Source organism: Paenibacillus sp. 2TAB26, assembly GCF_052115145.1.
Classification (GTDB): Bacteria; Bacillota; Bacilli; order Paenibacillales; family Paenibacillaceae; genus Pristimantibacillus.
This window is the reverse complement of the sequence record NZ_JBFRGC010000014.1, coordinates 1-195,642: the sequence shown is the minus strand read 5'-3', so window position 1 is coordinate 195,642 and position 195,642 is coordinate 1. Positions and strand designations below refer to the sequence as shown.

Here is a 195,642-nt window from a genome sequence, read left to right as displayed (position 1 = left end):
GTTACCTCACTTTTGGACATCATTTTGAGCAATAACACCACTGGAGTTCGTTAGCGTTCTTAAAACACAATTTCCTGCCCAGTAGCGTCTACTGAGTTCGTTAGGAATTGGTAGACTAATCTCGCAACCTAGCTCCTACCTCGACACATCTAACGAACTCCACAGGCCCTATTTGATCAAATTAGGCTTGTTTTATTTTCTAACGAACCCCACACTCCCTATTTACCTAAGTTACCTCACATTTGGACATCATTTTGAGCAATAACGCCTCTGGAGTTCGTTAGCGTTCAGAAAACGCATTTTCCTGCCTAGTAGCGTCTTCTGAGTTCGTTAGGAATTTGTAGACTAATCTCGCAACCTAGCTCCTACCTCAACACATTCTAACGAACTCCACAGACGCTATTTGATCAAATTAGGCTTGTTTTATTTTCTAACGAACCACACGCTCCCTATTTACGCATTTAGACTCCATTTTGAGCAATAACGCCACTGGGATTCGTTAGCGTTCAGAAAACACAATTTTCTGCCCAATAGCGTCTACTGAGTTCGTTAGGAATTGGTAGACTACGCTCACTCCCCAGCCCCTACCTCAACACATTCTAACGAACTCCACAGGTGCTATTTGATCAAATTAGGCTTGTTTTATTTTCTAACGAACCCCACACTCCCTATTTACCTAAGTTACCTCACATTTGGACATCATCTTGAGCAATAACGCCACTGGGGTTCGTTAGTTCAGAAAACACAATTATCTGCCCAATAGCGTCTACTGAGTTCGTTAGGAATTGGTAGACTACGCTCACTCCCCAGCCCCTACCTCAACACATTCTAACGAACTCCACAGGCGCTATTTTATCAAATTAAGCTTGTTTTATTTTCTAACGAACCCCACGCTCGCTATTTACCTAAGTTACCTCGCATATGGACATCCTTTTGAGCAATAACGCCACTGGGGTTCGTTAGCGTTCAGAAAACACAATTTCCTGCCCAATAACGTCTACTGAGTTCGTTAGGAATTGGTAGACTACGCTCACAGCTCATCCCCTACCTCGACACATTCTAACGAACTCCACAGGCGCTATTTGATCAAATTAGGCTTGTTTTATTTTCTAACGAACCACACACTCGCTATTTACCTAAGTTACCTCACATCTGGACATCATTTTGAGCAATAACGCCTCTGGAGTTCGTTAGCGTTCAGAAAACACAATTTTCTGCCAAATAGCATCTACTGGGTTCGTTAGGAATTGGTAGACTAATCACGCAACTTAGCCCCTACCTCAACACATTCTAACGAACTCCACAGGTGCTATTTGATCAAATTAGGCTTGTTTTATTTTCTAACGAACCACATACTCGCTATTTACCTAAGTTACCTCACATCTGGACATCATTTTGAAAAATAACGCTACCGGAGTTCGTTAGCGTTCAAAAAACACAATTTCCTGCCCAATAGCGTCTACTCAGTTTGTTAGGAATGAAAATGCAATTGTAATGTGAGCATCCCCTCAACCAAAACAAACCAAAAATGACACCCAAACTGTTATCAGTTTGAATGTCACTTTCATTTCCAAGCCATGCTTATACGCAGCTTAAAGATACGCTTCCCAGATGAGCAAACTGTGCTTGAATTGTATCTCCCGGCTGAAAAGCAATTGCTTCCGTAATCGCTCCGCTCAGCACGATATCGCCCTTGCGCAGCCCTAAGCCGCGCTCGCCTAACTTATTAACAGCCCATGCGACCGATACAGCGGGGTCGCCCAGCACCGCGGCACCGGCGCCAGTAGCCATCACTTGATTGTTTTTCGAGAGCACAACGCCGATTTCAGGCAAATTCAACTCTCGCACAGGAACCATTTTGCTGCCAATTATAAATTTAGCCGATGAGCAATTGTCCGCTACAACATCCGCAAGCGTAAACTTGAAATCCAAATACCTGCTGTCTATTACTTCAATTGCTGCAGCAACATACTGCGTTGCACGTAGCACATCTTCACCGGTTATATTCGTTCCTTGCAGATCCTCGCCTATAAAGAAAGCAATTTCCGGCTCAGCCTTCGGATGAATCAATTGTTTGAAATCGATAGATTCCCATTCCAAAGCTAGCATATCGCTAGTCAGCTCACCGTAAATCGCTTCATAGACACCCATCATTTCCTGCTTTGCTTTGCTAGTCAGCCCCAGCTTATAGCCAATCGAGCGCGTGCCAGCTTGAATCTTGCGCTGTAACAGCTGCTTTTGCACATCATAAGCCTTCTCTATTGTTAAGTCTGGATATTGATCTGTAACCTTAATTACTTCTCTGGACTCTTTCTCGGCATCGTACAAATACGTTACGATTTCTTGTTCCATTTCACGTGTGATCTCCATCCTTTACAGCACCCCGTTCTTATTTCTGTCCGCCAGCTCTGCGGCAACATCAACAATCATGTCTTCTTGTCCGCCGATAATGCCCCTTCTGCCAAGCTCAATTAGAATGTCGCGCGAGTCAATGCCAAATCTTTTGCTTGCGCGATCCGCATGCAGCAGGAAACTGGAGTATACACCCGCATAACCCATCACGAGACTGCCCGTGACGATTTCTTGCGGACGCTGAAGAAGTGGACTGACGATATGCTCAGCCAAATCCATCATTTTATACAAATCGATCCCGATATTCAGACCTAATCGATCTAACACCGCAATTAAAACCTCTGTTTGGGTATTGCCCGCTCCAGCTCCCAAGCATCGCACGCTGCCATCAATTCGAGTTGCACCTTCTTCGATTGCTACAAGCGTATTGGCAACTGCCAAAGACAAATTATTGTGCGCGTGGAAACCAATTTCTATCGATAAGGCTTGTTTTAACGCTTCTATTCGCTCACGAACCTGATGCGGCAGCAGCGCTCCGGCAGAATCCGTCACATACACAGCCTCAGCGCCATAGCTTTCCATCAATTTCGCTTGTTCTACCAGTTTCTCTACGGGAGCGGAATGCGACATCATCAGGAAACCAATCGCTTCCATGCCGAGCTCTCTAGCCATATAAAGATGCTGGGCTGACACATCTGCTTCCGTGACATGAGTTGCTACTCGTACTAGGCTCGCCCCTAGAGCTCTTGCTTGCTTCAGCTCATGAACCGTCCCTATGCCTGGCAGCAGTAGAACGGCGATCTTCGCTTGTTTGCTTTCATCTACGGCTGCTTCAATCAGCTTCATTTCATCAACGAGCGAACGGCCATACTGCAAAGTTGACCCGCCTAAACCATCGCCATGGCTGACTTCAATATTGTGCATGCCCGCATCATCAAGCGCACGAACAACGCTCCGCACCTGTTCTTCTGTAAATTGGTGTGCAACCGCATGGCTGCCATCCCGCAAGGACACTTCCGTAATTTGGACCGGCTGATTACTTTTTCGGTTCACCCTTTACACCTCGCTATTCGTTTCGCTAGACTGGTTTGATAGGCGGTTTTTTGCATAATCTTCAGCTACCCGGACAGAGGCAGCCGTCATAATATCAAGATTGCCTGCGTATGGCGCGAAGTAATCTCCTGCTCCCTCTACCTCGAGAAACACCGATACTCGATTTCCATCAAAAATAGGCTCCTGCTTCAAGCGATAGCCTGGCACGTATTCTTTTACGCGTTCAACCATGTCATAAATCGCTTTGCTTATAACAGCCTCATCCATATTTTTCACTTCGCAATAGACGGTGTCTCGCATCATAAACGGCGGATCTGCTGGATTTAAGACGATTAGCGCTTTTCCACGATCTGCACCGCCCACCTCTTCTATCCCGCGGCGTGTTGTAATCGTAAACTCATCGATATTAGCCCGCGTGCCCGGTCCCGCGCTTTTGCTAGCAATTGTCGCTACAATCTCAGCATACACGACGTCTGCTGCTTCATTTATAGCATGAATGATCGGGATCGTTGCTTGCCCCCCGCATGTGATCATATTGACGTTCGTCGCTTGCAGATGATTGCCCATGTTTACGACAGGGGATAGGAATGGCCCAACTGCTGCCGGTGTTAAATCAATGACCATTTTGCCCATCATTTGCAGCACTTCATTATGTTTAACATGAGCTTTGGCGGAAGTAGCATCAAAAATAATGTCCGCAAGCTCAGGATTGTCGATAAGCCCCTGAATGCCATTCGAAAAAGTCGCATATCCGCGTCCTTTGGCCCGCTCAAGTCCTTCCGAATTCGGATCGATGCCGATTACCGCTGTAAGCGTAAGCCAATGGCTTCTTTCCAGCTTGTACATTAAATCCGTACCGATGTTGCCAGATCCGATAATAGCTGCTTTCAATTTCCCCATATGGTTTGTCCTCCTACTCGAATGCTACGGATACCGACCCGATAGAACCAAATCGTGCTTCGATGTGGTCTCCGGCTTTAACCTGAACCGCTCCTGACAAAGCACCCGGCAAAATAATTTCTCCAGCCTTTAATGAAATATCAAATTCACTAAGCTTGTTCGCAAGCCATGCAATCGCATGGGCTGGATGTCCGAGTGCAGCTGCTCCCGCTCCCGTTGCGACTTGCTCGCCATTTTTAAATAAAATCATTCCAAGATCGCGTAAATCTATATTGTCGATAGACGTTTTTTTCTTCCCGATCACAACTTTTGCCGATGAACCATTGTCAGCTACCGTATCGATCAACTTGATTTTCCAATCTGCAATTCGGCTATCAATAATTTCTAATGTAGGCACAATATATTTTGTAGCTAACAGCACATCGAGGAACGTTACATCCGGCCCCTTCAGATCCCGATCAAGGATGAAGCCAATTTCCGCCTCAATGCGCGGCGCGATCATTTCATTTGCTTTTACGATGCTTTGATCTTGCACTTCCATATCATCAAGCAAATGTCCATAATCCGGCTCATTGACATTCAGCATCGTTTGCATCGCTTTGCTTGTTAGTCCAACTTTCTTGCCTATAATGTGACGACCTGCCTCCAGCTTTTGCTTGACGACCTGCAATTGTACGTGATAGGCATCGGTTACAGTTATTTCCGAGTAACGTTCAGTAAAAGGTGCGATAGCCACTTGTGTCTCTTCCGCTTCCAATAGTTCACTTGCCAGCGTATTGATGATTGGGTTCATAGTAAATGTCCTCTCTTTCCTCCTAAAAATAAAGCGGATGGTGACGATATCGTCACCATCTTCCTTATAGCTTCATCGTGATCGATTTGGCTTCTGTATAGAAATCAAAGCTATGACGACCGCCTTCACGGCCGATTCCACTTGCTTTCGAGCCTCCAAATGGGGTACGCAGATCGCGGAAATACCAACAATTAATCCAAAACAATCCGGAGTTTACAGAAGCGGCCACACGATGTGCGCGGCGCAGGTCATTCGTCCAAACAACGCCTGCAAGTCCATAAATCGAGTCGTTTGCTATTCGAATCGCATCTTCTTCTGTTTTGAATGGAATGACCACGAGAACCGGTCCAAAAATCTCCTCCTGCGCAACTCGCATCTTGTTGTCTACATCATAAAGCACAGTTGGCTTATAGAAGTTGCCATTTCCAAGCCCTTCGACGCGTGTGCCTCCGCAGCCGAGCTTCGCACCCTCAGCGAGTCCTATCTCCACATAGCTGTGGACCTCTTCGAGATGTGATTTGGATACGAGTGCCCCCATATCCGTCTCTTCGTCAAGCGGCATACCTACTTTTATTTGATTAACAGCTGCAATAAATTTTTCCAAAAACGTATCGTATACGCTTTCATGAAGCAGCATACGTGAGCCAGCAAGACAGATTTGTCCTTGGTTACGGTAGATGGCATCGATTGAGCCTTTCACAACTTCATCCAAATCAGCATCTTCAAAAACGATATTAGCTGATTTCCCGCCTAGCTCGAGAGAAACTGGAATCAATGATTCTGCTGCATTTCGCATGACCGTCTTACCTGTACCCGACTCTCCGACGAATGAAATTCGGCGAACATAAGGATGGGAAGCCATAATTGTGCCAACCGTGCTGCCTGATCCGGCAATAATGTTCAATACGCCCGGAGGAAGCCCAGCTTCATTTGCAATTTCCCCAAGAACAAAAGCACTGAGCGGTGTGTTCGAAGCTGGTTTAACAACAACCGTATTGCCAGCTGCAAGTGCTGCCGATACCTTCCAGGTCATTTGCATGAAGGGCAAGTTCCAAGGAATAATGATGCTGGTTACGCCCGCTGGTGCATATTTGGTATAGGACATCATGCCTTGCTTTTCAAAATTTTCAGCATGATGATAGAGTGCCATTTCGGCAAAAAATCGCATATTCGATGCCGCTCTCGGTATATCAAAGCCACGGCTTTCTTTAATCGGCTTGCCGACATCAAGTGTTTCTAGTACCGCAATTTCTTGATGCCTTTGCATAATCAAATCGGACATGCGGCATAAAATTTCGGCTCTTTTCTCTACTGTCATATGGCTCCAAACGCCGCTTTCGAACGTTCTCTGCGCTACCTCGATCGCCCTGGTCGTATCTGCTTCATTCGCCATTGCCACTGAGGCCAGCTTCATATTCGTTGCCGGATTAATCGTATCGAATGTGGCACCCGAAATGGAATCTACGAATGCGCCGCCGATAAATAGCTTCGCATCTTTTACAGCAGGATTTGCTATAATGTCATGATTCATCTACAGCCCTCCTACTCTTCAATTTCGAGAGTCATTTCAATTTCAATGGCTGTATTGTTTGGCAGCTGCGCCATTCCAACTGCGGATCTTCCATGCTTGCCCTTATCTCCGAATACATCAACCAGCAAGTCAGATGCGCCATTCATTACTTTCGGCTGCTGTGTGAAATCTTCTGTGCTATTTACGAAACCTAAAATTTTGACCACACGTTTCACTTTGCTAAGCTCGCCGAGCTCCTGCTTCACGACTTTTAATAAATTAATCATCGATTGCCGTGCAGCCAGATAACCTTCCTCGACGGTTAAATCCCTGCCCAGTTTTCCATGATACTCATCTACTCCCTGGCCTGCTGTGAAGAGCAGGTTCCCCGCCCTAACGCAGGTTACATAATTGCCTACCAGCGGACGTGAGGAGCCAAGCGTGATGCCAAGCTTTTGCAAATTTTCTTCCGGTGTTGCCAGCGCTTGATTTTCCACCTAAGTCACCTTCTTATTCTGGTTTCCATTCCTTAACTTCTTCAGACATTACATGTCCGCATGATTTGCAAGTACGCACTTCTATATTTGAATTGAAGCTGTGGATCGCTCCTTTTACTTGTGTTTCAATATCGGTTAACTGTACGGTTACGCGGTGCATCTCGTGGTTGCAGCTCTCGCAAAACCATACAAAATCCTCTAGCTCCCCTTTGTCGCGTTTGCGCTCAATAACGATGCCAAACGTGTCAGCCACACGATGCGGTGAATGCGGTACCATTGCCGGCAGCATGAATACTTCGCCTTCATTAACGGCAACAACCTTGCGCTCGCCAGCCTCGGTAATACATTCCACATAACAAGAGCCCTTCACTTGATAGAAGAACTCATCGGACGGATCAATGTGAAAGTCTCTGCGTCTGTTCGGTCCGCCAAGCACCATTGCAATAAACTCAGAATCTTCCCATATTACCTTGTTATTAACGGGTGGTTTGAGCTGCTCCTTGTTATCTTCGATCCATTTCAAAAGATTAAAAGCGGTTAATGATTTAGCAGTTGCCATAATAAACCCTCACCTTCAAATCGATATTTTTTGGATAAAAGCTGATCTTGTTTTCACTATAAGATAATGTCGACATCATGTCAATATTAATATTGACGATATGTCAGTTTTATTTGAAAGCGCATTAAAAAAGGGAAAAGACCGCGTCGCCAATCGGCACTACTGCGGTCTTCTCCCTGCCAAATCATCTTAAATATTAGTCACAACAATCGCCTTATCATCCTGATTCCACACGGCTTTACTTCCAGTTGCTAGTTCAATAAAGGAGATCGGAATATACGTTGTACCGCCCACCATGACTGAAGAAGCAGCCATCGGTTTCTTCACTCCATTCACCGTTGCTTCCTTCTGCCCAATCTGCAGTTGAATGGTAACGCCGTCTTTTGTCCCCGTTACCGTCTTGGAAGCACCATTCCATTTCACTTCATAACCTAATTTCTCAAAAATAGTACGTAAGGGAACGAGCGTTGCACCATCTTTGCTAAACGGCTGTGCTGCCAAAGGAAGTGCCGCCTCACCGTTAAGCTGCAGACTCGCCTTAGGCAGTCCGCTAACAGGATCACCAAGTAGCGGCGAAGAAAGGACGTACATCCCATGGCCAGAGAACACCCAAATTAAATGACGATCCCATTCTACAAAGGTGCCATGCACAGGATCGGATTGATCGCTCATATACTTTTTACCTTCATCGTCAGTCAATTCGCCTGACATTTTCGGTACAAAATAAGCAGCAATCGTTGGTTTTAACGGATCTTTAAGATCAAACATTTGAATGCCTGCATTGTAGAATGCATAGGGCATATATTGTTGGCTTGGTGTACCTGGCTGAATTTCAGCATAGCCGGTACGCTTCGGTCCGAAGCTGCCTCGACGCTGGCAATAGTCCGTAAACGGCGCATCTGCCGGCGGCGTTGGACGCGGCATAATCGTTGCTATTTTCGGATTAAGCGGATCTTTAACATCAATCGCGTAAATTTCTTTATACGGCTCATGGCAATCCTCGCTGAGCGGATAACCGCTGTAATAAACCATGCCCGTCGTCTCTACTTTACTGACGTCGATATTATCGCCCTCAGTTCCTGCAAAGCTCATCGGCATTTCAAGATGCGATACCGTCTTCATATTGTTCGGATCAGAAATATCTACAATGTAGAAGCCTAATCCACCCATCGCTGCATAACCGTATTTTCCGCCTTCTTCTACTGTTTTGGGAATAAACAACGGCATTCGCGATCCCATCCAGCTTGTTTTATTACCTGCTCGCGGATTTAGATTATATTGTGCTTCTTCACCAATGCGTTGTCCAGGTACTGACCAAATCGATAGCTGCTTTGGTTTTGTTGGATCTGAGATGTCATAGACAAGCTGTGCACCTGAATAAAGATAGGTTTTATATTCTGTGTTCGCGTAGCTGTCGTCTGGAGCACCTGCAACAAATAAATATTTATCGCCGGAATAGACCGGGATGTCTTGGCAGCCAGATCCTTGCTGCGGCTTATCTTTGGAGTAAGTACTCGAATCAAGCGGCGTCTCGGAAAGAATTTTCCAATCCGTCCAGTTCGGGCCGTTCACCTCATAAATTCGGAAGCCGCGCAGCATTTCAAAGTCGCGAATTGCCTTTACTTCGTCTGGATTCGTGTACTTATTCGTTATTTTGCCGTAGCGCGGAACCTCATAGCACTGAACAGCTAAATTTTTATCTAATTCCTCGTTGTACTTCACGTTAAACGGGCCAAATTGATGTTCACCCGCTTGTTTGTCGATCCATTTTGTTGTAATAAGCTCGGCCTTTAGCGGGTCCGTTATATCAAATAAATTGTATTGATTGGTCTCATAGTCATACAAATAGCGACGTCCATCCAAATCAAAGGATGTTTGCCAGCTGTGTCCGTACCCCGCTACGAATGGATAAAAGGCTTCAACCTTCATGTTTTTAATATATTGATTCAAGTCTAGATAAGGCAAGCTGCCGTTGAACGGCTGTGGTCCTTCATTTTCCGGCATGACCGTCGGATGAGTAAACACGCCAGTCTCTACATTGTAACCCCAGCTGCCTTCTGCTGGTTCGGCCGGCTCACCCGGCAATCGTTTATGCGTTTCGTCTACTGGATACGGTTGTCCAGCATCAGGTGCATTCACGTTGACGCCTGTGCGCTTCGCAACATAGGCGCCTGAATTGGATTCTGCCTTCACGGCAGTTGTATCTGAGGATGCAAAGATAGGTAAAGACGGAAAGATGAGCGTACTAACAACAGTTACGAGGAGAACACTACTAAAAATTCGCTGCCTGACCGCTTTTTTCATCAGTTCAAAACCTCCAGGAATAAAATATTCATTACCTTTTGGAAACGCTTGCAATTGATCTGATCGAGCAACCCTGACAAAACATTCATGCTGTTCTTAGCTCGAACGTATTCAGCCCCTTTAACAGCCTCCTTCAAAAACATCAGATGTAATTCCAGAATCAACCTAACAATATATTGAATATGACACAGTGTCAATATGATTAATTTCATTTTTTTGTCATTCTTTTATTCTGAAAAAAGGCTTCAACGACAAATAAGAGTCTGTCGAAATTACCATTCGCCAAGACTCATTTTCAGTCATCATTCCCTATCGATCACACAAAATTAAATCGTTAAACGTCTTTCCAATCTTCGTGCAAGTAAAGAAAGCGTATAATTTACGATGAAGTAAAGAATAGCGACTAACAATAAAATTGGAATAACAAACTTAACATTATAGTTATAAATAATTTGTGCACTTCGCATCATTTCTGGGAGTGTAATTACGATAGCTAGCGAAGAGCCTTTGAGAATAGAAGTACACTCGCTGACGATAGGCGGAATCATCCGTTTTAGCGCTTGCGGGAGAATAATATGCCATATCGTTTGGACATAGGTTAAGCCGGAAGCTCTTGCAGCCTCCACCTGCCCCTTAGAAATGGAATTTAAACCGCTGCGGACAATTTCACATAACATAGCTGACGCATAAACCGTTAAGCCCGCTACTGATGCGGTAAACACGTCCAGCTTTAAGCCAATTTCCGGCAGTGCAAAAAAGATAAAGAAAAAGACGAGCAGAAGCGGAATGTTGCGAATTAAACCTACATAGAGAGCAATGATTTTCGCAATAATAGGAATTTTGGCGTATCTAATAATGCCCATGATCGTACCAAATACGAAGGCTAATACAATAGAGAGAGCTGATACTTCAATCGTTACTAAAAATCCTTTAAGTAAGTAAAGAAGATTATTCGCTGAGTAAGCACCTATGAAATCCATGACAGCTCTCCTTTCTAATCGCTCGCCGATAATTTCCGTTCTAGATAGCCGATAAAGAGACTGAGCGGAAGCGTCAATATTAAGTAGAAAATAGCTACAAAAATGTATACATCAAATACAATAAACGTATCCGATGAAATAATGTCCCCGTAGTACATAAGATCCTTGCCAGATATCGACCCCAGAATAGCAGATCCCATCACCAAATTTAGAAATTGATTGCCAAGAGGCGGGATAACAACTTTAATCGCCTGCGGCAAAATAATATGTCGCATCGTTTGAATGTAAGTAAGTCCTGATGCCCGCCCCGCCTCAACCTGCCCATGAGGTACTGCTTGAATTCCTGCTCTAATCGCCTCTGCAATATAGGCACCCGAATATACGGCTAATCCAAGCGTTCCGCTTACAAAGGCATTTAATTGGATCCCTACCGCCGGTAAACCAAAATAGAAGAAAAAGATTTGTATGAGCAAGGGCGTATTTTGAATAAATTCAATATACATCGTCGCCAAGCCCTTAACGGGCTTCACGGGAGAAATCTTCATGACGGCAACGATCGTTCCAATCACTAAACTTAATAGCAGCGCGAGCAGACTGACCTGGAGCGTTGTTAGAAAACCAGCCCAAAATTGTTCCCTGTATTCAAGTAAAATTGAAAAATCCAACATCTAACTCAGTCCTCTCCGCTTCTAGATGTCTAAGGAGATAAAGGGACGAATGAACGCATTCGTCCCCTCCTGCCATTATTCTGGTTTTTGTTTTAACCATTTTTCATATATTTTGTCGTACTCACCGGTTTCTTTTAATTTTTTTAGCGAAGCATTAACCTTATCCAGCATTTCTTTATCGCCTTTTCTAACTGCGATTCCCCATGGCTGATCTTCAATAACACCGCCAACTAGTTTATATCCCGGGTTTTCCAAGGCAAGTCCCATTAAAATAGCATTGTCAGTCGTTAGCACATCACCTTTGCCCGTGCTAAGCGCCGTAAACGCTTCGCCAAGGTTCTCATATTCAGATACGACTGCTTCCGGTGATTTCTCTTCAATTACTTTGCCGTCTCTCGTTCCTTTAACAGCGATAACCTTCTTGCCCTTTAAATCTGCAATGCTTGTAATCGTTGAATTCTCAGGCACGAGCAGTGATTGACCGGCACTGAAATACGGATCAGAGAAATCCACTTCCTGCTTTCTCTCTTCTGTAATTGTCATCGTGCGAACGATCAGATCGATGTCGCCATTTTTCAGCATCGGTATTCTTGTTTTACCATTCACTTCAACATATTCAATATTGTCTTCCGAGCCCGTGATGTCTTTTACGATAGCTGCTGCAATATCGAGGTCAAAACCTTTGGTTTTGTTATCTCCCGTGTCAACATAACCAAATGGAAAAGCATCTGCGCCAATTCCGACGGCAATTTTTTTCTGATCCTTGCCTGATGCCGGTTCTGCTTTACCTCCACACCCAGCCAGACTAACAGTGAGCAACACCGATGCAACCGTTATACTTAGATTCTTCTGCCATTTCTTCATACGTAAATCCCCCTTATTCCCTTTTATTAATGAACCAGAATTCGACTAAGAAACAATCTCGTTCTGTCTTCACTCGGACTTGCAAAGAAATGTTCAGGTTTTCCTTCTTCAACGATCTGACCTTGATCCATGAATATAACGCGATCGGCTACTTCACGTGCGAAGCCCATTTCATGCGTAACCACAACCATAGTCATCCCTTCACGTGTTAGCGCTTTCATGACGTCCAAAACTTCACCAACCATTTCAGGATCTAATGCAGAGGTCGGTTCGTCAAAAAGCATGACTTTCGGCTTCATTGCGAGTCCCCTTGCAATAGCTACCCTTTGCTGCTGACCACCTGATAGTTTGGAGGGGAAAACATTTGCTTTCTCCGTTATCCCAACTTTATCAAGGTAATACATAGCCAGCTTCTCAGCCTCGTTCTTTGGCATACCTCGTACTTTGATAGGTGCAAGCGTGATGTTCTCAATAACTGATTTATGTGGATATAGATTAAAATGCTGAAACACCATTCCAATCTCTTGCCGCATGACATTAATATTCGTGTGCTTGTCATTCACTTTATGGCCATTCACAACAAGTTCTCCAGAAGTAACATTCTCCAATCGGTTAATGCAGCGCAGAAGCGTGCTTTTGCCAGATCCTGATGGACCAATGATGACAACCACTTCTCCTTCTTTGATGTTTAGATCAATATCTTTCAGGACGTGGTTCGAGCCATAATGTTTATTTATTTTGCGAAATTGAATCACGCGGTGAACCTCCGATACGAAAGAATTTTGCAGCATTTCCGCCAAATAAAGCGGCCTTTTCTTCTTCGGTTAAGTTGAGGCTTTGTTCGATGACCTGGCCTGGAGGAACTTCCCTAAGCAAAAAGGGGTAATCAGAGCCCATCATAATTTGTTCATGACCAAATCTATCTATCATGAATTTGAGGTTAAGAGGATCGAACACTAAAGAATCATAAAACATTTTTTTGGCATAATAGCTGGGCGGATGTGTTGTTAAACGAAGCTGCGGCCAAACGTTCCACCCTTGATCAAGCCTTGGCAGAATATAGGGAAAAGATCCTCCGCCGTGAGCAAAACAAACCTGCAAATCTGGGAATCTCTCCATCAGGCCGCTCCAAACAAAAGTAGCTGCTGCTAGAGCCGTTTCGCTTGGCATGCCTATCGTATACATGAAATTATGTCTTGGCGTTCTATCTTTTCCGAGTGTCTCCCATGGATGAATGAACAAGGGGACCTTCCATTCTTCAGCCATTTGGAAAAATGCAATAAAGGAAGGATCGTCTAAATTTTTACCATTTATGTTGGAGCCGATTTCAATTCCATTTAAATGAAGCTCATGCATGCAGCGATCCATTTCACGAATAGCGGCATCAGCGTCCTGCATCGGGACGGTACCGAGCCCAGCAAAACGGTTTCTATGCTGCGCGACCGTTTCAGCTATAAAGTCATTCTGAATGCGTGACATCTCTATTGCTTCATCTAATGGTGCCCAATAAGAAAAGGTAACCGGAATGGGAGACAAAACCTGCATATCAACGTTTTCCCTATCCATATCCTCTATTCTTTTTTTGGGGCTCCATACTTGATCCGTTACCTCACGAAATGATTTGCCGGCTACCATAATCGTAGCACCGCAAGTACATGTTCGATTTAATATCGGCCATCGATCCCCCCCGTATTTCTGATAAAAATCGGGAAGCTGCTCAGGTATAATATGCGTATGCGTATCGATTCGCATGATTTGAAACCTCCTTATAAAAGGGATATCATTCTAAGTAGAAAAGCATGAGCTGGGAATAAAGATGACGAGATGTCAGTTTTTTCGAAAAAAACCACCATCGAATCCCAAATGAGGTATACTATTTAAATAAACCGCTTACAAATTGTGCATCCTTTGTAAACTTTCAGCTTGGATATCTATCATATTATGATGATTATGACATCATGTCAATAAGAATTATGCAAATTTGATTTTGGATGATAGTCGATGAACCGCCATTCTTTTTTATATTTACAATTGGGATGTCATTCGACTAGAATGTATAGTACTCTACAGGCAATATTCTCTTGAAAGGTTGAGATCCTATATGGAAAACGAAATAAAAGATATCGACGGTCGACACCTTAGATCGCAGCAAACGAGGCAAAAGCTTTTAAAAGCAGCCAGAACCGTTTATTTGAAAGAAGGCTTTCAGAACAGTACAATTAATCAAATTATTAAATTGGCAAAAACCGGTTATGGTACAGCCTATACCCATTTTACCGGAAAAGATGATTTTCTAATCGTATTGATGGAAGACGTCATGCAGCAGTTTTTTGATATCGCGAATATCTCCTTCCAACCGACATCCAAAGAAGAGGCTAAAAAGGTCATTAAGAGCCAAGTACTCACCTTCTTCCAAATTGCCGAATCAGAACGAGACATGATGAAAGTATTTGCTGAAGCTATGGGACTCTCATCTGCGGTAAATACAAAGTGGGAAGAAATACGTCACAAGCTTATTCAAAGCATAACGACTGACATCACCTACTCTCAGCAGCATGGTTTAGCTCGAACAGACTTAAAGGCAGAGCTCGTTGCATGCCAATGGTTCTATTCGAATGAAATGTATCAATGGGATATTGTTCATAACAGACACCAATATTCTCTCGAAGAAATTGCGAATACCATCACAACTATGTATACCGACGCTCTTTACTTATAAGGGCTCGGTATGCCTTTTTGGCATTCTTGCACAATAATATTGACACTTTGTCATATTTATTTTATATTGATGCTGCGTCAACTTGTTTGCACAAAATTGGTTGAAGGGATGGAAAAGCAGATGATTATCGGGGTTCCAAAAGAAATTAAAAACAACGAAAACCGTGTCGGAATTGCACCAGCCGGAGTAACGGCCTTCTTGAACAATGGTCATGAGGTTTGGATAGAAGCGCAAGCAGGAGCAGGCAGCGGATTCTCGGACGCTGACTACTTAGCCGCAGGAGCTAAAATTGTATCCACTGCTCAGGAAGTCTGGTCTGCAGAAATGGTTATTAAAGTGAAAGAGCCGCTTGCAGAAGAATATGTTTATTTTCGTGAAGGCTTATTATTATATACCTATCTTCACCTTGCTCCAGAAGCAGAGTTAACAAAAGCTTTGGTCGATCGCAAGGTCGTTGCCATCGCCTATGAAACGATTCAATTCGATAATGGAGCTTTGCCGCTGCTCATGCCGATGAGTGAAGTTGCCGGACGAATGTCGATCCAGATCGGTGCCCAATTCCTTGAGAAGCCGCATGGCGGAAAAGGTGTTTTATTAGGCGGCGTGCCTGGGGTAGCGCCTGGTGAGGTGGTCATTATCGGCGGCGGAATCGTTGGTACAAATGCGATTAAGATCGCTGTCGGATTCGGYGCTTCTGTTACCGTACTCGATGTAAGTCCAGATCGCCTTCGGCAGCTTGACGATATGTTTGGCGGGCGTATTCGAACGCTAATGTCCAATAGCTATAACATCGCAGAAGCGGTAAAAAAGGCTGATCTTTTAATCGGTGCTGTTCTTATTCCAGGAGCGAGAGCTCCTCGCTTGGTTACGGAGGAAATGGTTAAAACGATGCAGCCGGGGTCTGTCATCGTCGACGTTGCCATCGATCAAGGCGGCTCTATTGAAACGGTGGACCGTATTACTACCCACAGCAATCCTACCTATGAAAAACATGGTGTCATCCACTATTCCGTTGCGAACATGCCTGGTGCCGTCGCTCGAACTTCTACGATTGCTTTAACTAATGTAACGATTCCTTATGGCGTACAAATTGCCAACAAAGGCTATAAGCAGGCTGCTCTAGACAACAAAGCCATTGCTAGAGGTATTAATATTGCTGAGGGCAATGTAACCTATAAAGCGGTTGCCGATGCACACGGATACGATTACATTGACATTTCCGACTATTTGAATACCCCTTCTAAGCAAGTTGCCGTGTAAGGGAGAATCATGAGATATGCCAATCGTAACGATTCAGATGATGGAAGGAAGATCAACCGAACAAATAAAGTCTCTTATTGCCAGCGTAACAGAGACCATTGCAGCAGAATTGAACTCTCCAAAGGAGCGAATTCGCATTTTAGTTACAGAAATCCCCTCCACCCATTGGGGAATTGCCGGTGTTCCAGCAGCAGAAATTATCGCTCCGCCTAAACATACGTAGTGACTTCCACCTGCATAAATTCAGCCACTTTATTGGACGGTGAGATCGGTACCGCCAATGATGGTGGCTATTTGTTTTGATAACTGTTGCTTAGAAAAGGGGTTTACCTAACGATGAAACAAATCAGCAATTCTAAACAAATGAAACTATCTTTTTTTGGAAAAAACCTGCTTCTCTCCGGTTTGAACATCGTCTTGATTGCGCTTATCCTCATTACAGCCAGCTATTTTATCCAAGAACGAGTTTTAGTCAAAACCTTAAATCAACAGGCAGAAGGTTTTGCAGCGCTTGCTGCAAGTGAATTCGAATTAGCCGAAGTTAAAGAAGCTTTCCAAAATCATGACGTAAACAGTCCGCTCCACAAAAAACTTATTGGGAAAATAGCACATTTTCAAAATACGAACAACAGTGTATCCCAATCCTATTTATACTCTGTTGATATCGCACAAGGAAAAACGCCGATTCTGCTAGCCGTCCCGCAAGACTATATTGACTCCGGCTACACGCCGGGCACCGCTTATGAGCAATCCCCCGTCATGCTGAAGGTCATGAAAAAGTTGCTCGAAAGCAAAAAAGCAGCAACAACAGACATTTACACAAACCGTTATGGACAATGGATAACCGTCGTTCATCCCATCATGGATGAGCAGAACAATGTCATTGCGGCATTTGCGATTGATCTTCATGCGGATATCGTCTCCGAAGGAAAAAAAGAGCTGCTCCTATGGACGTTGTCCGTTCTGATAGCAGCGCTTCTCGTCATTTTGTTTATCCAAATTGTTGTGCTGCGCAAATTGCTTTCACCTATTAAAGAGTTGAACGGTGCTTTTCGTAAAGTTAGCGAGGGTCAGCTTGATGTGAGTCTGCCCACTAATCGTCTGGATGAATTAGGCTTATTGAATGCCCGTTTCAATGAAATGATATTAAGCTTACGAGACATGATTAATGGTGTACAGCAAAATGCCCATCAAGCAACGATTCAAGCGAATGAACTAGCAACGAATGCCGAGCAAAATTCGAAGTCGCTTAGTGAGGTTTCACACCGCATTCGCCAGGTTGCTGTTGGCGCAGAAACGCAGGAACAGGTAGCCTTCGAAAGCTCTCGTGCAATGGAGGAAATGGCAGTGGGCATACAGCGTGTAGCTGAATCCGCAGCTAGTATGGCGGTTGCCTCTGAGGATATGTCTGAGGAAGCCTCACAAGGCAATCTCTATATTACGAAAGTTATCCATCAGATGGATGGCATCCATCAATCCGTTCAACAATCGTCCGCTTCCATCAACTCGCTAAGCGATCGCTCTAACGAAATTGTGCAAATTGTCGAGGTCATTGCTGGAATTGCATCACAGACCAACTTATTGGCACTGAATGCCGCCATTGAAGCAGCCAGAGCCGGCGAACAGGGAAAAGGATTTGCAGTTGTCGCAAGCGAAGTTAGGAAGCTAGCTGATCAATCCCATCAGGCTGCCACTCAAATTGGCGTATTAATCCTTGAGATTCAACGAGAAATAACGCAGGCGGTACATGCCATGGATGAAGGAACGAAGGAAGTAACACAAGGCATGTTAATCGCGGAGGAGACGGGAGATAAATTTCAAACCATATATGCGGCCACGCACAATGTTGCTCAGCTGATTCAAGAGGTTTCAGCCATATCTGAGCAAATGTCAGCGGGCTCTGAGGAAGTCGCCTCCTCTGTTCAGGAGCTCTCAACTATAGCTGAAAGCTCTTCAAAGGCTGCTATTGACGTCGCTAATGCATCGGATGCACAGCTCGATTCTACGAAGGAAATTAGCGCTTCCGCTGTATCACTTAATGAAATGTCCAAGCAGCTGCAAACATTAATTAGCAAATTCAAACTATAAAATAAAAAAAATGCGTCGGCAGATATAAAGCATACACTCTGCCGGCGCATTCATTTCCTCCCACCTAAATAGGGAAAGCTTATTTTGTTCAGGGCGTATTAAAAAAATCATAGTTTTACCTTGTTTTTCACAACTGCACTCTTATGAATTTTCAGTTCATCACGGTATTCCACCGTCTCAATTTCGCAGTCTATACCTATAATTACATTCTCTCCTCTAACGATACTTGCCTTCGTATAATGAAGCTCGATGTTATCGCCCTCGATCAACCCCGCATTGAATATAACCCCGTCCATCGATTTCATCAGCCTCAGCAATGTTCCCACTTTGCTTCTTTTAATTTTGATTTTGCTGCCTCCGACCTCTTTGGCAAAGCTAGGTCCGAACATACTAATAGCCAGCTGATCTGAGCTTAATAATCCATCGATATTTACTGCGCCACTTATGTGCAGCTCTTCCGCTTCACAATCACCTGCTGCATCCAATTGACCCGTTAATTTAATTTTGTCTACTCTAACTCTTCCTTTTGACTTCATCTCACCTCGTCCTTGCAAGCTAAGCCCATTTAAGCTGCCATCAACGGCACATACGCCCGTTATCTTCATATCTTTCGCAATTAAATTTCCAGCGATCTTGACTTCTCCCGTCAGTCTGAGCTTCTCACAATCCACATCACCGTTAAATTTACATTCGCCTGTTATATTCACATTTTGATAAAACCCGCCCGCTGACGTTGTTTCACCTAATACTTTCAATGGATTCCGTATAGGCTCAGTCACTAACCTTCTCCTCCTTCATAATTGCAGCGCCGGGATGTACGGACAGCTTCGAGCGATATTCTACTCGTCCTATCGAGCAGCCCTGACCAATGATGACAACATTACCCCTAACGATATCTGCAGTTGTAAATTCAATATCAATATTGTCGCCTTCAATGACCCCAACACGCAGCTCAGGCTTTAGCTTCGGAATAATTCCACTGAATAATTTATTCCACATTCCCACGTCTGCCTGCCTGATGACCAGGTTTTCCACGCCAATCTCATTCGCTTTTCCTTGGCCTTGCAGTTGAAATTCCAGCTGGCCCGCACTGAACAAGCCGCCAACCGTGAAGCCGCCCTTACCTGTAAAATGCTCTAGCTCACAATCACCTTTTATGCTCATCATGCCATTTAATTCACAGCTTTCGCCGCTAACTCCGCCCGCGATAGTAAGCAAACCATCCGCCTTCATATTTCCAAATTTCATATTGCCTTTCACATCCATCGTACCATTAACTTCAAGCTCATCTGCCGTAAGATGTGCCTTCATTCGTATATGTCCATTTCCCTTAAACCTTCGCGCAACAATAGGTCCGCTTACTTTGCCAACACCATCTATAGATACGTTATCGTAGCTTCCACCTGCGGCACCGCTAACTCCGCTAATCTTTAAATCTGACAGCTGATATTCCGTCATCGCTCTTCCCTCCATTAAGAAAGCTTCCCTTTTAATTGTTCAATCAAATCACCTAAGCTTAGCTTGGCAACAAGTCGGACACCCTCGTCAAATACTAATTCAGTTGGCGAGTGCGCCATGATAAAGGAAGTCATCCCCATTTTTCGAATAAAAAATAGATCCCAGCTTTTCCCCTCGAACTTCCTGACCTTCTCGTTCAAGGTTTGAAACAACAGTTCTGCTTCCTCTAAGCTCAGCTCTCCAAGGCCAAGCAGGTAGTCAACTGCAAATAAATGCACAAGCTCGTCAAAAGAATATTGTCCACCAATTCCAGATAACGCTCCGAACCTGCTTAGGGTCGTAGACGAAACAATGTTACGTTCTCCAATTTCTGCAGCAGTCAATGTCATACCATTAATCGCGGACGTATCAGATAACTTACCTGCTAGGTCATCTAACGAAAGATCATCCTTCATATTAATGATGTTATGGATGCGCGCTAATATCGTCTGTTTTGGGAAAAAGGTTTCTTGTCCTGTAAACGTTGATTTTCGAATAAACCATTCCTCAGGAATAAGCTTCTTTCGTTTCCAACGATATAATTGCCCATACGAAATGCCGGTTAAATCCAGCAGCTCCTTTTTCGAAATTAAATCCTTATCCACTATAATCACCTCTCGAAATGATCGTAACATAACACTGTTACGTTGTAAATGAGAATATCGCAATAAAGAAAGGTTTGGCTGGCTTGCTATTCTTCATTTACATAAAAGAAAAAGGCAGCTCCCGATTCCATTACGAATCAGAAGCTGCCTTTTGATGAAAAAATTTTAGGAATTTATGCCATGTTCATTTCGGATGTTATACATGCCTTGAATTAGCAGCTCCGCAGGATCCCGGTTCAACTGCAAATGTGTCAACAATAGATGTAACGGAATAGCGCAAACGTTGTTTCCGTCTTTAATCGTTGGAAATCCAGCTTCAAAGACTGGACCGTGTTCTTCGTTCCAAGCCAGACCCGCATGTACCTGTTCCGGAGCAAACTCTTCCGTCACAGCTGTTATACATTGTGGAACGAGTATTTTGTCGATTACCGCTTTAGCCTCCTCTTCACTTGCAGCTGCTTGTGAGAGAGGTTTCCCACCCTCGATCTCCATAAGATCGACGAAGAAAGAAGCCATCCACACCGCAGGATCATTGCCCGATTGGAATCTGTTGACCAACTCATGCAAGAAAAATCCGCAGGAATATACGCTGTCCGACTCATCCTTCACATGAAATACAAAAACTGGGCCATAAGCTTCGTGGTTCAATACTTGTCCTTCAACATCGTTAAATTGCATTTTTAAAGCTACGATGCCATTATGGTGAACAGCCTTAATAAGCTCCGCCCATTTCTCCTCGGTCATCGCCGAATCCTTACTGCTTACTTCCTCATTTGTTGTCTCATTGTTTATTGTCATAGTTCTACTCGTCTCCTATAACAGCATCATCTTGTAAATCTCGTTTTTTTCACTAGCCTATCCATCAGCAAGCTTTCTGCTCATTAATTATAGATTACCACAATTACTTACTTTGTTTATATGCAAGTATTTTCCAGACTCATAATCTACTGCGAAGAAACTCAGCCACATTATGGTTTCCTTGCTTGACTGCAAGAGACCAGGCAGTATTCCCTTCTCGATCTTCAGTGTTTAAATTTGCTCCATGCTCAAGCAATATGCGAATGATTTCAATATTATCATCATGAAAAGCTGCAGTATGCAAGCAAGTATGACCATTGCTGTCCAGAAGATTAGTATCGGCATGATGTTTCATAAACAAATTAATGAGATCTATATTTCTTTCGCCTGCTATTGCAGCATGCAAGGCTGTATTGGAGGGAATGAAAGAAATCTTGGAATGAGAAACTGCATTAATGTCAGCACCATAGTCAAGCAATACCTGTGCCGCTTCTTTATTGCCAAAATGTGCTGCGAAACCGAGTGGTGTAAGACCATCCTTATTTTCGGCATTTGCTAGGCTCGGGTCCGATTCTAATAAGCTATTTAGCTGAGTTCCTGACTGAATCGCTTGAAATAAATCTTCGATCAACGGACCATTCATTTTTTTTCCCACTCCATTTCAACTGGTTTCATTCTACAACATTACCAAACTTTAATAGACGATTTCAATTATAATAAAATACGTTTATAAACTATTTTTTACTGCTTCTATTTCTAACAATTGTGATAGATTAAAATAGATAGGTATTTTTGCTTGCATGAGGTAAATGCAGGGATTAGAGAGGCGTGTGAAGTATGGAATTATACATATCAAATGAATGGACTAACGATGATAAATCGTATGTTAGCAGCAATATGTTTGCTTTTAATTTAAAGCATTTTCCTGATGACCTTAAAGGTCGCTATCAGGAGGTGAATTTATTTCTCAAAAACGCTGATGGGCAAATTTTCGGCGGGCTTCTTAGCGAAATATGCTGGAACTGGATGCAGATTGAGTACTTATTTGTTGCGGACGAAATTCGTAAATCCGGGTATGGCAAGCAGCTTTTAGACGAGGCCGAAAAAATAGCTAAAGCGAAAAACTGTGATTTCATAAAGCTGGATACCTTAAGCTTTCAGGCGCTCGATTTTTACAAGAAGCAAGGTTTCGAGGTGTTTGGTTCGATACCGAATGCTGGCGGTTATACGCACTTTTATTTAAAAAAAGACCTTTAACCGCTTTGCTTTTCTAATTAGAGCGCCAGATTAAAAAACCTCCATCGAAAGATGGAGGGAACCTTGTCGAAACTGATTATAAGAAAAATAATAGGACGATGCTCCTCCCTCATCTTTCCTTCTTACCTAATAAATGAAGAATTGAAACATTCATGTCCTCTAGTGAGCAAGCTGCTTCCATATTTTATTGAGCCACTCCGCGAATAACGCTTTCTCTTCGAATTGCGGATAATGAGCGGATTGTTCAAACAGAACAAAATCTTTCACAGGAGCATGCAGCACGTCAAAATATTGTTTTGCAGCATTCACCGATGTCATATAATCATATTTCCCCATCACAAAATAACAAGGAATATCCAGTGTCTTCACTACATCAATAATATTATTGCTCGCTTCCTCAGCCAGCAGCATCTTTTGCGTTACAGAAATTCCTCTTAAATAGCGAACAACATCAAGCAAATTATACTCAGGCTGAAATAGAAATCCTTTGTAATAATCCATGTTGTCATCAATTAACCTTGCTGCACCGCCATATTTTCGAATGATCGATCTAGGCGTCGTTTCCTCCCCTTTTTCGATTGGTTCTCGAAGTGACTCTAATCTTTCCACTTCCTTGGTATTGTCAGCCAGCTTCGCCTGTTCTATAACGTATTGCAAACTATCCAATTCGCTCGTTACCGTATCAGCCACTTGCCCAATTCCGATATAAGCCGCAAACTTGTCAGGTGCTTTAGACACAGCTTTCATCCCAATGTATGTGCCAAAAGAATGACCGATGAGCAGCACTTTCTGTTGTCCAAATTTCGCGGTTACATAATCGGTCAACGCAAGCAGATCTTCAACAAGCACGTCAGTCGTTAGATTAGAATAGTCTTCATTAAAATGATAAGATTTCCCGCTCCCGCGCTGGTCATAATGTACAATTGTATAGTTTTTCTCAAGCAGATCTTGATATTTCCTTACATACGGAATTTCAGAACACCCCGGGCCGCCATGCACAAAAATGACAATCGGATTGCGTTTGTCTACTCCCCTAATCATCACTTCATGTCCAGTACCATTGATTTCAACTTGCTCTAACGTACTTATGCTGTTGTCACCTTTAATGCGAGGTGTCCACGTTGGGAATATCAATCCGACCAGAACAATCAGAACAATGATCATAATAGTGACCTTCCCTATTTTTATTATTTGCCTATTCAAGAGCTGGCTCCTTCAAAACGTTATTATCCTTTCATTATAAATGATTTCATTTTGACTTCATAATTAACGATTTCCTCGCTAAACTTTGCTGCTGTATGGAGATATGAAAAAAACGACATCGCTGTCGTTTCTCATGGCTATGATGATATAGATGTATCAAATTGAAAAAACTGATCACTATTATGATGCAGCTTCATCTGATGCAGAGAGCCTTTTTCCATAAACCCGATATAGAATGAGACCAAACAGCATGCCGACAAAAGATATGGCGGAAATAGACAAGTACAATGTTTTGCCTCCAAAGCTACCATACACGGCTCCACCTACATAGGAGGCTAAAATGCCTGAAACACCAAAAAACAGCAGCGCAAGCACCGTTTGACCTGTCGCGCGCCATTCGGTTGGYACTATTCGATAAAGATACTGAATAGCTGCTGAATAGAACACAGGGAAAGTCAACAGCTGTAAAATTTGCAAATACGCGAGTATGTGCGGATCGGTAATCCAAGCTGAGAGGAAAAACCGAAGGAAATAGAACACGGCTGAAAACGAAATAATAAGCAGCTCTTTACCTTTGCGCATCCACCAAAAGCTCAGAGCGAACACTACAATTTCACTGCCTGCTGCCAAGAAGAATGCTTGACCAACCAATTCGGTACTCCCGCCAAGCTCACGAATGTATACGCCAAGAAAGGTATCATTCATTCGTGCAGGGACGGAACAGATAAACACCAAGAGCAGAAACATTAGTGTCTCTTTGTTGCTAATAAAATGTTTGAGACTTTTTAAGGTAACCGGCTTGCCTGTCACAGGCGCATCGGGCATGATCCAACCTATAATAAAACTGATTAACCCGATTCCTCCAAAAAGCAGCGCCAAGCTATGTTCACCGAAATAAGAGATAACATAACCTGTAAGCAGCGCTGCTAAGGCATAACCCAAAGCGCCATAAGTACGAATAGATCCGTAGCTGGTTCCTGAAGATTCGGCAATTGTAAAATTCAAGCTTTCCGTTAATGGATCGATGGACATGAGAAAGAAGTACAGCAGCATAGCATACAAAATGAGCTGCGGATAACTGCTGGAATCATAAAGCAAATAACCAATTATGGTTGAGAAAAATAACAGTACCAACAATACTTTACGAATGGATTTGGTTCTATCGCTTATCATCCCCCATAAAGGTTGAGCGATGAGCGTAACAAATCCGCCTGTTCCTATAATGAAGCCAATTTGCGATGGACTTAGTCCTTGTACATCTAAATAAACCGGAAGGAATGAAATAAACATAGCCAGTAGTGCAAAATACAAAAAATTAAAGCCTCGTAATAAGTTTGATGCCTTCATAAAAGTTTAGTTCCTCCACTTGTTTCTTAAATATAGCTATCTCAATCTTTTATTCTACCATGAAATGAACTTTTATATGTGGCTCAAAATCAAAAAACGGCATCTCTGCCGTTTTTGTTTACCTACTTATACAGTTGAATTCATTTTCACCGCGACTTATATCATTGATCATGCAAGCTCTAGATTAAACGGTTCCCCAGCTACAAGCATCTCACGCAAAAACTTACCGGTAAGTGATCCTTGTGTCTTTGCTACCTCCTCAGGCGTACCGCATGCAACGACCATCCCACCGTTATTTCCACCTTCTGGTCCCATATCTATGATGTAGTCCGCTACTTTAATCATATCCAAATGATGTTCAATAACGACGACAGAATGGCCAGCGTCTACGAGCTGATGAAGGCAATCGATCAGCTTCTGAATATCCTGCAGATGCAAGCCCGTTGTCGGCTCGTCGAGAATATAAAGATTGTGGGACCCCCTAGTTAATTTACTGAGCTCCGTGGCGAGCTTAATCCGCTGAGCTTCTCCACCAGACAGCATCGTTGACGATTGCCCGAGTCGTAAATATCCTAGACCCAACTCATTCAAAACATTCAATTTATGCAAAATATAAGGTTGGTCAGAGAAAAACAAAGCCGCTTCCTCTATGCTCATCTCCAAAACCTGAGCAATGTTCTTCTCACGAATACGAACATCAAGAACTTCCTCGTTGAACCTAGCTCCTTGGCATACTGGACAAACGGATTCTACATCCGGCATAAACTGAAGCTGTGTCGTTACCATTCCTTCACCTTGGCAATTTTCGCATCTCCCCCCATTTTTCTGATTGAAGCTGAAATCGTTTTTGGTCAATGTATGTCCGCTTGCGCTAGCCGCCTTCGCATATAAATCACGAATTTTATCAAAGAAACCTACGTAAGTTGCCGGATTGGATCTTGTGCTTCTTCCGATCGGAGATTGATCAATGTTGATTGTGCCAGTTAAATGCTCATGCCCCGACAATGAATCATGCTCTCCAGGAACAATTCGCGCATCACGGATGACGGCATGAAGCTGCTTGCCGATCACTTCGTGGATGAGTGTGCTTTTGCCAGAACCAGAGACGCCTGTTATACAAACCATAACGCCAAGCGGAATGTCGACATTAACATTGCGCAAATTGTTCGCCCTCGCTCCTCGCAGCGATAAGGTCATCCCAGTTGGCTGTCTGCGTGTTGCCTGCACCTCAATACTCCGTTTGCGCGCCAAAAAAGAACCTGTGATGGAGTCTGGGTTGTCTCGAAGCTGTTCAGCCGTGCCCTCTGCCACTACATTTCCTCCATGCAAGCCTGGACCTGGACCGATTTCGATAATGTGATCGGCACTGCAGATCGTATCCATATCATGCTCCACAACAATAATTGTATTGCCGATATCACGAAGCTTTCTCAACGTGTCGATAATACGAATGGAGTCTCTCGCGTGCAAGCCGATACTCGGCTCGTCCAGCACGTAAAGCATCCCCATTAGTCCCGAACTAATTTGCGTAGAGAGACGAATTCGCTGTGCCTCACCGCCAGAAATTGTATCGGAGCGGCGTCCAAGACTTAAATAATCAAGCCCAATATCAAGCAGCAGGTTTAATCGCGATTGGATTTCGGAAGCAACCTGCTGACCCACATTAGCTTGCTGCTCCGCATACTTTACGGATGACAGAAATGCATTTAATTCAACAAGCGAATAGTTGCTTAGCTCATGAATGTCTGCGCCTCCTACCTTCACACGGAATCGCTGCGGCCGCAGCTTCTTCCCTTCACAATCGGGACAAGTATGCTCGACCATCACACGCTTATAAAACTCATCCTCACCTGTGGATTGTGTTTTACGTTTTAAGTATAGCTTGTACCACCAATTGATAATATGAACTAAACCAGCAAAGCTCATTAGCTTGCCAGCATGACGGAATTGCGACTTTGAGGCTTCCTCCCCAGGGAGGAAAGGGAATTTCTCACCTTTTGTACCGTACATCAGGATGTTCTTGATCTCCTCCGGCAAATCCATGTAAGGTGTATCCAAGCTGAACCCGTAATGGCTCGCAAGACTCCGTACGCTTGACCAATGCCAAGTGCCGGTGCTTGGACCAAGAAGCTTCGCATCAATTGCTCCTTTGTTAATGCTTTTGTCCGCGCTTTTAATCAGGAACCTAGCTTCGGCTCGCATAAACGTTCCAATACCGCCGCAAGTGCTGCAAGCACTGCTTGGATCGTTAAAAGAAAAGTAATTCGCGCGCAACTCTCCCATAGTAAGCTGATGCTCTGGACATGCAAAGCCCTGGTAGAACCGATCACGGTCGAGCTTCGTTTCCTCTGGAGTATTTGCGATATCGAATCGGATAAAACCTTCCCCGACCAGCTTTAAGCTGTTCTCAATTGTCTTCACAAGCGCCTTAAACGAATCCGGCTGGACAATAATCTTGTCGACAACAACTTCTATTCGGTAATCTGCCTCTTCATCCAGCTCGATCGTATCACTGAGACTATGCTTATTCCCGTCTATACGAATCATTCGAAACCCTTTGGAACGAATTTCATCGAAGGTTGTTTCATATTTTTCACCATAAATTTTATAAACCGGAGCAAGCACCTCAAGTTCTGTCCCGATTGGCAGCTGACGGATATGATCGATCATTTGTCCTGCTGATCTAATCGGTACGGGATGCTCACAGAATGGGCAGCAGGCTTCTCCAACCGATGCGAAGAGCAGCCTCATAAAATCATAAATATCCGTCATCGTACCAACGGTTGAACGCGGATTAACAATTCCTTTTTTTTGCTCGATAGCAATGACAGGGGACAGTCCAAACACAAAATCAACATCCGCTTTCTTAAGCTGGTTCATCCGACTCTTAGCAAACGTTGAAAGCGATTCCAAAAATCTACGTTGGCCTTCTCCATAAATCACATCAAACGCCAGCGACGACTTCCCCGATCCGCTGACACCCGTGATGACCGTCAGCTTGTCCCGCGGAATGTTCACGTCTATATTTTTTAAGTTGTTTTGTCTTGCACCCTTAACTTCAATAAACTGTCTCATAAGTTAATCACATCCCCCAGATTGGCTCATCGAATTCCTCATACAAATAAGCGGGCTCGAGCAGCATGATTCGGCTTTTCGGCGTCGCTTTTCTCTCCGATTCCAGCTTCATTAGAAGCCCTTTCTCAGCCAGCCAATCGCAAGCTGTTGCTATGGAGCCTGCATCAATATCAATAACCGTGCTGAACTTCATGACGATATCCGTCACGGTGCGAACGTCGCCTTCCTCTTTCAAGTATGCGAGCACTGGCTGAAACAAAAACTCCGCTCTTTCATCTAAATAATGGTTCACAAGCTCTATAGCTGCACGAACCTTCGGTTCGGTAACCTGTTCGCATACTAGCTCCGTGTAGACCTTGGTAAAAAAATCCGGATGATGTACCAATGCCTGCTGAACCGCCTCCCGCATCGGAACTTCCGCATGAAGCAGCACTTCGATTTGCGCCAGTACATCAATCATTTTGATCAACCAGAAAGCGCTGTAAGCTGCATCTTGCTTCACATACAGCCATTTCTCCGATTTGGAAAGCAGACTGAGCACATGACAGCCAAGACGTTGCAGTTGAAGCTGCCTGTCGCGATCGCCAACATAACGAATTTGTTCAAAATATTGCGTTATAGACTCATCCTTTGTGAACAGCAGTGTACTCCGTACAAGCATTGACTGCTGAAATGAGCCGCTGACGGAACGTTCCATCCACCTTTTAAACTCATTGCGCGTCTGAATGCTGGTGTTGATCGGAACATCATTTTCTACAAAACAAACATAACTGTTCTTTAGCTTCTGGTCGTGAACGATCAGCTTGAGGTCAATGTCTGATTTCTCCCATACTTGATCATAGGACAGGCTGCCGAAGAGTACTGCTGCAATGATCTGCTCATCCTGCTTAATTTTTTCGACAAATTGACTCAGTGACTCTATAAGCAGCTTCCTTTTGTCCTCACCGACTTTTTGCAATTCCATGAGCCTCCCCTTTCCGAACTTTAGACTATCTTCTATTAATATATACCAGAAATAGGATTAATCTATCAATTATAATATGTTTGTTCCATTTATTTGTTGGTCAATCTCTGAACATAATTTCGAGAATGTTTATGTGGATTTTATATTTTATTAATAACTGGTTTCTTGGGCGTTTAACTCTATCCTCTATTATAGAAACAGGCAATAACAAACGAAACGATCTGAGGAGGATTTACAAATGAGAAACTATAAGAAAAAAGCAGCAGCCCTTTTGGTTGCAGCTGCACTTGGAGCATCGACCATTCCGTATGCTGTTATGAACGTATCCGCAGCACCAGCAGTCATTACAAAAGTTTCTGCATCCTCACCATTATCCAATAAAGATATAGAAGCAGCTGTTAATGAGCTCGTAAAGCTTGGTGTTATGCAAGGTTATCCCGACCAATCCATGGGTACCCTAAACCCCATTAATCGTGCCGAACTTGCCAAAATGATCGTAAAAACTTTCCTTCTCGAAGACACTGCTCCAAATACAGTAACCTTAACGGATGTGAGTCCGAATGCTTGGTATGAAGATTATGCTGCAACGGTTGTAGCGCTTGGCATCATGCAAGCTGAGAACGGTCAATTTGGGCCTCGAGCTGTGGTCTCAGATGAAGAGCTGATTCAAGCCGTATCCAAAGCATTAAAGCGTGATCTCAAGTCCGTGAATGCATGGGCCAGTCCGTTCAGCTCTACGAATAATAACTTAACCCGCGGCGAAGCTGCTTATTTGTTGCAAACCGCTCACAAGGCTATTCCATCGGACCAAGCTAAAATCACAAACGTCCAAACGCTAAATGCCATTACCCTCATCGTGACTTTCGATAAACCGCTTACGACAACGGATGAAGAATTCACGAAGGCAAAAACAGATTTTGCATTTAACGATGGTCTTACTTTAACCAATATGCCGCGTCTAAAAACCGGTTCCATCGCAACCTATATCGTTCCTACTTCCGTTCAGCAAGCAGGCACAACCTATAATCTCACTTATAAAGGACAACATGCCGCTTCTTTTACTGGAAATGCAACGAAAGTAAATATGACAACAGCAAGCCAAGTAACAAATGATACGTTTGAGGTAGAAGCGCTGCAAGCAAACGGAGTAACTGACTATGGCTATATCATCTCAGCCTATAGCGGCGGTCGAGGTGCGAATGCATTCATCCTCGATGAGAACAACCAAGCAGGCGGCAAGACATTCCAAATCATTTCTTCAATGCAAGCTCGCCAAGTGACGATTACACCTGAAGGCGGTCAACCGATCATTGCGAAATATGTACCTTTCACACAATCAACAGATGGCAAGCAGGAGCCTAAATTCCGCCTTCCCGAAGGGCAAACATTGAAGCCGGGCGTGACTTATATGGTAACGTCAGATTGGGCTGCTATCGCGAACGCTTCCTTTGTAGCAAAAGAAATACCAACCTTGCAGTTAACTGGTGCTGAAGCTGCTAGTGAAACTTCGATTCTCTTGACTCTAGCACAAGACCCTGGAGATGAACTATTCTCTGGCCGCAGTGTTGAGTTAACGGCGCCAACTGGCGAGAAGATCGTTGCTTCCTATAAATATTCCAGCCGTAAAGGCGCAGTTGGCGTATTTGATTTGGCGAAAGACACGAAATTAACGCCAGGAACAACGTACACAGTAAAACCGATAGGCTCGTGGGCAACCGCCCAAGATGTTACAATGTCCTTAAAATAAATTAATTTCTGAGAAAGGATGGGTGTGTGATGTTGCGGTTAATTATAATCATGCTAGCTCTTATCATTTCGGGCTGTCAGGAAAATAATGATCAGGAATTAACAAATGATGAGCAGCATGCAGCCCAATCGGTGAACAACGAAATGGACAAGTTGAATAAAGCTTTGTTAGCAGCAGCAAAACAAGGAGATCGAGCGTCAATAACTAAGCTACTAGCCGAAGGTGCCGACATCAATGCGACCGACGATCAAGGCAGAACCTCTGCAATGATTGCAGTGCATACGAACCAGCTCGATGTGTTTAACCTCTTTATAGAAAAAGGAGCAAATATCAATATTCAAGACAGTCGCTATGACAACCCGCTCCTTTATTCAGGCGCAGAGGGGCTGATGGACTTCGTTCAAGCATCGATAGCTGCCGGCGCAGATACAACCATCACCAATCGCTTTGGCGGTACCGCACTCATTCCAGCTGCAGATCGTGGACATGTTGAGATTGTAAGGGAGCTGCTAACCACATCCGACGTCAATATCGATCATGTGAATCAGCTTGGATGGACCGCACTTCTTGAGGCTATTATTCTCGGGGATGGCGGAGCAGATCATCAGGCGATCGTGCGATTATTAATCGATCACGGCGCTAATGTAAATCTTGCGGATTCAGAAGGCGTAACCCCGCTGAAGCATGCCCAGAACCGGGGTTTTAAAGAAATGATTGAAGCCTTGCAGCAAGCTGGTGCACAGAAATAGCGGAACGATAATTTATACAAGAACAACCTACGTGGAGTGGGTTGTTCTTTTGTATATTTATTTCAACGCTTTAATACTAAGTGAAGTATCGGAAATGGTCGTCCTGAACTGTCTAGTTCAGAGCGTCCTTGCTGTACAAAACCATATCGTTTGTAGAAGGTGAATGCTCCTTCGTTTTGCTCATTGACATCGACTTGGAGACTGCTGCCTTTTAATGCTTCGGCATGTTTTATTAATCGACTGCCTATACCCCTTCCGTGGTTATCGGGGTGTACGAAAAGCATCTCGATCTTTGTTCCATCAAGCCCAATGAACCCTGTCGGTACTTTGTTTTCATTTACCTCTACCCAAATCTCAACTTCCTTTAACGCACCATTTTGAAGCATCTGATGATAGAATGCAATATCCTTATCTGTCAAAAATGTGTGCGTATGTCGCACAGCCTGATACCAAATATCCACTAATTTATCGTGATCGTTTTCTTGATAGGGAACAATTTTGTTTATCATAACTCATCCTCCGTATTCATTCACTCATTTGTCAGAGAGTTGTTTTAACCAGGAATAACTAATACTAACCTGCGAGAATCCAAGTGATTTATATAAACCTGCATCCGATGCGACATATACATTTTCAGCACCTAAAAGCCTGCATCTCCGCATTCCTTCCGTAAGTGCAATGCTTGCTAGTCCCATACGCCGGTAATCCGGATCTACACAAACAGGTTCAATATAGGCTGCTCGACTAAGATGATCATACCAGAACCCTGCATACGCAACAAAATTCCCTTCTTCATTTTCAATTACGATATTTATAGAAGGATCATATCCAGGTGCACTCTGCATATAGCCTGAATTCCATAAATCTTTGGGGTCCGGTTCGCCAGCATGATCAAAGCCCCGCCATAAAACGCGCAGCCTGCGTCCATCATCTTCTTTTTTCCGAATATTTCTTACTTGAAGTCCTTCAGGCAGCTTCAGATCAGGGAGCTCATCTACGATTGACCTGCCGGAGTAAACCTCATAGAGAGCAGCATCCCGTATATATCCTCTTTCTTCTAATAAAGCTTTCAATGCTTCATTGCTCTCATCCACATGAAACTCTATACTTTTCCGGCCATCTTCTTTTATTTCATATAAATTCGCTTCCGCGTATTCAATCATTTCCGAATACAGGAATGTATAATTCGGGTCTACATCCAAATATACCTCGCCTAGTTCGCTCTCGAAATGAGCAACTGCTACTATTTCTCCATCTTCTTCCCACAGTCCGATTTGTTCGAACACTCCAGCTTGTTTCAGTGGTACGATATTGGGATGAAAAACGATATATTCCCACCGGGCTGGCATAAATACATGACCAACAGACCATTTTCCAAATATATTTATCAGAAAATCTCTAACCCTGATAAAATCATCTTCTTTATAATGCCCGCACTCTATTCTCATTTGCTTACATTCCTCTCAAACTGCTATTCGGTTGCGCCTTTGACGATCTACAACTATTTAAGCATAGTTACTGCAAATCAGAGATACTAGGGATAAAATAGATATAAACAAATAATCCTGCGCTTTAGATAGCAAATCCCTTTCAATCCTTCATTTTATACAAGTTTACATAACCCTCGTTTTTGCTTTTAAACAGCAAGCAAAATATTTTTAAATTGTTTATGAAATGGTGTCGATATTCCCATCAGCGGTTCGTCGTCTTAATAAAGACATAAGGCTATTTATTCTAAGGAGGCAATCAAATGTATACCGCAACTTCTAAAGACGGAACCAAAATCGCATATGACAAAATGGGTAAAGGGCAAGCACTCCTATTAGTAGCGGGTGCTTTCAGTTACCGAAAATTCCCCGCACAAGTACAGCTAGCACAATTATTGAGCGAGCACTTTACGGTTTACAACTACGACCGCCGCGGCCGCGGCGATAGCGGCGATACACAGCCATATGACACAACCCATGAAATCGATGACCTTAAGGCGATGATTGAAGAGGCTGGCGGCTCAGCATATGTTTGGGGACTGTCATCTGGAGCAGTTCTCGCCCTACAGGCCGCTTCGAATGGAGCTAATATCACAAAACTGGTTTTACATGAGCCGCCATTTGTTGTCGATGCAGCAGATCGCAAAGCGCCGAAAGACTTTGCAGAACAGGTCATGAAGCTGATTGCACAAAATCGCCGTGCAGATGCCATCAAATATTTTATGACTAAAGGCATGGGAGCCCCCTCCTTTATAGTTGCCATGATGCGCATGATGCCAAGCGTTTGGTCTAACCTTATGGCTGTCGCTCATACACTCCCCTACGATGCAGCATTATTGGATAGCTTTATGGATGGAAAACCACTTCCTGCCAAGCTTTGGAGTACGGTTACAATGCCAACGCTGGTGATTGAAGGAACCGAAAGTCCAGCTTCACTGCGGCGGGGTGCCCAGGCCATTGCTAAGGTGCTCCCACATGCCCAGCTCGTTAGTAAAAAAGGGCTTGGACATACCAAGAAGCTCGACGCCAAACGAATCTCTGTGGAGCTTATCGCTTTTTTTAAGAACAATCACTAAATAAAAATAATAACGAATAGATGTAGATGAGATGTCGATCTATCGATGATTAATTCGTCGAATAAGTAGAAGCTGAATTATCGGACTTACTTCAATCGGTATAAGCTTTACTAAAAAATAGGAGGAATACACCTATGAGATTTATGATGATTGTAAAGGCTACAACAGATTCAGAGGCTGGAGTTATGCCAAGCTTGGAGCTCATTAATGCTATGCAGAAGTATAACGAGGAGTTGGTAAAAGCCGGTGTCTTGCTTGCTGCTGATGGACTGCTGCCAAGCTCCAGCGGCATTCGGATTTCTTATCCGGAACCAGGTGGCAAGCCGAAGGTGATAGACGGGCCGTTTACGGAAGCCAAAGAATTAATTGCCGGTTACACGTTGATTGAAGTCAAATCCAGAGAAGAAGCCGTTGAATGGGCCCTTCGTTTTCCGGATCCCCATGGATTTGGCCAAGGCGTAATTGAGCTCCGACAAGTATTCGAGGCAGAAGACTTAATGAACAATCCCGAAACCCTTGCAAAGGAAATGGAGCTTCGTAAACAAGTTGTCGACCAAAAGAATACGTGAATTCATCCTCTCTTCACCACGCTATTAATTTGTTAAAAACGCTAAGTTTTGAGAAAGGAGATCCTTGTCGATCTCCTTTTTCATTTTCCAACTAACAATAGCCTGGCTTCCCTTTGTGGGCATAACAATTCTTCTCTTTTTTCGTTCAAGGGTCTACAGGACATACTAATTTCATATAGATAGACAAGCTAGATGCCTGTACTAGTTGGGCGAATCATATTAGAAAGGATGCGATTGTCGTTATATGGAGCATCTGTTGCCTTTAAAAGTAGAGTTTCTTCTCATGTTTGGGGTAGCACTATTTTGGACGATCGTCTATATTCTCGTTATTTACAAAGGGTTTAAGGATCAAGCCTGTGGAATGCCGCTCGCCTGCATATGTGCAAATATTACTTGGGAATTTCTATTTACCTTTATTATGCCGTTTCACCCGCTTCAGCAAATCGGGACCTTAGTGTGGTTCTTGCTTGACTGCATTATTCTGCTTCAATTCCTCTACTATTCCAAAGGCACCTATCCTAAACGCGTTATTCACGCTTCTGTTTTCGCGCTGCTTGTAATCGCATTTCTGCTGCATTATGGTATGGCGGTTGAATTCCATGATAAGATGGGCATTTATTCGGCCTTTGGCATCAATCTGCTCATGTCGATTCTCTTCATCCGAATGCTGATGATCAAAGACTTGAAGGGACAATCCCTGTCTATCGCTTATTTCAAAATGATAGGCACTTTATTCGCCTCCATCCTCTGCTTCTCGCTCTTTCCGCAATCTCTACTATTGTTTATCATGTATGTTTTGATCCTTGTACTGGACATTGTTTATATCCTACTTGTTTATAGGCTTTCAATTAAAACCGTTCACAAACATACGATCAATAAAACACCGCATATCAATGCCTAATGCCTGCTAGCGGATTTCTGCGGAATAACCTTGCTCGGCAAATAATTGCTCGGCTGCATCAAGAATGATCGCTTTGCTTCGTGCAGTATCATAAGTCCTTTTCTTCTAAACAGCCATCTTTATAAACTCCCTCCAATATGCAAACTAACTAAGAGTTGCGTTTTAGTTGCTGGGTGAATACCCTATTGCAATGAACTCAAATGGAGGATACCATGATGATTCCGTTTTATCCCTATTATGGCTACGAAACAAAGTGCAAACAGGAGCCCCTAACCTTTCCGCCCCAGCATCAAGACAGGCAGCCTGGCCTTGAGTACAAAATGAACCCATTACCGATTTCCGACAATCCCGCATATAAAGGAAGTGGAAAGCTGTCCGGCAAAGTAGCTATCATTACTGGAGGAGACAGCGGAATTGGCCGAGCTGTTGCCATTGGCTTCGCCAAAGAGGGTGCTGATGTCGTTATCGTTTATTTGTACGAACGTCAAGACGCGCTTGCAACTCAGCAAATGGTAGCGCAATACGGTGGTCGCTGCCTGCTAATTGAAGGTGATCTCCGCAGGCCAGAGCTCTCCACAGAAATCATCAGAATAACACTCGAGCATTATGGAAAAATCAATTGCTTGGTGCTTAACCAAGGAGTCCAGTTTCCTCAGACGAGTATTTTGGACATATCGAATGAGCAGCTGGAAGATACTTATCGGACCAATATTTTTCCTCATTTCTATTTGACGAAAGCCGCGCTTCCATATCTTCATCCAGGAAGCACCATCATCAGCACAGCCTCCGTAACTGCTTATGCAGGTGCCCCGCTTCTGGTCGATTATTCTTCAACAAAAGGGGCAGTCGTATCTTTTACCCGTTCGTTATCGCTGCAGCTCGTTAATTGCGGGATACGCGTTAATGCTGTTGCACCGGGTCCGATATGGACACCTCTGACCGTCTCCAGCTATCCAGCTGAATATGTGCAAACATTTGGTGCCAATACGCCGATGAAACGCGCAGGACAGCCATTCGAGCTTGCTCCAACCTACATTTATTTAGCTTCAGACGATTCATCATTCGTTACAGGTCAGGTATTGCATGTCAATGGCGGAATCATGACAGATACTTAGTCTTCGCTGCCTTCTTATCTTTTCACAAAATAAGGGGCTGCTCCTCAAGTAGATTAACCTACTTGAGAAGCAGCCCCTTAGCATTTATGAATGCTTTAAATAATAGGAAGCCGTCATGGGACGTTTCTCACATTTCTTGCGATAGGTTACTGGACTAAGTCCCGTCACCTTCTTGAAAATTCGGCTGAAATGCTCAGGATTAACATACCCTACACTTTCTGCTACATCGTAAATTTTCAACCCGTTCTCTAGTCCTTCTTTCGCTTTTTCAATTCTTAAATTGGTTAAATAGTTGATAAAATTAATACCGATTTCTTTCGCAAATTGTTTGCTAAGATAACTGTCACTGACTCCGACCATGGCGCAAATCGTAGACAAATGCAAATCTTCATTAAAATGATTATCTAATATAGCTTTAGCTTTCGCTACAACAGGGCTCAGCCAAGCAGCTGTTTTGTCGAGCTTAGGATGCAGCTTATCATGCAAGGCATCAAGAAATAATTGCAGCCATTCCATGGTCTCCTCCCATGTCTCTATACTCCGGACATGCTCAACCGGTTGAGGAAATCTTTCATGCAGCTTATCCCACGACATTCCTCGCTCATGCATCAGCGTACCCGTTTCCCAGATCAAATCGCTGAGTGCTTTTTTGATAGGCTCAGGCGAGGATGGAAAGTATTCAAGCAGCAGCTTGAATCCGTGCTGCATGGACTGTTTCCATCGCATAGGGTCGGTATCTTTTAGCGCTTGCAGCAGCTCGAGCTTAAATGGCGCCCATGCTTCTTTCCAATTGTCCTTCTCTGCACCCATTGATCGTTCGGCTTCTGGATAGATCAAGTGATCATATCCTTGATAGTAACTAAGAAGGGAAAGCCRTTCAGCTTGACGGAACAAACGATTCCACTGCATCACTCCATTGGCAGAGTCACTGATACCGATCGATAAATGAAGATTCAAAAACTGCCGCAGCCTTATTTTTACATCCGTCAAGACAACTTGGGTCAAACTTCGAATTGCCATCGCACTGCATTGCTCAGGAAAGGTGAAATATAGGATATAGTTCCGTTCATCATGACGACAAACGCGGCATATTCCTTCATTCCTATCCGTGTTCGTTACGGTTCTAATGGTTTGCATAATAATTTGCTTCGTATGTTCGAAGTGAACCACTTGAGATAGTCTAATAAAGGCTACCTTCTGATTTTTCTCGCCCAACTGTTTCCGAACGATATTCAATCCTAATTTCAACTGTGAATCGAGTTCACAATCAGATGAGCTCAATCCATCTGACACCGACAGCTGGTGGAGCATGGAACAAACCATTTCGTCTTCATCTAAGGCAGACAATTCAGGTTCCGCAGCCTTGCTCCTCTGTCGCCTATTCAATTCCTCCACTGTCTTATTCAGCACTGGAGCAATATATTGTTCATCCAATTTCGCCTTTAGCATATAATCAAACGCCCCAAGCACAAATGAGTCTCTTACATAGCCATAGTCGCCGTATGCACTAAGCATAATAATAAGCGGCGGGCTCTCGAACGACACATCTCTAAGTGCTGCAAGAAGCTCCACACCATTCATGCGCGGCATCTTTATATCTGCGAAGATGATGTCGATATTCTGACGATCCTTTAGAAGATGCAATGCTTCTTCTCCGTCGCCCGCCTCTCCTGCAATTTCAATATCTGTTGAAGTTAAAGCGATATATTCCCGAAGCGCTAATCTGGCTAAAGGCTCGTCATCCACGATAAAGGCTTGGTATTTCGGCATCTTACTCCCCCTCATACATCGATAGGCTTTAATTATGCTGAACATATTGCACCGCTTTGCTCCAGTTTTCATTCATCTTGTTCTGAATGCCTGCTACTGACTCGCCTGCAAAAATTTCTTGCGCCAGCTTTTTCTCGTCATATTGCGCTGCGTTTTTCACTTGTACAAATTTCTCATCTAACGCGGAATACATAAAAGGTACAAATGGATGCTCTCTATTCTCCTCATTAAAAAAGGGAAGTACGGACTGAACATCCGTTAACGTAGATGAGCTTTGTGAGTTATTTATAAAAGCCTGATAAACCTCAGGGCTGAATACCCATTCAAGAAATTGTATCGCTTCTTCTTTGTTTTTGGAGTTTTTGTTAATCGCCATATACTGGTCCGGCATCGTTACAGAAAGCAGCGGTTCTTTGGTCGTTTCCCGCCACGGCAGCGCAAATGCACCTATATCCTCATCATTGCTCACTTTTGCCACATGATCCGAGTAATACCATTGACCGAGTGCGATCATTGCCGCTTCTCCGGACTGAAACAATTGTTTAGCCTGATCAAAGCCAATTTCGAGCGCGTTGGGACCAGCTAATTTATTTTCCGCGATCGTCTTGAGCATATCGGCTGCTTTGCCAAAGGCTGAGCCTCCTCCGAATGGTCTCAATTCGTTTGATATATTAGCCAAATAGTTCTCGTCCTTCGCAAAGATTGGCGGTCCAAATTCAATAAATGGATAGAAGGTCCAATCATCTTTGCCCCCGATAGCAATCGGAATATATTTGCCGTGCAATTTAATTTGATTCAGTACATCCATAAATTGTCCTAAGGTTTGCGGAACACTAACGCCTACCTCTTCAAAAATACTTGGTCGATAATACACATACTCAGAGAAGGATATGAGAGGCAAGCCAAGTGTTTCCCCTTCTATTTCAGCTGGGTATTTATTTCTGCTCGTTGCTTGCAATTGATTAAGAGACAGCAATGAATTTTTATAAATAGGCAAATGACCCGGTTTCAAATAAAATAGGTCAGGCAAATCATTTGCCGTCAGACGCACCTTTAAATATTGGCCGCTATTATCTGGAATCGTCTCTACTTCCACGGTTACATTTGGTTTGAGAGCCGAATATTCCTTCACCTTCTCCGTCCAAAATTCGATATCCGTCTTCGATTCCCATATTCCAAATTTCATTTTTACCGGCTGATTTTGATTGGAGGTTTGTTTCTGTGGTGTATTAACAACCAAAGAATAAATCGTATCATTGGTATCAGCCTTAAACATACCGATCCATCCTGCAAGCAAGCCTACCAATATCAGAGTAACGACTAAGACTGAGACAATATTTTTGTTAAATTTCATTTCCACTTCTCCCAGCAAAACCTGAACCCGCAAACGAATGATTGCGCTTTCACGTATATGGCATTTATTATACAGCGTTTATGGTTAGAAAAGATGACATTTTTAGTTAAAACATGATCATTTATGCTGAAAAATCAGCCATTTCCTCATCCGGTTCATTAATCAAAGGCAATCGAATGCTAACCTTTGTTCCCTGCGGCAGATTAGACTCGTATCGTAATCCATATTGCAAGCCGTAGTGCAGTTGTATCCGTCGATGTACATTTCGATTGCCCATTCCGCTAAACGTATAGGAGGCCGTTCTGTCTTCAAGCTGATCAATTACGTCTGAAGTCATTCCCATCCCATTGTCTGCGATCGTGATGAGTAAATTTTTATCTTCCTTTACGATTGTGATTGTGATGATTCCAGGGTAATCAATATCCTTCAGACCATGAATGATGCTATTTTCCAATATAGGCTGCAGCAATAGCTTTAACAAATAATGTCCTGAAACCTCAGGATCGATGTTCCATTCCATTTGGATGGGTCTGCCGAATCGAATCTCCATAATGTACAAATAATGCTTCAAATGGTTGACTTCGTCCGCTATCGTAGTTAGAAGCCCGCCGCGGTTAAAAGAGGAAGCTAAAAGCTGTGTCAACGAGTGAGTCATGTTGCGGATATTGTCCGCTTTGCTTATTAAAGCCATAAACTTAATTGCGTTTAACGTGTTGATTAGAAAATGCGGATTAATTTGCGACTGCAGCGCGGCAAATTCAGCTTTACGCTTTTCGACCTCCTGCTTCTCACGCTGGCTTATTAACTGGCGAACCTGTTCGGTCATTAGATTAAAGGAATGGCCCAGCCTCACCATCTCCAAGCTGCCTGAGCCTGTAAATTTCGCATTTAAATCTCCACCCGTTACACGAACCATTTGATGGAGAAGCACACGGATCGGCTTTGTCACATTGGAAACAAAATAGAAGGAAACGAGCACAAACGCTAAAATGATCAAAATAGCGAGAAACCACACAAACGAATTTACATTCCGGTAATTGGCGAGCAAATCTGCGAATGGAATAATTTGAACAATGTACCAATCCGTATTGTCTACTTTTGCATACGTTATTAATTTCTTATTGTCCTCTGAGTCATCCACGAAAGACCCTTCTACCCCGCGGCTTATTTCTTTCGACCAATTGTTCACAACGTGGCTACCTCTATCAATAACTGTATTCGAAGCGATGATTTGACCTTTGCCGCTTACAATATGCAGAACTGATTCCGAATTATCGCGTGACTGCAAAATATGATCGAAAGTTCCGCTTTCAAATGTAAAGAGGATCAATTCCATTTTGGACATTCGATTAGTCGTGCTTGGAGAGAGCGCAGCGGCCATCATGTACGGATTGTAATTCCCATAAAGAGCGTTCGGAAGCATGCCTTGAAACCGTATGACATCAGGCTTGCTAATCGTGTCACGGTACCAATCTTGCTCACGTACAGCAGAGTCATCCATCATCATGTTTTTTAAATATGAATATGATTTTCCGTTATCAAAAAAAAAGTTAACAGAGAGCACACGGCCAGAGACCGATGCGGTGTACTTCTCGATCATTATTTTCAGCTTATTGGCAGCCTTCTGCTTCTCGATGCCGCTCAAACGATTAATATCAAATATGGTGAAAATGACATCCTGATCTACGCCAATCGAAGCAAACAGACCAGACATGCGATTGATTTCCTGACTTACCGAATATGAAAGCGCTTTCGATATTTGCAGTGAGCGCCCAGTGTTTTGTTCGAGAATATCCCGTTCGTAAATGTTCAATATGACGGAGCATATTAAAAAGACAGGTACGATAACAACCGAAATAAAAAATAGTTTTAATATGGTAGACATGCGCAAGTTTTTTTGCATATTGGCTCCTTGATTAGATGTTAGGCTTACTCCTCGTATATAACCACCTCAAGCTCATCGCTGTCAATATTCATTTTGGCAAAACCTATTTCCTTTCTATTAATAAAGTAATGCACCCGCTCGCTGTTTGCTGCAACCGCTTCCTTATCAGCAATAACCAAATATAAATTGAGTACAAAATATGACGGATTCAGTTCAAAAATGGTCATGTACCCGGTTGCATACCCAGCGGTATACTTACCAAAAAAAGGAGGAGTCAACAATGCAAAGAAACAAAATATTTTCGATTTTATTAACAGTAATGATGATCTTTTTAGCCGTCGGGTGCTCAAACTCGAAGAGCAACAACCCGGAGGTTACCGAGTCTCCCGCTCCTGCTGCAACAACCGAGCCCACTTCTGCTGCCGAGCCAAGTCCCGATGCTGCCGGCCTTGATGGCAAAGTGGTCTTCTGGTCCATGTGGAGCGACACCGAACCGCAAGCAAAAGTGATTAAAGTGGCAGTCGATGAATTTAAAGCTGCTAATCCAAAAGTTACCGTCGATCTGAAGTTTACAGGACGGGATATTAGAAAGCTGATTAAACCAGCACTCGACGGCGGCGAACAAATCGATATATTCGAGGATGATCCTTCCGTTACGATGGCGATAGTTAAGGACCATTTGCTGAAGCTGGATGAATATTTGGCTACACCATCTGTAGGCATGGAAGGAAAATCATTGCAAGATTCACTTATGCCAAGCTTAATGGATTGGACAAAATCTTTGTCAGTAACAGCAGGACTTGAAGAAGGCCACTATGCGATTCCACAACAGCCGTTCGCTGTACTATTTTTCTACAACAAAGAAGTGTTTGAGAAAGCAGGAATTACGACTCCGCCTAGCTCATGGGAGCAGTTTATGGAATATTGTGAGCTGATTAAAAAATCTGGCGTTGCTCCAATTACATTCGATGATGCATACCGTGATTTGTTTATCGGCGGATACCTCAGCAGCGCAATGGGCAATGAATGGGTCGACGCACTCGTGAATGACAAAACAGGCGAGATGTGGAAGGATCCAATCATCCTTCAATTCGCCAAAGATATGGTCATGATGAAAGAGAAAGGTTACTTCTCTTCTAAGCTTGCAGGCAGTAAATACCCAGCTGCACAGCAGGATCTCGTATTCGGTCAATCCGCAGCTTATCTGAACGGCACTTGGCTTCCGAATGAAGTTTCTGCCACAGCAGGTCCTGATTTCAAATGGGGCTCCTTCCAATTCCCAACTGTGCCTAACGGCAACGGAAAAGGTCAGAATGAGCTGACATTTGGCGCACAAGCTCTTATGCTGAACAAAAACAGCAGCAATAAAGAAGCTGCTATCGAATTAGTTAAATATCTGGTAAGCCAAAAAACACAAGCTGAAATGGTGAAGCAAGCTCAAGCTATTCCCGTTTCTATCGATACAGAATGGCCTGCAGCACTCGCTGAAGCAGAAACAGCAATTAACAACGCTAAGGTCAATGCGCCTTGGGGCTACGGAATCAACAACTCCGCTGACTTCTCCAAAGGTGTAATCGTACCCGTATTTATGGAGCTTGCCGCTGGTAAATTAACGGCAGACGCTTACGTCAACAAAATGAGTGCAGAAGCCAAAAAGTTTTATGGCACAAAATAACGTTAATTAAATACTTCGATCATTGTGCAGCGATCCTTCGGATTGCTGCACAATGACGTTATAACGGATTATGAATCATATCCGGGAGGGAAATTTACATGCAAATTAAAAAACCGATGATTGCCCTTTTCCTTTTGCCGGCGGTACTCATCTATCTTGCAGTCTTTCTATATCCAACGCTCAGAGCTTTGCTGATGAGTTTCTATTCCTTGCCGTCCATATCAAGCAAAATGTCAGAGTGGTCATTTATCGGATTCGAAAATTACACAGACCTGTTCCGCAACAGCTATTTTATGGACTCTGCATGGAATGTTTTGAAAATATGGCTGTTTGGCGGCATCATCACGATTTGCTCCGCCTTCCTATTTGCTGCTATTTTATCATCCGGCGTCCGCGGCAAAACGTTCTGGCGCTCGCTCGTTTATTTGCCGAATACCGTATCTGCAGTCGTGTTATCCGTTATTTGGATTCATTATATATTTAATTCAAGCTATGGCTTCTTAACGAAGCTGTTCCGTTTCCTTGGACTCGATATGCTTGCCGATATTCAGTGGACGAGCGACAGTTATTTGTTCCTCTCCATGCTGCTGGCGTACTGCTTTGGTTCCATCGGCTACTTTATGCTTATCCTTAACGCCGGAATGGACCGTATTCCACGCGATTATTACGAAGCTGCTCTGCTCGAAGGGGCTAATCCATTGCACAAGTTTTTCCGAATCACGCTGCCGCTGCTTCAGGACATATTCCGTATGACGCTCGTTTTATGGACGGTAACAGCCGTGAATTTCTTTGTCTGGTCCGCTACCTTTGGTGGTGCGAGTGAAAGCGTCGCTACGATGACGCCGGGCTACTTTATGTATCTCAAAGTGTTTGGCGACGGCACTTCAGTTTATACGCAGGATGCCTTTAATGTAGGAGCAGGCGCGGCAGTAGGCGTTAGTATTACGATATCAATTCTAATCCTATCCGCCATCATCAATCAGTTCTTCCGTAAAGAACGTCTTGAATATTAAAGATGAGGTGTTAGCATGGTTAATAAAATTCGGTATGTCCCGCTCTATTTGTGGCTGCTGTTCACGATTGTATTGTTCGGCTTCGCCATTCTAGCTTCACTGAGCACAACAAGAGGCATTTTTACAAATTCATTATTTGAGAGCGGCATTCATTTCTCCAATTATATCGATTTATTCAAAACCCAGAAGATGGGACGGTACTTTCTGAACAGTGTTATTTATACCGTTTCAGCTTGCGTCGGTGTTCTCGTTTTCGCTGCTCCTGCCGCTTATGTTTTGGGCAGAGTAAAATTTCGCGGCAAAAAAATAGTCAATCTGATGTTTTTATCCGCAATTTCCATCCCTGGCCTGCTCATATCCATCCCGCTTTTTTCATTGTTCGTTGAGCTGAAGCTTACGGGTTCCATTATTACGCTCGTATTAATCTATATTTTCACTAATATTCCGTTTAGCGTATTCCTTCTCACCGGATTTTTCGCTTCCATTCCGAAGGAGTTGGAAGAATCAGCAGCTGTTGACGGCTGCGGCCCTATCCAGACGTTTATCAAAATTATATTGCCGGTTGCCCAGCCTGGCCTCATTACAGTTTCTATTTTCAACTTTATGTCGATATGGAATGAGTATTTGTATGCGCTTATATTTGCTGGTGATCCGAAATATCAAACGCTCGCGCTTGCATTGCAATCCATCGTACTCGGCTTTACCAACACAGGAAACTATTCCGGTATCTTTGCAGCATCCATCATCGTATTTTTGCCTACTTTCATTTTGTATTTGTTTATTTCCAAGCGAATTGTTGCAGGCATTACGGTTGGATCAGTAAAAGGATAGAAAGGAGTTCATTCACCATGCGTGTATATCAATCTACCTTACGGATCGAAGGCTCAAGCATTGGCGATCAAAATCCGCTGCCGATGTTCCGAAATCGTCAAACACATAGAGAAGTCAGTGATAATGGCACTCTTCCAAGCGAGCTAAGATCGAAGCTAGGATATGAAGCAGGGGAACGTTATTTACCCTACCGAATGCAGGATCGTTATACAAGAGATCGGAAAAATCTATTGCTGGAAACTATCGTGCTCGAAAATGAGCATTTGCAGGCTGTCTTTTTACCTGCTTATGGTGGAAGATTGTATTCTCTTACGGAGAAAAAAACGAATCGCAGCCTTCTCTATACGAATCCGGTGCTGCAGCCTGCCAACCTAGCGATACTGAACGCTTGGTTCTCTGGAGGAATAGAGTGGAATATCGGCCAGCTCGGACATACGTTTACCACATGCTCCCCCGTTCATGCAGCCATTCTGCAAGATGAGAACGGAAACGATTTTCTAAGGCTGTATGATTATGAGCGCTGTAAAAACGTGTTCTGGCAAATTGACTTTCATCTGCCCGCTGGTTCAAACAAGCTCATTCTTTATGTGCGGATCGTTAATGACAATGATAAGTCGGTTCCGATGTACTGGTGGACGAACATCGCTGTAGAGGAAACACTGCAAGCACGTCTATTTTCGTCAACAGATGAAGTCATTTATATTGACCATAAAGTGAAAGGATTTGGCCTTGGCAAGCTGCCTTATCTGCCGACTGTACCGGGCAAAGACGTCACCTATCCGCTGAGCTTTCCTTTCTCGAATGAATATTTCTTTCAAACGCCGGCAAGCTGTGATGCGCCTTGGGAAGCTGTCGCCTATGAGGATGGACGATTATTTTATGAACGCTCCACCTCTCTTCTCCGTTATCGCAAAATGTTTTGCTGGGGAAACCATGCCGGTGGAAGACGATGGTGCGATTATCTTGCTAACCCCGGTGAAGGAAATTACATTGAAATTCAAAGCGGCTTAGCGCCAACGCAGCTGCATGGACTTGATATGCCTGCTCAATCGGAGTGGGATTTCACACAAGTAATCGGCATGACCGATATTAAAATCGACAAAGCCCACCAACAGGATTGGAATCAGGCGAATCAATACATTCGAGATTGTGTCGATCATCATATCGATGCCGAAGAAATGGAGAAGCTGCATGAGTCCATGCGAGCTCTCGCACAACAAGCACCTGAGCAAGTCCTTTATACGGGTTCTCCATGGGGTGCGCTAGAGCAGCTGCGCCGAGAACTGAAGGAAAATCGATCGATTCCTGAAGGCTTTTATTTTACTAAGCTAAGCACAGCGCCAGAAGCCGAGCATAGCGATTGGCTCGCCCTTCTTGAAACAGGAACGCTTCCAGACCACGACGTGCAAGAAGTGCCGAAAGCATGGATGGTTCAGGATGAGTGGCTTGCCTTGCTTGAAGAGAGCCTCGAGCACCAAGAGAATCAATCATGGAACGCTTATATGCATTTGGGCATCATGCTTTATGAGCGAGGAATGGAGCAGGAAGCTATCGATGCATGGGAGAAATCGATAGACATTCAACCATCCGTATGGGTGTATCGAAACCTAGCAGAAGCGATGAAATATGCCTCGCGAATCGATCTGGCGCTTGCCTACTGGAAGAAAGCCTATCTCGTTTCCAACTCGTTCCCTGATCGAGCTTTGGCTGAAGAATATTTAAATTTGCTCATTGCTGACAAACAGTACGAAGAGGCGTGGCAAATGTACAATGCATTGCCTGAAGCCTATTCGAGCAGTGACCGCATTCAAATTATAGTAGGCGTTGCCGCACTTGAGCTTGAACAGGATGCATTCGTTAAGCAATTGTTCCTTAAGGAATTTGCGGTCATACGTGAAGGTGAAATATTAATCATAGAGCTATGGTATAAATACAATGCCAAGAAGCTTGCACAATCAAGGGATGAATCCTATTCCGAAATACATCTTGAAGAGGCGAAAAATAAATTTCCGCCGCCAACCAATATTGACTTCAGAATCATAGGTGAATAAAAAGATGACGGTGCGTAGTAACGTACCGTTTTTCTGTGCTTTGAGAATGCTGCCTCGCCCTATTCTGTTCCGTTTTAGGCATAATATAAAAATTGAAATTGGCTGTAGACATATACAAATTTTGTGTGTTACATTGATTAACATAGAGGCATGAACGAAAAACAACCATCAAGAATGGATGGCTAGAAGTAACTTGGTTGATTCTATAGTGTGTCCTGCACCTTTAGTCTCATCTGAATTACTTTTTTTATAGGCCTAAAGTTAAAGCGCTTAAATGTTTTTATTTTTTGCATTTAAATTAAAGCGCTTTAATTTTGTTTAAGCTTGATTACAAGCAAAGGAGGCTGCGAATCTGTCGACGGTTATACAACTATAATTTTAGGAGGAGTTTTAATTGCGCACTTTAAAAGCAAACAAAAGTATGATGAAATGGATGGGCCATGTCTTTCTCTGCTCAGCGATGCTTCTAACTTTATTGGGTGCACCCGCTCCACTTCAAACGAAGGTGCATGCTGCAGGAGAGCTAAAACCATTTCCGCAGCAGCTTAACTATCCTGGCATTATAAAACCTAACCATGTCACTCAGGCAGCTATGAATACAGCAGTTTCGAGTTATTATACTTACTGGAAATCAACCTATTTAAAAAACAACCTATCCTCATTGCCTGGCGGCTATTATGTCAAAGGGGATATTACCGGCGACGCTGATGGTTATGATCCGCTTGGCACTTCAGAGGGGCAAGGCTATGGCATGGTAATCACCGCTTTGATGGCAGGTTTTGATTCAAATGCCAAAACCATTTATGACGGCCTATTCAAAACCGCTAGAGCTTTTAAGAGTTCAGGCAACTCAAATCTTATGGGCTGGGTTGTTGCAGATGCTGCTGGAGCACAAGGACATTTTGGCTCCGCTACCGACGGTGATTTGGACATCGCTTATTCCTTAATACTTGCTGACCAGCAATGGGGATCAGCTGGCACGATAAATTATTTGGCAGAAGCCAAAAAAATGATTACGAACGGTATCAAGGCGAGCAATGTCACGACGAATAACCGCCTGAACCTTGGCGATTGGGATGCTAAGAGTGCATTAAATACCCGTCCCTCCGACTGGATGCTCTCGCATTTAAGAGCTTTTTATGAGGTGACTGGAGATCAAACCTGGTTGAATGTCATTAACAACTTGTACACTGTTTATAGTCAGTTCTCAAGCGCCTATTCAGCTAGCACAGGGCTGATTTCAGATTTTGTTGTCGACAATCCTCCAAAGCCAGCTCCACAAAACTACTTAGATGAATTTCCAGAAACTAACGAATACAATTACAATGCAAGCCGGGTTCCATTAAGAATCGTAATGGACTATGCTTTCTACGGCGACACGAGAGGCCGAGATATTGCTAACAAAATGGCCGTATGGATCAAAGGAGCCACAAGCGGCAATCCGAATAACATTAAAGATGGATATAAACTAAATGGCGGAGTTAGCGGTTCATACGCAACAGCTGTTTTTGTATCGCCGTTTATTTCAGCAGCAACAACGAGCAGCACGCACCAAGCATGGGTAAATGCTGGATGGGATTGGATGAAAAACAAAAAAGAATCCTATTTCAGCGATTCCTTCAATTTGCTTAATATGTTATTCATTTCAGGAAACTGGTGGATACCAACTGCTGGTGGAACAACGGACACCCAAGCACCTACAGCACCAACGAATTTGACTGCATCCGCTGCATCAAGCAGCCAAATTAATTTGAACTGGTCAGCTTCTACCGACAATGTTGGTGTATCTGGTTATCAAGTATTTCGCGGCGGCACATTAGTAGGCTCGCCTTCTGGCACGACCTTTACTGACACTGGCCTAAACGCTTCCACGTCATATAGTTATACAGTGAAGGCCATTGATGCTGCGGGCAATCTTTCTGCGAGCAGCAATACAGCCAGCGCAACAACGAGTCCGAATTCAACAACAACGAACCTTGCTTTAGGCAAGACCACTGTAGCAAGCTCAATTGAGGGAACAGGATTTGAAGCTTCCAAAGCGACGGATGGCAATTCGACGACAAGATGGGCGAGTGTTGAAGGAAGCAACAACGAGTGGATTTACGTAGACCTTGGTTCCATTCAAAACGTCAACCGTGTGAAATTAAACTGGGAAGCTGCTTACGGTAAAGGCTATAAAATCCAAGTTTCCACAAATAGTACAACTTGGACAGACGCTTTTACAACGACAACAGGCAATGGAGCCATCGATGATATTACGTTTACATCCAAAAGCGGAAGATATGTAAGAGTGCTTTGCACGGCACGAGGTACAGCTTACGGATACTCACTTTTTGATTTCGAGGTATACGGCTCTTAATAGTTAAGCACACACAAAGCCTGAACGATAACTGTCGGTCAGGCTTTGTTTTGTTTGCCTCTCATTTAACGAAGGCCGTCTAGAAGCTTACACAGCGTCTGCAAACAATCCTCCATCGCTTCAGCAGCCTCAGCGGTATCCGATATTTGTGCGAGCCAAAGTGCCGCTTCATTCATAGCTCCCGACAACAAATGAGTGGCAGCATCCAGACGAACACCCTTAAGGTAGCCCTGCTGCTGCATCATTTCCAGCTGTTCAAGCAGCAATTTCATCGACTGCTGCTCATCCAGAAGCCTCCACTCCTCCCAGCCAAGCACGGCAGGACCATCGATTAGCATGATCCGCCTGTTTTGCGGCTCGATTGCAACAGTCACAAATGCGCGGCATCCCAGACATAATTGCTCCCACAAATCGTCGCTAAGCGAAGCCTCTTCCTCCAGCCGCTGCGCTACTTCAGATTGAACAAGTGAAAGCACCGCTCGGAATAAACCTTTTTTGCTGCCAAAATGGTGATAAACAGCCCCCCGAGTGACCTCAGCATCTTTGGCTATTTCCTCTAGTGAACTGTCCGCAAATCCGAAAGTGGTAAAATGATGCCTCGCCACATCCTCTAGCTTATGAATCGTCTCTTCCGTATCTTTTTTCGTTTTCCTCATCCTGTTGCTCCTATTTTCTTAAAAGCTCAGAAGGAGCTTCAAGCAAGCTCATTTAATTATCAGCTGCTGCTCCCTCTTGCTGCCACACTGATTGCACATAGTTCATGCTTTCTTGTTCCGAGGGCGGAATAATTGCAATGACATCTATTAATACGCCGCCGGGATCAGAGAGAATAAAATGTCGTTGCCCAAAATCCTCATCGCGAATATCCTGCTCCAAAGACAGCTTCGCATCAAGGACCAAGCGCTTGTACTCACTATCTACATTATCAACTTCCATGTTAAGAATCAATCCTTCAGCTCTCTTACGATAGCTCGCGGGAACCGTGGAATGACTTGCTGATAGCAGCGCTAATTCATAAAAGCATTGCCCTTCACCCGTCTTCCGCAAGCTCACATACCAGTCAGACTCGTACACAACTTCAAAACCAAAGTAACGTTGATAAAAATCAGCACTTTTCGCTACATCCTGTGACATCACAACTGGATAAAAACTGTTCATTTTCAAATGGAAGCTCTCCTTTAGTATTTATAGGATTGAATATAATCGGATTTTAACATACGTACAGTATGTATGTAAATAGTTTTGTTATTTACTCTGGCCGATCGCAAAAAAATGACCTTCCGGTAATGAAGAAGGTCATTTCTATGTCAGGCTAGCGATAACTCAAGCCAAAGTTTCTTGAGTATTCGTTATTTAAGGTCACAGGCAGCTTCCCCTTTGGCTTGGAACCAAATATGACCTTCACAGCAGCTTCCCACGAAATCGGAATCGGTGTTATCCAGTACCAATTATCAAGCGCATAGGTTGAAATATATGCCTTCACGTTCGGATATTCCAAAATATCGCTTGGGTTTCCCAGGGAGACAGCTGCTACCGGCTTTCCAGTTGCAAGTAATCCGTTCACCAGATCCACTTGCCCTTGCGGTATTTGCTGATCCGACTTCGTAAAAACAATAATTCGATCTGCATTTTCAGCCTTCTCGACCGCTTTCTTAACCGCTGACCTTGTAGCATCTAACACTTCTCCCGCAGCTTCTGCTGCCTGATAAGAAATGACTTTGCCTTTGCTTATTTGCCTAACTGCTTCTGCAATCTGATCCGCATAAGCCATACTTACGACAAGCGTTGTCTGATTTGCTTCCGCATCAAATGGAAGGACATTGTCATTTTTGATGAGCGTTATGGAATCCAGTGCCATTCGCTCAGATAACTCACGGTGTTCTTTTTTCCCTACTACCTGGCTCACATGATTAATGTCTACCAAACGATGCTCAAACATCTCTAACTTGAATTTATAGGTTAGTATCCGTTCCACCGATTCATCCACTCGGCTTCTCTCGAGCTTGCCGTCCTGCAATGCTTCATAAAGGGACTCCAACGTATCGAATTGATCAGCTTCAGAGCCATTTGCCATGACGATATCTGCTCCCGCATTGATGGCCATAACCGCCGCTTCACCCGCTCCCCAATTGTCGGATATCGCTTGCATCACCATAGCATCTGTGACAATGATCCCTTTAAAACCCATTTCCTTTCTCAACAATCCTGTAAGAACTTTCTTTGAGAGTGTTGCAGGAAGTTCAGCATCAATCGCTTCAATAATAATATGTGAAGTCATAATAGACTCGATTCCTTGGTCGATTACTGCTTGAAATGGAGGGAGATGCACGGTTCGCAGCACTTCTTCGCTGTAAGACACTTTTGATAACGACATATGAGTATCAAAACCTGTATCCCCATGCCCTGGAAAATGCTTGGCGCTGGATATCATTCCTTCGCTTTGATAACCCCTCACCTCTGCAACAGCCATATCGCTTACAAGCTTCGTGTCTTCTCCAAAAGACCGAACACCAATCACTGGGTTCATCAGGTTCGAATTGACATCAACGACCGGCGAGAAACTCCAGTGAAAACCCATTGCTTTGGATTCAACAGCCGTCAAGCGCGCAGCTTGTTCCGCATAATCCACATTTTGTGTAGCTCCAATTGCCATCTGTCTTGGCAATACCGTTGCCTCATCAGGTACTCTTTGAGCTGCGCCATATTCCAAATCGCCAGAAATAAATAGAGGGATACCTAATCTGGATTCAGATTCCAGTTGCTGGAGCGCATTAGTAAACCGGGCAGTATCGGCAGCAGAATTCATTCGTCGATTCAAGAGGGCACTGCCTACACCGTATTCCTTGATCATTTTATTTGAGAACGAATCCGCTTGACCCGTAGGTGTATACATCACAAGCTGGCCTATCTTTTCCTTATCCGTCATTTGACTTACAAGCTGTTTAGCTTTACTCGCATTGGATATCTCTTTGTCTGTAGATTCCGAAGGTGATGGTGTTTGAACCGTTTCGGGTTCATTACTCTTTTTTTGGAAGTCTATTACGAATATTAGAGCTATGGCGATAACCATTACAAATGTAAATAACATAACTGATCGCTTCTTCATCGTTACCTTCCTTTGCTTATTCATTTCGGATGATATGAGTTAATGCTTCCCATATGTTCCGAATAAATCCCCTTCATTCACATTTCTTGCCTAGTGTAGCACGACCATTTTTAGGAGAACAATATTGGAAATTCATTATTTATTATAGTTATCCATGCTTTTAAATCTGCTCAAAAAACAACACCCCAAGCCATTTGTTGACTTGGAGTGTGCTTATTTTACTAGAATTGCTGGTGGTATTATCGCGTGATGACTATACAAAACCTCCATAAATGACAGCTGGTGAAGCATGACTTCAATCAAATCTATAAACCTCCAACTGCTTTGAAAAACGTTGACAACGGTTGTTTCAGTTACTACTGAAATGTACAACCCTATAACACAAGATCGCATTATAGTTGAAAGCAAAACGTTATAAAACCTATAACTAACGAACCCAGAAGTGCTTATTTAAAGCATTCGTAGTGGAATAAAATTGTAACGAACTCCAGAAACGTTATTTCGAGAAAAACAGCTCATAAGACCCTGTAAAACTTGTAATAGCGCCAATAAGGTTCGTTAAAATCTGAGAACAATCGTTTTCTGCATAATAAGCATGATACAGTTCCTTAGAGAGTCGACTTGGGGCTGACTAGAGCAAATCGATTTTTGCATCGCAGCTTGCCAAAGGTAAAACTAGTGCTTAGCTTGCTCTCGCTTGCCCATAATCGGTTTAAGCAAACAATCATTCACCAAATAAAAAAATAACGGTAAAGGGACAGCCCTTCACCGCTATTTTTTCATGTTCTATAATCTCTCTGCTCAAAGCGAGCGATCACTTCGGCGAATTCACTACTACTGCTGGAACAGCATCCCCTGTTCACATTTATTCTACTGTTATTTCACCGATCAAGCCCTTCTCGGAATGAGGACCAACCATCAGCTGGAAAATGCCAGGCTCAACCGACAAACGGTCATCTGCTCCTATGATGGCAAGCTCCGAAGGGGTTACCGAGAATGTCACCGTCTTCATCTCACCGGCACTTAAGCTCACCTTGGCAAAACCTTTTAGTTTTTTGAGAGGCTGTGTTACGCTTGCCGCTGCATCACGAATGTACAGCTGCACTACTTCTTCACCTGTAACGCTGCCTGTATTCGTAACATTTACAGAAACAGATACGGAATTCGAGCTGCTTATGCGAGCTGAGCTCACGACTAGATTGTCATATTCAAAGTCGGTATAGCTCAGACCGTACCCGAAGGGATACAATGCTTGCACTGGAGCATCGATATATCTTGAAGAATACACGCCTCCTGGAGGACGTCCTGTGTTCTTCCGGTAATAATAAAGCGGGATTTGTCCTACACTCCGCGGGAATGTTGCTGTCAGCTTGCCGCTTGGGTTATAGTCACCAAACAAGACATCAGCTATTGCATTGCCGCTTTGAATACCTAAGTGCCAGGATTCTACAATTGCTGTTGCCGTGTCATCCAGCCAAACGGTTGTCAGCGGACGGCCATTGAACAATACAACGATAACCGGCTTGCCCAGTTGTATTGCTGCTTCTACGAGCTCACGCTGCTTACCAGGCAAGTCCAGTTCTGATCTGGAGTTTCCTTCACCGCTCATCGTCAGACTTTCGCCTACTGCAATAATAGCAGCATCCGCCCCAGCAACTGCTGCCAGCGCCTGTTCAAAGCCGCTCTCGTCTTCACTTTCAATGCCGCAGCCTTCCGCATATAGCAGCTGTGTGTCTGGCGATACTTTCGCTTTAATGCCATCAAGCAGTGAAACGACATCATCCGCATTGCCGTCGGCTGCCCAGCAGCCAAGCGGATCTTTCGTGTTCGTTGCCATCGGTCCAATAACAGCGAGCGTTTTCAGCTGCTTAGAAAGAGGCAGTATACGATTATCATTTTTAAGCAGAACGATAGACTCTCTTGCTGCCTCGCGTGCCAATGACACATGCTCCTCTGACAAAATAACACTTTGGCTTCGTTCTGGATTTACGTATGCATTCTCGAACAATCCAAGTTTCATCTTTACAGCTAAAATTCTGCCTACAGCGGCGTCGATCAGGCTCTCGGCAATCCGTCCCTCTTGAACGAGCTTCGGCAAGTATTTGTAGAATATGCCTGAATGCATATCCATATCCGTACCTGCTTTAATCGCAATTTCACACGCTTCCTCCGCGTCTCGGGCAACACCATGAGTGATTAATTCGCCTAGAGCATTGTAATCACTAACGATGACGCCTTCAAAGCCCCATTCCTCACGTAAAATAGTCGTAAGCAAATAACGGTTGGCACATGCAGGAATGCCATTCAATTCATTAAAGGATGCCATAATGCTAAGCGCTCCAGCTTCAACCGCTTTACGAAACGGCGGCAAAATAACTTCACGCAGCACGCGGTCCGAGACGTCTACCGTATTATAATCCCTGCCCGCTTCCGCAAATCCATATCCGGCAAAATGTTTAGGACAGCTCGCTACAGAGAGGCTTTCACTTGAAGCATCATCGAGCTCGGCGCCCTCAACCCACGCTTTTGCCATAATCTCGCCTACATAAGGGTCTTCTCCCATCGTTTCGGCAATCCTTCCCCATCTAGGATCTCTCGTAATATCGATCATCGGCGCAAACACCCATGAAATACCGTCGGAAGCTGCTTCCTTAGACGCTGCTGCTGCTGTTCTTCTAATCAGATCTGGGTTCCAGCTTGCCGATTGAGCGAGTGGAATAGGGAATACTGAACGGTAGCCGTGAATAACGTCTCTCCCAACGATCATCGGTATGCCAAGCCGTGACTTTTCAATGGTTTGTTTTTGCAGTGTATTCGCTTGTTCAACGCCCGATAAATTAAACAACGAGCCTAACATTCCTTTATCGATGAGATCCTTCATGATTAGATTGATCTCACCGCCGGCATCCGGATTTATCGCATGAAAGCCCCAGTCAAATTGCGACATTTGGCCAATTTTTTCTTCTAATGTCATTTGGGAAATCAAGGACAATACTTTCTCCTTTATTTCCGACGAGAACAACTTCTTGTTTCCTGCCATCGATAACAACTCCTTCATGTATATACTGTCCATTATGAAGGAAATAGACAGGCATTTGTAGAAACAAACTAATGATAAACATCAACGATCTGCTTATGGAAGAGGAGAAACAGTAATGAAGGAAACTGGAATAAAGCTCGATTATTGTGCCTTTATGTACCATAATACGCCTTTTAGACATACCTTTAAATCCGGCCTCGAAACCTATATCATTCGATTGCAGACTGAAGGCTTATGCCAAGCATTGATTGCAGGGCAGGTCGATATCATCGAGCCTGGCGACCTTCTTCTGTTTGCCCCCGGTGAAGTTTATGATCTGAGAATTGGCGAGCTTGGGCCAAGCGGAGACTATTATGTGATCTGCAGCGGTTCTTGGCTTGATGAATGGTGGAAGCTTCAGCGAAGACCCCAAAAAACAAAAATAGGTGAGAACGGGAGAATAGCAGCTTTATGGCAGCAATTAATACTAGAAAGCAGACGGCATGACGGCGGTAATCCTGAACTATTGTGTACGCTGATGCAATCACTTTGCTATTTGCTCGATAGAGCCATAGATGAAGCAACCTCATACAACTCCGGTCCCAAGCTGCTCGCTTATAAAATAAAGCTTTATATCGAGGAGCATGCAGCGATTCCGTTCACTTTATCCGATGCTGCGAAACATACGGGACTTAGCGTATCCCGCTCGGTTCAGCTGTTCAAAGCTGAATTCGGCATGTCCATTATGCAATATGCCCAGAAGGTGCGTCTGGCGATGGCGCTGGAACTAATGGGCAAAAGTCCGCTTACGCTCGAACGTATTGCCGAAGAAACCGGATTCGGCAGCTATACTTACTTCCATCGCGTGTTCCAGCGGTATTACGGCATCTCACCTGGCGCATACCGAAAACAAATGACAGAAAAACAATAAGCCACGTCCAGAGGACGTGGCTTATTGTTTCATTTCCTTTAAACGGATTACATTCGAATTAGGATTGTATGATTGCATCTTCTGAATTGTTTTTAAAATATTGCTTCAAACCTTCAACAATAGCTTTCGCAGCACGATCTTGTCCATCTTCTCCAAGTAAAACGGCTTCTTCAACGGGGTTTGTCAAATAACCTACTTCGAGCAAAATCGCCGGCACCTTGCTTAGTGAAAGAACCTTTAACTCTTCATTCCGTATTCCGCGATCCCGAAAGCCCATTGCCTTTACAACTTGATTATGCATAGTCTGAGCTAATTCAATATTTTCATCAAAACGATAAAACGTTTCAATTCCACCAACATTCTCGTCCTTATAGGTGTTCGCATGAATGGATAGAAGAACATCTGCTTCCATTTGATTTGCTATATCAGGACGTACGTCCAGATCAATAAACGTATCATCATTCCGGGTTAGATGCGGCTCAAACATGTTCTCTTGCTTTAACAGCTCGTACACTTTCTGAGATAACGATAGTGTAAAATGTTTTTCCCTTTTTCCGCTAGCTCCTTCCGCCCCAGGATCTTTGCCGCCATGCCCTGCATCAATGACAACTTTGTATATCCTATCTGGTTTTCCATCCAAGGATTGCTGCTTCGTTGGAACAATTGGCGGATTGGCTGACAGAGCTTGCGACTTTTCTTCTTTGTTTGCGGCAAAGCCTATTAAAGTTACACTAATTAAAACTAGAGTGAATAAAAGCACAATTAGCCTGACTATTCGCGATTTTCGTTTTTTCGTATACGAGTACATGTTGTCCTCCTAAGTAATAGATGTTTAGCAGCTTCTTTATTTATACATAATCCTCATTTCGAGCACTTCTCCAATTTGTAAACAAGTTGTATCTAAAAATGTTGAAATGCGTCGGCTTATGAAACACAAAAAAACAGCCATCACCGATGGAAGCAGTGATAGCTGTTTGGAAACATGTTTTATTTAAACTCAATGATGTAATTCATCGATAATTGTACGGACAATTGGCTTTTTACTTGAGCGTCAAATGACTTCCAGCCGCTCAAATAGAGCTTGTTGCCCGATGGACTCCACTCCATTTGACCCGGATTTATTCCTTTGAACACCTCCTGTTCATTCAAAAGATTGTTTCCTTGCAATTTGGCAATATAGATATTCAGCGAATCTTTCGAGTATGCAATATATTTGCGATCCCTTGTTAAACGGAAATTACCCACTTGCTCACCTAAAATCGTGGTAGCTTTATTGCGGCGATCATATGCAAACAGCAAATTGTTCTCGCTGACAAACAAAATTTGATCATTATTGAGAAAGTCTACCGTCCCATCACGATTCAACAGATGATTATACAAACTGGAAATTCCAGTGCCGTCTATTTTACCGAACAAGATCGATTGTCCATCATACATTTGTCTGATGATCAATACCGTTTCTCCATTATCAGAAATTTTCGCATATCTCGACCAGCTTTTCTCACTTTCATACGGAACATCATATTTCTTCATCTTTTTAGTCGTAACGTCGTAAACGGCAAGCTTTTCTACTTTCTGATCATCCCATATGAAAAAAGAGAGATACCGGCTGTTGTTAGACCAGATCATCGTAGCCGACAAAGAGTCCTGCATATCCTCGACAGTAATCGCCTTGCCATCAATCTGGCTGTAGATCTTCAGGGTTCTGTTTTTGTTATTATCCCAACCGTAAACTGCGATTTTAAGCCCATCTGGGGACACCATGCTTGCTTCTGAATATTGATTGAAATTCATAACCTCTTTCATCGTCTGATTCTTATAATCAAAGCGCTGCAAGGTTTGAGTAAAATCTATATTTTTGAGCATGCCTAGAATCTGCTCATTGTCTGACCATCCGAGAATTTGGATTTCACTCTCCTCTTCCTCAAACATGCGATAGATTTTGCTTACTTCAAAATCACCGTTCGAATGGGCCAATTCTGGTGCCGCTTCTGTATCTGGTATAACGACGGTTCTTGAATTAAATTTCGTAGATGCGCAGCCCGACAAAATAACGAGGATAAGCAGAGCAAATACTGATTTTCTAATCACGAGGTCACCTGCTTGTTATCAAATTGCGGGATGTGAACAATTACGCTTGTTTCTCTATCCTCGCTTTGGATTTGAATGGTTCCTTGATGTTCTTCAACAATGGCTTTGCAAATGCTAAGCCCCAATCCGCGGCTCCCGACTTCTTTCACAAGACGACCATTTTCTCTATAAAAGGGTTCATAAATACGGGCTAAATGTTTTGGTGCAATGATATCTCCCTGATTTATAAAAGTGAATTGTATGACCTCGGAGATCAGACCTGCCTTCACTATAATTTCAGAGGAAGCATCGCTGTATTTAATCGCATTATCAATCAAGTTGATAAACAGCTGTCTTAATTTAGTTGGACTGCCCTCAATGATGAGATGATCTTCTAATTCGCAAACAATATTTTTGTTATACTTTTGGGCTTTGAACGCCATACCTTCACAAACGCTTAGCAAAATAAACCCTGCATCAACCATTTCATAGGATGCTTTAGAATCTGTTTCCTTAGACAACTCCAATAGCTGCAAAACCATTTCGTGAAGACGAGCACTTTCATCCGCTATATGCGCAATACCTTTCTCGAAAAAAACCTCATCATTTTGCCCATTGTCTTTGATCATCTGCGCGTAGCCCATGATAGAAGTTAGAGGTGTTTTCAGCTCATGGGTAACATTGTCGTAAAATTGCTTGCGATGCTGGTTTAACTCTTTAAGGCGGTCACGGTCCTTTTCTATTTTGCCAATTTGAAGTCTAATTTTCTCAATCATTTGATTGAAGTTATGAGCAAGCTTGCCCAGCTCGTCCTTTCGGTTTAAAGAGATATGGACATTAAGATTGCCGTTTATCACTTCCGTTGAAACTTTGGTCATCTTGACGATGGGCAGTGTAATGTTCCAGAACAATGCATAACAAAGCAGCAAGCCCATGGCAAAGATAGCGATCGTTACATACAAAATGACATCTAATATTTGCCTGCTGTTCTCATAAAGCATCGATACATCTTTGGAAAATCGTAAAATACCTATTTTTTCACCGTCAATGACAACCGGATATGAAAAATAGATCGTAGATATTTTTTCTTGATGGGAGATGGTATAAGCGGTTTCTCCCTTGAGAGCATGCTTGAAATCGTCTCCAAGTGGACTCATGAAGGGAGCACTGTCCGATGCAGCAAGCTGCTTGCCCTTTAATGAATAAACAGCCACTTGGCTAGACGTAATATTTTTCAAATCAACAACCAACTCTTTAGACATCTGCTCGAAATAAATTTCATCATGACTATAATGATTGATCATAAACGTCTGTTTTACATAAACATTGCTGTTTTTCTTCATCGTATTCAAATCCTGCGTAATGATGGTTTCGTTGCTGGATTCAATAATTTGCATGACAAAATGATGCAGCAGCAATAGCGAGGTGACAAAAATAACTAACAATCCGATTAAAAACTTAACCTTGATAGACTGTACCATATTCATTCCACATTCTTCTCGAATTTGTACCCGACACGAAATACCGTAGTAATGATGTCATTGGCATCAAGCTTTTTGCGCAAACGCTGAATATGAATATCCACGGTTCGAGTATCACCAAAATAATTATAGCCCCATACTAAATCAAGCAAATTTGATCGAGTAAATACGCGTCCTCTAGAGCTCGTCAAAGTCATCAATAGGTCAAATTCTTTTGGTGTCAGCTCAATGAGCTCATTGTCTTTTTTGACCATTCTTTCGGGTACATTAATTTCTATCGTTTTGAACTTGATGATTGCTGGCGCTGCTTCTTCGTTCACTGCCGTTATAGGATTGATTCTGCGCAGTAATGTACGAATGCGGACGATTACTTCACGCATATCAAATGGTTTCGTAATATAGTCGTCGGCGCCAAGCTCCATTCCGATAACTTTGTCGGAAATATCAGACCTAGCCGTAATCATGATGATCGGAAGCATGTATTTCCCCATAATTTGCTTGCAAATATCAAGTCCGCTTTGATCGGGAAGCATCCAATCAAGCAGCAGCAGATCAGGCTTGAACGCTTCGATTTCTCTTAAGCCATCCTTGCCGTTATGCGCAAGCTTGGTTTGAAATCCCTCTTTCTGCAAGCCATATGCAAGCAAATCAGCTATCGCTTCTTCATCTTCTATGATCAATATTTTGGTAAGCTCCATTCGTTCATCTCCATTCACCCTTGATCGTATCACAGCCTCGTTTTCACAAACAACTAAGCCCACAAAAGTTTACAGTATTGAAACAAGTCGGATGCATAACAGTTGGATATACTTAGCATGCGCAAAAAAGCAAATATCGACTATTAAAATTTGAAGTTGCTCGCTGTGTACGAATAAAAAAACGCAACCCATATCGGGTTGCGCTAAATACATTTTGATTTGTAAATGTTAGCCTATGCCATGCTCTTTTCGAATGTTGTACATTTCTTGAATCAACAGATCTCCTGGATCCCGGTTCAACTGCAAATGAATCAACAAGTAATGCAAAGAAATCGCACATACGTTATTTCCGCCTGTGAGTGCCGGAAATCCAGCTTCAAAGACTGGACCGTGGTCTTCCTTCCAAGCAAGACCTGCATGCACCTGCTCCGCAGCAAACTCTTCCGTTACTGCTTTTATACATTCCGGAACGAGTATATTGTCAATTATCTCTTTAGCCTCAGCTTCATTCGTTGCTGGTTTTGGGAGGGGCTTGCCACCCTTCGTCTCCATAAGTTCAACGAAAAAGGAAGACATCCATACTGCAGGATCATTGTCCGATTGGAACCTGTTAAGCAACTCATGCAGAAAAAAACCGCAGGAATATCGACTACCCGATTCATCCTTCACATGAAATATAAAAACTGGGCCATAATCATGGAAATTCGAAACCTGTGCCTCAACATCGTTATACTGTATTCTTAAAGCTGCAAGGCCATTATCGTAAACAGCTTTTATAAGCTCCGCCCATTCCTCCTTGGACATCTCTATTTCCTCGCTATTTACTTCCAAGTCAGTTGTCTCATTGTTTACGTTCATAGTTCCACCTGTCTCCTATCTTACTATCATCCTGTAAAGTAGGCTTCATTGCGATCATATCATACGGCAACTCTACTGCAAATCTATTATAGATTACCACAAATGGTTTCAGTCATCCAACAACGATACGGCAGCTCTGTCTTCGTCCTCTTAACAACAAGGGGAACAAATCCTTTGGACTTGTTCCCCTTGTTTTCTGCACCTTGCAATGGTTCAGCGGCTATCTTATAACTATTTTGCAAAGCTATGATTGTCGATTGTCACAATAACATCTAAGCTGGACCAAAACGATCCTTTGGAAATATCGGGATTGAAGAAATAAACAGCATTCTCCACGTTATTTTTACCGTTGAGCGCATCTTTCGCTGCACGAAGTGAGCTTGCATTTGGCTTACTTTTATCTAAGAGTCCATTATGTGCTGGAGGAAACTGCTTGCCTGAATAAATGACGTCGCGTATCGTATCCGGAAACCGCTCATCCTTCACTCTGTTTAATATGACATTCGCTAATCCAAGCTGTCCTTCATAGGATTCATTGCCTGCTTCAACCATCGTAATCTTAGCAAGCAGCATATAATCCGCATCAGTGAATGGTTTTGCTATTTGATCAACATTTGAAGGAATGATGACCTTGAGCTTTGTTCCCGGCTTGATCTTCGCCTTGCTATCGAGTCCATTCCATTTGAGCAGTTCTGATTTGGTGCTGCCAAACTCCTTGCTGATCTCATCCAAGCCGTACTCTTCTGTAATTACAGCAGGCTGTACTTTTATAAGTTCAATAACGTTTGATTCTGCATTCAATACCACATTAGCATGCAGCATTTCTGACAATTGGCGCAGAGGAGCATACAGCCTATTGTCCTTTAAAAATGGCACTGCATCCAACTTATAACGGGCTTCGTTAAAATATACGACTGGTACTCCATTTCCCAGCACGACTTTATCTTTTAATTCTGTATGTATTGTTACTTCTTCGTTTACATTATCCCAGCTCGACTTCGCACCGAACATATCAGCTATGCGGGCTACCGGAACAAACAATCTTCCTTCTGACACATAAAGCGGATCTGTTATCTTCACTATTTTCCCATTAAATTTTATCGTCCATTCATCCGCAGCAGCTGCATTCCCTGCATGGACACTCGACATAGGTCCGATACAAAGCAGAAACAAACCCAATATCATGGTGATTATAAGACCTCTAATCCGCTTGGCATCCCTGATCATGCGTACCTCCCAGTTAATTAAGTTGGTGTAAAATCCAACGTTCATCTTCTGGGCAAAATTATATCACAGTTTATTGCGACATTAGCATTAACATTTTCACAGAATTAATCACATTCGATACAAAAAAACAAAAAAATGAAAGCACTTACTTCATAATGATACAGGCAGGCGGTATAAAATCAGAAAGCCAAACGCCATTATTAGCTAAATAAAAGCTGCCGCCAAGAGATAATGCAAGCTCGGTGTTAATATGCAGGATGACGAGTTCTCCTCGCCTTTTTCCTGAACCTATGTTATTGGGACGTGCCCGTCTCACAAATGGAAAGTGCTTGCCGAATTGTCTCTGCAACAATATCCTCCGCAGTTTGGCCAGAAGTAAGCATCCTCGTTCCTTGACCAGCCCATAGGGACATATATTCTGAATTGTTTTGGCTGCTTGCAGCGTTTCTTATATCACGAGTCACGGTGTTTTGAGTAGGAAACGGAAGGGGCTCGATCCCGTTCTCTTCCCATTGCTTAACAAATGAATTACGTATGCCTCTAGCTGGTCGACCCGAGAAAGCTTTCGTAATAACTGTGCTCTCCTCTGTACTTTTCAGCAGAGCCTGCTTATAAACCTCATGCGCACCAGATTCTATCGCTGTAAGAAATCGCGTCCCCATTTGGACACCCTGTGCTCCTAAAATAAGAGACGCTACTAATCCTCGTCCATCCATAATGCCGCCCGCAGCAATGACTGGAATACTCACTCGATCTACAATTTGCGGTACCAAAGCAAATGTTCCTATATTTGCACCCAGCTGATGTTCGGTTATATCAAATGTTCCTCGATGTCCGCCCGCTTCGCTGCCTTGGGCAACTATCGCATCGCAGCCTGCTTGCTCCGCAAGAAGCGCTTCGTTCACCGTAGTTACCATCGCAACAACAAGAAGATTAGCCTCTTTAGCTTGCCGCAAGAAAGGCTCCGGAAGAATACCGAATGCTGTGCTGATGACAGGAACCTTCTCTTCGAGCAAAACAGCCATTTGTTGGTCAAAACGATCGGGAGTCGTCACATGTTCCGCACTCGCATGAGAAATTCCAAGCACATTCCGCACAAGATTTAACTCTCGCTGAACTTCTCCAATTCGAGTATTGTCATCCGAAGTTTGCATCGCAAACAGATTAACTGCAAAAGGCTTATCTGTCAGCTTGCGGATTTCATTAATCGTTTCTCGAATGGCAGCCGGCTCCATATATGCAGCGCCAAGCGTTCCTAGTCCACCTGCATTCGATACTGCTGCTACCAATTTTGCAGTCGATGGCCCGCCAGCCATTCCAGCTAAAAAAAGCGGATAACGAATATTAAACAGTTGGCAAAGCTCAGTATGTAGATTTATATTCATGTTTTCTTCTCCAATTTGTTATGATTTTTTGGATCATTAGAGTCAACCCATTTATTATTCTTATTCTCTTAAATTGTACACTTTTTATGATCTTAGATCGATTTTATCATATAAAAAAAACGCAGCCCAATCAGGCTGCGTTAAATCCTATCTTCGTTATTTATTCTAAGCCATGCTCATTCCGAATGTCATACAATCCTTGAATTAGCAGCTCCCCTGGATCCCGATTCAACTGCAAATGTGTTAGCAATAGATGCAAAGAAACAGCACATACGTTATTTCCATCTATGATTGCTGGAAAACCCACTTCAAAAATCGGACCGTGGTCTTCCTTCCAAGCCAGCCCCGCATGTACCTGTTCCGGAGCAAACTCTTCTGTTACAGCTTTTATACATTGCGGTACGAGTACTTTGTCTATGATCTCTTTAGCCTCATCTTCATTCGTAGCCGGTTTAGGAAGAGGCTTGCCACCTTCTGTCTCCATAAGATCGACGAAAAAAGAAGCCAACCATACCGCTGGATCATTATCCGATTGGAATCTAGCAATTAACTCACGCAGAAAAAATCCACACGAATAAACACTGCCCGATTCATCCTTCACATTAAATACAAAAACCGGGCCGTAATCTACGAAATTTGATACCTGTGCTTCAACCTCGTTAAAATGCATTTTTAAAGCTACAAGGCCATTATGGTGAACAGCCTTTATAAGCTCAGCCCATTTCTCCTCGGACATCGCAGCTTCCTTATTATTTACTTCCTCGTTAGTTGTCTCATTATTCGTTGTCATAGTCTCACCTGTCTCCTATCCTACTATCATCTCGTAAAGCAGGCTATATTTAGCTATCTCGTAGGGTAACTCTTCTTGAATACGATTATAGAATGCCACAATTGCTGCATCTATTATTATAGGCATGTGTCAATCAGACTAGCAAACACTATACGATAGCAAATAGAGGATATTCAACGGATTATTACAGAAGGAATGATGCAATTTTTAATCAGAGGCCATATATCACGAGGTTTGCTGACGATCTCGGAAGCTATGGATACTATCAAATCTTTGGCCGGAATGCAAACAATAGCATTGCCTCCATCACCCATTGCCATATATGCAAAATTCCCATCCTCTTCTTGCAGCCACCACAAATAACCGTATTTGTTCGCATTCATTGCGATCGACTCATCATGCCACGTTTTGGAGACGATCTGTTTATCCTCCCAAATACCGTCATTTAAATATAGAAATCCAAAACGCGCCATATCTCTAAGAGTTAGACAAAGCCCCCAACCCCCTGTCGAATTTCCGTTAGGGTCATGAATCCATCCTTTTAGGTTTTTCCCAAATAGATCTTCGATACCAAACGATTTCATTTGGCGATCAGCAATGATTTTCATCCCAATTGGCCAAAACAACTGCTCATTTGCAAACTCACGAGCGCTTTTACCTGTCGTGCGTGTCAAAATAACCGACAGCAGATGTGCACCCGCAGTACAATACTGAAACTCGCCCATTCGCCCTTTTTGTCCTAATAGGTCAAGCGTATATTTGGTCCAATCCTTTTGCCTCCGCAGTCTGTCCAGCGGCTCCCGCACTCCCCCTCCTGGTTTCCATGTAAAAGGAAATGGCGCCGTCATCGTGAGAAGCTGCCGGATCGTTACCGCCCGCTTCTGAATGACGCTGGCATCGGAAACATATTCGGGAAAGAAATCCAGTACCTTTTCGTCTACACTTTTGATAAATCCTTTGTCTATAGCGATTCCGATGAGAGCAGATGTCACGCTTTTCGTAACCGAAGCTACATGATGGGTATCACTAGCGATAAAGCTGTTTTCATACTTTTCAAAGGCGATATAACCCTTATGCACAACAACAATACCATTTAGATTGCTATATTGGGTTTTAATTAAATGGTTAAGTTCGGAAAACTTCTCCGTGTCCATGACAAGAGCTGCTGGCTCCCTCGTCCGCCACTCTGTTGTTGGCCAATAATCTCTTTGCATTATAGATACCTCCCGGTTAAGGACTTTGGATTTCCTTTCAGCACATCGGGTGAACCTTCTGCAATAATATAACCTCCTTCTGGGCCGCCGCCAGGTCCAAGTTCTATCATCCAGTCGCAGGAAGCGAGAACAGCCGGGTTATGCTCAATGACGATTACTGAATTCCCATTTGCTATAAGCTCGTCTAACAATTCAATGAGCTTTGCGGTATCATACAGACTAAGACCAGTGGTAGGCTCATCCAGTATATACAGGGTATTCCCTTTCCGTCTTCGGCCAATCTCTTTAGCGAGTTTTATTCTTTGCGCTTCACCGCCGCTTAAAGTGGGAGTGGGCTGACCCAGTTTTAAGTATCCGAGCCCCATTCGATCCATTACTTTCAAAGCTGTCACAATCACCTTGTTGCCTTCAAAGAAAACAACCGCTTCCGAGACGCTCAGTTCTAAGATGTCAAAAATATTTTTACCTTTGTATTCGACCGATAACGTGTCATGGTTAAACCTTTTCCCATAGCATGCTGTGCATGGTTTTTCTATTTTCAAATTGCCGCCCAGCCAGATTGCCGTATGTCCACTGCCGCAGCATACCGAACAAGCGCCTTTCGAGTTGAATGAGAAGTGGCCTGAAATAAAATTCTGATTCACGGCTGCCGGCTGTTTGGCAAACAGGCTGCGAATTTTATCCCAAATGCCTATATAAGATGCAGGATTGGAGCTCGAGCTCCTGCCTATAGGTGCCTGTGATATTTCGGCATAGCCACAAATATGCTCCAAGCCCTCCAGCCTATCCGCAACCATTTGAGTCATCAAGGCTTCTACCTCATTACCCATTTCGGTTTCTTCGTTGCCTTCCTGCTTATTACGAAAATGGTTTTTCAGGAGAGGGAGCAGCGTATTTGAAATCAGCGAGCTTTTACCGCTTCCCGACATACCTGCAATCCCGACCATTACACCTAAAGGAATAGCAGCTGTCACATTCTTGAGGTTGTTCGTTTTGGCATGTCGAATGGTTAGAACAGGTACCGTTTCAATACACGGATGTTTAGTTCTGGACGGCATGGTCATTTTGCCTGAAAGATATTGGCCAGTGATAGACTCCTTGCACTGGAGCAATCCTTCTAAATCACCCTCATATATAACCTCTCCACCTTCAATACCCGCCATGGGTCCTATGTCAATAATGTGCTCCGCTATTTTGATTGCATTACTATGGTGCTCTACAACAATCACCGTGTTGCCCAGGTCTTTGAGTTCTTGTATAAATTTTAAAACATCCAATTTTTCAAACTCATGCAGTCCTGCAGTAGGTTCGTCGAGAAMATAGATCATCGAATCCATTTTTGCATCCAAATGTGAATGCAGAAATAATCGCTGTATTTCTCCACCACTCAAAGTTGGCATTTCTCTGTAAAGAGAAAGATGACCGAGACGTGCTTTAATCAAGTTATTCGTTTTAAGCAATATTTCTTGCAGCAAGTTTTTACCCATCATCGTGAACGTGTTTTGCTGGCGCAAATCTTCAAGTACTTCATTCACTTCTGAGATTGTCATCCGCCCAAGTTGACCAATATGCTTGCCATTTAACAGCACTTCTCGTGCCTCTTCACCCACTCTAAATCCATAGCAATCGGAACATACAATATTAGCATACACACCATTTAACGGTTCTCCTCTATGAAGGCGAGTATGAAATATGTTCGTTAAACAGGCGCTGCGTTTTTCAGAATTGCCGTTTGCATAATGCCCATAGATGATTTCTCCCCTTACTTCTTCTGGTAGCTGTAAGAAAGGAATAGCTAAATATGAATGGAACTTCCTTTGAAATAATCGCAAATAACCAGGAGTTAAGCCGACTCCATCAAGAACCTGCTCCAAAGTCATTCGACTATCTGATACAAGCTTTTCTAGGTCAACTTCAAAACACGATCCTCGCCCAGAGCACTTGATACACATTCCATGTGGAGAAAGGTTGGAAAAATAACTTGGCGACAATCGCTCCTCGCTATTCCCGCATTCTAAGCAGAATAGGTTGTCATTCACAGCTGTTCCGCAGGTGGAGCAACGGATTGACCCTTCTCCAGCATAGAGCAGTGCCAGCCTATTCATAATATTGGTCTTTGAGCCTACGGTTGAGCGCGTGTTGCTTTGACGGATCGTATTTTGCTGCACTGCTATGGCTGGGCTTAAACCTTGTATACTGTCGAATTTGTCATCATTATCAAGCCCAGCAACAATACCTAAGGATTGCAAGTATTGCTTGCGTCCTTCCTCAAAAATAATATCGAACACAAGGCTGGATTTGCCTGATCCGCTGACGCCAGTTGCTGCCACCAGCTTGTTTTTTGGAATTGAAATGTCTATGTTCTTGAGGTTATGCACTCGTGCCCCTTTTATCGTTATGGTTTTCTGCTCCATTTCATCGCCCCTTATTCTAGATTTGACTATGCAAGAGGTCCTACCGGCAAATAAATATCTACGACATGTTTTGTTTGTGGGTTTGAGTCTGGTTCGCTGACATATACTTCAAAACTTGAGGTGTCACGAGGAAGATAACCGCTTTGGGGCAGCCATTCGCCGCATAAATAGTCCCAAGCCTCACTATACTCATTTTGGTATATTTCAAAATGACCTACAGCGTATTTGCCGGAAGGTATAATCATGATTCCGACATCACTATCCCCTTTTTCGATGAATTGGGCAGCGCTGCTAGGGATTGTCACACAAAGGCTGGTTCTTCTATGATGATCCTCTGTAATTTCCGGATGATCATGATAGATCGTCAACACTTTTATGCTGCTCGAATCGATGAAGTTCCATTTGCTTAAATAAGCGAACAGCTGTCGCAGGAGTGATTCAAAAACAAGCTTTAATTGTCCATAGCTGCCAAGATGTCTCACATAGGCAACATTCATCTCGCCAATCGTCTCAATGGTTACCTTTCCTTTTACCTTATTTTCATCATCCTTTTTTGTCATTTTCAGCGTACTTTCATGATAAGGAGATATTTTTATCAAGTCTTTGCAATTCTTGCGATATTGATTTCTATAATAGCTCGGGCTTACACCATAATAATTTTTAAACGCCCGTGAAAAAATCGAAGTATCCGTAAAACCAAATCGATATGCTATTGCCGTAACTGTCATATCTGGCCGATGAATGAGAAAATTTAGTGCTTTCTCCAGCTTCACTCGGTTTACGTATTGCAGCAATGATTCATTCACGATCCCTTTAAAAATTTTATGAAAGTGATACTTTGAAAACCCGGCAATGGAAGCAAGCTCATCTAGTGAAAGAGAATCACATACATTTGCTTCTATATAATCCTGCACTTTATGAATGCGACGCAAATACTCTTTTTTACTTTGAGATATTGTCATATATGATCCCTCCGCACCTTCAGGAGCAACATTACTCCATTACAGAATACAGAATAACATATGTTAAAATATGTTTTTCCAAAAACGAATTGAATAATGTATTACATTTGTGTATTGTTCTGGCATCTGATGAAGTTTAGAATGAATAAAACTTCAAGAGAAGCGAGTGAGGACTAAAATGAAAATGTGGATTGAAAAATGGAAACACCTTTTAGGCATTCTTTCCATTCCTCTTCAGGGGTTTATTTATATGGGGATTGCCAGCAATATTGGACCAGACATTATTTTGGATTATTTTTGGATAGATACTTTAATTCCTTTTGTAAAATGGTTTATCTTCCCTTATATAAGCTGGATGCCCGTTTTATATCTAAGCTTTTTGTATCTAGCTATTAAACATCGCCGTATTTATTGGCGTACTCTATTGATCTATAATATTTCCGTCATGGCGTGCAATGTTGTTTTCTGGTTTTTTGCTACCCTTGTACCTCGGCCCGATGTTGATGGCGCTGACTTGGCGAGCAGGCTTGTTAATTTTATTTACGAGTCTGACGCACCCTTTAACTGTTTTCCAAGTGTCCACTGCTTAACGAGTTATTTGCTATTCATAACTTTGAAACGTGAATTAGTTGTCAAACTGTCTGTTAGAGTCTTTATGTACATTTTGTTGTGGCTTATTATCATTTCCACTGTCTTCACCAAGCAGCATGCACTCATTGATGTATTTGGGGGAATTCTCTTCGCTGAAGTGACATACCAGATTGTCCATTATATCTCATCTCGAAATCAGCGGCGTGACAAGCTGGCTACTACAAGTATGTAGCGATGGACTTATGATCATTACAAAGGGCTGGAAAGTAGAGGTAACAAAAGGGAGGACCATCTCAGAAATCAGAAGTGGTCTTAACTGGAAGACTTACATAATGGGGAGTGGGTTTCCTGCAAACTTGCTTCCTCCAAAAAAGACCGTTCCCCTATTATGTATAGGAAAACGGCCGTCGCTTAATTTACTACTTCTTCCCGTTCTCCCCAAGTCGTCACTCTGACGCTAACTAGAGGCTTCGGATCGCCTTCGAATTTACAACTGAATGATAGCGTCTGTCCACCCGTTCTTACGATTGGCGCATCGGCGGAAGCATGAATGGTTCTTAGCAGATTCCAGTTCTGATCGTAAACTTTACCGATTCTGTCACCTTCACAAACGAGATATTGATTCACGAAAATTTCTGTATCAAACGTCATATAAACACCGTTCGTATAAAAAGTTGGACGTTTAATCGAAGCATCATCGTTACCATATGAAGGAATGACACGCAGCGTAAATTTAAGCGGTTGATCCGCATATCGGTTGAAGTACGTCCAATCTGCTCCCCCTGGCTGACCTGGCTGCAGCTCCGCCGGGTTGCAAACGAGCGGTTTTGAGATATGGACAGGGTATAAATTCCACTTCCCTTCACCTGAAGCTTCCAAATGCCAGTCGCTTTTCGGGTCCTTCAACCGTTCCCGTTGTTCGGATGTGAAGGCGCCGGCTTGTCTTGCTGTCTCCCACTCGCGCACGGATGTGAATACCGACTCGATGTTACCGTTTCGCCCAAGCACCTGCATATCGGCAACTAAAGCAAAACCAGCGTTGAAACCTGCCGCTTTCGATAATACCCACTCTATTTCATCAGGTGACGTCGCTTCGAACTGATCGGAAGCAGAACGAACAAGAAACCATCCAAGCATTGACGGAATGAAGTTACGGGCAAAATACCGCTGGTTGGTAAGCCGCCATTCAAGCTGCCCTTCACGTGTTGCAGCACCCCAAGGCTCGCCCCAGTTGAACCTTGTGAATACATGCCACAAATAGTTCGGAACGACAATGCTAGCATCGTTAATAACTTCTTCTCCCCAGCCGTCATAACACATTTTCACAAAACGATTCACTCCGTACCCGTCATGACCTGTTGCATAGCAGCCTTCCAAACCATCAAATGATATTTGCTTCAAGCCCGTTTTCATAAATAGATCGTTGATGCGAACGCAATATTCGTCCTGCAGCTCAATGTTCGGGAAAAATACATCGTAAGGGTGATCCCATAGTCGACCTATAATCGTACCACTTTCATGCGTCGCGATGGTTGTTCCATTTGCTCCACGCTTAACGCCTGTCAGCTTCCAAGGCGCACTTTCTGTAACTCCATCATATTCTATTTGTTCACTTCCGATTTGTGCTGTATGCCGGAACAAATGTAGTTGAAACGGCGCGGGATCATCAACCTCGATACAATCTGCTTCTAAGTCAACCGTTGCAACTAATCGCGACATGCCTGCCATTTGCAGCCTTTCATCCGGCACTGGCGTTACATAGGAATCATTTAATGTCGTAAAGTTGGATAGTGTATGCACGCCGACATGAACACCCTCACCTTCTGCCATTGCCACAGAAGACTTTAAACCCTCATCCCCATTCGGGAAGCTTTTTGGCTTCAGAGTGAAATGTCCCCAATTGATGAATGGATCGGGATGATACACGTATTTGAGACCAGCCATTTTTGTAAAACGTACAGCTTCGGACATTGTAGATTCGGAGAAATCCGTAATCAGGTAGGATTGGTTTGCCATAGGCGATATTTTACCCCAGACCCCTTCGATCATAGGATGAGGCAGCCCTTCTCCAATCTCAATCGCTTCAATCGTCTCAAGCACATGCTGTAACTCACAACCGAACAAAGCAATACTTGTTCCAACGATTGATGCGTCGTCCCCACTTATGGGCGCTACTTGAACAAGCGGTAAGTTCCATGCCGGACGACGAAAGCTCTTCAACCGATTTCTGGCAAATGCCTGCAACAGGCTTCCTTCGCTTGTCGGCCATGCTGCGCAAACATCATACTCGAATTTACTATCGGATATTTGCGGACTGTCAGGATCCGGCTTTACGTTCCCGTTGTCCGAATAACTTTGCTGCACATTTTCCAATCGATCGAGCTCGATCGGCCACCCCCCGACAGTCTTGATGTTCAATGCCTGAAGGCCGATCGCGAATTGTCCATTATGAACGACACCAACCGATTCACCGATCGAACCGGCAACCGTTGTCATATACGGTCCCCATATGACCCCATCCACATCGGCGCCTTCAATACGCTGAATCTCAAATGTCGCATACTGCGATTCTTCTACAATTAATACATCGACCACAGCACCGGTATCTGCAAATTCAAATGTTATTAGCCCCAGTACCGCGTTCAAGGATGCCTTCGAAGGCACCTCCATTCGACCATCGATGACAATGCGAATAAGCACAGTAGTTTGTGTCATTGATGCATATGCATGATCTCTGCTATCGTTCATAGCTGTAATTTGACCTTTTTCGTTCAACTGCAACTTTAAGGCTCCAGCGTTTATGGTATACATAGTTCTCCTATCTCCCTGCTGCATAATTTTTCATTTAAGCGCATCCTTAGATCGATAACTAGCTTTTCAAAATGATTATGATTTTAAATTGTCGTCATATACTTGTTGCGCTTCGTTTAACACATCATCGCCGCCCATCTTTTTCCATTCAGCTACAAAACTATCGAATTCGCTCAGCGGTTTGCGACCCGTAATAAAATCTATAAAATTTTGCAGTGTATACTGTTTCAACTTATCTTGCGTTTCATTGTAGATGGGCTTGTTGAATGGTGCTAGAATATCAATATTTCTCGTTCCCTTGGCACGTGTATCCTTCGCAAGCTGACGCAGACTTTCTTCAGATGTATATGACGTTTGAAATTCGTAGTCATTGAACGAGCCTGCCATCGAGTAACCGCCAAGCCCTATTTTTTTGCGTTCTTTCTCGTCTGTATATGGAGCGATGAATTCAACCGTTCCTTTGTCACTCTTATTCCAATGGACACCTTTCTCTCCAAAGTTCATTTTTTCATAAATTTCCGGATCAAATTGGCTAGCTTCGAAAATTTGCATGTATTTAATCATTTTTTCCTGGTCTTTTTCTAAATGCTTACCGAACATAACACCCGATGCAAAGGCTGGGTTGTACTGTGATATGCCGTATTTCCCATCGGGTCCCTTAATTCCGCCTTCAATAGCAAAATTAAAGCCCGGGTACTTCTTAGCCAGCTTGTCATACCACTGTTCTCCACCAAGGAATGCGTTGCCCGGCAAGAACGCCCACCAATAATATTCAATCGCTCCTATTTTGTCCGTAAGCACTTTGTCTTCAACATTATTACCTTTATTAACGACAAATTCGGGATCAATCAATTCATTTTTATACCAACGGTTCAGAACTTCAAGCGCTTGCTTCGCGCCTGGTTCAATTTCTCCACGGACGATTACTCCATCTTTCTCACGGAATATATTAGGATAAGCATCATATGCGCCAAACACGGAGCTGAAAATAGATTCGATATTTTCACCTGCTGCAGTGATGCCATACGTATCTTTTTTACCATTGCCGTCAGGATCCTCGTTCCGGAATTTCGTCAATGCAGCTTCCATCTCATCAAGCGTTTCCGGTGTTTTTGTTATGCCTACTTTTTTCAACCAATCTTCACGAAAACCAAGCTGTATACCATCGATACCAATATCCCAGATGACCGGTAATCCATAGATTTTTCCATCTCTTCTTATATACTTAAATGGATCTTCCCCAAGGTAACGTTTTAGCCACTCCGTATATTTCGGCATATTTTGTTCAATTAATTGTTGCGGAATTTCAGCGGCAACATCCTGTTGGAGAAATTTATCGTAATCCGTAAACGATGGCTCTTTCCACCAATCTGGAATTTCCCCAGAGGATATGAGAAGGTTCAGTTTTTCTTTCATCGCTTCCCTGGTTGATGCAATACTTTCCAAATCGACGTTGTACTTCTCTTTCAGTGCATTTAATCCGACAGAGTCTGTCGTTTGATTCTCATCTAAATTCCAAAACATCAATTTCATTTTTTTATTCGTAGCTTCTCCATTAACTGCCGATTGTTTATTCCCATTATCAGTCTGATTACCCGAGGAATCATTTTTGCCGCATCCCGCCATGATCGACATCAGCAAGACTGTGGATAGCCCTCCTAGCAATATACGCTTTTTCATCATTTCAACCAGCCCTCTCTGTTTATGAAATATTATCTATTAGGGGGGTTACCCTTTAATAGCACCAATCATAACGCCTTTGACAAAATACTTTTGGATAAATGGATAAACGACCAGCATTGGAATGATCGAGAACATGACAACCGTGGCTTGCAGCTGTCGTCCCGAAAACTCTGTTGTTTTACCGATATTTTGAATGACGCTGTTAATATCCGCCATGTTGTTCTGGATAATAATTTTGCGTAAAACAATCTGCAGTACTTGCTTATTCGGATCTGAAATGTAGATCATGCTGTCAAACCATGCATTCCAGTGGCCCACACCTACCCATAAAGCAATCGTAGCTAGCACTGGCTTCGATAATGGTATGACGATCTGAGTAAAAATCCGCAAGTATCCTGCACCATCCACACGTGCCGACTCTTCCAGTTCTTCCGGAATCGAACGAAAAAAATTTCGCATAATCAACACGTTAAACGCACCAATCATACCTGGAATAACAAGCGACCAAATCGTATCAAGCATATTCAGTTCCTTAATAAGCAGATAYGAAGGAATCGTCCCCCCAGCAAACAACATCGTGAACAAAATCATGCTTGTAAACGATCGGTTGAAGGGAAGGTCTTTTTTTGCTAATGGATAGGCGGTTATGGCTGTGAAAAATATAGATAATATAACACCCAGCGCGGTTCGAATAATCGTATTCCAGTATCCCGTCCATAGCGCATCGAACTTAAAGGCCAGCTTGTAGCTCTCGAACGTGAGCTGTGTCGGCAACCATATGAAGCCTGATGAATAAGCAGCACTGTCTGCTCCTGCGCCATCTAAAGAAATCACGACCTGCGTCCAAAAGGGATACAATGTGATAAAGATAATACCTGCCAGAATGAGATACAAAAAGACGTCGACTATTTTGTCTGCCGTTGATTTTTTTATGTTAATCATCGTTCTCGCTCCCTCGTCTAATTAAGAAAATTACCATATGGCATGCTCCTTGCCGCCGATCCATTTCACTATCTTATTTACGATAACGATCAGGATCAAAGCAACCACGGATTTGAACAATCCAACGGCCGTCGCGTAGCTATAGTTCATCTCAATTAAACCTTTACGATACACATAAGTATCGATTATGTCTGAAACGTTATACACTTTGACATTATACATATTGAATATTTGATCAAAACCCGCATCCAAAATACCGGACATTGATAAAATAAGCATAATGGCTATAACGGGCGCAAGCATTGGTATAGATATATAAACCATCCGTTTAAACCGGCCAGCTCCGTCGAGTACAGCAGCTTCGTACAACTGCGGATCGATACTCGAAATGGCTGCGAAATAGATAATTGAACCCCATCCGAAACCTTGGAAAATACTCGTCGCCACAAGTATGGTGCGGAAGTAGCGATCATCCGCCAAGAATAACATCGGATCGCCGCCTAATAGTTTTACAATGCCATTGATAGGACCGTCCAAGGAAAACAACGTAAAGAATATCCCAGCCATGACAACCCATGATATAAAATGAGGTAAATAGGATACAGTCTGAGCTAACCTCTTGAATTTCATATTAGAAATCTCACTCAATAACAATGCAAAAATGATGGGTACCGGGAAACCAAACACCAGCTTGCTTAAACTGATAATTAATGTATTTTTCAACACAGTGTAGAAATACGTGTCGTTCATGATCTTTTCGAAATGATGAAGTCCAGCCCATGGACTTCCGATGATGCCCTGTGTAATTTTAAAATCTTTGAATGCCAACAATACGCCGTACATGGGGAGATAATGAAATAGAATGTAATAGACAACTGCCGGAATCATCATAATCAGCAGCACACGGTATTGTTTATATTTTTTTATCTTCTCCCTCCTCAGCACCTGTTTCGTGCTAATTGCCCTAATCGTATCGCTCATTGCTTATCTCCTCCTTTTTGTAAGCGGTTCCATTGTGCTAAAGAGAATATATCATAGGAAAGTTATTTAATAATTATCAAATATTTTAGAAATGATGCAGTTTATTACGGAGTTAAAAAAACCCGTCCGGCTAGCCGGCGGGCGAAGTTGAATTTGGGAGAATAAGTTGTTTATACTGTGGAACTATACAAGCTTTGTGGAATAACGATGGTCATAACTGTACCATAGCCAAGTCGACTTTGGATGGAGATGCCGTATTTAGTGCCGAACCGCAGTTGCAGACGCTCGTTGACATTTTTGAGGCCATATCCTGTCGATTGCATCGTAAGTATCGTATCGATCATCTCCTTCTCCATACCTGGACCGTTGTCTTCAATCGCGAAATTGACCGTCCCTTTACCAAGCCAGGCACTAACATACAGTAGACCCTTTCCATTATTTTTCTGTTTGATACCATGCTTGATTGCATTTTCTGCGAGCGGTTGAAGAATTAAATTTATTGTTGAATAATCGTTAACCTCCTCATCGATCTTATAAACCACATCGAAGCTATAATCACCCATAACCTGAATAATCTCAATATAGGATTTGATATTTTCCAATTCGTTACGCACAGTAATAATATTGTTGCCTTGATTAAGAGCCGTCCGATAAAATTTCGACATCGATGTAACGACATGACTAATTTCCGGCGCATCGTTTTTGAGCGCCTTCCAATTGATGAATGAGAGCGTATTGTATAGGAAGTGAGGATTGATTTGCGATTGCAGCGCTTTCAGCTCTGCCTCTTTCTGAATGATTTTACTTCGATAGGTTTCATCGATCTGTTCATTAAGCCGATTAAGCATCTTGCCGAACCGATTAGTCAGTTCGCCGATTTCATCCCTGGCCTCACTTTGAACCTGCAAATCCAATTCTCCCCATTCGACCCGCTTCATTATCGCATTAAGTGAGAATATTCGTTTGATAAATGTTTTGGAAAAGATCGAAATAATGATCAGCAAGCTGACAATACAAGCAAGGATCACGATTAGCGTCGCATTAATGATTGAACCTGCGTTATGGGACACAAGCGCTGCGGGTACGAAACAATAGACCGTCCAATTAGCCTGCACGATCTTCTTCTTGACAAGAAACATTTCCGTTTGACCGGTGCGTACCGTCCCCTCATTCATTTTCATCATTTCTTTGAAGTCAAAGGCAATCAACTTTGCACTTTGATTCGCATATACGATTCGGTTATTGCCATCAGAGATAATGACAGCATACTCCTGATCTAGATCGGTAATGTTTTTGAAGAAACTGTTCTCATTAATTCGCATATAGACCATATTCGTATTGGGCTCTTTGAGAGTTTTTGGGAATTTATGAATGACAAACAGTTCGTTATCCTCATATTTCCATAGCGGTTCTATCCCCTTCATAGCTTCGTTGTACCATGGCTTCTCATTAACCCGTTTATATGAGACTACTGAATCGCCGAATTCTGGAACAGTGCTTTGCGTGTAAAAGGTTATTTTCTCAATGTCCTTGTCAAGGTTCATCATCATGATAAAATACGGATCCAAGAAATCTTTCAAATCCCGTGAAAGATTGACTAAGTCAATATAATCGTTGGCTACAATCTTCTGAAACATCTTAGTAAATACAATCGATCGAATCGCATGATTGTAACGTTCAACCGAATTGTCAATATTCTGAGTAACGGTATTCACATTCTTATCAATCCCTTGCAGTGCCTGCAATTTGAGCATGTCCTTTGATTGGTTGTAGGCGTATATGCCAAGCACCATAATAGGAATGATAATAACGATTAAATAAGAAAGAAATAGTTTTTGATTAAACCGTAAACGATTGAACAAACCATAGATCAGCCGTTTCATCGTTTATGCCTCTTCTCTGTATTTGGAAGGCGTTCGACCAAAATGATTTTTGAATAACGAGCTGAAGTAGGAGAAGTTGTTATAACCAACATCCTGGCCGATATCGATAATTTTACGATTGGTTGTTATAAGCAGTTCCTTTGCCTTTTCCATTCGGTGCACGGTCATGAACTTATTAAGGCTTATCCCTTTCTGTTTCTTGAATAGATGGCTCAAATAACTAGGAGATAAATAAACCCGCTCCGACAATAATTCCAATGACAAGTCAGCCTGATATTCGTTCTCGATTATTCGGACGACTTCATCGATCGCTTTGGAGGTCGCTTCCAAATTTGTTTCGCAGAAAGACTCGTTTTCCTTTAGAATACGCAGTACTACTTTACGCAAATCGCTCAACTTTACCGTTTTATAGATGTCCTCCAAACTATGCTTGAATCTATCGTTATTCTTTTTTATAGAGGCATTGAATGCAGCTTTGACAATTTCGGTGCACACATATTTTACATAGATAACCGTTAAATGCTCACTGTTTTGCAGAGCATCAAACAGTTGCTCGACATACAGTTGCGCGATATCATACCGGTTATGCTGAATATTTTGCGTCAATTGCGTTAACACATCATTTACTACTGCTGTCATATCGCCCTGAGCAAATGATGTGCGGTTTGCCAGCATCACCGTACCCTCATCGAAAAAGAACTTGTTTTCCAGCATCGTTTCCATTTCGTGAAATTGTTTGTGGAGCTGCTTTACATCATCCATCAATCCGCTGATCACAACACAAATATCATTATCGTACATATCCTGGAATATCCGGATCAATTGCTGGCCAAGCTCCGTTATAGCTTCCAGCGACTCGTCGGGGGCTGTTTCCAAGAACAGCAACGCTTGAAACTCATTCAAGTGAATAAAATCGACGTTGCGATGAATGAGTTCGCCCAACTGCTCTTCGATATCAAGATCAAGCCGATCGAAAAAACGTTTACGAGAATCCAGCATACACATCCGCATGTAAGGATACTTATCGAACCTGCCGGTAGGCACCTTCAGATCTCGTTTGTCATCCGTCTCCTCTGACTTGCTGAGTATAATATCGGTAAGCTGCTTCTGCTTTTCGTATCTGACTTCCTTCAAATAGGCAGCTTTTAGTTTTTCCTGCTGAACCTTCAATTTCAACGCTTCCTCGCACAGTTCGATGACCTCGGTCATATTTTTAATAAATTCGCTAACCTGCACAGGTTTTAATATATAATGGATCGCCTTCAGATCGATTGCCTTCTGTGCATACTCAAACTCACCATAGGCGCTCATAAACATCGTTTTGATAGGCTTACCAAGCTCACGAACCTTCTCTGCAAGCTGTAATCCGTCCATCCCGTTCATCCGGATATCGGTGAGCAAGATGTCAATATCATGACTTTCGATATACAAGAGAGCGCTTTCACCACTGTCAGCTTCAAAGATCTCCAAATGCAGTCCGTATTTATCAACGAGAAACCTAACGCCGTCCCGTTCGAACTTGTCATCATCAACAACAAGCATTTTTAACAAGTACATCACCACATTTCGCCAGAAATATTTTCAATGGGAGTTTACCAGTAACTCAAGCTATTTATATACCAATACAGTACTATACTTTCCAGTTCATTAACAAACAGATCTTTACCAACCAGATACCCGACAAAGGTAACTGCTGTGATAACACCGTCATCCAGAGCATCTTCGGCACAATGAAACCTGAATTTCTTTATATAAATGAATTTGAAAGTATTGAACATTTTAATCATGAACTATCAAAATATATCGATTACTACAATAACAAGCGTATTAAGACAAAATTAAAAGGAATGAGTCCGGTACTGTACCGGACTCATTCCCAGAAAATCGCCTAATAAAATAACCTGTCACACTTTATGGGGTCACTTTAATACCTCTACTCAGCTTTTTAATTATCATTTCATTCCTTAATTCTAAAGAATTATGCAAAAAAATACAATTTCAATTTTCATTTACTAGCCTATGGAGCAGCATACTTCCTATTATACTACGGAATGAAAATGTAAATAAACACAATAATGCTAATGCATTCCTAGCTTCACATGATTAAAGAGTCAACCTCCGAATAAAGCCAAACAAGCTGACGCCGTAAAAATACCGGAGCCAGCTTTCAGTACATTGCGTTTTTGAATTATATTTTAGCTGTGGCCTTGTCCCCTCCCTGCCTATTTATATGTTTTTAGCTGCTTCTAACTCTTTTACAATTTGCGGGAATTGCTTATCTAATTTATAGAAGTAGAGAATAACGGCCATGAGCGCACTAATGATGATCGGCAAATAAATGTACATGAACAGGATTGAGGAACGAGCGGATTCGCTAATATGCTCCTGACCACCAACATAACCTCCAAATGCGAGCATCCAACCGACTATCGCGGCGCCAAGCCCGCTGCCTGCCTTTGAGCCGAAGCTTCCAGCGCTGTAAACTAAACCTTCTGTTCGCATGCCTGTTTTCCATTCTCCATAATCTACGGTGTCTGCAAGCATCGCGAACATCGTTGCAGCTAATGGAACGCCGCCAAGTGATTTGATCACCGACGCGACGATTACGATTTTAATGCTAGTTGGATCAATAACCGTAATCGCTGCTCCCAAAATCGTGATGGCTAACCCTAGGAGTGAGGAATTACGTTTACCGAACCTTTTAATAATCGGAGCAACAAACAGCAAGCCAATTAACAACGGGATAAAGGAAATAACGCCAAGAATGAACATCAATTCAGCATTTCCTAAAATATACTGCGCGTAATAAATGTTAACCGCTGTATTAACCGACGTCATAATAAAGCTTAGAATCATGAAGACCACGAGCAGCGCCCAATATTTATTGCAGAAAAGCGCTTTCAAAGAGCCGCTAAGAGGGACCTGATTTTGGACTACTGCTGGCTTAACTCTCTCTTTCGTCGTACGGAAAGTAATCAAGAACAACACCGCTGCAATCGCACCATAAATAGTAAACGTCATCATCCATCCCTGTTTGCCGCCACCGAATGCATTTACGATGGGAACCGTCATGGTCGAGACGAGCACCGCGCCAAAGATAGCCATCAACATACGGAATATGTTAAGCAAAGATCGCTCATAAGGATCTTATGTAATCAATGAATTCAACACACCATAAGGAACGTTCGCTCCTGAATAAATAATGTTGAGAATGAGATAGGTCACGTAAGCGTAAATATCTCCAACGCCATACCCAAGCTTCTCCGAAAATGAAAGTTTAGTCTGTTCCATAGTAGCAACCTCGATTGTATAATTATTTTTGTCCGTTTAGTTGGAGGAGAAGCTGTTCGACCATTTCATCTGAAAAAGCACCTTTAAATGCCAAACATCCAAGCCAGAGTACATATCTGCTTTTTCTTCCAATATCATTTGTGAAACCATTTTCTTTATGTCAAAATTCTTTTTGAATCATCCTTAAATAAACTCACAAACTGTGAAGCGTTTTCATTTTTTACTACTCACTCATTATAGATGATCAAAAAAACGGAAATATGGTATGATTATTTGAATAAAAGTAAATTTATTTGGAGGCATTAGATGGAATTTAATCCTTCCTTTTTAGCTAAATTACTTCATGAGAGCTTGCAGCTGCCTGTTTATTGGTTGAGTGCGGATGATCCAAGCGGGCAGGAATATTTCGAATCCAACGCTCCTATCCCATTTTCCGCCTTACAAAATCCAGAATACTTCCGGCAATTAATAAAACGAACCTGGGATAAGACTTTTCCCGTTATACAGACAACGGAGTTTGAGGAATTTTTTATCGTGCAGCCCGTTTATTCGAATTTGAAGCGAGTAGGAACCATTATTATAGGTCCCTCAATTGATTATGTTCCTTCCGAGGAAACTGTTCGAAATCTCATGAATGATAATAATATTCCCAGAAAACTCCATCCAGCTTGGGTTGAATATTTGCGCAGTCTCCCTCTTGTTTCCAAGCAGAGATTATTTCACATTGGCATCATGGCACATTGGATTGTCAATCAAGAGGAGTTAGGATTAACGGATGTTCTTGAGTATAATTTCCGGTTGGACCAACGTTTTTTGTCAGAGGAAGCTATCGAGCTGTCGATGTCTAATATGAAGGAATTTTCTAATCTTCACACGAGCCAGGAATTCGAACAGATATTATTACGGCATATTAAGAACGGCGATAAAGCTGCACTTAAGAATCTATTCGTAATGGGTGTAATTGGGGAGGCAGGCACACTATCCAAACGAAGTCATTTGAGAAGCCGCAAAAATATTGCCATCTGCGCAATTGCTGTAGCCGTTCGAGCGGGTATGGAGGGTGGACTGTATACTGAGCTGGCATATCGCTTAAGCGATACTTACATTCAGCATATCGAGGATTTAACGGATGTTCGCTCGGTTGAAACCGCGATGATAGACGCCTTCTTAGATATTACGGATCGCGTTAGCGAGAATCGGAAAGGCACCGTTTCTAAGCCAATCGCGAAATGCCGCGAATACATTTTTAATCATTTATATGATGCGATTTCTATCTCTGAACTGGCTGAGCTGACTGGACTTAACGGTACCTATTTATCCACCCTTTTCAAAAAAGAAACAGGACTCACGATCAGTCATTTCATCCATCAGGAGAAAATAGAAGAAGCTAAGAAGCTGCTCGATTTCACAAGTGAATCGGTCTCAACCATCGCTACTCGTTTGAACTATTATGACCAGACTCACTTTATTAAATCGTTTAAAAAACATGCCGATTTCACACCTAAGCAGTATCGTGATCGAAAACGGAATGGAGATAAAAAGCCCATAAAAATATCCCCTCCAAGTTCACTTTCTTGAGCGACCGTTTAAAGGGGAAGTGCGCGGGCTGCGCAGTCAGTTCGCGTGAATGGATCAGTTGGAGCCATTGCAGCTATGCAAAGAGAACTGCTCTACGTTATTGAGTTTACGATAGGGCAAGAGAAAATCACCGAGGTTGATTTAATTTCTATCCTCTCTCGAACGGCTGCTAACCTTAATGGTCAAAAGCAATTTGCCCCTCTTTACTGCCAGCAACACATTTCGTTCCCAAAACTCAGCTGGCGGTAGAAAATAAAGCATTAGACTGGATGTCTTTATTCCACGCTGATTCTCAATTGTAATATCGTCAGACTTCATACAATAAGTTTTAGACTGACCTCAGAAATTGAAACAGCGACAGCCAAGGACAAAAAATAAAGTCCTAGACTATCGCTGTTTCATTGAACTAACGTTCCTCGTTAGTTGAAGAAAGTATTGTTATTACGATCAGTTATTTTAAATGCCTGATTTAAGCAACTTAGATGGTCTAGCTTCACACCCATCATATCATTGAACACTCTGTATATAAGTTTTGCTAAATCTATTTCATTTGTACATGTTTTAGACTTTTGTGCAATCTGATTGATCTCAATATCATACTCGTTCTGTGGAGCACCTCCAGCTAATAGACCGATAGGATCCCAATTGTTAATCACTTCAGTTAAAAGCTTGGTACTTATTTTCACCTTTTATCACACCTTATTTGGCAATCAATCTAGTAAAAATATTCTATAATTTGCTCTACAATCCTGCCCGTTTGCTTAATAATGAACTGAATATTTACAGGCATCCAAAGATACTATTGAACCTGATTAGCTAAGTCTATTAGGTCGGACTCATCTAATTTATAATTACCTAACTGAATATGGTATCCGTTTATATAATAAATAAATCGAGCCAAAAACCCATTTTCACTTTTCCACCAAATTGATTGGCTGGTCTCGTCCTCTTTGTAATATGCTTGTTTCCCATTTTCAAGTTCAATGGGTTGCTTGCCTTGCTCAGATACTTTCTCTGGTTCATCAATAACCTTACTCAAGATATAGCTTATTTCTTGCTTGGTCTGCTTGTTTTTATAATGAAAAACATATTGGTGAAGTTCATATGGATCATCAATTGATATCTCCGTACGAACTTCATTAACTTCAAATGGAAATCTAAACGGTTCATTGAAATCATAACGCATCATTGGGATACTTCTTTCTTTGTTTGGATTGTGACCACTACATCCACTTATTAAAATCATCAATATTAGAAAAACAAGAGAAATACTCCTCATTATTTCACCCCTTGTTACATTAACGTAAAAGGAGGCATTTTGTTGCGCTAAACTGCCCGTTAGCTTAATGATTTAGCGAATTTCCTTCAACCAAAAGAACCCTTTTCGAACGAGGTATAGAGCCGAGCGTATGTACCTCCCTCGAAGGATATTCCTATTTCGTATCTACACTAATGATTTCTCGCAGCCCACTGCAATTTTCCTCAATACAAAAAGGTTCCGAGTTTCCGGAACCTTAAGGAACAGTACAATACTCACATGTGGTTTTCATTACTTTGAATTCTCAATTGCTTCTCTTAAGGCTTTTGCTAGATTACCTTTAATAATTTCATGACCTAAATGTATTTTTTTATCATCTAAAAAATCAAAACCTTTTTGCTTCTTTGTAGGAGTTAAAGAATAACCTTCTTCCCTATCACATGAGTATATAACTAATTTTTTCCCTTTTATTGCTTTTTCATAGCCTTTTACTCCTAAATACTTCTCAAGCGGAGTGATGTCGTTTTCCACGGGAGTTAGAGAATGGCATTTCTGAAATACATATTCAAGCGCTGACTCAATTTGTTCCTCACTGTTAGGATTTTCAACCTCCTTTACTACATCAATGTTTGCAATAATTCCTCCCCACTTATTAATAATTCCATTAGCAATCATAATAATTCTTTTACCGTAAACATAAATATCAACTTGTTTGTATTCCATACTGATTTTCCTCATTTCAAAATATGATACACGACCTAAACGCCTATTTCTGCTGGGTCATTCAGCTGCGTTCGCAAACTACTCTATGGTGCGTTAAACTAACGATTCCCTTTAGCTTAATCCTCTAGAACGTTGCCTAACGACTTTATTGATCAGGATCCAAGTGAAGTTGTGATATGTTTAATGACGGTTTCTTCATTGCGCTCCAATCTGGTGGATCAGTGAAGAAAGTCTTCAGTCGATTAAAGATTTGTTCTCGCTCTTTGAACCAATAGGTACGCTCATTAATCTCAAAGCAGAGGATGAGCGCAATATCAAAGGGTTGATTTGCCTCACTAAATGAAAATTCATTCACGATTGTTTGTTCGTCGATTCCTCCCGAATCACTAAGGTCCTCGTCGTCTTCAATCTTTGAGTTAGCAGATGTTTCTTCACGAAGTTGAATGTGTTGTTCGAATAATTTCTTAGCTTCGTTCATATGGGAAATGAATCTATTCGGATCAAATAGTAATGAAAAATAACCCATCAACTCTTCGAACAATCCTCGCTCAGTGAGACCAATTTCTATTCTGGTAAAACCATGTGTTAAGCCGGGCTTTACCTCTTCCATATAGGAATAGTTGAAGCGAGCTAAGTTTGCCGCATAAGAACTTCTGCCAGTACGATAGTTGTAGAAAGAGCTGCACAGCAACCAGACAAGAGGTGGATAAATYCACCAAAAATATTTATTATGGTCTCGATATAAATTACGATTGGCTGTCCCAAGTAACTCAAAATAATCTGCCAGTTTACCGAGCTCGCCATTCTCATATAACGGACCTAGTAATCCTCGAAACTCATAAAGTCCTAAAAAAAAGTGGTTGTCGATTGAGTATCCTTCATTCAGATCTCCCCGATTCCTTTCCTCCGTTCGCTCGATATTCTCCTTTAACCCTTTATAAAACAATAGTCGATCATTCAACCGTATACACGCTCCTATATAACCAATGATTCCTATTTCAATCCTGGCTCCTAATCTCCTCATACTAACACATATTGGAAGTATCCTGCCCGTTAGCGTAACGACGAAGGGCTGCCACGTGGCAGCCCTTTTAGTCTTCAACTATCGTTACCTGTTAGCGTAGTTCTCTAGCTCCACAAACCAATCCCCTAAGTGATCTGGAGAATGGGCATCTGACCCGTATATACACGAAACCCCATGGTGCCTACATTTAATCAGGAACCATTAAGGTACATACGCTTTCCCACATGTATCTACCCTTAATCCTGCCGTGTTCACATCAAGTCCAACATTCATTCTAAGGAGGAGCGGAATAATTTTCTCCATGCGATCTTTGATTTGCCCTTCATCTATTTCAGGCAAGACGGTTTTAAATTTTTCAATTAGATTAATATGTCCAATTCTTTTCCGTATAGAGAATTGGGAGATCCACTCAATTGCTTCTTCAATATAGTTGTAGTACTCATCAACAACCTTCTCCATCGTTCCGTAATGCTTTAATATATATTCTTTAAAATAATCTGGTCGGTAATCAATTAATCACATTCCACCCATACCGGGTATATAGTACACAGAATAAATAATGTCTTCTAAATCCTGATCAAAGTCATCTATTATTCTTTCAGTGAAATCAAGTTTACCTGGTAAGTAATCTAGCTCTAAACCAACAGCAACATCTATCTTTCCATTGTATTCTTGTTTTTATGCTTGGCATGTTCGATGTACAGAGAAAGCTCACTGTAAGGCATTGCTAGCCTTTTATATAACGAAGCATCATCGATCCAGTTCAATGGTAAAGGGGCATGTTCACTGAGCGTGTAACGCTCGAATCCTAAATTAATCGCTCGTTCTAAATATTCTTCTTGTGAAGTGCCACTACCATGATGACAGTATGGGGTATGGGAATGATCGTCCCATTTCAAATGAAGGTTCCTCCTTATACAAATTGACTGACGGCTTGACTCTTGTAGAGATATCTAATTGTCTAAAGCCATGTTTATCCTCCCAATAAATAACACTTCATTCTTCTATTACAAGACCCTTCTCTTTACACCATTCCATAACTAATTCCTTCACCTTTTTTTCTTTGAATTCATACCATTGTCTTTCGACGTCATGTTCAATGATTCCATCTTTAAATCTTCTAAATGCTCCTCTTCCTTGAATAGCTCCAAACAATTTTTCTCGAACCTCTGCTTTGTCTAATGTCTCAATAAATTCTTCTATTAGTTCATACTCATGGAACTCGTTTCTTAATGTGAAATCGAGGTAAACCTCGTCTTCATCCTCTATAATTTTTATGGCTTGTTCAATGTTCTCTCGTTCCCAATCCGGATAATTGTCAAGCAGCTCTTCATCTTCTGCCGCTCTCATCTCTTCTCTCGATAATGTTATTACTTCTCCTGTCTGGATGTTTATGTATGTTAGGGTCTCATCCATTTGAATTTCAATTTCAGTAATTAGATCATCTAATTTTACTGTTGCTTTTCTCTCCATTTCACATCTGTCCTTTCATTGAGATTCCTTCTACAAAACAGTTTATTCAAATTACCAAAATAAATCATAGAGGAGCTGCTTTTAAACATGTAACTCGTCCTCAACTATCATCAGACTTTGCAAATTAAATCCGCAGCAACAGCAGCAGACTAGGACGCGAAATAAAGATCTAGACTGCCATTGCTATGGCTACGACTTTTCAACTATCGTTTCCCGTTAGCGTAACGAACAAGCATGTCACCCTGGTTAAGCACATCCTCTGAATAAGGTAATAACCGTACCGAATAGTGCTTTTGAATACACTTATATCCACGTTTGAAACGATTTATTAACCATCTTTACATTGTTCATTTTTGCCCAGCTCTTTAAATCCGAGATGCCTCTATCTTCATCCTTTGAATACCTAAATGCCATATCCAATGGGACGATCTTCCTCCTGTAAGGTAATATCCCAATAACAGGTTTAAAGTACCCCCTGGTCATTATCACTTTAATATCCCTTGAATTAATTATATTCCCATTTAATATGATTTGCTCATTGGATAGGCATAACACGGTTGGTTTCTTAAAAAATGTTCTGTACAATGCGAGTAACAGTACAACTAAACATAGAAGAATCACCGTTAACGAAGCGTAGAATATACCCCTCTGATCCCATAACCTCAATACAAGAATAGATTGACTCGATATAATAGCAATCATGCCTATAATGGTTCCAATCCTTGATGGACTCTTAACTGGATGCTTTATTTCCATAAACATTGCCCCCCTGTTCAAATCCCTTATCTTAGAATACCACTTATTGGAACTATTCTGCCCGTTAGCGTAACTACGAAGGGCTGCCACGTGGCAGCCCTTTTAGTCTTCAACTATCGTTTCCCGTTAGTTCAGCGAGTTAAACTATTAAATTCCTACTATTGCAGATAAGTTAATATCAAAAATATGCTGTATCAAAGCAAAGACGAATAAGATTGCAAATGATATTGCGATATACTTTAATGACCTATAGAAAGCCAATAATAAATGAAGTTTTTCTTCCGCCATGTAATATATAGAACTTCCACCAATCAGCATAAAACAACAGGCCACTATTTTTACTGGAATTAAGTAGTACCATTGAGGAATGCCCGTTCCATAAATTGAAATTATGTAACCAATAAGATAAGTTGCTCCGTAATATCTCCATCTCCTTCTGATAATTCAACACACCTCCTTAATTGAAACTTTTTATAAATTACGGTGTGCTAAACTAACCTGACCGTTAGCTCAACGAGGCTACCGTTCATTTCCGGCAGTCTTGTCCTGGTGATTGTTACACTATAGTGTCCCGTTAATTGAATAATGGTTCGCTTACTATCCTAAACTGAATCCATTCGATACCTGTAACTTTTGTTTTAGTGGTTAGTCCACTAAATTCCCAAATTCCCGATTCTGAATTGGAAGGACCAGTAACCTGCCATTCATAAGCCAATTTGTGAGCACTTACTAGGGTTGAGAAAACGGCATGAGAAATATCGTCCTTATTTAAGGATGTGCTAAAACCAACATCATATAAAGCCGAATCCTTCCAATAACGTTCACAGGATAAAAGGACAGCATTCGTCTCACAAACCTCTTCGAATCTTGAGAGTAATTTTCGAGCCTTTTCCTCTGTATTCACTTTGAAAAACGCATGCCAATGAATGCTTTTATACATCTAGATACCCCAATCATTGAATAAGATGCGATGGTAATTTAACGATTCAGCCTGTTGTCATTGAACTATCGTGTCCCGTTAGTTCAATTATCTATCACCTTCATTGCAACCTCTTTACAGCAGTTGCTTTGTTAATTATCTCGTTAAACTCAGGAATCAAAGCACTACCAACTATTTTATCTCCAATCCGATTAATTGCCCAAGTTGCAAAAGAAATAGCTTGCTCATTGTTGTTCACCTGCAAATGCACTCTAGAAATAACTAATGCTAGTCTAGTATCTGTTAGCACGTCACCTAACCGTTTTACATTCTTATTCCTTTGTTCTATGTCCTCTGCGCTAATACTGGTGAGACATTCAGGGAAATTAATGAAACTCCCAAAGTATTGTAAACCGTATTCTACAAAAGTTTCTGTCATATGTCCTATGTTTTCAAGGGCTTCGATTTCCGTTTCACCATAACTCCACCATAAGTCTTCATCTTCAAGGTCTGAAAGTCGCCACCGAAAATCACAATCATAGGATGAAACTTTATTAAATGGGACATGAGCACCCAAAGGGTTTGGGATGAAGTCTATGTATACTCCAAGTTCAACACAACAACACCCGCCATTTTTATCAGCTTGAATATTGACAGTATAGATGAAATGATTATTTGGTTTTGTTCTATACTTACCGCCTGTACCATTGAATCCATGCTTTTTTAGTTCTTGTTCAAATGTATCTTTTAATAATTGCTTGAACTTTTTTAAATCAGTCATTGGTAATGCCCCCCCCCTTGCCAGACACTTATTCGTGTCAGCAACATCAATCTCTGTATTTAAAGCTATTTTATCATCAACTTAGCCTTGAATGTGATTGATATATGATTGTAATTAATTGAACAAATATAACTGGCGGACACCATGCTATCCTGCCCATTAATGAGCAGGCCACCGCAGCAGCTGCTCATCAATACGTTATTCAACTATCGTTTCCCGTTAGCTCAATGGAAGATTGTTATTTTTGCGTACGGATAACACGGAAATTACTCGCTTTGTATCCGTCTGTACTAGCTTTGAAAGTAATTTGAACTATATCCGAGGTAGAATCGTGTGTCGTAACTTCCCCTTCAAGTATGAACTCTTGTTGAGGATAAGAATCCGATTTCCTGATTGGTATGATATGAGCGCCGCCGATGAGAATGTTATTACCATACTCCTTTCTAAGTACGCTCATAATCTTAGGACTAAGTTCGAAAATAAGCACCTCTTCCAAACTCTTACGTTGAATGTCGGCATTATAGTTAGTTGGTGACTCCTCGCTGTAAGCTTCAGCACAATCCATTACTGTAAAGCAGGTTACCCCTATTGCCCAAATCAAAATTATACCTCTCCACCACATGAGAAATAACCCCCATAAATTTTTGGTTATTTTACCCAAGTGGTTATCGAACTATCCTGCCCGTTAGCTTAACAAACCGATAGCAATACTCTTGGAAAATGAAGGTGATTAGCTGGTATCCAGCGAAATATTAATCTTAATTGATGATATGACATTACGGGGGTAAACAAATGAGTGAATTTACTTCAGGCAGTCTTGTATTGAATAAACATAGGAAAGCTATCGAAGACTTCAATCCCATTTTTATAAAACCGCTTAATGACAAATGGAGCGTGTTTTTTACGGAAGGTACAGACGTTAGTGACACCTATCCTGAGGATATTATAAAAATGATTGCTGGCGTACCTGTATTATACTTTTATAATTTCGAAGATCACGGCTGGGGTTTCACCATCCTTCATCAAAGCAGAGTTGTATCTGCATTCGATTATTCGTATGAGGAAGATGAAATTGAATTACAGAATTATGTACAAGAACGGTTTCCTGAAGAAGAAGCTATTGAATTACTCTATGTGAACCCTGATTCAGACGCTTTTAGGGTTAAAATACTTGGGGAATTCTATATGGAACATAGTAAGGAAGACAAAGTAAAGAAACTTATAATGAGTCTTGACGTGGATGCTTTTGCGTTATTCAACATCGATTCGGGTGGACTTGATAGACTGCGAGATATGTTCCGTATTGAGTCGTTGGTCAGTCTTCAAGATCGTTTTACCTTGATTGACGACTTCAAAGCGACCATAGATATCAAGGAAATGTGCTGGGTCCGTGCAGATCGGATAGAGAATCTGATGAATTAACAACTGCCAACTGCCTCTCGATTGAATCATTAAGCTGCATTAGCCGCTAGCCCAAACCTGAAATTAAGTTCGGGCTAGCGGCTATTTTGTTGAACTAACGTTCTACGTTAGTTGAATAACAAGTTCTTATCTTTTTCCTCTAATCCATCGATTGAATTTAGTTTCCCTCCATGCTGTCCATCCAATTGGCAGATCAGCAAGTTGGACCAAACTCGGGTCAATGTCTATTCATTCTTTTAACCCTAGAATACGAGCGTCTAATTCAATCACTTCTTCACCATCGAGAAACTGCCACATTCCATCATCGCTGTCATGGGATACTTATAGAATAGGGCTATGTCTATTCATTATTTTTTGGGTTGTAATAACAGCTACATTTTCAGGATCTTCAAATGGCCAAAGTCGTTCCATAAATACATAACCTCCAGATATGATTAAGCTAAAGTTAACCGTTAGTTAAGTAGGCATCCCTTCATTTTAGTATGTCTCCTTTCAGAGCACCATGTATCAGTTCATTTGTGATCTCCAATGCATCATCCCTTTTTTGTGCAGGTGCTGATATGATATACCCGCTACGACCATCAAAACCTGATTGATCAGGGTTCCTAGCATCTTTTGTGAATTTTAAAATTGTAAGTTTACTAAAATCGTCGTTAATAAAAATATTACCGTAAGCAAAATGTTTAGGTTGTCCCTTTTCATTATAGGTATAAAATAGAACTGCTTCACCATATTCGCTCAGTGTTATCTTTAATTGTCGATGCTCTTCTGGAACAGGTATATTTTCACCTTTAATATCGATTATTCCTGTGAATGTTCTTACTCCTTTTATGTTCTTTTTCATTTTACCATTTACAAATATGGTATCTGGCTTCACAAAATCACTATTTTCTTCACCCAATTGATACAATACCCCTTGAATCGTAAATTTATAGTGCTTTGGGTATGTATACATTAATATCCATACAATAAATGCCACTATAAGAAGTACCATTGGTATCCATAGTTTTTTCTTCAATTATCAACCACCACCTCAACTAACATTAAATGTAACTATCCGAAAGTACAATGAAAGGCTTGAATCTCACCACTAAAGTATTAGAGCAGTGATTAAAGTATCCTGCTCGTTAGCTTAATGAAGCATCGTCGCATCGTCAGTCTAACACTTTATTTTTCAGTCTAGAACTTTATTTCATTCTAACTTCTGCTACTCCTGTTGTGCTTACGACTCATAAAAATTACTAGTCAGCTCCGTACTTAAAACCCATAGCTTCGACGAATTTTCAGTGTCAATAGCGTATTTAGGATAGCTTCCCGAACCAAATATGTTTTTCAATTGCTCTACACCTTTTTCGCTTGTGGATGGTGCAACTATCTCTCGCTTGTGGTTAATTAGCTGACCTGTTACATCGCGGAATTCATCTGAAGTACAAATATAAAAATAATTGTCTGCCATGCCGGCTGGTGGCGGATTCGTTAAATTTTGAGCCGTAGCAAGCACTTTCCAAAATGGGCTAAGTTTGCTTATCGTTTCTTTTGATAATTTTACTCGGTTGATTTGAAGCGCATTGATTTTAATTCCCTTGCTTTTCAATTGTTCAGCTAATTTGAAGGTTAAAATCAATAATGCCATTTTGGAGTCACCGTACATCAGGGTCCTGCGATTTTTGAAGATGGTCTGTCAGCAAATTAGTCATTAAGAAGGGACCAAATGTGTTTGTAGCAAAAGACAGTTCAATATGTTCAGGACTAAGCTTATATTGCTTTTCTCCATGATTTAAGTAAGCTGCGTTATGTATTAAAATGTCCAAACGTGAGTATTTAGCTTTGAATGCAGCGCAGAATAAACGAATAGAATCAAACGATGAAATATCCAGCTCCATCAAATCTACATTAACATTGTTTGCTGCTAGTATGATTTCTTGTTGCACAGGTCTACTAATCTGCAAATTGCGGCAAGCCATGACAACATGATATCCTTCGGTTGCAAACTTCAGCGTTGCTGCTTTTCCGATCCCCGAATTTGCTCCTGTTATAATAACAATCTTAGCTTTCATGTCGAACCTCCTATTGGATATTTTACGGTTACCCTTCAAGATTTGGTTCTTAAGTGCTTGAACAAATCGATTACATGATTAGAAAAGCATTTGAGATTGTAGTAGCTTGTAGAGCTTTTAGTGCTTTTAGTGCTTTTACTCAGTTATGTCTTCTCTATTTTGATGATAATATGGTGTGAAGGAATTGTTTCGATTTTATAAGCTGCGTTATCAGTTGGGTTCTTGAAAAAAATTGATTAGATGTCAATTGTTTGGGTGTGTTACTCAAGCTGTATATCAATAATATATCGTATTTGTTCAATTAATAGTGCATCTTACAAAAACTATGAGACACTTATGAATATTAGAAATAACGGCTATTGATGAAATAGTCAGCTGACGATATACTGACAACATAGGTCTTGAAGAACACGCCGCTGTCATACAACCATTCCTGTTTGGGAGTGTTTGTATGACAGCGGCGTTTTTATTTTGCAGAGGGGAAGTGTAAGTTATGGCATCTCAATTTGATCACAAATATAAGGAATGGTTACAAGCCAATATTGATTCAGAGAGTAATCATAGAAGACTTGAATTGCTCAATAAGGGACTTGGCCACGGAACAGTTGAATTTCTACGATCAGTATGGTTCCCTGCTGTCGGACATTTTGATTATCTGCTGCCTGAATGGGAAGTTCGCGATTTCAATAATGGCTATCGATATCTGGATCTTGCCTATATGCCAGGTGGCGCAAAAGGTGGAATTGAGATTCAAGGATATGCGTCCCATGCTCGAGATTTTGATGTAAGACGATTTAAAGATTTGTGTAGAAGGCATTGTTTGTTAGCTCTTGACGGTTGGATGCTGCTGCCTGTTGCTTACCCTTCTATTACGGACGAACCGCAACAATGCCAGCAGCTCGTTCTTGCTTTTATCGGTAAATTCATTTCTTCAGATGTGCCTTCACAGTTAATGAGCTCTGAAGCGGAAACCTTACGACTAGCACGACGTTTGCTCCGACCAATAACTCCTTTAGAACTCGCTGAGCATCTCAGAGTAAGTGATCGACATGCAAGGCGTATTTTGTACAAACTCGTTGAACTCCAACTGTTAGAGGTATCCAGTGGCCACCAACGTTGCCGTACTTTTAAAATTCGATTGTAACGGTATACATCCGTCTTAGTAGCATGAGAGTGGGTAATCTGACGGTGATAGTCAAAGTTCCGTGGGTTTGTACGTGTTACGAAAATACTCATTGTTGCTTGAGTGTGAGATTATGTCGGTAATACTCAATGTGACGTAGGCGTGTTTTTGTTTCGGTAATACTCAATGTTGCTTTGGCATGGGTTTGTTCCGGTATTATCCAATGCAACATCAGTGTGGGTTTATTCTGGTATTACTAGATGTAACTTGGCGCGGGTTTAAGTCGGTAATACTCAATGTAACATCGGCGTGGGGGTGTTTCGGTTATTCTCATTGTTGCTTGGGTGTGGGTTTGTGTGCCTCAAAGTTGCGTGGGGTGTTTGAATTCTTAATGTGACAGAAAAAGCAGCTTGGGTGGCGGGTGTTACGGACATAGGTTCCGCTATTTATGGGATTTAGCTCTTTTTTTGATTTTAACGGACATAGGTTCCGCTATTTGCTATAAATCGAGTCTTTTTGAGTGTTTCAGCACAAATAGCGGATCTCATGTCCGTTAAAATGTCAAAACCCACTAAAATTCAAAATTAGCGGATCTCATGTCCATTAGCAATGATAGACACTACCCCTCGAGTCAAAAAAAATCGAGGTTTTCCGCACAAAATATTCGGTATAAAAAAGAAAACCACTCCTACCGAAGGAGTGGCATCTAATTACGACAACAGTTAGCAAACTGTTTTTTAACAAAAGCTTAGTGCGGACTATGCTGTGCGGCTTAGACAATCTAAGGACCAATACAATGATTAGCGTTAAAACAGCGGCATAGGCTGGAACCATCTGTATGCGAAAATGATCGATTATTCCATGCAATAATACAATCAACACTAAGGACATACATAACACTGCATTCAGCCGCCGTTCTCTTTTGCCAATTAGGATTCCCGTCGTGACTGCAATAATGACCAAAATAACAACTACCTCTAATACTCGCATCATACATAACCTCCAACTTTATCTCAGACTTCAATTATGGATAGCCGTAATTGATTAGCTAGAGCATAAATGTTGAAGTACACTTCAAGGTCAAGCTTTAATTGAAACAAATAATGAGATTTTGAATTCACCATTTTTGACGACATCTTCCAAAAATAAATCGTTCATCTCATATTTGTTGCTGAACCTTCACTTTCCATCTGCCTCGTTCTATTTTTATCGCCTAATTAAATGTTAGAATAGAGAGATCAATTCAATCTATATTAGGAGCATGAAAAGTGCGAGGACATCCAATTCACATTTTACGAATCACAGGTTTTCTAGATGGCATTTCATTACTTTTATTATTATGTATCGCTATGCCCTTGAAATATATATGGGGAATAGAGCAAGCCGTGACGCTTATGGGAAGTATTCACGGGGGGATTTTCAGTTTATATGCTGTAGCAATACTTTACGCAGCTATTCGAGTGAAGTGGAGTTTGCTTTGGCCTGCAGCAGCAGTAATTGCGGCTTTTGTGCCATTAGGCAACTTTTTGCTCGATTGGAAGCTGAAGAAGGCACAAGCCAAATATAGTGTAAAGCCATTTAACTATGCCATATTAGTGTACAGTATCGTGTTTTTCTCTTTTATTGATCTATTTGCACAGCTGCCGGTTATGAGTACTTTTGCCGCTTCCGTTGGTGCAAGCTCGTTTATTGTAGGCATTGTCGTTGGGCTTTATTCATTAACCAATACGTTTGGCAACATATTGTCAGGTATTATGACGGATAAGGTAGGGCCGTTCAAAATACTAATGATCGGTTTGCTTCTGACAAGCAGCGCACTACTGCTATATCAATTCGTTGACTCTCCAGTCGTATTAATAATCGTACGAATCATTCATGGTTTTGTGGCCGGATTAATTGTTCCAGCTGCGTTTACTTTCTCTGCAAATACTACGATAAATAATGAGCAAGGGAAAAAAGTTGCCTTCACGGGTACATTTGTTGGATTAGCCGCCATTATTGGACCTGCTTTCAGCGGAATTATGGCAAGCAAAACTTCCGTTCCCTTCGTTTTTACTTGTGTAGCTGTATTAGGGTTTGCACTCGCCATTTTGTCTGCTATTTTTTTAAGCAAGTACAAACCATTAAAGAAAGAAAAAGAAAAAACGATCGAACAAGCAGCAGGCTCATTCTTTAATGCAGGTGTTGTAAAAGCTTATGGCGGTGCCTTTTTCTTAATGTTCTCTCAAGGCGTAATCGCTTATTTGTTGCCGCTGCATGTTCAAACGCTTGGATATGATTCGAAATTAAGCGGCACGCTAATGAGCACTTTTGGGATCATTGCCGTTCTCATGTTTGTACTTCCTACAAACCGTATATTCGATCGCGTTTCCCCATCACGAACGATGGCATTAGGCATGGGTTTAATGGGATTAAGTCAGCTGCTTATTAGCCAATCATCAACGACATTAGGACTTTATTTTGTTTTAGGACTATATGGAATCGGCTTTGCTTTCTTGTTCCCATCCATTAATACGATGCTCATTAGAGCTACGCCAGCAGAGCTTCGCGGAAAAGCTTATGGATATTTCTATGCCTTCTTCTCTCTTGGTGTGGTTGCAGGCTCATCCGTTCTGGGATGGCTTCCTTTCAACATTATCGAAGGGTTCATCTTTACTGGAATCATCCTTCTGTTATTTACTGTTTTCATCGCCTTGAATAAGCAAAAAGAGCAAGCCTTCAATCACTAGTGCATAGCAGCAAAAAAAAGACAGCATTCCATTCAACTGGAGGCTGTCTTTTTCTTTCTCCACTTCAATCACCATTTACTGCTGTTCTCTCCAGCGGGGTTCGTCAGGACATTCTCCAACTCTAGCCGCAATGATTACCGATAAATAATCTTGTATCATTTCACGGGTAACATCCATTTGGGCAAGATACAAATCTGCCAATGTTCTCTTTAATCCCCTGACCAACTCTATATCCTCTGTACCTTCAGGCACGGGTGTATACTCCACCAAAAATACAGTTCTTGCAACATCATATAAAAAATGTCCGTGACACACATTCATGAAATCGATAACTTTTGTCTGACCATTGGATAATAAAATATTGCCTGGATGAAAATCACCATGACAAAGTGTGTCTCCATCCTTCAATTCACTCCATTTGTGCAATACGCCTTCTTGTTCCATTGCATTAGCCGATGACGCATTTATTATATTGTATTTTAAAAATGATTTGTAATCCGGCACATCGCTAGTGCTGACACTATTCTGTAGAATCGACTTATGAAGCTTGGACATATGCTCCGCGCATCCATGGAGATCACCTGTTTTCAAAACCCAATCGAGCAGTGATTCGCCCTCTACTTTGTCATAAATAATACCCATACGCTCTTCATAACTAATCATTTCATATGCCTTTGGTTTTGCGAAGTTCATATCATTAATGGCTTGTGCGTTTCTAAACTCTCTTTCTACATCACTTTTTGGATAACCGTGAACGAAAAGCTTAAGCACTGTCCCTTCTTCCCATTCATATACCGATGCGGTATTGCCTTCTCCGATTAATTTCCCATACTTCATTGATGTCATCTTTCCTTTCCAAATGGCTGCTTCATTCATGGTATCATCTATACTTTTCTACCAATAATCATAGCATATTATGGAAATTTGTGAACTTTACTAGAGCTCGTTATAGAAGTATAAAACAAAAAAACGGCATTTCTGCCGTTTTGATTAGAGCGATTGGTGGAGCTTGGCGCTAGCATCAATTGAACTCCACGCTGTTCATTATGTCCGGCGCATATAGGCGCGAACCGTAATCGGTGCAAAGATGGCTACGATCACAATTGCTCCGATCAGAGAGATAGCCAAATCCCAGCCTACCGTTCCAGAGTTGGTCAAATCACGGACGGCACTGACAAGATGGGAGACCGGATTGATGTTGACAAACCATTGAAGCCATTTCGGCATGGTATCAACCGGCACAAAGGCATTGGAAAGAAACGTCAGCGGAAACAGCACAATCATCGATATCCCTTGTACGCTTGAGGCAGTACGGGCGATGACGCCGAAGAAAGCGAAGATCCAGCTGATTGACCAAGAACAGAAGATCACAAGTAGTGCAGCGATGGCCACATGATCAAGGCCTCCATCAGGACGATAGCCCATAATGTATCCCATAGTTAAAGTGAGTACAGTAGCAATAGTGTACCTAATGGTGTCTGCAAGCAAAGCTCCAGCTAACGGAGCAATTCGTGAGATTGGCAATGACTTGAACCGATCAAATACACCTTTATCCATGTCCTCACGCAATTGAACGCCAGTAACAACTGAGGTCGTAATTACAGTCTGCACGAGAATGCCGGGAATGATGACGGGCAAATAACTGATTACGTCACCTGAGATGGCACCGCCAAAAATATAGGTAAACATTAAAGTAAAGATGATTGGCTGAAGTGTAACATCAAACAATTGCTCAGGTGTACGCCGAATTTTAAGCAGGCCGCGATAAGCCATCGTTAATGAATTACGAATGGTTTGACCAAAGCTCGTGTGGTTTTTCAGCTCACGATCAAATCCTGATTGAATGGAAGTGCTTTTCATACTTTTACCGCCTCCGCTTTATTGGATACATCGGACGCTTGTGCAGTGTCCTCTTTAACACCATGACCTGTGATTGTGAGGAACACCTCATCAAGGGTCGGTTTTTGTACGCTCATTTCTGCCAAATGAATCCCTCTCTCACGCAGTGCGATAAGCAGATCTGTGACCAAATCGGCATCCGCCATAGGGGCCGTAATCATTCCAGCTTCATATAACACAATGGATTGTGTTTTCAGCACATGTTCAACCGTTTGACGAGCTGCTTCGATGTCCAGCGGGTTTACTACTCTCAATTGCAATGAGGATGTACCTACTGAAGCTTTCAGTTCATCCACCGTGCCCTCTGCCACTACCCGACCGCGATCGATAACTGCGATTCTATCAGCCAATTGATCCGCCTCATCGAGGTACTGTGTCGTTAACAGCACGGTCGACCCCGTCTTCACCAACCGGCGAATCGTATCCCACATTTGAGCACGCGTACGCGGGTCGAGCCCTGTAGTCGGCTCATCCAAGAAGATAAGCGGCGGTTGTGCAATAAGACTCGCCGCCAAATCCAAGCGGCGGCGCATGCCGCCGGAAAAATTTTTCAACGGCCGCTTCGCCGCTTCCGTCAAACCAAACTCCTCAAGCAAATCATCTGCTTTACGCTTCGCTTCTGAACGCCCGAGCCCTAGCAGCCTAGAGAAGATAACCAGGTTTTCTGTAGCGCTTAGAGATTCATCAACCGATGCGTACTGGCCGGTTACCCCAATTAATTGACGAACAATCTGCGATTCCTTTACTACATCGTGCCCGAAGATGCGCGCCGAGCCTGCGTCTGGACGAAGCAAGGTTGCAAGCATACTAATCGTTGTGGTTTTGCCTGCTCCATTCGGACCAAGCACACCGTAAATTGAACCCGCGCGTACATTCATATTCACGCCATCCACAGCCCGATTTTCACCAAAAGTTTTTACGAGTCCGTTCGCTTCGACAGCCCAGTCACCGTGGTTTGGCTCTATTTTCTTCTTATTTACATGAACCATTGTAATTCCTCCTATACAACTGTTGATAACGTGATGGTAACGTACCTTTGTAAACTGAATTTAAACAAAAAATGATCCGCAGTTTAAATCTTACGTTTTATCGAGCGCATAAATTCTATCCCTGACCTTAAATTCACAGAAATGAAACATCCCACTTAAAAGCTGATCACCAAAAAAAGCCCCTATTTCTCTGCCGATTGCAGAAAATAAGGACTTTCTAACTGACCGCCATTTGAATTAGGGTCTGTTTTAGAGCAATGTCATAAACTTAAGGCTATGATACGATCAGAGTATTTCATAGCTTTTCATCTTATAATTCTAAACGCAAAAAAAGCAGCTCAATCCTTTCACTTACTAATTACAATAGACAACTTATAATTAACATGATTATTTAATTCGGTTAAAAATAGATCCAGCTCATGGTTGGATGGAAATCTGCACTCCAAAAGATAACAACCATCTCCACTGATTTTGAAGTTGTTCAAGATGTACTGCTGTTGTTTCTCAATATAGGCCAAATAGGGCTTATGTTCCGTGCCCTTTGTATAAATATTTATAAAGGAGTGGATTGCATATCCTGCTTTGTGCTGATTTAGATTAATCGTGTATCCTTCTATAACACCTTGTTCTTCTAATTTATTCACTCTGGACGCTGTTGCCTGCCCCGTCAGATGAACCTTCTCGCCTAATTGCTTCATCGTGATACGACCATTCATTAACAGCTCATCAACTATTTTTTTGTCCGTAGAATCCAACAAAATAACAACCTCTTTCATAAATCAAGTTATATGTTTAAACACTTGATTTTAGTTATGTACAGCAGCTTTCCTTAAATATTATGCTATACATGTAGAGTATTTAAGGAGGAGAACAACATGAAAATTAGACAAATACGAAACGCAACAATGATTATAAATTATGCAAATAAAACCTTTTTGATTGATCCATTTTTGGCGAAAAAGGGGGCTTATCCTCCGTTTCCAAATACGTTGAATCAGGATACATTTAACCCAACAGTAGATCTCCCCATTTCAATCGAAGAGATCATAGATGCAGATGTCGTTGTTGTCACTCATTTACATCCTGATCATTTTGACGCCGCGGCGATCGAAGCATTGCCGAAAACTATTCCTATTATTGCACAGTCTGTAGATGATGTCGCAGTCATTCGAAAAGCAGGTTTTCAAAATGTACAATCGATAGATCGTATTTCGTATATAGAAGGCATTAGCTTAACTAGAACAAACGGAAAACATGGCATTGGCGAAATTGGAAAGATGATGGGCGAGGTTTCTGGCGTTGTCTTTAACCATCCGGATGAAAAAACACTTTATCTTGCAGGAGATACGATATGGTGCAACGATGTTGAAGACAGCATCAGACTGCATCATCCTGAAGTCATCATTGTAAATGGAGGTGCTGCACAATTTCTTCAAGGCGATCCGATCATTATGACAAAAGAAGACATTTATCAAACCTATATGGCAGCTCCGCAATCGACCATTATCGTTTCACATATGGAAGCACTCAATCACTGCTTATTAACTCGAAGAGAATTACAAGCATTCCTTGATGAAAAGGAACTTTCAAAACATATTTTAGTACCCATTGATGGTGAATCCATCACTTTTTAAATGAAAAATCATTTTCCTCTGGCGTAATAAGGCTGTCGAGAAACTCTCGGCAGCCTTCAATAGGTCTAATTTATTTAAAATGCTACTAATAATACAGGATTCAAAGTACTTTACAGCTAACTATTTGGTTCCATAACCTTATAAACACAGTTTCTTCCGCCTGACAAAATATGCTCTACGCGTTCAATCTGAACTTCACTGCCTAGCACGGATTGAAAGAGGCTTAACTCATTTTTACATAACCCGGCACAAGCAGCAGCAGCTTCACAGATTGGACAATGCTTCTCTATAAACAACAGGCTTCCATCGCCTAGATCCTTGATCTCAGCCATATAACCTTCTTTTGTGCGAATATCAGCCAGTTTCTCCAGTTTTCCAATTAGATGAGATTCCCCGCCAAGTTGGAAAAGGTATTGCTCCAGCATATTTTTATTTCGTACTGTCAGCAGCTTATCCAGCCCCTCGATTCCGAAAGCCTCTCGCATAGATTGAAGCAGACTAACTGACAATTCCGAATACCCGCTTGGAAAAAAACGATCAGCTTCAGGCGTTAATCTCCACAGCTTGGCCGGTCGTCCCATCGGACGAGCTTCTTCTTCATACGTAACTAATCCTTCTTCTTTCAGCGCATTTAAATGCTGGCGAATAGCCATTCCAGATAATAGAAACTCTGAGGCTAATGCCATAACATCCATACCACCCTGCTGCTTCAGCAGATTAATGATTCCTCTTCGCGTCTTCGTTGAGGAATCTTTGTTCGTTTGACTTCCGCTCATTATAGGGACCTCCTTTTGAGGCAACTGACTCTATATCACTCTCTACATTTTAAATAAAAATGTTGACAAAGTCAAAGCTGAACTGTAGCCTGAACTTTATAAAGAAATATGTTTACTAAGTATCCGGATATGGCGTATACATAAAAAATTTTGTTGGAGGTTAAAGGCAATGCCGAATCATCAAAGCATTTTTAGTCCGCGTTATTTTGCACTATCGATAGGAATTATTTTGTCAGTAATGGCAGTAGGATTTGAGGGCTTAGCCGTAACCACGATCGCTCCTTCCATCGCCGGTGATTTGAATGGCATTCATCTCTTTGGCTGGATATTCAGCACTTATCTGCTTGCTCAGATTGTTGGCACCCTGGTTGTCGGTCGTATTATTGATAAAAAAGGGCCAGCAGTACCGTTTACGATTGCACTTGTTTTGTTTATTGCGGGTCTGATTGCTGCGGCTGCTGCCAGCGATATGTACGTTATGATTGCGGCGCGAGCGCTGCAAGGCCTTGGTGCTGGTGCGATGATGACTTGCGTATACACCGCTATCTCCTTAAGCTATCCCGATGAATTACGTTCCAAAATACTCGGTGCATTCGGTACAGCCTACGTCCTTCCGTCTATGCTCGGTCCTTTCGTTGCCGGTTTGATTGCAGAACAGTGGTCTTGGCGTTTTGTATTCTGGGGCATATTGCCGATTATCGTTCTGTCAGCCATTCTTAGCTTGCCGGCTTTTAGAAAATTGAAGGTACAAGGTACAAGGGAGGGTAATGGTGCCGCCGCTACGTGGATGGCTTTATTTTTAACGATAGGTACAGGTATTTTCCTCATTGGACTTGGCATGCTGCCCAAAATTACAGGAGCTGTACTAAGCATTGCCGGCTTAGCCGTCATGTCATATCCACTGCGCAAGCTGCTGCCTACGGGCACTCTACTATTCCGAAGAGGAATGCCAGCTATACTAGCAACACGTGGACTTTTCTTCGCCGCATATGTCAGTACACAAAATTTTCTTGTGTTAGCTCTAATCGATATCAAAGGCATTAATCCCGCTCATGCCGGATTAATTGTTGCCAGCGCGGCGCTTAGCTGGTGTCTCTTTGCTTATTTGCAAGGGCGCTGGGATACAGCAGACCAAGGCCGTGGGCGTAATAGAAGAATTATTTTAGGCGTGCTGCTGCTCACAATAGGTTTTGCTTTAGTCGTTTGGATTCCAAACGTAACGGTTGCCTTGGCCGTAATGGGGCAAATCATTGCAGGAATTGGAATGGGATTATCCCATCCAACGAGTGGTGCGGTTGCATTTGCCCATACTAGTGAAGACGGAGCTGGCGAGACGTCCGCTAATTTGCAATTTGCAGATTCTTTCACACCGGGTGTGGTGATCGGTATAGGCGGTGCTATCCTTGTCGTTAGTCAGGCTGCCGGAATGACGATGCAAACGGGATTGATTGTAACGATGGGATTTAATCTTTTGTTAATACTAATGAGTTTATTTGCGAGTATTCGTATTTCTTCTAAGAAACCAATGGCCGGCTAAAACACGATGGGGTGATCTGGAGGAGGAGAGATTATCTCAAGCGAATGAATGAGTGACTCTGTCAGTTAGTTCATAAAGAAGAAGAGAAGCCTAATTGCAGGCTCCTCTTCTATCGTGTACAACATTAATATAAAGTTTTTGTAGCGCCTGCGTCATAGCTCAGCAGCTCATCTGTTCGATTGTCGCGTATTTTGGCTGCCCATTCTGGATCAGCAAGCAGTGCACGGCCTATGGCTACCAGATCAAACTCTTCCTTTTCTAGTCTTTCAATTAAGCTGTTCAGAATGGCCGGCTTCGCAGCGTCCCCGCTGCTGCTTCTAAATTCATTATCCAGCCCAACTGAGCCTACAGTTATCGTTGGTTTTCCTGTCAGCTTCTTCGTCCATCCTGCCAGATTTAGATGCGAATCCTCGAACTCAGGCTCCCAATATCGCCGCGTTGAGCAATGGAAGACATCCACTCCCGCATCAACAAGCGGCGTCAAAAATTGCAAAAGCTGCTGAGGCGTTTCCGCCAATTTGGCATCATAATGACCTGCCTTCCATTGTGAGAATCGGAATACGATTGGAAAATCTTCTCCGACTGCACGACGGCATGCTTCAACAATCTCAACAGCGAAACGTGTCCTCGCTGCAAGGTCACCACCATAGCGATCAGTCCGTTTATTTGTTTGGCCCCAGAAGAACTGATCGATCAAATAACCATGCGCACCATGAAGCTCAATACCATCAAAGCCGATTCGTGCTGCATCTGCCGCTGACTGTGCGTAAGCTGCGATAACATCCCCAATCTCTTTCTCCGTTAGTGGCTCTGTTATTTTCTCACCTGATAGATTAAGTCCCGAAGGACCAATTGGCAATGCTTCCTTATTGGGGAGGTCGCCAATTTTTCGCGTTAACCCAACATGCCATAGCTGCGGAATAATTTTACCGCCGGCTTCATGCACTTCTTTTACCACATTGGACCAGCCGCTCAGCACAGCCTCCCCATGAAAGTGAGGCCAATTCGGACTTGCAGCAGCAGCCTTATGATCGATTACGGTTCCTTCAGTAACGATAAGACCAACGCCATTCTCCACCCGCCGACGATAATAAGCCGCAACATCAGCCCCTGGAACTCCATTTGGGGAGTATCCTCTTGTCATTGGCGCCATCACAATACGATTGGCAACCTGCAAATTTTTGGAGACAAAGGGCTTAAATAAAGCTTCAACCGATGTTTCATTTGTGGTATTAGACATGTACATTCCTCCTATATATTTGATTTGAGTTTAATTAGGTTTGTGTACTATAGATACTATCATGAATTACCGTGTATTCCCAGCACTTTACTTATTTTCAATGCTGTAAAACCGAAAACCTTTTAATCTAAAAAAATGCTCTGATGGTATAATGGAAAAGGAATCCAAATAAAACAGTTATCCAATAGGAGGGTTTGTATGGATTATCTTCGAGATTACACCATGTATGCAGCAATATTTGGCATGTTTAGTTTCAGTTGGTTTGGCTGGGCACAAGAAAATCCTAGAGCGAGTTGGCGCAAATACATTGGCATAGCTTCTGGCATTACACTTCTAATATGCTTGGCAGGCGTCTACCTAAGTATAACGAACTGGGACGCACCCTCCGCTTTGTCTAATCAATCATCTTTCCGTAACTATTTGATTTTGGTATACACTGAGATCATTTTGGCAGGTGCGGGTGCTTTTGTATTCATAAAAACAAAACGCAGCAAATACGTATCCCCTTGGATTGCCTTTATTGTTGGTATTCATTTTATTAGTTTGAAACATGTTTTCAATGATCCCAGCTTATATGTACTTGCTGCGTTGTTGGTTGCCGTTGCCATTAGTACGTTAATCATATCTCCAAAGCTTAAGGTAGCCCATAGCGCAATTGCAGGTATTGGTGCTGGTACCGTTTTATTCTGCTTCGCCCTCTTAGGCTTGATTCGATATTTCTTGGTCTAATACAAGCCAAAACAACCATAACTGCATCTCTGCTGTTATGGTTGTTTTATTTATTTATTTATTTATTTTCTATCTATTAAAATGGCGCAGCTTCTCTGGATTCATGACAATATAAATGTCCGAAATGACGTTGTCTTTTATATGGAAGGTAATAACCGAAAAAGTAAGCTCGCCAGACTTAATCACAATGCCGCTATTTCCATTTAGTTCAACAACATCACAAGTGAAATCTGATGGAACTTCCGGCCTAATCGCCGTAAAATAACGGATAATAAGATTTTGCCCAACAATCGGACGCAGAGCCGCATTTGTTTTGCCGCCTCCATCCGTATACAATACTGTTTCCGTGGAAAGAATCGCCAGCATGCGATTGATATTGCCAGAAATGATCGCGTTTACGAATTCCTCCATCATAGGACTAGCAATCTCCTGCGGAGTCAATTCACTGCTGGAAGAAGAGCCTATGCTTTTTTTTGCCCTATAAAAAATTTGCCTACAGTTTCCGCTGCTCTTATCGAGAATAGCGGCAATATCTTGAAATGGGTAATGAAACAACTCCCTTAATAGAAAAACAACACGTTCTACGGCGGTCAGCTGCTGCAATAACAGCAAGTATGCGGTAGACAACATTTCCTTCGAAATGTATAGTTGGAGCGGATCGTTTGAGTTAACACCACTCGTAACGAGAGGCTCTGGCAGCCACGGTCCCACATACAATTCCCGCTGCCTGCTTGTCGATTTCAACTTATTCAGGCATTTATTCGTAACTACTTTGCACATATAAGCTTTAATAAACTGGATATGATCAGACTGATCTTCATGCAAAGAGATAAACGCGTCCTGAACAATATCTTCCGCATCCGCGACACTGCCCATCATTTGATAAGCGAGCGAAAATAATAACGGCTTCAATTCAACATATAGCTGTTCCGTATTCACATGTCACTCCCATTCATACCTTTATGTTGTTTAATTACAGCTTGTGCGGCTCTTCTAGCCCCAGCAAGCACAGCATCAACCAAAGTTTCTCCAACATGACCGGTCCAATCTCCTGCAACATAAAGACCTGGGATTTCCGGAACATCCGGCCCTGGATAAATGCCATTCTTATCAATAGAAGCAAAATCATGAGCAACCGTTATATTCGGTAAAAACTGACGGGCAGCTTCCACTTCACGCCATCCCGGCTGCATAAGATCTAGCGCTTGCTCCAAGTGCTGTTCATCCTCTTTGGGATAGCTCGGATTTTCTCCAAGCTGCTTAATCATATGAATGACGACAGAATCCCCATCGTCGTTATGGCTCGCAACGGATGTTGGGTTGTTATAAAAAATAGGAGCATCCAACCAGAAGCCAGCGATGAAGGATGCTCTTGGATTCGGTAGACGATGCAATACAAGATCCAAACAAGCCGCTTTTATCGTATGCGCTTGCTCCTTCCAATTAGAAAGCAGGTTCTGATTAGCGTCTTTTACAAGCTTGCATGCATCTCCTAGACCAGCGGCCACGATGACAGACGAAATCACCAATGACTCTCCATCCGCAAAACTGACTCGCAAACCCTCTTTGTCTGGTACAATTCCAACTACTGAACGACCAGTCACAATCGTAACCGAGGCTTGCTCTGCTTTTTGCTTCAGCGCATCTACAAGATTTGCCCACCCCTTTTCAATATAAAATGCCTTTCCGCCAAACGTTCGCTGCAATTGTTTCACAGCGATTGAGGCTATTAGCAGCTCTGGGTGCGGTACAAAGGTGTTCGTCCGACAAATCGAATAAATAACATGCCTAATCATCGGATCTTGAACTTCCTTTTCAGCCCATTCTCGGAATGTTACCCTTTCGAGTTTCGTTGTATCGATTTTAGCTAATTTCATCATAAACCGTGCTAGCTCTATTTTCCCAGTAATCGTGAACAATTTAGATGTCATCAATTGAATGGGTCCAGTTGGCAAAGGAAACACTTGATTGTTCCATATTGCGGCCACTGATGGTGGTGGGTTGGCTCCATTTAGCTTAACATCAAGCTCTTTTAGCACTTCCTCGCCTACCCCATCCTGATAGAAAGCATGAACACCCAGGTTGAGATAAGCTCCTTTCTTTTTCACCGTTAATGCCCTTCCGCCCAATCGATTGGACTTTTCGACTAGCAGCACGCGTAATCCTGCTTTAGCCAAATAAATAGAAGCTGTCAGACCAGACAAACCGCCGCCAATAATGACAGCGTCATAGGCTGTTTTTCGCTCATTCATGATGATCACCTCATGTTTTTGCTTATATGACAAATAACAAAGGTGTTTTGTTACAGAAAAGTATTCATTTTCTGCCCTGATCAGTGCTTAAATCATAATACTACGATCCTCCCACTTTTCTTTCGTTAATTTAACTTCGGTTAGTTGAGGGAGAGATAAGTTGTCGGTTGAACTCACTCAGGCCAAAAAAGATTATTGAAATCATTTTCATTATCGTTATACTATCAATATAACGTCGGTCGTGAAGCACACGCCGCTTTGGCACATTCTGCACCTTTATGGGTGAACATGTGTTGAAGCGGCTTTTTCGTTTTTACCACCAATGATTGAGAGGATGAAATGTGCGATGTCAAGATTTGAACAAGCTTATGAGGAATGGATGCATTTAGCCATTGCGCAAGAACAAAATCATAGAAGACGGGAATTACTCGAGAAAGGACTTGGCCATGGTACTCTTGAATTTTTACGTTCCGTTTGGTTTCCTGCTGTAAAAAATTTCAACCATCTTTATCCTGAATGGGAAGTTCGTGATTTCAACAATGGATTTCGTTATCTGGATCTAGCTTATATGCCCAGCGGTGATGTTAAGGGAGGGATTGAAATACAAGGTTATGGACCTCACGCAAGAGACTTAGATGTTAGACGGTTTAAGGACTTATGTTGGCGGCATTGTTTATTAGCGCTTGATGATTGGGTTTTTTTACCGATTGCCTATTTGTCCATTATCGATGAACCGAAGCGCTGCGAGCAGCTCGTTTTTCTTTTATTGGGAAGTTTATCGCTATGGATGCCCCTTGTGATTTGACTTGGCTAGAGGCAGAAACATTCCGGTATGCAAGGCGACTATTTCGTCCATTTTCACCATCGGAACTCGGATCCCATCTAGCAATAACCGACCAGCATGCACGGCGAATTCTTCACAAGCTAGTCGATCTCCAGCTATTAACTGTAGTCAGCGGCAATCAACGTTATCGAACATACGGATTACGAACCCAGTAACTCTTATCCTCGGCTATTGACTATGGTCAGCAGTAATCAACGATATCAGACACATGGTTAACGAACACAGTAACTCTTATCCTCGGTTATTGACTGTGGTCAGCGGCAATCAACGATATCAGACAAATGGCTAACGAACCCAGTAACTCTTATCCTCTGATATTGACTATGGTCAGCAGTAATCAACGATATCAGACAAATGGCTAACGAACCCAGTAACTCTTATTTGCCCAAAATGTAACGACTAATTATTCTTACGAACTCCACTATCGTTATTACGAGTAAAACTGCTCATATTCCACTTAATATAACGCAATAACACCAATAGGGTTCGTTAAAATAATAAAAACGTAGTTTTCTTCAAAATAAGCGCACTACGGTTCGTTAGAAAAGTCTCACTGATACAATTCGTTTACTCTTCAATCTTATATAGAGGGGGTGAAGCTAGGTGTTCACCCCTTTACAAAAAAGGTTACATCGTTTACTCGACATCTAATTACAGAGGGAATGGTATTCAACCTATGAATTACAGCTCAATATGCGATGTGAATCCTCCATAATCTAGTCAATTTCTGTTACATACTGTACTCTGCCATAATCAACGTTAGTAGATAAACTACTTAAGAACTCAGTAACTCGTATCTCCAACTTCTTACTGTACTCATACTCAGCAGCAATCAACGTCATCAGATAGCTACTTAAGAACTCAGTAACTCGTATCTTTAACTTCTCACTGTACTCAAACTCAGCAGCAATCAACGTCATTAGATAATTACTTAATAACTCTGTAACTCGTATACCCAACTTCTTACTGTACTCATACTCAGCAGCAATCAACATCATAAGATAAGCTACTTAAGAACTCTGTAACTCGTATCTCCAACTTCTTACTGTACTCAAACGCAATAAACGTCATTAATTAAGCTACTTAAGAACTCAGTAACTCGTATCTCCAACTTCTTACTGTAATCAGCAGCAATGAACATCGTTAGATAGGCTACTTAAGAACTCAATAACTCGTATCTTTAACTTCTTACTGTACTCAGCCGAAATCAACTTTAGGGGACATCCAGCTAACGAATCCAGTAACGCTTATTTGCTTATAATGTAGCAACTTATTGTTCTTACGAACCTCACAATCGTTATTTCGAGTAAAACAGCTCATTTTGCGCTGAATATGGGTCGATAACACCAATGGTGTTCGTTAAAATAAAAAAACCTTAGTTTTCTCCAATATAAGCACACTACGGTTCGTTAAATAAAATAAACACGGATACAATTCGTCTACTCTATAATCTCTCCTATGTGTAAATCGTAGCAGACTGTGTTTGGTCACATTTAATAGTGACCGACCGACGAAAAACGACTTGTATGTTGACACTTTTCTTATTCTACCAGTCAAAAATGTTACTTAAAATGAGTCTGCATTCGTTCGACTAATCGTAAAACGCTGCAGAGTTTTCATTTGCCTTCGTTCTCCATAAGAACGCAGCCAAGCTAATTCGTTCAGAGTCTGTATATAACCACTGTTTTCTTCTAGACAACAAGAGAAAAGTGAGCTACACTTTGTTAGAATTTGGCAAGATCATGAGGAGAATGGAGCAGGTTGAAGATGCGTATTGCCGCAGATATGAAACGTTTTTTGCAGGTAGATGGTGCAGGTAGGATGCTTTTCACCTTATTTTGTTATGGCATCGGCATGGGCATTCTTGCACCGATGAATGCTATTTATTTAAGTGAGAGCATCGGGCTTTCAAAGAATGAAGTCGTATCGATCTTCGTTGTGTCGCTGCTGCTCAATATGGGAACTACGATTACAGTTGGACTGTTAAGTGATAAGCTGCGCAGCAGAAAGAGACTGGTCATTGCCGCTGCTTTGTTATGTCTCGTCGGTTTGTTCATTTATATGAACGCAGAAGGTTATGTCCAGGCGCTGATCGGCATGTGTGTTGTGAGCGCTCCGTCCGGACTCATTATGGGACAATTGTTCGCTATATCTCGGAATCATTTTGCTAGACTTGCCGGGGATATTGTGGAGATGGCACAAATTTGGCTGCGCGCAGGGTACAGTGTTGGATTTTTTTGCGGTTTGCTGGCAGGAGCGAATTTGTATTTGATTGCTACGTTTCAAGGTGTCTTATGGGGCAATTTTGCAGGTTACGCAATGCTCGTTATCCTGCTGTTGTTCTACCGGGAACACTCTGAAGAAAAAAAACAAGCTAATATAGGGGCGAGCGAGCCTTTTTCCCTCATTATGCTAATTGCTCTGCTGCTGCTTGCATGCGCAGATGCCATTCGCGGATTGTACTTGCCGCTTGTCGTTAAAACGTTGTTCGGCAAGCCGGAATATATGTCTTATATTTGGAGCTCCCAAGCCGTATTCGAGCTGTTGTTCATGACCATCGCAGGTTATTGGGCGGCGAAATACGGCAGCAAAATAATTATTTTAATCGGCGGCTTTGGGGCGCTTATTACTTATACGATTTATGCCTTGCACTCGCCATTGATCGTTTTTTTCCTCATTCAGCCGATTTATTCTTTTTTTGTATCCATATTGTACGGAGTAGCAATGGGGTATGTGCAGCGCATGTTCGCAGGCCGGACCGGATTCGGCGCAAGCTTGTACGTTTTCATTTCACTAACGGCATCATTAATCGGCTATTTGTTACCATTATTCATCGAAGGCTACGATCCATCCATATTCGTCATTCCAATTGCGCTAGTATCTATTTCAATAACGATTATGTCTATTGTGCTGATAAGGGAACGTCGTCTATCACAGCTGCCTCAATAACGAAACACGCCTTGAGCCCATTCGGGTTCAAGGCTTGTTCTTTGTTGCACAATGGAGAGTCTACATAAATCATTCCTTTTTCAACCCCGCAATTAACGGTAAGTTGGATTTACGACGCCAATTGCACGCTCCACGCTAAACTTGCCGTTCTCATAGGTCAAATACTCATTGCCTTTCACATGAAAAGGAATCTCTTGATTATTATAAATAATTGCACCCTGAATCTCACGTACACTCATTCCGATGATCCCCTTTAATTGACCCTCGCGATCGGTAATAACGCGAATGCCGCTTGGAAAACGGATGAAGCTTTCTCCATTTCGATACATCTCCGACCCCGCCTGCATATTTAACAGTTCATAGGTAACACCATCCACGATTCGGCTGTAGCCTGTCTCACCGGTAATCTCTTCTCCATGATCCATATTATAGGGTACAAGTCCCGTAAACCATAGCTCGCCGTCTGGTGTAGGCAAAATTCCGCATAAACGCTCTACATAATCTAACAGGCACAATATCGATGGAGAATACGCCTCAGTAAATCCCTCATCTCCAGTCCACGGGCTAACCGCCTGCGCAAAGCGGGTTGCTTTGGTAAATGAAGCTAAGATCGGGTACATCACCCAAGTGAGTTCAACGTGACGTCCATGATGCTCGAAAGCATGAGGTGCGCGAATCAAGCTAAGGAAGTTCGATGCACCTCCCCAGCTGTTGTAGCTAGAGAACGGATCAAAGCGCGGATCGTCCATAGCCATCGAAGTAAATGGATATTTGGCAAAAAATTTGCTTGTATTCAATAAATAACGTCTGAGCATCGTATCAAAAAAAGCCTGATCTCCTACTTCACATGCCATTACGCGAAGCAGCACATCCGATTGTACTCGCACAAGCTCATCATTTCGGTCTCGATCATAGAAGAAATGATCCTCTTCATCAAAGCAATAACGATACAAGCTCGTTAAGCTCTCTTCGGCTTTCGCTAGCCAGTGCTGCTTGCTAGGAAGCTCAAGCTCCTCTGCAATTCGAGCCAAGTAAAGACGTTGACAATACACATTTGCGGTTAAATCCGGCGCCAAAAAAGGTAATATCGGAGAATCAGGATTCATTTGCGCTGCATCATTAAGATGAGGGGTGTCAGGGACATGCCAGAACCGCGGTGAAAGATCATGCCCTGTATCAAAAGTACTGAATGCCTCTACACAACCTGTTCCACGGGTATTTCGGTACTGAACCAGCCACTCATCGTAGCTTGCCATCGCAGTATACATCGTTTGCAAAAACGGCTTCCCCGCTTGATTCAGCTTATAATGGTTCCATATACTGCGTGCAAGCGGCGTCACCAGCTGAATCTGCCGAAATGCAGGACCATGCTCCGTTACCTTATAAGGCAACAAACCATCCTCACGCTGGTGCACGGCAAACGAGCGGAAAGTTGCATCCGATACGGATGGTATAAAGCGAGAAAGTAGCTCAGCATTAATCGTTCCTGTACTTTCCAGCCAACAGCCGAGATAGATTCCTCCTTCTTGCAAAATCGGCTCTTCGCCGCCCGTAGGAACAATACAATCAAGCAGCTTGCGCACTGCTGCATAATAGACCTGCTCAAGCTTGCCTGAACGTGTTGTTAAACGAATGCCGGATTGCTTCCATTCCTCAAGGCTATTTTTATGAGATGGTTTCTTCAACTCGCCAATCTTCTCATCTATAGACAGCTCTCGAAGCTGCTTCAGCAATGATTCACTCATCCTAATCGCCTCGCTTTTCCGATTTAAATGCTTTCTCGTCTAAATGTAAAACAGACTGCCGCGAGGCAGCCTGTCTATTCATGCATTGCTAATCCCAACTCACAGGAAACTATTGATTGTTTTTGAATATTTTCAGAGTGCCATTATAAAAGTCCTTAACAGCCACTTCTACACTCTTGCGTCCGAAACCAATTTCATACATCGTCGATTCGGCAAGTTTGGAATATTCAGAGAAGCCCGGAGGATTGTAGCTGACCGCAAACGGCTCCTTGTTTGTCGCTTCTGAAACACGGCTCGTGTAGTCATAAACAATTTTCTCTACGCTGTTCGCGCTAGTTTCAAGGAGCTTGCGGTTAGCCGCAACCACTGGTACACCGCGATCATTGCCTAACAATTTCGCAACATCGGGATCATTAATGAAGAAACTCAACAACGTCGCTACCTCGTTTGGATGTTTGGTCTTGGCATAACCCGACAAACCTTGGCTTGACTCGAATACTACACCTGTACCTTTCTCGCCGCGCGGCAGCTGTACCATAATCAGCTCATCTTGCGTAAGTCCTTGCAATGCTGCCAATTGATTGGACGGAATTAAGCTCATCGCTACTTTTCCTGTGACAACTAATGACTTACTTGTATCGCCGGGAGGATTGGATACTTGCAGCTCGGAAGGGACAACACCGCCGGCTTTCATCGTTTCATCCCAATATTGGAACCATTTTAATACGTCAGCCTCTTCGAAGCCCAGCGTCCCTTTATCCATATCATAAAGCTGTTTACCTTTCTGCTTCAGGCCGATATCCATTCCATCAATGGACATGTTGTAAGTACCATAGACACCGCTGCCCAGTTTGTCCGAGATTTCTTTGCTGATTCGTGCAAAGTCTTCCCAATTCCAACCATCCTCAGGAACGGGAAGGCCCGCTTTCTCGAACATCGTCTTATTCACAACGACTCCGCGTGCATTAGCACCAGCAGAAATATGAAGAAGCTTGCCGCCGATCGTGCCGTATTGAATCATCGATTGATCCATATCGCTTAAATTAAGCTCTTTATCCACGTATGGAGAAAGATCAAGAAGCACTTCCTTATTCGCATAATCGACCACATTTCCTCCTAAGAAAAAAATGTCTGGCGCTGTGCCGGAAGCAAGCTGCGTATTAAGCTTATCGAAATAACCAGTGGATGGGGCAAACTCGCCAACAACCTTAATGGATGGGTTTTTCTCTTGGAAAATTTTCAACGCCTCGTTTGTAATATCCGCCCTCTTTTGATCTCCCCACCACATAATGCGCAGTTCTACTTGTTTTGCTTCACTTGACTCATTTCCGTTTTTCTCTTTTTCATTGCTTGATCCTCCACTGCCTGTACCACCTGAGCATGCCGCAGTGAACACCATTAACATTCCTAAAGCCAAAATAAGCAACCGCTGTTTCATTTTGATTTCCCCCAATACCCTATTATGAATTCGCTTTCACTTATGATGCTACCCTGATTTCCGTTTATACGGAATTTCATTCCTTCGGGTATTCATTATCAATTTTTTCGGTTATCGAGCAAGAAAACACATTATCATTTCAAACCGGTAGTTGCGATGCCATCCAAGAAATAGCGTTGAAAAATAAGAAATATCAGCGTTATTGGCACAAGCGACAATGCCGACATGGCAAGCAGCGCGCCCCAATCCGATTGACCAGTAGGATCAAATAAAGAACGAATTCCCAGCTGCACTGTAAACAACTTAATATCACTCAAGTAGATCATCTGGCTGAAAAAATCGTCCCATGACCAAATAAAAGTGAAAATAGCGGCGGATATCAAAGCGGGTACTAAGAGCGGAATGATAATGCGGAAATAAATTTGCCGCGGACTGCAGCCGTCAATCGTCGCACTTTCATCCAGCTCTCTCGGAATTCCGCGGATAAACTGCACCATCATAAGAATAAAAAAGGAATCATGCGCCAGCCATTTTGGCAGCACGAGCGGAAAATACGTATTGATCCATTGCAGCTCATTATAGATGACGTATTGCGGAACAAGCGTCACATGATAGGGAAGCATAATCGTCACCAGCATTAACGAAAACCAAAGCTTCTGAAACTTGAAATTCAACCGCGCGAACGCAAAGGCTGCTAAGGAGCAGGTAATCACATTGCCAAGCACGCTTAGAATCGATATCAGCCATGAGTTTGCAAAAAACTTACTAAATGCTATTCCCTGAAAGCCGCGCCAGCCGTTAATATAATTATCCAAAGTGAATGAGCTTGACCATAATCCCGGCTGTGTAAAGATCAGCTCATTAGGCTTAAAGGAGCTGCTTATTAACCATAGTACAGGGTAAAGCATGGCAATGCCAAAGATGATAATGATCGTATGTTTAGTTAATCCGTTTAACTTCCTCACTTGCATAGCTGCCTTACCTCCCTTCCTTGCTGTCACCGTAAAATACCCAATATTTCGATGTTGCAAAAATAATGGCTGTAAACGCCCCGATGATCAGCAGCATAATCCAGGCTAACGCGGATGCATAACCCATATCGAAGAACGAGAAGCCTTTCATATACAAGTACAGGGTGTAGAACATGGTCGCATCAAGCGGGCCTCCACGGCCGTCGCCAATGACAAATGCAGGTGTAAACGCTTGAAATGAATTAATAATGCTCATCACGAGATTAAAGAAAATAACGGGAGAAATCATGGGAAGCGTAATGCGAAAAAATTGACGAGCTTTGCCTGCTCCATCCACTTGAGCTGCTTCATACAGATCAAGCGGCACTTGTTTAAGACCTGCAAGGAAGATTACCATCGCTGAACCAAATTGCCATACGGACAATGAAATAATGGTATAAACAATGTAGCTCGGATGGGAAATCCATGAAGGTCCTTGAATGCCGAACCAGCCAAGAAATTGATTCACAAGGCCGCTGCCATCAAAAATCTGTCTCCACACAATCGCAATAGCGACACTGCCCCCGAGCAACGAAGGGATATAGTATACGGTGCGGTAAATGCCTAACGCTCGAATACCTTTGTTTAGAACCATAGCGACCATCAGCGCGAAAGCAAGACGCAGCGGAACGGAAATGAACACGTATTTGATTGTAAGCCACAAGGAATTCGAGAAGGTTTCGTCATCTTTAAAAATGTTAATATAATTTGAAAAACCAATCCATTTTGGCGACGTTAATAAATCATACTTCGTGAGCGACAAATAAAACGATCCAAGCATTGGACCGAGCGTCAGGCAGAAAAACCCGATCAGCCATGGCAGCAAAAAGGTATATGCGGTTAAGTTATGCTGATTGCTTAGCGGCTTGAGGCTTTTTCTCATCATGAATACCCCTCTCTTATTGATGTAGTTCCATCATAAGGGAGGGGCTATGAACATAGAATGCTAATTCTTTGGGTGTTCACTATCATTTTTTTCAGATTTTAATTCCGATTGCTGCTGACGATAATCCGAAGGTGTCATTCCGTACATCCTTTTAAATTTGGAGCTGAAGTAGCTTGCATTGGAGAATCCAGTAAGCTCTGCAATATCCCAAAGGTTCAGCGTTGTTGTTTTTAGCATCCGAACAGCCTCAGCAATTCGTACCTCATTCAAATAGTGAATAAAGGTTTTACCTACTTTAGCTTTGAACATTTCTGAGAAATAAGATGAATTATAATTGTACTTCTCTGCAATCATCGTCAAATTCAATTCATACATATAGTTCTCGTCAATAAACTGCTTAGCCGCCAAAATCAAGGATGGATCACTTTCCTGAGAGTCGCTTTGCCGCTTGCGCTCGATTTTAGCTGCAATACGCATCAGAAACCGCTCCGCTTTCTCTACAGTATCGAGACTAAGTGTCATTTCCGGCCTTAGCCAAAGCTGTTCGCCGCTCTCCAAACCGATTTGCGATTCATGCGCAATGGTCTCAAGCATCAAGTAAAGCTGGAAAATCAATTTGACAAAACGAAGCTGTGATTTCATTCCGCGCTGTAATTCTTGTCTAATCGCTGCTTCAAACGATGAAAGCTCTCCTCGAATTAAATAGCGCTCAATAACCTTAATGGTATGCTCAGGTATAGCCGTATGCCCCTCAGAAGCAGGAGCTAGTCCAGCAACTTTGCCGTATGGCATGTTCCATGCCAGCAAAGAGCTAATATAACCTTCTTTCCACTGCTTAAATCCGCTTACCGTTTGACCAGTACCTATTTTAATTTCAAAGGCCATGTACTTATATACGCTTTGAGTCAGAAACTCAGCAAATTCCCGCTCCAATTCATGATCCGCAGCGATTACAAAATGCATGAGGCCAGGATAATTGGTATCACGAAAAACCTCCATCTTCCCTTGGAACTTGTCTGCGCATTCTCTTGATATGATATCGAACGGCAATCGAAACTTGTCCGGCGTACGGTCAACCGAAGCGATTGATTCCCCTCGCTCCCATAGCCCTGCTGTAATAAACCTAACCTCACGTTTATCCCATGAATCCAGCTCAAACAATCGGGAACGATCTTTTATAGTACTCTCCTGCAAAATCTCTTCCTTTACGAGATGAACGATAAAATGCTCTTTCATTTCCTTATAATATTGCGAGAGCCGCCACTGCGTCATAGCCGCCTGATCATGGCTTTGCCTGTCCTTGTCCAGCTCCTTCTTTACGTTTGAAAGCGTGTCGGTCAATTCTTTTCTAGCAACAGGTTTTAACAAATACTCGCGAGCCTGATTGCGAATGGCTGCTTTCGCATAATGAAAATCCTCATAACCTGTAATGACGATCAGACGCAGGGATGGGTACTGCTCGTGACAGGAATCTAAAAATAACATACCGTCCATCACAGGCATGTTCATATCTGTAATAACAATATCAATAGCCTCTGCTGAAAGCCTCTCGAGCGCTTCGACTCCATTAGAGGCTTCCCCTGCAATGATAAGTCCAATACTGTCCCAGTCCACCTTAAGCTTTAGACCCTGACGGATCTCTGGTTCATCATCAACGATTAATACTTTATACATGCTGGTGTTCCTCCTGTGCTGGTAGTATGAGCTCAATCGTTGTACCCTCGCCAAGCGTAGAATCGATGCGGACCTCAAATAGTGATTCGTAGTAAAGACGGCAACGTGCAAGAACATTCCCTAGACCAATTTGGCTGCTCCGGCTGGTAAGAATTTGCTCCAGCTGAACGGATTCCGATCGCTCCAGCAGCTTCTTCTGCTGCTCGCTTGTCATCCCCGGTCCGTTATCTGACACGATTAGATGTACCCTTCCCGCAGCATGGCTTACACGAATGCGGATGATTGCCTCGGATTGATGCATGAAGCTGTATTTAACGGCGTTCTCTATCAACGGCTGGAAAATAAATTTTACCGTCGACAATCTCAGAAGGTCGCCTTCCTCCTCAATCGTTATGTTCAGTTGATCACCGAAGCGGATTTTTAAGATCGACAAATAATAGTGAACATAAACTAGCTCTTCTTCCAACGGAACGAGATCATCGCTAATTTTAAGAGAGAAACGCATCATTTTCCCTAGTGATTCTATAACTTCGACCGTATCATCCGTCCGTCGCTGTATGGCCAAGCTGCTCATGAGCTCCAGTGTATTAAACAGAAAATGCGGATTAATTTGCATGAGCAGCGCTTTGTATTCCGCTTGCTGCCTTAGCAGCTTAAGCTCGAACTCGGTTTTGATATGCTGTCGGAGTCTCGTAACCATGTTGCGGAACGTTTCAGTTGCGAAGCCCACTTCATTGCGCACCCTCTTCTCAGGCGCCAAACGGCTCTCGGCAAGCACAAAATCGCCTCTTTGTACATGCCGCATTGCGAGCACCAGTCGTGAAAGCGGCTTCGTAATTCCATGCGAGAACCAAGTCGCCAGTATCAAAGACACAATTAATAATACAGCCGCAACGATTAGAATCGTGCTTCGCAGACGGAAGAGCTGTGAATACAAATCTTTCTCTGATACGAACCCAACAAGCATCCAGTTCGTTTTCGGCAGTTTTTTGTATACTAAAATTTCTTTTTCTCCGCTTAAATTATTTAAATAAACGACGCCCTGCTTCCTCCAGCCTGTCCGTAAATCGTCAACCTGCCGTACCATCTCCGAATGGGCTCCGTATTCGTTCTGGGACAGCATTGGTTTGCCATGCTGATCTAATAAATAAATCGTTCCGCTCTCCCCAAGATGGATTCTGCCTAGCGGCTCCAGAAAATAGTCAGCGCTTACATTAATCTTCATCACACTTTTTGTCAATGAAGGCTCAAATGAACTGATCGGCATCAGCATACTGATTACCGGATGTTTGTTGTTATTTCGCAGCTCTGCGACATCCGTATGAGCCGGAATCCAGTATTGATCCTCGTTTTTAAAATCGAGATACCACTTTTCCTTCAGAAAGGAATCGTTAGACACAACTAAATTGCCGCTGCTGACCCACATGCCATCCTGACGATAGACGGCGACACCAGAAACACTGGAATAACTGTTCGTTGTCTGCGTCAAAAACTGGCTCATTCGGTAATGGGCAAGATTTTTTTCTCCCTCCATGGATGCGGAATCAGACGCTACTGCATCCCAATTATTCGTAATATCGCTATTAAAAACGATAGAGGCTAAATCATAGATTTGTGTTTGAACCATATCAATGTAAGACCCGTATTCATCCATTTTCTCCAGTGCTGAAGATTCAATGTAAGAGCGAATAATGGAACGGGACTCATTAAATAAAAAAATGGACAGGGTGACGAAGGATAAAACGAATAGTAAACAAAAGATTGCAATCAAACGACTTTTTAACGAATAAAACATAGCCAGTCCCTTCTCATGCCAGCCTTTCTTCCAACGATGTTTAGACCCGGTAATAAATCTAGGAATACATTCGCTGCAATCCCCTCTTCTTTAAACCTATTATAGTCGTCAATCTCATACATGCAATAAAATATAACAGGTAAACAGAATAGACATTGGCTCCTCCCCTCCCCCCAATCCAATGACAACCGAATATCTTTTCCTCAACAGGGAAAAGATGTAATCATTCGACACTTCACTTCGGATAGGAGACACGCATGCGGAAATCGCCCAATTTTTCACCTAATCACACTACATCCGACAAGCCTTCTTACCCGAACATTTCTCCCCATCTGGAAGAAAACTTGAACGCGATCGAAGGTTTTTTTGCCAACTGCAAAGACTTGATAATACATCGCTGGAGTTATGGACAGGGCTTGGAGCAATCAGCCTTTACCGTCTACTTCGATACGCTAACGAAAACGACCGTTACGAATTTTGCAAAGGATACGCTGCAAAATCTGGTGCCGCATGAGCTTGGTCCTGCCGAGACGGTAACGATAAAAGATGTTATCCATTATTTTGAGAATCATGGCATCGCTTCCCCTAACGTTGAGCTTATGAGCGAAATGGAACAAGCCGTCAGAGGCATTCTGGACGGCAAAGTCGTCATTTTTTTTGACGGATGGCCTAAGGCTATCGCCTATTTTGCCCTTGATGTCGAGCAGCGTCAAACCTCAGAGCCCATTACGGAGCCTACCGTTCAAGGCCCGCATGTCAGCTTCATTGAAAGCTTGGATCGCAATATCGGTGTCATTCGAAGCTTGCTGAAATCGCCCGAACTTAAATTTGAGTATTTTATATCCGGGGAGAAGGTTCACAGAAAAGTGTCCTACGGCTATTTGGAAGGCGTCGTAAAGCCGGAGACATTAGAAGCGTTTAAGCAAAAGATTGAGGGTATAGATCAAGAAGAAATGATTGATATTTCCTATCTGGAAGAGTGGGTTAATGATTCCAACTACTCCCCTTTTCCGCAAGTTCGGTATACGGAGCGCCCGGATACGACGGTTACTTCTTTGCTGGATGGCAAAATCATTGCGTTAGTGGACGGAAGCCCATCGGTTCTTATCTGTCCAGGAAAATTCATTGAGTTTTTTACAAACAGCGAGGATTATTACTATCGGACGATTTTTTCTTCGTTAATTCGATTGATTCGACTGGCTGCGTTCCTCATAGCGCTTATGCTGCCCAGCACTTATATCGCGTTATCAACCTTCCACTCTGAACTCATACCGACGGTTCTCCTGCTAGCCATTTTAGATACACGGGAAGGTATCCCTTTCCCGGCTATGATTGAGGCGTTAATTATGGAGTTTTTCTTTGAGCTGCTGCGGGAGGCCGGCATTCGTCTGCCTCGGCCGATCGGTTCGGCCGTCAGCATAGTTGGGGCGCTTGTTATCGGTCAAGCAGCTATTCAATCACAGATTGCATCTCCGGTCATGGTCATTGTCGTGGCCTTGACCGGCATCGCTTCCTTTGCGCTTCCTCAATACAACATGGCCATCGCACTGCGGATTTTGCGCTTTCCGTTAATGTTTCTCGCAGCGACGTTTGGAGGGCTAGGCATCATGGTAGGCTTAATTCTCATTTACATTCATCTAGCGACTCTACGATCCTTAGGTGAGCCCTATCTAGATTCGTTTGCACCACTGGATTTGAAAAGGCTGCGAGATGCGATTTTCGTGCTGCCAAGACGATTGCTGGTTCATTCGCCTCGGAGTCGACAACTACATAAAAAATCCGCAGGAAGGAAGAAATCATAGTGAAGCCACTCCTCTCCTTTCTCGCTTCATTTCTTGTTCTTTGCTTGATTACTGGATGCTGGGATAATAATGAACTGGACGAGTATGGCTATGTGCAAGCGATATCGATTGATCGAGGCGAGGGTGATTTTGTCGATATTACGACTCACTTTTATAACCCTTCCAGCAAAATGCAGACTGATCCAGCAACGAGTATAGCAGCGAAAGGAATTAATATTCGAACAACAGGAGAAACCTTTTTTGAAGCGATGCGAGAGATCCCTGCAAAATTCGGACGTAAAGCCAAATGGGATCATATGCGAGTCATTATCATCGAAGAGAATTTAGCCAGAACGTTGAACATCCGTGAAGTGCTTGATTTTTTCTCAAGAGACCATGAGCCACGGGGCACTATTCTTCCCATCATAGCTGAGAAATCGGCGGCAGCATTTTTGGATATTAAACCGTTTATCGAGCAGACCATTGGTCAACAGTATAGAAAGATGGAGACGACCGGAGCTCTCTATTCCGCGAAAACGTCTAACCTTCCGCTATATGATCTCGCTATTCAGCTAAGCAGCCCCTCCAAAACCTCTGCTATGCCTTACCTGCATAAAAATAGCTTGGACAATAAAGCGTCAATTTCCGGGGTCGCATTGATTCAAGACGGGAGAATGGTAGGGGTTCTTACGGAAAAAGACACCGAAACGCTGATGATGCTGACAGACAAATATAAGTATGGAGTATTTGAATTCCCTTGCATGAATCATGAAAAAAAGAAACAGCTCTACAACAAAGAATCGCTTGAAATAATCAACTTCAACAGTCAATTGGTTTCGAAAGTGACAGATGAGAATGTAACCGTCGACATCCAAATGACGATTGAAGGTACAACCGGAGAACTACGATGCTCAAACCTGAAAACCAAGCAAGATATGGAGCGTTTTGAACAAACGATTAAGGAGCAGATCGAACATCAGATTCAACATGCAATCCGTACCTTTAAGGCAAAAAAAGTTGATGTGCTCGGAATCGGCAATCAAATTTATCGGAACAACCCGAAACTATGGAAACAATTAGAACCCATTTGGGAGGATAAGCTTGCTCAAATGCAATTTCAAACCCACGTTCAAGTTCATGTGTTAAGTACGGGCATGAACGCTGGTACGATATTTGGGAAAAAGGAGCACTAGATGTGTTAGGAAAATTCATCTGCGTCCTGCTGTTAGCATCCGCTATGCTGATCCATGACATCCCGAAAGTGAAAGCCGCAAGCAAACGAGATCGGTTTGTGTACATAGCGATGTTGGCGCCGCTCCTCTATCTTGCTGTTATCTTTTTAATAGCTAAGCCATGGCCTAGCCTCGATATGATTTTCAATTTATTTACCGAACCAGCTAAACTATTCATTCGTTGGCTCAATCCCTTGCATACGTGAGTTTTATAAAATTTGGAGGAGACCCCATGAAACAAAAAGAACGTATCAGTTCGATTCAAATGTCCATGCTGTTCCTTTTTTTCATGACAGGCTCCTCCATCGTCATTGTCCCTGCACCCTTAACGAACATTGCAGGCAATGGAGCATGGATCTCTCTTCTCATCGCCTCGGCGACAGGCATGCTTTTGCTGGCTGCTATCCTTTATTTAAACCGGCTAGCCCCAGAGCTTTCGTTGATTGAGCAAGGTCGCTCCGTGCTGGGAAAGGGACTCACCTTCTTGATATTGATCCCTTTCACCTTAGTATTGCTTTGGAATATTTCGGGCGTTGTCATTGAAATCGGAATCTTCTTCAAGAATACGATGATGAAAGAAACCCCTACCTATGCTGTAAGCACATTGTTTTTCATTATGATCGGAGTAACAGCGATGGCAGGAATCGAGGTCATTGCTCGGATGGCAGCTGTATTAATGTTTCTGATGTTCGGCTGTATTGTTCTTATCTTGATTCTGGTCTCAAACCTGTATAACCCGCAATATCTGCTCCCTGTGATGCCAGATGGAATTGGACCAATCCTGAACGCCTCTTATGTAGTTTATGGTTTTCCCTACTCCGAGATGGTCGTATTTTCGGTCATCTTATCGTTTGTACGCAAGGATGAGAACGCTCAGCTGCGCAAACATATGTACTTTGCGCTTGTAATCAATTCCTTGACGCTGATTGCCTCGGTCATAAGCAGCATTATGGTACTGGGACCACTGTCCGGTGACTTGAAATACTCTTTGTACCAACTAGCCCGGCTAATATCGTTTCAGGAGGTAATCGAGCGAATTGAATCCATCATCGGATTCTCGCTCATCATAGGCTTTTATTTCAAAGCTTCTATTCTCCTGCTCATCCTGATCAAAATGTTGAAAGAACTTCTAGGCTTGAAAAATGAACGCTTGGTCGTATTTCCCGTAGCATTCATTTGCCTCATGCTGTCGTTAACCACCTATACGAAGGAATCTCAATTGGAGGAGTTCGTCAATGTGACATGGCCGCTGCTCAATAATTTTGCCTATACCTTACCCGTTCTTCTGATTTTAGTGCTCACAGTGATTAAGCATCATAGAAAACGGAGTAAGAAGCAATAGTTGTCATTGACTTGTTATTCAAACTAGCAATTAATAAAAAAGAGGCAGTCCCATCGGTCACTTAAGACCTTCTGGGACAACCTCTAGAATTGATTTACCTCTTAATTATGACTGAATTTCGTTTACGATTTGACGGAGAGCCTCTTCGAGCGGCGTGACTGGACGACCAAGCAGCTTCTGAAAATCATTGCTTTCCACTTCCAATGCTCCATCGCGAATCGCACTTTGAATCTGAACCAGAATAGGAACAACCGGTTCAGGTACGCCTGCACTGCTCATGATGCCGGCATAAGTAGCGTCATCCACTTGTTGAACAGGAATTTCCCGTCCCAAGACAGCGGCAAGAATGGAAACCAGCTCTTCTTGCGTCGTAAGCTTGCCGGACAACTCATAAACGGTATTTTCGTGGCCTTCGCCAGCGAGCACCGCCGCAGCTGCCACTGCATAATCGCGACGCGTTGCCCAGCCTACTTTGCCTGAACCCGCTGATGTCAGCCAAGGCGCACCTCCAAGGACCGCTTGAATGCTGCTGATCTCGTTCTCCAAATACCAGTTATTGCGCAGGAAGGAATAAGGAATTCCAGTGTTCTTAATCGCTTCCTCTGCAGCACGATGTACTGGCGCAAGAAAAAGTGAGCTCTTGCTTGCATTTCCTACACTGGTATACGCAATGAAACCAACATTAGCGCGCTGAGCAGCTGCTACGGCATCGGCATGCTGACGAATTCTCGTTTCGTTATCGCCGTCAGTGGACACGATCAATAGACGGTCGATACCCGCAAACGCTTTGTCTAACGTTTGTGGCTGGTCAAAATCCCCATGACGCACATCCACGCCCCGCGCACGAAGGTGTTCAGCTTTCTCCGGATTGCGGACGCTGACAGCCAGATTCTCTGCCGGTATAGTCTCCAATAAAGTCTCTACAACAATCGCTCCCAATTTCCCTGTTACACCTGTCACCAAAATTTTCATCGTAATTCCTCCATTTAGTTTAATGTATTATGATTGCTCCTTCGTTATAACCACTTCGGTTACAACTGAGGTATAAAAAAAGCTCAATGAGCTTTTTTGTTACACAAAATGAGCTGCAAGCTGGCTTAAGTTTACTTGAGCTAGCCTTTGTTCCATCGCAGATTGAGCTTCCTTCATTTCCAAACGAAGAGCTGCTTCAATATTTCGGCCAACCGGACACTTTGGATTCGGATTATCATGAAAATTAAACAATTGACCATCCTCAATGACTTCCACGGCACGGTAAACGTCCAAAAGTGTGATCTCATCCCGATCTCTCAGCAAGGAAGCGCCCCCGACTCCTGGTCGAATATCCACCAAGCCTGCCTTCTTGAGCATCCCCATAATTCTGCGGATAATGACAGGATTCGTATTCACGCTGCCTGCAATATAATCGCCCGTACAATCATTGGAGCTGACGGCGATTAGAGAAAGGATGTGGACAGCAATGGAAAATCTGCTACTAATTTGTTTCACTTAGCATCACCACCGTTGTAACCATTGTAGTTACTACGAAGCGGATTGTCAATCCTTTAGAAGAAGTTAAGCTTATTATATTCAAAACCAGCTTTTTTAACCTGCCAAAGCAATTTTCATTTGCATAAGAAAAAAATTTTTGATAATATAACTGACGAACGTTCGTTAATGTGAGGTGATCTTATTGAAAAGCCAAGAAATTAAAGACATTGCTTTAAAATTTTTCACAATTCATGGGTATGAGGGTGCTTCTCTGTCTCAAATTGCCGACAATGTCGGAATGAAAAAACAGTCTCTCTATGCTCATTTCAAAGGAAAAGATGATCTATTCCTACAAGTATTACAAGATGCTAAAGAAGCAGAAGTCTCATCGAAACTAAACTATTTGAGTAAAGTGGGTACCCAAAATCCTAAAGAGGATTTATTTGGATACCTGCAATTAGTCATTGATTTGTTTCAACAGAGCGAGCAGTTGAAGTTTTGGCTGCGTATGTCTTTTTTTCCGCCTCTCCATTTGGCGCCAGCCATTAATGAGGAAGTATTCGACTCGGAAAATAAGATTCAAACCGTACTCGAAGGGAAATTTCATGATTGGATCGCGGCGAAAGCCATTAGGAAAGATATAGCCTCCATCCCTACGCTTGCTTTCTTAGGTGTAGTTGATTCCATGATGTTAGAGCTTGCTTATGGGAATAATGAAAAACGTCTACAGGATAAATTAAATGCCTCATGGACTGTATTTTGGAGAGGTATTTCACAGCTATGATTTTACAGAGAGAGGTATTACTTCATGAAGAAACCATTGAAAGAACAAAAAACCGTCTTATTCATTCTACTAAGTAATATATTCATTGTTTTTCTAGGCGTGGGACTAATCGTCCCGGTTATGCCATCCTTTATGAATATTATGCATTTATCAGGCCAATCGATGGGTTATCTTATGGCGGCCTTTGCGTTTGCGCAATTACTCATGTCTCCTCTTGCAGGACGGTGGATTGACACTTTCGGCAGGAAGAAAATGATCGTTATCGGCTTATTCCTCTTCAGCATATCAGAGGTCATCTTTGGACTTGGCACACATGTATCCGTTCTTTACTTTTCCAGAATTTTAGGAGGTATTAGTGGTGCATTTATTATGCCCGCCGTAACCGCTTTTGTTGCTGATATTACCTCTGTGGAGGAAAGGCCCAAAGCGATGGGTTATATTTCTGCCGCGATTAGTATCGGTTTTATTATTGGTCCTGGCATCGGAGGTTTTATTGCTGAGCTGGGCGTGCGTGCCCCATTCTACTTTGCAGCTGGATTCGCATTAATAACCTGTATTTCATCCCTGTTTATTTTAAAAGAACCGCTATCCAAACAGGAGCTTCTGGAAATTAGTCAGCTCAAAAAAGGGACCAATTTTGTATCTGATTTGAAACGATCGCTTCAACCACAATACATTATCGCCTTTATAATTGTGTTTGTACTGGCCTTTGGCTTATCAGCGTATGAAACAGTATTCAGTCTTTTTTCTGATCATAAGTTTGGTTTCACTCCTCAAGATATTGCAGCCGTTATTACAATTAGTGCAATCTTCGGCGTTGTCGTTCAGGTCTTTATGTTTGGTAAAATGGTGGATAAACTCGGTGAGAAAAAACTTATCCAAATATGCTTGATTGCTGGCGTATTTTTTGCAGTAGTATCCACCATGATCTCCGGCTTTTTAGCTGTTTTGATAGTCACGTCCTTTATCTTTCTCGCATTTGACCTGCTGCGGCCAGCATTAACGACCTATTTATCCAAAACAGCCGAGAAAGAACAAGGCTTTATCGCTGGAATGAACTCCACCTATACTAGCCTAGGCAATATCGTCGGGCCTGCGCTTGGCGGAATATTATTTGATGTAAACATCAACTATCCTTATCTCTTTGCTGCTGTCATCATGTTGATTGGCCTTGTCATTACGATGATGTGGAAAGAAAAACAATCAGCTGGCACCTTGGCAAAATAATGTATGGAACGCTAATGAATAAGTAACGCATCTTCATTCTCACAATACGCATAATAAAAAAGAAATCCGACGTCTTTTTGAAAGACATCGGATTTCTTTGCAAAATAATAGTTATCATTAATTAGCAATATTTATTCGGGTTGCGTCTTTTTTAAATAAGCCCGCCACGTAATGCACCATTGCTTCGGATCATCGAGGGATGATTCTTCATTTCGGTGTACGGTGCTGTTATGCGGAGCTGATTTCACAATTTCCGGCTGCGTATAAGCTTCGTTCGAGATATGCTCCAGCGCGTGAATATATTCGTCCAAATCTTCTTTGGAATAGGACTCTGTTGGCTCTAAGGTGAATGGCTGCTTTACGATATACGGATGATGGGAAGTCCAATAATGGAGTCCAAAATCGCACATGCGACGAGTAATATCCTCGGTTGTGACACCCGTTTCCTCGGTAAGCTGCTTCCAGCTGTAACGAACCTGCTCTAGGCGGCGGCCTTTGATGTAGGGTGCACTTGCTCCGCGTATTTGCAGTATTTTGTGATAAAGATAGTTATTGTTAAGAACTGCAGTCTGTGCAACATCCTTTAGTCCATCTGGACCTAGGCTCATGATCCAAGCATAAGAACGAAGCACCGTTTGAGCAACACCATGGAAGCTTCTAACTTTGCCAATACTGCTTTCTGACTGATTCGCGAATACATACTGGCCATCAACATAATCAACAAGCGGCCCCGGCAAGAAAGGTTTAAGCGCTTCGCTTACGCCTAGAGCACCTGTAGCTGGACCGCCGCACATATGAGGAGCAGCAAAGGTTTTATGCAAGTTGAAGAAACACATATCAAAGCCAGCTTCCTTCGCTCGGGTAATACCGAGCAAACCATTAGCATTAGCTTGATCATAGAAGCAGATGCCGCCCGCTTCATGAACCAAATCGGTAAACTCGCGAATACGGTGATTGAAAATACCGGTATCTTCCGGATTTGCTACGACAAATCCAGCAGTCCTCTCAGATATCGCATTTCTCAGCTTCTCCAAATCTGGGAATCCGTCTTCGTCCGGATGAAGCGTAATGATTTTGTAGCCTTTAACTGCAGCTGTTGCAGCTTGAGATGGGTGGGAGAAAATCGTCGTAATGATTTCATCCCGCTGATCTCCTTCACCCCGCGAGTCATGGTAAGCACGAACGATAGAAGCCATCGCGAGCAAAGCCTGCGTCCCGCTGCTTGGCTGAAACGAAAAGGCATCCATTCCGCTAATTTCACGCATGGCCAGATCCATTTTATAGAAAATTTCTAATATGCCTTGAACAGAACCTGCATCCTGCAACGGATGAAGCTCTGTCATATGCGGCGTGCGGATCAGCATTTCGTTAATGCGCGGAATATATTTCATCGTACAAGTACCTTGACCGATCTCAACGTTCAAATCGGAGCCCAGTGTCTCTTGCGAGAGGCGCAAATAATGGCGAAGTACTTTTGCTTGACCAATCTCGGGAAGCCCTGGCGCATTGCTGCGACGCATGGACGCAGGTATGCGCTGGGTACCATCTCCTACCTCAGCTACAATCCCAGCCTCAGTTCCAGGCGGAATGACACCTCGCTCGCCCTGACGATGGAGTTCAAATATGATCGGCTCATCCCATTTGGCTTGATGGAAATTTCGGACTTTATGGTCCCTGCGAATTCGTTTCATGGCGCTTTCGTCCTTCCTCTGTATAAGTCAAACCTCATTTGCGAACGATCGTTTGAATCGTGTCTGCCAGGCGATCTAGATCAAGCTGCGAATGAATTTCCGTCACGCAGTACAATGCAGTTTGTCCCCACTGCGGGAAGGCAGCCGACAAATCTTTTCCTCCAAAAATTCCTGCTTCCAAGAGCTGAGCGTTTATCTGAGCGACCGTTAAGCCAGTATGATTAAAGTCAACAACAAACTCTTTAAAGAAGGCTGCTTCTCCGAATCGAAGAGAAACGCCTGGAATAGCTGAGAGCTTCTTCGCTGCATATTGCGACCTCTGCATGATCGTCTCTCCGACCTCTTGCATGCCGGTCGGTCCAAGCAAGGACAAGTAGACGCCAGCTGTTATTCCCCACAATGCAGTTTGGGTGCCAACAGATTCCTTCCCTTTCTCACGCAGCGCAAAGGAAGTTCGCTCATATGCCACATCGCCAAAGCCATACTCGCCTTCTACCTCCGTAGGCACAATGCCGAACAATCTTGATGGATACTCCATGACATACTTCTCTTCATCACGGGTCGCAATAAAACCGGCTTGCCCCCCGCCATAATTCATGTGCATTCCAAGAGGCTGCAAATCTCCGCATACGATATCAGCGCCGTACTGGCTAGGCGGCAGAAGAACGCCAAGCGAGATCGGATCAACACCAACGATCGAAATCGCATCTACTGAATGCGCAAGCTCTGATATTTCATGCCCTTGGTCTTCTATAATACCTAGATAACCAGGATTCTCGAAATAAACCGCAGCGATATCGCTCGATAGCTTGCTGCGCAAATCATCTAAGCTCATTTTGCCCGTTGCCTCGTCGATTTCAACGAATCGAAGCTCCATCACAGGCGTGCAATAATTGTTGATGATCATCACTTTGTCAGGATCAACCGACCTTGGAAGCAAGGCAACTTTGCGCCCTGTCATGCGCCCTGCCATCCGAATCGAAGTTGATGCAGCTTGCGCCCAGTCAAAAGTAGGGACGTTTACGACATCCATATCCACTAGCTCAGCCATCAAACTTTGATACTCAAACAACGTTTGGAAGCGTCCATGATCTTCATAGGGCTCACCTGCATAAGCCGTTACAAATTCGGAACGCTGATTGATCTCATCACAGACAGCTGGAATAAAATGTTGCCAGCAGCCTGCTCCTAAAAAATTCAGATAAGCTGCACCATGCTTATTTTTTGCAAGCAGGCCATCGATATGACGGCGCAGCTCATATTCCGTCATCGCTGGAGGAAGGTTCATCTCATGATTCAGCTTTAAGCTCTCTGGTATGCCTTCGTGAAGCTGGTCCATCGAGGTGAGTCCAATTTCCTTCAGCATCGCTTCGCGAACTTCAGGTACCGTATTCGGTATATAAGGATGGGCATACGTTCTGTTCTTAGGCAAAATAAACGCCTCCATTCATCGTTGTCAGAATTAGTTGTATCCTGTAGCCGTTCTTAAGCAATACCGCCGCCATCCACAACGAGCACGCTTCCTGTTACCCAAGAAGACATATCACTTGCTAGGAACAGAACCGCATTCGCAATATCACGCGGCGTTCCAAGCCTTTCAAGCGGTCGACCGCTGGCAGAGGCGACAAGGAACGCTGCCTCGTCCTGCTGCAGCTGCTTTGCTTCATCGCGCAGGAGAGGAGTATCCGTATCGCCAGGTGAAACGCAGTTCACACGTATATTGGCGATTCCGTGATCGATAGCCATCGCCCTCGTCAAATTCACGACACCAGCCTTGGCTGCGCAATAAGCTGCAGCCCGATCTCCGCCTTTTAGACCCCAGCCTGAACCCGAATTAATGATACTTCCTCCACCGCTGCGTTCCATGATAGGAATGATATATTTGGAGAGCAGATAGACACCCTTCAAAGAAACATCCAAAACGAGATCCCAGTCGCTTTCTTCCAGCTCCACGACAGTCTTGCGACGAATAACGCCAGCATTGTTGAACAAGATATCTACTCGGCCATGAGCAGAATCAATTTCTGCTGCTGCACGCTGGCAATCTGCTGAAGAGGTCACATCACAGCGCTGAAAGCTCGCTTGGCCTCCCTTTTCCCTTATTCCTTTAACCGCCTGCTCACCCATCGCCTCATTAATGTCAATAAGGATAGCTGCTGCACCGAAGCTGGCAAGAAGTTCAGCTGTCGCAAGTCCAATTCCAGAGGCGCCTCCGGTGATTACGGCTACTTTTCCCGATAGATTAAGCATGTCTTGTGTATGAAGCATCATTATTTCTCCTCCTGTTGTAGTAGATTCGCTTCCTGTCTCATGTGATGGCTGAGCCTCTCGGGAGCCGTCTCTTCAGAAAGATAAGGCTTCAGCAGCAGTCTGAAACGGAATTCCTCTGCCGCAACTTTGTTTTCCAGTGATTGAGAAGGTCCACAGCTATTGCTGCCAAGACCATTCTGGCGATAATCCAAATTAAGTGTAATAAAATCCCGCGGAACAAGATCACTCGCATGCTGCGCTGCTTCTAAGTCGCCATCCGTATAACGTCGAGCGCTGAATTCAAGCGCCTTTACCCCTGCCGCCAGCAGCCCAATTCCACTGCCGTCTGTAACAGATACAAAGCGAACATCCATACGATTCCCGTTCTCTTGTGGATAGATATATGGGGTAAATAGTTCATCAACTGACTTTGTATATACACCAAATCTTCCTGCTTCCTTGCTGTCGGAATAATTTTCTCCCGGACCACGGCCATACCATTTGACATTATCCATTTCTGCCGGCATTTCCAATTGAAATCCAATCTTAGGAAGCATAGCAGGCGGCTTCCCTTCAGGTACGCCATGCACATCAATCATGATTAAGCCTGTGCCTGTTACAGTGTAAGTAGTTTCACAGCGGAAGCCCCAATCATAGACAGGCGGAGCAATTCGGGAGGCCCAGCTGATCCGAATCGTCCCTTCATTCAATCGCTCCCAATGGCAATCATCGATTCTTTCCGTCAGCTTATCGAGATGCGCCTTGCGCCAATCGGGCAGGACATACATATCGTTGTCAATCGGGGCTCGCCAGAAGTTGAGACGCGGCCCTTTATTTATTAACTCTTGTCCGTTTATTCGGAGTGAGCTGATCCCTGATTGCCGTGAATCGAATACCAAATTGAAATAATCGTTCCCCATGCTAATCTGTCGTCCATCCTCCATGCACGATAAGCTAGGAATAGGTAAACTTACGACTGCTGCCAAAGTCAATCCATCATTGGCATAATCCCCGTCAGTTCGGGAAGTTGCGCATCTCCGCGCAGGTTCAATGGCAAACTGCGCCCATGCGATCTCATGCCCTCTCTCTCCCCACATGCAAGATGCTGCAAGCGAGAAGCCGATATTCAGCCAGCGCTCCGCCCCCTCCACGGATAAGGACAACTGCGAATCATTTCGCATAGGAATACGAAGCTCTGCACTTTCACCGGGTGCTATCCTAGGCAGCGAAAGTACACCACTTTGGACAATCCGTCCTTCTACTGTCACATTCCAATCTGCATATAGATGATCCAGCGTTAGGAAGTCATACCGATTCGTAATTCRTATTCGATCATTATTTATATAGTCGACTCTGACAGGCTCGATAATCTTCTTATATTCAATGAGTCCGGGTGAAGGCGTTCGATCTGGACGAACAAGGCCATCAATAACAAAATTGCTGTTGTTAGGAACATCGCCATAGTCTCCACCATAAGCATAATCAACTTTGCCATCGGCTGTTTTCCTGCGAATGCCGTGATCGATCCATTCCCACACGAAGCCGCCCTGCAATCTTCGATAAGCATCAAAGGTATCAAAATAGGGTTTGAGACCGCCTGGACCATTCCCCATCGCATGAGCGAATTCACATAGGATATGCGGCTTAGGATGATCAACCAGCTGACCAAAACCTTCCATCTTCTCTACGGAGGAATACATCGTGCTCACGATGTCGCACACTTCTGCTTCACGATCCTCTTCATAGTGAATAAGGCGGGTCGGATCGTTTTGTTTGCACCATTCCGACATTGCCCTGAAGTTGCAGCCAAAGCCAGACTCGTTGCCGAGCGACCAGAACAGAATGGAAGGATGATTCTTATCCCTCTCCACCATACGCCTCATCCGCTCCACATACGCTTCCTGCCATGCTGGGTCATCGCTTAGCTTAGCAATATTGCCCAAAAGCTCGAAGCCATGTGTCTCTAAGTCCGTTTCTTCCATAACATACAAACCGTATTCATCACAAATATCATAAAATCTCGGATCATTCGGATAATGTGCCGTTCTAACCGCATTAATGTTATGCTGTTTCATCATTTTCACATCTTGGATCATCGTCGATAGGGTGACTGTTCGTCCCGTATCAGGGTGATGGTCATGACGATTTACACCTTTGAGCAAAATGGCTTTGCCATTCACCAGAAATTGGCCGTTCTTTACTTCTATCTTCCTGAAGCCCACCCGCTGAGCAACGGTCTCGATCATTTGTACATTCTGATCCACAATACTTATTGTCAGATGATACAACGCAGGAGCTTCCGCACTCCAAAGGGCTGGCTTCACAATTGGAATGGCGAAACTTGCTACGAAAGTCTGACCATCAGCAGAAGCAATTGGATTCATCGCTGAACAAACAAATGCACCTTCAGGGTCAAGCAGCTCCAGCCGAACTTCGCCTTGCAGATCCTCTCCACTCAGTTCCACCTGTACCGATAACAACGCATCACAGTATTCACTATCCAAATCGGTAACGACTCGGTAGTCCACAATACGAACCGCTGATGGCTCCGAAATCAAATATACATCTCGAAAAATACCGCTCATATACCACATATCCTGATCTTCCAAGTAGCTGCCGTCCGACCACTGGTATACACGAACAGCTAGACGGTTAATACCCGGCTTCGCATAAGGCGTCAAATCAAACTCTGATGTCAATCGGCTTCCTTGGCTGTATCCGACGAATGTCCCGTTAACCCACAAATGAAAGGCACTATCAACGCCATCGAACTTGACGGCAAGCTTTCTTCCATCCCAATGTGCAGGCAGCTCGAATTCTCGTATATAGCTGCCTGTTGGATTATCATTCGGTACATGGGGCGGATCGACAGGGAATGGATAATACAAGTCTGTATAATGTGGATTTCCATAACCTTTCAGCTGCCAATGACTTGGAACCTGAATATCATCCCAGCTAGATGTATCATAATGGTCTTCATAAAATCTATCCGGTGCCCACTCAGGCCCCTTCGCATAATGAAACTTCCAACAGCCATTTAATGAGCGGAACCAAGGGGAGCTCCCTCGGTTATAGCTCAAAGCTCCAGCACGATCGGAATACGGGATGAAATATGATCGGCTTTTCGCACGGCCGCGTGCAAGTATGGCAAGATTATCCCAATCGCGTTCTATTTTCTCGTTTCGCATCGATGCCGCTCCTCTCCTAAACCTATCTCTATCACTCTCTCTATTCATGCTGCCTATCCCTTAATCCCCGTACCTGCTATTCCACCGACAATATAACGCTGTGCGAAAAAAAATACAGCGAGCGGAGGAATCGAGATGAGACAAGTAATCGCCATAATCGACTGCATATCGACGCCGAACATGCCCTTGAACTGTGCTAATCCGAGCGTCAGTGTGTACTTCGACTGATCATTAAGGAAAATAAGCGGCCCCAGATAATCATTCCAGCAGCTCATAATTTGAAACACAGCGACTAAAATGAGCGAAGGTCCCATGAGCGGCACTATAATCCGCACAAGAATTCCAAATTTGCTCGCCCCATCTATAGTTGCTGCCTCATCAAGCTCACGCGGAATCGTAAGAATAAACTGCCTCAGAAGGAAAATGAAGTAAGCTGAACCGAACCAAGAAGGTACGATAAGCGGTTTAAGCGTATTAATCCATCCCAAATAGTTGAACTCCATATACTGCGGAATCATTGTCACTTCCCAAGGAACCATCATCGTCGCTAGTACAACTAGGAAAAGGAGATTGCGTCCCTTAAAATCAAATCTCGCGAACCCGTAAGCTACTAGAGTACAGGATATCAACTGGCCAATCGTAGACAACGAAGTTACGATTAGCGTATTTTTCAGAAATAAGTTAAAAGGCTGTGTCGTCCACGCATTGGCGAAGTTGCTGAATTTCCAAACCGAAGGAATCCATTTGGGTGGAAACAGATACAGCTCCGTCTGCGACTTTAGAGCGGTCGTCACCGCCCAAAATAACGGGGCAGCGAACATCAGCGAGCAGAAGATCAGCAGCGTATAAACGATGATCCGCCTCATACGGATCTCCCCTTTCCACTGGACTTCAATTTCTTCTCCGGCAAACGTTTCATTTCGCCTTCATAGAACACCCAAGCCTCTGACGACTTGAATACAAAAAAAGTCAATGTGAGCACAATAAGAAACATAAACCATGCGTTTGCAGCAGAGTAACCCATTTTGAAAAACTTGAACGCATTCTCATACATGTACATCGCATAGAAGTACGTAGATTTCATAGGCCCTCCGCCCGTGAGCAATAACGCGAGAGTGAGCTGTTGAAACGCCGCTATAATTGAAGTAATTAGGTTGAACAAAATCGTCGGCGTTAGCAGCGGAATCGTTACACTGATGAACTGCCTGATCATACCTGCCCCATCAATTGATGCGGATTCATAAAGATCCTTTGGAATTCCCTTGAGCCCAGCGAGAAAGACGAGCATCATTGCGCCTTGTCCCCATAGGCTTGCGACAACCATAGCCACAAGAGACCACTGTGTTTCATTCAGCCAGTCCGGGCCTTGTACACCGACGAGTGACAGAAAATAATTCAATATGCCATAATCACCGCTGTACACCCAAGACCAGATCATTGCTAAAGCTACACCTGAGATGACAGAAGGCAAATAAAATGCTGTTCGAAAAATCGCGCTGCCCCGTGTCTTCTGGTTAAGAAGAATCGCAAGTCCCAACCCAACTGCAATATTGAGCGGAACAAATAGCGCTGCAAACTTAATCGTGACGCCGAATGACTTCCAAAACAACGGATCATCCGTAAACATTTCTACATAATTTCCAAATCCAATAAATTGCACCTTGCCCACGATCGGCCAATCAAAAAAAGAAATAATAAGTGAAAACAACAACGGTCCCAAAGTGAAAACAAGGAATCCAAAGATCCATGGAAAAATGAAGAGGTAGGGCACAGCCCCACCCCATCTGCGTTTCAGGCTGGCTGAATGTTTTCCTGCTGTCTGTGGGTAGGTCTGAGCCATCTCCTAACCTTCTTTCTGCAGCTATAATGTTATTTCAAGTAACGCTCGCTATCTTTTACGGCTTGATTCAATGCTTCCTGCGCATTGCTGCCATGCATAACTGCTTCTACTGCCGCGGAAAGCTGTCTATTCACTTCATTCCACTTTGCGTTAAGCAGGAAAGCCGGAGTATTATCAGAACGTTCAAGCATCGTATAGTACGGCTTGTACAGAGGATCTTGATCTTTTTTGAGCTCTTCCACGACGCTTAATCTTACTGGCAAATCAGCTACGCGCATCTTGATCGCTTCATTTGATACATAATATTTAATAAATTCCCAAGCCAAATCCTTTTGCTTGGAATCCTTCGCAATGGACAGAGCAGATTCTGCGACAACGCCTTTAACTTGCTTGCCTGGAAATGCTGGCATCTCGACGGTGCCTACATCAATGCCAGCTTGCTTGAAAGATTCGAGCGGCCAAATTCCGCTCTCCCACATAGCGATTTTGCCAGCTTTAAAAATATCCTCGCCGCTTTGTTGACCTTTACCACCTGCAAGCACGGCAGAGCCGTTCTTTAACATGTCGCCAAACATTTGAATCACACCTGCTGTTTCGCTGCTGTTCATGTAACCGTCTATTGTTTTACCGTCATCCGATATATAGGAGCTGCCATTGCTCCATACAAACCCTTGCAGATCATAAGTGTCATTCTCAGCCCGAACTCCGAAGCCATATTGCTTCTTTGTTTTGTCCGTCAGCTGCTTGGAAATTTCTTGGAACTCATCCCATGTCCAACCATCCTTCGGATAAGGAACCTTCGCATCATCAAACATTTTCTTGTTGTAGTACACAACACGTGTCGTGAAACCTGCCGGAATGCCATAAAGGTTGTTGTCTATTGTCGCGTAATTAAATAGGCCGCTGTAGAAGTCATCCTTTTTCAGGTCCGCATCACTGTCTGCATAGCTGTTAAGCGGCTCAAGCGACTGGTGATAGGTTGGAAAATCCCACATGTACATGACATCGGGAGGATTTGTAGCACCGAATCCTGCAGCCAGCTTTTGGTCAAATCCATCTGCGTAAGCCTCTACCTGAACCTTCGTGCCAGGATGATTGGCTTCGAACTTCTTAGCGATATCCTGCTCAATCTTGAGCGCATCCCCAGTATCCCATGTGGCGAATCGAAGCGTTTTCAAAGCTGTAGAACCTTTTTCATTATCAGGCTTCGCTGTCGTGCCATTTGTACTTTCGTTATTACCTGAACATGCTGTAAGCATTGTCACAGTCATAACCGTCGTAACAATAATAAGAGAAATTTTGTTCTTCATTCTGGCAGCTCCCCTATCCGTGTAGTACTTCGTAATTGAACTGCTTTCATCTTAATAAAAATGAAAGCGCTACAAAACCGTTAAACATTCGAATGTTGGTGTGGTTTTGTTCGATTTACTTGGGAAGGTGCACATCTGTTTGGAGCGTACTGCCTTTTTGTTGGGTACGGTAGTAGCTGGGCGTTTGCCCCGTGCAGCGCTTGAACCATTTACTGAAATATTTGCTATCGCCAAGCCCTGTACGCTCGGCTATGTCCTGCATCGTAAGCGTCGTTTCTTTCAATAACACATATGCCAATTTCAGCTTGCGTTTATACTGATAGGCGACAAAGCTGTCTCCTACTGCTTTTTTGAACAGGATCGAGAAATGGCTGCGGCTAAGGCCGACCTGTTTGGCCACGTCGCTGACTGACCAATCTGCCGCTGGGTTATCATGCAGCAAGTTAACTGCTCGCCAAATTGCCTCTGGCCAATCCACCGCGGATACGCTGTGGGCTTTCTCCAGTTCTGCTTCTTTATGAAGCGCTGACCATGCTTGAAGTCGTTCATCCGCATGCATGAGCGGCCCTCTTTTGGCCCACTGCAGCTTCGTATTCTTGCTCTTTTGCTCCACTAGCAGCATGTCCAAGACATTTAATTTAGATTGCGGGACGATACAGTAGCACCGTTCCTCCCCATAAGGAATAATCGTCCCTTCACAAATTTTTTGATCCTCATATGTCACTCTCTTCAATAGATCAAGCCAGGATGACTCGCAGCCTGAAGTCTTAACCAAATAGATATAGACAGGCTCACCATCGAAAGACCACTCCTCGCGAGTGCGTTTCTCCATCTCGCCAATAAATTTATGGTTATGTCCATTCAACCAAGCGTACAACAGGGTACTCAAGCGTTCTCCTTGATCAATGCCATTTTCTTCAGGCACCGCGGATTCCGAAGCCGCCCCCAGTTCAATCTGGAACTTCGCCAGCATTCCTTCCAGCTCTTCGTCCTCGAAGGCGGTTTTGAGCAGATAACCTGATGCGCCCAGCTTCATGCCCTGCTGCGCGTATTCAAAATCCCGGTGGCAGCTGAGTAAAATTATTTTTGTATGAGGAGCCTTCTCCTTTACTTTCCGTGATAATTCGATGCCATCCATCTCGGGCATGACAATATCTGTTATGAGAACTTCAGGCTGATGTTCAAGGAAAGCATCCCAGGCTTTGCGGCCGTTTGGAGCGTCAGCGACCACTTCCATTCCATATTTATCCCAAGGAACGGTTGAGCGAAGTCCTTTGCGGACAATACTTTCGTCATCTGCGATTAACACCTTAATCATCTTGGTTGCTTCCATGCAGGTTATCCTCCTTTTTGGGCCATTCAACGATGATCATAGTCCCTTCACCCTGAATCGATTGTACGGTTAACCCATACTGCAGGCCAAAATGCAGTTTGAATTTCTGATCGGCATTTTGCACCCCAAGTCCTCCTCGGCCCTTGCGATTCGTCATATTGGGCAATAATAGAAGCTTTAGCTTATCTGGTGAAATACCAGCTCCGTTATCAGATAACTTAAGCAATAAATGATTGCCTTTCTCCTGTACGGTCAAACGGATCACACCCTTGCCATCCTCGAAGCCATGGAAAAAAATATTTTCAAACAATGGCTGCAGCGTCATTCGAGGAATCAGATAGCGTTTCAGATGCTCATCGCATTCCAGCACATACTCGAACGTGGAACCGTAGCGCACTTCTTGAATTTTCAAAAAATGATCAATCATCCGAAGCTCACGTTCCATAGAAATCAACTCCTGTGAGATATCCAAATTACCCTCAAGAACCATCGTAAGGTGATACAGCATCTGACGGATATCTTCTGCTCCTTGCAGTCTCGCTTTCCATTGAATCGAATTAAGCGTGTTAAACAGTAAATGGGGATTAATTTGATAATGGAAAGCCTTAAGCTCCGCTTCCTTCTTAAGTCGCTCGCTCCGCTCAACTTCGCCAATTAACGATTGTATCCCGCTGACCATATTATTAAAGCTTGTATCCAAGATGCCTAGCTCGTCATGGGATTCAACCTGAGTCCTCGTATGCAGCTTTCCGAAGCTTACCTTCTGCATCGCATCCTTAAGGCGGCGAATCCGTGCGGTAAACCGGGAAGAGAACAAGTATGCGAGTCCAAAGGCCAGCAGACAGGAGCCAAAAGCGACGATGACGGTATTCGACCGTATAATGTCGGAAGAGCGATAAAAGGATGCAGCAGGCAATCTTGCCTCAATGCTCCACCCATTAACAGCAAGAGTTTTAGTCCATAAGATGTCACTCTCTTTGGGTTGGAAGGCGGTTGCCGTCTCATAGATAATCCTTCCCTGTGGATCATCAATTTTGAGATGTGCCTTCGTATCATTCTCGAACAGCTGGAACATATGAAGCAGATCTTCGGCATTTTCTTCAATTAATATTTTACTGCCTCGCAGCGCTCCGTAAGGACTATTAACCGGTACTGCCAAGCCAAGCAATGAGATCCCGTTCTCCATCGTTTCGCCCATAGCATGGTTCTGAGAGTAAAATCCTAACCAATACTTGCCACCAATCGAATTGTTCATGGCTTGCCATGCGGGAATAAGGCTGAGCTTGGATACATCAAGATTATTTTCCCCATAATAATAGCCGGAACTGGTAATAATATAGATTCCAATCGTTCGATCGGGTTTAAGCGCTTTCAAAAGTGCTTCGAAATCATTTTTATCCATGATATCTTTATACGTAGTCGGTACGTGATCACTTAGATCAACGCGCGCAGGATCAAGCAAATAGGAATAAATAGTTTCTGTTGTCTGATTCATTCGATTCAAATAAGAGCTCATCTGCTGTTCCAATTGAGCCACTGCATTATCTCCATATTTGCCAAATTGAGAATTAATGACCTTCGCGGATTGGTAATAAGACAAAGCTCCAAGCGAGAGCAGCGGAATAATGGTCACAATGAGAAAACAGAAGAGCAGCTTAGTTCGTATGCTCCGGTAAGAGCCAGACAAAAGAGGAAGTTTAAGTTTCTTAAGTACATGATTCAACATAATTACATCCTTCCTCCTCCACTCCATAATACTTGAAGTGTATCATGGACCTCTTTTACCGAACAATGAGAAGCAATTCCAGCAAATATGCTGTGGACGACAACCCACCAATCACAAATGAGATCTCATTCCCATAAACGTCAAAAGCACCTCCCGTCAGCCTACTATTGGCTTATTGGAAGTGCAGTGATTCATTCGGTTGTATACTCATTACCCAAAATGAGGAACACGCTCGACGTCCATGTAAACGCTCGATCACGTAAACCTTGACCCGTCATCGCATCGAAATTTTCGGCCATCCCGCTTCGGTCCAGCATGTCGCAGAACCGGCGTGAGACCATTTCTGCAAGCTCAAGATCTCCTGCTGCGGCAGCACCTTCAACCAGTATCATAGTCGAGGGCGCCCAGATTGGACCGCGCCAATAGCCGTCAGCACTATAGAAAGGACTATTCACACTCTCCGTCGCCCAGCCATTAGAAGTTAAGAATCTGTTCTCATCACGCAGCCCTTCTAGCAGTGCAGTACGGATATGCTCAGGTAGACGTTTGCCCAATATAATTGGAACGAACAATAATAGGCTGTCTCCTTCTGATAGCTCATGCGTACCTGATCGGCAGGCTGTAAATTGACCATTTTTCCAAAAATGGCTGATCATTTTTTTCATTGTTCCCTCAGCAAGCTGTCTCCATTCGACTTCTTCTTCCACGTGACCGAGCCGTTCAGCAATTTCAGCTAAAAGCTCTGCTTGAAGAATAAGAAAAGCTGCTAAATCAGGGCTCTCTACCGGAATGCCATTGTTAAAAGCCGTACTGTTATCCCAGCCGGAGTCGTTGCCATGATTGTATTGTGGAATGCCATCGCTATCGCCATCGCGGTAGTTGAACCACCATTTTGTCCATTTGGACAAAGGCCCATAAACCTCTTGAAGCTGCGCCTCCTTGATAAAGTCCGTTCGTGCCATCATCCAAGCAAGTGTCCATCCATGAATGGGCGGTTTGTTGCAATTCCACAGTTCATATTTATCGTTGATGAAATCCGGGATAAGCCCACTCTCATCCTGCCGGTCAAAGAAAATCATAAACTGATCCCATGCCAGCTTCGGATCATGGCGAACAAGCGCCATCGCATTAAAACAGTGATCCCAGCTCCAAATGTTCGTCATCCAATTCTTTGACATATACATCGCTGGCCGAGTGAGACAGCCTTCTGCCGGAACGAGGCAGGACCACGTAATATAAGCGGCAAGTACTCGGCTTTCTTCCCAGCGTTGTGGCAACATTAAACTATTATCCAACCACAAATTAAACTCTTCCTTCACTTGCTTAACGACATCATCAAAAGGTTCCCAAGCCATTCGCGGCTCCAAAATGGTCCTAAACTCTTCAATAGCAAATTCTAATTTACCTGTATTATTGTCCGGCAAGAAACTTGCGATAACATATGAGCTTTTGATTTTGTCCCATGGAACTTCCATTCGCAGCTCGCCAACAAGCGCAGTAAGCATGAACCTGCATTCATGGGTGAAGCTGTTTACTTCCCAACTGCTAGGTGACGCTTGATAGGCATAATCATAAGCGGCCGTACGGAAGGTCAAGCGAATTCCGCAGCCGTTCGCGCGAACACGGAATGTCCGGCTGTCAGATATACAAATTTCTGCCGTTAAGCCGCGTTCCGATGTTAACTGAATCCGCTCTGGGGAAGCTTTGGACAGGAAAGATACAGATTGGCCGCTTTCATCGAGCATATCGATATGGAAAGCTTCGCCGAATTTATCATCGCCACCGCGCACGGTGCGCATATATAGGCCATGTTGTCTATCTTTGGCTTCAGGCAARATGGAGATCGCTAGGAACGATTCTCTTCGACTGAAAGGTACTAAACTTAAGTCAAAGTTCATATCTAATCTCCTTTACGGAATAGTATACGCTTTCATTGTATCGAAAGGAGTTCTCGGAAAAAACGGACAGTTGTTTCTGATGGGTGGGAAATTTGTTTCGTTAGAGGCTTTGTTAATCACGACGGGGGAGTTTTGTTCGATGAATGCAGTACTTTTGTTCGAATCGCTATTCAAAATAGTTCTTAAATTTAATCGTATACTTGAATCATTATTTGGTGGAGCCATGTCCCCCATTTTTACAATACAATCAGAAAGAGGATGTCCTCCTGCCATGAGATTGGCAAAGGCACCCTCTTTTTTCTAGATTCAGCATTATCATTGACAACTGTATACTCTAATCTCCACAATTTCCGCTCGCGGGCTGCCATTCGTACTTTCGACAACCAATCTTAACTTATTGGTTTGTACTTCATTTATGGAATGAACTCTTTTTCTTATTCGATTATTTGTTTCTCTATGCAAAACAGTCCATCCGTTGTTTGCCCAAGCTTCAATTCGGTAGTCTTTGACGAGCTCCGGAATAACTAAAAAAGGCGTTTCGTGATGATGAAGGTTAATTAAATCCTCGTTTACATCGTCATTGAAGGTCACATGGATTTCGGACACATTCGTCGCTTCGATTAAATCAACCTCAATCCATTCGTCAATACCGGCTTTCAGCGGTTCAGATACCCAAATATGCGGTCCGCCGAACGGTCTTGCGTAACCATCGGTTGCCTTGCTCGCAGCATAGGCTCCCGTTGCCGCCGAGAAACAAAATGGCTCGCGAACCAACCGCTTCATGCTCCATTCGGTGACAGGCGTATACCGCTCGTCATCATCGCGACTGGAGTGTTCGGTATGCATGCTCTCAAAAGCGAGTACGCCGGTTAGCGGAACAGCCGACTTGAACAAGCTGATTCGGTCGTTTGCACGGACGATGATAAATGCATTTTTCGCCGGTTCATCGCTACCCTGCACGAGCGGAATCTCGACCCATTGCCGCTCACCCGTGCTTACTTTCACCTTCACACTATGACGCAACGTTGCCGGAACGTAGTTTTCCGCACGTCCGGTATCCCACAGCTCAACGGTAAGCTCACTTTCCCCGCTTGCCGACAGCAGCAGCTCGAACTGTCCCATCTCACCTTCAATTGGAAATAGCAAACCGACGTCCTTTGCAAGGGGGTACGCCTCCGATGGCTGATCCAAGCAAATTCGCGTTAAAGTACTCGAAGCGCTCATGGTTCCTCTCCTAGCCAAGTCCAATGCATCCATGTTCCGTAATCCGATAATCGAAGCGTCACTCTTAAGCAAGATCTGCTGAAGTTCGGCAATATGGTACTCACGCAGCTCGCGCGGGGTAACGCCTTTCATAACGGACAACGCGGCGCCTGCCCCCGCAGCTTCTCCTATTACCGCGCAAGTTGCCATTACCCTCGTCGTGCCAAAAGCAACATGCGTCGCGCTGATGTTCCGTCCGGCAAACAACAGATTGCTTACGTTTCTTGAATACAAAGAGCCGAACGGAATATGGTAGATTCCATCCGCATGCAAATGCTTAGATCCACTCTCAGACGCGTACATGCCTTGAGGGGGATGCAAGTCGATCGACCATCCACCGAAGGCGACGCTGTCGTCGAACGGACGCTGTGCCATAATATCGTTTTGATTCAACACCGTGTCGCCGATAAAGCGGCGGTACTCTCGCTTGCCCGGGATCGAGCCAACCCATTCGAGCGTCATCGTCTCCGCATCGAATTGACCCGAATTTTTGATATAGTCCCATATCCCATATATGACCGACCACAGTTCATCGCGGATTCGCTCGTTCTCATGAACGCTATCCAGCTCTCCACCCCATTCAATCCACCAATAGTGGCAGCCCGAATCACCGCTGCGTATGACTCGTTTGATCGGAATGGATGTCGTCAAAATGTCCTTAGCGAATGACGGAGCGACAAAACGAACCAGCTTGCCGGTATCCTTCGTGTAGAACAGCAGGGTGCTGCCTAACGTAATGTCGTCTGCAACCTCTGGCGCCCAATCTTCCTCGTATTCGTGCTGCGCTTCACGCCCTAGACGATAGGCGGCTCCCGCTAGGAAACCGACCAACCCATCTCCCGTGCAATCGAGGAACACTTCGCTCTCGAAGCGAATAAGCCGCTCCGAGCCCATCATCCATCCGGTAACAGCACGAATAATCCGCTCTTCAAGCTCTCCATCCGCTTCGACTTCCCGGACGTCTGTGTTCAAGTACAAGCTGATATTCGGTTCCGCGCGAACGGCTTCCAGCAATGTCAAATCCCACAAATAAGGATTCCCCTCGGGATTGCGGTACTGGTTCTGGATGAACAACTCTCCCATGATCCCCGTCTCACGAGCATAACGATTTACTCCATGACCGGTTGCACCGCATACCCACACTCTCACCTCCGAGCTGGAATTGCCCCCCAGCACTGGACGGTTATGAACAAACGCCACTTTCAAGCCCAATCTTGCCGCGGCGATAGCCGCGCATATTCCTGCCAATCCGGCTCCAACTACGGTAATATCCGTCTTCACTAACTCATTTCTCATGGCAATCTCCCCCTGAATATAAGTTGTGTGTATCTTCAATTTCAAATATATTGCTATTCAAAGTATAAGAAAATGCACTATAATTACTTCAAGGATATACTTTATTTCAAGGAGTTTATAAGAATGGATCATCCCGCTCTATGGTCGCACACACCGACTGTAATATCCTATAACTATTGGCAAAATATCGATCGATTCCAGCTTTCCGTGGACACTTACGCCAACTGGGTTATGTTCATACCTGAAAGTGGCCGATTTTCATTCCAGCTTGAAAGCCAAGAGGGGGAATCCAGCTTCGGCAGTATCGTCATATGCCCTCCTCATATTGCATTCCATAGAGAAACGCTTGAGAAGTTAACTTTTCATTTTATTTTGTTTCATTTCGCCGAAACGAACACCAACATTCACACAACGACAGAAAGCTATCCACATGGCCAAGTAATTATCGGGGACCCGGATCGCCTAAAATCTAATCTTCGAATGCTTCGTAAGCTATCGGGGCATTCGAATCAACAAGCGCAGCTTTGGAAGAATACGATTATTCACGATATCCTCCTGCTTGCCAGCGATCAATTCAATCCATTTCAGGAATCCATGCCAAGCGCGGAAGATCCTATGCTTGAAGCCATACTCGAGCGTTTGCAAACACTCGCCTATACACCTTTCAACATCAATAGAGTAGCCGCTGAATTTGGTTTAAGCGCTGTGCAGTTGACGAGAAAGTTTAAACAAACTTTTTCTGTCAATCCTAGCGAGTACATCACATCCTTACGAATCAATCGAATAAAATCTCTTTTGATGGAAAGCGATTATACTTTGCAGGAAATTGCTGTACAGTGCGGTTATGACAACGGATATTATCTCAGCCGTATCTTCTCGTCACGTGTCGGAGTAAGTCCGTCTGACTATCGGAAAAATAACAAAGTATAACTTTATGAAAAGCTCAAATGTTTAATATCGCCCTTTTCATTCCTAGTTGTTTACTCTGCCAAACGTACAAGAAGCTGTCCATGAACCAAATCGGTCACGAACAGCTTCTTTCCTTTTTTTATTACCGCAGCTTCTCATTCAGCTCAAGTAGTCTAACGATGATTACTGCCGCTTCAGCCCGAGTGACAATCCCCTCTGATGCGAAACGGCTGCCCTCACGGCCTTTAATCAGGCCGTTCTCTGCCGCAGCTGCAGCATAACCTTTGACCCAGGCAGGGATGCTCTCGTTATCCGAGAATCCGGTATTCCCGTTGTTGTTCTGTTTCACCGGAAGATTCATTGCACGAACAATAATAGCTGTCACCTCGGCACGCGTCATATTAGCCTGAGGGCGGAAGCTTCCGTCCCCGAAACCTGTAACCCATCCTTCTCGCACAGCTGCCGCAACCTCTGTTGCTGCCCATACGCCGATTTGTTTTTGATCTGCAAAGTCAGACGCAGTTGCTTCATTTGACGGCTTAAGAGCATGCACCAGCATATATACCATCTCCTGACGGCTTACCGTTTTATTCGGCTGGAAGGTATGATCGCTATAGCCCTGTATAATTCCTAGCTGCGCTGCCTTTTCGATCCAAGCTTGTCCCCAATGCCCGTTAATATCGGTCAGTAAAACTTGCTTCGGCTCTCCTCCGTCTTTGGAAAATACAGCGAATTTACCTAAACTTCCAATCTCCGCCGTGATCACGTCACCGACAGCTTCCCCGCCGACTTCAATCCATTTCTTTTGCTTCTCGTCATACTGCCATATAGAGGGATATTGCGACTCTTTCAGCTTCTTCTTATCGAAAGCAAGACTAAGTATCGCTGGCTTATGCAGCTTAACCTCCGGCTCCCCTTGTACCTCGATGAGCGAGCTAAGAAGCTGCCGTGACAAACCAGCGTTGCCGATGTTCTCTTTATCATCCAGCTCCAGCAGCGACAATTTCGTGCCTTGGTCTGTCGTGCCCTTAAAAATGACCAGCTTGGCAATTGTACCTAGGCTTACTTCCCCAGCAGCTTTTACCGGTAGATATAATTGACCCGTAAGTGAGATATTTGGACTTGGGCTATGATCATTTCCACCCTGATAAGGAGGTGTAACGGTATTTTCTTTAATATTGACCTTTACTGTCGCAATATTAGAAAATTCGTATCCATCATATACTCGGAACGTAAAAGCATCTTCTCCCGCTGCAGCGGCATCCGCTGTGTAGACAAATTTGCCCTCACCAGTATCGACAAGCTTGGCTGTACCTTTCTTGCCGTTTGCAACAATTTCAAATGTTAGCTTTGCCCCTTCTGCATGCTCCGCTCGCAGCGTTCCTTGCACTTCTTCACCTGATTTGACGGTATAAGTTGCTTCATAGACGGATGGAGCTGCCTGATTATACATCCACTGCATCGACCGGAACATACTTGGCCGTTTCTCATTGCCAATTCCAGAGCCCCATTCCAACCAGCCTCTTCTTCCCTTGCCGTCATTCTCATTCACGAGCAGTGAGAAGCTCATAACATCACCGCGCTGGGGCTGTATCGGCGTCAGCTCCGACCAAGGCAGAGCAAGCTTATAGATCGTCAGCTTATGCTCCTCATCCCTTGTTACAGCTGCTTCACCATTTTGCAGCGGCCCTGCCGGCAATCCTCCCATCGTCGTCCAGCGATAAACTTGCGGACCATTCGGCGTATCCGATATACCATACTCATACCAGCCCCGGCTTTCCCCAGGAATTCCAGGAGACAAGGCAAACTGGATGCTGTCATTATTCCATATATCAGCACCGGAGGCCGATGCCGCATGAACATCGTCCTTTATTTTTGCAGTCATGTACAAATGATCCTGATCATAGTGGAGCCAAGCTTGTCCACTCAATTCAATCTGGCCGCTATGACCGGAGAGTAAGACAGGTTTGCCTTGCGATAAATCCATTGTAGGCGATAAAGCATCAATTTCTGGCTCTATGCGGTCATTGACCGAAATCGCTCCCTGGTAGATGGGATTAAAACTGAAATTCCCTTCATAAACATAAGGCGCCTGCTCCTCAAACTCAACTCGGATGGAAGCCGGCTGATCCCCTCCAAGTGCGATCAGGCTAAGCGGAATGCTGAATTGCTGTTTATTGCCCGGAAGCACAGTCATGTTGATAAGCTCTTGTCCAGACTGTCCTCCGACCTTCCAGGTTATTCTGTTAACAGTAAGACCCGCGGTCTTTCTAAAATTTTCTACATCAACGTTCAGCATTTGATTGTATTGCCCATCGATCTGCTGCAATGCAGGTTTAACAGAAACCTTATGCGGTACGCTAGTTACGACCTGATGCTGCAGCTTGCCTATCTTGTTACCTGCTTTGTCCAGCAAGTAAATTGCTACCGAACGGAAACCTTCCCGTGTCTCATTGACTGTCAGAGAAAGCGCTTCAGCTTGCCCTTGCATAGCCACAATTGAATAGCTGCTTTCCTCCATCCTCGCTGTGATATCAAGCGAAGATCCAGTCTCGTTGTTCACGGTTAAGGTGAACGTATGCGAATCGCCTACTGCCGTTTGCTCACCGGCGAACGCAAAAGTATCGTCCTTCACAATCCGGCTAATGCTTCCTTTTATATAAAAAGGTTCTCCTGTCAGCGTCATATAAATCTTGCCATTATGCGGTGTGTAAATTTCTGTGTTCCCCATAAAATCCGTAATTTCCAGATTATTGTTCGTTTCAATTACGGCACCGGTTTCCTTCTGTGCCCATACAACTCGGAGAGCTTCGCCGCCTTGCGTAAACAAATTACTTTTTATCGGGTCGCCAAATTGCTCGATCTGCTCGAATGCCGCACCTGCAAGCTGCCTGCTCATTGCAGCATAACTCGCATAGGCTGGCTTTGGTGTATAAGCCCCCATAGGGTCATCCTTATGCCGGACCAATCCAAAATTATGTTCGTTGTAATCGCTTTCAAGACCGTCATTCATGAAATCGTACCAGGACATCCGTTCTACTCCGAGCCCCATTCCCGTTACAAATCCGCGAGGCAAATAATTGGCCTGTGTCTTCTCATCGACACCTTTGGCGGATTGGTGTGTCGGCGAACCAAATTCCGTCACCCAGATCGGTACAAGCTTGCCGTCATTGTATTGTTTAATCAAGGTTTTCAGGCCTTCTAATTTTGCAAATACTTCGTCAGGAGCGTTCGGATCCATATAGGTCTGTACAGACACTGCATCCAAATATTTCAGGCCGGCATTCTTGTCTTCACCTTCTCCTACGCCTTTCAGTACACCTTCGATCCAGTTCAAGTCGACGCCCCCTGAGACGATACCGACTACCGGCACATCAGGATACGCTGGCTTGACTATGTTATACGTCTCCTTCATCAGCTTGTAGTAATAGTCCGGCTGTGAATTGGCAGGACTGTTGCCCCTTTTGCCAAATCCTCCGTTGAATTCATTATATACGTTGAACCCGATGAGCTGATCCTTGTAATGACCCACATAGGCCTTCGCATATTCAGCAAGTCCTCTTCTACCTTCATCCGTGAAGGGTGTGCCATTGTTATCGTAGAACGGATTATTGAATGCCGCCACCAAGAGAAGCTTAAGCTCATTCTCCGCAAGCTTGTTCATGTAGTCATCCGGTGTAGGTGAAAAAGTATAAACGCCTTTTTCCTTTTCAATACTGGTCCATTCCATGCCATCCCTAACGAAAGACGCGCCCATATAGCGGATAAGCTTGGTTAGTTCTTTACTCCAGCCAGAGGCAGTCCAGTTCAGATGAGTGCTGACGCCAAATGGCGACTCGCCATTGCCGGGCGGCAAAACCGAGGAAATGACCGCGTAAGCTGTTTTTCGGACGAGCGGTTCGCTCCCGGGCTGCTCAGCGGAAACATCCAGCGTAAAATAGCCCAATTTTGTGAAAGGCACCGTTATTCTTGCTGTTCCACCTATGTTTTGTTCTGTCCCTGAGGATACATGGGATCCGTAAACGTCATAAACCGACCATTGTACCGTCGGCCTAACTGTTTTCACATCAAACGTGATTGATTCATTCTCCAAAAATACATTGCCAAGTGTCGTCTGTTTAATGTCCAACTCTGGCCACCAGTCCCCTAATCGGGATGTAACCTGATCCACAAGAACAGTCGCTGTAGTCCCACCATTCTTAATATCAAATCGATCGAAGAGTATCATTACAGCTTCGGCTGGTTTGTGCCATATCCCGTCATTGGCGCCATTCCAATAAGTAAATGATTTTGATCCCATTTGACTAACTACAACCTGCTGCCAGTCTGATGTATTTTTCAATTCAATACGCTGTTGAAACGTTTGCCCCGTTGAATCTGTTGTTCGTATGCGGATTGACTTCAATTCCGAGGTTTTGACCCAAAACGCAAATTGTTCAATGTCTAGGTCATCCACCTCTTTTTTTATGGACACATATGGCGATCCCGTAGGGCTTTTACTGAAATCTGCTATTAATTTGCCCATATATTTTCCTTTGTAACTCTCAGCTGACTCGATCACATTGTAGCTTCCCTTTACGGCAGGCGTATCACCGAAAGCAAAGAGCCAATTGTCATTCGGTTGCTCAAAGTCACTGATTAAGTGATCAAAATCTACTGGCGGAGCAGTTACTTGAGCTGTGATCTGATCAAGCAAAATAGTGGCATTTAACGCCCCATTCTTTATATCAAATCGATCGAAGAGTATTGATATGGCTCCGGCTGGTTTGTGCCATATCCCGTCGTTAGCACCGTTCCAATAAGTAAATGATTTCGATCCCATTTGACTTACTACAACCTGCTGCCAGTCTGATGTATTTTGCAATTCGATACGCTGTTGGAACGTTTGCCCCGTTGAATCAGTTGTTCGTATGCGGATTGACTTCAGATCCGAGGTTTTGACCCAAAACGAAAATTGTTCAATGTCTAGGCTATTCACCTCTTTTTTTATGGCCACATATGGCGAACCTGTAGGGCTTTTACTGAAATCTGCTATTAATTGCCCCATATAGTTTCCTTGGTAACTATCAGCTGATTCGATCACATTATAGCTTCCCTTTACGGCAGGCGTATCGCCAAAAGCAAAGAGCCAGTTATCGTTCACTTGCTCAAAATCACTGAGTACATAATCAAAATCTGATGTGATGTTCTCGAGTTTTTCCGGCTGATCCTCTGCAGAAGCCTGACTGGGAGTGTTATAGAAAAATAGATTAGTCAGTAAAGCCATTATAAGAACAATAGTTAGTCTTTTAATTAGAATGACCTCCTTATTTATTGCCTCTCAGCATTCGTGAGGCAAACAGAACATGGGTTTTCTTGGATCACATACATCCTCCTATTTTTATAGGAGGATGTATGTCGTTTATCCTTTGACAGCAGAACTGGAGAACCCTTGAATAATATACTTCTGGCCAATAAAGAAGACGATAAGCAGCGGCACGACTCCTGCTGTGGCGGCAGCCATCATCATGTTATAGTCCACTCCCGCTTCCAGCATAAAATTCTGCATACCAAGCGGAACCGTAAACAGTCTTTTGTCCAGCAAGAAAATCAAAGCGTTTTCATAATCGTTCCACGTCCATGTAAAATCAATGATAGCGAAGGTTGCCAGAACCGGTTTGGAAAGCGGTAGAAACAATTGAAAGAAAATTCGGAAATGGCCGGCTCCGTCAATGAAAGCCGCTTCAGATATTTCATGGGGGATGCTCATAAAAAATTGCCGAATCATAAAGACGCCAAATACTGTAAACAAACCCGGAAGTATAAGCGCCCAATGCGTGTTGTAAATTCTCATCCATTCAAACATGATAAATTTAGGAACAAAAAGCACTTGTTGTGGAATCATCATAAGACACAGATACAGCACAAAGATAGCGTTCCTTCCCTTGAATGGAATGCGGCTGAAGCCATATGCGGCAAAAGCGGCAAACAAGGGGGCTCCGACCATTAAAATCAAGGATATCTTCAGCGAGTTTAAATAAAATAAAAGAAATCCGTCTCCGGCCGTCCAGACCTTAAAGTGGTTAACCCATACAGGATTGAGAGGAATCCACTGAATTGGATAAGTGAAGACGTCCTTTGCTTTCTTAAACGAGGTGCTGATCATCCAGATCATTGGCGACAATAGCAGCAGACTGGCTAATGCCATTAGGATTGTATTAAAACCTTTGATCACTCGTTCTCTGATTATTCTGACATTTCTTGTACCCATTGTGCGTCTTCCTCTCCGTTAGTAATGAACCCACTTTTTCTGAACAGCCCACTGAATAAGCGAGATGCTGAGGATGATCAGGAACATGGTCCATGAGACGGCCGAGGCATATCCCATTTCATAAAAATTGAATGCTTTTTTATAAGCGAAAATAGAGAAAACCGTCGTACTATTAGCAGGACCTCCTTGAGTGATAGCGTAAATCATGCCAAAACCTTTAATGGAGCCTATGAAGCCGGTAATCATCAGAAAAAAGGTGGTAGGACTAACCAAAGGAAATATAATTAGTCTCAGTAACTGCCCGAACGTTGCTCCGTCCATCTTGGCAGCTTCTAACTGCTCCGAAGACATTTCCTGCAGCGCGGCCAAATATATAATCATGTTGTACCCGATGCCGCCTGCTGTCATCATGACCAGCACAGCATACATCGATGTATCTGGAGAAGCGAACCACAGGGGAGGATCACTTACACCAACAGAACGCAGGAATGCGTTAATCGGACCGTTGGTGGGCTGAAACAGCACCATCCAGACAAAAGCAATTGCGATGCCGCTAGTGAAATACGGGGCAAAAAAGAACGCCCGCAGCGTCTTCTGAAAATAGGTTCGATTGTTGAGCATGACCGCAATCAAAAATCCGAGCATAATAGAAATCGGTACGGGGATCAGCACCAGCAAGGTGTTTTTGACCGATACAGCAAACAAATCGTCTTTCACCATCATCCTGAAATTATCCAATCCGATAAAACGCGGGCTTTGCCCGCTAGCGAATACCCAATCCGTAAACATCAAATAAAAGGAGAACAGGGCCGGAACGAGCATAAATATCATCATTCCGATCAGATTGGGAGCAATGAATACATAACCAATCATCCTCTGCCGCTTCATCCAGCTCACGATTAGTCACCGCCTTTCTCTCTGTATTATTTTTAGTTCCAAGCAACATGCAGCTTGCGACCAAGGGGTAGCGGCGCCAAAGCCCCGCCTCCACCTGGCCTAGCAGTGTTACTTAGATGACTCTTGCAAATTCTTGTTATGCACCCTCGCTAACTCCTTCGCGCCTTCCTCAGGAGACAGCTTTTGGGAAAATACATTGTCGTAGATTGACTGCTGTTCACTTGACGTTTTCCGATCCAGACGACTCAGGCCTAGCGGAAGATCCCCGAACATGACCCGCTTAATCGATTCTAGGTCATACGTGTCCTCTACACCCTTAAACATAAGGGCGACAGCCTCATCGACTGGAAAGTCCTTGGATGAAGGAACTCTTCCGCCTGCCGCCATCGGCAGCATTCCGCCGTCTGCATACCACTTGATGAACTTCCAGGTGGCTTCCGGATGCTTAGTTCGGGGATTTATGGAAATCACGTCTCCCAAACCGCCGGCGTTAATATAATCGCTCTGATCCTTGTTAATCTTGGGAGCAGGTGCCGCCGCCGCCTTGAACGTACGCGGAAATTCTTTTACATTATTAGTTGTGCGGAAAATCTGGTTCGTGGAGAATAACATCGCGGTTTCTCCCTTCACAAACATTTGATCCAAAGCAGGCTTTGAGGTGATCTGCTCCGTATGAGGCATCAAGCTTTTATCTGTGAACATCATGTCCGAATAAACCTGAAGCGCTTTGACCGTCAACGGATTGTCGAAAGCTGAAGTACCGTCCGGATTCGTTAGCTGCAGGCTTTGCTTCTGCATGGAACCGTTGATTGGTACATTGAAATAATAATCGCTTTGCGCTAATCCCCAAACGTTGTCACCCTTCAGCTTGGCGGCATAATCCTTTAACTCATCCAGTCCCCATTCTGTCGGAACCGGCAATCCCTTGGCGTCGAGCATATCCTTGTTTAACCAGACAAAGGACAAGCCCTTCTGGGTAGGTACACCATAATACTTGTCGTCAATCTTCCACAAAGCGGCGCCTTCGCCCATTTTTTCTTCCACGTTGTAGTCGGAGAAAGCGCTCAAATCAAGCGCGTTTCCTGCTTTGATCCGCTTCTCGTAAAGACTGATATCATAGCTAATGTACATATCTACAGGCTGGCTGGATATGAGCGCTGTATCCAGCTTCAGATTGCCAGCATCATCATTGACGAACCGTACGTATTCCAGCTGAATATCTGAATTTTCTTTATTCCAGTTGTCGACAACCTCTTGCGGGCCATTCTCTGCCGGCACGGCTCCCCACAGAGTCAGCTTGATTGGGTCTGCGCTTGCCGCCTTGCCGGGCTCTGCGTTAGAAGATGCTTCCGGTGATTTCGCTCCTCCATTACCATTATTGTTTCCGCCACAGCCAGCAAGCATCAGAGACACCGCCACTATTGAAATCAAGCCTGCAACCAATCTCTTTCTGTTTCTCATCTTTCTTGTAACCTCCCTAATCGGATGTTTAATACATCCCAACTATATCAACTCGCTCTTGGGTCTATAAGAGACGAAACTTGCGGATTGGCTGTATAAAACTTATATATTGTTCTCTTTCCTAAAGGAGCTGGGTGTTTGTCCAACCAAGCGCTTGAACACTTTGATGAAGTACGCATCGTCAGCGAAGCCCGTCTGACTCGCGATCTCTTCTACACTGAGCTTGGAATGCACCAGCAGACGTTTGGATTGTTCAATACGAATGTTTCGCAAATAGGCGATTGGCGTCAATCCCGTTTTTTTGCCGAATACGGTGCTCAAATAGTCTACATTGATTGCTACCAGACTAGCCAAATCCGTAACTTTAATGTTTTCCCTGTAATGCTCCAGCATATATTGAATCACCCGGTTCACCTCTGGATGGTCTGTATAGCTTATATGCTCCTCTTGCTTCTGCCTAATAAGCTCCCGTATTGCTTGCTGCATAAGCGCAAGCAGCGATTCATGGCTTACGGCAGAGTAGATGTCTGTCCGATCCTCCGATTTCCGTCCTGCCAGCATCGTCACAACATGAAGCAGATGGGCTGCTCGTTTTTTCACTTCCACATGAGAAAATGACGAGTCTTTCATACACGACCAGATCAGCGTTGCTGCCTCCGTGCATTTTGGTTCATTCCTCTCTTCAAAGCAGCGAATCAACTCAGCCTCCAGCTCCTCGATTGGCACCTTCACGTGTTTCTCCCCTATCGGATCAGTATCACGACCGTACCAATCGCCGTTTAATTGATTCAGCGCATGCAGCCRATCATCGGACAAACGGGACAAGTTGCTAATAGGCGTTGTTTCAATCATCCGCTGGGACAGGATCTGGCTGACCGATTCTGACTTATTCTGAAAACTCCAGCAAAAGAAAGTTGTCTGACCCGCATCATGGAAGGTTTGGACCAGCAGATATTTTTCCGGCCGGATTCCAACTTGATCCATGCGAGCAGGTGCGGCACCGTTTAGAGTGACTACAATCTCTAATCTCAGACTGCTGAATTTCTTCACCGTCAAGACAAGCTCCGCTGCATCTGCCTGAGCCGATACTCCTGTTCCCAAAATAACCGCCCACGTGCGGTGATAATAAGGTAAAAGCGCCTCTCCGACCCCTTTAAGCTCTGCAAGCAAATCCTCCTTGATTCGTGCCAAACTTTCCAGCAAAACATCATCATTTAAGGATAGTTTCAGCAAATAGTTGGAAGCTCCGTATTGAAGCGCATCCCGAGCATAATCGAACTGGTTCATAGCCGTCAGCATAATAAAGCGGCTACGTATACCGGCTTTCCGTGTTTCCTTCAGCAATTCGATCCCGTCCATTCCAGGTATAACTATATCGGCGATGACGACATCCGGCTTCAAATCCACAATAGCCGAAAGCGCCTCATTGCCGTTGCCCGCTTCGCCGACAACACAAAAACCATGGCTTTCCCAGTCCAAAATTTCTCTAATGGCTTCACGAACAAACACTTCATCTTCCACCAATAAAATCGTCCACATGTCCGTCATCTCCTTTCTGTGAATAAGGCGCTGCAATCAATAATGGCATACGTATTCGAACGAGGGTTCCTTCCGCGCCCGATATAAGTTCAATCACACCCTCACGCTTAAAGAGCAGCTCCAGCCTTTCTCTTAAATTGCTTAGTCCAATCCCGTGTCCGCTGCGTCTCCCCTTATTGCGGGCTGCCTCTTCCATGCCAATTCCGTTATCTTCCACTTCCAGAACAAGCTCGCTCCCCTCCGCTCGCGCCCTGACCCATATGGTGCCACGACCTTCAGACATATTAAAGCCGTGGGCGATAGAGTTTTCTGTCAGAGGCTGCAAACTAAATTTGGGAACAAGCGCATACTGTACCGATTCCTCTGTTTCATATTCGATTGTAAATTGTTCTCTAAATCGAAACGCCTGTATGGATTCATAGGATCGCAGCAAAGTGATCTCTTCTTTAAGTGGAATCAGCTCAATATCGGAATTCAGACTAGCCTCCAATATTAAGCCTAAAGAAGTACAAATACCCGCAATGGCGTCCTGTTTCTCTTTTCTTGCAATCCATTTGACAGTGTTCAACGTATTCAAGAGAAAATGCGGGTTCATTTGGTAGAGCAGCATTTGAAAACGGACTACCTGCTTTTGCCGCTCCTCCTGTTTCAGCTTAGCAATTAGCAGAACAACATCATCAATCATTCGGTTAAAGCTATCGCTTAGCGAACGAATTTCATCTGTTGCACCTTGGTTGATCGATATTTTAACATTCAGCTTCTTGTCCGACGCCTCTTCCATGCTTCGTTTCAAAACATACAACGGCTTCGTTATTCGAGACGCCAAAAAGAAGGTTACCGTGATGAAAACGATTACCAGAATAATGAGAAACATATAGATCATCAGTCTTAATTGCTTCACTTCACGCTGAAGCTCACTTAAGGGCATTTGACTAACGACATACCAATCCAGCTCCTCCACATAACTGTAATTGACTAGTGACAAAGCGCGTTCATCTTTGTAATGTCCATTTTTTGCATGTGAAGAAATGATCCTTTTCATGCTGTCGACACCGAAAGCAGATTCCTTATTTTGCAAAATGATTTCTTCTTGCCCGGTAAAAATCGTTAGATCCTGATTGACCGGATTATCTTTTAGCGTATTGTTGAACCATTCCTGAATGTTGATGCTGATACGTGCTAATCCATAATTTCCCCGCAGCTCGTCGTCCAGCATCGTATACAGACTTAGCAGCTTACTTCCTTGACTTCCTCTTACATCATTCCAGTCGTTCGCTACCCATCGGTAAGGACGCAAGCCGATTTGCAGCTTATTTTGCCACTCCTGCAATTCTTTYCGTTCGTTTGTCAACTGGTCATTGGGAGCATAGGAGGTGTATACATTGCCATTACGGTCGATAAAACGAAAATACAGCTCCGTCTGATGGAAAAAAAAGCTGTTGTTGATTCCGAACATTTTGCTTTCTATTATTTTCTTTCGTACAAAAGGATCATATCTATCAGGGGCGTGCATAATCTGGATCAGACTTTCATCCTGGCTCAGCATGGTATTCGCTTTATATGAAAATGCCATCATATCCGTTAAGGATATATAAACCTGCTGCATACGCTCAGACATGCGGTCGATCATATCATTCTGCCGAATCGTTTCGAAATGCTGGAAAAGATAATAAATTGCGATGCACAAAGGAAGCATCAGTAGTGTGATATACGCGATAAACAGTCTATATTTCAACGTATTTGGGAGCCATTTTCTCCTATATTGCATCATTTGTGTATCATTCACTCCTCATATCGTTTTTGAGCCTATCAAGCGCACCTTTCATTTTATCACACTCAAAAACTGAACCAGCAGATTAAAAACTTGTATTTTTATATAACAATTCTTAGAAATTGAGCACTAAAGAGCTTCATCTCGTCTAACAGGCTTATCCAGCTTGGGTTCTCCTAGACTTGATTTAATTGCTGATGAAGGTAACTCAATGATGACGTTTAGCAATGGATTCAGACAGTGTGCTCCCTCATTCGATACAGCTTTCTCAGTTCAATCCTTCCACACGCGCTGACGCTGTGGTTCGCTCATTGGGCATTCCAACATATAAAAAAAATCACGCCCAATGGACGTGATTTTTTTATTGGTGCAGTCTAAAGGTGAGTCAGCACTAGCCTCATCACATTAAAATACTTACATTTTCATCCGGATAGTTCTGTAAATTACATTAACTTATCCTTTCACAATTTTGAAAGAAATCCTAAGAACTTATTTTCATAATAAGAATGGAAGCATTTGAATTGATTTGAGATCCCCCGGCATTGGTTTGTAAAGTAACGCTAGAGGCGCTGGAATGATTTCTTAAAGTTAGTACATCACTAGCGGCAGCAGTAATAATAATCATGCCTGGGTTAGATTGAGTACCAGCACCCGAACCATATACACTTCCGCCAACAGGGGCACCATTCTGATACAAGGTAAATTGATTACTTTCTACTGCAGTTACAATATAATAAACGGCATAGTCTCCAGCGTTATTTATCATAATTTGTGATGTATTCGGTGTATGGGTGATGTTATTTAGATTACCATTGCTATCGAAAATAATATCCGTTTCAACCGCCACTGACTGGCTACCTGTATTGAATACATAACCATAAGCTGACAACCCTTCACCTGTCGCTCCTGTTGACCCCTCACCTGTCGCTCCTGTTGTTCCCGTTACTCCTGTTGTACCCGTTGCTCCTGTTGCTCCCGTTACTCCTGTCGCACCCGTTGCCCCTGTCTCACCTGTCGCTCCCGCTACTCCCGTTACTCCCGTTGCACCCGCTTCTCCTGTTGCTCCTGTTGACCCCGTTGCTCCTGTCTCACCTGTTGCTCCTGTTGCACCCGTTACTCCTGTCGCTCCTGTAGACCCCTCACCTGTCGCTCCTGTTGCTCCTGTTGGCCCCGTTGCCCCTGTCTCACCTGTTGATCCTGTTTCACCTGTCGCTCCACCTGGATTTCCTGTTGGACCTGTTGCTCCTGTAACCCCAGTTGCCCCTATTGATCCTGTCACACCTGGATCACCTGTTGCTCCTGTTACTCCTGTCGCTCCTATGACTCCTGTTGCTCCTGTTTCACCTGTCGCTCCTATGACTCCCGTTGCTCCTGTTGACCCTGTTGATCCTGTTTCACCTGTCGCCCCACCTGGATTTCCTGTTGGACCTGTTGCTCCTGTAACCCCAGTTGCCCCTATTGATCCTGTCACACCAGGATCACCTGTTGCTCCTGTTGTTCCAATTGGACCTATCATTCCTGTCGCTCCGGTTGCTCCTGTAACCCCAATTGCTCCTGTTGCTTCTGTTGCTCCTGTAACTCCGATTGCTCCTGTTGCTCCTGTCGCCCCTGTGACTCCTGTTGCCCCCGTTGCTCCCGTTTCTCCTGTTGCTCCTGTTGCTCCTTTAACACTCGCTGCTCTTCGCCTTGCTTTGACATTTACTATAACTTCCTGTCTAATACCGCACTTACAATGCCTTTTCTTACACTTTTGGCATCGTTTTTTTCTAAATTGAAAATGCCTGTGATTGTAACGAGCAAAACGTTTTTTTACTGTTATCTTCTTCAGTATTCTCATCTCCTTAGCTGCACCATATGAATCAAAATAGTGTCAGAACGCCATTATACAAAGCCTTCCTAAACAGCGATAACCAAGGCAATATCATATTAGACTAATCCTTGATCCCATCCCTGACTACGACCGTTTTCCCTCCAGAACTGGTTTCACATCTACACTATTTATTAATAAGGACGAGTCAGCGCCGCTGGCTTGTCTAGCCCATTTGAGAATCAAAAGTTTGGTTAGCTTATCGATGTTTTGAATCTTCACTTACTAAGCCACGCCAAATAAACAAGTAAATTGGGCTGGTGTTATTTTTAGCAGCTTCGGATTGCTTGAGCCATGTGCTGTTACACTCCGCACACTTTAAAAACAACTCAACCAGTAAGCTCCGTTTTTAATTTAAATAATCACATCTCTCATTGAGCAATTACTTACTCTGTCATTTAACATAAGGCACTGTATATCGTATGAAGGACATTCGTATAGGGCATGGGCCAATGTTCTAAAATGAATTTTATTACATGATGGTTTGTTCCTTGGAGACCTTTTCACTCCCCACTCGGACTGCATCCCGGAGATCGTCCCCCTGGCATTCTATACAAAAAAAACGCCACCACGCTTAGACACTCCTTCAAAACAGTTTGGTCATCAATTGCTTATTGCCTTCTTCAAACCCTCCTCCTGAAATAAGTCAATCCTCTCGCCAATTCGACTCGATTAAGTATGCCAAACTACGATAAACAAGAAACAAACAGACTCATCCATAAATTTCTTGTTATTGACATGCGAATGGTTTCAATGATATATTGTGCATGCACAACATACACAATCCGCAAAGGAGTTGATTATATGCTTGCGTTAGAAATTAAAAATTTAAATAAAAAATATGAGCATTTTCATTTAAAAGACGTATCTTTTCAACTGGAAAAGGGTTATATTATGGGATTTATCGGAGCCAACGGCGCAGGAAAAACAACGACAATAAAAGCCATTTTGAATTTGATTCATAAGGATAGCGGCGAGATTAGTATTTTGGGCAAGGAGATGACCAAACACGAGCTCGAATTAAAACAAGAAATCGGCTCTGCCTTTGGTGACATCAATTTCTATACTCGAAACAAAGTCAAAACATTAACTAATGTAATCAAAAAGTTTTATCATAATTGGAATGATGAAGCCTATTACAATTATCTCAAGAGATTTAATTTGAATGAAAAGAAAAAAATAGCTGAATTATCAACCGGGATGAAAGTGAAATACAGCTTAGCCATCGCTTTATCACACGGCGCAAAACTGCTTATTCTTGATGAACCAACAAGCGGACTTGATCCGGTGGCAAGGGACAATTTATTGGATATTTTTCAAGAACTAGTGGAAGATGGTGAAATCAGCATCCTGTTTTCCACTCATATCACAACTGATTTGGAAAAATGTGCCGATTATATTACTTTTATCGATAACGGTCATATTATCAACAGCTCTGAGAAAGAAGAATTTATTGATACCTACCGCTTGGTGAACGGGAAAGAAGAACAATTGGATTTGATAAAAGACCAGTTAATTGCCTACAAAAAGAATTCATTCGGCTTTACAGCCTTGATCCATACTAAAGACTTTGATCCCTCTTGGAATATTAAATCAACTTTGCCTAGTCTTGAGGAGATTATGATCTATTTCGCGAAAAAGGAGATTGTGCATGTATAATTTACTAATGAAAGAATTAAAGCTAGGCGTAAGCCCATTCTTTTATATCATGCCTTTTTTGACGGGTGCTTTAATGCTAATTCCCTCATGGTTATATTTCCTTGTCATCCTCTACTTCTGTTTCCTAACGATACCGAATATGTTTGCAGGGTATAAATCTCAGAATGATTTGATATTTACAAACATGCTGCCTGTAACCAAAAAAGACATTGTAAAAGCAAAGGTATACGTTATTGTTATCCTGGAATTAATGCACATCATTGTTGCCATGATATATGGTTTGATTACTATTCGCTTATATCCAAATCTGACCTATTTTTTCTTCAAACCGTCCTTTGGTTTTTGGGGACTATGCTTCGTTATGATTGCAATCTTCAACATTATCCTTATATCGATGTATTATAAAACAGCCTATAAATACGGCGCAGCAACGATTGTGTCCATTACAGCTGCGATACTGTTTGCAGGAGGCGCAGAATGGCTCGGAATACAGAATTCATTTGTGTATGATCTTTTCAAAGGAAATGGTACTGATCATTTGGGAATTCATCTATCCATCTTGTTCTCGGGCATCGTCATATTTGCGATATTTACGATAATCGCTTATCATATTGCAATCAAACGTTTTCAGAAAGTGGAAATTTAATGAACATAGCTATTTCGAACTCATCTGATAAACCGATCTATCAGCAGCTTTTCGAACAAATTAGCGCACAAATTCTAAAAGGTGAACTAGAAAATGGTTACAGCTTACCTCCCATACGACAAGCCGCCACAGAGCTTCGTGTTAGTATCATTACCGTAAAAAAAGCGTGGGAAGAACTTGAACGGCTTGGATTGATTTATACCGTAACCGGCAAAGGCTGTTTTGTAGCCGAGCTCTCCCCTGATGAGATGCTGCAAAAACGCAATGAAATGATTATGAAGCAAATGATTATTGACACTTCCTATTACAAAACCTTCGGCCTTACTTTAGAGGAAGTTTTCGAGATTTTGAAGGAAATTTATTGAATAGGTTTAAAACAAACCAACCACGTCCTATGGGCGTGGTTGATTTGTTTTATTGGTGAATTCCACTATCCTTACCCAAATAGATTGGACAGTTCATCTGCATATAATAGCACTACTGCAGCAGCTATTAAAAGATTCAATATGGCAGGGAATATTTTTCCGATTTGATGTTTGACTCTGAAATGCGTGAGGCACGCCAATAGCATCATGACGCCCACCAATAATGCGGTCCATGCCGCAATCCCCGCATACCAATAGCCGACAATGAGTCCTATGCAGGCAACAATTTGAACGTAGCCCGTAATGACGCGAAACCATTGAGGAAGTTTAATCGAATCAAACAGTTCAACCTGATGTTTTGCTCCAACAATCTTGCTTCCTCCAAAAAAAGCCATAGAAAAAAGCAGCCAACTTTGAAGAACAATGGCTAGTATATGCATTTAAAATACTCATCCTTTCTATTTTTTAATCAGACACCATTTGGTGTCCTATTTCATAATAGTACACCCACATATGTCTTGTAAAGCATTTATTACGATGTAATTTATGAAAATTTTATCCATTTAACGGTTTGGATTCTTAATACTCCGCATGCCAGCTCATCATAAAACATGACGCTTTTATTTTGGCAATATTTTAATGGTGCATCTCCTCATAAGCTATCCACCTAATGAACAGAAAACCACGTCCGATGGACGTGGTTAATTTGTTTAGTATGGTGGAGCCTAATGGGCAGTAACCCCCCTGACCTTATCGCTTTACAGGAACTAATTAAATCAGTGAACTTTTTTCATACTCATTTCCTTTCATCATTTACGGAATCACTTGTCTTAAGTCTAATGGTCATCAATACATCTTCCCAATAAAGCTTCATTTGTTCACGCGTATTCGGATGATCCAGATTTTCTTGATGGAAACTGATCGTTGTTTTGTCAGGTTTATCGGATAGCACCCGGATTTGCAGCGTCGATGGTTTCTCCCATTCGTTCTTCTCCCACTTTAAGCGAAGCTGCTGAAACGGTTTTACAACCCTAAATTCGCCAGAAATACCTTCAGGAGTCGTAAAAGTCTCTCCCTTGTGCAAATTTAAGAAAGATAGGCTGCCGAGCCATAATTTCAGCCCTTCGGTAGAGGTGAGAAACGCCCAAGCCTCTTCTTGCGAAATCGGAAACGTTCTCCGAACACCAACTTGATAACCCACCGATGCCGTTTGACCAACTATTTTGCCTGATTCGGAATATTGTTTATTACTCAATGCAACACCTCCCAAATGGTTGTTGGTACTCACTAACTAATGCTTAAAAACTACGGAGTCAGAGCTCTAACAAACAATTCAATGCTCGATTGCATAAAATTTTGCTGGGTCACCTTAGTGATGGATGACGCACCAAATAGCTGTGTTATGAAAGCTCCATAATTCATCCACATGAAGGTAATGGCCTGTGTTTCCGCATCGGTTGCAATCAGTTTGTTCTTTTCCTGCATGTCTGCAAAATAATTCGTCAATAGCTCCAATAGTTTCCGCGGATGCTTCTGCGCTTTCTCACGAATCTCGGCCAGCTCGTTGTCACTCAAGACAATGAGAAACAGTTTACGGTTTCGATCCATGATCTCATGATACATTTGGCTTATCATGAGCAAGTCCGCTCTCAAATCCCAAATTACTTTTTCATGAAAAATCTTAGTCATTTCAATCGAATAATGATAATGATCGACTGCTTTGTCCAGTAGATTTTGCTTGCTTCCAAAATTGCGAAACAAGGTCATTTCGCTGACGCCTGCCGCTGCAGCTATCTCCTTCGTTGATACGCCTTTGTAGCCTTTCTCAGCCATTAAATCAATTGCTGCCAGCATCAGCTTGCTTTTATTGTCTGTGGTCATCCCGTTCTCCAAATCCTCATTTATTTTAGTAGATCTCAGACATTTATAGTTAGTACTCACTAACATAATTTCTTTTAGAATATCGTTAACTTTCAGAAATGTCAACAGGCTCTTTGAATCTTGATTTAATCGCTGATGAAGCCAACTCGGCGAAAAGTTATTGCGATAAATTCAGACACCATTTTCCTCTAAGTGGCAATGCCATAGAAATTTTCGAACCACCAAATAAATATGGATTGCTCGATAAGAGTATTTTTGGATCTACTAACTCACTCCAATGACTGATATGCTTGCGAAAATAAATGAATTGAAGGAGTGGTTGAGAATGGATATGGTTCGTTACAAGATTAGAGAGGTGCTCGATAGCAACAAAATTGAAGCTTTCCTGAGCAAAGCACGAATTGGCCATCTAGGCATGGTTGATGGTCAGCTGCCCTATGTTGTTCCGCTCAACTTTGTTTGGGCAAATGAGAAGCTTTATTTTCATGGTGCCGGAGGCGGGAGACGCAATCAGGTCATGAGTGTAAACCCTGAGGTTTGTTTTACGGTTTGTGAAGAATATGGAACCATTACTGATCCAGTACCGGCTAAGACAGACACAGCCTATATGAGCGTCATGATTTTCGGCAAGGCCGAGCTCATCGTGGATCTGGACGAAGCTACATATATGTTGCAGGAAATGCTCAACAAATATGTGCCTGGTTATTATAACCGCCCATTGTCCAAACAGCATGTAGATAAATACAGGTCTGCTGTTTTCAATACATCTGTTCAGGTTTACCGAATTGATCCCCATCAAATAACAGCAAAAGAAAATCCGATTGAGGCAGAAAAAATGTACAAGTAAAAAATTCTAATGGATGACTATACAGAAAAAACATTGCGCATAGTCTGTGCGTTTCCAGAAAGAAGGCTGAACAGACATGGTCCATTTCGTTGAACAAAATCTTAGATCCGTAAAGGATCAGATGGAATTGGCTTGCCAGCACTCAGGACGCAAGAAAGATGAAGTAAAGCTTTTGTTAGCGACAAAAACGGTTCAGCTTGAAAAGTTGCGCATTGCCATACAAGCGGGTGAAGTATTATTTGGCGAAAATAAAGCTCAAGAACTTCGTGAGAAATTCCCGCTTATGCAGCAGTCCAACCAAGTAGAATGGCATTTTATCGGACATCTGCAAACGAATAAAGTGAAGGACGTTGTTAAATATGTCACCCTCATTCATTCTGTGGATCGTTTGAAGCTCGGAAAAGCCTTACATCAGCAGCTCCTCAAAGAAAACAAAACTTTGGATATCTTGGTACAAGTCAATACATCATTTGAAGAAAGCAAATTCGGTGTTTTACCGGAATCTGCACTGGAGTTGGTTCAACAATTGTCTCATTTTGAAACATTAAATGTTAAAGGCTTGATGACTATTGGGAAACTGAATGCTACAAACGACGAGACTCGACATTGCTTCCGCTTATTAAAACAAATTCAATCACAGATTATAGAGAAGGAGCTGCCTAGGGTAACAATGGATATTCTCTCGATGGGCATGTCTGGGGATTTCAAGGTTGCTATTGAAGAAGGGGCAACCATTATAAGAGTAGGGACAAGCGTATTTGGCAAGCGATATTTACCGGATGAGTATTACTGGGATGAAACCGCACAACAGAATGATTAGGAGAGAGAATATGGATACAATATCATCTTCACTGCGCAGCCGTGATTTTATATCTCCTACCATAGCTGCTTTAATATCTGTCATTGTCAACTATGGCGGGACCTTTGTTCTCGTATTTCAAGCAGCCAAAGCAGCGGGTCTGAGCGCTGAAATGACTGCTTCATGGGTAATGTCGATCTCCGTTGGTGTAGGGATTACTGGTATTTGGCTAAGTTATCGATACCGTGAACCGATTATTACGGCTTGGTCCACACCAGGTGCAGCTTTTCTCGTTTCGGCATTAGCGGTAACCCCATATTCTGAAGTGATTGGCGCTTACATCATCTCTGCTTTAGGGTTTATTGCTTTGGGATTATCGGGAATGTTCGAGCGTTTCGTACGGCTTATTCCCTCAGGCATTGCTTCTGGTTTGCTGGCTGGCATTCTATTGAAGTTTGGTATTTCAGCCTTCGGTGGAGCGGAATTTGACCCGTTACTTGTCGTTGTCCTATTTGCTGCTTATGTAATATTAAAAAGGTTTACATCCCGTTACGCTATCATCGGTATTTTAATAATTGGACTTATCTACTTGATTAGTGTGAAAAATGTTGATTTCAGCAATATCAAATGGGCAATCGCAACACCTATATTTGTTGTTCCCGAGCTTTCATTTGATACTTTACTCAGCGTAGCATTACCTCTATTTGTTATTACTTTGACGGGGCAATATATGCCTGGAATGCTAGTATTGCGAAATGATGGATTTAAAACGAGTGCGAATCCGATTTTGACAGTAACCGGTTTAGGCTCACTCCTTGCAGCACCATTCGGGTCGCATGCTTTTAATGTAGCAGCTATTACTGCAGCGATTTGTACAGGTAAAGACTCACATGAAGACTCAAATAAACGTTATATAGCAGGAATTGCTTGTGGTATTTTTTACATTATCGTCGGCCTATTTGGTGTGACGCTAGCTGCTTTGTTTCTGATTCTTCCTGCCACCTTCATCGCGACGTTAGCCGGATTGGCCTTGCTTGGAACAATTGGCAGCAGTCTTGCAGGCGCTTTAATTGATCCCAAAGGACGTGAGACAGCTCTGATTACTTTTTTAGCAACGGCTGCAAATGTTACATTACTTGGTGTTGGCGGTGCATTTTGGGGTCTCGTTGCAGGTTTGGCCGCGCATGTTTTGATACATGGACATTTCCGCCAAAAATCATCCAGAATGAGTAGAATAAAACAAGCTCAGCAGAAATAGTAGGAAACATGATCATAAATACAGAGAAAGATCCACTCACCCAAGAGACGGAGATGTTCGAATTATAGCAGCATCTCCGCAAGACGATAAATCCCTTTTGTTATTGCTGACTCATCTACTTTAGCAAAACCAAGCACCCACCCTTTTCGATTACTTTCCAAACAATAATGGCTCAGCGGATAAACGCGTACTCCCTTTTCTAATGCTTGGTTCGTAAAGGCTTGTTCGTTAAACGAGTCTTCCGCTTCTAAAAACATGTGTAATCCCGTTTCTACGCCGCTTAGCTTGAAACGTTCTCCTAACCCAGATGAGCTAATGGCTTTCGACATCGCTTCATGTCTGCGCCGATATACGTTTCTGACCCTTCTCATGTGACGCATGAAATACCCATGTTCAATAAAGTGTGTAAGCGTTAATTGCTCCATAATCGGAAGGTGACGATAGGTTAGCTCTTGGACTTGTGCTAGCTGGCGAATGGCTTTTTGGGGTCCAATGATTGCGGATATTCGTATACCAGGAGCAATCATTTTTGAAAAACTCATCATATACAATGTGTTCTGAGATTGCTGGCTAAACAACGTAGGCAACGGGTCGCCACGATACCGAAATTCGCTGTCATAGTCGTCTTCCACAATCCAAAATTGCTGCTGAGCAGCCATATGTAGCAATTGTTGCCTGCGGGGCTCCGACATGATCACCCCAACTGCACACTGATGTGAAGGCGTAACATAAACAAGCTTTGATTGTGGATGAATGTGGTCTACCTGTAATCCGTAATCATCAACAGGGACAGGAACAACATTCATCCGCCGATATTTCATGGCCATCCATGCGGCGGGGAACCCGGGATCTTCTACGGAAACCGTTTCTCCTTCATTTAAAAGTGCTTGAGCGATCAAATCAAGGCTATGTTGTGCGCCCGAAGTTAAAATAATTTGATCGATATGCACGTGAACACCTCGCTCGAGTGACAGATAACGCCCAATCTGTTCGCGTAGTGGAACGAAACCATAAGCGTTGCCATATGTCCAACTGTCCAGGTCCGTTTCTTTCGAGGCTTGCAAAAATGAGTGTCTCCAGTTTTTCTGAAAATGTTGATCCAAATAAGGCTCATGCGGGCTGAAATCGATCTCAACATTTTGATATTCTTTGCCTCTAAACCAGCTCTGCAAATGACTGACTGCTTCGTTTAATAAAGGTAACTCTGGGGTGATAGGCCCTCGGGGTTTCACATCCTCTGTAAAACTTGTTCTGCTGGTCCAGTCACTCACCCTTGTTCCGCCGCGCCTTGAAGTAACCGTGTAGCCGCGACTAAATAATTCCTCATAAACAATCTGTATCGTTGAACGAGAGACACCCACTAATAGTGCAAGTTCACGAGAAGGCAGCAGCAACTCGCCTGGCTGCCATTTGCCGGTTGTGATGTTATGGATTGCTTGATCAAGCAGTTGTTGCCATATTGGACGCTTGTCCTCACGGTTAATTTTCAGCATCCTGTTCACCTCTAGTTGTATTCGGATTAATTTATGGATTGCTTAAATTTCTTCTAATAACCATTTAGCAACATTCGATTACTTGAAATACTATCATGCTTCTAGTTGCCCCAGCAATGTAGTTATAAAAAATCCGCTAAGTCAGGAACATCTGACTCAGCGGACAAGTACGCTCTATTTTAAACACTGTTTTCCCTGCTTATACATTAAATACACAAAAATGGAGTACCCTCTCTCTGCTTTATCTTATGTAAACTAAAACTTACCCTGATATCAAACCGATTCCATACCACAATACTACATTCAAATTTCTGCTCGCAATAAATAATTCGAGGTAGTTGAATTCTTGCCTCGGTTTCTACGATGACTACACAATGATGAAAATCTAGCTATAGAATTTAGATATGAAGCCTTTTGGAGTTTATTCCGAAAGGCTTTATTCATTATTTTCTAATGGAATATCATACACACAAAGATCAAAATAAAAAACGGCATCTCTGCCGTTTCTGTAGTGAAACTATCTAGGTATTCCGTTTCATCCCTAATCACATATTGTTTCCTACCAAACTTTTATCTTCGAAAGCCGTCGAGAGAACAATTAAGGTCGTTGAAAACCCGAATGGGCTGCACCTATCAAGAAAGTTGGTCATTGATTCTGTTGTTTCGGATAACACCTTCATATGTCAAGATTCCACATATCCGGTTTTTGCTGAATAGACCGCCTTGCTTCATCACCGTCCGTAAAACTGCTAACCTGCCAGCCTTCCTGTTTTAAGTAATAAGCAAGAATCTGATTCAAGTTCATATCATCCTCAACAAGATAAATCGTGTACATAGCGTGATCTCCTTCATGTTTCTGTGCTTAGTCTAACAAACGATTATCGCCAAAATACCAAAAAATTATGGGAAATTGTATGAAAAAAATATATAAATAGAAAACCATTGTCACAAATAAATAAACCACTTCAGCAGAAGTGGTTTGAATTTATGGTTTGGTGGAGACTAGCAGGATCAAGCCGTTGACCTCTTGAAATATGCCCTAGCCCGAACATCACACAGAGAAAACTAAACGCCAAACTGCTTTAAATGATGGTCCAAGTGCTTATAGATACCAATGCCCCACTGCTCGGAGGTAAGCTTGCCGAAAAAGGGGTGGGGATGAGTCGTGCACCTCTCCGGTCCATTTTGCTGAAATAAGTCGGTTTTTTGTTTCAATAATTCTCTTTCTTTCTCGAATTCTCTTTCATCTGTAAATTTAATAGTCGGGATCGTTGACATATTGCGAGGCAATGTCTTGTCATTATACATTATTGGTTTCACGAAACCTCCAATCACGATCCCAAGCCATCCTCTCTTTGGGAAAGAAACGCCCGAGGCAATGTCCTGGAATGCGGAGCAGTGAGCCAGCATTTGAGCAGCATTCATCTGCCCCCAATGTGGTTCTGAATGACCCTCTAACTTATCGATACGTGCTAAAATCTCGTTCGTATAGTTTCGATCAAAAATACTTTTCATTCATTGCCGTCCCTTCTCCTTAAATGAGCAGTTCATAGAAACCATATTGTTCAGAAATAATCCATATGAGAATCGGACACGCTAATCATCCGGCTTTCCAGTCGAGTTTGTCATGATTGCAGGTTACCATATTGAAAACCTTCTGTCGATCATCCACCTTCCACTACTTCCGAGCGATCGAAATTATAGGGATATTACACACCCTGAAACTCAAGCAGATCACTATTGCCATACAAAAAAAGACTTCTGCATCGCAGAAGTCTCATTTCGGATTAACAATATTTATGAGAATGTAAGAGGTCATCGGTTCAAGCGCAGTGTCTTAATCCACAAAGCATTCGTTGGACTTTTTTTATTTTTCGCGAATCCAAACCGTCATTTCGCCCAGCTTCCGATTACCCCAGAATGCGTATGGCACAGCAAAGATTGGGACGCTCTTCTTTTTTCGCGTGACCGGCCTGTACAGATCATCTTCCCAACAAAAATCTGAACGCAGCCCCTCTCCGGTTAACACGACAATACCGCCTAGAACGTCTTCCTTATATACCGCCATTAATTCAGAATCCTCGGGAAAGCTAATATCCGTAAGGTCCGGGCCGTTGTCCACTTCCTCCATACAATAAACGAGTGGACCGTATTGCAAAGCGATTTTGCCAGCATTCTCGTGCACTTTGGGGTTCGACTCAATACGCTCGACGATCATGGGGAAATACAGCTGGATCTCGTCGTTTTCCATCCATGTTCTGCTGATACGCGCATATCCGCTCTTGACGATCGTATCCAGCGCTTGCAAGTTCCCGTTTACCTTGATGTAAGGATCTCTACACCATGAAGGGATTCGGAAAGAAAGCGTGCAATCGGTCGGCTCATCCGTTTGCAGTCGGATCTGGATATTTCCGTCCCATGGATAATGAGTTTCCGTATGCAATATCAGCTTTCTTCCTTGAACATCGAATGTACTCTCATTGGAAGCATAAAGATGCATAGCGATGTCCGCGCCGTTTTGTGTAAAGAAGTAAGTATCCAAAGACGTTAGCAGCCGCGCAATATTAGGCGGACAACAAGCGCAGCCGAACCACGCTACACGCTCGGTTTTGACGTGCTGCATATCGTAACGGTATTGAGTTACAGCAGGATGAACCTCCAATGGGTTGACGTAAAAATAACGTTTGCCATCTAGCGACATCCCGCTCAGCACCCCGTTGAATAGAACCCGTTCCATCACATCCCCGTATCGGCTGTCAGTTTCAATCTGGAGCATTCTAAATGCCCACATGGCAAGTCCGATGGATGCGCATGTTTCCGTGTATGCCGTGTCATTAGGTAGATCGTAATCAATCGTAAAGCGTTCGGCATGACCTTGCGAGCCAAGCCCTCCCGTTATATACATCCGCTTGGAAGTCACATGAACCCATAGTTTGCGAAGCGCTTCGGTCAGCGTTGCATCTCCGTATGCAATCGCGAGATCCGCCATAGCCGAATACAAATACATGGCACGCACAGAATGTCCTTCTGCCGTTTCCTGCTCTCTTACGGGGGTGTGAGCCTGATGGTAATCCAGATCGAACCAGCGATCCTTGGAAGGTCCGCCGAACTCGGGCTCCTCCTTCAGGAAACTCGGCTGCTTTCCACGCTCCTCTACGAAGTATCGGCTCAAATGTAAATACCTTTGTTCTTTCGTTGCCTTGAACAGCTTTACGAGCGCGAGCTCAATCTCCTCATGACCACAGTACACCTGCATTTTATCCGAATCCGGACCCATAATCCGGTCTATATAATCGGCGTAACGGCACATCATATCCACAAAAGCCCGCTTGCCCGTGGACTCGTAATAAGCCACCGCGGCCTCGATCAGATGGCCCGCGCAATAAAGCTCATGCCCGAATGAAAAATCCTTCCAGCGCTGTTCCGGTGCAGCGACTGAAAAATAAGTGTTCAAATAGCCGTCTGACTGCTGGGCACGTCCCATCAGATCAACAACCGCATCGATGACGGTTTCGAGCTGCGGATTCGGAAAGTGCCGCAGGCTGTACGCAGCAGCTTCGATCCATTTGGCTACATCACTGTCCTGAAAGACCATTCCGTAGAAAGTTCCTGTCTGTTCTCCTGCCGAGATACGGAAGTTTTCTACGGCGTGACTCGGCTCCGCGCCTTCGATTTCATCGTTCAGCGCCTTCCATTGATAGGGAATCGTTTCCTGGATAGTTTGCCGAACCCTGGGCTGCCAAAATTGGTCATTAAGCCTAACATTCATATCGATAATTCTCCTTTCAATGGGACAAAGCGACAATGATCCGAACTAATTTTTCAATCCGGTCATCGTGATTCCCTCTACAAAATACTTTTGACCAATCAGGTAGAAAATGACTCCCGGAGCAAAGGATAAGCACGTGGCGGCCATCGTCATCGACCAATCTTGCTTTAATTGACCTCTGAAATTGGTGAGCCCCAACGCTATCGTGAATTTATCGCTCGAATTAATGTAAATCATCTGTTGGAGCAAATCATTCCACAAGCCGATGAAAATAAACAATGCGACGACGATCATGGCGGGCTTGATCGCTGGAATAATAATATTGAACAAGATGCGGAAGTATCCGGCTCCGTCAATCGTTGCCGCTTGGTCGAGTTCTCTCGGTATGGAGAGAATAAACTGTCTAATTAAAAAGATATTAAACGCGCCGCCTCCGCAAAAATATGGCAAAATCAATGGCAGATAGCTGTCATGGACCCCCAACCCCCGCGTCCATCCAATGTACAGCGGAATGAGCGTAACCATGGTAGGCAAAAGCATTGAACCGACACATAGGGTCCAGATCAACTGTTTCCCCCGAAACCGCAGCCTCGCAAAGGCATATCCGCACAAGGTGGCCGTAAACGTTCCCGCCAAACAGGAAGGAACGATGATTATCATCGTATTTCCTAGATATTTCCAAAATTTAAATACCTTCAGTGTATCTTCATAATTGGAAAACAACCAATTTCCCGGTAATAGTGACGGTGGATATTTGTAGATCTCGGGATTGGTCATCAGAGACGTACGAAAAATCCACCAGATCGGGAAGAGCACGATTAAAGCAAATAAAACAACGACTACAAACATAATCACGTTTATCGTTCGTTCACTGCGTTTCTTGCTCTTTAGTCTGACGTACGCTGCTTCACTCAATTGCCATCGCCTCCTTCAGAAAAGATCCACAGATTCGATGTCTTGAACAAAATACCGGTAAACGCGGCAAGGATGGCGAAAATTACAAAGGTCGTCGCACAAGCATAACCCAGCCTGTAATTGACGAAAGCCTGATCGTACATCAGATATGTCATGAACCTTGAAGAATTGCCCGGACCGCCATTGGTCAGAGAAAGGGCCGGTGTTATGACTTGGAGATTGGCGATCAGGCTCATCAACAAGTTGTAAAAGATAATCGGCGTCATGCAAGGCAAGGTGATATGCCAGAAGCGTTTCCATCCGCTTGCGCCATCCATCTCAGCCGCTTCATGATAGACGCTCGGGACGTTCTGAAGACCGGCCAAAAAAATAACGATCAAGTTCCCCGACAACCAGACCGCAATCAAGGAAAGCGAAGGAACTACCCATCTGGAATCCGCAATAAAGAGAATTTTGCTCAACCCGATTTCGGAGAGGAGAAAGTTGAAGAAACCGAAATTCGCCTCGTAAAGCCAGGACCATCCTACGTATATAGCAGCCGCCGGCAAAACGAACGGCACATAAAATACGGCTCTGAAAAAACCTCTTGCCGGAATTTTACGGTTCAACAGCATCGCGATGAAAAACGAATAAATCATGCTTCCGGCTACGGATAATACGGCGAAGTATACCGTCGCGATAATCGAATCTTTAATGTACGGATCGGTGGTAAACAGCTTGATATAATTATTGAGGCCAACAAATTCGGGGTTGGCTAACCCTGTCCAATTCGTCATGCTGATTCCGAGCACCCCCAGAAGAGGCAGGTAGGTCAGGAAGATCAGTCCGAGGAAAGCCGGAATCAAGCATATATAAGCAACTCTTGCCTCGCTTGAGTAAAAGCGAGAACGACGCTTCAGCGGTTTGTTAATCGGTTCCATATCTCGCTCCCCACCTCATGTTTGAAGGAAGACCGCCACTTGCAATATATTGGCGGTCATTCCTTTTATCCGTTATTTATTGCCTGTATGAGCCGCTTTCAAAGCATCGAGATTTTTGGTTATGGCTTCCTTGGCGGTCGTCTTTCCGGTCCAAACATCCCCCAGAGTCGATCCGAGCAAGGTGTTAAAGTCTGTCGTATGATTTGTATAGAACCACGATGCGGGTCTCGCGGCGGCGGATTGCGCATAATCGACTACCGCAGACTTGTATTCGTCATACGGAGGGAAGTTCGGATTGTCGACCCATTTATGGGTGAGAGTTTCATCCGTATACCACTTTTGCAGCGTTGGCATCCAAATGCCTGATGAGATGAGCCCCCAGTTGTTTTCTTCGGAATTGTACCATTTGAGCCATTCCATCGCTTCTTTCGGATGCTTGGTCTGGGAGAATACGACATTGGCGCCGCCCGTGTTTAGAGTAACCTTTTCCTTCATATAAGGCAGTACGGCAACGCCATAGTTCAAACCTTTCTCCTTGGCTGTGTTCAAGCTGGTTCCTACATTCCACGCACCGTTTGTGGCCATGGCAACCGTTCCTGCAATGATGGTGCGCTGAATGCCATCATCAGTCTGACCAACCGACAACGGGGCAACATGATCTTTCAAGTATAGATCAGCAACTTTCTGAATCGCTTCCGTACTGGCGTCTTCTCCGATTCTCACTTCGGTCCCGTCACTCGAATAGAAACCGCCGCCATTGCTAAGCGCCCAGGTTTCCAACTGCCACGGTAGATTTTCAATAGAGGCGCCATACTGAACGATGCTCTGCGATTTAAAGCCATCCTCGTCAGGATGTTTGCCATTCTTGTCAACCGTCAGCTTCTTGGCCGCAGCTACGAATTCATCCCATGTCCATGCTTTATCCAGTGCAGATGGTGGATAAGGCACATTCGCTTTGTCAAACATGTCTTTGTTGTAATAAAGGAGGAGGATTTCATTGGCAGCAGCATAGGCTACGGTTTTGCCTTGATATTTGTAGGCCAAGCTATCGAGCGGCTTGCTGTCGCTTCCATCGTACATGGAGCTCACATCATTCAACATGCCGTCAGAGGACCACTGGATGACGCCATCCTCCTTCAATATCCCCGTATCCGGCAATTGGCCTGCCGTTGCCTGTGTATTCAACTTTGTCATGTAGTTTTCCCAAGGAATTGCCTCCACTTTTACTTCGATTTTGTCTTGGGAAGCATTAAACTTATCTGCCGCCGCCTGGACGGTTTTCCCTTCTTCTTCGCTACCCCACATCGAATACGTAATCTTGACCTTTTCCGTTTTGGAAGGCGAATTCTCCGGTTTACTTGAAGCCTCTCCTGCCGATGGTGTTGTATTTGTCTCTTTGTTACCGTTGTTCCCACAGCCTATTGCACTGAATGTCAGTGCAGCCAAGACTAGACCTACCCCAAGTCTTTTTCCTACTTTCATTGCCCCGTTCTCCCTTCATCAATTGAATGATGTTAAATGCTAATCGTTTGAATGAACGTTTAGCCTTTCTACGCCTGACCAAACCGTCGTGTTTTGCCATTGCAACATGACATGATTCAGGAAAGCGCTTTAATAGAATTGTGACATGAAGTACCTTGAAAAAAAACAACATTTTCCAACCTGATTTTTAATATTTTCAACCTTCGTTCTTACGCCACCGATTTCCCGATATCGGGAAATCGAGCTTATGCCAGACGATCAACAGGAAACGCTTTATTTAGAAGACAACTATGAAGTATTATAAAAATAACAATATTTTCTACCTTGATATTCACGATTCCAATCTTAGGAGGAAACAGTGTGGACTCTACGATTCTTCATTTTATCTCACCACCGATTCCCTATTTCGTGGATTGCGGTTATGCCTATTACGAGGTAGGAGATACCCATATCGACCGAAATTGTATCAATGTATTCGATCTGATTGTCGTCCGCAAAGGGGTTCTCCCCATTGCCGAGAATGACCATAGCTGGGAAGTCAATGAGGGAGAAGGACTCATCCTTCTCCCGAATGCTCATCATTACGGCAATGCGCCCTGCAAAGCCGATACGGAAATCATCTGGATTCACTTTCAAACCTTCGGCAGCTGGCAGATGTGCCGCGACATGAACGAATGCCAGAGCAACCAGCTGGAATTGATCGAGGAACACAAAAAGTTAGCGTATGTCAATCACGCCGATGTCTGTTCCATCTTCCTTCCCAAGCACATGAAGCTGTCGACGAAAGCGTTGGAGGCGCTTGACACCTTCTTTCAGCAGGAGAATGAACCGCAGTCGCTTCGGAACTGGAAGCGACAAGTTTCCTTCCAGTTATTTTTGCAACATTTGGATCGCGATCTCGCTTCCCCCGCGAACGCCACCACGATTCAGCTCGCCGAGCGGATCGAACTGTTCATCCGCCAGAACTATGCCAGCGATATCACGAACTCGGTGCTGCAAAAGAAGTTGAACTATCACCCCAATTATCTGGCTAAAGTGATGCTGAAAATGTACGGAATGACCCCAGTAACCTATCTTCAATATTACCGGCTTGAACAATCCAAACGGCTGCTGCTGCAAACCTCCAAATCTATTGCCCAGATTGCAGATGAAGTTGGCTTCCATCATATCTCGCATTATTCCACCTGTTTCTCCAAGAAAGAAGGTCTCTCTCCCTCAGGCTTCCGCAGCAAATTCGCCAAGAAGCGCTAGATGCAGCGAATCCGGAGGACGTTCCGCTACAGCAATACGAGAAGAGCGTTCAGCTTGCCTTCTCCGATTCCCGGCTTTCTGCACGACACAAAGCTGAAGCTCAGGCCCTAAAACCACCCAAGATGATTYGGGCAGATGGAGCTCGAAGGATTCGTGACCAAGCAAGCATAAGCCCAATCATTGCGCTCCCCACGAAAGGCAAGCTTTGCTGTGGGCATTTTTCACCATATGTGCTCTTGTTTTTTCGCAAAAAAACACGCCATCTATTTGGCGTGCCTATTATTTCTGTTTGGTGAAGCCAAGGGGGATCAAGCTTCGCTCTACTTGTGTTCTCAATTAGGGATGTCTGAATCTCTTTTTCAACGGCTGATTAAACTTACTCGACGAGGGCTTTTAGCGGTAGATTCGACGCCGTGCTCCTACACTAGATGTAATTGCCGCATGTAAAGGATGATGCATGTTGCCCAAGCTGGAAGATACTTGTCTTCTGTAAAGCCAGTTATAGCCTTTCCTTCGATAGATTTACCCGAAGCTCTAGCTAGCATGAGTGCAATCTCTGCACGTGTAATCGGATCATTCGAATGGAAAGCACCTTCTTTGTACCCTGTAATTATACCTGCTTGCTAGATTTAACCATGATCCTCAATTAATAAAGACAACCTGAGGGCGGTCATTATTCGTTGCGTTTTACGGTGATTAAGTGTTCAGGACAAGTACGCGCAGCCATTGTAATGGCGCTTAAATGCCTAACCATATAAAGGCAAATAAAAAGGATGTCAGCCTTGACTAATCGCCGCTGACATCCTCACTGTTTAAGACTCTACGATCCGCTGGCAACAATTCTGCTGACTGATCATTTTAGTTCTCATCCAGCTCCAAAATACGGAGCAGAATTGTAATTACTTCCGCTCTGGTAGCCACGGCATTGAAGTCAAACTTGCCGCCTTCCTTGCCCTGCATAATCCCTTTTGCAGCAACTGCGCCAATCGCGCCTTTTGCCCACTCTGGCAGTTTAGCTTGGTCAGTAAAGTTTGCTGCTTTGTCCTTTTGGTCTTCCAGCTTCAAAGAACGAGCTATCATAACTGCAAGCTCAGCGCGCGTCAAACCGCTATTTGGACGCAGCGTTCCATCCGCATAGCCGCTTAAAATTCCCGCTGATACAGCCTGCTCCAGCGCTTCTTTTGCCCATGGAGCAATGTCAGCTTCATCATTAAAGGCATGCTGCTTTCCATCGCTTTGTACAGTCAATGCACGGGATAACATCACTGCAAATTCCGCACGGGTTACCGCCGCATTTGGCTTGAAGGTTTGATCCTTGTAGCCAACTACAAAGCCTTTAGTCACTGCCTTGCGAATCGAAGCTTCTGCCCAGTGTCCCGCAATATCCTTCAATTCAACCTGGTTCTCTTGATTTCCGCCGGTGTTGCCGCCGTTATTGCCACCGTTATTCCCGCCGTTGTTGCTACCATTGTTACCGCCGTTGTTGGTGTCAGGCGTGGTATCAACTACTGTAATCGTCAACACCTGCGGCTGTCCTGCGCTAAACTCAAACGTTAGCTTCGCAGTACCTTTTTGTAATTTCGCCAAGTAAGCCGTCGTAAACGTGATCTGATCACTATTCACAACATAATCAGTGCCAGCCTGCAGCTGTGTACTGCCGTTCTTAATGGCTGTCAGTGTATTCCCTTTAAGCTCCAGCTTTATTGCAATTGCTTGCTGCTTGCTAGTGTTCAGATCAAATTCAGCAGCAGCTTTGCTGATTTCGCTATCCTGAACGATAGGTTTGATTTTGTTAAGAAGATCCGTCTTAACTTCGCCGTCTGCCATAATCGTAACAAAGTTGCGAGCTATAGCGTTATCGGCAGCTGATCCAGACGCGAGAGCCTTTGAAACGGCAGCGCTTGCCGATGCTTCAAGCATTTCATTGTATTTGCCTGCGCCTAAAAGATATATGTCTGTAAATGAACTTGAATTTTTTAATTGTCCACTTTCAACTTCAAAGGTGGATCTGGTGCTGTCTGACTCACGCGAGCTGTCAGATTCATTGAGCATGATTGATATTCCGATTCTTCCGTTCGTGAGCTCCGATGCAGGATTATTATGAACGGTATTAAACGGAATCTTTAAATCGTAAATCGTCGTTTTCGTATCTTCATCTCTCGTAATCTTTGCTGCGATATCAGTAATCGGAGCAGTCGGTGCATTGGCGCCTGTGGGACGAGTCCATGCCCATATTACATCTTTGTTGTCAYTGGTGAGCGCGAACCCCAATTCATTCCGTGTAGTACTGTTGGTTGCGGGATTGCGTAAATCAATGCCTAACTGCAAATTATCCTCTCTCCATATATTTCCTCCAGTTTGGCTATTGAAGTGCACGTCGTCTGTAACGACAATGTATGCGTATAAATTGCTGTCGTCCCATGCAAAATGCGATCCCACGCTGAGGTCTTGCGGACCATCCCACGTTCCCGAAGTGACATAATCTTTGGTGTCCATTACAAATGCCGGAGTCGCAGCACTCTTTGCCGGATTTTCAGCGCCTGCAGAACTTACCTTTTCAGCGTATGCCGCGTCAAATTTTGCCGTATAGGTGTATGCTTTTCCGTCATCGAGTTGAAGCTTGAATGTAATCAGACCTGCGGCATAATACGGTAAATCTACGGTTACGGATTCGCCTGCCGCAAGCGCGTTAAATGTAATGGGAGTGAAATCTTTAGCATAAGCAGCCGGGGATACAATTGTTAATGTTCCGGGTGCAGAGGCTCTTCCTCCGACATTATACTTAACGATGAATTGTTGTTTATCTCCGTTTTTGGTTAGGTTGAATACAAACGGTTCCGCCAATAAATCCGAGCCGTAAATGCCGTACGGATTGTCCGCCGGGGTGCTATTTCTCAAGCCGGATGCGTAATAATTGTTGCTAAGTTCTATCGATGTGCCGCTCTCGCGCAGCATGGCATACACATTATTATTCTGGCCGTTCTTGGACGGCTGGAAGTAAGAAGTGTATACATGCGCCTTACCGCCGTGGACATCAATACCCGGATTGTTGCCAGGCAGCTGAGTAAAGTTTGCTTGCTGTAAGCGAACGACACCGTTATTTACGATTGCTCCCGCTACGGTCGGGCTTCCCCAGAACGCGCTGTTGTACAGGACAAGTTCAGCGTCTTGGTGGATTTTCGCGGTATTAGCTGCATCTCCCATTCTGACATACGCTCTATTCGGCTCCGTCGTGATGTTCGTATTAACCAATTCTGAGTTGATCGCGATTATTTTGGTGTGTTCGTCAGCGTCTTCCACATAGAGTGCGTACGTGGTTCCATCCGAACCGTGACCAATCATCGTCATTTTTCCGGGGTATGCGAATTCGCCGTTCCCCAGGTCTCTTTTCAGGAAGTGTATACCGTATACCGAACCGAAAACGAAATTGTTGAAAATCGTCTGGTCTTCCACATCGGCGAATTTGAGCGCACTCATGTATCTTTGTACGAATCCGTACAAATCGCCGGTTGGTGCCGAATATCCTTGGCCTCCCGGAAGCCTTAAAGCGTAATGCGGATTGAATTGCATATTTCTAATAAATCCGCCTTCCGCGCCTCCTCCGACCCAAATGCCTGCTCTGAGGAGCGTGCCTCCTAAATAATCAACATAGTGACCATCTGTTTTATAGGAAGCCAGATCTATTCCTTTATCCCCAATTGGGATCGTTAAATTGATTGCATATACGCCTGCGCCTTGCCCCTGTACCAAAAACGGAGTTTTAAGCGTTAGGTTAGGGTTGTCGAGATTGACGCTGGTTATATTCGTTTGCGCAATGTTAAGTCCTCTGAGCCCTGCGTTTGCCTTAAGCTGAATAAGGGAATTTCCGTTTTCTCCCTCAGCCCCGCCGGTGTACGCTGTAAAGATCGCCGTGCCGCCGCCTTGTGTATGGTGCTGTACGTCCCATGTTCCTCTGAGTTCAACACCCTCGGGAACGATGACGGGATTATTCAGTCTATATCTTCCACCAGGTAAATAGATCGTGCCGCCACCGTGATTAGCTTTAATATAGTCAAGAGCTTCCTGCAGCTTTGCAGATATATCCACGGTCGGTGCGTTGCCTGTTAACGAGCGCGGGAAGTCAAGTCTAAGCACTGCGCTTGATGTCGGTCTCGGGTGTACGTCAATATCTGTTTTTACATCTTTCGGAATAGGTTCAAACAAGTAATCAACATCATTTACGATTTGTACCGCGGTGTTATTGCCGTCAGCCTTAACGTCCAGTTTAAGGTTATCGATGTGAGCGGCAAGGTCAGCGCTCTCGATGTTAAGGTTATAACCGGAATTTACCGATTTGAATGTTCCGAAGTTTGCTCCAAAATGTGCATGTTTGTCTGCCTGTTTGAAATTGCTCTGACTGACTAATGCGCTTCCTCGGCCCAGGAAGTTCAGCGCATAATTGTCATATTCGTCGAACGTGCTATCCTCAAAGGATATCACTCCGCCTCTGGCGTTGCTTACAATCGGACCTTTAAATGCAACTCCGTTGAATTGAACAGAAGTGTCGAAACGTTCGTTGAAATATACTGCCGTGTCGCCTCCGAATTCCGAGTTCGAGAGCAGCAGACCGAAACCGTTAACGTTGTCAATGTATATACCCGTTTGACTGTCTTCGATTTTCAATCCGTAGAACTGCGCGTTCGGTGCTTCGTCGCCGCCAGGTTCTCTTCCGATCCACATCCCCGTCTTATACCCGGAAATATTTAATCCCGAGACATATTCCCAATCTGATCGGTGCATCATGAATCCGGTAGCATTCGCTCTTGTGTACGCTCTCGCGTCCGATAGAGACGGTGCGCCGTCAAGACCTGAATTCGCCCAGTATTTCGGGTTCATGTCCACGTTCTCGATACGTCCGATGTCTGTACACGTGTGAACCACGATGCCCTTGTAGAGAGCCGTCATATTACTGTTCACAACGTAATGCATTTCACTTGGCAGGGAGATGAATCCACCCCAAGCGTTTACAAGAGTAACGTTATCAAGCGTGACGCTGTTTCCGGTTCTTTGATAGAACGTCCACGGATACGGAATTCCTTTGATGTCTTCAAATTCCCCTGTCTTCTGGCCATCTGCGTTCCTCTTTTCAACAGTGGTTGTAGCATTAATATCTTGATTCGGATACCAGACTGAAAGGTTCGTTACACCTGTGCCTTGTTCCATGTCTATGAATCGATCGGATACGTTAGCTACTTTTTTGCCGCCTGTCTGATTTTCTCTCTCGTCAGAGTCAACATACGTATCATAATTGGCGGAATTATGTCCGGCATAGACTGCGAGAATGGTTCCGTCGATTTTACCATCGTAATCGTCCGCATCCGGATTATCCCATTCGCCGCGGAGCTGTACGCCTGCCCGCAAATTTAAAACCTGTTTATATTCGTAGGTTGTACTGCCTGTCGTGCTTTGAACGCTTATTGTGCCGGTAGTTTCCGTGTAGAACGCAAAGGTTCCCGCCGGAATATAGACTACGCCGCCGCCGTCATTATAAGCCGCATCAATCGCGGCCTGGAAAGCCTCTCTATTATCGAAATCAACTAAGCCCTCCGCTTCGGCCATCTCTGCTGTTTTCGCACCGAAAGCGAGTACGTTAAAGTCCGATATTGCCCAATCTTTCGCGTCGTGTTCCTGAACGATTGCCGCTCTCATGTGTTTTGCGTAATCATATCGATCCGGAACTGTAAGCACAAATGTTTTAGTCTGGGTTACAGGAGCGGCTACCGGACCTCTTTTTACCGTCGCCGTGAGCGTTACCTCGCCTCCGCCGTCCGGACGGTTTGTCGGTATCACGCCTGCAGTGGTTATAAGGGTAGCAGCGGATGTCGTCCATGTAATATCCGTCATATTTTCACCCATGGACGGGAGAACTACGTTCGTCGTCACATTTGTCTCAGAAGCATTCATGCCTTTGATTAAATTCCATGTCAGTTTATTCAACATATCGTTTACCGCTTCCTCGTCGGTTCCGGTCCCTGTTCCGCGAACGACGATATTAAAAGTTTTAACAACAGGTGTTGCCGTTCCTTTGCTTACTGTCGCCGTGAGTGTTACGGATGTGTTCACTCCTTGACGAACTACTGCGCCGGTGTTGCTGTTGATCACCGTGTTATTGGTAGATGCCCACACAATGTTCGTACTCGCTGAACCCACCTTAGCAAGATTCAAATTGGTTTCTACCAGATCCTGTCTGGTATTCGTACCCTTGATTGCGTCCCAAGTCAGCGCGTCCGAAACAAGTTTTACCGCTTCTTCATCCGTTGGAGGAATTTCGGTTATTCGTATGCTCTGTATGATTGCTCCGGCTGCACCGATCCGGAAGTGCGCTCCTTGATTTTGTGCTCCTATCGCAAAATTAGCTCCGTTAAGCACACCCTTTGAAGTCACCCAAGCGTTTCCGCTTCCTGTGGCCGGAAGGCTCGCTGATCTATACGCTTCAAATCCAGAGAAACTGCCAGGATATATGGTGTTATACTGTAACGAAATACCGCCCGCTGCGCTCGGTCTCCAGTATGTGACCGCTAATTCAACCTTGTTTGCTTGCTTAAGCTTAAGATCGTCTACAATGACGTACATAAAGTTGCCGATCTTCACAGCGTTTACGCCGCTTTGAGTGACTACATCCACCGCGGTACCGCCGTCTCCGATAAGACTGACGCCTATGCCGTTGCCTTGTAGTCCTTTGTACGGTCCAGCTGGATCTCCACCGTCGCCGAAACCGCTTCCAATGGTATCGACAGCATCAAATAATTCAGGATCGTTGAAGTCAATGAACACTTCAGCAAGTTCGTTAGTCGTACTGGCTACTGTCAAATTGAAAATTTTATGAACAGGTGCTGCATTACCTTTGGTTATTTTCGCCGTAAGGGTTACGGCTTTTCCTACGTCAGGGTCGCGAGTTACACTGCCAGTTGCGGGATCTATAATACCTGCCGGTTCAGCAGTCCATGCAATAGCCGTATAGTTCGCACCGGTTGCATGAAGTGTCAACCCTGTTCTTACTTCGGATTGAATAGCATTCGAATTCCTGATCGTATCCCATGTCAGCTTATTTGCTGCGTCCGATACGGCTTGATTGTCATCAAGATGCACCACTTTAACTCTTGTATGCGTTCCTGCAAAAGGATATTGCGTATTTTGAGCCGTACGTGCGAATGTATAATAGGTGCTGCCTGTTGGTTTTGCAAATGCCGAAGTATACGTGCCTGCAATAAGAGTACCCGTCGTCCAATCGCCGGTTGCCGGAGCGTCACCGGTAGTGTTGATCGCGAACTGCACAGCCTGGCCGTTTGCAGGCGCTGCTGAGGATAACGTAACGTTGCCCGTTGTCTCAACAGCCGTGGGAATAGGTTTCGGAGAATCCACGGTATTCTGAAAACGCGGGTTCTTGATATAGATGTCGCCTTGGGGCACGGATGACCATTGCATTTGCAATCTCCCTGCCTGTACCGTGTCCAAATTAATGGGATTGAAACCATTCGGAGAATTGGCCGCTGATAATTGCGCATAAACCGTAATCCATTCATTAACCTTTCCATTTTTGATTTCGTTAACATTAAGGTTAAGACGCGAATTGGTGTCAAGATTGTTACCGCCACTTGCCATCGCGATCCAGTTATTTCCACTGAGCTTTAAAAGGTCCGTATGTGTAACATACATATCAAAGACAAAATATTGATTCGCATAAGCTGATAAATCCTGATTGCCGCTGCTGCTAACAAAGCGGGCATCCCAAAGCCGTTCAACGCCGGCTCCTATTTTTCCAGCGCCCAACTTAACCGCGTTATTTCCGTCCGGCGCAATAGCGCTGCTTGTTCCCTCTTCTATATTAGGAAAATACGTCGCAGCCCGGGCGTTGACCTCCGCCGGCACGGCTCTCACCGTCAAGGTAAAAGTTTGTGTAGCACTTGCATTGCCCTTGGTAATTGTCGCCGTGAGTACGACGGTTTTGTCTACTTCTCTATTCAATAAACGATTTACGCCTCCGGTGCTGCTTATTGCCGCATTGTCCGAAGACCAGGCTACGTTAGTTGTTCCTATTGCTGTCGGAAGGCTAAGTTGTGATTTTACATCGTTATTCGAAGTATTACTGCCTTTAATCGCATCCCATGTCAGAGACGCCGCCGCCTCATTAACCAATGTTTGTTCATCAATAGACGTTACCGTAATTCTTGAAGATGCGCCGATGAAGTTGTAACTGTTGTCTGCTTTCGCCCGCGCGAATACATAATAAGTCTGCGCTGAAGGCAATGTGGCAAATTGATGAGAATAAACATTATCGTTTTTACTTCCATCCACCCACCCGGATGCGGGAGCGATCCCATCTTCGCTTATTGCAAACTCAACAGCTTGCCCGCTAGCCGGTGCGTTCGCAGTTACTGTTTTTGTTGCTACATCAAGTGCGGGAGCCGTTGACGGTGAAACCGGTACGCCTAGCGTACTTTTCTGGAAACGCGGGTTTTTTATGAAAACGTCAGTGCTAGGGACACTAGTATCCCATTGCAGATGCATGGCTAGTCTGGTCACCTTGTCTAACCAGGCGTCATTGAAATTCCCGGCTACGGCACTTGACGTAGATAACTTCGTATAGACCGTCGCCCATGTGCCCACTGCAGCATTTGTGACTCCGCTCAAATCAAGCTGGAGACGAGAATCGGCGTTGAACTTATCCGCAGCGGGATTACTGTCGCTTACGATGACGAGCCAGTTATTGCCTAGCATATTTTTAAAGCTCGCATTTGGAATATACATCTCGAAAACGAAGTATCCGTCCTTGTAAGCGGATACATCTTTTAGAGGCGCTACGCTTGGCGTGAAGAGGTTATCCCAAGGCCCCCCGCCCTTTGAGGTTCCGGTGTTTAAACTCCACGCTTTCTGTCCGTCTGGCGCATCGGCGTTTGTCGCCGTATTACCATCTGCGCCTGCATTTACGGTCAAAAGAGATACATCATCTCCCCATGCCGCGCTGACTGCCATAAGCGGAGAAAACAAAGTAAATAGCATCGCTGTCACAAGTAAAGATGCTAATAATCGTCTTTTTTTCATTCTCAAATTTCCTCCATATATCCTATTTTTAGGTTTTGAAGAGATCCCATAACTCTTTCAAACTTCTTCACTTAAATACTAAATTCAAAACTTTCTATGATTTTATGTAGTGCACAAAAAAAGTGATCCTTTACACCCAATATGAACCCCTCATGTGTGGCCTGACAACACTTTCCCGCTTTTATGCTGGCTGCCGCATCACCTCTACTATTCCATATGTCTAGTCTTGTAAATGCGATCCCGTCCACAATTGACCCGATGTTAGCGTTTTCACGAGCTCAAAAAAATAACAAGATTCAAAGAGCGATAAGCGTACGTGCAAATAACGTAATCTCACTACTTCTTTTAACCCTGTAATAAGTTCCCGGAACACGATTTGTATATTGGGGACTTATCTTATCATACGAGTGTTGCAATAAAGTTCCAATGAGGTAGTCTTATCCTTTATGGGGACAATATTAATTTAATGAAAACAGAACGCCGTCTCGCTATCATGTGGTATCGTCCCCAATCACAATTCAACTTGTAATTTTCGAATCAACCAGTTCGTCAACCCCTGCCCCCTCGTTCCAATGAACTGGCTCTACCGTAGATTGCATTCAATCTTGATTCCAATCCTAAATTTCATTTCCTCCTGTAATCTTATGAAGCAACTAGGCTTCACCAAAAAAACCACTTCAGATGAAGTGGTTTGAATTAATTGTTTGGAGGTGCCTAGGGCGACCCTCACCCCTGACCTCATATCTGCCAGTGATATGCTCTCTCGTGTGGGGCTATTACACTACCCCAATTTATCTAGCATTCGACGGGTGGGGCGTTCCATTCATTCACGATATACACGCATCAACTCATTAAGGCTCCACCGATTCGGCTACCTTCATAGCCTCGTCGCCCGAAATCGGACCGGACACGCCATACTGAATGCCGTCAACCACCCAGAACAGCTCTGTGAACTCGGCTTGCTCGAAAATTAAGCCGTCCGCTCCACCCACTTTGGTCTGTGTGAACAGGTCTGTCGGGAACGCTGCCGGCATGCGGCTCGCGCTGAACGTCACCGTCTTATCACCCGAACCGTATGTGAAGTTTAAATCTCTGAGCGGTTGGTCCTTCATTCCCACGCCGACGATCTCAGCCAGCTTGAAGCCTTCCGGGGCGACTTGAGGAACAAGCACACCGGAACCGAAAGCTGCTTTCGCTGCCTCCGCCGTTCCTAACGGAGTTGTAATCAATTGGGACAACTCCGAACCTGTGGCTCCTCCGTTTCCGGGCAGCACGATTTCCGACGAATTATCCGTTGGCGTCGGGACTGCGGCGGGCTCTTGCAGCATCGGCAATCCCGCCACTATGACGACTGCCGCGACCAGCGCTGCCGCTCCTGCAAGCCAGGCTTTCGGAAGAACGAATCGGCGGCGGCCTCTCGCTTCCGCGGCGGCTTGTTTCCTGATCTTCTGTTTAACGCTATCGCTCAATTCCATTTTAGAAAACAACATATCATCCGACTCCTTTTGCAAATGTTGACGTAAATTACGCTCCATGTCCGTCATCGGTTGTCTCCTCCTTGCGCATTTCCCGAGCCAACGCCTCGCGCGCCCGGTGCAGTCTGTTTCTCACGGTACCCTCGGGCGACGACGTCGCTTTCGCAATTTCCCGTGTGTCCAAGTCCAGATAATAATATAAATACAAAGCCTCCTGATACGGCAGAGGCAGACGCAGCATATGCCGCAAAATCTCGCTTTTCTGCAATCTTTTAAGCGCTTCTTCTTCTACGTTGAATATCCGTCCCCGCTCCATCAGGCTGGGATCGGTCGGCTGTTCCGTAAACATCCGCACGCCCATCTTGTCCCGGCAAACGTTGATAGCGATCGTCGTCAACCAGGTTTTAACCGCGCTATCTCCACGAAACGAGTTCCAGTTGCGATAAGCGCGAAGAAATACCTCCTGACTGATATCCTCGGCAAAATGCCGATCCCCGGTATAAAAATAAGCGGTGCGCATGATCGTCGAGCCAAAGCTTTCCATCAGCTGCTCTAGAGCTTGAGTGGGATCTTTCGGGAAATTTTCCTTATTATTCGAGCCGGCCGGCATCACTGAATCATCACCTCCACCTATTAGACGGCCTGAGCGCATTTTTCGCTGCACTGGATCTCCCACCTAGAGGTATTACACATCATAATTATTATTATTTTCGTCGTTATAGGAAGTGAATGGTACGAGATGTTCGTTGACACAATAGGACTACACGTGTAGTATATGATTTGTAGGCCTACAATTGTGATCCTTTTACATGTAACGGGAGGTTTCGAGTATGACAAAATTACCACAAATCACAGATGCAGAATGGGAAGTTATGAAAATCCTCTGGGCGAGGAAGGAATGTCCATCCAGCGAAATTGTTAAACAACTAACGGAAACAATGGACTGGAGTCCGAAGACGATTCGTACGCTGCTTAACCGTCTGGTGCAGAAAGAAGCGGTTGGAATCAACAAAGACGAATCTCGACGAGCCCAAATGTTTTATCCTTTGGTTTCAGAAAATGAGTATTTGCAAAGTGAAACAAAAAGTTTTTTGCAAAAATTGTACGGTGGAGCCATTAAACCGATGCTTGCGAACTTCCTTCAGGAGAAAAAACTGACGGAACAGGAAATCAATGAGCTGAAACAATTATTCGATGATAACAAATCGAAGACAGGCAAATAGCCATGACATATGTGCAGATGTATATGCAGTTTTTTTTCGACTGGGTGATTCGCGCTTCGTTGATGGCAAGTGTGCTGGTTGCTCTCATTGTCATGATCAAATGGATGCTCAGAAACAAGTTGCAGCCGAAGTGGCATTATCTCCTATGGTTTCCTGTTGTCATTCGGCTCGTATTGCCTTGGGCGCCAGAAAGCTCGTACAGCGTATACAATCTATTGCCAATGAAGCAGCAGTTGTCTAATGAATCCCTTTTAGGATCGCTCGATGATATTTCCAATCTTTATGAACGAAAGAATCAGTTGAAGAACAACGTGGATTCACCGAGCGAATGGACACTCAAAGATCCATCCGATGTCATAGTTCATTCCTCTGCGAATGTTCCTGAAAAACAAGTCCTTGCAAAGCAATCGTTTGTGGATCTATTATCCAAAATAACGCTGCGAGACATCCTGTTGTTTGGTTGGTTGCTAGGGGTCATAATCTTGAGCCTTGTAACCCTTATAGCCAATATCAACGTGTATAGACGAATTAAAAAACAGCCCAATGTAACCCATCCAGCGGTATTACAAGTATTCGAGCAATGCAAGCGCCAAATGTCGGTCAAACAACCGATTCTTCTGACCGTAACAGATGCAGTGCCGAGTCCTGCGGTTTATGGGTTTATGAAACCAAGGATTTTATTATCCAGTTCGTTGATTCGTCCGATGGATGCCGATCAATTCCGTTATATTTTCAATCATGAACTGGCACATATCAAGCGCAGGGACGTTGCGATGAATTGGCTCATGCATGTTCTGGTTATTTTACATTGGTTTAATCCGATAATGTGGGTTGTCTACGCACGAATGCGAGCAGATCAAGAGATAGCCTGTGATGCATTAGCCTTGTCCTACATCCATGCTGAACACAAAGCAGCTTACGGCCAGACGATCATTAATTTATTGGAGTATTATACAGGAGCCCAGAGATATCCAGGTTTGGTCGGATTATCGGGTAATTACAAGCATCTCAAGAGGAGAATACTCATGATTAAACATTTTAAGAAAAATTCTATGCGTTTATCTGTTTTAGGATTAGCAACGCTATTAACTGTCTGCTCATTCTCATTAGTAAATGCTCAAGGGAATACCCAATCAAATGAAACAGTGGAAGTGGCAAAGCTATCGAAGCCTGGAGGCGGCCAAATCCAAAGCCTGACAGTCAATACTGCAGAAGAAGCTACTCTCGTATTGCAGAAGTATTTTAACCTGACTGGATTTTCACTTATAAAAGATGAAAGAGAAACTGCCACTTATGTAACCGCAGACGACAGTATGCGTGTATGGGTTGGTCAAAATAATAAAATAATTGGTATTAACGATATGAAGGCAGCTAAAGAATCAAACAAAAGCAATGAAATACAAAAAGAACAATGGATTTCAATAGACCAAAGTAAAGAGAAAGCGACTCAATTGGCTCAACAATTCTTGGACGTTAGTGTTCAAGAAGTACAAATTACAACAACAGAACATAGCTACGCCAATGATTCACTTGTTTTATTCGAAATTAAACCTTCTTCCGAGGGTAATCCTACCAGCGATGGCCGGTTTCTTGTAACAGTGGATCGATCCACTGGAGATATTACAAATAATAACCCTTTTCTGTGAATGAGCTGAACGACTAGAGGCTATCAACTGCTACCGCAAGGCCTTAGGGCAACAAATGTACAATCGGAGAACGATAGTTAAATAATCAGTGCAGCAGTCTGAACAAGACTCCATTTTGTAGACAATAAAAAAACCTATGCTGCATGGTCAAGCCCCGATTTTATAGACATTGAAAAAAGCCCTAGGAAACAAGCTGGCGACGGTACTCAACCGGAGTCAGCTTGTTAAATACCTTTTCAAACGTTATTAATACCAACGGATTTTCATTGTTGAAACTCATGTGATAAGCAATAATTTCAGTATTAAACAAATCCTTAATAACGTACAGGTAAATCTTCTGATCGAACACGCGGTACTGAGTAATATCCATGACCCATTTCTGATTGGGTTTGTCGGCTGTAAAATCACGATTAAGTTTATTCTCCGCTACACGTCCTACATACGGCGCCCTCTATTATCCATAAGCCTGTACTCTCCGAGTTGCTTGTATTTACGCATCCATATCTTAATCTGACCTTCATCTTCAATCCCCAATACCTTTATTATCTCCCTTTTTGTTTTGCCACCTAGCTTTAGCTCGATTGCTTTTAGCTTGGTCTCCTAACTGTAACGTTTAAACTTCTGTCCTTTTGTAGCCAATGCCAAACACCCCCTAAAATAGTTTAGATTAACCCAGTTTTTTTTCTAATGTCTATTTTTGGGGGTGCAGTTCAATCATAGAAGAGGTTTTAATTTTCTATGATTACCACACAGGTCTTACTCTTGTTGGTAAATTACCTTCATTTGCTCCATAAATTAATTTTGATAAATCTTCTTTGATCATTTGCAGTCGTTCTGCTCCAATGTTTTCAATCCAACGTTGCTCAATCTCAGTTAGAATCTTCTCTTTTGCTTTCACTACTAACCAACCTCGTTCGGTCAAAATAATAATTTTCCCTCTATTATCAGTGGGATGAGCTTTGCGTATTACATAACCACATTGCTCGAGATAATCCACCATTTTACTCACAGCTTGCTTTGTAACTCCTAAATATTCGGCTAGTTCTATACCTGTTGCTCCATTAGGATTGATACATTTAAACATAAAACCATGTACAGGTCTAATATCATCAAATCCCAATTCACTCAATCTGTTATGTAGTTCATTAATCGATACACTAAAAGATAATGACAAAAGGGATGTAAGATCTAATTCACTAAAAAATTGATTATTCATACATATTACCTCCTTCAATAAAGTCAACTAGGTTGACTTTGTTCAGAGTTCATTGTACTATGCATAATATAGTCAATCAAGTTGACTATATTACGATTGTGAAAGAAATAGAATTCACCGAGACAAAATTAATAAATTATGGAGGGTTCTTATGGCTAATATCGTTAAAATTAGAGGAAGTGTATTTGCACCGTATGCTTGGTTGGAACCTATTAAAGATCCTTCAACTGGAAGGATCTTCGAATATACGGGTGATGCACGCGAATTTACACCTTACGCTGTAAATACAATGAGATCAAGATTAGAGCAAGAAGTGATTATTGATTTTTATAAAAAAGAAATTTTCACATTTGCAGATGCTTGTATTACGACTGTGAAAATTACAAATCCAGACGGTTCTATCGAACATAAAAAAGGAAAAACAAATACACAAAACATTGTATGTACGAATGTTATGTGGGGCGCTGATGATGTTTCTTTTGAAATGAGGGCAAGTGCCAGCAATCCGTTGAATACAGCAGCACCTGCAGCTGACTATGTATTAACTATAAACGTTAACAAAAGTGGGGATGCACATATCGAAGGTTTCCATGATGGGTTCCCTTGCTATGAATTTTATAAACAAACAGATTTCGGTCCATTTGAATTCATATATACACATGATTTCAGAAAAACTGGTGACACTCCAGCAGCGCTAGCTGGGGAAATGGAATACAATTTCAAAGCGACACTCTAGAAATAAATATTAAGTAGAAGATTGTAAACAGCAAATATTAAAGGAAAAGCAAGCATTTAACCATACGAAAAATAATATTAAACATTACAGAGGTGTATTCTCATGACTACTATCGTTAAAGTTAGAGCAAGTGTATTTATTCCAACATCTTGGACTGAACCTAGGAAAGATATTCAAACGGGTAACACAATCGAATTCGAAGGTGACTCACGTGAGTTTACACCTTATGCAGTAAACACTTTGCGTTCAAGAATTGAACAAGAAGTAATTGTAGATTTCTACAAAAAAGAAATTTTCACATATGTGAATACTGGCATAACAACAGAAAAAATCACAACTCCTGATGGTTCCATTAATAAAAGATCAGGAAAAGCTAGTACGGAAGGCATTTTGTGCACGGATATTGTATGGGAGTCAGACGAGGTCAAATTTCAAATGAGTGCAAGTGCTAGCAACCCATTAAATGTATTAGCACCTCCTGTTGACTATCTATTAACTGTACTTGTCAAAAAAGATGGTATTGTCGACATTCAAGGGGAACACGATGGATTCCCTTGTTATGAATTTTATAAGCAAGTAAATTTGGGTCCGTTTGAACAAATTTATACCCATGATTTCAGAGAAACTGGTGATACACCTGCAGCTATGGGTGGGGATATGGAGTATAGATTCAAAAAGATATTGTGAAGCCAATATGATGAACTTTTTAGTAATTAAAAATAAAACACCTTAGAGTAGTGAACACCAGGAGGAACAAATGACAACAGTTTTATTCGTAAAAGCAAACAATCGCCCAGCAAATCAATCAGTCAGTGTAAAATTATATGATGCATTTTTTGCGAGTTACAAAGAATCGCATCCAAATGATAAAATAATAGAGCTTGATTTATACAAGGAAGAATTGCCATATGTAGGCGTAGATATGATTAATGGCACTTTTAAAACGAGTAAAGGACTTGCGTTAACAGCAGAAGAAGCAAAAGCAGTAGCTGTTGCTGATAAATATTTAGATCAATTCCTTGCTGTTGATAAAGTTGTGTTTGGTTTCCCATTATGGAACCTAACAATCCCAGCTGTGCTACACACATATATTGATTATTTAAACCGAGCAGGTAAAACATTTAAATATACACCAGACGGTCCAGTGGGACTTATGGGGAATAAGAAAATTGCATTATTAAACGCTAGTGGCGGTGTATATTC

At 43.4% G+C, this 195,642-nt stretch carries 160 protein-coding genes and 5 pseudogenes; 49 read left to right on the top strand and 116 right to left on the bottom strand.

Going from position 1 to position 195,642, the window contains the following annotated elements:
- Positions 1-1,581: 1,581 nt before the first annotated feature.
- From AB4Z50_RS17895 to AB4Z50_RS17835, 13 genes are all read right to left on the bottom strand, one after another.
- Complete coding sequence (locus AB4Z50_RS17895) at positions 1,582-2,370, bottom strand: 2-keto-4-pentenoate hydratase (RefSeq protein WP_441880954.1); 789 nt, start codon at positions 2,368-2,370, stop codon at positions 1,582-1,584.
- Positions 2,371-2,373: 3 nt separating this feature from the next.
- Positions 2,374-3,405: a 4-hydroxy-2-oxovalerate aldolase gene (gene dmpG, locus AB4Z50_RS17890; RefSeq protein ID WP_441880953.1), complete on the bottom strand. Its 1,032-nt coding sequence runs from the start codon at positions 3,403-3,405 to the stop codon at positions 2,374-2,376.
- A 3-nt stretch (positions 3,406-3,408) separates the two neighbouring features.
- On the bottom strand, positions 3,409-4,305 hold the full coding sequence (locus tag AB4Z50_RS17885; protein WP_441880952.1) for an acetaldehyde dehydrogenase (acetylating): 897 nt from the start codon (positions 4,303-4,305) through the stop codon (positions 3,409-3,411).
- Positions 4,306-4,318: 13 nt separating this feature from the next.
- Positions 4,319-5,098: a 2-keto-4-pentenoate hydratase gene (locus AB4Z50_RS17880; protein WP_441880951.1), complete on the bottom strand. Its 780-nt coding sequence runs from the start codon at positions 5,096-5,098 to the stop codon at positions 4,319-4,321.
- 64 nt (positions 5,099-5,162) lie between these two features.
- Positions 5,163-6,629: an aldehyde dehydrogenase gene (locus tag AB4Z50_RS17875; RefSeq protein ID WP_441880950.1), complete on the bottom strand. Its 1,467-nt coding sequence runs from the start codon at positions 6,627-6,629 to the stop codon at positions 5,163-5,165.
- A gap of 11 nt (positions 6,630-6,640) precedes the next feature.
- The gene (locus AB4Z50_RS17870; protein ID WP_339203834.1) at positions 6,641-7,105 is read right to left on the bottom strand and encodes a RidA family protein; all 465 of its coding nucleotides are present in this window, start codon (positions 7,103-7,105) and stop codon (positions 6,641-6,643) included.
- 13 nt (positions 7,106-7,118) lie between these two features.
- Positions 7,119-7,664 carry a 3-hydroxyanthranilate 3,4-dioxygenase gene (locus tag AB4Z50_RS17865; protein WP_339203835.1) on the bottom strand — a complete coding sequence of 182 codons (546 nt, stop codon included), beginning with the start codon at positions 7,662-7,664 and terminating at the stop codon, positions 7,119-7,121.
- 189 nt (positions 7,665-7,853) lie between these two features.
- Positions 7,854-9,968, bottom strand: coding sequence for a stalk domain-containing protein (locus tag AB4Z50_RS17860; RefSeq protein ID WP_441880949.1), 2,115 nt, complete (start codon positions 9,966-9,968; stop codon positions 7,854-7,856).
- A gap of 326 nt (positions 9,969-10,294) precedes the next feature.
- Positions 10,295-10,948: an amino acid ABC transporter permease gene (locus tag AB4Z50_RS17855; RefSeq protein WP_441880948.1), complete on the bottom strand. Its 654-nt coding sequence runs from the start codon at positions 10,946-10,948 to the stop codon at positions 10,295-10,297.
- Between the two features lie 14 nt (positions 10,949-10,962).
- A complete protein-coding gene (locus AB4Z50_RS17850; protein WP_441880947.1) occupies positions 10,963-11,616 on the bottom strand; it encodes an amino acid ABC transporter permease in 654 nt (217 codons plus the stop codon).
- 75 nt (positions 11,617-11,691) lie between these two features.
- Positions 11,692-12,480: a transporter substrate-binding domain-containing protein gene (locus AB4Z50_RS17845; RefSeq protein ID WP_430054502.1), complete on the bottom strand. Its 789-nt coding sequence runs from the start codon at positions 12,478-12,480 to the stop codon at positions 11,692-11,694.
- Positions 12,481-12,506: 26 nt separating this feature from the next.
- The gene (locus tag AB4Z50_RS17840; RefSeq protein ID WP_441880946.1) at positions 12,507-13,271 is read right to left on the bottom strand and encodes an amino acid ABC transporter ATP-binding protein; all 765 of its coding nucleotides are present in this window, start codon (positions 13,269-13,271) and stop codon (positions 12,507-12,509) included.
- Positions 13,210-14,232, bottom strand: coding sequence for an amidohydrolase family protein (locus tag AB4Z50_RS17835; protein WP_441880945.1), 1,023 nt, complete (start codon positions 14,230-14,232; stop codon positions 13,210-13,212). The genes AB4Z50_RS17840 and AB4Z50_RS17835 overlap by 62 nt, the downstream gene beginning before the upstream one ends.
- 349 nt (positions 14,233-14,581) lie before the next feature.
- On the opposite strand from AB4Z50_RS17835, the gene AB4Z50_RS17830 reads away from it, so the two are divergent.
- From AB4Z50_RS17830 to AB4Z50_RS17815, 4 genes are all read left to right on the top strand, one after another.
- Complete coding sequence (locus AB4Z50_RS17830) at positions 14,582-15,199, top strand: TetR/AcrR family transcriptional regulator (RefSeq protein WP_339203842.1); 618 nt, start codon at positions 14,582-14,584, stop codon at positions 15,197-15,199.
- Positions 15,200-15,319: 120 nt separating this feature from the next.
- Positions 15,320-16,459, top strand: coding sequence for an alanine dehydrogenase (gene ald / locus AB4Z50_RS17825; RefSeq protein ID WP_339209701.1), 1,140 nt, complete (start codon positions 15,320-15,322; stop codon positions 16,457-16,459).
- Between the two features lie 16 nt (positions 16,460-16,475).
- Positions 16,476-16,682, top strand: coding sequence for a 4-oxalocrotonate tautomerase (locus tag AB4Z50_RS17820; RefSeq protein WP_441880944.1), 207 nt, complete (start codon positions 16,476-16,478; stop codon positions 16,680-16,682).
- Positions 16,683-16,795: 113 nt separating this feature from the next.
- Positions 16,796-18,547 (top strand): methyl-accepting chemotaxis protein, encoded by a 1,752-nt coding sequence (locus AB4Z50_RS17815; RefSeq protein ID WP_441880943.1) that lies wholly within the window; start codon positions 16,796-16,798, stop codon positions 18,545-18,547.
- A 107-nt stretch (positions 18,548-18,654) separates the two neighbouring features.
- Here the strand turns inward: AB4Z50_RS17815 and AB4Z50_RS17810 are convergent, their stop codons facing one another.
- The 5 genes from AB4Z50_RS17810 to AB4Z50_RS17790 form a co-directional block, all read right to left on the bottom strand.
- Complete coding sequence (locus AB4Z50_RS17810; RefSeq protein WP_441880942.1) at positions 18,655-19,326, bottom strand: hypothetical protein; 672 nt, start codon at positions 19,324-19,326, stop codon at positions 18,655-18,657.
- A complete protein-coding gene (locus AB4Z50_RS17805) occupies positions 19,319-20,005 on the bottom strand; it encodes a hypothetical protein (RefSeq protein WP_441880941.1) in 687 nt (228 codons plus the stop codon). Before AB4Z50_RS17805 ends, AB4Z50_RS17810 begins: the two co-directional genes overlap by 8 nt.
- Before the next feature lie 14 nt (positions 20,006-20,019).
- Positions 20,020-20,649, bottom strand: coding sequence for a DUF4004 family protein (locus AB4Z50_RS17800; RefSeq protein ID WP_441880940.1), 630 nt, complete (start codon positions 20,647-20,649; stop codon positions 20,020-20,022).
- Positions 20,650-20,814: 165 nt separating this feature from the next.
- Entirely contained in the window at positions 20,815-21,447 is a 633-nt protein-coding gene (locus AB4Z50_RS17795) for a hypothetical protein (RefSeq protein ID WP_339203848.1), read from the bottom strand.
- Between the two features lie 139 nt (positions 21,448-21,586).
- Positions 21,587-22,090: an ankyrin repeat domain-containing protein gene (locus AB4Z50_RS17790; protein WP_441880939.1), complete on the bottom strand. Its 504-nt coding sequence runs from the start codon at positions 22,088-22,090 to the stop codon at positions 21,587-21,589.
- Positions 22,091-22,284: 194 nt separating this feature from the next.
- Between AB4Z50_RS17790 and AB4Z50_RS17785 the strand changes: the two genes are divergently transcribed.
- The gene (locus tag AB4Z50_RS17785; RefSeq protein ID WP_441880938.1) at positions 22,285-22,704 is read left to right on the top strand and encodes a GNAT family N-acetyltransferase; all 420 of its coding nucleotides are present in this window, start codon (positions 22,285-22,287) and stop codon (positions 22,702-22,704) included.
- 159 nt (positions 22,705-22,863) lie between these two features.
- Here the strand turns inward: AB4Z50_RS17785 and AB4Z50_RS17780 are convergent, their stop codons facing one another.
- From AB4Z50_RS17780 to AB4Z50_RS17765, 4 genes are all read right to left on the bottom strand, one after another.
- Positions 22,864-23,868: an alpha/beta fold hydrolase gene (locus AB4Z50_RS17780; protein WP_441880960.1), complete on the bottom strand. Its 1,005-nt coding sequence runs from the start codon at positions 23,866-23,868 to the stop codon at positions 22,864-22,866.
- A 219-nt stretch (positions 23,869-24,087) separates the two neighbouring features.
- Complete coding sequence (locus AB4Z50_RS17775; RefSeq protein WP_339203852.1) at positions 24,088-25,254, bottom strand: MFS transporter; 1,167 nt, start codon at positions 25,252-25,254, stop codon at positions 24,088-24,090.
- A gap of 168 nt (positions 25,255-25,422) precedes the next feature.
- Positions 25,423-28,329, bottom strand: coding sequence for an excinuclease ABC subunit UvrA (gene uvrA / locus AB4Z50_RS17770; RefSeq protein ID WP_441880937.1), 2,907 nt, complete (start codon positions 28,327-28,329; stop codon positions 25,423-25,425).
- 7 nt (positions 28,330-28,336) lie between these two features.
- Positions 28,337-29,293, bottom strand: a complete 957-nt coding sequence (locus AB4Z50_RS17765) for a nucleotidyltransferase domain-containing protein (protein ID WP_441880936.1) — start codon at positions 29,291-29,293, stop codon at positions 28,337-28,339.
- A gap of 238 nt (positions 29,294-29,531) precedes the next feature.
- On the opposite strand from AB4Z50_RS17765, the gene AB4Z50_RS17760 reads away from it, so the two are divergent.
- Together AB4Z50_RS17760 and AB4Z50_RS17755 are read left to right on the top strand one after the other, a co-directional pair.
- Positions 29,532-31,040 carry an S-layer homology domain-containing protein gene (locus AB4Z50_RS17760; protein ID WP_441880935.1) on the top strand — a complete coding sequence of 503 codons (1,509 nt, stop codon included), beginning with the start codon at positions 29,532-29,534 and terminating at the stop codon, positions 31,038-31,040.
- 29 nt (positions 31,041-31,069) lie between these two features.
- A complete protein-coding gene (locus AB4Z50_RS17755; RefSeq protein ID WP_441880934.1) occupies positions 31,070-31,789 on the top strand; it encodes an ankyrin repeat domain-containing protein in 720 nt (239 codons plus the stop codon).
- Between the two features lie 62 nt (positions 31,790-31,851).
- Here AB4Z50_RS17755 and AB4Z50_RS17750 read toward each other — a convergent pair whose 3' ends face one another.
- Both AB4Z50_RS17750 and AB4Z50_RS17745 read right to left on the bottom strand, forming a co-directional pair.
- Complete coding sequence (locus AB4Z50_RS17750) at positions 31,852-32,298, bottom strand: acetyltransferase (RefSeq protein WP_441880933.1); 447 nt, start codon at positions 32,296-32,298, stop codon at positions 31,852-31,854.
- 24 nt (positions 32,299-32,322) lie between these two features.
- The gene (locus tag AB4Z50_RS17745; RefSeq protein WP_441880932.1) at positions 32,323-33,237 is read right to left on the bottom strand and encodes a GNAT family N-acetyltransferase; all 915 of its coding nucleotides are present in this window, start codon (positions 33,235-33,237) and stop codon (positions 32,323-32,325) included.
- A gap of 302 nt (positions 33,238-33,539) precedes the next feature.
- Here AB4Z50_RS17745 and AB4Z50_RS17740 point away from each other — a divergent pair, with 302 nt between their 5' ends.
- From AB4Z50_RS17740 to AB4Z50_RS17725, 4 genes are all read left to right on the top strand, one after another.
- A complete protein-coding gene (locus AB4Z50_RS17740) occupies positions 33,540-34,352 on the top strand; it encodes an alpha/beta fold hydrolase (RefSeq protein ID WP_441880931.1) in 813 nt (270 codons plus the stop codon).
- A gap of 134 nt (positions 34,353-34,486) precedes the next feature.
- A complete protein-coding gene (locus tag AB4Z50_RS17735; RefSeq protein WP_441880930.1) occupies positions 34,487-34,921 on the top strand; it encodes a YciI family protein in 435 nt (144 codons plus the stop codon).
- 244 nt (positions 34,922-35,165) lie between these two features.
- Positions 35,166-35,822 carry a transmembrane-type terpene cyclase gene (locus tag AB4Z50_RS17730; protein ID WP_441880929.1) on the top strand — a complete coding sequence of 219 codons (657 nt, stop codon included), beginning with the start codon at positions 35,166-35,168 and terminating at the stop codon, positions 35,820-35,822.
- A 215-nt stretch (positions 35,823-36,037) separates the two neighbouring features.
- Positions 36,038-36,937, top strand: a complete 900-nt coding sequence (locus tag AB4Z50_RS17725; RefSeq protein WP_441880928.1) for an SDR family oxidoreductase — start codon at positions 36,038-36,040, stop codon at positions 36,935-36,937.
- 84 nt (positions 36,938-37,021) lie between these two features.
- On the opposite strand, the gene AB4Z50_RS17720 is transcribed toward AB4Z50_RS17725, so the two are convergent.
- The 4 genes from AB4Z50_RS17720 to AB4Z50_RS17705 form a co-directional block, all read right to left on the bottom strand.
- Positions 37,022-38,707, bottom strand: coding sequence for a response regulator transcription factor (locus AB4Z50_RS17720; RefSeq protein ID WP_441880927.1), 1,686 nt, complete (start codon positions 38,705-38,707; stop codon positions 37,022-37,024).
- Between the two features lie 28 nt (positions 38,708-38,735).
- Positions 38,736-40,061, bottom strand: a complete 1,326-nt coding sequence (locus AB4Z50_RS17715) for an ABC transporter substrate-binding protein (RefSeq protein WP_441880926.1) — start codon at positions 40,059-40,061, stop codon at positions 38,736-38,738.
- 121 nt (positions 40,062-40,182) lie between these two features.
- The gene (locus AB4Z50_RS17710; protein WP_441880925.1) at positions 40,183-41,946 is read right to left on the bottom strand and encodes a sensor histidine kinase; all 1,764 of its coding nucleotides are present in this window, start codon (positions 41,944-41,946) and stop codon (positions 40,183-40,185) included.
- 44 nt (positions 41,947-41,990) lie between these two features.
- Entirely contained in the window at positions 41,991-42,173 is a 183-nt protein-coding gene (locus AB4Z50_RS17705; protein WP_441880924.1) for a hypothetical protein, read from the bottom strand.
- Between the two features lie 53 nt (positions 42,174-42,226).
- Here AB4Z50_RS17705 and AB4Z50_RS17700 point away from each other — a divergent pair, with 53 nt between their 5' ends.
- The 6 genes and pseudogenes from AB4Z50_RS17700 to AB4Z50_RS17675 all read left to right on the top strand — a co-directional run bounded on the left by AB4Z50_RS17700 (position 42,227) and on the right by AB4Z50_RS17675 (position 49,875).
- Positions 42,227-43,621 (top strand): ABC transporter substrate-binding protein, encoded by a 1,395-nt coding sequence (locus AB4Z50_RS17700; protein WP_441880923.1) that lies wholly within the window; start codon positions 42,227-42,229, stop codon positions 43,619-43,621.
- 98 nt (positions 43,622-43,719) lie between these two features.
- Positions 43,720-44,634, top strand: a complete 915-nt coding sequence (locus tag AB4Z50_RS17695) for a carbohydrate ABC transporter permease (protein ID WP_430054572.1) — start codon at positions 43,720-43,722, stop codon at positions 44,632-44,634.
- 15 nt (positions 44,635-44,649) lie between these two features.
- Entirely contained in the window at positions 44,650-45,465 is an 816-nt protein-coding gene (locus AB4Z50_RS17690) for a carbohydrate ABC transporter permease (protein WP_441880922.1), read from the top strand.
- 17 nt (positions 45,466-45,482) lie between these two features.
- Positions 45,483-47,516: a DUF5107 domain-containing protein gene (locus AB4Z50_RS17685; protein ID WP_441880921.1), complete on the top strand. Its 2,034-nt coding sequence runs from the start codon at positions 45,483-45,485 to the stop codon at positions 47,514-47,516.
- A gap of 502 nt (positions 47,517-48,018) precedes the next feature.
- Positions 48,019-49,182: pseudogene (locus AB4Z50_RS17680) on the top strand (glycosyl hydrolase family 8); the annotation flags it as partial.
- 48 nt (positions 49,183-49,230) lie between these two features.
- Entirely contained in the window at positions 49,231-49,875 is a 645-nt protein-coding gene (locus tag AB4Z50_RS17675; RefSeq protein ID WP_441880959.1) for a discoidin domain-containing protein, read from the top strand.
- Positions 49,876-49,940: 65 nt separating this feature from the next.
- Here AB4Z50_RS17675 and AB4Z50_RS17670 read toward each other — a convergent pair whose 3' ends face one another.
- The 4 genes from AB4Z50_RS17670 to AB4Z50_RS17655 all read right to left on the bottom strand — a co-directional run bounded on the left by AB4Z50_RS17670 (position 49,941) and on the right by AB4Z50_RS17655 (position 56,021).
- Entirely contained in the window at positions 49,941-50,531 is a 591-nt protein-coding gene (locus AB4Z50_RS17670) for a TetR/AcrR family transcriptional regulator (protein ID WP_441880920.1), read from the bottom strand.
- Positions 50,532-50,583: 52 nt separating this feature from the next.
- Positions 50,584-51,039 carry a VOC family protein gene (locus AB4Z50_RS17665; protein WP_076271508.1) on the bottom strand — a complete coding sequence of 152 codons (456 nt, stop codon included), beginning with the start codon at positions 51,037-51,039 and terminating at the stop codon, positions 50,584-50,586.
- A gap of 148 nt (positions 51,040-51,187) precedes the next feature.
- Entirely contained in the window at positions 51,188-53,005 is a 1,818-nt protein-coding gene (locus AB4Z50_RS17660) for a glycoside hydrolase family 3 protein (protein WP_441880919.1), read from the bottom strand.
- A gap of 841 nt (positions 53,006-53,846) precedes the next feature.
- On the bottom strand, positions 53,847-56,021 hold the full coding sequence (locus AB4Z50_RS17655; protein WP_441880918.1) for a glycoside hydrolase family 3 N-terminal domain-containing protein: 2,175 nt from the start codon (positions 56,019-56,021) through the stop codon (positions 53,847-53,849).
- A gap of 115 nt (positions 56,022-56,136) precedes the next feature.
- On the opposite strand from AB4Z50_RS17655, the gene AB4Z50_RS17650 reads away from it, so the two are divergent.
- Entirely contained in the window at positions 56,137-56,931 is a 795-nt protein-coding gene (locus tag AB4Z50_RS17650) for a helix-turn-helix domain-containing protein (protein ID WP_441880917.1), read from the top strand.
- Positions 56,932-56,989: 58 nt separating this feature from the next.
- On the opposite strand, the gene AB4Z50_RS17645 is transcribed toward AB4Z50_RS17650, so the two are convergent.
- The 11 genes from AB4Z50_RS17645 to AB4Z50_RS17595 form a co-directional block, all read right to left on the bottom strand.
- The gene (locus tag AB4Z50_RS17645) at positions 56,990-57,739 is read right to left on the bottom strand and encodes an N-acetylmuramoyl-L-alanine amidase family protein (RefSeq protein ID WP_441880916.1); all 750 of its coding nucleotides are present in this window, start codon (positions 57,737-57,739) and stop codon (positions 56,990-56,992) included.
- A gap of 179 nt (positions 57,740-57,918) precedes the next feature.
- Positions 57,919-59,022, bottom strand: a complete 1,104-nt coding sequence (locus tag AB4Z50_RS17640) for a hypothetical protein (protein WP_441880915.1) — start codon at positions 59,020-59,022, stop codon at positions 57,919-57,921.
- Complete coding sequence (locus AB4Z50_RS17635; protein ID WP_441880914.1) at positions 59,019-60,488, bottom strand: ATP-binding protein; 1,470 nt, start codon at positions 60,486-60,488, stop codon at positions 59,019-59,021. The genes AB4Z50_RS17640 and AB4Z50_RS17635 overlap by 4 nt, the downstream gene beginning before the upstream one ends.
- Positions 60,485-61,180 carry a response regulator gene (locus AB4Z50_RS17630; protein WP_441880913.1) on the bottom strand — a complete coding sequence of 232 codons (696 nt, stop codon included), beginning with the start codon at positions 61,178-61,180 and terminating at the stop codon, positions 60,485-60,487. Before AB4Z50_RS17630 ends, AB4Z50_RS17635 begins: the two co-directional genes overlap by 4 nt.
- A gap of 228 nt (positions 61,181-61,408) precedes the next feature.
- Positions 61,409-62,038 carry a hypothetical protein gene (locus tag AB4Z50_RS17625; protein ID WP_441880912.1) on the bottom strand — a complete coding sequence of 210 codons (630 nt, stop codon included), beginning with the start codon at positions 62,036-62,038 and terminating at the stop codon, positions 61,409-61,411.
- A gap of 231 nt (positions 62,039-62,269) precedes the next feature.
- A complete protein-coding gene (locus AB4Z50_RS17620; protein WP_441880911.1) occupies positions 62,270-63,265 on the bottom strand; it encodes a cell wall hydrolase in 996 nt (331 codons plus the stop codon).
- 293 nt (positions 63,266-63,558) lie between these two features.
- A complete protein-coding gene (locus AB4Z50_RS17615) occupies positions 63,559-64,650 on the bottom strand; it encodes an NAD(P)H-dependent flavin oxidoreductase (protein ID WP_441880910.1) in 1,092 nt (363 codons plus the stop codon).
- A 160-nt stretch (positions 64,651-64,810) separates the two neighbouring features.
- The gene (locus AB4Z50_RS17610; RefSeq protein ID WP_441880909.1) at positions 64,811-65,440 is read right to left on the bottom strand and encodes a hypothetical protein; all 630 of its coding nucleotides are present in this window, start codon (positions 65,438-65,440) and stop codon (positions 64,811-64,813) included.
- 173 nt (positions 65,441-65,613) lie between these two features.
- Positions 65,614-66,654, bottom strand: coding sequence for a serine hydrolase domain-containing protein (locus AB4Z50_RS17605; RefSeq protein WP_441880908.1), 1,041 nt, complete (start codon positions 66,652-66,654; stop codon positions 65,614-65,616).
- Positions 66,654-69,068 (bottom strand): excinuclease ABC subunit UvrA, encoded by a 2,415-nt coding sequence (locus AB4Z50_RS17600; RefSeq protein WP_441880907.1) that lies wholly within the window; start codon positions 69,066-69,068, stop codon positions 66,654-66,656. The genes AB4Z50_RS17605 and AB4Z50_RS17600 overlap by 1 nt, the downstream gene beginning before the upstream one ends.
- 26 nt (positions 69,069-69,094) lie before the next feature.
- Complete coding sequence (locus tag AB4Z50_RS17595) at positions 69,095-70,030, bottom strand: AraC family transcriptional regulator (RefSeq protein ID WP_441880906.1); 936 nt, start codon at positions 70,028-70,030, stop codon at positions 69,095-69,097.
- A 178-nt stretch (positions 70,031-70,208) separates the two neighbouring features.
- Between AB4Z50_RS17595 and AB4Z50_RS17590 the strand changes: the two genes are divergently transcribed.
- Entirely contained in the window at positions 70,209-70,853 is a 645-nt protein-coding gene (locus AB4Z50_RS17590) for a phosphatase PAP2 family protein (protein WP_441880905.1), read from the top strand.
- A 179-nt stretch (positions 70,854-71,032) separates the two neighbouring features.
- Here AB4Z50_RS17590 and AB4Z50_RS17585 read toward each other — a convergent pair whose 3' ends face one another.
- The 6 genes from AB4Z50_RS17585 to AB4Z50_RS17560 form a co-directional block, all read right to left on the bottom strand.
- Positions 71,033-73,432 (bottom strand): hypothetical protein, encoded by a 2,400-nt coding sequence (locus AB4Z50_RS17585; protein ID WP_441880904.1) that lies wholly within the window; start codon positions 73,430-73,432, stop codon positions 71,033-71,035.
- Between the two features lie 75 nt (positions 73,433-73,507).
- A complete protein-coding gene (locus AB4Z50_RS17580) occupies positions 73,508-75,115 on the bottom strand; it encodes an extracellular solute-binding protein (protein WP_441880903.1) in 1,608 nt (535 codons plus the stop codon).
- A 45-nt stretch (positions 75,116-75,160) separates the two neighbouring features.
- The gene (locus AB4Z50_RS17575; protein WP_076271526.1) at positions 75,161-76,057 is read right to left on the bottom strand and encodes a carbohydrate ABC transporter permease; all 897 of its coding nucleotides are present in this window, start codon (positions 76,055-76,057) and stop codon (positions 75,161-75,163) included.
- Positions 76,058-76,087: 30 nt separating this feature from the next.
- Entirely contained in the window at positions 76,088-77,038 is a 951-nt protein-coding gene (locus AB4Z50_RS17570) for an ABC transporter permease (protein WP_339203897.1), read from the bottom strand.
- Between the two features lie 170 nt (positions 77,039-77,208).
- Positions 77,209-78,921, bottom strand: coding sequence for a sensor histidine kinase (locus AB4Z50_RS17565; protein ID WP_441880902.1), 1,713 nt, complete (start codon positions 78,919-78,921; stop codon positions 77,209-77,211).
- Positions 78,922-78,924: 3 nt separating this feature from the next.
- Positions 78,925-80,478: a response regulator transcription factor gene (locus AB4Z50_RS17560; protein WP_441880901.1), complete on the bottom strand. Its 1,554-nt coding sequence runs from the start codon at positions 80,476-80,478 to the stop codon at positions 78,925-78,927.
- A 122-nt stretch (positions 80,479-80,600) separates the two neighbouring features.
- On the opposite strand from AB4Z50_RS17560, the pseudogene AB4Z50_RS17555 reads away from it, so the two are divergent.
- A pseudogene (locus tag AB4Z50_RS17555) lies at positions 80,601-80,813 on the top strand (IS3 family transposase); the annotation flags it as partial.
- Between the two features lie 334 nt (positions 80,814-81,147).
- Here AB4Z50_RS17555 and AB4Z50_RS17550 read toward each other — a convergent pair.
- A pseudogene (locus tag AB4Z50_RS17550) lies at positions 81,148-82,056 on the bottom strand (MFS transporter); the annotation flags it as partial.
- A gap of 12 nt (positions 82,057-82,068) precedes the next feature.
- On the bottom strand, positions 82,069-82,212 hold the full coding sequence (locus tag AB4Z50_RS17545) for a hypothetical protein (protein WP_441880900.1): 144 nt from the start codon (positions 82,210-82,212) through the stop codon (positions 82,069-82,071).
- A gap of 306 nt (positions 82,213-82,518) precedes the next feature.
- Here AB4Z50_RS17545 and AB4Z50_RS17540 point away from each other — a divergent pair, with 306 nt between their 5' ends.
- Positions 82,519-83,790, top strand: coding sequence for a helix-turn-helix domain-containing protein (locus AB4Z50_RS17540; RefSeq protein WP_441880899.1), 1,272 nt, complete (start codon positions 82,519-82,521; stop codon positions 83,788-83,790).
- A 75-nt stretch (positions 83,791-83,865) separates the two neighbouring features.
- On the top strand, positions 83,866-84,039 hold the full coding sequence (locus AB4Z50_RS17535; RefSeq protein ID WP_441880898.1) for a hypothetical protein: 174 nt from the start codon (positions 83,866-83,868) through the stop codon (positions 84,037-84,039).
- Positions 84,040-84,209: 170 nt separating this feature from the next.
- On the opposite strand, the gene AB4Z50_RS17530 is transcribed toward AB4Z50_RS17535, so the two are convergent.
- The 11 genes from AB4Z50_RS17530 to AB4Z50_RS17480 form a co-directional block, all read right to left on the bottom strand.
- Complete coding sequence (locus AB4Z50_RS17530) at positions 84,210-84,476, bottom strand: hypothetical protein (protein WP_441880897.1); 267 nt, start codon at positions 84,474-84,476, stop codon at positions 84,210-84,212.
- Positions 84,477-84,589: 113 nt separating this feature from the next.
- Entirely contained in the window at positions 84,590-85,069 is a 480-nt protein-coding gene (locus AB4Z50_RS17525) for a hypothetical protein (protein WP_441880896.1), read from the bottom strand.
- A 270-nt stretch (positions 85,070-85,339) separates the two neighbouring features.
- Positions 85,340-85,771 carry a hypothetical protein gene (locus AB4Z50_RS17520; RefSeq protein ID WP_076271541.1) on the bottom strand — a complete coding sequence of 144 codons (432 nt, stop codon included), beginning with the start codon at positions 85,769-85,771 and terminating at the stop codon, positions 85,340-85,342.
- Positions 85,772-85,916: 145 nt separating this feature from the next.
- Positions 85,917-86,732: a hypothetical protein gene (locus AB4Z50_RS17515; protein WP_441880895.1), complete on the bottom strand. Its 816-nt coding sequence runs from the start codon at positions 86,730-86,732 to the stop codon at positions 85,917-85,919.
- Positions 86,733-86,996: 264 nt separating this feature from the next.
- A complete protein-coding gene (locus tag AB4Z50_RS17510; RefSeq protein WP_441880894.1) occupies positions 86,997-87,254 on the bottom strand; it encodes a hypothetical protein in 258 nt (85 codons plus the stop codon).
- 194 nt (positions 87,255-87,448) lie between these two features.
- Positions 87,449-87,694, bottom strand: coding sequence for a PHP domain-containing protein (locus AB4Z50_RS17505; RefSeq protein WP_441880893.1), 246 nt, complete (start codon positions 87,692-87,694; stop codon positions 87,449-87,451).
- Between the two features lie 97 nt (positions 87,695-87,791).
- Positions 87,792-88,268 carry a UPF0158 family protein gene (locus tag AB4Z50_RS17500; protein WP_441880892.1) on the bottom strand — a complete coding sequence of 159 codons (477 nt, stop codon included), beginning with the start codon at positions 88,266-88,268 and terminating at the stop codon, positions 87,792-87,794.
- Positions 88,269-88,571: 303 nt separating this feature from the next.
- Positions 88,572-89,024 (bottom strand): hypothetical protein, encoded by a 453-nt coding sequence (locus AB4Z50_RS17495; protein ID WP_441880891.1) that lies wholly within the window; start codon positions 89,022-89,024, stop codon positions 88,572-88,574.
- A 574-nt stretch (positions 89,025-89,598) separates the two neighbouring features.
- Positions 89,599-89,964, bottom strand: coding sequence for a hypothetical protein (locus AB4Z50_RS17490; protein ID WP_441880890.1), 366 nt, complete (start codon positions 89,962-89,964; stop codon positions 89,599-89,601).
- Positions 89,965-90,064: 100 nt separating this feature from the next.
- On the bottom strand, positions 90,065-90,724 hold the full coding sequence (locus tag AB4Z50_RS17485) for a DUF4304 domain-containing protein (protein ID WP_441880889.1): 660 nt from the start codon (positions 90,722-90,724) through the stop codon (positions 90,065-90,067).
- Between the two features lie 238 nt (positions 90,725-90,962).
- A complete protein-coding gene (locus tag AB4Z50_RS17480; protein ID WP_441880888.1) occupies positions 90,963-91,346 on the bottom strand; it encodes a hypothetical protein in 384 nt (127 codons plus the stop codon).
- A gap of 170 nt (positions 91,347-91,516) precedes the next feature.
- Here AB4Z50_RS17480 and AB4Z50_RS17475 point away from each other — a divergent pair, with 170 nt between their 5' ends.
- Positions 91,517-92,146: a hypothetical protein gene (locus AB4Z50_RS17475; RefSeq protein ID WP_441880887.1), complete on the top strand. Its 630-nt coding sequence runs from the start codon at positions 91,517-91,519 to the stop codon at positions 92,144-92,146.
- 472 nt (positions 92,147-92,618) lie between these two features.
- Here AB4Z50_RS17475 and AB4Z50_RS17470 read toward each other — a convergent pair whose 3' ends face one another.
- The 3 genes from AB4Z50_RS17470 to AB4Z50_RS17460 all read right to left on the bottom strand — a co-directional run bounded on the left by AB4Z50_RS17470 (position 92,619) and on the right by AB4Z50_RS17460 (position 94,203).
- Complete coding sequence (locus tag AB4Z50_RS17470) at positions 92,619-93,164, bottom strand: hypothetical protein (protein WP_441880886.1); 546 nt, start codon at positions 93,162-93,164, stop codon at positions 92,619-92,621.
- Between the two features lie 204 nt (positions 93,165-93,368).
- On the bottom strand, positions 93,369-93,779 hold the full coding sequence (locus AB4Z50_RS17465) for a hypothetical protein (protein WP_441880885.1): 411 nt from the start codon (positions 93,777-93,779) through the stop codon (positions 93,369-93,371).
- A gap of 7 nt (positions 93,780-93,786) precedes the next feature.
- The gene (locus AB4Z50_RS17460; protein ID WP_441880884.1) at positions 93,787-94,203 is read right to left on the bottom strand and encodes an SDR family NAD(P)-dependent oxidoreductase; all 417 of its coding nucleotides are present in this window, start codon (positions 94,201-94,203) and stop codon (positions 93,787-93,789) included.
- A gap of 493 nt (positions 94,204-94,696) precedes the next feature.
- Here AB4Z50_RS17460 and AB4Z50_RS17455 point away from each other — a divergent pair, with 493 nt between their 5' ends.
- Both AB4Z50_RS17455 and AB4Z50_RS17450 read left to right on the top strand, forming a co-directional pair.
- The gene (locus tag AB4Z50_RS17455; RefSeq protein ID WP_441880883.1) at positions 94,697-95,347 is read left to right on the top strand and encodes a transcriptional regulator; all 651 of its coding nucleotides are present in this window, start codon (positions 94,697-94,699) and stop codon (positions 95,345-95,347) included.
- Between the two features lie 1,247 nt (positions 95,348-96,594).
- Complete coding sequence (locus AB4Z50_RS17450; RefSeq protein WP_441880882.1) at positions 96,595-98,055, top strand: MFS transporter; 1,461 nt, start codon at positions 96,595-96,597, stop codon at positions 98,053-98,055.
- Positions 98,056-98,130: 75 nt separating this feature from the next.
- Here AB4Z50_RS17450 and AB4Z50_RS17445 read toward each other — a convergent pair whose 3' ends face one another.
- The 4 genes from AB4Z50_RS17445 to AB4Z50_RS17430 all read right to left on the bottom strand — a co-directional run bounded on the left by AB4Z50_RS17445 (position 98,131) and on the right by AB4Z50_RS17430 (position 101,701).
- Positions 98,131-98,931: an aminoglycoside phosphotransferase family protein gene (locus AB4Z50_RS17445; protein WP_441880881.1), complete on the bottom strand. Its 801-nt coding sequence runs from the start codon at positions 98,929-98,931 to the stop codon at positions 98,131-98,133.
- Between the two features lie 168 nt (positions 98,932-99,099).
- Positions 99,100-99,915, bottom strand: coding sequence for an ABC transporter permease (locus AB4Z50_RS17440; RefSeq protein ID WP_076270511.1), 816 nt, complete (start codon positions 99,913-99,915; stop codon positions 99,100-99,102).
- Complete coding sequence (locus AB4Z50_RS17435; protein ID WP_441880880.1) at positions 99,912-100,943, bottom strand: ATP-binding cassette domain-containing protein; 1,032 nt, start codon at positions 100,941-100,943, stop codon at positions 99,912-99,914. The genes AB4Z50_RS17440 and AB4Z50_RS17435 overlap by 4 nt, the downstream gene beginning before the upstream one ends.
- Positions 100,944-101,290: 347 nt before the next feature.
- A complete protein-coding gene (locus tag AB4Z50_RS17430; RefSeq protein WP_441880879.1) occupies positions 101,291-101,701 on the bottom strand; it encodes an Lrp/AsnC family transcriptional regulator in 411 nt (136 codons plus the stop codon).
- A 117-nt stretch (positions 101,702-101,818) separates the two neighbouring features.
- Here AB4Z50_RS17430 and AB4Z50_RS17425 point away from each other — a divergent pair, with 117 nt between their 5' ends.
- Positions 101,819-102,577, top strand: coding sequence for an MBL fold metallo-hydrolase (locus AB4Z50_RS17425; protein WP_441880878.1), 759 nt, complete (start codon positions 101,819-101,821; stop codon positions 102,575-102,577).
- A gap of 116 nt (positions 102,578-102,693) precedes the next feature.
- On the opposite strand, the gene AB4Z50_RS17420 is transcribed toward AB4Z50_RS17425, so the two are convergent.
- Entirely contained in the window at positions 102,694-103,353 is a 660-nt protein-coding gene (locus tag AB4Z50_RS17420; protein WP_441880877.1) for a helix-turn-helix transcriptional regulator, read from the bottom strand.
- 169 nt (positions 103,354-103,522) lie between these two features.
- On the opposite strand from AB4Z50_RS17420, the gene AB4Z50_RS17415 reads away from it, so the two are divergent.
- The gene (locus AB4Z50_RS17415; protein WP_441880876.1) at positions 103,523-104,890 is read left to right on the top strand and encodes an MFS transporter; all 1,368 of its coding nucleotides are present in this window, start codon (positions 103,523-103,525) and stop codon (positions 104,888-104,890) included.
- Positions 104,891-105,014: 124 nt separating this feature from the next.
- Here AB4Z50_RS17415 and AB4Z50_RS17410 read toward each other — a convergent pair whose 3' ends face one another.
- The gene (locus tag AB4Z50_RS17410) at positions 105,015-106,130 is read right to left on the bottom strand and encodes an NADH:flavin oxidoreductase (protein ID WP_441880875.1); all 1,116 of its coding nucleotides are present in this window, start codon (positions 106,128-106,130) and stop codon (positions 105,015-105,017) included.
- 198 nt (positions 106,131-106,328) lie between these two features.
- Here AB4Z50_RS17410 and AB4Z50_RS17405 point away from each other — a divergent pair, with 198 nt between their 5' ends.
- The gene (locus AB4Z50_RS17405; RefSeq protein WP_441880874.1) at positions 106,329-106,859 is read left to right on the top strand and encodes a hypothetical protein; all 531 of its coding nucleotides are present in this window, start codon (positions 106,329-106,331) and stop codon (positions 106,857-106,859) included.
- Between the two features lie 69 nt (positions 106,860-106,928).
- On the opposite strand, the gene AB4Z50_RS17400 is transcribed toward AB4Z50_RS17405, so the two are convergent.
- Together AB4Z50_RS17400 and AB4Z50_RS17395 are read right to left on the bottom strand one after the other, a co-directional pair.
- On the bottom strand, positions 106,929-107,798 hold the full coding sequence (locus tag AB4Z50_RS17400; RefSeq protein ID WP_441880873.1) for an RNA polymerase sigma-70 factor: 870 nt from the start codon (positions 107,796-107,798) through the stop codon (positions 106,929-106,931).
- Positions 107,795-109,111, bottom strand: a complete 1,317-nt coding sequence (locus tag AB4Z50_RS17395) for a phytoene desaturase family protein (protein ID WP_441880872.1) — start codon at positions 109,109-109,111, stop codon at positions 107,795-107,797. The genes AB4Z50_RS17400 and AB4Z50_RS17395 overlap by 4 nt, the downstream gene beginning before the upstream one ends.
- Before the next feature lie 346 nt (positions 109,112-109,457).
- On the opposite strand from AB4Z50_RS17395, the pseudogene AB4Z50_RS17390 reads away from it, so the two are divergent.
- Positions 109,458-110,110 (top strand): annotated as a pseudogene (locus AB4Z50_RS17390) (transcriptional regulator).
- Positions 110,111-111,722: 1,612 nt separating this feature from the next.
- The gene (locus AB4Z50_RS17385; RefSeq protein WP_441880958.1) at positions 111,723-112,904 is read left to right on the top strand and encodes an MFS transporter; all 1,182 of its coding nucleotides are present in this window, start codon (positions 111,723-111,725) and stop codon (positions 112,902-112,904) included.
- Between the two features lie 92 nt (positions 112,905-112,996).
- On the opposite strand, the gene AB4Z50_RS17380 is transcribed toward AB4Z50_RS17385, so the two are convergent.
- From AB4Z50_RS17380 to AB4Z50_RS17355, 6 genes are all read right to left on the bottom strand, one after another.
- Positions 112,997-114,649 (bottom strand): MGH1-like glycoside hydrolase domain-containing protein, encoded by a 1,653-nt coding sequence (locus tag AB4Z50_RS17380; RefSeq protein WP_441880871.1) that lies wholly within the window; start codon positions 114,647-114,649, stop codon positions 112,997-112,999.
- A 109-nt stretch (positions 114,650-114,758) separates the two neighbouring features.
- A complete protein-coding gene (locus tag AB4Z50_RS17375; protein ID WP_441880870.1) occupies positions 114,759-116,087 on the bottom strand; it encodes an ABC transporter substrate-binding protein in 1,329 nt (442 codons plus the stop codon).
- A 134-nt stretch (positions 116,088-116,221) separates the two neighbouring features.
- Positions 116,222-117,058, bottom strand: coding sequence for a carbohydrate ABC transporter permease (locus AB4Z50_RS17370; RefSeq protein ID WP_076270500.1), 837 nt, complete (start codon positions 117,056-117,058; stop codon positions 116,222-116,224).
- A 7-nt stretch (positions 117,059-117,065) separates the two neighbouring features.
- A complete protein-coding gene (locus AB4Z50_RS17365) occupies positions 117,066-117,980 on the bottom strand; it encodes a carbohydrate ABC transporter permease (protein ID WP_076270536.1) in 915 nt (304 codons plus the stop codon).
- Positions 117,981-118,043: 63 nt separating this feature from the next.
- On the bottom strand, positions 118,044-119,657 hold the full coding sequence (locus AB4Z50_RS17360) for a response regulator transcription factor (protein ID WP_441880869.1): 1,614 nt from the start codon (positions 119,655-119,657) through the stop codon (positions 118,044-118,046).
- Positions 119,650-121,452 (bottom strand): sensor histidine kinase, encoded by a 1,803-nt coding sequence (locus tag AB4Z50_RS17355; RefSeq protein WP_441880868.1) that lies wholly within the window; start codon positions 121,450-121,452, stop codon positions 119,650-119,652. Before AB4Z50_RS17355 ends, AB4Z50_RS17360 begins: the two co-directional genes overlap by 8 nt.
- 257 nt (positions 121,453-121,709) lie before the next feature.
- Here AB4Z50_RS17355 and AB4Z50_RS17350 point away from each other — a divergent pair, with 257 nt between their 5' ends.
- Genes AB4Z50_RS17350 through AB4Z50_RS17335 form a run of 4 tightly spaced genes read left to right on the top strand, consistent with a single transcriptional unit; the run spans position 121,710 to position 125,807 of the window.
- Positions 121,710-123,254, top strand: a complete 1,545-nt coding sequence (locus AB4Z50_RS17350; RefSeq protein ID WP_441880867.1) for a spore germination protein — start codon at positions 121,710-121,712, stop codon at positions 123,252-123,254.
- A complete protein-coding gene (locus tag AB4Z50_RS17345; RefSeq protein WP_441880866.1) occupies positions 123,254-124,426 on the top strand; it encodes a Ger(x)C family spore germination protein in 1,173 nt (390 codons plus the stop codon). Before AB4Z50_RS17350 ends, AB4Z50_RS17345 begins: the two co-directional genes overlap by 1 nt.
- 2 nt (positions 124,427-124,428) lie before the next feature.
- Positions 124,429-124,671 (top strand): hypothetical protein, encoded by a 243-nt coding sequence (locus AB4Z50_RS17340; RefSeq protein WP_441880865.1) that lies wholly within the window; start codon positions 124,429-124,431, stop codon positions 124,669-124,671.
- 26 nt (positions 124,672-124,697) lie between these two features.
- Positions 124,698-125,807 carry a GerAB/ArcD/ProY family transporter gene (locus AB4Z50_RS17335; RefSeq protein WP_441880864.1) on the top strand — a complete coding sequence of 370 codons (1,110 nt, stop codon included), beginning with the start codon at positions 124,698-124,700 and terminating at the stop codon, positions 125,805-125,807.
- Between the two features lie 105 nt (positions 125,808-125,912).
- Here AB4Z50_RS17335 and AB4Z50_RS17330 read toward each other — a convergent pair whose 3' ends face one another.
- Both AB4Z50_RS17330 and AB4Z50_RS17325 read right to left on the bottom strand, forming a co-directional pair.
- On the bottom strand, positions 125,913-126,779 hold the full coding sequence (locus tag AB4Z50_RS17330) for an SDR family oxidoreductase (protein WP_441880863.1): 867 nt from the start codon (positions 126,777-126,779) through the stop codon (positions 125,913-125,915).
- A 99-nt stretch (positions 126,780-126,878) separates the two neighbouring features.
- A complete protein-coding gene (locus tag AB4Z50_RS17325) occupies positions 126,879-127,295 on the bottom strand; it encodes an Rrf2 family transcriptional regulator (RefSeq protein ID WP_339203942.1) in 417 nt (138 codons plus the stop codon).
- 184 nt (positions 127,296-127,479) lie between these two features.
- Between AB4Z50_RS17325 and AB4Z50_RS17320 the strand changes: the two genes are divergently transcribed.
- Both AB4Z50_RS17320 and AB4Z50_RS17315 read left to right on the top strand, forming a co-directional pair.
- Positions 127,480-128,061 carry a TetR/AcrR family transcriptional regulator gene (locus tag AB4Z50_RS17320; RefSeq protein WP_441880862.1) on the top strand — a complete coding sequence of 194 codons (582 nt, stop codon included), beginning with the start codon at positions 127,480-127,482 and terminating at the stop codon, positions 128,059-128,061.
- Positions 128,062-128,085: 24 nt separating this feature from the next.
- Positions 128,086-129,288 carry an MFS transporter gene (locus AB4Z50_RS17315; protein ID WP_441880861.1) on the top strand — a complete coding sequence of 401 codons (1,203 nt, stop codon included), beginning with the start codon at positions 128,086-128,088 and terminating at the stop codon, positions 129,286-129,288.
- Between the two features lie 131 nt (positions 129,289-129,419).
- Here the strand turns inward: AB4Z50_RS17315 and gcvPB are convergent, their stop codons facing one another.
- The 11 genes from gcvPB to AB4Z50_RS17260 all read right to left on the bottom strand — a co-directional run bounded on the left by gcvPB (position 129,420) and on the right by AB4Z50_RS17260 (position 147,083).
- Entirely contained in the window at positions 129,420-130,979 is a 1,560-nt protein-coding gene (gene gcvPB / locus AB4Z50_RS17310) for an aminomethyl-transferring glycine dehydrogenase subunit GcvPB (protein WP_441880860.1), read from the bottom strand.
- A gap of 34 nt (positions 130,980-131,013) precedes the next feature.
- Positions 131,014-132,426 (bottom strand): aminomethyl-transferring glycine dehydrogenase subunit GcvPA, encoded by a 1,413-nt coding sequence (gene gcvPA, locus AB4Z50_RS17305; RefSeq protein ID WP_441880859.1) that lies wholly within the window; start codon positions 132,424-132,426, stop codon positions 131,014-131,016.
- Between the two features lie 38 nt (positions 132,427-132,464).
- Positions 132,465-133,247: an SDR family NAD(P)-dependent oxidoreductase gene (locus AB4Z50_RS17300; RefSeq protein WP_441880957.1), complete on the bottom strand. Its 783-nt coding sequence runs from the start codon at positions 133,245-133,247 to the stop codon at positions 132,465-132,467.
- A 2-nt stretch (positions 133,248-133,249) separates the two neighbouring features.
- A complete protein-coding gene (locus AB4Z50_RS17295; RefSeq protein ID WP_441880858.1) occupies positions 133,250-136,417 on the bottom strand; it encodes a glycoside hydrolase family 2 TIM barrel-domain containing protein in 3,168 nt (1,055 codons plus the stop codon).
- A 53-nt stretch (positions 136,418-136,470) separates the two neighbouring features.
- Positions 136,471-137,283, bottom strand: coding sequence for a carbohydrate ABC transporter permease (locus AB4Z50_RS17290; protein WP_441880857.1), 813 nt, complete (start codon positions 137,281-137,283; stop codon positions 136,471-136,473).
- Positions 137,280-138,257 (bottom strand): carbohydrate ABC transporter permease, encoded by a 978-nt coding sequence (locus tag AB4Z50_RS17285; protein ID WP_339203949.1) that lies wholly within the window; start codon positions 138,255-138,257, stop codon positions 137,280-137,282. The genes AB4Z50_RS17290 and AB4Z50_RS17285 overlap by 4 nt, the downstream gene beginning before the upstream one ends.
- Before the next feature lie 29 nt (positions 138,258-138,286).
- Positions 138,287-139,567, bottom strand: a complete 1,281-nt coding sequence (locus tag AB4Z50_RS17280; protein ID WP_441880856.1) for an ABC transporter substrate-binding protein — start codon at positions 139,565-139,567, stop codon at positions 138,287-138,289.
- A gap of 115 nt (positions 139,568-139,682) precedes the next feature.
- Positions 139,683-140,900: a response regulator transcription factor gene (locus AB4Z50_RS17275; RefSeq protein ID WP_441880855.1), complete on the bottom strand. Its 1,218-nt coding sequence runs from the start codon at positions 140,898-140,900 to the stop codon at positions 139,683-139,685.
- Positions 140,878-142,626, bottom strand: a complete 1,749-nt coding sequence (locus AB4Z50_RS17270) for a sensor histidine kinase (protein ID WP_441880854.1) — start codon at positions 142,624-142,626, stop codon at positions 140,878-140,880. The genes AB4Z50_RS17275 and AB4Z50_RS17270 overlap by 23 nt, the downstream gene beginning before the upstream one ends.
- Before the next feature lie 191 nt (positions 142,627-142,817).
- Entirely contained in the window at positions 142,818-144,524 is a 1,707-nt protein-coding gene (locus AB4Z50_RS17265; protein ID WP_441880853.1) for an amylo-alpha-1,6-glucosidase, read from the bottom strand.
- Between the two features lie 315 nt (positions 144,525-144,839).
- Positions 144,840-147,083 carry an FAD-dependent oxidoreductase gene (locus AB4Z50_RS17260; protein WP_441880852.1) on the bottom strand — a complete coding sequence of 748 codons (2,244 nt, stop codon included), beginning with the start codon at positions 147,081-147,083 and terminating at the stop codon, positions 144,840-144,842.
- A 123-nt stretch (positions 147,084-147,206) separates the two neighbouring features.
- Here AB4Z50_RS17260 and AB4Z50_RS17255 point away from each other — a divergent pair, with 123 nt between their 5' ends.
- On the top strand, positions 147,207-148,013 hold the full coding sequence (locus AB4Z50_RS17255) for a helix-turn-helix domain-containing protein (protein ID WP_441880851.1): 807 nt from the start codon (positions 147,207-147,209) through the stop codon (positions 148,011-148,013).
- Between the two features lie 121 nt (positions 148,014-148,134).
- Here the strand turns inward: AB4Z50_RS17255 and AB4Z50_RS17250 are convergent, their stop codons facing one another.
- From AB4Z50_RS17250 to AB4Z50_RS17220, 7 genes are all read right to left on the bottom strand, one after another.
- On the bottom strand, positions 148,135-153,258 hold the full coding sequence (locus AB4Z50_RS17250) for an S-layer homology domain-containing protein (RefSeq protein WP_441880850.1): 5,124 nt from the start codon (positions 153,256-153,258) through the stop codon (positions 148,135-148,137).
- Positions 153,259-153,393: 135 nt separating this feature from the next.
- A complete protein-coding gene (locus AB4Z50_RS17245; RefSeq protein WP_339203960.1) occupies positions 153,394-154,242 on the bottom strand; it encodes a carbohydrate ABC transporter permease in 849 nt (282 codons plus the stop codon).
- Between the two features lie 18 nt (positions 154,243-154,260).
- Positions 154,261-155,130 carry a carbohydrate ABC transporter permease gene (locus tag AB4Z50_RS17240; protein WP_339209709.1) on the bottom strand — a complete coding sequence of 290 codons (870 nt, stop codon included), beginning with the start codon at positions 155,128-155,130 and terminating at the stop codon, positions 154,261-154,263.
- 117 nt (positions 155,131-155,247) lie between these two features.
- Positions 155,248-156,600 (bottom strand): ABC transporter substrate-binding protein, encoded by a 1,353-nt coding sequence (locus AB4Z50_RS17235; protein WP_441880849.1) that lies wholly within the window; start codon positions 156,598-156,600, stop codon positions 155,248-155,250.
- A gap of 102 nt (positions 156,601-156,702) precedes the next feature.
- Complete coding sequence (locus tag AB4Z50_RS17230) at positions 156,703-158,139, bottom strand: response regulator transcription factor (RefSeq protein ID WP_441880848.1); 1,437 nt, start codon at positions 158,137-158,139, stop codon at positions 156,703-156,705.
- Positions 158,111-159,874 carry a cache domain-containing sensor histidine kinase gene (locus AB4Z50_RS17225; RefSeq protein WP_441880847.1) on the bottom strand — a complete coding sequence of 588 codons (1,764 nt, stop codon included), beginning with the start codon at positions 159,872-159,874 and terminating at the stop codon, positions 158,111-158,113. The genes AB4Z50_RS17230 and AB4Z50_RS17225 overlap by 29 nt, the downstream gene beginning before the upstream one ends.
- 517 nt (positions 159,875-160,391) lie before the next feature.
- A complete protein-coding gene (locus AB4Z50_RS17220) occupies positions 160,392-161,747 on the bottom strand; it encodes a BclA C-terminal domain-containing protein (RefSeq protein WP_441880846.1) in 1,356 nt (451 codons plus the stop codon).
- A gap of 834 nt (positions 161,748-162,581) precedes the next feature.
- Between AB4Z50_RS17220 and AB4Z50_RS17215 the strand changes: the two genes are divergently transcribed.
- From AB4Z50_RS17215 to AB4Z50_RS17205, 3 genes are read left to right on the top strand one after another with little or no spacing between them, the layout of a single operon-like run.
- Positions 162,582-163,436: an ABC transporter ATP-binding protein gene (locus AB4Z50_RS17215; protein ID WP_441880845.1), complete on the top strand. Its 855-nt coding sequence runs from the start codon at positions 162,582-162,584 to the stop codon at positions 163,434-163,436.
- Complete coding sequence (locus AB4Z50_RS17210) at positions 163,429-164,082, top strand: ABC-2 transporter permease (RefSeq protein WP_076270473.1); 654 nt, start codon at positions 163,429-163,431, stop codon at positions 164,080-164,082. The genes AB4Z50_RS17215 and AB4Z50_RS17210 overlap by 8 nt, the downstream gene beginning before the upstream one ends.
- Positions 164,082-164,447 carry a GntR family transcriptional regulator gene (locus tag AB4Z50_RS17205; RefSeq protein WP_441880844.1) on the top strand — a complete coding sequence of 122 codons (366 nt, stop codon included), beginning with the start codon at positions 164,082-164,084 and terminating at the stop codon, positions 164,445-164,447. The genes AB4Z50_RS17210 and AB4Z50_RS17205 overlap by 1 nt, the downstream gene beginning before the upstream one ends.
- A gap of 71 nt (positions 164,448-164,518) precedes the next feature.
- Here AB4Z50_RS17205 and AB4Z50_RS17200 read toward each other — a convergent pair whose 3' ends face one another.
- The 3 genes from AB4Z50_RS17200 to AB4Z50_RS17190 form a co-directional block, all read right to left on the bottom strand.
- Positions 164,519-164,887 carry a DoxX family protein gene (locus tag AB4Z50_RS17200; RefSeq protein ID WP_441880843.1) on the bottom strand — a complete coding sequence of 123 codons (369 nt, stop codon included), beginning with the start codon at positions 164,885-164,887 and terminating at the stop codon, positions 164,519-164,521.
- Positions 164,888-165,243: 356 nt separating this feature from the next.
- Positions 165,244-165,702, bottom strand: a complete 459-nt coding sequence (locus tag AB4Z50_RS17195; RefSeq protein WP_441880842.1) for an SRPBCC family protein — start codon at positions 165,700-165,702, stop codon at positions 165,244-165,246.
- 50 nt (positions 165,703-165,752) lie between these two features.
- Positions 165,753-166,328 carry a TetR/AcrR family transcriptional regulator gene (locus AB4Z50_RS17190; RefSeq protein ID WP_256711031.1) on the bottom strand — a complete coding sequence of 192 codons (576 nt, stop codon included), beginning with the start codon at positions 166,326-166,328 and terminating at the stop codon, positions 165,753-165,755.
- 325 nt (positions 166,329-166,653) lie between these two features.
- On the opposite strand from AB4Z50_RS17190, the gene AB4Z50_RS17185 reads away from it, so the two are divergent.
- The 3 genes from AB4Z50_RS17185 to AB4Z50_RS17175 all read left to right on the top strand — a co-directional run bounded on the left by AB4Z50_RS17185 (position 166,654) and on the right by AB4Z50_RS17175 (position 169,232).
- Positions 166,654-167,175 carry a pyridoxamine 5'-phosphate oxidase family protein gene (locus tag AB4Z50_RS17185; protein WP_441880841.1) on the top strand — a complete coding sequence of 174 codons (522 nt, stop codon included), beginning with the start codon at positions 166,654-166,656 and terminating at the stop codon, positions 167,173-167,175.
- A 76-nt stretch (positions 167,176-167,251) separates the two neighbouring features.
- A complete protein-coding gene (locus tag AB4Z50_RS17180; RefSeq protein ID WP_441880840.1) occupies positions 167,252-167,995 on the top strand; it encodes a YggS family pyridoxal phosphate-dependent enzyme in 744 nt (247 codons plus the stop codon).
- Between the two features lie 10 nt (positions 167,996-168,005).
- Positions 168,006-169,232 carry a benzoate/H(+) symporter BenE family transporter gene (locus AB4Z50_RS17175; protein WP_441880839.1) on the top strand — a complete coding sequence of 409 codons (1,227 nt, stop codon included), beginning with the start codon at positions 168,006-168,008 and terminating at the stop codon, positions 169,230-169,232.
- A 62-nt stretch (positions 169,233-169,294) separates the two neighbouring features.
- Here AB4Z50_RS17175 and pdxR read toward each other — a convergent pair whose 3' ends face one another.
- From pdxR to AB4Z50_RS17140, 7 genes are all read right to left on the bottom strand, one after another.
- Positions 169,295-170,725 carry a MocR-like pyridoxine biosynthesis transcription factor PdxR gene (gene pdxR, locus AB4Z50_RS17170; RefSeq protein WP_441880838.1) on the bottom strand — a complete coding sequence of 477 codons (1,431 nt, stop codon included), beginning with the start codon at positions 170,723-170,725 and terminating at the stop codon, positions 169,295-169,297.
- Positions 170,726-171,401: 676 nt separating this feature from the next.
- Positions 171,402-171,560 (bottom strand): hypothetical protein, encoded by a 159-nt coding sequence (locus tag AB4Z50_RS17165; protein WP_339203977.1) that lies wholly within the window; start codon positions 171,558-171,560, stop codon positions 171,402-171,404.
- A gap of 230 nt (positions 171,561-171,790) precedes the next feature.
- Entirely contained in the window at positions 171,791-172,240 is a 450-nt protein-coding gene (locus tag AB4Z50_RS17160; protein WP_441880837.1) for a DUF1569 domain-containing protein, read from the bottom strand.
- Positions 172,241-172,592: 352 nt separating this feature from the next.
- On the bottom strand, positions 172,593-174,494 hold the full coding sequence (locus AB4Z50_RS17155) for a glycoside hydrolase family 127 protein (protein ID WP_441880836.1): 1,902 nt from the start codon (positions 174,492-174,494) through the stop codon (positions 172,593-172,595).
- 45 nt (positions 174,495-174,539) lie between these two features.
- Positions 174,540-175,409 (bottom strand): carbohydrate ABC transporter permease, encoded by an 870-nt coding sequence (locus AB4Z50_RS17150; RefSeq protein WP_076270453.1) that lies wholly within the window; start codon positions 175,407-175,409, stop codon positions 174,540-174,542.
- Positions 175,406-176,329 (bottom strand): carbohydrate ABC transporter permease, encoded by a 924-nt coding sequence (locus AB4Z50_RS17145; protein ID WP_339203980.1) that lies wholly within the window; start codon positions 176,327-176,329, stop codon positions 175,406-175,408. Before AB4Z50_RS17145 ends, AB4Z50_RS17150 begins: the two co-directional genes overlap by 4 nt.
- 72 nt (positions 176,330-176,401) lie before the next feature.
- On the bottom strand, positions 176,402-177,811 hold the full coding sequence (locus AB4Z50_RS17140; protein WP_441880835.1) for an ABC transporter substrate-binding protein: 1,410 nt from the start codon (positions 177,809-177,811) through the stop codon (positions 176,402-176,404).
- A 360-nt stretch (positions 177,812-178,171) separates the two neighbouring features.
- Between AB4Z50_RS17140 and AB4Z50_RS17135 the strand changes: the two genes are divergently transcribed.
- Entirely contained in the window at positions 178,172-179,062 is an 891-nt protein-coding gene (locus tag AB4Z50_RS17135; RefSeq protein ID WP_441880834.1) for a helix-turn-helix domain-containing protein, read from the top strand.
- 419 nt (positions 179,063-179,481) lie between these two features.
- Here the strand turns inward: AB4Z50_RS17135 and AB4Z50_RS17130 are convergent, their stop codons facing one another.
- From AB4Z50_RS17130 to AB4Z50_RS17115, 4 genes are all read right to left on the bottom strand, one after another.
- Complete coding sequence (locus tag AB4Z50_RS17130) at positions 179,482-179,676, bottom strand: hypothetical protein (RefSeq protein ID WP_441880956.1); 195 nt, start codon at positions 179,674-179,676, stop codon at positions 179,482-179,484.
- Between the two features lie 244 nt (positions 179,677-179,920).
- Positions 179,921-188,143 carry an immunoglobulin-like domain-containing protein gene (locus tag AB4Z50_RS17125; protein ID WP_441880833.1) on the bottom strand — a complete coding sequence of 2,741 codons (8,223 nt, stop codon included), beginning with the start codon at positions 188,141-188,143 and terminating at the stop codon, positions 179,921-179,923.
- Positions 188,144-188,994: 851 nt separating this feature from the next.
- Positions 188,995-189,678, bottom strand: coding sequence for a DUF4367 domain-containing protein (locus AB4Z50_RS17120; RefSeq protein ID WP_441880832.1), 684 nt, complete (start codon positions 189,676-189,678; stop codon positions 188,995-188,997).
- Positions 189,668-190,282 (bottom strand): sigma-70 family RNA polymerase sigma factor, encoded by a 615-nt coding sequence (locus AB4Z50_RS17115; RefSeq protein WP_441880831.1) that lies wholly within the window; start codon positions 190,280-190,282, stop codon positions 189,668-189,670. Before AB4Z50_RS17115 ends, AB4Z50_RS17120 begins: the two co-directional genes overlap by 11 nt.
- 166 nt (positions 190,283-190,448) lie before the next feature.
- On the opposite strand from AB4Z50_RS17115, the gene AB4Z50_RS17110 reads away from it, so the two are divergent.
- Both AB4Z50_RS17110 and AB4Z50_RS17105 read left to right on the top strand, forming a co-directional pair.
- Positions 190,449-190,841: a BlaI/MecI/CopY family transcriptional regulator gene (locus AB4Z50_RS17110; protein ID WP_441880830.1), complete on the top strand. Its 393-nt coding sequence runs from the start codon at positions 190,449-190,451 to the stop codon at positions 190,839-190,841.
- A 17-nt stretch (positions 190,842-190,858) separates the two neighbouring features.
- Complete coding sequence (locus AB4Z50_RS17105; RefSeq protein ID WP_441880829.1) at positions 190,859-192,487, top strand: M56 family metallopeptidase; 1,629 nt, start codon at positions 190,859-190,861, stop codon at positions 192,485-192,487.
- Between the two features lie 181 nt (positions 192,488-192,668).
- Here AB4Z50_RS17105 and AB4Z50_RS17100 read toward each other — a convergent pair.
- From AB4Z50_RS17100 to AB4Z50_RS17090, 3 genes and pseudogenes are all read right to left on the bottom strand, one after another.
- A pseudogene (locus tag AB4Z50_RS17100) lies at positions 192,669-192,869 on the bottom strand (DDE-type integrase/transposase/recombinase); the annotation flags it as partial.
- A gap of 53 nt (positions 192,870-192,922) precedes the next feature.
- A complete protein-coding gene (locus tag AB4Z50_RS17095) occupies positions 192,923-193,069 on the bottom strand; it encodes a hypothetical protein (protein ID WP_441880955.1) in 147 nt (48 codons plus the stop codon).
- Between the two features lie 160 nt (positions 193,070-193,229).
- Positions 193,230-193,703 (bottom strand): MarR family winged helix-turn-helix transcriptional regulator, encoded by a 474-nt coding sequence (locus tag AB4Z50_RS17090; protein ID WP_441880828.1) that lies wholly within the window; start codon positions 193,701-193,703, stop codon positions 193,230-193,232.
- A 151-nt stretch (positions 193,704-193,854) separates the two neighbouring features.
- Between AB4Z50_RS17090 and AB4Z50_RS17085 the strand changes: the two genes are divergently transcribed.
- The 3 genes from AB4Z50_RS17085 to AB4Z50_RS17075 form a co-directional block, all read left to right on the top strand.
- Complete coding sequence (locus AB4Z50_RS17085; protein WP_441880827.1) at positions 193,855-194,439, top strand: DUF3238 domain-containing protein; 585 nt, start codon at positions 193,855-193,857, stop codon at positions 194,437-194,439.
- Between the two features lie 102 nt (positions 194,440-194,541).
- A complete protein-coding gene (locus tag AB4Z50_RS17080) occupies positions 194,542-195,126 on the top strand; it encodes a DUF3238 domain-containing protein (protein ID WP_441880826.1) in 585 nt (194 codons plus the stop codon).
- Positions 195,127-195,196: 70 nt separating this feature from the next.
- The coding region (locus AB4Z50_RS17075; RefSeq protein ID WP_441880825.1) for an FMN-dependent NADH-azoreductase at positions 195,197-195,642 on the top strand (446 nt) is incomplete at its 3' end.

Excerpts from the sequence above, each read along its gene's own strand:
- AB4Z50_RS17895 (WP_441880954.1), bottom strand. The coding sequence starts at position 2,370 with ATGGAGATCACACGTGAAATGGAACAAGAAATCGTAACGTATTTGTAC.
- AB4Z50_RS17885 (WP_441880952.1), bottom strand. The coding sequence starts at position 4,305 with ATGGGGAAATTGAAAGCAGCTATTATCGGATCTGGCAACATCGGTACG.
- AB4Z50_RS17880 (WP_441880951.1), bottom strand. The coding sequence starts at position 5,098 with ATGAACCCAATCATCAATACGCTGGCAAGTGAACTATTGGAAGCGGAA.
- AB4Z50_RS17875 (WP_441880950.1), bottom strand. The coding sequence starts at position 6,629 with ATGAATCATGACATTATAGCAAATCCTGCTGTAAAAGATGCGAAGCTA.
- AB4Z50_RS17865 (WP_339203835.1), bottom strand. The coding sequence starts at position 7,664 with ATGGCAACTGCTAAATCATTAACCGCTTTTAATCTTTTGAAATGGATC.
- AB4Z50_RS17860 (WP_441880949.1), bottom strand. The coding sequence starts at position 9,968 with ATGAAAAAAGCGGTCAGGCAGCGAATTTTTAGTAGTGTTCTCCTCGTA.
- AB4Z50_RS17855 (WP_441880948.1), bottom strand. The coding sequence starts at position 10,948 with ATGGATTTCATAGGTGCTTACTCAGCGAATAATCTTCTTTACTTACTT.
- AB4Z50_RS17850 (WP_441880947.1), bottom strand. The coding sequence starts at position 11,616 with ATGTTGGATTTTTCAATTTTACTTGAATACAGGGAACAATTTTGGGCT.
- AB4Z50_RS17845 (WP_430054502.1), bottom strand. The coding sequence starts at position 12,480 with ATGAAGAAATGGCAGAAGAATCTAAGTATAACGGTTGCATCGGTGTTG.
- AB4Z50_RS17840 (WP_441880946.1), bottom strand. The coding sequence starts at position 13,271 with ATGCTGCAAAATTCTTTCGTATCGGAGGTTCACCGCGTGATTCAATTT.
- AB4Z50_RS17835 (WP_441880945.1), bottom strand. The coding sequence starts at position 14,232 with ATGCGAATCGATACGCATACGCATATTATACCTGAGCAGCTTCCCGAT.
- AB4Z50_RS17830 (WP_339203842.1), top strand. The coding sequence starts at position 14,582 with ATGGAAAACGAAATAAAAGATATCGACGGTCGACACCTTAGATCGCAG.
- AB4Z50_RS17820 (WP_441880944.1), top strand. The coding sequence starts at position 16,476 with ATGCCAATCGTAACGATTCAGATGATGGAAGGAAGATCAACCGAACAA.
- AB4Z50_RS17815 (WP_441880943.1), top strand. The coding sequence starts at position 16,796 with ATGAAACAAATCAGCAATTCTAAACAAATGAAACTATCTTTTTTTGGA.
- AB4Z50_RS17805 (WP_441880941.1), bottom strand. The coding sequence starts at position 20,005 with ATGACGGAATATCAGCTGTCAGATTTAAAGATTAGCGGAGTTAGCGGT.
- AB4Z50_RS17795 (WP_339203848.1), bottom strand. The coding sequence starts at position 21,447 with ATGACAATAAACAATGAGACAACAAATGAGGAAGTAAGCAGTAAGGAT.
- AB4Z50_RS17790 (WP_441880939.1), bottom strand. The coding sequence starts at position 22,090 with ATGAATGGTCCGTTGATCGAAGATTTATTTCAAGCGATTCAGTCAGGA.
- AB4Z50_RS17785 (WP_441880938.1), top strand. The coding sequence starts at position 22,285 with ATGGAATTATACATATCAAATGAATGGACTAACGATGATAAATCGTAT.
- AB4Z50_RS17780 (WP_441880960.1), bottom strand. The coding sequence starts at position 23,868 with ATGATCATTGTTCTGATTGTTCTGGTCGGATTGATATTCCCAACGTGG.
- uvrA (WP_441880937.1), bottom strand. The coding sequence starts at position 28,329 with ATGAGACAGTTTATTGAAGTTAAGGGTGCAAGACAAAACAACTTAAAA.
- AB4Z50_RS17765 (WP_441880936.1), bottom strand. The coding sequence starts at position 29,293 with ATGGAATTGCAAAAAGTCGGTGAGGACAAAAGGAAGCTGCTTATAGAG.
- AB4Z50_RS17760 (WP_441880935.1), top strand. The coding sequence starts at position 29,532 with ATGAGAAACTATAAGAAAAAAGCAGCAGCCCTTTTGGTTGCAGCTGCA.
- AB4Z50_RS17755 (WP_441880934.1), top strand. The coding sequence starts at position 31,070 with ATGTTGCGGTTAATTATAATCATGCTAGCTCTTATCATTTCGGGCTGT.
- AB4Z50_RS17750 (WP_441880933.1), bottom strand. The coding sequence starts at position 32,298 with ATGATAAACAAAATTGTTCCCTATCAAGAAAACGATCACGATAAATTA.
- AB4Z50_RS17745 (WP_441880932.1), bottom strand. The coding sequence starts at position 33,237 with ATGAGAATAGAGTGCGGGCATTATAAAGAAGATGATTTTATCAGGGTT.
- AB4Z50_RS17740 (WP_441880931.1), top strand. The coding sequence starts at position 33,540 with ATGTATACCGCAACTTCTAAAGACGGAACCAAAATCGCATATGACAAA.
- AB4Z50_RS17735 (WP_441880930.1), top strand. The coding sequence starts at position 34,487 with ATGAGATTTATGATGATTGTAAAGGCTACAACAGATTCAGAGGCTGGA.
- AB4Z50_RS17730 (WP_441880929.1), top strand. The coding sequence starts at position 35,166 with ATGGAGCATCTGTTGCCTTTAAAAGTAGAGTTTCTTCTCATGTTTGGG.
- AB4Z50_RS17725 (WP_441880928.1), top strand. The coding sequence starts at position 36,038 with ATGATTCCGTTTTATCCCTATTATGGCTACGAAACAAAGTGCAAACAG.
- AB4Z50_RS17715 (WP_441880926.1), bottom strand. The coding sequence starts at position 40,061 with ATGAAATTTAACAAAAATATTGTCTCAGTCTTAGTCGTTACTCTGATA.
- AB4Z50_RS17710 (WP_441880925.1), bottom strand. The coding sequence starts at position 41,946 with ATGTCTACCATATTAAAACTATTTTTTATTTCGGTTGTTATCGTACCT.
- AB4Z50_RS17705 (WP_441880924.1), bottom strand. The coding sequence starts at position 42,173 with ATGACCATTTTTGAACTGAATCCGTCATATTTTGTACTCAATTTATAT.
- AB4Z50_RS17700 (WP_441880923.1), top strand. The coding sequence starts at position 42,227 with ATGCAAAGAAACAAAATATTTTCGATTTTATTAACAGTAATGATGATC.
- AB4Z50_RS17695 (WP_430054572.1), top strand. The coding sequence starts at position 43,720 with ATGCAAATTAAAAAACCGATGATTGCCCTTTTCCTTTTGCCGGCGGTA.
- AB4Z50_RS17690 (WP_441880922.1), top strand. The coding sequence starts at position 44,650 with ATGGTTAATAAAATTCGGTATGTCCCGCTCTATTTGTGGCTGCTGTTC.
- AB4Z50_RS17685 (WP_441880921.1), top strand. The coding sequence starts at position 45,483 with ATGCGTGTATATCAATCTACCTTACGGATCGAAGGCTCAAGCATTGGC.
- AB4Z50_RS17670 (WP_441880920.1), bottom strand. The coding sequence starts at position 50,531 with ATGAGGAAAACGAAAAAAGATACGGAAGAGACGATTCATAAGCTAGAG.
- AB4Z50_RS17660 (WP_441880919.1), bottom strand. The coding sequence starts at position 53,005 with ATGAATAAGCAAAGGAAGGTAACGATGAAGAAGCGATCAGTTATGTTA.
- AB4Z50_RS17655 (WP_441880918.1), bottom strand. The coding sequence starts at position 56,021 with ATGGCAGGAAACAAGAAGTTGTTCTCGTCGGAAATAAAGGAGAAAGTA.
- AB4Z50_RS17650 (WP_441880917.1), top strand. The coding sequence starts at position 56,137 with ATGAAGGAAACTGGAATAAAGCTCGATTATTGTGCCTTTATGTACCAT.
- AB4Z50_RS17645 (WP_441880916.1), bottom strand. The coding sequence starts at position 57,739 with ATGTACTCGTATACGAAAAAACGAAAATCGCGAATAGTCAGGCTAATT.
- AB4Z50_RS17635 (WP_441880914.1), bottom strand. The coding sequence starts at position 60,488 with ATGAATATGGTACAGTCTATCAAGGTTAAGTTTTTAATCGGATTGTTA.
- AB4Z50_RS17630 (WP_441880913.1), bottom strand. The coding sequence starts at position 61,180 with ATGGAGCTTACCAAAATATTGATCATAGAAGATGAAGAAGCGATAGCT.
- AB4Z50_RS17625 (WP_441880912.1), bottom strand. The coding sequence starts at position 62,038 with ATGAACGTAAACAATGAGACAACTGACTTGGAAGTAAATAGCGAGGAA.
- AB4Z50_RS17620 (WP_441880911.1), bottom strand. The coding sequence starts at position 63,265 with ATGATCAGGGATGCCAAGCGGATTAGAGGTCTTATAATCACCATGATA.
- AB4Z50_RS17615 (WP_441880910.1), bottom strand. The coding sequence starts at position 64,650 with ATGAATATAAATCTACATACTGAGCTTTGCCAACTGTTTAATATTCGT.
- AB4Z50_RS17610 (WP_441880909.1), bottom strand. The coding sequence starts at position 65,440 with ATGACAACGAATAATGAGACAACTAACGAGGAAGTAAATAATAAGGAA.
- AB4Z50_RS17605 (WP_441880908.1), bottom strand. The coding sequence starts at position 66,654 with ATGCAAAGAGATTATTGGCCAACAACAGAGTGGCGGACGAGGGAGCCA.
- AB4Z50_RS17595 (WP_441880906.1), bottom strand. The coding sequence starts at position 70,030 with ATGACAATATCTCAAAGTAAAAAAGAGTATTTGCGTCGCATTCATAAA.
- AB4Z50_RS17590 (WP_441880905.1), top strand. The coding sequence starts at position 70,209 with ATGAAAATGTGGATTGAAAAATGGAAACACCTTTTAGGCATTCTTTCC.
- AB4Z50_RS17585 (WP_441880904.1), bottom strand. The coding sequence starts at position 73,432 with ATGTATACCATAAACGCTGGAGCCTTAAAGTTGCAGTTGAACGAAAAA.
- AB4Z50_RS17580 (WP_441880903.1), bottom strand. The coding sequence starts at position 75,115 with ATGATGAAAAAGCGTATATTGCTAGGAGGGCTATCCACAGTCTTGCTG.
- AB4Z50_RS17570 (WP_339203897.1), bottom strand. The coding sequence starts at position 77,038 with ATGAGCGATACGATTAGGGCAATTAGCACGAAACAGGTGCTGAGGAGG.
- AB4Z50_RS17565 (WP_441880902.1), bottom strand. The coding sequence starts at position 78,921 with ATGAAACGGCTGATCTATGGTTTGTTCAATCGTTTACGGTTTAATCAA.
- AB4Z50_RS17560 (WP_441880901.1), bottom strand. The coding sequence starts at position 80,478 with ATGTACTTGTTAAAAATGCTTGTTGTTGATGATGACAAGTTCGAACGG.
- AB4Z50_RS17545 (WP_441880900.1), bottom strand. The coding sequence starts at position 82,212 with ATGGAACAGACTAAACTTTCATTTTCGGAGAAGCTTGGGTATGGCGTT.
- AB4Z50_RS17540 (WP_441880899.1), top strand. The coding sequence starts at position 82,519 with ATGGAATTTAATCCTTCCTTTTTAGCTAAATTACTTCATGAGAGCTTG.
- AB4Z50_RS17535 (WP_441880898.1), top strand. The coding sequence starts at position 83,866 with ATGCAAAGAGAACTGCTCTACGTTATTGAGTTTACGATAGGGCAAGAG.
- AB4Z50_RS17525 (WP_441880896.1), bottom strand. The coding sequence starts at position 85,069 with ATGAGGAGTATTTCTCTTGTTTTTCTAATATTGATGATTTTAATAAGT.
- AB4Z50_RS17520 (WP_076271541.1), bottom strand. The coding sequence starts at position 85,771 with ATGGAATACAAACAAGTTGATATTTATGTTTACGGTAAAAGAATTATT.
- AB4Z50_RS17510 (WP_441880894.1), bottom strand. The coding sequence starts at position 87,254 with ATGGAGAAGGTTGTTGATGAGTACTACAACTATATTGAAGAAGCAATT.
- AB4Z50_RS17500 (WP_441880892.1), bottom strand. The coding sequence starts at position 88,268 with ATGGAGAGAAAAGCAACAGTAAAATTAGATGATCTAATTACTGAAATT.
- AB4Z50_RS17495 (WP_441880891.1), bottom strand. The coding sequence starts at position 89,024 with ATGGAAATAAAGCATCCAGTTAAGAGTCCATCAAGGATTGGAACCATT.
- AB4Z50_RS17490 (WP_441880890.1), bottom strand. The coding sequence starts at position 89,964 with ATGTATAAAAGCATTCATTGGCATGCGTTTTTCAAAGTGAATACAGAG.
- AB4Z50_RS17485 (WP_441880889.1), bottom strand. The coding sequence starts at position 90,724 with ATGACTGATTTAAAAAAGTTCAAGCAATTATTAAAAGATACATTTGAA.
- AB4Z50_RS17480 (WP_441880888.1), bottom strand. The coding sequence starts at position 91,346 with ATGTGGTGGAGAGGTATAATTTTGATTTGGGCAATAGGGGTAACCTGC.
- AB4Z50_RS17475 (WP_441880887.1), top strand. The coding sequence starts at position 91,517 with ATGAGTGAATTTACTTCAGGCAGTCTTGTATTGAATAAACATAGGAAA.
- AB4Z50_RS17465 (WP_441880885.1), bottom strand. The coding sequence starts at position 93,779 with ATGGCATTATTGATTTTAACCTTCAAATTAGCTGAACAATTGAAAAGC.
- AB4Z50_RS17460 (WP_441880884.1), bottom strand. The coding sequence starts at position 94,203 with ATGAAAGCTAAGATTGTTATTATAACAGGAGCAAATTCGGGGATCGGA.
- AB4Z50_RS17455 (WP_441880883.1), top strand. The coding sequence starts at position 94,697 with ATGGCATCTCAATTTGATCACAAATATAAGGAATGGTTACAAGCCAAT.
- AB4Z50_RS17445 (WP_441880881.1), bottom strand. The coding sequence starts at position 98,931 with ATGAATGAAGCAGCCATTTGGAAAGGAAAGATGACATCAATGAAGTAT.
- AB4Z50_RS17440 (WP_076270511.1), bottom strand. The coding sequence starts at position 99,915 with ATGAAAAGCACTTCCATTCAATCAGGATTTGATCGTGAGCTGAAAAAC.
- AB4Z50_RS17435 (WP_441880880.1), bottom strand. The coding sequence starts at position 100,943 with ATGGTTCATGTAAATAAGAAGAAAATAGAGCCAAACCACGGTGACTGG.
- AB4Z50_RS17425 (WP_441880878.1), top strand. The coding sequence starts at position 101,819 with ATGAAAATTAGACAAATACGAAACGCAACAATGATTATAAATTATGCA.
- AB4Z50_RS17420 (WP_441880877.1), bottom strand. The coding sequence starts at position 103,353 with ATGAGCGGAAGTCAAACGAACAAAGATTCCTCAACGAAGACGCGAAGA.
- AB4Z50_RS17415 (WP_441880876.1), top strand. The coding sequence starts at position 103,523 with ATGCCGAATCATCAAAGCATTTTTAGTCCGCGTTATTTTGCACTATCG.
- AB4Z50_RS17410 (WP_441880875.1), bottom strand. The coding sequence starts at position 106,130 with ATGTCTAATACCACAAATGAAACATCGGTTGAAGCTTTATTTAAGCCC.
- AB4Z50_RS17405 (WP_441880874.1), top strand. The coding sequence starts at position 106,329 with ATGGATTATCTTCGAGATTACACCATGTATGCAGCAATATTTGGCATG.
- AB4Z50_RS17395 (WP_441880872.1), bottom strand. The coding sequence starts at position 109,111 with ATGAATGAGCGAAAAACAGCCTATGACGCTGTCATTATTGGCGGCGGT.
- AB4Z50_RS17385 (WP_441880958.1), top strand. The coding sequence starts at position 111,723 with ATGCGTATTGCCGCAGATATGAAACGTTTTTTGCAGGTAGATGGTGCA.
- AB4Z50_RS17380 (WP_441880871.1), bottom strand. The coding sequence starts at position 114,649 with ATGAGTGAATCATTGCTGAAGCAGCTTCGAGAGCTGTCTATAGATGAG.
- AB4Z50_RS17375 (WP_441880870.1), bottom strand. The coding sequence starts at position 116,087 with ATGAAACAGCGGTTGCTTATTTTGGCTTTAGGAATGTTAATGGTGTTC.
- AB4Z50_RS17370 (WP_076270500.1), bottom strand. The coding sequence starts at position 117,058 with ATGCAAGTGAGGAAGTTAAACGGATTAACTAAACATACGATCATTATC.
- AB4Z50_RS17365 (WP_076270536.1), bottom strand. The coding sequence starts at position 117,980 with ATGAGAAAAAGCCTCAAGCCGCTAAGCAATCAGCATAACTTAACCGCA.
- AB4Z50_RS17360 (WP_441880869.1), bottom strand. The coding sequence starts at position 119,657 with ATGTATAAAGTATTAATCGTTGATGATGAACCAGAGATCCGTCAGGGT.
- AB4Z50_RS17355 (WP_441880868.1), bottom strand. The coding sequence starts at position 121,452 with ATGTTTTATTCGTTAAAAAGTCGTTTGATTGCAATCTTTTGTTTACTA.
- AB4Z50_RS17350 (WP_441880867.1), top strand. The coding sequence starts at position 121,710 with ATGCGGAAATCGCCCAATTTTTCACCTAATCACACTACATCCGACAAG.
- AB4Z50_RS17335 (WP_441880864.1), top strand. The coding sequence starts at position 124,698 with ATGAAACAAAAAGAACGTATCAGTTCGATTCAAATGTCCATGCTGTTC.
- AB4Z50_RS17330 (WP_441880863.1), bottom strand. The coding sequence starts at position 126,779 with ATGAAAATTTTGGTGACAGGTGTAACAGGGAAATTGGGAGCGATTGTT.
- AB4Z50_RS17315 (WP_441880861.1), top strand. The coding sequence starts at position 128,086 with ATGAAGAAACCATTGAAAGAACAAAAAACCGTCTTATTCATTCTACTA.
- gcvPB (WP_441880860.1), bottom strand. The coding sequence starts at position 130,979 with ATGAAACGAATTCGCAGGGACCATAAAGTCCGAAATTTCCATCAAGCC.
- gcvPA (WP_441880859.1), bottom strand. The coding sequence starts at position 132,426 with ATGGAGGCGTTTATTTTGCCTAAGAACAGAACGTATGCCCATCCTTAT.
- AB4Z50_RS17300 (WP_441880957.1), bottom strand. The coding sequence starts at position 133,247 with ATGCTTCATACACAAGACATGCTTAATCTATCGGGAAAAGTAGCCGTA.
- AB4Z50_RS17290 (WP_441880857.1), bottom strand. The coding sequence starts at position 137,283 with ATGAGGCGGATCATCGTTTATACGCTGCTGATCTTCTGCTCGCTGATG.
- AB4Z50_RS17285 (WP_339203949.1), bottom strand. The coding sequence starts at position 138,257 with ATGGCTCAGACCTACCCACAGACAGCAGGAAAACATTCAGCCAGCCTG.
- AB4Z50_RS17280 (WP_441880856.1), bottom strand. The coding sequence starts at position 139,567 with ATGAAGAACAAAATTTCTCTTATTATTGTTACGACGGTTATGACTGTG.
- AB4Z50_RS17275 (WP_441880855.1), bottom strand. The coding sequence starts at position 140,900 with ATGGAAGCAACCAAGATGATTAAGGTGTTAATCGCAGATGACGAAAGT.
- AB4Z50_RS17270 (WP_441880854.1), bottom strand. The coding sequence starts at position 142,626 with ATGTTGAATCATGTACTTAAGAAACTTAAACTTCCTCTTTTGTCTGGC.
- AB4Z50_RS17260 (WP_441880852.1), bottom strand. The coding sequence starts at position 147,083 with ATGAGAAATGAGTTAGTGAAGACGGATATTACCGTAGTTGGAGCCGGA.
- AB4Z50_RS17255 (WP_441880851.1), top strand. The coding sequence starts at position 147,207 with ATGGATCATCCCGCTCTATGGTCGCACACACCGACTGTAATATCCTAT.
- AB4Z50_RS17250 (WP_441880850.1), bottom strand. The coding sequence starts at position 153,258 with ATGGCTTTACTGACTAATCTATTTTTCTATAACACTCCCAGTCAGGCT.
- AB4Z50_RS17245 (WP_339203960.1), bottom strand. The coding sequence starts at position 154,242 with ATGGGTACAAGAAATGTCAGAATAATCAGAGAACGAGTGATCAAAGGT.
- AB4Z50_RS17240 (WP_339209709.1), bottom strand. The coding sequence starts at position 155,130 with ATGAAGCGGCAGAGGATGATTGGTTATGTATTCATTGCTCCCAATCTG.
- AB4Z50_RS17235 (WP_441880849.1), bottom strand. The coding sequence starts at position 156,600 with ATGAGAAACAGAAAGAGATTGGTTGCAGGCTTGATTTCAATAGTGGCG.
- AB4Z50_RS17220 (WP_441880846.1), bottom strand. The coding sequence starts at position 161,747 with ATGAGAATACTGAAGAAGATAACAGTAAAAAAACGTTTTGCTCGTTAC.
- AB4Z50_RS17215 (WP_441880845.1), top strand. The coding sequence starts at position 162,582 with ATGCTTGCGTTAGAAATTAAAAATTTAAATAAAAAATATGAGCATTTT.
- AB4Z50_RS17210 (WP_076270473.1), top strand. The coding sequence starts at position 163,429 with ATGTATAATTTACTAATGAAAGAATTAAAGCTAGGCGTAAGCCCATTC.
- AB4Z50_RS17205 (WP_441880844.1), top strand. The coding sequence starts at position 164,082 with ATGAACATAGCTATTTCGAACTCATCTGATAAACCGATCTATCAGCAG.
- AB4Z50_RS17200 (WP_441880843.1), bottom strand. The coding sequence starts at position 164,887 with ATGCATATACTAGCCATTGTTCTTCAAAGTTGGCTGCTTTTTTCTATG.
- AB4Z50_RS17190 (WP_256711031.1), bottom strand. The coding sequence starts at position 166,328 with ATGACCACAGACAATAAAAGCAAGCTGATGCTGGCAGCAATTGATTTA.
- AB4Z50_RS17185 (WP_441880841.1), top strand. The coding sequence starts at position 166,654 with ATGGATATGGTTCGTTACAAGATTAGAGAGGTGCTCGATAGCAACAAA.
- AB4Z50_RS17180 (WP_441880840.1), top strand. The coding sequence starts at position 167,252 with ATGGTCCATTTCGTTGAACAAAATCTTAGATCCGTAAAGGATCAGATG.
- AB4Z50_RS17175 (WP_441880839.1), top strand. The coding sequence starts at position 168,006 with ATGGATACAATATCATCTTCACTGCGCAGCCGTGATTTTATATCTCCT.
- pdxR (WP_441880838.1), bottom strand. The coding sequence starts at position 170,725 with ATGCTGAAAATTAACCGTGAGGACAAGCGTCCAATATGGCAACAACTG.
- AB4Z50_RS17165 (WP_339203977.1), bottom strand. The coding sequence starts at position 171,560 with ATGTACACGATTTATCTTGTTGAGGATGATATGAACTTGAATCAGATT.
- AB4Z50_RS17160 (WP_441880837.1), bottom strand. The coding sequence starts at position 172,240 with ATGAAAAGTATTTTTGATCGAAACTATACGAACGAGATTTTAGCACGT.
- AB4Z50_RS17155 (WP_441880836.1), bottom strand. The coding sequence starts at position 174,494 with ATGAATGTTAGGCTTAATGACCAATTTTGGCAGCCCAGGGTTCGGCAA.
- AB4Z50_RS17145 (WP_339203980.1), bottom strand. The coding sequence starts at position 176,329 with ATGGAACCGATTAACAAACCGCTGAAGCGTCGTTCTCGCTTTTACTCA.
- AB4Z50_RS17140 (WP_441880835.1), bottom strand. The coding sequence starts at position 177,811 with ATGAAAGTAGGAAAAAGACTTGGGGTAGGTCTAGTCTTGGCTGCACTG.
- AB4Z50_RS17120 (WP_441880832.1), bottom strand. The coding sequence starts at position 189,678 with ATGGAGCGTAATTTACGTCAACATTTGCAAAAGGAGTCGGATGATATG.
- AB4Z50_RS17110 (WP_441880830.1), top strand. The coding sequence starts at position 190,449 with ATGACAAAATTACCACAAATCACAGATGCAGAATGGGAAGTTATGAAA.
- AB4Z50_RS17105 (WP_441880829.1), top strand. The coding sequence starts at position 190,859 with ATGTATATGCAGTTTTTTTTCGACTGGGTGATTCGCGCTTCGTTGATG.
- AB4Z50_RS17090 (WP_441880828.1), bottom strand. The coding sequence starts at position 193,703 with ATGAATAATCAATTTTTTAGTGAATTAGATCTTACATCCCTTTTGTCA.
- AB4Z50_RS17085 (WP_441880827.1), top strand. The coding sequence starts at position 193,855 with ATGGCTAATATCGTTAAAATTAGAGGAAGTGTATTTGCACCGTATGCT.
- AB4Z50_RS17080 (WP_441880826.1), top strand. The coding sequence starts at position 194,542 with ATGACTACTATCGTTAAAGTTAGAGCAAGTGTATTTATTCCAACATCT.